Genomic DNA, 211787 nt, shown 5'->3' with positions numbered 1-211787 from the left:
AACCCCCCCCCCCCCCCCCCACCCCCCCCCCCCTCCCCCCCCACCCCCCCCCCCCCCCCCCCCCCCCCCCCCCCCCCCCCCCCCCCCCCCCCCCCCCCCCGCTTCCGTTCCGCCGCTTACACCCTGGGGGCGTTACGCGGGGCGGCCGCCGAAGGGCGCGCCGGTGCCGTAGTACGTGCCCAGTTCCTCGCGGTAGCCGGCGTCACCGAGGTGCTTGTCACGGTGGAACTCCGGCGCGTTCTTGATCTGCTCCTTCGTCCGCTCGACGAAGATCTTCCGCTCGTCCGGGTCGATCCGGGTCACGGTGCTCGCCGGCAGCAGGACCTCCTTGCCGAAGATCCAGACCCCGGTGTCCACGACCAGGTAGGCGTCACCGACTTCGTCGGAGTGCTTGTCGACCTTGCCGATGGCGCCGTCCGTGGCCTCGACCTTGTAGCCGGTCAGGTCGGTGCCGGCCAGGTGCCCGGCGGTCGGCTGGTAATTCCACACATGCTCAGTCACGCGAAAACAACTCCTCAGATCTCAGAGATGAAGCGGCCCATGCCGCCTGACTCTTCTCGTGCGCCGCACGCGGCGGCTGATGCGCCGCCGCCTTTCTGGAGGCGTATTTAGCAGCCCCGCTGCATCACGACGCCTCCGCGGCCTTTCAGAGCCACTGCCACCGCTACCAGCGGTACCAGCGGCCACTGCTGCCCTTGGGCCGGGCGACGAAGCCGACCAGCCACACCACCAACACGATGACGGCGATCCACCACAGTGCCTTTATGGCGAAACCCGCACCGAAGAGAAGAAGGGCCAGCAGAAGAACAAGAAGCAGGGGAACCATTGTCATCAACCTCCGACACGCCGCCTGCCCTGCATTCCCGGATTCACACACCCGACTTGCCTTTCTCTCTGTGAGCGAGGCGATCTGTTCAACACACACGGCTGGGGTAGGAGGGGCACATGTTCAACCATCGAAGGGTGCGTACAGCCGTCGTCCTCGTGATCAGCTGGGTGGTGATGACAGGTGTGGAACGAGTGGTCGAACACAACCCATGGGGTTCGGCCTTGCTCAGGGGGCTGGTGTGGGCAGGCGTGATCACCGGCGTGTGGTGGTTCTCCGAGTGGACCCAGGTACAACGTCCGCAGCCTCGCCCGGAGGAGTTCGTCACGAGCGATGAACGCTCGCCGCACTGACCTGGCCCCGCAGCCCGCCGGCCATGCCGCGGCGGGGGGCGGCGGGGGCGTCAAGGGTCGCGGGAGGACACCCGACCGCCTGATCTGTGGGGGCTGAGGGGTTTGAAATGCGACACCGGGGCATCCCACAACGAGACTCAGCCTTTGCCAGCCTATGGAGGCAGCAGTGACCACGTACGTCATCACCGTGCCGGGCACGTTCCTGAGGGACGTCGACGATGCCGCTCGCTCCGAGCTGGCGAGGAGCCTGGCTCCACACCACACCGACTTGAGCGAGACGGAAGACGTGGAGCTGCTGACGGTCCACGAGGACGGCACCTTCTCCGTCCGGCTCGAAATCGAGGCCGTGGACCGGGCGACGGCGGAGGACGAGGCCGTCCGCCTGGCAGGGGCTGCCCTCCAGAAACTGGGGTTCTCGGAAGAGGACGCACCGCTGGGGCCTCCGGCGGTCACCGGTATCGACGGTGAGTTCTGAGATCGGGCCCCGAGGGCACCGTGGCAGCGCGGGCGCCGGAACTGGGCCAGGGACCGTGAGCCATCCTCCTGGCCCTCCACACCCTCCGGGCTGTCCGCGCATGCCCGGTTCCGCGAGGCCACCGCGCTGGGGTCCTCGCGAGGTAATGGACCATGAAAAAATGCGGTGATGCGCACTCAAGTAGAAGCGGTCGAACACGAGGACCGGTGGGTTCTTGGCCTTCGCGCGCGCAGGGTCGACAGGATCAGCGTCGATTTCCGGCTGACGCTCACCCTCGACGGGGGCTGGGACATCGTGCTGGAAGCGCCGACACTGCTCTCGGCAGGCCCCTCTCGCACGAGCCCCGGTACGCTCCTGAATCCGGAGACCCAGGACGTGGCTGCGGCCCTGCCACTGTTCGGGGTCAACGCCCTGTCTGCCGTGGCGTTCAAGTCGGGAACGCTCCGGATCGTGTTCGACAACGGCACGCACCTGACCTGCTCGGCCGACACGTCGTTCGAGGCGTGGCAGATCACGGGTCCCCGAGGATGGCGCTTCGTCTCACTCCCCGGCGGAGACCTCGCGGTCTGGGCCGGCTCCGGCCGGCCTGACAACCCGTAAGGTCCCGCTGCTCGAAGCCGCCCGGTCTTGCCTCTCGCCTGCCACACTGCTGCGCCCTTCAAGCCGAGTGTGGTGTAACGGTCGGCCGTCTGGCCTGGTTTACGCAGGCGGCCTGTGACAGAGCATACGGAGCGAGCATGTGGGACGGCCCCTTTTACCGAGTCAAGCGTGACGGATATGAGATCTGCTTCGTCCCCGATGCGCGAGATGACCTCGATGAGGTCTGCGATGTCGACATGTGGGTCATCCGCGATGACGGCGATCGATGGTCCGGAACCGTGGTCACGCTCGATGAGGTGCACCGCATCATGGACCGCCGACGGCAGGCGGGCGAACCAGAAGGCGCCTACTGGTGGTGCTGGGACGGCCTCATCGTCCGCGATGCGGGTGTGCCGTCGATGGTCAAGGTGATCGACGGGCTCGTTGCCACGGGCGAGCACGAGACAGTACTTCGCCACCTTGGGCCCGCAGAAGACCTCTGAGCTGGTTGGTTCTGGCTAACTGAACCAACGTCCAGCACGATCGCTCGTACGGGCCCCTGGCGAGGCACGGCGCGATGTACGCGGTACGACACGCAGACCGGCCCGGACCGGCTGTTCCGCCACGTCCATGGTCGTAGCGCCCTGCCCTTGGACCAGTTCGTGCCCGACTGGCCGTGCTGCTTCGTGGCCGCCTGGGGTCGGCCGGGGCCTAGCGGTGTGAGGCCTGGCCGCGCCGCCGGGCCACGTACGCGCCTGACCGGGGGTCAGACCGCATCAGCTCGCGGCCGCGTCGAGCGGCCTGAGCTGTCCCGCGCGGTGCTCGTACTCGCTGCGGGCAGCTTCCAGCAGCCGCTTCCAGGAGGTGACCGTTGGCCTTCGCTTCAGGAGTGCTCGGCGCTCGCGCTCGGTCATGCCTCCCCATACCCCGTATTCGACGCGGTGGTCGAGCGCGTGGGCCAGGCATTCGGTGCGCACCACGCAACCAGAGCAGACAGCCTTCGCTCTCGTCTGCGCAGCACCCTCCACGAAGAGCTCCTCCGGGTCGCCGGTCCTGCACGCGGCCCGTTGCCCCCAGTCCTGATCCCCGCCCATTGTTCGCCGCCCTCTCCCCGATCCGGCTCCCCCACCCCGCCACTCCACGGAGGGCGGCTTGAGCGCGACCGTACGGAAGGGCCCGCCCTGCCCGGTACCCCCCGGTCACCACGGCCATCACATCGAGTGAACCGGGGCGAGGGCGAATCGCAGAACGGAGCAGCAGCACTCGGGTGGCCGGAAGTGTTCGTGAGCCATCCGGCGACGCCCGTCCGCCCCGATCGTCGGTGCGGCCACCCACGCTCGGCCTCGGCAGGCCGACCGCGGTGCACCAGGCGACGGGCGGAGGCCGGCTGCCGCCCAGGACGCCACCGTGGGACTTTCCTGCCGTCCTGCCTGACGAAGAGAAGAGCCCACCAGGTCGTGGCCGACCGTGAGGGCACATGCACGATCTGTTCGCCACGCTCGCCGCCTTCCCCGCGGCCGCCGTCACCACCTCCGCGTTTCCTGCGACCCCTCCCGCGCAAGCCACCGCGTACAAGGCCCGCTGGACCCCGTACTCCGACGGGCAGGCCACCGCCTCGCGCGGCAAGTCGTCCGTCGACAATGGCGAGATCACCTACGACGACTCGACGAGCCTGGACGGATGTCGGCTACCGGCCACATGACGACAGGGAACGGATCGCACACTCCGCTGAGTTGCCATGGGCGGAGACCACCGGCAGCAAGGAGCACGAGCGCCTGTTCTGCGTCGGCGGCGGCCTGGTGCGCGCCGAGTCCACGGCGCAGGTGCGGCGGACGTGCAAGGGCACGCCGCAGGCCAGTCGTGGTGAACACCCTCTACGGCGACGAGGACTCCTCGCGCGTGTCAACTGGCCGGTGCGTACGTGATCGGGATCAGCGACAGAGCGGACGCCCCCGGCAGGGCGAGCGCAACACGGACCTCGGCCGGCCCGCTCCGGCCACGCAGGCCGAACGGTGGACCCGGGCGGTCACGAACGCGGTCGACGACTGACGAAGCGTGGGGGGACGACGCCTACGCAACCACGTACCCACAAACGGATGCCTCAATTTTCGGCCGAGACCGAAACCATCACGCCGCCCCGTGCACCGCCCGGACATCGTCAGGACGGGAGGCCGACAGAGCCCCCGCCGAAGAGGAAGAAGACCACGCGCCGCGTCCGCACACGAATACGGCGACCGTCTCTACCGGGGCGAGAGCCTTCAGCCGGGCGAGATGATCCAGCGCAGCACCTGGGACCCCATTGCCAATGTGCAGGTGTGGTGGCGTCTGGTCATGCAGACGGACGGCAACCTCGTCGAGTACAAGATCAACCGCTACGGGCAGCGGGTGTGCTGGGCCACCAACACCTACCCGGGAGCAGGCAACCGCGCCGTCTACCAGCACGACGGCAACTTCGTCGTCTACAACAGCAGCGGCACCGCCGTCTGGGCCAGCAACACCATGAACGGCGCCGGAGAAACCGTCGACATCAACACACGCGGCGTCGTGTACGTCGGCCACACGCCCATCACCGCCAGCTGCTGAGCCGGCACCCGCAGAACGAACCCCCGGCGGGCGCTCCCGTCCGGCGGGGGCTTCTGTGCGATCCGGCGTTCGCCGCTGGCCCTCGCCCCCGTGGCCAGCTCACAGGTCTCCATGACCAGTGCCATACGCGTCCATCGCGGCAATGTTCGTTGGCGGAGGGGTGGGCGTGAGCTGTGTTGGGCTCCTGGTAGAACCGGCATATGGCATACAGGTTCACAGCCCGTGCGGTGGCTGCTGAGATCGACGTTGATGGCGAGATGCAGGCTGGCGCGGCGGAAGAGGATGAAGGCTTCTTCCTGCTGTTCACGAGCGCTATTGGTGAGCCGTCCGCACAGGACATCTCGCTCGGGCTCGACACCTATTGCGTGATGACCCCGGAGCAATGCACGGCCTATGGCTGTGTCCGCGAGGTGGCCCTGACAGGCAGCCTGCTCACGGTGTCGCTGGACCCCGAGTGTCTGGATGACTTGGAGTTGGAGGAGGCCAAGATCGAGGCGGTGCTCAACGTGCCGGCGGAGAGCATTGACGAGATGCGCGAGGTACTTGCGAAGGTGTTGACCTTCGGACGCGAGGAGGCCCGGCCTCGGCTCATTGGCTTCTCGGGTTGATCCGCCGGATCGGTGGGATGCCTCGCACGGGCGATCCGAGGCCGAGGCCGTCGTAATACAGGCGGGAGGTGCCCCCCGGGGCATGGGGCGCCTTTGCCCACCAGCCTGGCCATCCAGCTGCGGGTTCAAGTAGGGCCATCCTGGGTTCCGTGCAGACCCGGCCAGCCTTGTGAAACCACCTAAGGCGGTGTCCCTCTATCAGGTCGCGTCCCCGGGGGCCAGGCACCGCAGGCTGAACCGAAGAAATGCGCGGGCGAGGGGGGCGAGCCAGCCGTCGACAGTCGGGGTTCGTAGGCAAACCGTTGTCAGCGCGTGGTTGCCCGGCGAGTCCGTCGCCCGCAATCCTGACGGTTCAGCACGATCACGTTGAAGAGAATGAAGGTTTCCCGCACATGCAGCACACCCCCGACCTCGGAAGCAACTCGCTCAGCAAGCCGGATCCGTGGGCCAAGTTCCGGGGGCTCGCCTGGTGGCAGTTGGTCCTCTCGATCGCGCCTATCATCCTGCTGCCGATCGGCGGGGCGATAGGCGGGGCCATCGGGGCGGCGGGGCTCTTCGCGAACCTCTCCCTGGCGCGCAAGCCGTTTGGGACGCCGGTCAAGCTCCTTGTGATGCTGGGCGTGGTACTCGGCTCTTATCTCGGATACTTCCTCGTCGCGGGTATCGCCTACAACCTGCTCAAGGGATGACCTTCCAGTCGGGGAGTCCTGATCTCGGCGGTCGGGCCACGGGCGCGGGGTAGCTGGCCCTACCCCGCGTCTTTCGGATCAGGGCCCGGACGTCCGGCCCTGATCCCCCGGCCGCCGTGCGCCGCCGCACGTAGCGGGGACCGCCCGCGTCCGGCTCGTGGCGCAGTTCACGGCGTGGCCCAGACCCGGCCGGCCTGGTGAAATGACCTTTAGTGCCCTCGGCCGGTGGCGGAGGCGAAGCCCAGCCAGGTGTGGCGGTTGCCCCACCAGCACCAGCCGACCTTCGGGGCGTTGCGGTGCTCGCGGCCGTCCCGGCCCGAGCCGTTGCTGATCCAGATCGCCGGGGTGCGGGCGTCCAGCGTGCCGTTCGCCTTGCGCAGCCGGGAACCGATGGTCATGAAGCAGTGGTTGCGCTCAAGGACCGCCGGCTGCTGGAGCACCCAGTGGATGCCTTCGGTGAGCAGCAGCGGGGTCCGGTCCTGTTCGGTGAGGGCGGGCAGTGCCTCCTCCGGGCTCCAGTTGGCCATGTGGTCGCCGCGGTCAAGGCCGGTGACGAGGTAGAGGGGGCCGTCGGGCAGCTCTACGGTGGAGGGGGTGAACTGATCGACGTCGGCCATGTCGGTGACGACGAAGCCGGACTTGCCGTCGCGGTGGAGCAGCGGTGCGAGGACGGACGCGGGGGCGCGGTCCGGGTGGACGGCGAGCAGGGCGTCGCCGTCGGAGCCGTCGGCGGCTTCGGCGGCGAAGGTGCGCAGCTCGTCTTCGGGTATCCCCGCGAGCTCGTGCACCCCCAGCCGGATCAGATGATCGGCCTGGGCGACCAGCGGCGGGAGAGGGAGCAGGGTGGCCGGGGACGAGGTGTCGGGCAAGGTACTCCTCGGTTCGCGGTGTGAGCAGTAGACCTGGGGCCAACGAAACGGCCTGCGGGAATGTTCCCGGCGCGGCGACGCTCCGACAGACCAGGCCACCGCGGCACGGACCGGGCCGTCACCTCGACGTCCTGGGCGGGCCGTGGGTTCCGCCTCAGCGCGGGGTGAGGACGCAGAACTCGTTGCCCTCCGGGTCGGCCAGGACCGTCCACGGCACGTCGCCCTGGCCGAGGTCGACGTCGGTGGCGCCGAGGGCCCGCAGCCGGGCCACCTCTGCCGCGTGATCGTCTCCGGGGTACGGGCGGAGGTCGAGATGGATGCGGTTCTTCACGGTCTTCACGTCGGGTGTGCGGATGAACTCCAGATACGGGCCGACGCTCTTGGCGGAGCGCAGCACCGCCTGTTCGTCGGTCACCTCGTGCACGGTCCAGTCCATCGCCTCGCCCCAGAACCGGGCCATGGCCCGGGGGTCCGCGCAGTCGACGACCACCGCGGCCATCGGCCCCGTGTCCCGGTAGACGGCGCGGGGCTCCAGCACGCAGAACTCGTTGCCCTCGGGGTCGGCCAGGACCGTCCAGGGGACGTCGCCCTGGCCCACGTCGGCGGGCGTCGCGCCGAGGAGCTGGAGGCGCGCGACCAGCTCGGCCTGATGGGCCGCGGAGGTGGTGGCGAGGTCGATGTGCACCCGGTTCTTCACCGTCTTGGGTTCCGGGACGCTAATGATGTCGATGCAGATGGCGGCCGGGTCGGGATAGACGAGGCCCACGGGTTCGAGGTTGGTCACGCCGGGTGCTTCGCTGTCCATGCCCCAGCCGAGCACCTCAGCCCAGAACCGGCCGAGGGTGGAGTCGTCGCGAGCGTTCATCGCAATCTGAACAAGCCGTGTCGCCATGCCGCCGACCTTATGCAGACCGTCCAGCGACGACAAGCGCATTTGCCGATGACCGGACGGAGATCCACTCGCTCGCCGAATGCCTTGTGGAGCCCGCGGGCTGGAGCGTTCGGTGACGCTCAAGAGACCGGCCCACGGCGCCCCCTCATGTCCCGCAGCCGCTCGGCGGAGGCCTGAGTGTCCGTCAGGGACACGCGTCCGCCCCCGCCCGGGGAGGGGCGGGGGCGGAACCGAGGGAGCGGACGACCCGGGCGAGCGGTCAGAACGCGAAGACGGCGTTTTCGTTGAAGGTCGCGGACATGACACAGGAGTTGGAGAAGGTGTGCTTCCAGGAGATGCGGCTGCCCTGCCAGACGCCGTCCGCGGTGACGGTGACGGGGGCGTAGTGCATCGGGCAGGCTCGGTTCGTGTCCGGTGCGGCCAGGAGCGCGTCGAAGGTGCCGTGTGTGGCGGCGAGCGCCGCGCAGGCGGCCTTGGGGTCGGGGTGCGTTCCCTGGGCGGTCGGCGCGCAGCTGAGAGTCGACGCCCGGACGACGGTCGCCGCGTCCTCGCCCTGAGCGACGGTCAGGACCATGGCGGAGGGGGCGTACAGGCTGGCGGGCTGTGCCTCGGCGATACCGGTGGCGCCGGCCAGGGTGAGGAGGGCGGCGGTGGAGACAGCAGCGATGCGGTGACGCACGACGGAACTCTCTTTCAATTCGAAGGGTATTCGCAGGAGTTGCCTGCGATATGCCGACTGGACGTCACCGAGTCTGTCGGCCGCGAGGGATGCATGCACATCGAACGCCGATTATCAGACATCTCGTTCGATTATCGGCGAACGAATGGTCGTTCGGGCAGCTCGGACCGGGGATGCGCCTCTTCGTGATCACGCAACAACGGGGGGTGACGGCGGATGCGGAAGCCGTTCGTGACGCGTTGACCTGCTGTCGGCCGCGCGCGGTTCACCGAACATCCATCCAGGCTGACCGGATAGCGACGGCGCGGAGCAGTGATTCGGCGTGGGTTGCTCGCTCCCGCGGCCTCATTGAGCGCGTAGTCGACAGCATGCGACTACCGATCGGGCCCCCTCGGTCTCCGGCCGGCGGCGAACACCACCGCTGCATTCCTGCGGATCGGTTACGACGACGAACCCCCCGAGCACCGGCGCTATGCCCAATACCTGCAGGCCTCGGACAGCGTCACCGAGGCGGACGAGGCAAACCTGCTGGCTGCCGTCCTTCGCGACGACGACACATCCATGGCCGAGAGCGCCGTGAACCATCACCTTGAACGCCGGGCGGCAGAGCAGCTGACCAGCTCCCAGTTCCCTGCCTGGGCCCAGGGCACGGTCATTGGCGACCGTGCATTCCTCACCCGACGCCCTCCGCTTGCTCGCTGAGCACGGACACACCCGCCGTGTCCGCAACGCGGCGAGCCGCCGAACCCAACGACCACCACACGCCCCAACCCGGTGACTGAACTACTCACCGGCAGCCGCCCGTCCCTGCCGCCGATTGCCTAGCCGGTGCCTGCCGGCCCCTTTTGCCGGCGCGAGTTCGTAGAAGCACGCGGGCAGTCATAAACGTTTGTCGCAGTGGGCCGGGTACGTGATTCGGCGTCACGGGTACACGTGAGTGCGTACCATCGCCTCACACATGCTCTCCCCGCAGAAATCGAGGAACCCATGACGACAACCACCAACGTCACTCGTGTGCAAGACGACTACGCCCAGCAGATCGCCAGCGACCTCTCGACGAACCAGTCGACACAGGAGCAGACGCGAAAAGAACTGGAGCGGCTGCAGCGGGAACTGGAGGAACTTCAGGAAGGCGAGAAGGTTCTTCTGAAGATGCAGGACGCCTTGGGTATTTCGGCGAAGCCCGCATCCACGCCGGCCGCCAAGCGCAACGTGAAGCGTGCCGCGGTGCCTGCCGCGCGCAGTGCCAGTGCACGCACTGCGAAGAAGGCTCCGGAGCCCAAGGCCGCAGCCACCGCGGCGCCGCGCAAGCGCAAGGCGGCCGGTGAGACCGAAGTGAAGAAGGAGACGAGCGGCGGCCCCTCGTGGCTGGAGCTGGTCATGGCCACGCTCGCCGGCCAGACGGAACCCCGGTCCGCCGCCGAGGTGACCGAGACCCTCAGCGCCGCACACCCCGAGCGCAAGGTCCAGGCAGCGGTCATCCGCAACACCCTTGAGCAGGGTGTCGCCCGCGGCCGCCTCGAGCGCTCCAAGCAAGGTCGGTCCGTCTACTACACCCCCTCCGGCTCCACTCCGGCGGACGCGGGCACCGACCAGCCCCAGCCCAAGCCCCAGCCCCAGCCGTAACCCCTACCCCGGCAGCCCCAGCCCCAGCCCCAGCCCCACCGCACACACTCACGGGACCGGACTGCGTCCTGTAGCCGGGCACCGAGACGCCGCCGTCCGAGCCGATCAGCCGACGGCGGCGGCAGCGGTGGCGGCAGCCGCCGCGATGGCCCCCGTCCCGGCGCTCCTCGTACAGCCGGGAGCCGAGATCGATTGTCAGTGGCGGGTGAGACGGTAGGAGCATCCAATTCGGAACGAGGGGGAGCTGCCATGTCCGGTACTCAGAACTACATCAATCACGTTGCTCTTGTGCTGGACGCCAGTTCGTCCATGTCACACCTGAGCCGCAAGGTCGTCGACGTCGCCGATCAGCAGATTGCCTATCTCGCCCGCCGATCGAGGGAACTGGACCAGGAAACCCGTGTCACGGTGTACGTCTTCGCCGACAAGGTGGAGTGCGTCATCTACGACAAGGACGTGCTGCGCATGCCGTCGCTGAAGCAGCTGTACCGGGTCGGCGGAATGACGGCTCTGCTGGCGGCGGCCCTGAAGTCACAGCGTGAGCTGGCACAGACGGCGCAACTGTACGGCGACCACAGCTTCCTGACGTTCGTGCTGACCGACGGGCAGGAGAACGCGAGCCATCGTTGCCCGGACGCCCCGGCCAGGGGCCAGCGTGAACTGGTGAAGGCCGTGGCCGAGATGATCGAGAAGCAGCAGGACAACTGGACGCTGGCCGTCCTTGTGCCGGACCAGATGGGCAAGCGCGAGGCCATGCAGTGCGGTTTCCCCAAGGAGAACGTCGCCATCTGGGACGCCACCAGCACTCAGGGCCTGGAGGAGGCCGGGCAGGTCATCCAGCAGGCCACCGAGAAGTTCATGGTGGGCCGCTCGAAGGGCATCCGGGGATCGCGCGCGGTGTTCTCCACGGGGGCGGACGCCATCAACAAGGACACCGTCGCGGCGGCTGGTCTCACTCCGGTGGATCCGACGGCGTACCAGCTGATTCCGGTGGCTCGTGACGCGGCGATCCGGGAATGGGTCATCGAATCCGGGCACACCTACCGCACCGGTGGTGCGTTCTACCAACTGAGCAAGTCGGAGAAGATCCAGGCGCGGAAGCAGATCGCCGTGCTGGAGAAGAAGACGGACCGGGTGTACACGGGGCCCGAGGCCCGTGCCCTGCTCGGACTGCCGAGTGTGGAAGTGCGCGTCAAGCCGGACCACAATGACGACTTCACCATCTTCGTGCAGAGCACCAGCGTGAACCGGAAGCTCGTACCGAACACACGACTCTTGCTGATGGCCTGACACCTGCGGCGCCGTGCGTGGGGCGGTTGGTGGCCCACCGGGGGGGGCGACACGCGGATACGGGTGGTGATGTTCACCCGATCGGGCCACGCGGCGGCGTTCGGCGTCCTCGAACGGCTCAACATCGGGACCTCGGACAGGCCATACGTCCGATGAAATGCCTACCGTCGCACACCGAGAGACATCGATTCGCGAACGTGTGGAGACGGCATGTCCCATCGAGGCCGCTGGCTGGCCGGCGCCTGCATAACCACGGTCCTTGCGGGCCTGCTCGCCACCGGGGGCGCCCTGGCCACACCCCCGCAAGAGCCTTCCGATCGTGACGACGGGACCGACGTCGCAGTGGGTGCCTATCTCCACTACGGCTCACCCGGCGTCGAAAGGATGCAGGGGTTCTCGCACTGGCTCGGGGGTACCGAGCTGCGGGCCGGGCACACCTACCTGCCGGGCGACACCTGGAGGAACATCGAGGGGGAGCCCAATTCCCTGGACAGCTGGGCCCGGTGGCGGCGGGCCGAAGCCGATCGGCTGTTCGTCCTGAACGTGCCCATGTTCGAGGGCAACGAGGCCGGTGTCCCCGACCGCCGGGTCGCCGAGCTGATCCGCTCGGGCGCACAGGGCACGTACGACCACCACTTCCAACGGCTGGCCAGGCGTCTGGTCGGCCTCGGGATACCGGACACGGTGATCGTGCTCGGCTGGGAGATGAACGGCTTCGACTACACCCACCGGTGCCGGCCCGACCCGGAGAACTGGAAGAGGTACTGGCGGCGCATCGTGGCCGCCATGCGTTCCGTGGAGGGGCAGGACTTCCGTTTCGACTTCGCCCCCAACCGCGGCGGTGACGCGATCGCCTGGACCCGGTGTTACCCCGGCGACGACGTGGTCGACATCATCGGGATGGACAGCTACGACCAGCCGCCCGGCCATACCTTCGACGAGCAGGTCACCCAGCCCTACGGACTCCAGCAGCAGGTCGACTTCGCGAGGGCGCACGGCAAGCGGATCTCGTACCCCGAATGGGGGCTGTTCCGTAACGGCGACAACCCCGAGTACGTACGGGACATGCTGGCATGGATCGCCGAGCACGAGCCGCTCTACCACAGCATCACCGACTACTGCCCGCACGGTGTGTGGCAGTGCGGCAAGAACCCGCGCTCCTCGCAGGTGTTCCGGGAGTTCCTGTCCCCGGACCAGGGCTGACGGGCCTCTCCACGGGCGGGGCCCGGGGCTGGTGCCCGCTTGCGGCGCCGTCACCCGTCCGAGGGGTGCGGCGGGGGCGTCCGGGGCGCGCTCGGGGGTGCGTGCGGCACAGTGATCTTCATGCGCCGCTGGTCACTTCCCCTGCTCCTTGCCGCCCTTCTCGCGGCCTCCGGATGCGTCACCGTCGACCCCTTGCCCCCTCGCCCCGCCGGGGCCCCTTCGGCCCCGGTGCCGGCGGACCATGAGCATCCGGCCGTACCCCGGCCCGCGCGGCTCGGCCCCGGGGCGGCTCTGCCGCTTTCGCGCTTGCCCGATGCCCCGCCGACCCCCGCCGGCGGGGCATCGGAGCCGGAGCCCACACCCACACCTGGTCCTGGTCGCGGTACGGCCGCGGGCCGCGATGCGTCCGGCGAGGGCCGGAAGGCCGGCCCGGCTCCCCGGCGCGAGGACGGTCCCGGGCGGGTATCGCCACGCCGGGCCACCGCGCGGAAGGCGCCGCCGCGCCGGGCAGCGAAGCCCCAGCAGAAGGCGAGGCCGCAGGCCCGCACCCCCGCCCCGCGCCGCCCGGCCCGCCCGGCTCCCGGGACCGGCGGCGGGGCCCGGGACATGGCGCAGCTGTGCCGCGCGGCGCACGGCGTCACCAGCCCCGCCGTCGCCGCCCTGTGTCACCAGACCTACGGCCGGTGATCCACCACCCGAGCCTCGCCGCCGCAGAGCCGAAATGAAGCCGGTTCAGTACAGGCGGTTGACGACGTTCTTGACGGTGGTGTTCTTGAAGTAGTCGACGGGAGGGGCGCTCCAGTTGCTCTCCCACTCGATGAGAGTGACCGTGTCGCCGTCCCTGCCCACGCCGAAGAGGTGGTTGTGGTACATGTCGCCGAAGGTGTAGGTGATGCGCAGGCCCTGGACGGTGGCTCCTTCTTCCACGTCCACCGTCCCGTAGTCGAACCCCGTCTCGATGCTGAGGGGGCTCTCGTCGTACGTGGAGGGGCATTGAGCGTAGGTCTGCCGCGCCAGTGCGGCGAACGCGATCGCTTCCGCCTCCGTCTCGAAGACGATGGTGTTCTGGAGGCCTGCGGCGGTTTCGGACGTGTAGACCTCGCGGCTCCAGACGTTGACCTCGGGCACCGTCCACGAGCGGCCGCATGTGGGAGTGCGCCAGCCTCGCGCGGCCGGCGAGCCGTACCAGGTCGTTCCGTCCTTCGGCATGTCGGAGAGGTAGACCATGCCGGGCCGGGGCCGCCAGTCAACGGCGGCCGCCTCCGCCCCTGAGGCCACCACCATCAGTGTGGCGGCCACGGCCACCGTCGTCGCGCCGCGCAGCCGCTTCCGTCCCGTCATGCGATCCCCCCGGGTAGATGTGGAGCCGTCGGCGGTGCGCCCACGCTCGGGTCACCGCCCAGCCCGTGGGTCCAGCGTGCCGTCCGGCCCGCCCGCACGAGGTGTCGCGGAAGGCGGAATGGCGGGGACCTGCCTGCTATCTGTCCGGTACGGCCCGCTTCGTGCAGGGCCCGGGCGGCCCCACCGCCCGGGCCGGCACACGAGGGGACGCCTGTCAGGCGCCCAGCACGGTGTCGCGCCGGGCGTACCAGCGGAGGGAGTCGCGGATGCCGTCCTCGAGGGAGTGCTCGGCCTTCCAGCCGAGGAGCTCCTGGGCGACGCCGACGCGTGCATAGGCTCCCGCGGAGTCGCCGGGCCTGCGGTCCGTTTCGATGGTGGTCAGCGGGGTGCCGGTGACGGACTCGAAGGCCGTGACGAGTTCGCGCACGGTGGTGCCCCGGCCGGTGCCGAGGTTGAGTACCCGGTACGGCGCCGTGCGGGTGACCTCGTCGAACGTGGTGATGGCCTTGACGTGGGCGGCGGCCAGGTCCCACACGTGGATGTAGTCGCGGATCCCGGTGCCGTCGCCGGTGGCGTAGTCGGTGCCGGTGATGGTGAAGGGCTCCCCGGCGTGGTGGACGTCGATCAGCTTGCCGAGGGCGTGCGTGGGCGTGCGGATCTGGAGGCCGCTGCGCAGGTGGGGGTCGGCGCCGATCGGGTTGAAGTAGCGCAGGGAGATGACGTTGAGGACTCCGGAGGCGGCGATGTCGCGCAGGATCGTCTCGAAGAGCGCCTTGGTGCGGGCGTAGGGGCTCAGCGGCTCGATGGTGGAGTTCTCGTCGACGGAGAAGTCGCCGGGGTCGGCGCGGTAGATCGATGCCGAGCTGCTGAACAGGAGGTTGCGGCAGTCGTTGCGGACGAGGTGGTCCACGAATTGGATGCCCTTGGAGACGTTCTCGCGGTAGTAACCGAGGGGGTCGGCCACGGAGTCGGGGACGACGATGAGGGCTGCGCAGTCGACGGCCGCGTGGATGTCGGGGTGTTCGGCGAAGATGCGGTCGATGAGATCGCCGTCGCAGATGTCGCCCTCGTAGAAGGGCCGCCCTTCGGTGAACTCCCGCCGTCCGGTGACGAGGTTGTCCAGGATCACCGGCTGGATTCCACTGTCGAGACAGGCCGAGGCGATCGTGCTGCCGATGAAGCCTGCGCCGCCTGCGATGAGGATCTTCAAGATGCTCCTTCGTTGGGGATGTGCGGATGCCGGGCGGGTCGGGGCTGCCGGGCCGCCGGGGTTGCCGGGCGTCAGCCCTGGTCCACCCTGGACAGGGCGTTGGTAATCAGGCGTGTGGCGAACTCGCGGTCGTCCGTGAGCCGGTTGATGTGTTCCGCGAGCAGGAAGGCGGTGGCTTCCAGGGCGTTCATCTCGTTCTGGTTCCAGTCCCCGTACTGCTGGCGCCACAGGTTGGGGCTCAGACCGGTGCCTGCCGCGATGACCATCCCGGCCATGGTGGGGATGGCTTCGGGGCGGATGCTGCGGGGCATCGTGCGCAGCGTGCCCACGAGGTCCGGCACGACGTACTCGAAGACGTCCTTGTCGTGGGCCTCGTACGCCTGCCGCAGCCACGTCATGAACATGTAGATGAGCGTGCACGCTCCGTCGAGCAGGTCATGCGCTCCCCTGGGTCCCAGGGAGGCGAGGAACTGGTCGGTGAGCAGACGTTGTTGGGGGTCGGCCCCGGTCGTGCCGTCATAGATGGCTTTGAGCCGGGAATCGATCGCCATGAGCGCCGCGCCCACATCGCCGGCGGGAGCGTACTGGGGGTCGTAGGACGAAGACACTGGATCCCTCCCTTGGCGACTGCAGCGTGCAGCGCGCCGTGGGTCCTACCGTAGGGGGCCGATCAGGCGGGCTGCGGCGAATCGAGAGGGAATGCCTCGTGCTGGCTGAATCCCCCGCGTGAGGAAGGGCGCGAACGCACGGGCGTTGCAAGGGCACCCTCGGTGGTGCCAGATGGCTGCCAACGTTGCCGATATCCCTGTTGCGCGGCGCAACGGTTCCTTCGCGATCCATGCTGCGGGTCTCTCCTCCGGACTCTGCCGGAAGAGCCGTGGAGCGTCCGGCCTTCGGCCCGGCGCGGAGCGTTGAAAAGGAACGTGATGGACCGTTCACTGCTGTCGCTGCGGGCGACCCTGGTGCTCCTGCTGGCTTCTCTGGCAGGGGTCGTATCCGGTGTGCTGACCGCGTTCGCCGGCGAGGGAATCGCCCGCAGCATGCTCTGCGCTCTGGCGGCAACCGGCCTCGCAGTGCCCTTCTTCAACCGGCTGGTCGCAGTCGATCCCGAAGGACAGCCCGCTCAGCGGCAGTCGGGGACGGAGACCCGCAATGGGTGAACTGCGCCCGCTCGGGGACGCTCTGCCGCAGGAAGCGCGGGCGCTGGCACAGGCGTTACGCGAGCTGTTCGACGGACTGGACGTCTCGGTGCGGCGGTACGCGGCCCGCCGGACCCGTGATCCGGGCACCTTCTCGCGTTACCTGAGCGGCACCCGCGTACCTCCCTGGGAGGTGGTGATGGACCTGTTCACCGACCTCGCCGAACATCGTGGTCTCACCGCGACCCCCGAGGCCATCGAGCTCGTACGCGGCCTGCACCGGGCCGCGGTCGCGACGAGCGCCTCGCCCAAGCACGCCATGGAGGTGCTGGAGCAGCAGCTCGCGGACGCGGACAGGGTCTCGCGCCGCTCCACGGTCCGGGGAGACGTACTGGGTGACGCCCTGCTGGACCGCCAGCACCGGATCGCCGACCTGGAGGTGCGCCTGAACCACCTGGAAGCCGAATGGAGCAGCGAGAGGGAGCGGGCCGACCGGCTGGCGGCGGCCCATCCCGATGTGTCGGAACTCCTGCGGGAGCGCGACATCCTCCAGGGCGAAGTGGCCCGGTTGTGCACGGAGTTGCTGGCTGCGCAGAAGCAGCGCAGCGAGGCGGAGGAGCGGTGTGAGCTCCTGGAGCGGCAGTTGGAGGCCGTTGAGCAGGCACGGCGGACCGCGGTGCCTCTGCCCGGAACCGCGCCGGCGCCGGCGCCGGCCCCGGTCGTCGCCCCGCCCCGGCCGTCGTCGGCGACCTGGATCAGCAGCCGGTCGCCGGACTTCCACACGTCCACCGAGGCCAGCCGGGCCCCGGCGTGCTTGCTGACGTTCTGCAGCAGCTCCGAGACCGTGAAGTACGCGATCCCCTCGATCGCCTGCGCCGGCCGGGCCGGAAGATCCACCGTCACCCGCACCGGCACCGCGCACCGCGAGGCCACCGAGGACAGCGCCGCGTCCAGCCCGCGGTCGGTCAGTACGGCCGGATGGATGCCGCGGGCCAGGTCGCGCAGCTCCTGAAGGGCGATCTTCACCTCGCCGTGCGCCTCGTCCACCATCCGGGCCGCGGCCTGAGGGTCCTGCGTCGCCTTCTCCCTGGCCAGGCCCAGGTCCATGGCGAGCGCCACCAGCCGGGCCTGGGCCCCGTCGTGCAGGTCCCGCTCGATGCGCCGCAGGTCCGCCGCCGCGGTGTCCACGACCACCCCGCGGTCGGACTCCAGCTCGCTCACGCGGCTGGCCAGCCGGGACGGCCCGAGCAGTCCGCCGACCATGACCCGGTCGACCGTGGCCAGGGCCCGGATCACCCACGGGGTGGTGAGGGTGAAGGCCAGCCCGACGAGGGAGGTCAGGGCGATCTCGGCGGGCGAGTTGAGGAAGAAGGAGTAGTCGTCGTTCTGGAAGAGCTGCAAGCCGGGCTCGTCGGTGTAGGCAGGGAAGACCCAGTACCAGAGCGGGTACAGGAGGTAGGACCACCCCGCCGCCCAGAACGTCAGCGCCAGACAGAAGCTGAACACCGCCCACGGGAAGTGGATCAGGGAGTACAGCACGTGCCGCCAGGCGCTCCCGCTCTTGAGCAGCGCCCCCATGGCGGCGAGCCCGCCGGTCTTCGCGGCCCGGATCGGCGCGGGGTCGGCGACGTCCGCCCCGAGCAGCGCGCGCACCCGGGCCCGCTCCAGGTGCCCGAACCCGCGGCACATGGCGAGCACGCCGGCGAGGACCGGAATCCCGAGGAAGGTCACGAGCAGCCCGGCGCCGAGGCTCACGCCGGTGACGGTGAGCGAGAAGTACAGCGTGCTCAGCGGCATCCCGACCAGCAGGTGCGCGAACTCCCGCCAGGTCCGCCCTGCGACCGGCGCCCGCAGCACCGCGCGCAGCCCCCCGCCCGTGCTCGTGCCCTCGCCGTTGCCCATGTTCCCGCCCCGCCCTTCCCGTCGTCTCTCCACGCCCCCACCCTGCGGCCCACCCACCCCGCCGAACCATCCGGCGGGTAGGCCTCCCGAAAGGGGGGTTAACCCCACCCAGCCCCCCCTTCCTCGGGCCCAGCCCCCTTCCTCGACCCCGGCCCTCTTCCCCGGGCCCGGCCCTCTTCCCCGGTCCCGGCCCTCTTCCTCGGGCCCAGCCCCTCTTCCCCGGGCCCGGCCTTTTTCCTCGGGCCCGGCCCCTCTTCCCCGGGCCCAGCCTTTTTCCTCGGGCCCGGCCCCCTTTCCCCGGGCCCGGCCCCCTTTCCCCGGTCCCGGCCCCCTTTCCTCGGGCCCAGCCCTGTTCCTCGGGCCAGCCCCCTTCCCCGGCCCCAGCCCCCCTTCCCCTTCCCTTTCCCCGGGCCCTGGCCCTGGTCCTGGCCCGAGCCCGGGGTCCCGGCCCCTGGCCCGCCGCTCCGCGGGCCGGCCCTGTCGGTCCGCCCGCCCGTTTCCCGCCCGCCCAGCCCCGTTCGCCTGGGCCGGCCCGCGCTGTATCCAGCCCCTCCGGCGTTTGAGGAGCGGGGTGCGGGGCGGAGCCCCGCTGTTTCGGCCGCGCCGGCCGGGCTTCTGGGCCCGGGGACCCGGGAACCGGGCCGCGCCCGGACATGCCAGCGGGACCCCCGCCCACCCGGACGGGAGTCCCGCCCGGACATGCCAGCGGGACCCCCGCCCACCCGGACGGGAGTCCCGCAAGAACAGGGGCTCGGGGGACTACCCCCGGTCCCGCCACGGCAGCTCCGCCGTGACCACCGTCCCCTCCCCCTCGGGGGAGTGGACCACCAGCAGCCCGTCCACCGCGTCCAGCCGCTCCGCGAGCCCCGCCAACCCGCTCCCCCCGGAAGCCCTGGCTCCGCCCCGCCCGTCGTCCGACACCCGGATCATCAGCCGTGCCCCCGCCCGCCACACCTCCACGCTCGCGCCCCGCGTCCCCGGCCCGGCGTGCTTGCTGACGTTCTGCAGCAGCTCGGACACGACGAAGTACGCGATCCCCTCGATCGCCTCCGCCGGCCGCCCGGCCGCCACCCCCACACCCGCCGCACCCGCACCCGCACCCGCACCCGGATCCACCAGATCCACCGACACCTTCACCGGCACCACACACCGCGCCGCCACCGACGACAGCGCCGCGTCCAGCCCCCGGTCCGTCAGGACCGCCGGATGGATCCCGCGCGCGAGGTCCCGTAGCTCCTGGAGCGCCAGCTTCACCTCCCCGTGGGCCTCGTCGACCATCGCCGCCGCACCCTCCGGGTCCTCCAGCAGCTTCTCCTTCGCCAGGCCCAGCCCCATCGCCAGCGCCACCAGCCGCGCCTGCGCCCCGTCGTGCAGGTCCCGCTCGATGCGCCGCAGGTCCGCCGCCGCGGTGTCGACCACCACGCCCCGGTCGGATTCCAGCTCCGCGATCCGCCGCTCCAGGTCGTCGGAGGGCGACAGCAGGCCCCGTACCATCGCCCGGTCCGCGTTCGCCAGCAGGCGCACCACGTACGGCAGTACCGGCCACAGCACGAACAGCCCGGTCAGCGCTACCGTGAAGGTGAGCACCCCCCACGGCAGCCGGATCAGCTGGTACAGCACGGTCCGCCAGCCGACCGGGTCCTTGATGCTCGTCCACAACCAGGGGAAGAACCCCCCGGCCCGCTTCGGACCGGGGATCGGGGTCGGCTCGTCCACCCGTACGCCCAGCAGCAGGCGGGCGCGCGCCCGGTCCAGCCGCCCCCCTTGCCGAGACAGAAACAGACCACAAGCGAGCAGTGGAAGTCCGATCGCGGTCACGGACAGACCGCCCGTGGTCGAAACCATGACAACCGCGTAAACAAAACCGACGATCGCCACCGGCAGGTTGGTGACCAGATGGGCGATCTCCTTCCACGTCACGGCGCTGAACACGGCGCGTACGGGAGGAGGCCGGTCGTTGTCGGGAAGGGCATGGCTCGTCGTCATGCGGCACAGCCTGTCAAGCACGCACGGCTGATGCCATGGGGTGGCCGGGGTGCTGTGAACGGGGGATAACCCCACCCCGTGTGAGGCAGGCCCTAGACTCCCGTCCGTACGAGATCGTCGACAGTGACCGAGGAGCGAGGAACGGACGTGCCCGAACCAACGGTATCGACCGTAACCGTGCTCGCTGCGGACTACTTCCGGAGCTATTCGGTCGTCGGTCTGCTGGCCGCCCTGGGCGTGCTCTTCGTGGCCGTGGCCTTCGGCGCCGGCCGCCTGCTGCGCCCCGATGTCCCGACCCGCGAGAAGCTGCTGACGTACGAATGCGGCGTGGACCCGGTCGGCGAGGGCTGGGCGCACACCCAGGTCCGCTACTACGTCTACGCGTTCCTCTACGTCATCTTCGCCGTCGACTCGATCTTCCTGTTCCCGTGGGCGACGGTGTTCGCCGCCGCCGGTTACGGCGCCACGACGCTCGTGGAGATGTTCGTCTTCCTGGGCTTCCTGGCCGTCGGCCTGCTCTATGCGTACAAGAAGGGCGTCCTCGAATGGACGTGACACCGGCTGTGACGCCGACCGAGGGCGTACTGCTCCCCGAGCCCAAGCGCCTCGGGGTCCTCTCCCGCCTGGCCCCGGAACCGATGAAGGTGGTCCTGAACTGGGGCCGCCGGTACAGCCTGTGGGTCTTCAACTTCGGACTGGCCTGCTGCGCGATCGAGTTCATCGCGGCGTCCATGGCCCGCCACGACTTCATCCGCCTCGGCGTGATCCCGTTCGCGCCCGGGCCCCGCCAGGCCGACCTGATGATCGTCTCGGGCACCGTCACGGACAAGATGGCACCGGCCGTGAAGCGCCTCTACGAGCAGATGCCGGAGCCGAAGTACGTCATCTCCTTCGGCGCCTGCTCCAACTGCGGCGGCCCCTACTGGGACTCGTACTCGGTGACCAAGGGCGTCGACCAGATCATCCCCGTCGACGTCTACGTGCCCGGCTGCCCGCCGCGCCCGGAAGCGCTCCTCCAGGGCATCCTCAAGCTCCAGGAGAAGATCGCCCGCGAGTCGCTGGCCGAGCGGTACGCGCAGGGCCCGTCCGTCTCGCAGCTCACGAGCGGGCTCGTCACGCCCCCGCCGACGCCGGGAGCCGGGGCATGAACCTCTACGACTCCCTTCCCGACGCGGCGCCGACCATCTTCGGCGAGGAGGCCGTCGGCTCGTACGCGTACGAGGTCCTGACGGTCGACGTCCCGGTCGGCTCCTGGATCGCGGCGCTGGAGATCGCCCGCGACAAGCTGGGCTGCACGTACTTCGACTGGCTGAGCGCGGTCGACGAGCCGGGCACCGGCCTGCGGATCTGCGCGCACGTCGTCTCCCTGGAGAACCACCGCGTACGCCGCCTCCTGCTGCGTACGACGGTCCCGCACTCCGCTCCGTCCCTCCCCTCGGCGGTCGCCGTCTACGCGGGTGCGCAATGGCACGAGCGCGAGACCTTCGAGATGTTCGGGGTGACCTTCACGGACCACCCGAACCTGGTCCACCTCCTGCTCCCGGAGAACTTCGAGGGCCACCCGCTGCGCAAGGACTTCGTGCTGGCGGCGCGCGTCGCCAAGGCCTGGCCCGGTGCCAAGGAGCCGGGCGAGGCCCACGACCCGGATGCGCCCAAGCGCCGTCAGATGCTCCCGCCGGGCGTCCCGGACCCGAACGACTGGGGCCCGATGAAGGGCCAGCTCCCGCCGGCCCCCGCCCGCCCGGCCCGCACCCCGCGCGCCGGCGCCGCCGGCGCTGCCGGTGCTGCTCGCGAGGGCGCCCCGGCCCGCCGCCCCCGCCCGGCCGCGACGGAGGCCGGTGCCGCGCCGGACACCGAAGCCCCGGCCCGCCCACCCCGCCGCACCCGCTCGGTGAGCGAAGGCTCGGCAAGCCAGACCGCCGCGGCCGCGGCAACCTCCGGCCCGGCCGCCCCGAGCCCGGAGGCCACCCCGGCCCCGCCCCCGTCCGGCCCGACGACCTCCGGCCCGACCCCGTCCGGCCCGGCGGCCCCCGGCCCGGCGACCTCCGCCCCGGCGACCTCCGGCCCGGCGACCCCGGGCCCGGAGGCCGACGCCGCCACGCGCCCGCCCCGCCGGACCCGCTCCGCGAGCGAAGGCTCGGCGAGCCAGGCTCCCGAGCCCGAGGCCCCCGCCGCCCCGGCGACCCCCGGCCCGGACTCCCCTGGCCCCGAGGCCGACGCCACGCGCCCGCCCCGCCGGACCCGCTCCGCGAGCGAAGGCTCGGCGAGCCAGGCCACCCCACCGCCGGCAACGCGCCGCCCGGCCCCCCGCAGCGCCGACGCCCCCTGGCACAACCCGAAGCCCGCTTTTGCGGAGGGAGAGCCCCCGTCGACCGCGCCGGAGGCGCCCGGCACTGCCACCGACTCCACCCCCACCGACCCGAACCCCGACAACGGAGGCGACGCGTGAACGACGTCCTCGACGTCGCCCTGCGGCTGATCGTCGTCTTCGCCGTCTTCCTCGTGCTCCCGCTCGTCGTCGGGCAGACCGAGCACAAGGTGATGGCCCACATGCAGGGCCGCCTCGGCCCCATGTACGCCGGCGGGTTCCACGGCTGGGCCCAGCTCGTCGCCGACGGCGTGAAGTTCGCGCAGAAGGAAGACATCGTCCCGGCCAACGCCGACCGCCGGATCTTCCAACTGGCCCCCGCCGTCGCCCTGCTCCCGTACCTCCTCGTCCTCCTCGCCATCCCGATCGGCCCCGGCGAGGGCGCCGTCGGCCAGGTCATCGACGCGGGCCTCTTCTTCGTGCTCGCCGTCATGGGCGTCGGAGTCCTCGGCGCCCTCATGGCCGGCTGGGCCTCCGCGAACAAGTTCTCCCTGCTCGGCGGCCTGCGCACCGCCGCCCAGCTGCTCGCCTACGAGCTCCCCATGCTGCTCGCCGCCGCCTCGGTGGCCATGGCGGCGGGGACGGTCTCCCTCCCCGGCATCGTCGAGAGCTTCCAGTGGTGGTGGCTGCCCTGGCAGATCGTCGGCGCGCTCGTCTTCTTCACCGCCGGCCTCGCCGAACTCCAGCGGCCCCCCTTCGACATGCCCGTCGCCGACTCCGAGATCATCTTCGGCGCGTACACCGAGTACACGGGCCTGCGCTTCGCGCTGTTCCTGCTCGCCGAGTACGCCGGCATCGTCGTCCTCTGCGCCCTCACCACCGTCCTCTTCCTCGGCGGCTGGCAGGGCCCCTTCGGGGGCGACGGCCTCGGCTGGGTCTGGACCCTGCTCAAGACCGCGATCCTCGCCTTCGTCGTGATCTGGCTCCGCGTGAGCTACCCGCGCCTGCGCGAGGACCAGCTCCAGAAGCTCGCCTGGACCACACTCATCCCGCTCGCGCTCGCCCAGATCGCGCTCACCGGCATCGTGAAGGTGGCGATCAACTGATGCCCATCCCCGGATCCGGCCTCGCCAAGGGCCTGGCCGTCACGCTGCGCACGATGACGAAGCGCTCGTACACGGCCCAGTACCCCGAGGTCCAGCCCGCACTCCCGCCCCGCTCCCGCGGGGTCATCGGCCTGTTCGAGGAGAACTGCACGGTCTGCATGCTCTGCGCCCGTGAGTGCCCCGACTGGTGCATCTACATCGACTCCCACAAGGAGACGGTGCCCGCCTCCACCCCCGGTGGCCGCGAGCGCAGCCGCAACGTCCTCGACCGCTTCGCCATCGACTTCTCCCTCTGCATGTACTGCGGTATCTGCATCGAGGTGTGCCCCTTCGACGCCCTGTTCTGGTCGCCGGAGTTCGAGTACGCGGAGACCGACATCCACGAGCTCACCCACGAGCGCGACAAGCTCCGCGAGTGGATGTGGACCGTCCCGGCCCCGCCCGCCCTGGACCCGGCCGCCGAGGAGCCCAAGGAGATCGCCGCCGCCCGCAAGGCGGTGGAGAAGGCCGAAGCCGCTGCGGCTGCCGCCGCCGCGGCGGCAGCAGCCGAGGCCGCCGCCGAGACCGATCCGCCGACCACCGCGACCCCGGAGGGAGACGCGTGAGCACCGCCGCCACCCTCGCCGCAGCCGACGCCGCCGCCACCGGGCCCGGATTCCTCTCCCCGGGCGGCGTCGAGATCGCCTTCGTCCTCGTCGGCCTCGCCACCCTCGGCGCGGCCCTCGTCACGGTCACCACCAGGCAGCTCGTGCACGCCGCCCTGTGGCTGGTCGTCGCCCTCGGCGGCATCGCCGTCGAGTACCTGCTGCTGACCGCCGAGTTCATCGCCTGGGTCCAGGTCCTCATCTACCTCGGTTCCGTGGTCGTCCTCCTCCTCTTCGGGCTGATGCTCACCAAGGCGCCCATCGGCCGCTCCCCCGACGCCGACTCCGGCAACCGCTGGATCGCGCTCGGCGTCGCCGCCGTCGCCGCCGTGGCCCTGGTCTGGGTCGTGGTCGACGCCTTCCGTACGACCTGGATCGACCTCGACGGCCCCGTCCAGGGCTCCACGAAGGTCTCCGGCGAGATCCTCTTCCAGCACTGGGTGCTGCCCTTCGAGGCGCTCTCCGTCCTCCTGCTCGCGGCCCTGATCGGCGCCATCGTGCTGTCGCGCAGGAACAGCCCCGCCGAAGACACCGACGCCAGTGACAAGGGGCAGCGCTGATGCACCTCGCCTACCCCGCCGTCCTCGCGGCGCTCCTCTTCTGCACGGGCCTGTACGGAGTACTGGCCCGCCGCAACGCCATCCTGGTCTTGATGTCAGTCGAGCTGATGCTCAACGCCGTCAACCTCAACCTGGTGGCCTTCGACGTCTGGCTGCGCGACACCCTGCACGCCGGCCAGGCCCTGACCCTCTTCACCATCGCCATCGCCGCGGCCGAGATCGGCATCGGCCTCGCGATCGTGCTGATGGTGTACCGCAACCGCGGCACCTCCGACGTCGACCGGCTGCGCGACACCGCCGAGGGCCCCGAGCCCGCCCCGAACCACCAGAGCGAGGTCACCGCGTGAGCACCACGACCCTCGCCGTCCTCGTCCCGCTGCTCCCCTTCCTGGGCGCGGTGGCGGGTCTGCTGTTCGGCCGCACCGCCCCCGGATTCGTCCGGCCGCTCGCGATCCTGCCGTCGCTCGCTGCCGCCGTACTGGCGGTGCTCGTCGCCGTCCGCCACGGCGGCGGCAAGGCGATCGACACCGCGACCGAGCTGACCCCGACCGGCTCGGTGCCGATCGAGCTCTCGCTCCACCTGGACGGCTTCGCCGTCCTGGTCGCCGTCCTGGTCGGGGTCGTCGCCACCTGCGTACAGCTGTACTCGACGGCGTACCTCCGTGAGGACCCGCGCTACCCGTCGTATGCCGCTCTCGTCTCACTGTTCACCTCCGCCATGCTGCTCGTCGTCTACTCCGGCGACCTGATGGTGCTGTTGGTCGGCTGGGAGATCATGGGCATCTGCTCGTACTTCCTGGTCGGCCACTACTGGGAGACCGAAGCCGCCCGCTCCGCCTCCCTGAAGGCCTTCCTCGTCACCAAGCTCGGTGACGTCCCCTTCCTGATCGGCCTGTTCGCGCTCGCCGCCGACGCCGGCTCCTTCCGGATCACCAAGATCCTCGGGACCGTCGCCGCGGGCGGACTCGACCACCCCACGCTGATCGCACTGCTCCTGCTCGCCGGAGTCGCGGGCAAGTCCGCGCAGTTCCCGCTGCACACCTGGCTCCCGGACGCCATGGCGGGCCCCACCCCGGTCTCCGCGCTGATCCACGCCGCGACGATGGTCGCCGCCGGTGTCTACTTCATCGCCCGTCTCCTCCCCGTCTTCGCGGCCTCCCGCGCCGCGCTGGTGGTCATGGCCGTCATGGCGGCCGTCACGATGGTCGGCTCCGCCCTCGCCGCCCTCGCCCAGGACGACATCAAGCGGGTCCTCGCCTACTCCACGGTCGGCCAGCTCGGCTACATGACCGGCGCCCTGGCCGTCGGCGATCGCGGCGCCGCCGTCTTCCACCTCCTGTCCCACGGCGCCTTCAAGGCGCTCCTGTTCCTCGGCGCGGGCGTGATCATCCACGCCGCCGGTACGAACTCCCTGGCCGCCATGTCCCGTATGGACGGCCTGGCCAAGCGCATCCCCGACGCGTTCTGGACGATGTCGATCGCCCTGCTCGCGCTCGCCGCGATTCCGCCCTTCGCCGGCTTCTTCTCCAAGGAAGCCGTCCTCGTCGCCGCCGAGCACACCGCGACCGGCCACTCGGACCTCGCCCCCGGCGCCGCCGGCTGGGTGGTGCTGGTCGCCGGCGTGCTGACCGCCCTGCTCACCGCCGCCTACGCCACCCGGCTGTGGCTGATGGCCTTCCGCGGCCGGGGCGCCGCCGCCCCGGACCACGGCAAGGAACCCGTCGCCATGACCGGCGTGCTGTGGCTGCTGGCCATCCCCTCGATCGGCTTCGGCCTCGCGGCGGGCCCCCTCGCCGACTGGTTCGACGGCAAGGAGCTCACCCCGACCCTGACCACCTCGGTCCTCGGCACGGGCGCCGCCGCCCTCGGCGGGATGCTCACCTACGCCCTGTGGCAGCGCGCCACGGTCAAGGCCGCCGCCGGTACCGGAGCCGGAGTACCCGCCTCCGTCGCCGCCGCCGAATCCGCCTCGGAAACCCCCGAGGTCTCCGAGGTGACCCACGACCACCCGGCCGTCTCGACCGCCCCCGCGGCCGACCCCGGCAAGGCTCTCCTCGGTCCGCTGCACCGCCACGCGGCCAACGGCTTCCACCTCGACGCCGTCTACGACCGGCTCTTCGTCCGACCCGTCCGCGCGGCCGCGGGCCTGGTCCGCTTCCTCGACCGCGAGGTCGTGGACACGTACGTCCGCGGCGCGGGCACCGGCCCCCGGCTGCTCGGCAGCCTCGTCCGCCGTGCCCAGACCGGCAACGTGCAGAGCTACCTGAGCGCCCTGCTCGCCGGCGCCGTGGTCCTGGCGATCGCCACCGCCGTCCTCGCCAACGTCAACGCCGGATCGTGAGCCGTGAGTCAGCCGTGATTGATATCAGCCCGTCCGTGATGCAGTTCCTTCTGGCGTTCATCGTGGCCGCACCGCTCCTCGGCGCGGCCGCGGCCCTCCTGCCGGCCCCGCCCGGCCTCAAGGGCCGCAGCCCCGAACAGGCCGTGCTCCGCCACGGCGTGACCGTGACCGGCGTGATCCTCGCCGCGGCCATCGCCCTCACCCTGGGCTTCGACCACGACGCCCCGTCCCGCTTCCAGGCGACGACGGACATCAGCTGGATCCAGGCGCTGAACGTCCGGATCCACCTCGGCGTCGACGGCATCTCGCTCCCCCTCCTCCTGATGACCGCGCTGCTGTTCTTCCTCTGCGCGCTCTACAGCTACTTCAAGCTCCCGGCGGGCCCCTCCCCGAAGGCCTTCGTCGCCCTGCTGCTCGTCCTCGAGTCCGGCACCCTGGCGACCTTCGCCGTCCTCGACCTGCTGCTCTTCTTCCTCGCCTTCGAGATGGTCCTCATCCCGATGTACTTCCTCATCGCCCGCTGGGGCGGTGCTCAGCGGCAGGCCGCCGCCTGGAAGTTCATCCTCTACACCCTCCTCGGATCCGTGGTCATGCTGCTCGGTCTGCTGCTGATCGGACTGAAAAGCGGCACTTTCGACATGGTGGCACTCGCCACTGACAACGGCCGCGGACTGAGCCACACCACCCAGCTGCTGGCCGTTCTCGCCATCGGCATCGGCCTCGCCGTGAAGACCCCGATGTGGCCCCTGCACAGCTGGCTGCCCGACGCCCACACCGCCGCGCCCACCGTCGGCTCCGTCCTGCTGGCCGGCGTCCTGCTCAAGATGGGCACGTACGGGTTCGTCCGCATCCTGCTCCCCGTCACCCCCGACGGCATGCAGACCTTCGCCCCCTACCTGGGCGCCTTCGCGGCCGTCGGCATCGTGTACGGATCGCTCGCCTGCCTCGCGCTGGCCCGCAAGGGCAACAAGGGCGACCTCAAGCGCCTCATCGCGTACTCCTCCGTCGGCCACATGGGCTTCGTCCTCCTCGGCATCGCGAGCATGACCCCCACCGGCGTCAACGGGGCGCTCTTCGCCAACATCGCCCACGGCCTGATCACGGGGCTGCTCTTCTTCCTGGTCGGCGCCCTCAAGGACCGCTACGGCACCGCCGACCTCGACACCCTCGCCGGAGCCACCGGCGCCGCCCTCTACGGCCGCGCCCCCCGCCTCGGCGCGTACCTCGCCTTCGCCGCCGTCGCCTCGCTCGGCCTCCCCGGACTGGCGGGCTTCTGGGGCGAGATGCTGGCCCTCTTCGGCGCCTTCGACCCGGCCGAGGGCCTGTCCCGCCCGGCCTTCCTCACGTTCATGGCCGTCGGCGCGTTCGGCACCCTGCTCACCGCCGCCTACCTCCTGATCGTCGTACGGCGCGTCTGCATGGGGGACCCCAAGGCCGAGAGCGCCGCCCCGGCAGCCCTCGCGGACGTCCAGCGCTACGAGTTCGCCGCCTGGACCCCGCTCGTCGCCCTCACCGTCCTCGCCGGCCTGTGGCCCGCGGTCCTCCTCGGCCTCACCGACCCGGCCGTCCAGAAGCTCCTCGCAGGAGGCAAGTCATGACGGCCCTGACGGTCCTCGCAGCCGGTCTCGCCACCGACCGGTCCGCCGGCCTCGCCGCCGAGGCCCCCAGCCTCGTCCAGAGCGTCGACTGGCTCGCCCTCGCGCCGGTCGTCATCACCGCGGCCGTCGGCCTGGCCGTGCTCGTCGCCGACCTCTTCGTGGCCGAGCGCCGCAAGCCGGTCCTCGGCTGGATCTCGGTGGCCGGCCTGGCCGCCGCGACCGCGAGCCTGCTGCCGCTGCGCGCCGGCGACCGCACCACCTTCTGCCTCACCGGCGACCCGTCCGCCTGCAGCTACGCCGCCGACCACTTCGCGCTCGTGATCCAGTTCCTGGTGCTGGGCGGCGCCCTGGTCACGGCCCTGCTGTCGGTCACCGCCGTCCGCGACACGCGCATGCCGGCCGGCGAGTACTGGTTCCTGCTGCTCTCCTCCGCCGCCGGCGCGGCCCTGCTGCCCGCCTCCCGCGACCTCGCCACCCTGATCGTCGCCCTCGAAGTGGCCTCGCTGCCCGCCTTCGCCCTGGTCGGCATGCGACGCGGCGACCGGCTCTCCTCCGAGGCCGCCCTGAAGTTCTTCCTCTCCTCCGTCACGGCCACCGCCGTATCGCTGATGGGCGTCAGCTTCGTCTACGCCGCGACCGGCTCCCTGCACCTGACCCAGGTCGCCGCCCGGCTCGAAGACGTCCCCGGCCAGCTCGACACCGTCGCCATGGCCGGTGTCGCGCTCACCCTCGTCGGCTTCGCCTTCAAGACCGCGGCGGTGCCCTTCCACTTCTGGGTCCCCGACACCTACGTCGGCGCCCCCCTGCCCATCGCCGGCTACCTCTCGGTGATCGGCAAGGCCGTCGGCTTCACCGGCCTCATCCTCGTCACCGTGATTGCCTTCCCGGCGTACTCCGAGGTCTGGGGCCCGGCCCTCGCCGTCCTCGCCGCGCTCACCATGACCCTGGGCAACGCCGCCGCGCTGCGCCAGTCCGCCGACCGGGCGAACAGCGCCGTACGGCTGCTCGCGTGGTCCTCGGTGGGCCAGGCCGGCTACCTGCTGGTCCCCATCGCCGCCGCCGCGTACTCCGAGCGCGACCAGATCGGCTCCACCGTCGCCTACGCCCTCATGTACGCCGCCGTGAACCTCGGCGCCTTCGCCGTGGCCGCGCTCGTCGCCCGTACGAAGCCGCTCCACCGGATCAGCGACTACCGCGGCCTGTACGCCGAGCGCCCCCTGGCCGCCCTCTCGCTGGCCTTCTTCCTGCTCTGCCTGGCCGGTCTGCCGCCGGGCATCATCGGCCTCTTCGCCAAGGTCACGGTCTTCCGGTCCGCGGTCGACGCGGGCCTGGGCTGGCTCGCCGTGGTCATGGCGGTCAACGTCGTCATCGCCCTCTACTACTACCTGCGCTGGACGGCGCTGCTGTTCCGCGTCCCGGAGGGCGCCGAGGGCCCCGAGGGCCCGGAGGGCGCCGAGGCCCCCGAGGGCGCCGAGGCCCGTACGAGGGCCCCCTGGCCGGTGACGGCGGCCATCGTCCTGACCGCGATCACGGCGCTCGTCCTCTCGGGCGCCCCGCAGCTGGCCCTGCGCGTGGCCTCGGGCACCCTCTTCGCGCAATAGCGCGCACGCCGAGCCCTACGAGGCTCCGCGCGGCCCGCAGGCCCTACCCCCCACCCGTACGGAGCAACGCCCGTCGCGGCCCCGCCGCCCCTCCCGCAGGGGCGGCGGCGGGCGGCCGCTCCGGCGCGCCCTGGGAACCAGACGCCGCCACCTCGCGTTGACCAGGAAGGAAGGGTCCACTGGACCGTAGACCCTCAGATCTTCAGATCCTGGACGGGTTCCCCTGCCGCACCACTAGGAGGGCGTACCGTGCACCGCCGGCACAACGGGCTGAAGACCGCCGTACTCCTCGGCGGGCTGTCCGCACTCATCATCGTCATCGGAAGCTTCTTCGGACGGGGCGGCCTGATCGTCGCCGTCCTCATCGCCCTCGGGACGAACGCCTACGCGTACTGGAACAGCGACAAGCTGGCTCTACGCGCGATGCGCGCCCGCCCCGTCAGCGAGTTCGAGGCCCCGCAGCTCTACCGCATGGTGCGCGAGCTCTCCACGTCCGCGCGCCAGCCCATGCCGCGCCTCTACATCTCACCCACCGAGGCACCCAACGCCTTCGCCACCGGCCGCAATCCGCGCAACGCCGCGGTCTGCTGCACCGAGGGAATCCTTCGGATACTCGACGAACGCGAGCTGCGCGGGGTCATCGGTCACGAGCTCAGCCACGTCTACAACCGCGACATCCTGATCTCGTCGGTCGCCGGAGCCCTCGCCTCCGTGATCATGTTCCTGGTGAACTTCGCCTGGCTGATCCCGGTCGGCCGCTCGAACGACGACGAGGGACCGGGCCTCTTCGGCATGCTGCTGATCATGATCCTGGGCCCGCTCGCCGCCTCCGTGATCCAGCTGGCCATCAGCCGCTCGCGGGAGTACGAGGCCGACGCGTCGGGCGCGCAGCTCACCGGAGACCCACTCGCCCTGGCCAGCGCCCTGCGCAAGCTGGACGCGGGCACCAAGCAGCTTCCGCTGCCGCCGGAGCCGCGGCTGGAGACGGCGAGCCACATGATGATCGCCAATCCCTTCCGCCCGGGCGAAGGATTGTCCAAGATGTTCTCGACACACCCCCCTATGGCCGAGCGCATCGCCCGGCTCGAACAGATGGCAGGCCGCCGGCAGTGAAGACAATCCTGAACGTCATTTGGCTCATCCTCAGCGGCATCTGGCTGTTCCTCGGCTACGTCCTCGCAGGCGTGCTGCTCTGCGTCACCATCATCGGAATCCCCTTCGGCGTCGCCGCCTTCCGCATCGCCGTCTACGCCTTGTGGCCCTTCGGCTACACCACGGTCGAGCGCCGCGACGCGGGCGCGGGATCCGCCATCGGCAACGTCCTGTGGCTGGTCCTGGCGGGCTGGTGGCTCGCCCTGGGCCACATCTTCACCGGCATCGCGCTGTGCGTCACGATCATCGGCATCCCGTTCGGCATCGCCAACTTCAAGATGGTCCCGCTCTCCCTGCTCCCGCTGGGCCGCGAAATCGTCCCGACGGACGCCCCGTTCGCCTCTCGCTGACGGACTTATCCACAGGCCGGGCGGGCTGTCAGTGGGCTGCGTCACCATGAAGGCATGAACGAGAACGAGCAGTTGCTGGAGCAAGTCGCAGGCCGCGTGCGCAACTCCGCGCAGGGACCGGGAAAGCCCTCGCCCGCGCCGCTGGGCACCCGGGAGCTCGCCCGGGCCGAGCGCATACTCGGCTTCGCCCTGCCGCCGCTGCTCGCCGCGCTCTACACCCAGGTCGGCGACGGCGGATTCGGCCCGGAGTACGGGGTGCTGCCGCTGCGTCAGGCCGTGCGGACCTACGAGACGCAGCGGACCTCCGGCTGGCGCTGGCCCGAGGGGGTGCTGCCGGTAGCCGACCTCGGCTGCGCCATGTACGCCTGCGTCGACTGCCGCTCCGAGACGGCCCAGGTCCTGCTGTTCGACCCGAATCCCGGGGAGCCCGACCTCGCCTGGTCCATCGACAGCCCGAGCCTGGCGGGCTGGCTGCGCGGCTGGCTCGACGGCACGGCCTGGTTCTGCGAGGAGTCCGCCCTGGGGGAGGAGTGTGACCTGGAGCTGGCGCCCTGGCCCGAGTTCAGATCCCGGACCTGAACCGGCCCCGCACCCCGTAGACCACCGCGCCCAGGGCCAGTACGGCCGCCCCCGCGACCGTCGAGGCGAGGGGCAGGGTGACGGCCAGGACCACACAGCCGGACAGTCCGACCACTGCCACGGCCCGACCCTTGACAGCTGCATCGAGAGTCCACGCGGAGGCGTTCGCGATCGCGTAGTAGACGAGCACCCCGAAAGAGGAGAACCCGATCGCGCCCCGCAGATCGGCGGTCGCCGCGAGCACCGCCACGACCGCACCCACGGCCAGCTCCGCGTGATGCGGCACCCGATGCCGGGGATGTACGGCGGCCAGCGCGCGCGGGAGATGGCCGTCCCGGGCCATCGCCAGCGTGGTCCGCGAAACCCCGAGTACGAGGGCCAGGAGCGAGCCCAGCGCGGCCAGCGCCGCGCCCACCCGGACGACCGGGGCCAGTTCGGGCCGGCCGGCCGCCCGAACCGCGTCGGCCAGCGGCGCCGACGACTGCGCCAGCCCGTCGGCGCCGAGCACCGACAACGCCGCCACCGCCACCGCGGCGTACACCAGCAGGGCGATCCCGAGCGCGAGCGGCACCGCCCGCGGGATCGTCCGCTCCGGGTCCCGCACCTCCTCGCCCAGGGTCGTGATCCGCGCGTAGCCGGCGAAAGCGAAGAACAGCAGACCCGCGCCCTGCAACAGGCCGACGGCGTCCCAGTGGAAGCCGCCCAGCCGTCCCGCCTCGGCCGCGCCGGAGGACAGGCACACCACGACGACCCCGGCCAGCACCGCCAGTACCGCCGCCACGATCACCCGGCCGATCCGGGCGGACTTCTGCACCCCGCCGTAGCTCGCGGCGGTCAGCGCCACCACCGCCGCGACGGCCACGGCGTGCTGTTGGCCCGGCCAGACGTAGGCCCCCACGGTGAGGGCCATCGCCGCGCACGACGCGGTCTTGCCGATCACGAACCCCCAGCCGGCCAGATATCCCCAGAAGGGCCCGAGCCGTTCGCGCCCGTAGACGTAAGTGCCGCCGGAGGACGGGTACCGGGCGGCCAGCCGCGCCGAGGAGTGCGCGTTGCAGTAGGCCACGAGGGCCGCCAGGGCCAGAGCGGCGAGGAGCGCCCCGCCCGCCGCGCGCGCCGCCGGGGCGAGGGCCGCGAAGATACCGGCGCCGACCATCGCGCCGAGCCCGACGACGACGGCGTCGCGGACCCCCAGGGTGCGCTTCAACTGGTTTTCCACGGGCGGAGGATAGCCCGGCTAGATGACGCCTTCCCGGCCGGGAAGAGGCGTCCGCTTGCGCTCCCATCCCTCCAGGGCGGTGAGACAGGCGTGGCCGAGGTGGCGCAGCCCGCCCGGATCGAGCCGCACCGGATGCCCGTGCGGCAGTGCGTCCAGCGCGTCGAGCAGCTTGGGCAGCCGCAGGAAGCTGGGCGCTGCCCACGACCCGGACGCCAGCACCCCCGTCACCCGCACCTTCTCGACGGGCAGCCGCAGCAGGGCGGCCACGGCGGTGGCGCCGGCCACGCCGACGAGCGCCCCGGGCACCAGCCCGCCCACCACCCCGGTGACGATCCCCGGCTCGGCCGGCACCCCGGAGGCGGCCGCCCCCCCCTCGCACAGGGGCAACGCGACCAGTGCGACGACGACGGATGCCCCGAAGTCATCGCGGAAACGTGCCGGCCCCAGGCATGCGAGAACCCCTGCCACGCGGTGATGTGATGCCACCCAGCGTGGTGGGCGCACTCATCGCGGCCCAAGTGTTCACGGAAGCCCGCAGTGGCGCGTGCGCCGCACACGCCCCGCACCCCGGTAACCGCCGCGGCCCGGCGGTCGGTGAAGACCGCCGGGCCGGCGTGGTGGCAGGTCGGGGACCTGGGTCAGCGGTAGTTCACGAACTGGATCGCGAAGTCCAGGTCCTTGCCCTTGAGCAGCGCCTGGACCTCCTGGAGGTCGTCGCGGCTCTTGGAGCTGACGCGCAGCTCCTCGCCCTGGACCTGGGCCTTGACGCCCTTGGGACCCTCGTCCCGGATGATCTTCGCGACCTTCTTGGCGTTCTCCTGGGAGATGCCTTCCTCGATCGTGGCGAAGATCTTGTACTCCTTGCCGGACAGCTGCGGCTCGCCGGCGTCCAGCGCCTTGAGCGAGATCCCGCGCTTGACCAGCTTCGTCTCGAACACGTCGAGGACGGCCTTGACGCGCTCCTCGGAGTTCGCCTCCATCAGGATCTTCTCGCCGGACCAGGCGATCGTGGCGCCGGTGCCCTTGAAGTCGTAGCGCTGCGAGAGCTCCTTGGCGGCCTGGTTGAGGGCGTTGTCGACCTCCTGCCGCTCGACCTTCGAGACGATGTCGAAACTGGAGTCGGCCATGTGCTGTGGCTCCTTGATGTCGGTTGTGATCGCCCCGGAGGGCGCGGCCGGACAACCCCGGCCCGCTCCGCAAAGCCTAGCCACCGCACCCGCCCCCGGTGCTGATCAATCCGGTGGCGAACCACCCCCGGTCATCAGGTATCGTTTACGTCGTTGCCAGGGAGCGCCGCCGCAAGGCGGAAAAATGGCAGCGATCATGGCGGTGTGCCCGAGTGGCCAAAGGGAGCAGACTGTAAATCTGCCGGCTCAGCCTACCCAGGTTCGAACCCTGGCGCCGCCACGCGATGTGAGACCCCCGGACTGCGGAAACGCGGTGCGGGGGTCTTCTCGCATGCGTCAGCTCCAGGTACTCCGGCGAACCGGCCGGTGGGCAACCGGGCCGGTGACAAACCGGGCCCGTTACGGACCGCAACGTCGGGGGATCCCGGTCGTTCACCTGGGGTGAAGTGGACATCTGACGCACGGGGGAAGATCGGCGGCGGGGTGCTCGTCGCCCTGCTCGGGGTGGGGATTCCGGCTCTGATGGGAGCGACGCTCCATACGGACGTGGGGAAGCCGTACCAGGAGACCCGGCTGTACTTCGGCACCGAACGCCCCGACGGGCGGGGCCCGATCACGAAGCCGGATTTCATGCGGTTCCTGGACCGGGAGATCACCCCGTCCTTCCCCGAGGGGCTGACCGTCCACGACGGCTACGGCCAGTGGCGCGGCAAGGACGGCAAGGCCATCCGCGAGACCTCGTACGAGGTGGTCCTGCTGTACCCGGAGAAGGAAGCCGGCGAGCGCAGCGTGCGCATCGAGCGGATCCGGCAGGCCTACGAGAACCAGTACCAGCAGGATTCGGTCGGACGGTCCGACGACAAGGTGAACGCCGAGTTCTGAACCGCCGGACGTGGCGCGCGACGGTCCGTCAGTTGCCCGCCACGTCCTTGACGGCCACCTGCACCGGCGTCGAACCGGAGGTCAGCTCCAGGGTCAGGCCCGCCGTCGCCGGGGTCTCGATCAGCTCGGCCAGCACCGCCGCGACGTCGTCGCGCGGGACCACCCCGTGGCCCGTCCGCGCCTCCAGTCGGACCAGGCCCGTCCCGGCGTCGTCGATGAGCGAGGCGGGGCGCAGGATCGTCCACTCCAGGCCCAGCCGGGTGCGGACGTGGTCGTCGGCCTCGCCCTTCGCCCGCAGGTAGGCGTCGAAGACCTCGTCGCCTTCGTGGTGCGCGTCCGCGCCCATCGAAGAGACCATCAGGAAGCGGCGCACTCGGGCGCGTTCGGCGGCGTCGGCGAAGAGCACCGCCGCGTCCCGGTCCACGGTCTCCTTGCGCTCGATGCCGCTGCCGGGACCGGCGCCGGCCGCGAACACCGCCACGTCCGCGCCCTGCAGGATCCCCGCCACGTGTTCCACCGAGGCCGACTCCAGGTCGCACAGCACCGGCTCGGCGCCCGCCGCCCTGAGGTCGTTGCCCTGTGCCGGGTCGCGGATGATGCCCGCGACCTCGTACCCGCGCGCGGCGAGCAGGCGCTCCAGCCGCAGCGCGATCTGACCGTGTCCACCCGCGATGACGATGCGCATGATCCGACCGTACGACGAGCCGGGCGCCGCCGCCCGCGAACGCACGGCGAACGTTCAGGGGCCCGCCTCCGTACGGCCCTGCCGGGGCAGGTCCAGAGCCACCGCGACCGCGGAGTCGCAGTACTCCCGCACGGCACTCGTACGGGCTACCACCCGCCCGCGGTGGATCACGATCCGGCTGTACGCGAGCGACAGCACGCCCGCGATCCGGTCCCCGCGTACGGCGAGGAGCTCCGCCGGGAAACCGGCCTCCACCCGCACCTGCGGCAGGCCCATGGCCTCGCGGGCGCAGGCGCTGACCGACTCGTAGGCCTCGCCGGGTCGCATCCCGCCCTGGGAGGCCAGCAGGTACGCGGCCTCCAGCGGGTCGCCGCGGCCGACCGGGTTCCCGGCGTCCCTCAGCGCCCCGCTGCCGGCCGTGACCCGGACGCCGGCGGCCCGCAGCAGGCGCACGGGCGCGGTGCGCAGGCCCCGGCGCTCCAGGGCCGCGCAGTCGCCCTGGGGCAGGCAGGTCACCCGTACGCCGGCCGCGGCCAGCTGGTCGGCGGCGCGGGTGGCCACGTCGAGGGGCAGGCGGGACAGGCCGCCGCAGGGGCCGACGGTGACCCCTGGGCGCAGCCCGCCGGCCATCGCCGCGAGCCGGGAGAGGCGGCCGGGGTCGTCGCCGTCCGTGTGCAGGTCCACGGGGCAGCCGTGCTCGTCGGCGAGTTCCAGAACGGCTTCGAGGAAGCCCGTGGGGTCGGGGTCCAGGTCGGGGCAGCCGCCGATCACGGAGGCGCCCATCTTGACCGCGTCCCGCAGCATGGCGAGCCCGTCCGCGCCGGCCACCCCGGTCAGCAGCCGGGGCACGGCCACGGAGGTCAGGTCGGTCAGCCCGCGCAGGGAGCGGCGGGCCTGGAGCACGGCCTCCAGGGGGCCGAGGCCGTGCACGTCGCCGATCCGTACGTGCGAGCGCACGGCGGTGGCGCCGTGCCCGAGCTGGAGGAGGGCGGCCTCGGTGGCCCGGCGCTGGACCTCGTCGGGGGTGTACGAGACGGGGCCCTCGCCGTCCGCGGTCAGGGCGGTGTCCCCGTGGGCGTGCGGCTCGGCGGGGGCGGGCAGGAGCAGATAGCCGCTCAGGTCCACCCGGGACAGGGCCGGGGAGGGAAGGCTGCCCGTGGTGCCGACAGCCTGGATCCGGCCGCCGCCGAGTCGGACGTCGACGGTGCGGCCGTCGGTGAGGCGGGCCCCGGTGAGCAGCAGGGTGGTGGCCTCGGCTGCGACCGCGTTGCCGTTGACGCCATGGGGGGAGTGGAACGGCTGCTGCGGCTGGCTGTCGGACATCGCGCTCCTGCGGTGGCTCGGGCGGTTCCTGGGCCCGTGGCCGCGGCCCGCGGCCCAAGATCACGCAGCGTGCTCAGAGCCTAGGGCGCGGCGCACCCCGCTTCACGGAAGAGCGCAATAGTCGTACCGGTGTGGTGCGCACCCGGCGTGCGCCCGGGCGTGCGCCCCACGGCCCCCAAAAGGCACCGAGCGGCGCGCACGGGGGGCGTGAAGGGTGTGAGCCCGCACACAATCTGGCCGAGAAGTGGGTCGGGAGGGGCCGGTGGGCTGATCGAGAAGAGCGCCCGAACCCCCTCGGAGCCCTGTCCTCCCAAAGGATTTGGGCGATCGGCGGGCAACCGTGTAATGTCTTCATCGCTCGCCCCAATAGCTCAGTCGGTAGAGCGTCTCCATGGTAAGGAGAAGGTCTGCGGTTCGATTCCGCATTGGGGCTCTGGTGAGAGAGGTTCCCCACCCTCGGGTGGGGAGTCGATCACATCAAAGCGGCGTAGCTCAGTCGGTAGAGCAAGCGGCTCATAATCGCTGTGTCACCGGTTCAAGTCCGGTCGCCGCTACACACAGTAGCCGATTGCGGGGTCGGTCTCCCGGTCGGCTACTCTTGTATGCGTTCATCCGTCCCAATTTCCGTCAAGGAGCACTCACGTGGCTGCCACCGACGTCCGCCCGAAGATCACGCTGGCCTGCGTGGAGTGCAAGGAGCGGAACTACATCACCAAGAAGAACCGGCGTAACAACCCGGACCGTCTTGAGATGAAGAAGCACTGCCCGCGCTGCAACTCGCACACCGCGCACCGCGAGACCCGCTGATCCCAGCGAAGTCTCGAATAACAGGCACCGTCATGAGGTCGTCCCCTTCATTGGGGGGCGGCCTTGTGTCGTTTCCGTCTCCGGGTCCGCCCGTCTTTGTTCTTGTGTCTTTCGTGTCCCTTCATCAGGAGGTAGTGAGTCATGGCTCTCGACCAGTCCTTCGTGGGGCGGAGCTACCCGCCCACCGAGCCGTACGAGGTCGGCCGCGAGAAGATCCGCGAATTCGCGGTTGCGGTGGGTGACGCCAATCCCGTCTACACCGACGCAGAAGCCGCCAAGTCGTACGGCTACTCGGACGTGATCGCTCCGCCGACTTTTGTGTTTGCCATCACTTTCAAGGCGGCCGGCCAGGTCATCGAGGACCCGCAGCTGGGGCTGGACTACAGCCGTGTCGTGCACGGGGACCAGAAGTTCGCGTACTCGCGGCCGGTGCGGGCCGGTGACCGTCTGTCAGTGACCTCCACCATCGAGGCCGTGAAGTCGCTCGCGGGCAACGACATCATCGACATCCGCGGCGAGGTCCACGACGAGACCGGCGAGCACGTGGTGACGGCGTGGACGAAGCTCGTCTCCCGCGCCCCCGAGGAGGCCTGACATGGCATCGAAGATCCAGTACGCCGACGTCGAGGTCGGTACCGAGCTGCCGGCGGGATCCTTCCCCGTGACGCGCGCCACGCTCGTCCAGTACGCGGGTGCCTCGGGCGACTTCAACCCGATCCACTGGAACGAGAAGTTCGCCAAGGAGGTCGGACTGCCGGACGTCATCGCGCACGGCATGTTCACCATGGCCGAGGCGATCCGGGTGGTCACCGACTGGGTGGGCGACCCGGGTGCGGTGGTCGAGTACGGCGTGCGCTTCACCAAGCCCGTCGTGGTCCCGAACGACGACCAGGGCGGCCTGATCGAGGTCACCGCCAAGGTCGCGGCCAAGCTGGACGACAACCGCGTCCGCGTCGACCTGACGGCCATGAGCGCGGGCCAGAAGGTCCTGGGCATGTCCCGCGCGGTGGTCGCCCTCTCCTGAGGCAGGGCCGGTCAGCCGCGCGGGCTGGGCGGGCCGGGCGGGCCGGGCAGCTGGTAAGCCGGTTGAAAGCCAGGGCCGGTGGGCGGGATCGGTGGTGCGGGGACTGCGGGGGCGGGGCCGGTTGGGCGGGGTGATGCCGCACGACTGGCCGCGCGACCCGAAGCCACCCCGCACGGCTCCGGTCCGCCCTACGGGCCCCCTGGCCCGCAGCCCCCCAGCACGGCCCGGTCCGCCCTACGGGCCCAGCGATTCGAAGCCACTGCGGACGGTCCCGGTCCGCCAACGGGCCCCGGTGACTCGAAGACACCGCGCACGGCCCCGTCACTGCACGAGTGGCCGTGCCCCGAAGCCATCCCGCACGTCTCGGCCCCGCCCGACCGGTTGCGGCCCCGCACGGCCCCGTCCCGCCCGACCGGCCCCACCCCCGCAGCCGCTCCGCACGGTCTCGGCCCCGGCCGACCAGCTCGGGCCCCCGCCGCCACCCCGCACCGCCCGTCCACGGCCGACCGGTTCCTGGCCCGAAGCCTGCGTATGCTCTCGGCCCCGGCCGACCGGCTCCCGGCCCCGAAGCCGCTGCGCATGGTCCCGTCCCGGTTTCGACCGGCTCCCGCCCCTGTGGCGCCCCGCCCGGCCTGTTCACGGCCGACCGGTTCCTAGGTGGAAGCCGCTGCGCACGGTCTCGGCTCCGGCCGACCGGCTGCCGCCCCCCGCAGTCACCCCGCACGGCCCCGTCCGCTTCGACTGGCTACCGCCCCCGGAGTCACCCCGCACGGCCCGGCCCCGGCCGACCGGCTCCCGCCGCGAAGTCACGCCGCAAGGCACCGTTCCGCCCGGCCGGTCCCCGCGACTCGAACCACCCCGTCCGGCTCCGCCAACGCGCGAGTGGCCTCCGTACCCAAGCCACCTGCGCGGTCTCGGTCCCCCAGGGGCCCGCAGCTCGTAGCCCCGCCCCGCGTCCGTCCCGTCTGGAACCGCGCCGCCCGGCCCGCGCGCGGCCGCCCGTCAAGGATCCGCCCCGCCCTCCGCCCGCGGCTGCGCCTCCGCCCGCCCCGCCCGGCCCCTCCCTCCCACCCCGCGGCCCTGCCCTCCGCCCGCGGCCCGGCCGTCGAGGCTCCGCCTCCCGGCCGCCCCGCCTGGGCTCCCCGAGGCGAAGCCTCGCCCGCCTCCGCGCCCGCGAACGTCACCCCCTTGCGTAGTTAGTGATTGCGTACTAACTTACCCTCATGGCAAGGATGAGCGCAGATGAGCGGCGTGAGAGCGTCATTCGCGCGGCAGTGCACGAGTTCGCCCGGGGCGGGTACTACGGGACCTCCACCGAGGCGATCGCCAAGCGGGTGGGTGTCTCGCAGCCGTATCTCTTCCGGTTGTTCCCGAACAAGCTGGCCATCTTCCTCGCCGCCGCGGAGCGTTGTCTGCAGGAGACTCGCCAGGTCTTCGCCACCGCCTCCGAGGGGCTGTACGGCGAGGAGGCCACGCGGGCCATGGCGAACGCCTACACGCGGCTCATCGCCGAGGATCCCGACAAGCTCCAGATGCAGCTCCAGATGTACGTCACCGTGGCCGCCGCCGAGGCGGCCGGCGATCACGAGCTCGGGGAGCTCGTCCGCAAGGGGTGGCTGGAGCTGTGGGACACGGTGCACGTGCCGTTCGGCGACGACGTGAAGGAGACTACGACCTTCATGGCGTACGGGATGCTGATCAACACCCTCGCCGCCATGGGCTTCCCGCCCGAGCACCGGGTCTGGCAGGGGTTGTACCCAGAGGCCCAGGTCAACGGCCGCCTGGAGAAGTGACGGCGGCGCGCCGCCCGCCCGGCATGCGCCGCCTGCCCACCGCACCCATGAGCACGAAAGTTAGTCAGCAATAACTAACATAAGTCCGCAGGGGGAATCGTGAACACACAGCAAGGCAGGGACACCAAGCTCCGGGGGCCCGCCGTCTGGGCCCTCATCCTCACCGGCGCCGCCAGCTTCATGGCCGCCCTCGACAACCTCGTCGTCACCACCGCGCTGCCCGCCATCCGGTCGGACCTCGGCGGCAAGCTGGAGGACCTGGAGTGGACGGTGAACGCCTACACGCTCACCTTCGCCGTCCTCCTCATGTTCGGCGCGGCCCTCGGTGACCGGTTCGGGCGGCGCAAGCTCTTCATAGCCGGCCTCGCCGTGTTCACGGGCGCCTCCGCCGCGGCCGCCCTCTCGCCCGGCATCGACGCCCTCATTGCCGCCCGCGCCGTCCAGGGCGTCGGCGCCGCGATCATGATGCCGCTCACCCTCACCCTGCTCACCGCCGCCGTCCCCGCCGCCCGTCGCGGCATGGCCCTCGGCATCTACGGCGCCGTCACCGGCCTCGCCGTCGCCAGCGGCCCCCTCATCGGCGGCAGCCTCACCGAGCACATCTCCTGGCAGTGGATCTTCTGGCTGAACGTACCGATCGGCCTCGCCCTGATCCCGCTCGCCCGCCTGCGCCTCGCCGAGTCCACCGCCCCCGGCGCCCGCCTCGACCTGCCCGGCACCCTGCTCATCAGCGGCGGACTGTTCGGCATCGTCTACGGCCTGGTGAACGCCAACGCGGAGGGCTGGACCAGCGCCCCCGTCCTGACCTCGTTGATCACGGGCGCCGCCCTCGTCGGCGGGTTCATCTACCACGGCTCCACCAGCGCCAACCCCATGCTCCCCATGCGGCTCTTCCGCAACCGCGGCTTCCTCGGGATCAACCTGGCCAGCCTGCTGATGTTCCTGGGGATGTTCGGCTCGATCTTCCTGCTCAGCCAGTTCCTCCAGGGCGTCTCGGGCTACTCGCCCACAGAGGCCGGACTGCGGATGCTCCCCTGGACCGGCATGCCGATGATCGTCGCGCCGATCTCGGGCATCCTCTCCGACCGGATCGGCGGCCGCCCCGTCGTCGCCACCGGGCTCGCGCTCCAGGCCATCGGGCTCGGCTGGTTCGCGATGATCCTGAGCGCGGACCTCTCGTACGCCGCCCAGCTTCCGGCGCTGATCATCAGCGGCATCGGCATGGGCATGTACTTCGCCCCCGCCTCCAACGTCCTGATGTCCACCGTGGCCCCGGCCGACCAGGGCAAGGCCTCCGGCACCAACAACGCCCTGCGCGAGGTCGGCGGAGCCCTCGGTGTGGCCGTACTGGCCTCCGTCTTCTCCGCCCAGGGCGGCTACGAGTCCCCGCAGGCCTTCACGGACGGCACGGTCCCCGCCCTGTGGATCGGCGCCGGTGCGGTCGCCGTCTCGGCCGCCCTGGCCCTGCTGCTGCCGCGCAAGACCCGGTCCGGGACCGCCCCGGCCGTTGCCCCCGCCGAGGTGCGGGGCCGCGTCCCCGCCGCGACGCCGTAAGCCCGGAGCAGGCGCCGCCACCGACGAGACCCCCCTTGAGCGATCCGAGCTGAAGCGATCCGAGCTAAGGAGTGCCCGCCATGCCCGACGTTCCCTGGTCCACCCCCACCCAGCCCGCCCCGGACGCCGAGGTCTACGTCATGGCGTCCCGCTTCGAGACCGCCACCCTCACCGGCGCCGTCAGGTTCTTCCTCAAGGCCCCCGGCATCATCCGCCAGATCCGCAAGGCCCCCGGCGCCCACGGGGTCGCCCTGCGGGCGCGCGTCCCGCGCCGGACCTTCCTCACCCTCTCCGCGTGGGAGGACCGCGACGCGCTCCACCGGTTCGCCCGGAGCGAGCCCCACCGCTCCAGCTCCCGGGCGGCGGCCGCCTACATGAAGGAATCGGCCTTCACCTTCTGGACCGTACGGGCCCGTGACCTGCCCATCGGCTGGGAGGAGGCCGAGCGTCGCCTCGCCGAGCAGGAGCCGAACCAGTGAGCCGCGGTCCGTGGCCCCGCAGGGATGCGAGGGGTACGGACCGTACTCTTGTCCACGTGCAGGAACTCCACGACGCCCCCCTCGCCCCGCTGACCACCTTCCGCCTCGGTGGTCCCGCAGCCCGCCTGGTCACCGCGACCACCGACGCCGAGGTGGTCGCCGCCGTCCGCGCCGCGGACGAGAGCGGCACCCCGCTCCTGGTCATCGGCGGCGGCAGCAACCTGGTCATCGGGGACCAGGGCTTCGACGGCACCGCCCTGCGCATCGCGACCACCGGCTTCGCCCTCGACGGCACCACCCTCGAGCTCGCGGCCGGCGAGAACTGGAGCGACGCCGTCGCCCGCACCGTCGAAGCCGGCCTCGCCGGCATCGAGTGCCTCGCCGGAATCCCCGGCTCCGCCGGTGCGACGCCCATCCAGAACGTGGGGGCGTACGGCCAGGAGGTCTGCGACACCATCACCGAGGTCGTCGCCTACGACCGCACCAGCGGCGAAACGGTCACCCTGAGCGCCGCCGAGTGCGCGTTCACGTACCGGGGCAGCCTCTTCAAGCAGCAGCCCGAGCGGTACGTCGTCCTGCGCGTGCGCTTCGCCCTGGAGGACGCGGGCGGCCTGTCCGCCCCGATCAAGTACCCCGAGACCGCCCGCGCGCTCGGCGTCGAGGCCGGCGACCGCGTCCCGGCCGCCACCGCCCGCGAGACCGTGCTGCGCCTGCGCGCCGGCAAGGGCATGGTCCTCGACCCGGCCGACCACGACACCTGGTCGGCCGGCTCCTTCTTCCACAACCCGATCCTGACCGACGAGGCCTACGCCGCCTTCCTCGCCCGCGTCCAGGACCGCCTCGGCACCGGCACCGCGCCGCCCGCGTACCCCGCCGGCGACGGCCGTACGAAGACCAGCGCGGCCTGGCTGATCGACAAGGCCGGTTTCACCAAGGGCTACGGCACCGGTCCCGCGCGCATCTCCACCAAACACACCCTCGCCCTCACCAACCGCGGCGGGGCCACCACCGAGGACCTCCTCGCCCTCGCCCGCGAGGTCGTCGCGGGCGTCCACGCGGCCTTCGGCGTCACCCTGGTCAACGAACCGGTGACGGTCGGCGTCAGCATCTGAGGAGCCCCGGCCGCCCATGCTCTGTCCCCTGCACGGGGCCGGTACGGACCCCACCCGGCTCGTGGGTCGCACCCTCAGCCGTGTCGTCGCGTCCTGGCACGTCAGCGACGGCGAACGCTCCGAGGCGCCCCTCGACGTCTGGCTGATCGACAGCGTCGGCGACTCCATCCGCATCACCACCGGGTCCGACCAGTGCCTCATCGTCGAATCCGCCGCACCGCACGAGCCGTACGACATGGGGGAGTGGGGCCGCATCGAGGTCGGCGAGGACCTCGGCGATCACCCCTTCCTGCGCCACCTCGGCGAGACCGTCGCCTCGGTCGCCGAGTTCGCGCTGCCCGAGCAGGGCCGCACCCACCTGGAGATCGGCTTCCCGGACGGCGGCCGGGTGCGGGCCGACTGCTACGAGGGGGACCTGCGGCTCACCCGGTGAGCCAGTGGTCGATCCCGGCCAGCAGCTTGGCCTGTACGTCCTCGGGCGCGGCCGAACCGCGCACCGACTGGCGGGCCAGCTCGGCGAGCTCCGCGTCCGTGAACGCGTGGTGGCGGCGGGCGATCTCGTACTGGGCCGCGAGCCGGGACCCGAAGAGCAAGGGGTCGTCGGCGCCGAGGGCCATCGGGACGCCGGCTTCGAAGAGGGTGCGCAGCGGCACGTCCTCGGGCCGCTCGTAGACGCCGAGCGCCACGTTGGAGGCCGGGCAGACCTCGCAGGTGATCTGCCGGTCGGCCAGCCGCTTCAGCAGCCGGGGGTCCTCGGCGGCCCGTACGCCGTGCCCGATGCGGGAGGCGTGGAGATCGTCGAGACAGTCGCGTACGGAGGCGGGGCCGGTGAGTTCCCCGCCGTGCGGGGCGGCGAGGAGGCCGCCCTCGCGGGCGATGGCGAAGGCCCGGTCGAAGTCGCGGGCCATGCCCCGGCGCTCGTCGTTGGACAGGCCGAAGCCGACGATGCCGCGGTCGGCGTAACGGACGGCGAGGCGGGCGAGGGTACGGGCGTCGAGGGGGTGTTTCATGCGGTTGGCCGCGATGAGGACCCGCATCCCGAGGCCGGTCTCGCGGGACGCGCTGTCCACGGCGTCGAGGATGATCTCGACGGCCGGGATCATCCCGCCGAGCAGGGGCGCGTAGGAGGTGGGATCCACCTGGATCTCCAGCCAGCCGCTGCCGTCCCGTACGTCCTCCTCCGCCGCCTCGCGGACCAGGCGGCGGATGTCGTCCGGCTCACGCAGGCAGGAGCGGGCGGCGTCATAGAGCCGCTGGAAGCGGAACCAGCCGCGCTCGTCGGTGGCGCGGAGCTTGGGGGGCTCGCCGGCGGTGAGGGCGTCCGGGAGGCGTACGCCGTACTTGTCGGCGAGCTCCAGGAGGGTCGATGGTCGCATCGAGCCGGTGAAGTGCAGGTGGAGGTGGGCTTTCGGCAGAAGCGTGAGATCGCGTGCGTGCTCCATTCGCTGATCCTGCCGTACCGCTGCGCTGGGCGGGAGGGGGTTTTACCTTTTGGGGGCTTGCCCGAGCCTGTGTACGGGCCGGGGTGGCGGGGAGGGTCCGCTGCGCGGGGCCTTCCCGGGCGCTGCCCGGACCCGCGCCTCAAACGCCGGCGGGGCTGAAAGATCGGGGCTCCGCCCCGGACCCCGCGCCTCGAACGACGGCGGGGCTGAATGATCGGGGCTCCGCCCCGGACCCGCGCCTCGAACGCCGGCGGGGTTGGAGGGGTGCGGCCAGGCTGGATCGAGGGGATACGACTGAGCGGCGGCCCCCCAGGGGGAGCCGCCACTCAGGGCTGGGGGTCAGGCCTTGGCTTCGGCCAGGAGCTTCTGGACGCGGGAGACGCCCTCCACCAGGTCCTCGTCACCCAGGGCGTAGGACAGGCGCAGGTAGCCGGGGGTGCCGAAGGCCTCGCCCGGGACGACCGCGACCTCGACCTCGTCCAGGATCAGGGCGGCGAGCTCGACGGAGGTCTGGGGGCGCTTGCCGCGGATCTCCTTGCCGAGCAGGGCCTTGACCGAGGGGTACACGTAGAACGCGCCCTCGGGGGTCGGGCAGACGACGCCGTCGATCTCGTTCAGCATCCGCACGATCGTCTGGCGGCGGCGGTCGAAGGCGGTGCGCATCTCGTGGACGGCGTCCAGGTTGCCGGAGACGGCGGCCAGCGCCGCGACCTGGGCCACGTTGGAGACGTTGGAGGTGGCGTGCGACTGCAGGTTGGTCGCGGCCTTGACCACGTCGCGGGGGCCGATGATCCAACCCACGCGCCAGCCGGTCATCGCGTACGTCTTGGCGACGCCGTTGACGACGATGCACTTGTCGGCCAGCTCGGGGACGATCGCGGGGAGCGAGACGAACTTCGCGTCGCCGTAGACCAGGTGCTCGTAGATCTCGTCCGTCAGGACCCACAGGCCCTTCTCGGCGGCCCAGCGGCCAATCGCCTCGGCGTCGGCCTCGCTGTAGACCGCGCCCGTGGGGTTGGACGGGGAGACGAAGAGGACGACCTTCGTGCGCGCGGTGCGGGCCGCTTCGAGCTGCTCGACGGAGACGCGGTACCCCGTGGTCTCGTCGGCCACCACCTCGACGGGGACGCCGCCGGCGAGACGGATGGACTCCGGGTAGGTGGTCCAGTACGGGGCCGGGACGATGACCTCGTCACCCGGGTCGAGGATGGCCGCGAAGGCCTCGTAGATCGCCTGCTTGCCGCCGTTGGTGACGAGGACCTGCGAGGCGTCGACCTCGTAGCCGGAGTCGCGCAGCGTCTTGGCGGCGATCGCGGCCTTCAGCTCGGGCAGGCCGCCGGCCGGCGTGTAGCGGTGGTACTTGGGGTTGCGGCAGGCCTCGACCGCGGCCTCGACGATGTAGTCCGGGGTCGGGAAGTCGGGCTCGCCGGCGCCGAAGCCGATCACCGGGCGCCCGGCGGCCTTGAGGGCCTTGGCCTTGGCGTCGACGGCGAGGGTGGCGGACTCGGAAATGGCGCCGATACGGGCGGACACCCGGCGCTCGGAGGAAGGCGTTGCAGAGGTCATGCGGGCAATCGTCCCAGACGGCCAAGAAGCGCCGCACACCGTTTCAGTCAACGGACCGCAGCACGAGCGCAGCATCACCGCAGCATGTCCGGACGGGTTCTGTTCGACGTCAGGGCCCGGTTCACGTACACTCACCTGTCGTTGGACCTCGCCAGCCGCTGCGAAGCGTGAGCACTCCGTGCACTCGCCCGGATGCGGTAGGTTGGGGGACGCAAAGGGTCGTAGCTCAATTGGTAGAGCACTGGTCTCCAAAACCAGCGGTTGGGGGTTCGAGTCCCTCCGGCCCTGCTCCACACTCCCTCTCGGATGTGTGTGCGCAGGTACGTACTTAGATGCAACGCCGTGCGGCGCAACCGGGCGCGGTACGGCCACGACCCGGATTCAGGTGAGAGACGTGACGGACGCCCTGGGCTCCATCGACATGCCTGACGCCGAGGACGAGACGCGCGAGAAGAAGGCCCGCAAGGGCGGCAAGCGCGGCAAGAAGGGTCCTCTGGGCCGGCTCGCGCTTTTCTACCGCCAGATCGTCGCGGAACTCCGCAAGGTTGTCTGGCCCACTCGCAACCAGCTCACGACGTACACCACCGTGGTGATTGTCTTCGTCGTCATCATGATCGGTCTGGTGACCGTGATTGACTATGGGTTCCAGGAAGCCATCAAGTTCGTCTTCGGCTGATCCCCGCGGAGGGCGGCGCCTTGATGGGTGCCGCCCGTTTTCGCATGTTCCACCACCTTTTGTATTCCAGGAAGAAGCAGCCACCGTGTCTGACCCGAACCTGAACGCGAGCCACGACTCCGTCGAGTCCGTCGAGGACGCGCTCGACATCGTCGAGGCGGCGGACGCTGTGGACCCTGACGAGGCCGAGCGCGCCGACGCCAAGGCGGGTGTCCCCGCCGAAGAGGCCGCGCTGCACGTCGAGTCCGCCCCGGGCGAAGACGCGGACGAGGCCGACGCCGAGTTCGAGGACGACGCCGAGGTCGAAGAGGCTGCCGACGACGCAGACGTCGAAGCCGGTGTCGAGGCCGACGCCGAGGCCGAGGCCGACGAGGAGGCCGAAGAGGCCGCCCCGGTCGAGCCCGCCGAGCCCGTCGACCCCATCCAGGCCCTGCGCGAGGAGCTGCGCCTCCTCCCCGGCGAGTGGTACGTGATCCACACCTACGCCGGTTACGAGAAGCGCGTGAAGGCCAACCTGGAGCAGCGCGCCGTCTCGCTGAACGTCGAGGAGTTCATCTACCAGGCCGAGGTGCCCGAGGAAGAGATCGTCCAGATCAAGAACGGCGAGCGCAAGAACGTCCGGCAGAACAAGCTGCCCGGTTACGTTCTCGTCCGCATGGATCTGACGAACGAGTCCTGGGGCGTCGTCCGCAACACGCCTGGTGTCACCGGCTTCGTCGGCAACGCGTACGACCCGTACCCGCTGACCCTGGACGAGATCGTCAAGATGCTCGCCCCGGAGGCGCAGGAGAAGGCCGCCAAGGCCGCCGCGGAAGAGGCCGGCCTGCCCGCGCCGTCCGTCAAGCGGACCATCGAGGTCCTGGACTTCGAGGTCGGCGACTCGGTCACCGTCACCGACGGCCCGTTCGCGACGCTGCAGGCGACGATCAACGAGATCAACCCCGACTCGAAGAAGGTCAAGGGCCTCGTCGAGATCTTCGGCCGCGAGACCCCGGTCGAGCTCAGCTTCGACCAGATCCAGAAGAACTGATCTTCTGGTCCCACGCTTCCGGACAGGTCAGATCGCCCCGATAAGGGCGGTCTGACCTGCTCGGTTTTCAGCCCCGCACCGATACCCGTTATCGTGGTGCGGTATGCCTCCATCCGGATGACCGGTTGGCGGCGAAAAACTCTCACTAGGACCCGGAGAGAGCAATGCCTCCCAAGAAGAAGAAGATCACGGGGCTCATCAAGCTCCAGATCAAGGCCGGTGCGGCCAACCCGGCTCCGCCGGTCGGCCCCGCGCTCGGTCAGCACGGCGTCAACATCATGGAGTTCTGCAAGGCCTACAACGCCGCGACCGAGTCGCAGCGTGGCATGGTCGTGCCGGTGGAGATCACGGTCTACGACGACCGTTCCTTCACCTTCATCACCAAGACTCCGCCGGCCGCGCGCCTCATCCTGAAGCACGCGGGCGTGGAGAAGGGCTCCGGCGAGCCTCACAAGACCAAGGTCGCGAAGCTCACGGCCGCCCAGGTCAAGGAGATCGCCGAGCTGAAGATGCCCGACCTGAACGCCAACGACATCGACGCCGCCGTGAAGATCATCTCTGGCACCGCGCGCTCGATGGGCATCACCGTCGAAGGCTGATCCAGCCACCCTCCAGCACCACCAGTGGTAGGACCAAGCGCTGGTCCGCACCACGACTCCACGCCTGAAGAATCAACACAGGAGCAGAAGTGAAGCGCAGCAAGACTCTCCGCGCTGCGGACGCCAAGGTCGACCGGGAGAAGCAGTACGCCCCGCTCGAGGCCGTCCGTCTCGCCAAGGAGACCACCACGACCAAGTTCGACGCCACCGTCGAGGTCGCCTTCCGTCTGGGTGTCGACCCGCGCAAGGCCGACCAGATGGTCCGCGGCACCGTGAACCTCCCGCACGGCACCGGCAAGACCGCCCGGGTCCTGGTCTTCGCGACCGGTGACCGTGCTGCGGCCGCGGAAGCCGCCGGCGCCGACATCGTCGGCGACGACGAGCTCATCAACGAGATCGCCAAGGGCAACCGCCTCAACGAGTTCGACGCCGTTGTGGCCACCCCGGACCTCATGGGCAAGGTCGGCCGCCTCGGCCGCGTGCTCGGTCCCCGTGGCCTCATGCCGAACCCGAAGACCGGCACCGTCACCATGGACGTCGCGAAGGCTGTCACCGAGATCAAGGGTGGCAAGATCGAGTTCCGCGTCGACAAGCACTCGAACCTGCACTTCATCATCGGCAAGGTCTCCTTCTCCGATGAGCAGCTGGTCGAGAACTACGGCGCGGCCCTGGACGAGATCCTGCGTCTGAAGCCGTCCGCCGCGAAGGGCCGCTACATCAAGAAGGCCGCCCTGAGCACCACGATGGGCCCCGGCATCCAGCTGGACTCCAACCGCACCCGGAACCTCCTCGTCGAGGAAGACCCGGCTGCTGTCTGAGCCTGATGGCTCACTGAGTGGCTGAAACGGGCCCTCGCCACCCTTCACGGGGCGGCGGGGGCCCGTTTTCCGTGTTTCGGGCCACATGTCGCCCGATACGGGGCCGTGCGCCGAGGGTCCGCCGCCGGGGCGACGTAGGGTCCCCTTGACCGAAGTCATTCAAGGGGTGGGGACCTCGTATGTCCGTGTACCGGAAGAAGACCGTCGGCGCCGCACTGGCCGCCGTCCTGCTCGTGGGCGGCGCCACGGCGTGCGACAACGACAAGAAGGACGACTCCGGCAGGGCCGCGGTCGGTGCGTCCGCGCAGCCGGGCAAGCCGGTGGCCGACGGCAGTGCCACCAAGGCGCTCGCGGCGGCGTACAAGAAGACCTCGGCCGCCAAGTCGGCCAAGGTGCGCATAACGATGTCGATGCCCGCCTCCCTTGAGGGCGGCGGCACCGTGGAGATGACGGGCGTCCAGGGGTGGGACCCCACCGTCATGGACATCACCATGAAGGGCGGCCCCGGCGCCGCCCGCGGCGTCGACTCGGTGCGCATGATCATGAAGAACGACGTGATGTTCATGGAGATGCCGGCCGACTCGCCGATGTCCGGGGGCATGGACGGCAAGCGCTGGATGAAGCTCGACATGAACGCCGCCGCCGCGGCCTCGCCGGACGCCGAGGCGCTGAAGAAGCTCGGCGGCCTGGGCGGCGTGGAACAGAGCCAGGACCCGGCCAAGCAGCTCGCGCTGCTCCTCAGCTCGCCGAACGTGAAGCACCTCGGGGCCGAGAAGGTCGAGGGCGCGGACGCCGAGCACTACAAGGGCACCCTGAGCTTCGAGGAGATGCTCGCCGCCGACCAGTCCTCCAAGGCGCTGACCGAGGACGACCGCAAGAAGTTGGTCGACGCCACGAAGACGGCCGGCATCAAGGGCTACGACATGGACGTCTGGGTCAACAAGGACGGCTACCCGGTCCACATGAAGGTCGGCATGAACATGCCCCAGGGGACGATGAACGTCGACGCCTTCTACTCGGACTACGGCTCCGGGGCCACCGTGCAGACCCCGCCGGAGAACGAGACCCTCGACCTCTTCGGCATGCTCAAGGAACTGGGCGCGGCCGGAGCCGGCGCCGGGGCCTGACCCGCCCGCGGCGCGCCGTAGCGGTCGCCGCAGCAGTAGAGAGATCCATTTCATGGGGGAGAACCAGATGAACAAGGCTGTCCGCAGCCGGGCCGGTATCGCGATGGCGGGGGCCGCACTGCTCGCGGGCGGTCTCACCGCCTGCGGCGACGGCAAGGCCGCCTCGGCGGACGCCGCGGCCGGCGGGGGCAAGGGGGCCGGCAAGGCGCACTCGTCCGTCGAGGCGGTGAAGGCGTCCTACCTGAAGACGGTGGCGGCCAAGTTCGCCAAGGCGGAGCTGTCCACCGTCGGGAGCGACGGCAAGACGAGCGGCCAGGTGGGCACGAAGGGCTGGTACCCGTCCAGCCACGACGTGACGCTGAAGGGCGACAAGGGCGACACCCGCTCGATCATGATCGGCGACATCATCTACACGCACCTGGACGCGCCCCTCGAAGGCAAGTCCTGGATGCGGATGAACCTGGCGCGGGACGGCAAGCCGGGGGTCCGGCTGAACGAGGATCCGGCCGAGTACCTCGCGATGCTGCTGGGCCAGGAGAAGCTCACGCACGTCGGGGCCGAGAAGACCGACGGCGTCGACGCCCAGCACTACAAGGGCAGCTTCAGCAACGAGGACCTGCTCAAGGCGGACGAGTCGACCAAGGTCATGGAGGAGAAGAACCGCCAGTACCTCCACGAGTCCGTCAAGCACGTCAAGACCTTCGAGGTTGACCTGTGGATCGGCAAGGACGGCTACCCCGTGCGCGTCGACTCCGTCAGCACGGACGGGAAGGGCACGACGAAGACCACGGCGAAGTTCTCCGACTTCGGCGTGGCCGCCCCGGTCCAGGCCCCGCCGGCCGATCAGGTCGTCGACCTGAGCGCGAGCCTCGCGGAGACCGACCGCAAGCTGAAGGAGACCGACCAGAAGCTGGAGGAGGCCGGGGAAACGCTGAAGGAGGCCGACAAGACGCTGCGGGACGCCGGACTGGGGGGACTCGACGGCTCCTGAGGCGGCCCCCAAGGTGCCTCAGGCAGCCCGCGGGAAGGTCCGCTCCTGAGGCGATTTGCCTCGGCTGGACCCCTTCACGTAGTCTTCCCCAGAAGCCAAAGACCGCTGGTCGTTGCCGTGCCTGCAAGGGTGCGGTGGCCGAAGGATCCGCTGAGCGCGGACGTCCTGCGCAGGTGTTCGTGGAAAAGCTCCCGGAGTAGTTCGGTCGAGCTTACGCCCCGTGCGCATGCGCCGGGGCGTTTCGTATGTTCCAGCCCCTTCTGAGCGGTCCTCATCACCCGGAAGGAGGCCGACGCTCTATGGCAAGGCCCGACAAGGCTGCCGCGGTAGCCGAGCTCACGGACCAGTTCCAGAGCTCGAACGCCGCCGTGCTGACCGAGTACCGGGGTCTCACCGTCGCGCAGCTCAAGACGCTGCGTCGTTCGCTCGGTGAGAACGCCCAGTACGCCGTGGTGAAGAACACGCTGACCAAGATTGCGGCCAACCAGGCCGGGATCACCGCGCTGGACGAGCACTTCGCTGGTCCGACCGCGGTCGCCTTCATCACCGGTGACCCGGTGGAGTCGGCGAAGAGCCTGCGTGACTTCGCCAAGGAGAACCCGAACCTCATCATCAAGGCGGGTGTCCTTGATGGTAAGGCGCTCACCGCCGATGAGATCAAGAAGCTTGCGGACCTCGAGTCCCGCGAGGTTCTGCTCAGCAAGCTGGCCGGCGCGTTCAAGGGCAAGCAGTCTCAGGCTGCCTCGCTCTTCCAGGCGCTGCCGTCGAAGTTCGTCCGCACCGCGGAAGCGCTTCGCGTCAAGCTCGCCGAGCAGGGCGGTGCCGAGTAATTCGGCTCGCGCACTGATCCACGCCGCCTAGTGCGTGGGTCGTAGCGGGCCGTTACGCCCGCCTCTATATACATCCGGCACCTGCCGAATTAGTGGAAGGATCGCCCATCATGGCGAAGCTCTCTCAGGACGACCTCCTCGCCCAGTTCGAGGAGATGACCCTCATCGAGCTCTCTGAGTTCGTGAAGGCCTTCGAGGAGAAGTTCGACGTCACCGCCGCCGCGGCCGTCGCCGTTGCCGCTCCGGGTGCCCCGGGCGCCCCGGTCGAGGCCGCCGAGGAGCAGGACGAGTTCGACGTCGTCCTCACCGCCGCCGGTGACAAGAAGATCCAGGTCATCAAGGTCGTGCGCGAGCTGACCTCCCTGGGCCTCAAGGAGGCCAAGGACCTCGTCGACGGTGCGCCGAAGCCCGTCCTCGAGAAGGTCGCCAAGGAGGCCGCTGACAAGGCCGCCGAGGCCCTCAAGGGCGCCGGCGCCTCGGTCGAGGTCAAGTAACACCTCTGGGGCCTCTCTGAGGCTCCAACCAAGGGCGATCACCCGTAAGGGTGGTCGCCCTTTGGCGTACCCGCAGTGCCTGACTTGCCCTGGTCTCGTTGGGGAGTAGGGTGATCTTCGTTGTCCCGACGCCGGGTCCGAAGATGATCCGCTCGGAGCACGAGGCCTTGACGAACGGGACGCGGCGCGCAATTCTCAGTCCCGTCGACAGCTCGATCCACCTCGATCCGAGATCCGAGGCATGGAACGACTACGAAGAGGGCAGTACTGATACGCGCTCTGTGTGCGAGCGCCGCAGCGTTGGACGCAGTGTTGGTCGAACACCGTGTGGGTTGAACGAGTGGGGAAGGCCTGTTGCCGGTTTCCGGAAACCTGGTCTGGACATCAGTGAGCCGAGTGGCTACACTGACCCTTTGCGCTGCCTGTTAGCTGTCCCCTGCCCGTCGCCAGGGACATGCCCACGCTTGAGCACACTTGATTGAACCGCCCTGACCTGGCTTTTCACCAGATTTGGGGGGCCCGTCTTCTGTGTCTGCTGGGACCGGTACGCGCGTAGTGAGTCCGAGCCCTCGGAAGGACCCCCTCTTGGCCGCCTCGCGCAACGCCTCGACCAATACGAACAACGGTGCCAGCACCGCCCCGCTGCGCATCTCCTTTGCAAAGATCAAGGAGCCCCTCGAGGTTCCGAACCTCCTGGCGCTGCAGACCGAGAGCTTTGACTGGCTGCTCGGCAACGCAGCCTGGAAGGCTCGCGTCGAGTCGGCGCTTGAGAGTGGACAGGACGTCCCCACCAAGTCCGGTCTGGAAGAGATCTTCGAAGAGATCTCGCCGATCGAGGACTTCTCCGGGTCGATGTCGCTGACCTTCCGCGACCACCGTTTCGAGCCGGCGAAGAACTCCGTCGACGAGTGCAAGGAGCGCGACTTCACGTACGCGGCTCCGCTGTTCGTCACGGCCGAGTTCACGAACAACGAGACCGGAGAGATCAAGTCTCAGACGGTCTTCATGGGCGATTTCCCGCTCATGACCAACAAGGGCACCTTCGTCATCAACGGCACCGAGCGTGTCGTCGTGTCGCAGCTTGTCCGCTCCCCCGGTGTCTACTTCGACTCCTCCATCGACAAGACGTCCGACAAGGACATCTTCTCCGCCAAGATCATCCCGTCCCGGGGTGCCTGGCTGGAGATGGAGATCGACAAGCGCGACATGGTCGGTGTACGCATCGACCGCAAGCGCAAGCAGTCCGTCACCGTCCTCCTGAAGGCTCTCGGCTGGACCACCGAGCAGATCCTCGAGGAGTTCGGCGAGTACGAGTCCATGCGCGCCACCCTGGAGAAGGACCACACCCAGGGCCAGGACGACGCGCTGCTCGACATCTACCGCAAGCTGCGCCCGGGCGAGCCGCCGACCCGTGAGGCCGCTCAGACGCTGCTCGAGAACCTCTACTTCAACCCCAAGCGCTACGACCTCGCCAAGGTCGGCCGCTACAAGGTGAACAAGAAGCTCGGCGCCGACGAGCCGCTCGACGCCGGTGTGCTCACCACGGACGACGTCATCGCGACGATCAAGTACCTGGTCAAGCTGCACGCGGGCGAGACCGAGACGACCGGCGAGTCCGGCCGTTCGATCGTGGTCGAGACCGATGACATCGACCACTTCGGCAACCGTCGTCTGCGCAACGTCGGCGAGCTCATCCAGAACCAGGTCCGCACGGGTCTGGCTCGTATGGAGCGCGTCGTGCGTGAGCGCATGACCACCCAGGACGTCGAGGCGATCACGCCGCAGACCCTGATCAACATCCGGCCGGTCGTCGCCTCCATCAAGGAGTTCTTCGGCACCAGCCAGCTGTCGCAGTTCATGGACCAGAACAACCCGCTGTCGGGTCTGACGCACAAGCGTCGTCTCTCGGCGCTGGGTCCCGGTGGTCTGTCCCGTGAGCGGGCCGGCTTCGAGGTCCGTGACGTCCACCCGTCGCACTACGGCCGCATGTGCCCGATCGAGACCCCTGAAGGCCCGAACATCGGTCTGATCGGCTCGCTCGCCTCCTACGGCCGCGTCAACGCGTTCGGTTTCGTCGAGACCCCGTACCGCAAGGTCATCGACGGTGTCGTCACCGACGAGGTCGACTACCTGACGGCCGACGAGGAAGACCGCTTCGTCATCGCCCAGGCCAACGCCGGCCTGTCCGAGGACATGCGCTTCACCGAGAACCGCGTCCTGGTCCGCCGTCGTGGCGGCGAGATCGACTACATCGCCGGCGACGACGTCGACTACATGGACGTCTCCCCGCGCCAGATGGTGTCCGTCGCGACCGCGATGATCCCCTTCCTGGAGCACGACGACGCCAACCGTGCCCTCATGGGCGCGAACATGATGCGCCAGGCCGTTCCGCTCATCAAGGCGGAGGCGCCGCTCGTCGGCACCGGCATGGAGTACCGCTGTGCGGTCGACGCCGGTGACTCGATCCGCGCGGAGAAGGACGGTGTGGTCCAGGAGGTCTCGGCCGACTACATCACCGTCGCCAACGACGACGGCACGTACACCACGTACCGCGTCGCCAAGTTCTCCCGCTCGAACCAGGGCACCTCGGTCAACCAGAAGGTCATCGTCAACGAGGGTGACCGGATCATCGAGTCCCAGGTCCTCGCCGACGGTCCCGCGACCGAAGAGGGCGAAATGGCCCTCGGCAAGAACCTGCTCGTCGCGTTCATGCCGTGGGAAGGTCACAACTACGAGGACGCGATCATCCTGTCGCAGCGCCTCGTGCAGGACGACGTCCTCTCCTCGATCCACATCGAGGAGCACGAGGTCGACGCCCGTGACACCAAGCTCGGCCCCGAGGAGATCACCCGGGACATCCCGAACGTCTCCGAGGAGGTCCTCGCGGACCTCGACGAGCGCGGCATCATCCGCATCGGTGCGGACGTCGTCGCCGGCGACATCCTGGTCGGCAAGGTCACGCCCAAGGGTGAGACCGAGCTGACCCCGGAGGAGCGCCTGCTCCGCGCGATCTTCGGTGAGAAGGCCCGCGAGGTGCGTGACACCTCGCTCAAGGTCCCTCACGGTGAGATCGGCAAGGTCATCGGTGTCCGCGTCTTCGACCGCGAAGAGGGCGACGAGCTTCCCCCGGGCGTGAACCAGCTGGTCCGCGTCTACGTCGCCCAGAAGCGCAAGATCACCGACGGTGACAAGCTCGCCGGCCGCCACGGCAACAAGGGCGTCATTTCCAAGATCCTTCCGATCGAGGACATGCCCTTCCTTGAGGACGGCACGCCGGTCGACATCATCCTGAACCCGCTGGGTGTCCCGTCCCGAATGAACCCGGGACAGGTCCTGGAGATCCACCTCGGCTGGCTCGCCAGCCGTGGCTGGGACGTCTCCGGCCTCGGCGAGGAATGGGCCGAGCGGCTGAAGGTCATCGGCGCCGACAAGGTCGCGCCGGGTACCAACGTCGCCACCCCGGTGTTCGACGGTGCGCGTGAGGACGAGCTCGCGGGCCTGTTCGAGCACACCATCCCGAACCGCGACGGCGACCGCCTGGTCCTGCCGTCCGGCAAGGCGCGTCTGTTCGACGGCCGCTCCGGCGAGCCGTTCCCGGACCCGATCTCGATCGGGTACATGTACATCCTCAAGCTCCACCACCTGGTCGACGACAAGCTCCACGCTCGGTCGACCGGTCCGTACTCGATGATCACGCAGCAGCCGCTGGGTGGTAAGGCGCAGTTCGGTGGCCAGCGCTTCGGTGAGATGGAGGTGTGGGCGCTTGAGGCTTATGGCGCCGCTTACGCCCTCCAGGAGCTGCTGACCATCAAGTCCGACGACGTCACCGGCCGCGTGAAGGTCTACGAGGCCATCGTCAAGGGCGAGAACATCCCCGAGCCGGGCATTCCCGAGTCCTTCAAGGTGCTCATCAAGGAAATGCAGTCGCTCTGCCTCAACGTGGAGGTGCTGTCCTCGGACGGCATGTCCATCGAGATGCGCGACACCGACGAGGACGTCTTCCGCGCGGCGGAGGAGCTCGGTATCGACCTGTCCCGGCGTGAGCCGAGCAGCGTCGAAGAGGTCTGACGGGCCTGACGGGGGGCTCGCTCAAGAGCCCCCCGTCATCCCCGGGACCGTTCAGACCATGATTGAGACTCGACCCCGAAAGAGGGATTGACGCACAGTGCTCGACGTCAACTTCTTCGACGAGCTGCGGATCGGCCTTGCCACCGCGGACGACATCCGAACCTGGTCGCACGGCGAGGTCAAGAAGCCGGAGACCATCAACTACCGCACCCTCAAGCCCGAGAAGGACGGACTCTTCTGCGAGAAGATCTTCGGTCCTACCCGGGACTGGGAGTGCTACTGCGGCAAGTACAAGCGTGTCCGCTTCAAGGGCATCATCTGTGAGCGCTGTGGCGTCGAAGTCACGCGCGCCAAGGTGCGCCGTGAGCGGATGGGCCACATCGAGCTTGCCGCTCCCGTCACCCACATCTGGTACTTCAAGGGCGTCCCGTCGCGCCTCGGCTACCTGCTGGACCTCGCGCCGAAGGACCTCGAGAAGGTCATCTACTTCGCCGCGTACATGATCACGTTCGTGGACGACGAGCGCCGCACCCGCGACCTCCCGTCCCTGGAGGCGCACGTCTCCGTCGAGCGCCAGCAGATCGAGAACCGCCGCGACGCGGACCTCGAAGGCCGTGCCAAGAAGCTCGAGACCGACCTGGGCGAGCTCGAGGCCGAGGGCGCGAAGGCCGACGTGCGCCGCAAGGTGCGCGAAGGCGCCGAGCGCGAGATGAAGCAGCTCCGTGACCGCGCCCAGCGCGAGATCGACCGCCTCGACGAGGTGTGGGCCCGCTTCAAGAACCTCAAGGTCCAGGACCTGGAGGGCGACGAGCTGCTCTACCGCGAGCTGCGTGACCGCTTCGGCACGTACTTCGACGGCTGCATGGGCGCCGCCGCGCTGCAGAAGCGCCTGGAGTCCTTCGACCTCGAAGAGGAGGCCGAGCGCCTCCGCGAGATCATCCGCACCGGCAAGGGCCAGAAGAAGACCCGTGCGCTCAAGCGCCTCAAGGTCGTCTCCGCGTTCCTGCAGACCAGCAACAAGCCCAAGGGCATGGTGCTCGACTGCGTGCCGGTCATCCCGCCGGACCTGCGTCCGATGGTGCAGCTGGACGGTGGCCGCTTCGCGACCTCCGACCTGAACGACCTGTACCGCCGCGTGATCAACCGCAACAACCGTCTGAAGCGTCTCCTCGACCTCGGTGCCCCCGAGATCATCGTGAACAACGAGAAGCGCATGCTTCAGGAGGCCGTGGACGCCCTCTTCGACAACGGTCGTCGTGGTCGTCCGGTGACCGGTCCCGGTAACCGTCCCCTGAAGTCCCTCAGCGACATGCTGAAGGGCAAGCAGGGTCGATTCCGTCAGAACCTCCTCGGCAAGCGCGTGGACTACTCCGCGCGTTCCGTGATCGTCGTCGGTCCGCAGCTGAAGCTGCACCAGTGTGGTCTGCCCAAGGCCATGGCGCTGGAGCTCTTCAAGCCGTTCGTGATGAAGCGCCTGGTCGACCTGAACCACGCGCAGAACATCAAGTCGGCCAAGCGCATGGTCGAGCGCGGCCGCACGGTCGTCTACGACGTGCTCGAAGAGGTCATCGCCGAGCACCCGGTGCTGCTGAACCGTGCGCCCACGCTGCACCGCCTCGGCATCCAGGCCTTCGAGCCCCAGCTGGTCGAAGGCAAGGCCATCCAGATCCACCCGCTCGTCTGCACCGCGTTCAACGCGGACTTCGACGGTGACCAGATGGCCGTGCACCTGCCGCTCTCCGCGGAGGCGCAGGCCGAGGCCCGCATCCTGATGCTGTCCTCGAACAACATCCTCAAGCCGGCCGACGGCCGTCCGGTCACGATGCCGACCCAGGACATGGTCCTCGGTCTGTTCTTCCTGACCACCGACGGTGAGCTCCGTGACACCAAGGGCGAGGGCCGCGCGTTCGGCTCCACGGCCGAGGCGACCATGGCGTTCGACAACGGCGAGCTCGCGCTCCAGTCGTCCGTCGACATCCGCTTCCCGGTGGGCACCATCCCGCCGCGTGGCTGGGTGCCGCCGGTCGCCGAGGAGGGCGAGCAGGAGTTCCAGCCGGGCGACAGCTTCCGTCTGCGCACCACCCTGGGCCGCGCGCTCTTCAACGAGCTGCTGCCCGAGGACTACCCGTTCGTCGACTACTCGGTGGGCAAGAAGCAGCTCTCCGAGATCGTCAACGACCTGGCGGAGCGCTACCCCAAGGTCATCGTGGCGGCGACGCTCGACAACCTGAAGGCGGCCGGCTTCCACTGGGCGACCCGTTCGGGCGTCACCGTGGCCATCTCCGACGTCGTCGTGCCCGAGGCCAAGAAGGCCATCGTCGCGGGCTACGAGGCGATGGACGAGAAGGTCCAGAAGCAGTACGAGCGCGGTCTGATCACCAAGGACGAGCGCACGCAGGAGCTCATCGCGATCTGGACCAAGGCGACCAACGAGGTTGCCGAGGCGATGAACGCGAACTTCCCCAAGACGAACCCCATCTTCATGATGGTTGACTCGGGTGCCCGAGGAAACATGATGCAGATGCGACAGATCGCCGGTATGCGTGGTCTGGTGTCGAACGCGAAGAACGAGACCATCCCGCGTCCGATCAAGGCGTCCTTCCGTGAGGGCCTCACCGTTCTGGAGTACTTCATCTCCACGCACGGTGCCCGTAAGGGTCTGGCGGACACCGCCCTGCGTACCGCCGACTCGGGTTACCTGACCCGTCGTCTGGTGGACGTCTCGCAGGACGTGATCATCCGCGAGGAGGACTGCGGCACCGAGCGCGGCCTGAAGCTGAAGATCGCCGTTCGCGGCGAGGACGGCGTGCTGCGCAAGGCCGACGACGTCGAGACCTCGATCTACGCCCGCATGCTGGCCGAGGACGTCGTCATCGACGGCAAGGTCATCGCGCCGGCCAACGTCGACCTCGGTGACGTGCTCATCGACGCCCTGGTCGCCAACGGCGTCGAGGAGGTCAAGACCCGCTCGGTCCTGACCTGTGAGTCCGCGGTCGGCACCTGTGCCTTCTGCTACGGACGCTCGCTCGCCACCGGCAAGCTGGTCGACATCGGTGAGGCGGTCGGCATCATCGCCGCCCAGTCCATCGGTGAGCCCGGTACCCAGCTGACGATGCGTACCTTCCACACCGGTGGTGTGGCCGGTGACGACATCACGCAGGGTCTGCCGCGTGTCGTCGAGCTCTTCGAGGCCCGTACCCCGAAGGGTGTCGCCCCGATCTCCGAGGCCGCCGGCCGCGTGCGGATCGAGGAGACCGAGAAGACGAAGAAGATCGTCATCACGCCCGACGACGGCAGCGACGAGACGGCGTTCCCGATCTCGAAGCGCGCCAAGGTCATCGTGCACGAGGGCGACCACGTCGAGGTGGGCCAGAAGCTCACCATGGGTGCCACCAACCCGCACGACGTGCTGCGCATCCTCGGTCAGCGTGCCGTCCAGGTCCACCTGGTCGGCGAAGTCCAGAAGGTCTACAACTCGCAGGGCGTGTCGATCCACGACAAGCACATCGAGATCATCATCCGGCAGATGCTGCGCCGCGTGACGATCATCGAGTCCGGCGACGCGGAGCTCCTGCCGGGCGAGCTGGTCGAGCGGTCGAAGTTCGAGACCGAGAACCGTCGTGTGGTCACCGAGGGCGGTCACCCCGCCTCCGGCCGTCCGCAGCTGATGGGTATCACCAAGGCCTCGCTCGCGACCGAGTCGTGGCTGTCGGCGGCGTCCTTCCAGGAGACGACCAGGGTTCTGACGGACGCGGCGATCAACGCCAAGTCCGACTCCCTGATCGGCCTCAAGGAGAACGTCATCATCGGTAAGCTCATCCCGGCCGGTACGGGCCTCGCCCGCTACCGCAACATCCGGGTGGAGCCCACCGAGGAAGCCAAGGCCGCGATGTACTCGGCCGTCGGTTACGACGACATCGACTACTCGCCCTTCGGCACCGGCTCCGGCCAGGCTGTCCCGCTGGAGGACTACGACTACGGCCCGTACAACGGCTAAAGGTTCGTAAGGACAAGCCCCCCGTCGCTCCGAGAGGAGCGGCGGGGGGCTTGTTCGTTCCCGGAGGCGGGGGAGGCGCAGGGGAGGCTCAGGCGCGGCGGCGGCGGGCGGCCGTCACCGTGGCGCCGATGAGGACCATCAGGCCGAGGGCGCCGCCCGCCAGGCCCGGGGTGAGGCCCTTGGGGGTGAAGGTGCAGGAGAGCTTGTCCGTGCCCGCGGGGAGGTGCACGGAGAGCAGGCCGTGGAAGCTCTTCGCCGGGGCGGAGCACTGCCAGCCGGGGACGGCCGTCACGGCGAGGACGGCGGTGCGATCTGTGCCGGGAGGCAAGGTCGCCCCGATCGAGTGACCGCCGACGTCCACCCGGGTGGCCCCCGTGGCCGTCAGCCGCGACACGGTCGTGTCGAGCGCCGCGCGGTCCAGGCAGCCGAGCGGGTGCTGCCCGGCGTCGGCGCCCTGCGTGCGGGTCCGCACGGTGACGTCGACCCTCCCCGAGGCGGGGACGGTCCCCAGCCGGGTCACGCCGGTCATCTGGTCCTCCAGCGGCTTCTCCGCGCCGCCGGCGCTCACGGTGCCGTACAGGGCGGGGGAGAACCAGTAGGCCTCGGAGCCGGGGGCGCACGCGGCGGCGTAGGTCTGCTCGGAGGCGGTGCCCCCGCGGGTGACCTGCGGGACCTGGTAGACGGTCGCGCCCAGGACGTTCTCCTGGCGGGCGTAGACGCTGTCCGCCGGGTGGGGCGAGGTGAACGGGCCGGTGCGGACCGTGACCAGCGGCGGGGCCGGGAACTTCGAGGCCGTCCAGGTGCCCGGCGCGGCTCCCGGACGGACCCGCGCGCCGATCGAGAAGATCGCGTCGAGCACCGGGTTGTCGGCGCCGAAGAAGGTCCGGCCGTCGTTCTTGAAGCCGTATCCGAGGGGCTCCAGCGCCCGGTACGTGGCCTCCGGGAGGTAGCTGCTGTAGTACTGCGGGCCCTCGGAGCGCAGGGCCAGGGCGTCGTTGTAGGAGGTCTGCGGCGCGCCCGAGTCCGTCCGGTAGGCGGGCCAGCCGTCCACACCGCGGACGGCTTCGAAGTGGTCGCTGATCGACCGGTTCGAGGTGGCCACCGGCTTGGCCCAGCGTTCGCGGGCCCGGCGGGCGTCCGCGTTGGCCGCGGCGACGGCGGACTCGGCGAAGACGACGCCGATCATCAGGGCGGCGGCCACCGGGACGAGGCGGCGGTGCCCGTCGCCGAGGGAGAGCAGGACCAGCGCGAGCAGCGAGACCGCTCCGCCGCCGAGCACGGCCGGCCAGGTCCAGCCGCCGAAGTCGTCGGTGCGGCGCAGGACGAAAGTGGCGGCGACCAGCAGCGCGGCGACCAGGGCCAGGTGCAGCGGACGCGGCCGGTGGGCCAGTGACAGCCAGGCGACGACCACCACCATGCCGCTGAAGACGAAGGCCTCGCGGTACGGGTTGCCGTTCGGCACCGCCAGCCCGTGCCACACGTACTGCGTGGGCGGGAACTGGAAGGAGGCGACCACCAGCAGGGTCGCGGCGGCCCACACCAGCCGGGTCCTGCGCGCGATGGCGGTGTTGAGGACGAAGGCGCCGGCCAGGATCAGGCCCAGCGAGGCGACGTAGAGGCGGGGCCGGCCGCCCCACAGGTGGGTCGCCGGGAGCATGCCCGAGAGGAAGATCTCGATGCGTACGGGGTCGAAGGCCGCCGCCTCGGTCGGCTGCGCCGAGCCGCTGGACAGGAACGACGGCAGGAGGAGGGGGAGGGTGAGGACGATTCCGGTGCCGGCGCCCGTCGCGGCCCGCCACAGGGCGCGCAGCCGCTGCCCGCCCGTCATGTCGCGGGTGAGCATGCGGACGGCCAGCAGGACGCCGGCGGCCATCGTGGCCATCATCGCGGTGTAGAAGTTCCCGAACCAGGCGAGCGCGACCACCAGGGCCACGCCCGGCCAGCGGCGCTCCTCCAGGCACCACTCGACGGCGATGCCGAGCATCGGCAGGGCGACCAGGCCCCACAGCCACATCGGGATGTACGAGGCGTCGCTGAGCGCCCAGCCGCACAGGCCGTACGTGGCTCCGAGCACGCCGCGCTGCCACCACGGGCCGGGGTGCAGCTTGCCCAGGTAGAGCGTCATCAGGGCGGCCGCGGTGCCCATCGTGACCGGGGTGATCGCGAAGACGGCCAGGTCGACGTGGGCGCGCGGGACGAGGACGACCAGCCAGGAGAAGGGGTTGCCGAGGTAGGTGTGGTAGTCGGCCAGGAACTGCTGGCCGAAGCCGCCGCGCCACGTGAAGAGCAGGTCGCCGGCCGCCTGCCCGTGGACGAGGTCCCACAGCGCCCGGTGGAAGGGCACGTACTGGTTGGCCTGGTCGTTGAGGGCGCGGCCGGTGTCGCCGAAGGGGAAGGTGCCGCGGGCGGCCCAGGCCGAGCAGAAGGCGGCCGAGGTCACGAGGAAGGCCAGCAGGGGGCCGTAGAGCCGGCCGGCGGCCCGGACCGCGGTTCTGCGCGGGGTGGCGCGCGGGGCCGGGATGCGGGCGTCGACGTCGACGGTGGCCGGCTCGGGTGCCGCGGTCCCCAATGTCCTGCTCCCTGCTGATCGACTCGCGTGATCGACTGGCGCGCGTCCGCGCCCGGGCAAGCCGCCAGTTTAGGGCGCCGGAGGGGCAAACCCGGCCCGTCGGGTACCTCCCGCTTGCGTCCGGCGTGTTTTCGTGCTGGGCATTTGTTTTGACCTACCTCTGTGAGGTAGGTACGCTCTGACCTTGTGCCTGGGGTGTGCCCTGGCTCCCGCGTGTGCGTAAGACCCCGCGGAGCCGAGAGGAACACACCGCGATCCGCGCCCTCCTCCACCTCGGTGGAGGCGTGCAGGATCCGACACACCCGACCGCGTGGGTCGGCAAATGTTCCAGGTTAGCTTCACTACACGGCACACAGAAACCGGAGAAGTAGTGCCTACGATCCAGCAGCTGGTCCGTAAGGGCCGGCAGGACAAGGTCGAGAAGACAAAGACCCCCGCGCTTGAGGCTTCGCCCCAGCGTCGCGGCGTCTGCACGCGTGTGTTCACGACCACCCCGAAGAAGCCGAACTCGGCGCTCCGTAAGGTCGCGCGTGTGCGTCTGACCTCCGGCATCGAGGTCACCGCTTACATTCCGGGTGAGGGACACAACCTGCAGGAGCACTCGATCGTGCTCGTGCGTGGTGGCCGTGTGAAGGACCTGCCGGGTGTTCGTTACAAGATCATCCGCGGTGCGCTTGACACCCAGGCTGTCAAGAACCGCAAGCAGGCCCGCAGCCGCTACGGCGCCAAGAAGGAGAAGTAAGAATGCCTCGTAAGGGCCCCGCCCCGAAGCGCCCGGTCATCATCGACCCGGTCTACGCATCTCCTCTGGTGACGTCGCTCATCAACAAGATCCTCCTGAACGGCAAGCGCTCCACCGCCGAGCGCATCGTTTACGGCGCCATGGAAGGCCTCCGCGAGAAGACCGGCAACGACCCGGTCATCACGCTGAAGCGCGCGCTGGAGAACGTCAAGCCGTCCCTCGAGGTCAAGTCCCGCCGTGTCGGTGGCGCGACCTACCAGGTCCCCGTCGAGGTCAAGCCGGGTCGTCAGTCGACCCTGGCCCTCCGCTGGCTCGTGGGTTACTCCCGCGCCCGTCGTGAGAAGACCATGACCGAGCGCCTGATGAACGAGCTGCTCGACGCCTCCAACGGTCTTGGCGCTGCCGTCAAGAAGCGCGAGGACACGCACAAGATGGCCGAGTCCAACAAGGCCTTCGCGCACTACCGCTGGTAGTCCCAACCCACATCGAGACCGAGAGAAGACTGAGCCGATATGGCTACCACTTCGCTTGACCTGGCCAAGGTGCGCAACATCGGCATCATGGCTCACATCGACGCGGGCAAGACGACCACCACCGAGCGCATCCTGTTCTACACCGGTGTGTCGTACAAGATCGGTGAAGTCCACGACGGCGCTGCCACGATGGACTGGATGGAGCAGGAGCAGGAGCGCGGCATTACGATCACGTCCGCCGCGACGACCTGCCACTGGCCGCTCGAGGACGTCGACCACACCATCAACATCATCGACACCCCGGGCCACGTGGACTTCACCGTCGAGGTGGAGCGTTCGCTCCGCGTCCTCGACGGTGCCGTCACCGTGTTCGACGGTGTCGCCGGTGTGGAGCCGCAGTCCGAGACCGTTTGGCGTCAGGCGGACCGCTACGGCGTGCCGCGCATCTGCTTCGTCAACAAGCTGGACCGCACCGGCGCCGAGTTCCACCGCTGCGTCGAGATGATCAAGGACCGCCTCGGTGCGGTTCCGATCGTCATGCAGCTCCCCATCGGCGCCGAGATGGACTTCCAGGGCGTTGTCGACCTGGTCACCATGAAGGCGTTCGTCTGGTCCGCCGAGGCGACCAAGGGCGAGATGTACGACATCGTCGACATCCCCGACACGCACACCGAGGCCGCTGAAGAGTGGCGCGGGAAGCTCATCGAGACCGTCGCCGAGAACGACGACGAGATCATGGAGCTGTACCTCGGCGGCGAAGAGCCGTCCGTGGAGCAGCTGCACGCCGCCGTGCGTCGCATCATCCTGAACTCGGGCAAGGGCAAGGGCGAGCCCACGATCACCGCGGTGTTCTGTGGCACGGCGTTCAAGAACAAGGGTGTTCAGCCCCTGCTCGACGCCGTCGTCCGCTACCTGCCGTCGCCGCTGGACATCGAGGCCATCGAGGGCCACGACGTCCGCGACGCCGAGGTCGTCGTGAAGCGCAAGCCTTCCGACGAGGAGCCGCTCGCGGCTCTGGCGTTCAAGATCATGAGCGACCCGCACCTCGGCAAGCTCACCTTCGTCCGGGTTTACTCGGGCCGCCTGGAGGCCGGCACTGCGGTGCTGAACTCCGTCAAGGGCAAGAAGGAGCGCATCGGCAAGATCTACCGCATGCACGCGAACAAGCGTGAGGAGATCGCCGCGGTCGGCGCCGGTGACATCGTCGCCGTCATGGGCCTGAAGCAGACCACCACCGGTGAGACGCTGTGTGACGACAAGGCGCCCGTGATCCTGGAGTCCATGGACTTCCCGGCTCCGGTCATCCAGGTCGCCATCGAGCCCAAGTCCAAGGGTGACCAGGAGAAGCTGGGTGTCGCCATCCAGCGTCTCGCGGAGGAGGACCCCTCCTTCCACGTTCACTCGGACGAGGAGACGGGCCAGACCATCCTCGGCGGTATGGGCGAACTGCACCTCGAGGTGCTGGTCGACCGTATGAAGCGCGAGTTCAAGGTCGAGGCCAACGTCGGCAAGCCGCAGGTCGCGTACCGTGAGACGATCCGCAAGGCCGTCGAGCGTCACGACTACACCCACAAGAAGCAGACCGGTGGTACCGGTCAGTTCGCCAAGGTGCAGATCGCGATCGAGCCCATCACCGAGACCGACGGTCCGGCGTACGAGTTCGTGAACAAGGTCACCGGTGGCCGCGTCCCGAAGGAGTACATCCCTTCGGTCGACGCCGGTGCGCAGGAGGCCATGCAGTTCGGCATCCTGGCGGGCTACGAGATGACGGGCGTCCGCGTCACGCTTCTCGACGGTGGCTACCACGAGGTCGACTCCTCCGAGCTCGCGTTCAAGATCGCCGGTTCGCAGGCCTTCAAGGAGGCCGCGCGCAAGGCTTCTCCCGTGCTCCTCGAGCCGATGATGGCCGTAGAGGTCACCACGCCCGAGGACTACATGGGTGACGTCATCGGCGACATCAACTCCCGCCGTGGCCAGATCCAGGCCATGGAGGAGCGTCACGGCGCTCGCGTCGTGAAGGGCCTCGTGCCCCTTTCGGAGATGTTCGGCTACGTCGGAGACCTCCGCAGCAAGACCTCGGGTCGCGCCAGCTACTCGATGCAGTTCGACTCCTACGCCGAGGTTCCCCGGAACGTCGCTGAGGAGATCATCGCGAAGGCCAAGGGCGAGTAACTCTTCGGAGTCCACGCTTTAGGCTTGTCACCGGAACCCCTGGGGCAACAGCAGCAACAGCTCCGTTGCCCCGGGGAACCGGATCCCAGCAAAGATCACCTGGCGCCGATCTGTAAGGCGTACAGAACCACTCTCCAGGAGGACCCCCGTGGCGAAGGCGAAGTTCGAGCGGACTAAGCCGCACGTCAACATCGGCACCATCGGTCACATTGACCACGGTAAGACGACCCTCACGGCCGCCATTACCAAGGTGCTGCACGACGCGTACCCGGACCTGAACGAGGCCTCGGCCTTCGACCAGATCGACAAGGCTCCTGAGGAGCGCCAGCGCGGTATCACCATCTCCATCGCGCACGTCGAGTACCAGACCGAGGCGCGTCACTACGCCCACGTCGACTGCCCCGGTCACGCGGACTACATCAAGAACATGATCACGGGTGCCGCGCAGATGGACGGCGCGATCCTCGTGGTCGCCGCCACCGACGGCCCGATGCCGCAGACCAAGGAGCACGTGCTCCTGGCCCGCCAGGTCGGCGTCCCCTACATCGTCGTCGCCCTGAACAAGGCCGACATGGTGGACGACGAGGAGATCCTGGAGCTCGTCGAGCTCGAGGTCCGTGAGCTGCTCTCCGAGTACGAGTTCCCGGGCGACGACCTGCCGGTCGTCCGCGTCTCCGCGCTGAAGGCGCTCGAGGGCGACAAGGAGTGGGGCGAGAAGCTCCTCGGCCTCATGGCCGCCGTCGACGAGGCCATCCCGACCCCGCCGCGTGACACCGAGAAGCCGTTCCTCATGCCCGTCGAGGACGTCTTCACGATCACCGGTCGCGGTACGGTCGTCACCGGCCGTATCGAGCGTGGTGTCCTGAAGGTCAACGAGACCGTCGACATCATCGGTATCAAGGAAGAGAAGACCACCACCACGGTCACCGGTATCGAGATGTTCCGCAAGCTGCTCGACGAGGGCCAGGCCGGCGAGAACGTCGGTCTGCTCCTCCGTGGCATCAAGCGCGAGGACGTCGAGCGCGGCCAGGTCATCATCAAGCCCGGTTCGGTCACGCCGCACACCGAGTTCGAGGCCCAGGCCTACATCCTGTCGAAGGACGAGGGTGGCCGTCACACCCCCTTCTTCAACAACTACCGTCCGCAGTTCTACTTCCGTACCACGGACGTCACGGGTGTCGTCACCCTGCCGGCCGGCACGGAGATGGTCATGCCGGGCGACAACACCGAGATGTCGGTCGCGCTGATCCAGCCGGTCGCCATGGAGGAGGGCCTGAAGTTCGCCATCCGTGAGGGTGGTCGTACCGTGGGCGCCGGCCAGGTCACCAAGATCACGAAGTAATTCGTGCTCTGACCTGGTAGCTCGCTGCAGCGGGCACCAGTTCCACAGAAGGGCCCCGGCCCACCGCTTCGGCGGTGGGGCGGGGCCCTTCGGCGTTACGGGGCCACCCGCGCCCGCGCGGGAAGGGCCGGCGGCGCGCCCCGGGGCCCGGAACGGAAGAGGCCGCACCCCCCGGTCGGGGAGTGCGGCCTCTTCTCGTACGGCGGGGAAGCCGGGTCAGCTCACGCGGAGCGACTCGGTGAACTCCTTGCAGGCGGCGTAGTCGGGCAGCAGCCCGGTCGCGATCGCGTCGGCCAGCGAGGGGGCGGCCTCGTCGCGGGCCGAGAGCAGCGGGACGTCGGCCGGCCACTCGATGGCGAGGTCGGCGTCGAGCGGGTGAACCGAGTGCTCGCCGGTCGGGTTGTACGTCTCCGAGCACAGGTACGACAGCGTGGCGTCGTCGCTCAGCGCGCAGAAGCCGTGGCCGAGGCCCTCGGGGATGTAGACCGCGCGACGGTCCACGTCGTCCAGGCGGACGCCCTCCCACTTGCCGAACGTGGGGGAGCCGACCCGCAGGTCCACGATGACGTCGAGGACGGCGCCCCGTACGCAGGTCACGTACTTGGCCTGGCCGCGGGGCACGTCGGCGAAGTGGATGCCGCGGACGACGCCCGCGGAGGAGACCGAGAGGTTCGCCTGGGCCAGGTTCAGCGGGTGGCCGACGACCTCGGCGAGCCGGTCGAAGCGGTACCACTCGGTGAACAGGCCGCGCGGGTCGCCGTGCAGCTGCGGGGTGACCTCGAAGGCCCCCTCGATGGAGAGTTCGCGGAACTTCACCGGGCCTCGTCCTCCTCGGCGAGCAGCGCCAGCAGGTAGTCGCCGTAGCCGCTCTTCGTCAGCGGCTGGGCCAGCTCGCGCAGCTGGGCGGAGTCGATCAGGCCGGCGCGCCAGGCCGCCTCCTCGATGCAGCCGATCTTGAAGCCCTGGCGCTCCTCGATCACGCGCACGAACTCGGAGGCCTGCACCATCGACACGAAGGTGCCGGTGTCCAGCCATGCGGTGCCGCGGTCGAGGATGGTGACATTGAGCTCACCGGCCTGGAGGTACGCGTCGTTGACGGCGGTGATCTCCAGCTCGCCGCGGGCGCTGGGCTTCAGGCCCCTGGCTATCTCGACGACGCGGTTGTCGTAGAAGTACAGGCCCGGCACCGCGTAGCGGGACTTGGGCTTGACCGGCTTCTCCTCGATGGAGATGGCCTGGCCCGTCTCGTCGAACTCGACGACGCCGTACGCCGTCGGGTCCGCCACCGGGTACGCGAACACCCGGCCGCCCTTGGCGTCGGTGTGCTCGGCGAGGCGGGTGCCGAGGCCACTGCCGTGGAAGATGTTGTCGCCGAGGATCAGGGCGACGGACTCGTCGCCGATGAAGTCGGCGCCGAGGACGAACGCCTGGGCGATGCCCTCCGGACGCTCCTGGACGGCGTACTCCAGCCGCAGGCCGAACTGCGAGCCGTCGCCGAGCAGTCGCTCGAACTGGTCGCGGTCGTCCGGGGTGGTGATGATGAGGATCTCGCTGATCCCCGCCATGACCAGGGTGGACAGGGGGTAATAGATCATCGGCTTGTCGAAGACGGGCAGCAGCTGCTTAGAGACTGCCCGGGTCAGCGGCCAGAGTCGCGATCCGGTGCCACCGGCCAAGAGGATTCCACGCATGGGGAGAACCCTATGCGAGAGGGCATGAAGGAGCCGAGCTCGGGGCGTGTGACGTTCGGCGGGGCCGCTAGACTCTTCGTATTATGCGCATCCTCGTGACCGGCGGCGCCGGCTTCATCGGTTCAGAATTCGTCCGCCAGCAGCTCGGCGCAGATGCCACGGCCCGGATCACGGTCTTCGACAAGCTGACCTACTCCGGCGTCGAAGAGAATCTCGCGCCGGTCGCGGACCACCCCGGATACACGTTCGTCAAGGGCGACATCTGCGACGCCGAGGCCGTGGACCAGGTCATGCCCGGTCACGACGTCGTCGTGCACTTCGCCGCCGAGTCCCACGTGGACCGCTCGATCGCCGGTGCGGGTCCGTTCGTCATGACGAATGTCGTGGGCACCCAGGTCCTGCTGGACTCCGCCCGCAAGCACGGCGTCGGCCGCTTCGTCCACATCTCCACCGACGAGGTCTACGGCTCGATCAGCGAGGGCTCCTGGACGGAGGAGTGGCCGCTGGTGCCCAACTCCCCGTACTCCGCCTCGAAGGCGTCGTCCGACCTCCTGGCGCTGGCGTACCACCGCACCCACGGCATGGACGTGGTGGTCACCCGCTGCTCCAACAACTACGGGCACTACCAGTTCCCGGAGAAGGTCATCCCGCTGTTCGTCTCGAACTTGATGGACGGCAAGAAGGTCCCGCTGTACGGCAACGGCGGCAACGTCCGCGACTGGCTGCACGTCTCGGACCACTGCCGCGGCATCGACCTGGCCATGCGCAAGGGCCGCGCCGGCGAGGTCTACAACATCGGCGGCGGCACCGAGCTCACCAACAAGGAGCTGACCGGCGTCCTGCTGGAGGCCGCCGGCCTGGGCTGGGAGATGGTCGAGCAGGTCGAGGACCGCAAGGGCCACGACCTTCGCTACTCGATCGACATCAGCAAGATCGGCGCCGAGCTGGGCTACGCCCCGCAGGTCACCTTCGAGGACGGCATCAAGGCCACCATCGACTGGTACCGCGAGAACCGTGCCTGGTGGGAGCCGCTGAAGGCGAAGGCGGCCCTGCAGAAGTGAGCACCAACCCGCGAGAGGGGCGCTGGCTCGTCACCGGCGCCGCCGGGATGCTCGGCCAGGACGTCATGGCCGTGCTGAAGCGGGCCAGGATCGAGGCCGTGGGCCTGCGCCGGGCCGACCTCGACATCACGGACCCGGCTGCCGTCCGGGCCGCGGTCGAGGGCGTCGACGTGGTCGTCAACTGCGCCGCCTGGACCGATGTCGACGGCGCCGAGACCGCCGAGGACGCCGCCACCGCCGTCAACGGCACCGGCGTCCGCGTCCTCGCCGAGGCCTGCGCCGCCGCCCACGTGCGCCTGCTGCACGTCTCCACCGACTACGTGCTGCCGGGCGACGCCTCGCAGCCGTACGCGGAGGACGCCGAGACGGGCCCGGTCAACGCCTACGGGCGCAGCAAGCTGGCCGGCGAGCGGGCCGTGACCGAACTGCTGCCGCAGGACGGCTACGTGGTCCGCACCGCCTGGCTGTACGGCGAGCACGGACCGAACTTCGTCGCCACCATGCTGAAGCTGGCCGCCCAGCGGGACACCCTCGACGTCGTCGACGACCAGCACGGCCAGCCCACCTGGTCCTACGCGCTGGCCCGCCAGCTGGTCGAGCTCGGCCGGGCCGCCCTGAAGGGCTGGGCGATGGGCGGGATCTACCACGGCACCGCGAGCGGCCGGACCACCTGGATGGGACTCGCCCGCGAGGCCTACCGCCTGAGCGGGCTCGACCCCGAGCGGATCCGGCCCACCACCTCCGAGGCGTTCGTACGCCCCGCCGCCCGCCCGGCGTTCAGCGTGCTCGCGCACGACCGCTGGGACGAGGCGGGCCTGGCCCCGCTCGCCGACTGGCGCGAGCAGCTGGCCGAGGCGCTGGCCACCCCCGGTTACACGGCACTGGCCCGGCAGGCCCGGGACGGCCGAGCGGGATGAGGAGCCTGCTGAACAAGCTGAGCGCGGCGCTGCCGCCGGGCACCGTCGCGGTGGCCGGCGGCACCGTCGTGCTCGGCGCGGCCTCGTACGTCCACCTCGGCGTGGCCGGCCACAGCCTGTCCACGGAGGCCATGGCCAACGTGTCGGTGCTGTGGACGATCGTGATGTCCGTCGGCATCGGCGTCTTCTTCCCCATCGAGCAGGAACTCACCCGGATCGTCTCCGCCCGGGTGGTCCTGGGCCAGGGCAGCGCCCCGGTGTTGCGCCGCGCGACGCTGCTCACCGGGGGGATCCTCGCCGTCACCCTGCTGGTGCTCGGTCTGGGCGCGGGCCCCCTCGCGGGCCTCCTCTTCCACGGTGACCGCGCCCTGGTGGCGGCGCTCGGCGGCGCCTTCGCCGGCATGGCCGCCTGCTACCTGACCCGCGGTCTGCTGGCCGGCCTCGGGCGGTTCGGCGCGTACGGCACCCAGCTCGCCGTCGACGGCGGCCTGCGCATCGTGCTCGCCTTCGCCTGCGCGGTCTTCGGCCTGCACTCGGCGCTGGCCTTCAGCCTGATCCTTGCCGTCGCGCCGGTCGTGGCGACCCTCGTCACCCTGCCCGCGCTGCTGCGCGCCGTCGGACCCGGCGAGCCGATCGCCTGGCGTGAGCTGTCGGGCGGCCTCGGCCTGCTGGTCTGCGCGACCCTGCTGTCCCAGCTGGTCGTCAACGCGGCCGTCATGAGCACCAAACTGCTGGCCCCCACCGACAGCGCGCTGATCGCCGCGCTGATGAGCGCGCTGGTCCTGGCGCGGGTGCCGCTCTTCGTCTTCGGCTCGCTCCAGGCCTCGCTGCTGAGCGGGCTCAGCGCCGCCTTCACGGCCGGCGACCGGACGGCGTTCTGGGCGATGCTGCGCCGCATCGGCCTGGTCGTCGGAGCCCTCGGACTGCTGGGCGGGGTACCCGCCACGGTCCTGGGGCCGTGGCTCATCGAGGTGCTCTTCGGCGCCGAGGAGCCGGTGCTGGGCTGCCTCGACTTCTTCCTCCTGTCCGCCGGCACCGTGGCGTACATGTTCGCGATGGTGCTCGGACAGGCGCTCATGGTATTCAAGCGCCACAACCTGCAGCTGCTCTGCTGGGCCGTCGGTACCGCGGTCCTGGTGGGCATCACGCTGGCGCCGGGCGACGTGGCCCTGCGCGTGATCGTCGCCTACGCACTGGGGTCCACCGCCACCGTGCTCGCTATGCTGGCAGCCCTGAGGCTGAGCTTCCCCGGAGCCGCCGCGGCAGCCGGTGAAGGACCGCGGCAGTTGGCCGACGCAAGCGGCCCGGGCGTGGGCGCGGTCGGGAGATGACCATGCCGGCCCAAGACGTCACACCGATCCCCGAGCACTCGCATGTGCCACATTCCGCTGGAGCTACCGTGTCCCAATACGACGATGTCTGGCTGGTCATACCGGCCTATAACGAGGGCCAGGTGATCGCCGACGTGGTGGAGGGGGCCCGCAAGACGTTCCCCAACATCGTCGTCGTCGACGACGGCAGCACCGACGACTCGGCCGAGCACATAGCGACCACCGGCGCCCACCTGGTCCGTCACCCCGTCAACCTCGGCCAGGGCGCGGCCCTGCAGACCGGCCTCACGTACGCGCTCGCCCAGCCCGGCGCCCAGTACTTCGCCACCTTCGACGCCGACGGCCAGCACCAGACCAAGGACGTCGAGAAGATGGTCGCGGTGCTGCGGCGCGGCGAGGCCGACGTCGTGCTCGGCTCCCGCTTCATCGAGCAGAACGGCCAGGTGCCGTGGATCAAGCAGGTCGTGCTGCGCACGGCCGCCGCCGTCAGCCCGACCGCGCGCAAGCTCAAGCTCACCGACGCGCACAACGGCTTGCGCGTGCTGGGCCGTGAGGCCGCCGAGCAGCTGAACATCACCATGAACGGCATGGCCCACGCGTCCGAGCTGGTCGGTTTCCTCGCCGGCTCCACGCTGCGCGTCACCGAGGTACCGGTGGACATCCTGTACACCGACTACTCACGCGCCAAGGGTCAGTCCCTGATCAACGGCGTCAACATCCTTTTTGACATTTCGCTGCGGGAGCGTGGGCGTCGATGAAGTACTTCTGGATTCAGCTGCTGCTGATCGTCGGCTCGGTGTCCATGGCACTGATGTTCATCCGGACCTGGAGCCAGGCGAAGAACCGGGCCTGGAAGCGCATAGCGTTCTCCGCGTTCGTCGTCGTCAACGTGTACGCGGTGCTCCGCCCGACCGACGTCACCTGGCTCGCCCAGCAGCTCGGCGTCGGCCGTGGCACCGACCTGGTGCTGTACGTGATGGTGCTCGCGATGGGCTTCCTCACGCTCAACACCTTCCTGCGCTTCCGCTCGCTGGAGAAGAAGATCACCGACCTCGCCCGGACGGTGGCCATCAACGAGGGCGTGCGCCACAACGACGCGCGCCTCGGGCAGGACGTCGCCGCTCCCGCGAAGGCCGGTGCGCAGGCCGATGCGAAGGCCGACACCGACGCCGACGCCGACGCCGACTCCGTGAAGGCCTGAAGCTCCATGGTGACCTTCGACTTCATGCTCCCCTACTACGGGGACGTGCAGCTGATGCAGGACGCCGTCCGCAGCGTCCTGGCGCAGACGGACCGGGACTTCCGCCTCGTCGTCATCGACGACGGCAAGGAGCCGGAGGTGCCCGGCTGGTTCGAGCAGCTCGGTGACGAGCGCGTCCACTACACGCGCAACGAGCAGAACCTCGGCATCACCAAGAACTTCCAGAAGTGCGTGCGGCTCTCCGAGGCCGACTACGTGGTCATCATGGGCTGCGACGATCTGCTGCACCCGCACTACCTGGAGACCGTCCGCGGGATCATCGGCGCCCACCCGGGCATCGGCATGGTCCAGCCCGGCGTCGAGGTGATCGACGGCGCGGGCCAGGTGACCCAGGGCCTCGCCGACAACACCAAGAAGCGGCTCTACGCACCGCAGGTCAAGGGCCGCCGGCTGATGGCCGGCGAGGAGCTGGCCGCCAGCGTGCTGCGCGGCAACTGGCTCTACTTCCCGTCGATCGCCTGGCGCGGCGAGGTGCTGCGCGAGGTGAACTTCCGGGACGACTACTCGGTGATCCAGGACCTCGCGCTCGTGGTCGACCTGCTCGAAGGCGGTGAGCAGATGGTCGTCGACAACTCCACGACCGTCTTCCAGTACCGCCGCCACGCCGTCAGCGAGTCCTCGGTCCAGGCCTTCTCCGGGACCCGCTTCGCCGAGGCCGAGCGGTACTTCGCCGCGGTGGCCGAGCGCATGGACGCCCGCGGCTGGCCGAAGGCCGCCCGCGCGGCGCGCTTCCACAGCGCCTCCCGCCTGCACGCGCTCACGATGCTCCCGGGTGCGCTGCGGCGCGGGCACCGCGAGGGCGCCCGTACGCTGGCCCGCCACGCGTTCACCTCCGGCCAGAGCTGAGCCACCGCGCTCCGCGCGTACGCCCCCGTACGCGCCCCCGTACGACGAACGGCCTGCCGCCGGTCCCAGGACCGGCGGCAGGCCGTTCTCGTCGTCTGCCCGTCAGTTCTCCGCGGGCTTGGGCTTCTCGGGCCTCGTGGGACCGCGGAACGGCGGGACGTACGGCTCGCACTTGCCCCACTGCGCGAACTTGGGGCACTTGCCGTTCGGCAGCCGGACGTTGTGCGCGTACCAGGCGAGCTGACCCGCCGAGTTCTCCTGGGGGTCGCGCGGCATGAAGGCGTCCGCCGTGGCCGAGCCGGCCAGCCCGAAGAGCAGACCCAGCGCGCACAGCGCACCCAGCACGACGGACCGCGGACGGCTCGCGGACGCCTGGCGGACCCGCCCGGCCAGCGGCACCTCGACGTCGTGCGCGCGGATCCAGGCCTGGATCCGCCCGGCCGCGAGGTACACGGCGAGGCCGGTCAGCGCGATCAGGCAGTACAGGATCTGGTGGCTCGTGCGCGGGTAGAGCTGGACGACCTGGTCGCGCTCCATGTGCGAGGCGTACCAGTAGCGCAGCAGGAACGCGCTGCCCGTGCACGCCGTCAGGGTCAGCACCAGGGGCTGGCGCAGGCCGAGGCCCAGGGCCACGCCCAGCCCGGCCACCAGCACGATGGTGAAGAGGCCGACGCCGCCGAGCTCCCCGATCGGCGAGTAGGCGACGGTGCGCAGCGGGCCGGGCGTGGAGGCGGCCCAGGTGGCGAAGTAGCCCGGGTCGCTGGCGGTGTCGTAGTAGAAGTACGTGTCCTTGGTCGAGCCGCTCGCGCCGAGCAGGTCGACCAGATAGCCGCCGGCCAGTACGAGGAAGACCGCGAGGGCCGACACCAGGGGCACCAGGCCGCCCAGCAGCCCGCGTACCCCGCCCGAGCGGGCCAGCCCGACGAGCAGCACCGAGAAGAGCACCACCACGCCGACCGAGGACCAGACGAACCAGCCCGCGTACAGCAGGAACAGCACGGCGAGCAGCAGCCCGAGGCCGGCTCCTATGGCGATCGTCCGCTTGCGCCCCAGGAGCGCGGATCGCTGCACCACCTGCACCAGCTTGGCGAAGACGGGGATCACGATCATCAGGACGAGGGGGGAGTAGGGCTTGTACGGGTCGACCAGCGGCAGCGTCGCCGTGACCCCGATGCCCAGCGCCCACAGCGGGGGCAGCAGCATCCGCCAGGCCAGGTAGGCGGCGGGGCCGGTGAGCGCGAGGAAGCCGATCATGACCCACTTCGAGGCCTTCGGCACGTCGCCGTCGAAGAAGGTCTCCGCCGCCCAGGCGAGCAGGTGCGGGAAGCCGGGCGGGTACTCGGCCGGCAGGGGCACGCCGTCGATGACGTCGTACGCCCACTGCTGGAGGTTGCCGACGTCGCCCCAGTTGGCGTAGATCGGCCAGGGAGTGCCGCTGAGGCCGACGATGTTGCCGGACGCGGTCACGCCCGTCGCCAGACCGGCCACGGCGGCCGCGCCGATGCGTGCGGCGGCCCCCGGCATCACCCGGGCGACGAGCCAGTACAGCAGGAGCGTCGCCGTCAGCAGGACCACCAGCCGCAGCTGGATCCCGGCGAGCCCGCTGACCTGCCCGATCCGGGTCATCGGGTTGATCCGGATGCGCATGCACAGGACGATGAGCAGCAGGGCGGCGCCGAGGGAGGCGACCACCTCCGCGCCTATGAGGGCGAAGGCGCGGGCCAGCCCGCCGCCGCGTCGGCGTGAGGCCCGGCGGTCGCGTGCCGGGGCCGGTACCGATGCCGGCGCGGGAGCGGTGACAGTCATGGCGGCCAATTTACCTGTCGGCCCATACCCCGCGTGACTGCTCTGCGTCAACGGTGGGCCATGGCTTCGGTGCAGTTGGTACGGTTGCGGGCACGAAGGCCGTGCGCAGAACCGTTGGTGCGCCCTCGAAATCCGACCAGAACAGGAAGTGCCAGGGGTGCAGTCCGCAACCGAGACCAGGGACGCGGCTGCCGCGTCCGCCCCTGAACGGGCCGGGGAGTCGCCCAGGACACAGCGGCTGCTCGCACGGGCGCAGTCCCTCGTCGGGCGCACGTGGTTCTGGCCGGTGACGCTCGTCACCGGATACCTGACGCAGGTGCTGTTCCGCCTCGTCCTGGTGTGGGGCAACAGCTACCCCTCCGTCCACGCGGACGAGGCCTCGTACCTCGTGCTGGCCCGGGTGCTCGCCGGCCGGTCGACGACGGAGATGCCGGTCGGATCGGTCATCCCCGGCGGCTACCCGCTGCTGATCTCCCCGTCCATGTGGTTCACGGACGACCCGGTCACCGCGTACCAGCTGGTCATGGGCCTCAACACGCTGATCAACGCGCTGGTCTTCCCGCTGGTCTTCATCGCCCTGCGCAGGCTCGACCTGCCCAAGGGCCTCTCGGTCCTGATCGCCATGGCGGCCGCGCTGATGCCGCCGGTGGTCTTCTACTCCGAGTTCGTCATGTCCGACACCCTGCTCCCCGTGGTCCTCCTCGGGTGGCTGATCAACCTGCACGGCTGGCTGAGCGACGGCGAGCCGCGCCGCCGCCTCCAGTACGGCTTGGGGGCGGGCCTGTTGGCCGGCTTCTCCATGGCGGTGCACGACCGCGGTGGCGTGGTCGTCGCCCTCACCGCGCTGGTGCTGGTGGGAGCGCTCGTCTTCAAGTGGGCGCCGCTGCGCACCACGCTCGCCGCGTGGGCCGGGCTCGCCGTCTCTGTGGCCGGCGCCAAACTGCTCGCCATGTGGCTGGAGGCGCAGTTCAAGGACACGCCGCCGAGCTCGGTGGGCACCCAGGTCCTCGACAACCTCGTCGACCCCGACCTGCTGCGCCGCACGATCACCCGCTCGATCGGCCAGCTCTGGTACTTCTCCGTCTCGTCCTGGGGCTTCGGCGCGCTCGCCATCGCGCTGATGGTGTTCGCGGTGTTCAGCCCCCGCTTCACCCGCGCCTCGCGGGTCGTCTCCTTCGTGATGGTCGCCCTGCTGTACGGGATCGCGCTCGCCGCGGCGGCCGGACTGCCGACGGACGCGCGGATCGACAACTGGGTCTACGCCCGCTACCTGGCCCCGCTCGTCCCGGCGTTCTTCCTGGTGGGCGTCGCCGTGCTCTACCGCGCGCGGGCCGGGGCGCTGCTGCGCCTGGTGCTGGGCGCGGTGGTGTTCACCGTGCTGACCGCCGAGTTCGTGATCATCGTGGTCGGCAAGGGCCTCTACAAGCTGGCCATCATTCAGTGGGCCATGCCGGACGCCCTGTTCCTGGCCTCGGAGTGGTCCAAGCTGCACATGTGGCGGACGATGACCGGCGCCCTGCTGGTACTCGGCGCGTGCGTGCTCTTCAAGCTGGCCGGCGGCCGCCGCGTCATCTGGGCCGTGGCGGTGTCGCTGGCCCTGTTCGCGGCGTACGCGACCGCCACGGTCACCTCCAACGTCGCCGAGCCCTACGCGAAGCACCGCAAGCCGCAGGCCGTCGGCTTCACCAAGTCGGCCGGGCTCAAGCCCGGCGAGAGCCTGGTGATGGACTGGGACGTCGACTGGGGCCTGCGGATGGGCCAGTCGTACCAGGTGTTCGAGGGACGGGTCTGGACGAAGGACCTGGAGAACGGCGACAAGCCCCCGGCCAAGGCGGACGCGGCGGTGCTCCAGTTGACCGCCGAGGACGCCAAGCCGGAGGCCACCTGGCCGAACGCCCCCGCGGGCTGGTACGTCGCCAAGGTGAACAAGGCGCAGGGTTGGGTGCTCTGGCGCCACCACTGACCGCGCCCGGGGGGACCCCCGGTGGGCCGGTCGCACACCTGTGCCAGTAACATCCGGCCGATCCGTGGTGTCACCCGGTGAGCTCGCGAAGCAGGGGTTGGGGAAACAAACTTGAGACTAGGTCGTGCGCGCGGTACGGCATTGGCCGCCGCGCTCGGAGTCGTGGCGGTACTGGGATTCCAGGGAGCCGCCAACGGCTTCGGCTCGGATTCCCCGGATGACAAGGGCCTGCAGCGCTACAGCGCTCCCGGCAAGGCGAGAGGGCCCGTCGAGGGCAAGGTCCACAAGCTCGCGCTGAAGCCGAAGGGGACCGGCAAGACCGTCCTCTCCCAGCAGGACACCAAGCCCTTCGGCCTGCTGGGCGTCTCCTGGACCGACCCGGCCGCCCAGGTGAAGGAAGGGGCCATCGAGGCCCGCACCCGCAACGCCAAGACCGGCAAGTGGTCCGCGTGGGTCACCCTGGAGCAGGCCAAGGCGACCCTCGACGGCAAGCGCCCCGGGCTGCGCGGCGCCACCGAGCCCGTCTGGGTCGGCCTGTCCGACGGGGCCGAGGTCCGGCTGGGCGGCGACACGGCCGCCACCGCGCTCCCCGCCGGCCTGGAGCTGAACCTGGTGGACCCGGGCTCGGCGAGCGCCGCCACCAAGAAGGGCGCCCTGAACGCCGAGCCGGCGGCCTTCGCCGCCCCCGCGGTCGACCCCGCTCCGACGCCCGCCCAGCCCCCGACGGTCCCCGGACCGGCCTCCACGGCGCCCAAGCCCGAGATCGTTTCCCGGGTCGCCTGGGGCGCCGACGAGAGCCTGAACAACGAGGGCCCGGTCTACCTCCCCGGAGCGAAGATCAAGGCGGCCTTCGTCCACCATACGGCGGCCTCCGCGCCGTACGAGTGCAGCGAGTCCGCCGCCATCGTCCGCGGCCTGCACGTCTACCACGTGCAGACCAACGGGTGGCGCGACCTCGGCTACAACTTCCTCGTCGACAAGTGCGGCACGGTCTTCGAGGGCCGTCAGGGCGGCGTCGACCAGCCGGTGATGGGCGCGCACGCCTTCGGCTGGAACTCCGAGTCGACGAGCGTCTCCGTCCTCGGTGACTACACGAGCGCGGGCGCCTCGGCCGCCGCCCTCGACGCCATCTCCCGGGTCGCCGCGTACAAGCTGGGTCAGTACGACGCCGACATGAGCGGCACGACGACGCTGCGCGCGGGCGCCTCGCAGAAGAACTACTTCGGCAAGGACTTCGTCGAAGGACAGTCGTACGAGTTCAAGACGCTCTCGGGCCACCGCGACGGCTTCAACACCCAGTGCCCGGGCGACTCGCTCTACCCGCAGCTGGAAGCCCTGCGCCAGTCCGGCCCCGCGGCCAGGCTGAAGGTCTCCTCGGTGAACGGCGCCCCGGCCCAGCCGGGCTCCTCCTTCCAGACCCCCGGTCCGGTCTCCCTCGGCTGGGAGACCAGCACGGCGAGCACCCTGGTGAGCAAGTTCGAGCTGCTCGTGGACGACAAGGTGGTCGCCACCACCGCGGGCACCGCCCGTACGGCGTCGACGACGCTGGCCCTGGGCAGCCACCAGCTCCAGGTCCGGGCGACCACGACGAACGGCAAGGTGGCCACCAGCCTCCCGGTGACCGTCGTCGCGGAGGTCAAGGACGTCAAGTTCGTCCCGGTCACCCCGAAGCGCCTGATGGACACCCGTGAGGGCCTGGGCGTGCCGCAGGCCAAGGTCGGCGGCGGCAGCTCCGTGACCCTGCCCGTGGCGGGCGTCGGCGGCATCCCCGCCAGCGACGTCACCGCGGTCGTGCTGAACGTGACGGCGACGAACCCGACGGCGTCGAGCTACGTGTCGGTGTACCCGAGCGGGACCATCCGCTCCAGCGCGTCGAACCTGAACTTCTCCGCGGGCCAGACGATCCCGAACCTCGTGGTCGTCCCGGTCGTCGACGGGAAGGTCAGCTTCTACAACAACGCGGGCACCGTCGACCTGATCGCCGACATCACGGGCTACTTCACGTCGAGCGGTACGGGCGCCACGCACACCAACTTCGGCCCCAAGCGCCTGATGGACACCCGTGAGGGCCTGGGCGTGCCGCAGGCCAAGGTCGGCGGCGGCAGCGTCATCACCCTGCCGGTGGCCGGCACCGACGGTATCCCGGAGGCCGGGGTCAAGGCGGTCGTACTGAACGTGACGGCGACCAACCCGACGGCGACCAGCTACGTGTCGGTGTTCCCGAGCGGCACCGCCCGCACGAGCGCGTCGAACCTGAACTTCTCCGCGGGCCAGACGATCCCGAACCTGGTGGTCGTCCCGGTCGTCGACGGGAAGGTCAGCTTCTACAACAACGCGGGCACCGTCGACCTGATCGCCGACATCACCGGCTACTTCTCCGACAGCACCCTCGGCTCGACCCACACCAACATCGGCCCCAAGCGCCTGATGGACACCCGTGAGGGCCTGGGCGTCCCGCAGGCGAAGGTCGGTGGCGGCCAGGTCGTCACCCTGCCGGTGGCGGGCGTCGAGGGGATCCCGGAGGCCGGGGTCAAGGCGGTCGTGCTGAACGTGACGGCGACCAACCCGACGGCGTCGAGCTACGTGTCGGTGTTCCCGAGCGGCACCGCCCGCACGAGCGCGTCGAACCTGAACTTCTCCGCGGGCCAGACGATCCCGAACCTGGTGGTCGTCCCGGTCGTCGACGGGAAGGTCAGCTTCTACAACAACGCGGGCACCGTGGATCTGATCGCGGACATCACGGGCTACTTCAGCAAGTGATCTGACCTGGCATTTCCTTGATCCGAGAGGTCTTGGACCCGAGGGGCTCCGCACCGTAGGGTGCGGAGCCCCTCTGCGTCGCGGAGCGCAGCGCAGCGGGCACGGCACACAGCACACAGCACACACAGCACGTCTCAGGGTGGGGACATGGGCACCGACAGCAACGACGACCCCGGACCGGCCATATCCGACGAGGAGTGGGCCCGGTTTCAGGAACAGGCCGCCACCGCACCGGGCGCGGCGCCGCGGGAGCCCTCGGCCCGGGCGAGGATGGTGACCGAGCGGCTGCGCGCCACGCAGGGCCAGCAGCCGCCGGGCTGGCGCACCGGGCCCGCGTGGCAGGAGCGCAGGGGGCGCAAGCGGCTCAAGGCGGCCCTGGCCGTCGTCGTCATCGCCGGGCTCGCGCTGATCGCCGTACGGCCCGAGCTCGTGATCGACCGGCTCGCCGGGAAGAGCGGGGCCCGGCAGGAGGCCGGGAACGCCGCTCCGCTGCCGGCGGAGCCCGTACGCCCGACCGCGCCGCCGCCGGCGCTGGACCCGGACGAGCCGACCCTGGCGGAGCCCTTCCGCGGATCCCCGGCCCTCCAGTGGGCGGACGGAGCCGCCGGCATCGAGCTGCCGCAGGCCACGGCCGTGGGCGGGATGTCCCAGGAGCGGGTCGCGGACGCGCTGGCGAAGACCAGGGAGTTCCTGATCGCCTCCAACCTCGACCCGGCGACCCTGCGCGGCGAGCGGCCCGCTACGGCGCTGGCGATCCTGGACCCCCGCCAGCCGGAGGTCCCGCAGCGGCTGGAGCAGTCCCTGACCGGGCCCACCCGGGAGAACACCCCGGCGAATCTCTTCACCCGCTTCGACCCGGCCGAGGTCAAGCCGGTCGGGGACGTCGTCAAGGTGCGCGGCAGCATGCGTACCGAGGCCGGGGAGCCGGGGGAGCTGCTCGTGGTGGCGGACTACACCTTCGTCCATCCCATGACGAAGGGCGGTACGAGCGTGCAGCGCACCATCGTGCGCCGGCAGGTCACCCTGTCCCTGCTCGACCCGGCGCGCTGGCAGGCCACCCGGGGCAAGCTCCAGCTGCGCGAGTACGTCTCGGAGTGGTCGAACGTGGAGTGCGGGGCGGCCGACGGCTTCCTGCACCCCGTCTTCCCGCTGGACGCGCCGACCGGTCCGGCGCCCACCGGACCCGCCCTCGATCCGTACGACCGCAGCAGGAACCTCGGGGGAGAGGGGTGCGGGACGGTCACCCGGACCTGAGGAAGGAGGACCCCGCCGGGTGAAGGGCGCGGTGCGGTTTGACCACGCAGCGTGGCGGGGTATTCTCTTCGGCCCGATTAGCCAGGTACGTGCCTCGTATGGCAGACTACTCAAGTTGCTCGGCTGAGTGCCGATGCTGCGCGCCTCCCGCCGGGAGGACCGGAAGCGAGTCCCACAGTACTCGTCGTCCTTAATCTGCCTTTCGGGGCAGCAATGGGGGCGGACGTACGGGAATCTTCTGGGAAGTGTCAGCACGGTGCCCACCAGGCACTCGGTGGGTGTTTCTCCCCCGAAACGCGGTCTCAGGGACCGCACCCCCTTGGACGAGGGAATTTCCGTATGGGAATTTTCTGTAGAGGGTGTGCGACACGCCCGACCGCGTGGGTCGGAGGGAAGCGGCGGGATCCGTCCCGCAGCCGACCGAGGGCCAGAGCGTTTCCACATACAGACAGGACTACGGAGTAGCCATGGCGGGACAGAAGATCCGCATCCGGCTCAAGGCCTACGACCACGAGGTCATCGATTCCTCGGCGAAGAAGATCGTCGAGACGGTGACGCGCACTGGTGCGTCGGTCGCGGGCCCGGTGCCGCTGCCCACTGAGAAGAACGTGTACTGCGTCATCAAGTCGCCGCACAAGTACAAGGACTCGCGCGAGCACTTCGAGATGCGCACGCACAAGCGCCTGATCGACATCCTCGACCCGACCCCCAAGACCGTTGACTCGCTGATGCGCCTGGACCTTCCGGCCGGCGTTGACATCGAGATCAAGCTCTGAGAGGCGTCGAGAAGATGGCAAAGCAGATCAAGGGCGTCCTGGGCGAGAAGCTCGGCATGACCCAGGTCTGGGACGAGAACAACCGTGTCGTCCCGGTGACCGTGGTCAAGGCCGGACCCTGCGTCGTTACCCAGGTCCGTACGAACGACATCGACGGCTACGAGTCGGTCCAGATCGCCTTCGGCGAGATCGACCCGCGCAAGGTGAACAAGCCCCTCAAGGGCCACTTCGCCAAGGCCGACGTGACCCCCCGCCGCCACCTGGTGGAGCTCCGCACCTCCGACGCCAGCGAGTACACGCTCGGCCAGGAGATCACTGCTGAGGTGTTCGAGTCCGGCGTCAAGGTTGACGTCACGGGCAACAGCAAGGGCAAGGGCTTCGCCGGTGTCATGAAGCGGCACAACTTCCGGGGCCTCGGCGCCGGTCACGGTGTGCAGCGCAAGCACCGCTCCCCCGGTTCGATCGGTGGCTGCGCCACCCCTGGGCGTGTCTTCAAGGGCATGCGCATGGCTGGTCGTATGGGCAACGAGCGCGTCACCACCCAGAACCTGACCATCCACGCGGTTGACGCGGAGAAGGGTCTGCTCCTCATCAAGGGTGCGGTCCCCGGTCCGAACGGCGGCCTCGTCCTGGTCCGTACCGCGGCCAAGGGGGCTTGAGGTAATGAGCACCATTGACATCCTTTCGCCGGCAGGCGACAAGGCCGGTACCGTCGAGCTCCCCGCGGAGATCTTCGACGCGAAGACCAGCGTTCCGCTGATCCACCAGGTCGTTGTCGCTCAGCTGGCTGCTGCCCGTCAGGGCACGCACAAGACCAAGCGTCGCGGCGAAGTCCGTGGTGGTGGCCGCAAGCCGTACCGCCAGAAGGGCACCGGCCGCGCGCGCCAGGGTTCGACCCGTGCGCCGCAGTTCGTCGGCGGTGGCGTCGTCCACGGCCCGCAGCCGCGTGACTACTCCCAGCGGACCCCGAAGAAGATGAAGGCCGCCGCCCTCCGCGGTGCCCTCTCGGACCGTGCGCGTCACTCCCGCATCCACGTCGTCACCGGCGTGGTCGAGGGTTCCGCCTCCACGAAGGCCGCCAAGACGCTGTTCGGCAAGATCTCGGAGCGCAAGAACCTGCTCCTGGTCGTCGAGCGCGCCGACGAGGCCGCGTGGCTGTCCGCCCGCAACCTGCCCCAGGTCCACATCCTGGAGCCGGGCCAGCTGAACACGTACGACGTGATCGTCTCTGACGACGTGGTCTTCACCCAGGCCGCTTTCGAGTCCTTCGTGTCTGGCCCCAAGGCCGATGAGACCGAAGGGAGCGACGCCTGATGTCTGAGGCGACCGTTACCAGCAAGACCTTCACTGACCCGCGCGACCTGCTGATCAAGCCGGTTGTCTCGGAGAAGAGCTACGCGCTGCTGGACGAGAACAAGTACACGTTCATCGTCGCGCCCGGCGCCAACAAGACCCAGATCAAGCAGGCCGTGGAAGCGGTCTTCTCGGTCAAGGTCACCGGGGTCAACACGATCAACCGTCAGGGTAAGCGCAAGCGCACCAAGACCGGTTTCGGCAAGCGTGCCAACACCAAGCGCGCCATCGTGACCCTTGCCGAGGGCAACCGTATCGACATCTTCGGCGGCCAGGCCTCCTAACGGAGGTCTAGTCGTCCGGAATCGGACGAGGACTGAGAAATGGGTATCCGCAAGTACAAGCCGACGACCCCGGGCCGTCGTGGCTCCAGCGTCGCCGACTTTGTCGAGATCACGCGGTCCACGCCGGAGAAGTCGCTGGTTCGCCCTCTGCACAGCAAGGGCGGCCGTAACAACACCGGCCGGATCACCGTTCGCCACCAGGGTGGTGGACACAAGCGCGCCTACCGCGTGATCGACTTCCGTCGTCACGACAAGGACGGCGTGCCGGCCAAGGTCGCGCACATCGAGTACGACCCCAACCGCACCGCGCGCATCGCGCTGCTGCACTACGCCGACGGCGAGAAGCGCTACATCATCGCGCCGAAGGCACTCAAGCAGGGTGACCGGATTGAGAACGGCCCGACGGCCGACATCAAGCCCGGCAACAACCTCGCGCTCCGCAACATCCCGGTCGGTACCACGATCCACGCGATCGAGCTCCGTCCCGGTGGCGGCGCGAAGTTCGCCCGCTCCGCTGGTGCCTCCGTGCAGCTGCTGGCGAAGGAGGGCACCATGGCCCACCTCCGCATGCCGTCCGGTGAGATCCGTCTCGTCGACGCGCGCTGCCGCGCCACGGTCGGCGAGGTCGGCAACGCCGAGCAGTCGAACATCAACTGGGGCAAGGCCGGCCGCATGCGCTGGAAGGGCGTTCGCCCGTCCGTCCGCGGTGTCGCGATGAACCCGGTTGACCACCCGCACGGTGGTGGTGAGGGCAAGACCAGTGGTGGCCGCCACCCGGTCTCCCCGTGGGGTCAGAAGGAGGGTCGTACTCGCTCGCCGAAGAAGGCTTCGAGCAAGTACATCGTCCGCCGCCGCAAGACGAACAAGAAGCGCTAGGAGCGGGTTTAGATGCCGCGCAGTCTCAAGAAGGGGCCCTTCGTCGACGACCACCTCGTAAAGAAGGTGGACGTCCAGAACGAAGCCGGCACCAAGAACGTCATCAAGACCTGGTCCCGTCGCTCGATGATCATCCCCAGCATGCTGGGTCACACCATCGCGGTGCACAACGGCAAGACCCACGTCCCGGTGTTCGTCACCGAGTCGATGGTCGGCCACAAGCTCGGCGAGTTCTCGCCGACTCGCACCTTCCGCGGCCACGTCAAGGACGACCGGAAGTCGAAGCGCCGCTAAAGGCGGGGTGGTTACGACTATGACTTACACCGAAGGGACAACCATGGAAGCCAGGGCCCAGGCGCGGTACATCCGCGTCACGCCCATGAAGGCCCGCCGAGTGGTGGACCTTATCCGTGGCATGGATGCCACGGAGGCTCAGGCGGTCCTGCGTTTCGCCCCGCAGGCCGCGAGCGTGCCGGTTGGCAAGGTGCTTGACAGCGCCATTGCCAACGCCGCACACAACTACAACCACCCGGACGCTTCTTCGCTGTTCATCAGCGAGGCGTTCGTGGACGAGGGCCCGACCCTGAAGCGGTTCCGTCCGCGTGCGCAGGGCCGTGCCTACCGGATCCGCAAGCGGACCAGCCACATCACCGTGGTCGTCAGCAGCAAGGAAGGTTCCCGGTAATGGGCCAGAAGGTAAACCCGCACGGGTTCCGGCTCGGCATCACCACCGACTTCAAGTCGCGTTGGTACGCCGACAAGCTGTACAAGGACTACGTCAAGGAAGACGTCGCCATCCGTCGGATGATGACGTCCGGCATGGAGCGCGCCGGCATCTCGAAGGTTGAGATCGAGCGCACCCGTGACCGCGTGCGTGTGGACATCCACACCGCTCGTCCGGGCATCGTCATCGGCCGCCGTGGCGCCGAGGCCGACCGCATCCGCGGTGACCTCGAGAAGCTCACGGGCAAGCAGGTCCAGCTGAACATCCTCGAGGTCAAGAACCCCGAGCTTGACGCTCAGCTGGTCGCCCAGGCCGTTGCCGAGCAGCTCTCCTCCCGCGTCTCCTTCCGTCGCGCCATGCGTAAGAGCATGCAGGGCACGATGAAGGCCGGCGCCAAGGGCATCAAGATCCAGTGTGGCGGTCGTCTCGGCGGCGCCGAGATGTCCCGCTCCGAGTTCTACCGCGAGGGTCGTGTGCCGCTGCACACGCTGCGCGCGAACGTGGACTACGGCTTCTTCGAGGCCAAGACCACCTTCGGCCGTATCGGTGTGAAGGTCTGGATCTACAAGGGCGACGTCAAGAACATCGCCGAGGTTCGCGCTGAGAACGCTGCGGCCCGTGCGGGTAACCGCCCGGCCCGTGGCGCGCAGGGCGCAGGCGACCGTCCCGCCGGCCGTGGTGGCCGTGGTGGCGAGCGCGGCGGCCGTGGTGGCCGCAAGCCGCAGCAGGCTGCTGGTGCCGAGGCCCCCAAGGCCGACGCTCCCGCCGCCGCTCCGGCCGAGAGCACCGGAACGGAGGCCTGACCGACATGCTGATCCCTCGTAGGGTCAAGCACCGCAAGCAGCACCACCCCAAGCGCAGTGGTATGGCGAAGGGCGGTACTGAGGTCACGTTCGGCGAGTACGGCATCCAGGCGCTGACCCCGGCGTACGTGACGAACCGCCAGATCGAGGCGGCTCGTATTGCGATGACCCGCCACATCAAGCGTGGCGGCAAGGTCTGGATCAACATCTACCCGGACCGCCCGCTGACGAAGAAGCCTGCTGAGACCCGCATGGGTTCCGGTAAGGGTTCTCCCGAGTGGTGGATCGCCAACGTGCACCCGGGTCGGGTCATGTTCGAGCTGTCCTACCCGAACGAGAAGATTGCTCGTGAGGCGCTCACCCGCGCTGCTCACAAGCTTCCGATGAAGTGCCGGATTGTTCGGCGCGAGGCAGGTGAGTCGTGATGGCGACGGGAACCAAGGCGTCCGAGCTGCGTGAGCTCGGCAACGAGGAGCTCGTTGGCAAGCTGCGCGAGGCCAAGGAGGAGCTGTTCAAGCTCCGCTTCCAGGCGGCCACGGGTCAGCTGGAGAACAACGGCCGGCTCAAGTCCGTCCGTAAGGACATCGCTCGCATCTACACCCTGATGCACGAGCGTGAGCTCGGTATCGAGACGGTGGAGAGCGCCTGATGAGCGAGAACAACGTGACTGAGAAGACCGAGCGCGGCTTCCGCAAGACCCGTGAGGGTCTGGTCGTCAGCGACAAGATGGACAAGACCGTCGTCGTCGCCGTCGAGGACCGCGTCAAGCACGCCCTGTACGGCAAGGTCATCCGCCGTACGAACAAGCTCAAGGCGCACGACGAGCAGAACGCTGCCGGCGTCGGCGACCGCGTCCTCATCATGGAGACGCGTCCGCTGTCGGCGAGCAAGCGCTGGCGCATCGTCGAGATCCTCGAGAAGGCCAAGTAAGCACCTGAGGGGTTTCCCTTAGGTTCGTTCCGCCAGGCTCGGTGGGGGCCCAGCTCCTCGGAGTGAAGCCCCCGCCGGGAACCGGCAGACAAACAGGAGATACACGTGATCCAGCAGGAGTCGCGACTGCGTATCGCCGACAACACTGGTGCAAAGGAGATCCTTTGCATCCGTGTTCTCGGTGGTTCCGGTCGCCGCTACGCGGGCATCGGTGACGTCATCGTCGCCACCGTCAAGGATGCGATCCCCGGTGGCAACGTGAAGAAGGGTGACGTCGTCAAGGCGGTCATCGTTCGCACCGTCAAGGAGCGCCGCCGCCAGGACGGCTCGTACATCCGCTTTGACGAGAACGCCGCCGTCATTCTCAAGAACGACGGCGACCCTCGCGGCACCCGTATCTTCGGCCCGGTGGGCCGTGAGCTGCGCGAGAAGAAGTTCATGAAGATCATCTCGCTCGCGCCGGAGGTGCTGTAAGCATGAAGATCAAGAAGGGCGACCTGGTTCAGGTCATCACCGGTAAGGACAAGGGCAAGCAGGGCAAGGTCATCGTTGCCTTCCCCGCTGAGAACCGCGTCCTCGTCGAGGGTGTCAACCGGGTCAAGAAGCACACCAAGGCCGGCCAGACCGCTGGTGGCTCGCAGACCGGTGGCATTGTGATCACCGAGGCGCCGATCCACGTCAGCAACGTTCAGCTGGTTGTGGAGAAGGACGGCCAGAAGGTCGTTACCCGCGTCGGTTTCCGCTTCGACGACGAGGGCAACAAGATCCGCGTTGCCAAGCGGACGGGTGAGGACATCTGATGGCTACCACTCCGCGTCTCAAGACGAAGTACCGCGAGGACATCGCGGGCAAGCTGCGTGAGGAGTTCTCCTACGAGAACGTCATGCAGATCCCCGGTCTCGTGAAGATCGTGGTCAACATGGGTGTGGGCGACGCCGCCCGCGACTCCAAGCTGATCGACGGCGCCATCAAGGACCTGACGACGATCACCGGTCAGAAGCCGGCCGTCACGAAGGCCCGGAAGTCCATCGCGCAGTTCAAGCTGCGCGAGGGTCAGCCGATCGGCTGCCACGTCACCCTCCGTGGTGACCGCATGTGGGAGTTCCTGGACCGTACGCTGTCGCTCGCGCTGCCGCGTATCCGTGACTTCCGTGGTCTGTCGCCGAAGCAGTTCGACGGCCGTGGCAACTACACCTTCGGTCTCACGGAGCAGGTCATGTTCCACGAGATCGACCAGGACAAGATCGACCGTACCCGGGGTATGGACATCACCGTGGTCACCACGGCGACCAACGACGACGAGGGCCGTGCCCTCCTTCGTCACCTCGGCTTCCCCTTCAAGGAGGCGTAAGCGAGATGGCGAAGAAGGCTCTCATCGCGAAGGCTGCCCGTAAGCCCAAGTTCGGTGTGCGTGCGTACACCCGCTGCCAGCGCTGCGGTCGCCCCCACTCCGTGTACCGCAAGTTCGGCCTGTGCCGCGTCTGCCTTCGTGAGATGGCTCACCGTGGCGAGCTGCCGGGCGTGACCAAGAGCTCCTGGTAATTCCCTTCCGTCCGTAAGGACTTGGGAAGTTCCAGAGACTCTCGGTAAGCATCTGGCCGGTGGGTGCCCTGCTCCGCATGCCGTAGGCTTGTGGGGTTGGGCGTCCGCCGTCCATAACGACTTACTACGCCGTAGGTCCCCGCACCGCACCCGTCCCGCCACTGAGTGGGGAGAGGGATGGCGCATACAGGAAACCCCGGCGAGAGAGGCCGAAGGCCACTTCATGACCATGACTGACCCGATCGCAGACATGCTCACGCGTCTGCGTAACGCTAACTCGGCGTACCACGACACCGTCGTGATGCCGCACAGCAAGATCAAGTCGCACATCGCAGAGATCCTCAAGCAGGAGGGTTTCATCACCGGCTGGAAGGTCGAGGACGCCGAGGTCGGCAAGAACCTCGTCCTCGAGCTGAAGTTCGGGCCGAACCGCGAGCGCTCCATTGCGGGCATCAAGCGGATCTCGAAGCCCGGTCTGCGCGTGTACGCGAAGTCCACCAACCTGCCCAAGGTGCTCGGCGGCCTGGGCGTGGCGATCATCTCCACGTCCCACGGTCTCCTCACCGGCCAGCAGGCAGGCAAGAAGGGCGTAGGTGGGGAAGTCCTCGCCTACGTCTGGTAGTCGGGAACGGAGGAAAAGCAATGTCGCGAATCGGCAAGCTCCCCATCCAGGTTCCCGCCGGTGTGGACGTCACCATCGATGGCAGCACGGTCGCGGTGAAGGGCCCCAAGGGTTCCCTCTCCCACACCGTCAAGGCTCCCATCGCGGTCGTGAAGGGTGAGGACGGCGTTCTGAACGTCACCCGCCCGAACGACGAGCGTCAGAACAAGGCCCTGCACGGCCTGTCCCGCACGCTGGTGGCGAACATGATCACCGGTGTGACCACGGGATACGTCAAGGCTCTCGAGATCAGCGGTGTCGGTTACCGTGTCCTGGCGAAGGGCTCCGACCTGGAGTTCCAGCTGGGTTACAGCCACCCGATCCTGGTGGAGGCGCCCGAGGGCATCTCCTTCAAGGTCGAGTCGCCGACCAAGTTCACGGTCGAGGGCATCGACAAGCAGAAGGTCGGCGAGGTCGCCGCCAACATCCGCAAGCTGCGGAAGCCCGACCCGTACAAGGCCAAGGGTGTCAAGTACGCCGGCGAAGTCATCCGCCGCAAGGTCGGAAAGGCTGGTAAGTAGCCATGGCATACGGTGTGAAGATCGCCAAGGGCGACGCGTACAAGCGCGCTGCCAAGGCTCGCCGCCACATCCGCATCCGCAAGAACGTCTCGGGTACGGCGGAGCGTCCGCGCCTCGTCGTGACGCGTTCCAACCGCAACATCGTTGCTCAGGTCATCGACGACCTCCAGGGTCACACCCTGGCGTCCGCGTCGACCCTGGACGCTTCGATCCGTGGTGGCGAAGGCGACAAGAGCTCGCAGGCCCAGGCTGTCGGCGCGCTCGTCGCCGAGCGTGCCAAGGCTGCGGGTGTCGAGACCGTCGTGTTCGACCGCGGTGGCAACCGATACGCCGGGCGCATTGCCGCTCTGGCTGACGCCGCCCGCGAAGCCGGGCTGAAGTTCTAAGCCCCGGTTCCGGGACTCACGGACGTAACAGAGAGAGGTAATCCAATGGCTGGACCCCAGCGCCGCGGAAGCGGTGCCGGTGGCGGCGAGCGGCGGGACCGGAAGGGTCGCGACGGTGGCCCTGCCGCCGAGAAGACCGCTTACGTTGAGCGCGTTGTCGCGATCAACCGCGTCGCCAAGGTTGTCAAGGGTGGTCGCCGCTTCAGCTTCACCGCGCTGGTCGTGGTGGGCGACGGTGACGGCACGGTAGGTGTCGGTTACGGCAAGGCCAAGGAAGTTCCCGCGGCCATCGCCAAGGGTGTCGAGGAAGCCAAGAAGAACTTCTTCAAGGTTCCGCGCATCCAGGGCACCATCCCTCACCCGATCCAGGGCGAGAAGGCGGCGGGCGTCGTCATGCTGAAGCCGGCTTCCCCGGGTACCGGCGTTATCGCCGGTGGTCCGGTGCGTGCCGTGCTGGAGTGCGCCGGCGTTCACGACATCCTGTCGAAGTCGCTCGGCTCTTCCAACGCGATCAACATCGTGCACGCGACCGTGGCGGCCCTCCAGGGCCTGCAGCGTCCCGAGGAGATCGCGGCTCGCCGTGGTCTGCCCCTCGAGGACGTCGCCCCCGCGGCTCTGCTTCGTGCACGTGCTGGGGCGGGTGCGTAATGGCTCGCCTCAAGATCACGCAGACGAAGTCGTACATCGGCAGCAAGCAGAACCACCGCGACACGCTGCGTTCGCTCGGGCTCAAGCGCCTGAACGACGTGGTCGTCAAGGAGGACCGCCCCGAGTTCCGCGGAATGGTGCAGACCGTCCGCCACCTCGTGACGGTTGAGGAGGTTGACTAACATGGCTGAGAACAGCCCGCTGAAGGCCCACAACCTCCGTCCCGCCCCCGGCGCCAAGACCGCGAAGACCCGTGTCGGTCGTGGTGAGGCGTCGAAGGGTAAGACGGCCGGTCGTGGTACGAAGGGCCAGAAGGCCCGCTACCAGATCCCGCAGCGCTTCGAGGGCGGGCAGATGCCCCTCCACATGCGTCTGCCGAAGCTCAAGGGCTTCAAGAACCCGTTCCGCACCGAGTTCCAGGTCGTCAACCTGGACAAGCTCGGCGCTCTCTACCCCGAGGGTGGAGAAGTCACGGTGGCCGACCTGGTCGCCAAGGGCGCGGTTCGCAAGAACAGCCTCGTCAAGGTCCTGGGCCAGGGCGAGCTCTCCGTGGCGCTGCAGGTTTCGGTTGACGCCGTCTCCGCTTCCGCCAAGGAAAAGATCGCCGCTGCCGGCGGCACTGTCACCGAGCTCGTCTAAGACGGATCAAGTGACTAAATAGCTCGAAACCCGACCGGGGATGCCTCACATATGGGGCATCCCCGGTTGGTCGTTCCAAGGAAGGCACACTCGCCGGTAAGGTGGCGTGCACCTTTGCTTTGTCGTATACGTCGATCCCTCAGACCGTCACCTCTGACGCAGTAGCGCGGGGGTCGCAGGAGGCACCGTGCTCACCGCGTTCGCCCGGGCGTTCAAGACGCCCGACCTGCGCAAGAAGCTGCTTTTCACGCTCGGCATCATCGTGCTGTTCCGGCTCGGGTCCCACATCCCCGTTCCCGGCGTGAGCTACAAGAACGTTCAGATCTGTGTCGACCAGGCAGGCAGCAGCAACGGGCTGTTCGGTCTCGTCAACATGTTCAGCGGCGGTGCGCTGCTGCAGATCACGATCTTCGCGCTCGGCATCATGCCGTACATCACGGCGAGCATCATTCTGCAGCTGCTGACCGTGGTCATCCCGAAGCTGGAGACCCTCAAGAAAGAGGGCCAGTCCGGCACGGCGAAGATCACTCAGTACACGCGCTATCTGACGGTCGCGCTCGCGATCCTGCAGGGCACCGGCCTCGTCGCCACCGCCCGCACCGGCGCCCTGTTCCAGGGTTGCCAGGTCGCCAGCCAGATCGTCCCCGACCGGTCGATCTTCACCACGGTCGTCATGGTGATCACCATGACCGCTGGTACCTGCGTCGTCATGTGGCTCGGTGAGCTCGTCACCGACCGCGGCATCGGCAACGGCATGTCGATCCTCATGTTCATCTCGATCGCCGCCGGCTTCATCGGCGCCATGTGGCAGATCAAGCTCCAGGGCAAGATCGCCGACGGCTGGGTCGAGTTCGGCGTCGTCATCCTGGTCGGCCTCGCGATGGTGTGTCTGGTGGTCTTCGTCGAGCAGGCGCAGCGCCGGATCCCGGTCCAGTACGCGAAGCGCATGATCGGCCGCCGTGCCTACGGTGGTACCTCCACCTACATCCCGCTCAAGGTGAACCAGGCGGGCATCATCCCCGTCATCTTCGCCTCGTCGCTGCTCTACATCCCGGCACTGATCGTCCAGTTCAGCGGCTCGACCGCGGGCTGGGCCACCTGGATCCAGAAGCACTTCGTCAAGGGCGACCACCCGTACTACATCGCGACCTACTTCCTCCTGATCGTCTTCTTCGCGTTCTTCTACGTGGCGATCTCGTTCAACCCCGAGGAAGTTGCAGACAACATGAAGAAGTATGGTGGGTTCATCCCGGGCATCCGCGCCGGTCGGCCCACCGCCGAGTACCTCAGCTACGTACTCAACCGGATCACCTGGCCGGGGTCGCTGTACCTGGGTCTCATCGCTCTTGTGCCGACGATGGCGTTGGCGGGCTTCGGAGCGAACCAGAACTTCCCGTTCGGCGGGACGAGCATCCTGATCATCGTGGGTGTGGGTCTGGAAACCGTGAAGCAGATCGAGAGCCAGCTCCAGCAGCGTAATTACGAAGGGTTCCTCCGCTGATGCGTATCGTCCTCGTCGGACCGCCCGGTGCGGGCAAGGGAACGCAGGCGGCGTTCCTTGCCAAGAACCTGTCGATCCCGCACATCTCCACGGGCGACCTGTTCCGGGCCAACATCAGCCAGGGCACCGAGCTGGGCAAGCAGGCGAAGGCGTACATGGACGCCGGCGACCTGGTCCCCGACGAGGTGACCATCGGCATGGCCAAGGACCGGATGGAGCAGCCCGACGCCGTGGGCGGCTTCCTGCTCGACGGCTTCCCGCGCAACGTCTCGCAGGCCGAGGCGCTCGACGTGATGCTCCAGGCCGAGGGCATGAAGCTCGACGCCGTCCTCGACCTGGAGGTCGAGGAGGACGAGGTCGTCAAGCGGATCGCCGGCCGCCGGATCTGCCGCAACGACTCCGCGCACGTCTTCCACGTGACGTACGCCCCGCCGAAGGCCGAGGGCGTCTGCGACACCTGCGGCGGCGAGCTGTACCAGCGCGGGGACGACTCCGAGGCGACGGTCCGCAACCGGCTGGAGGTCTACCACACGCAGACCGAGCCGATCATCGACTACTACAAGGCCCAGGGTCTGCTGGTGACCATCCCCGCCCTCGGTGAGGTCGCGGACGTCACCAAGCGTGCGATGGACGCCCTGAAGAAGTAGTACCCCCTTGTCGTGCAGGTACGGCCGCGGTGTCCCCAGGGCACCGCGGCCGTACTGTTGAGAAGACTTGCAAGATCCCGGTTCCGAAGGTGGAAGGTTCGTCCATGGTCCAGATCAAGACCCCCGAGCAGATCGCGAAGATGCGCGAGGCGGGGCTGGTCGTCGCCGCGATCCACGCGGCGACCCGTGAGGCGGCCGTGCCGGGCGCCACGACCCGGGATCTGGACATGGTCGCCCGCAAGGTCATCGCGGACGCGGGGGCCAAGTCGAACTTCCTCGGCTACGGCGGCTTCCCCGCGACGATCTGCACCTCGGTGAACGAGGTCGTGGTCCACGGCATCCCGGACGACAAGACGGTCCTCAAGGACGGCGACATCATCTCGATCGACGCCGGCGCGATCGTGGACGGCTGGCACGGCGACGCCGCGTACACGGCCTTCGTGGGCACCGGGCACGCCCCTGAGCTCCTGGAGCTGTCCCGGGTGACCGAGGAGTCCATGTGGGCCGGTATCGCCGCCATGAAGCTCGGCAACCGCCTCGTGGACATCTCCAAGGCCATCGAGACGTACATCAAGCGCCAGCCGCGCCCGTCGACCGGTGAGCACAGCCTCGGGAAGTTCGGGATCATCGAGGACTACGGCGGCCACGGCATCGGGTCCGAGATGCACATGGACCCCCACCTGCTGAACTACGTCTCGCGCAAGCGGGGCAAGGGGATCAAGCTCGTCCCGGGCGTCTGCCTGGCGATCGAGCCGATGGTCTCCCTGGGCACCGCCCAGACGGAGGTCCTGGCGGACGACTGGACGGTCATCACCACGGACGGCACCTGGTCCTCGCACTGGGAGCACTCCATCGCCCTGACCGAGGACGGGCCCATCGTCCTGACCAGCCCTGACTGCGGCAAGGCGAAGCTGGCGGAGTACGGGGTCACCACGGCCCCGGACCCTCTGGCGTAATGATCTACACTCTGGGGCAAACTTTCCGGATTCGTTTTTCTGGGTGCCCTGACGTAGACTGACTCGTCGGCTCTCGTGCACTTCCATGCCTGCATGGCGCACGGGGCCGATCAAGGTAGCCGATTCGAAAGGCGAAGCGTGGCCAAGAAGCAAGGTGCCATCGAAATCGAGGGCACCGTGATCGAGTCCCTCCCGAACGCGATGTTCAAGGTGGAACTCCAGAACGGTCACAAAGTCCTCGCGCACATCAGCGGCAAGATGCGCATGCACTACATCCGCATCCTCCCTGATGACCGGGTCGTCGTGGAGCTGTCTCCGTACGACCTGACGCGTGGCCGGATCGTCTACCGATACAAGTAGATCTTGTCTTCACTCCCGCCTGGGCGTCTTGTCCCGGCGCGGGTGGTGGCACTGACCCGGAGAACCTCACCAACATGAAGGTCAAGCCGAGCGTCAAGAAGATCTGCGACAAGTGCAAGGTGATCCGCCGTCACGGTCGGGTCATGGTCATCTGCGACAACCTGCGCCACAAGCAGCGCCAGGGCTGACGCACGCCGACCGACCTGCCTTCCGCAGTTCTTCGCGCGACGTAAGAAAACGTACATACGCAGAACCCGCCCAGCCCTGAGAGGGGCCGGCGGTACCTCCGGCGGGGGCCGGGGACCCGGACGTACCACCACCCATCAAGGGTGGTCGGCGGTCGGGAGTGGTTCTGCGGAAGACCCCCGAACACACAGGAGCCATTTGTGGCACGCGTTTCCGGTGTTGACATCCCGCGCGAAAAGCGCGTGGAGATCGCACTCACCTACGTCTTCGGTATCGGGCGCACCCGGTCCAAGGAGATCCTCGCCTCCACCGGCGTGAACCCGAACACCCGCGTTCGTGACCTGGCCGAAGAGGACCTCGTCAAGATCCGCGAGTACGTGGACGCCAACCTCCGTACCGAGGGTGACCTCCGCCGCGAGATCCAGGGCGACATCCGTCGCAAGATCGAGATCCAGTGCTACCAGGGCATCCGCCACCGTCGTGGCCTGCCGGTGCACGGTCAGCGCACCAGCACGAACGCTCGTACCCGCAAGGGCCCGCGTCGCGCGATCGCCGGTAAGAAGAAGCCGGGCAAGAAGTAGTCCTGTTCAGCGGTCTTGCGCTGTAGGACCGACCACCTCCCGTAGGAGATTTAGATGCCCCCCAAGGGTCGTCAGGGCGCTGCCAAGAAGGTGCGCCGCAAGGAAAAGAAGAACGTCGCTCACGGGCACGCCCACATCAAGAGCACGTTCAACAACACCATCGTTTCGATCACCGACCCCTCGGGCAACGTGATCTCCTGGGCCTCCGCCGGCCACGTCGGCTTCAAGGGCTCGCGCAAGTCCACCCCCTTCGCCGCGCAGATGGCCGCTGAGTCGGCCGCCCGCCGCGCGCAGGAGCACGGCATGCGCAAGGTCGACGTCTTCGTCAAGGGTCCGGGCTCCGGCCGCGAGACCGCGATCCGCTCCCTCCAGGCCACCGGCCTCGAGGTCGGCTCGATCCAGGACGTCACCCCCACCCCGCACAACGGCTGCCGCCCGCCGAAGCGCCGCCGCGTCTGATCCGTGGCGGCGCCCCTCCCCGCCGTCGCGGGGGTGACCGCGCCGCCGCGCATGCGCAGCGGACGCACCTGTGCGTTCTTGAGTGTCCGGGCGGTACGACCCCTTCGGGGGGCGTGCCGCCCGTACCCTTGCAGTAGCCGTACTCCGGTACGGCATCCCGTCGGGCGTCAAATAGTGGGCGTCCACGAATGAAGGAACACAGACATGCTTATCGCTCAGCGTCCCTCGCTGACCGAAGAGGTCGTCGACGAGTACCGCTCGCGGTTCGTGATCGAGCCGCTGGAGCCGGGCTTCGGCTACACCCTCGGTAACTCCCTGCGCCGTACGCTCCTGTCCTCGATCCCGGGTGCCGCTGTCACCAGCATCCGCGTGGACGGCGTCCTGCACGAGTTCACCACCGTGCCGGGTGTCAAGGAAGACGTCACCGACATCATCCTGAACATCAAGCAGCTGGTCGTCTCCTCGGAGCACGACGAGCCGGTCGTGATGTACCTGCGCAAGCAGGGTCCCGGCCTGGTCACCGCTGCCGACATCGCGCCCCCGGCCGGTGTCGAGGTGCACAACCCGGACCTGGTCCTCGCCACGCTCAACGGCAAGGGCAAGCTGGAGATGGAGCTGACCGTCGAGCGCGGTCGCGGCTACGTCTCCGCCGTCCAGAACAAGCAGCTGGGCCAGGAGATCGGCCGCATCCCGGTCGACTCCATCTACAGCCCGGTCCTCAAGGTCACCTACAAGGTCGAGGCGACCCGAGTCGAGCAGCGCACCGACTTCGACAAGCTGATCGTCGACGTCGAGACCAAGCAGGCCATGCGCCCGCGCGACGCCATGGCGTCCGCCGGTAAGACCCTGGTCGAGCTGTTCGGTCTGGCGCGCGAGCTCAACATCGACGCCGAGGGCATCGACATGGGCCCCTCGCCGACGGACGCGGCCCTGGCCGCCGACCTGGCGCTGCCGATCGAGGAGCTGGAGCTCACCGTTCGGTCGTACAACTGCCTCAAGCGCGAGGGCATCCACTCCGTGGGTGAGCTCGTCGCCCGCTCCGAGGCCGACCTGCTCGACATCCGCAACTTCGGTGCGAAGTCGATCGACGAGGTCAAGGCGAAGCTGGCCGGCATGGGCCTGGCCCTCAAGGACAGCCCGCCCGGATTCGACCCGACCGCCGCCGCCGACGCCTTCGGCGCCGACGACGACGCGGACGCCGGTTTCGTCGAGACCGAGCAGTACTAGAAAGCTTGTGGGGGGCTCGCGCCCCCCACACCCCCTCTCGCGACCGCCTGAGGGAACTGACTCCGGTACCTGACACGGCCGGTGCAGATTTGAAGGAGTAACAATGCCGCGTCCCGCAAAGGGTGCCCGCCTGGGCGGCTCCGCCGCGCACGAGAAGCACCTCCTCGCGAACCTCGCGAAGGCGCTCTTCGAGCACGGCCGCATCACCACCACCGAGGCCAAGGCCCGCCGCCTGCGTCCCTACGCCGAGCGTCTGGTCACCAAGGCCAAGAAGGGCGACATCCACAACCGTCGCCTGGTGCTGCAGACGATCACGGACAAGAGCATCGTGCACACGCTGTTCACCGAGATCGCCCCGCGCTACGAGAACCGCCCCGGTGGTTACACGCGCATCACCAAGATCGGCAACCGTCGTGGCGACAACGCCCCGATGGCCGTGATCGAGCTGGTCGAGGCCCTTACGGTCGCCCAGCAGGCCACCGGTGAGGCCGAGGCCGCCACCAAGCGCGCGGTCAAGGAGGCGGAGGCTGTCGAGACCCCCGCCGAGGAGACCAAGGAGGCCTGATCCCGCTCCGGGATCGAGCTCGCTTGATCGGCTCTGAACGGGCCCGCCCCCTTCCGGGGCGGGCCCGTTCTGCATGTCCGCACGTCTGAGAGGATCTGTCACGTGAGTGACGAGGTGGAGCCCGGGCACGTCCGGGTGCGGCTGGACCTGAGTTACGACGGCAAGGACTTCTCCGGCTGGGCGAAGCAGCGCGTGCTGCGGACCGTGCAGGGCGAGCTGGAATCGGCCCTGCAGACCGTGATGCGGCTGCCCGAGCCCGTCGAGTTGACCGTGGCCGGGCGGACCGACGCCGGGGTGCACGCCCGCGGGCAGGTCGCGCAGTTCGACCTCGCCGAGGAGGTGTGGGCCGAGCACCACGACAAGCTGCTGCGCCGTCTCGCCGGACGGCTGCCGCACGACATCCGGGTCTGGAAGGCCGCCGAGGCCCCCCCGGGCTTCAACGCGCGCTTCTCGGCCGTCTGGCGCCGCTACGCCTACCGCGTCGGCGACCACCAGGGCGGCGTCGACCCGCTGCGCCGCGGGCACGTGCTGTGGCACCAGTGGCCGCTCGACGTGGACGCCATGAACGAGGCCGCCGCCCCGCTGCTGGGGGAGCACGACTTCGCCGCGTACTGCAAGAAGCGCGAGGGCGCCACGACCATCCGTACGCTCCAGCAGCTCAGCTGGGAGCGGGCCGAGGACGGGATCATCACCGCGACCGTCCGCGCCGACGCCTTCTGCCACAACATGGTCCGCTCGCTGGTGGGCGCCCTGCTGCACGTGGGGGACGGGCACCGGCCCACCGACTGGCCCGGCAAGGTGCTGGAGGCCGCCGTACGGGACTCCTCGGTGCACGTGGTCAAGCCGCACGGGCTGACCCTGGAAGAGGTCGGCTACCCGGCCGACGAGCTGCTGGCCGCGCGCAGCAAGGAGGCCCGCAACATGCGGACCCTCCCCGGAGCCGGCTGCTGCTGACGCACGCCTAATCCGTTTGGGCGGATCGGCCGCGGACCTGGACAATGCCCGGCATGGGACATCTCGAAGCCAGCCACCTGGAGTACTACCTTCCCGACGGGCGGGTCCTGCTCCCTGACGTCTCCTTCCGGGTGGGGGAGGGGTCGGTCGTCGCCCTGGTCGGGGCGAACGGGGCGGGCAAGACCACCCTGCTGAAGATGATCTCCGGCGAGCTCCAGCCGCACGGGGGCGCCGTCACCGTGAGCGGCGGGCTCGGCGTCATGTCGCAGTTCGTGGGCTCGGTGCGCGACGAGACGACCGTGCGCGACCTGCTCGTGTCGGTGGCGCAGCCGCGGATCCGGGAGGCGGCCAAGGCCGTGGACCGGGCCGAGCACCTGATCCTGACGGTCGACGACGAGGCCGCGCAGATGGCGTACGCGCAGGCGCTCAGCGACTGGGCCGACGTCCAGGGGTACGAGGCGGAGACCCTGTGGGACGTCTGCACCATGGCCGCGCTGGCCATCCCGTACGACTCGGCGCAGTTCCGCGAGGTGCGCACGCTGTCGGGCGGTGAGCAGAAGCGGCTGGTCCTGGAGGCGCTGCTGCGCGGGCCGGACGAGGTGCTGCTGCTCGACGAGCCGGACAACTACCTCGACGTCCCGGGCAAGCGGTGGCTGGAGGAGCAGTTGAAGGCCACCCGCAAGACCGTGCTGTTCGTGTCGCACGACCGGGAACTGCTGTCCCGGGCCGCCGAGAAGATCATCAGCCTGGAGCCGAGCCCGATGGGCACGGACGTGTGGGTGCACGGCGCGGGCTTCGACACCTACCACCAGGCCCGCAAGGAGCGCTTCGCCCGCTTCGAGGAGCTGAAGCGGCGCTGGGACGAGGAGCACGCCCGGCTCAAGGCCCTGGTGCTGCGGCTGCGCAACCAGGCCGCGAGCAGCCCCGACATGGCCTCGCGCTACAAGGCGATGCAGACCCGCTTCCAGAAGTTCGAGGAGGCCGGCCCGCCGCCGGAGCCGCCGCGCGAGCAGGACATCAGGATGCGGCTGAAGGGCGGGCGTACCGGAGTGCGCGCGCTCACCGTGGAGAACCTGGAGCTCACCGGCCTGATGAAGCCCTTCTCGCTGGAGGTCTTCTACGGCGAGCGGGTCGCGGTGCTCGGCTCGAACGGTTCGGGCAAGTCGCACTTCCTGCGGCTGCTGGCGGGCGAGGACGTCAAGCACACCGGCACCTGGAAGCTGGGCGCCCGCGTGGTCCCCGGCCACTTCGCGCAGACGCACGCCCATCCGGAGCTCTTCGGGCGCACCCTCGTCGACATCCTGTGGACGGAGGCCGCCAAGCCCCTGGGCGCGGCGATGGGCGTGCTGCGCCGGTACGAGCTGGAGCGCCAGGGCGAGCAGCCGTTCGAGAAGCTCTCGGGCGGCCAGCAGGCGCGGTTCCAGATCCTCCTGCTGGAGCTGGCCGGCACCACGGCGCTGCTGCTGGACGAGCCGACGGACAACCTGGACCTGGAATCGGCGGAGGCGCTCCAGGACGGCCTGGAGGCGTACGAGGGCACTGTGCTGTGCGTCACGCACGACCGCTGGTTCGCCCGCACATTTGACCGCTACCTGGTCTTCGGTTCGGACGGTGTTGTGCGGGAGACTCAGGAACCCGTCTGGGACGAACGTAGAGTCGAGCGCAAACGCTAGGACCGAAGGACCGAAGGAGAGGCGACGTGGGCCTGAGGCCTGGCATCTGGCTCATGAAGCAGGAGGACACCGGCTCCGGATCAGGGGACCGGCTGGTCCAGTGGCTGCTGCGGCCGGCCTCACGGCCCTGGCAGGTCGTCTCCCTCGCGGTGCTCCTCGGGGTCTGCGTCTCCACGAGCCTGCGGGCGAACTGGGGCTCGGACAACGCCTTCGTGGTCAAGGCCGCGCAGACGCTGCTGGCCGGCGGGTCGCCGTACGAGGACAAGCGCTTCCTGTACCTCCCCAGCGCCGTGATCATGGCGATTCCGGAGGCGCTGCTGCCGCGCGGGGTACTGCGGTGGCTGCTGCCGGTCGGGATGTCGGGGATGCTGGGCATCGGCTGGCTGGCCGCGCTGCGGATGTTCGCGGTGCCGCTGCGCTCCCGCTTCGCCTTCGGCGGTTTCGCGGTGTTCGCCCTCGCCTACAAGCCGTACGTGAACCTGGTGCTGATCGGCAACTGGACCGCGATCTCGGCGGCCGCGCTGCCGGTGGCGCTGCTGCTCGCGCAGCGGCGCTCGTGGGTCGCGGCCGGCGTGGTGGTCGGGGTGGCGATCGCGTGCAAGCCGATGCTGGTGCCGATCGGGCTGCTCTTCCTCATCGCCCGGCAGTGGCGGGGCCTGGCCGCGGCCGTGCTGGTGCCGCTGGGGCTGTCGCTGGCCGGTGCGCTGGTGATGCCGAGCCCGATGCTGTTCTTCACCAAGACCCTGCCCTTCCTGTTCCAGGGGCAGGACGCGTACGCGCTGCCCTGGGACGCCTCGCCGATCGCGGTGCTGCCGCGGCTGGGGGTGCCGGAGCCGCTGGCCGTGCTGGTCGCCTTCGCGGGGGCCGGGGCGGGGCTGTGGGCGGCCTGGACGCGGTGGCGGCGCGCGGACGACGCCGATGGGGGCGAGCTGCGGCTCGTGGAGACGGCCTGCATGGTGATGCTCGCCGCATTCCTGGTCTCCCGGCCGTCCTTCGACCACTACCTGCTGGTGGTGCTGCCGCTGCTGCTGGCCTCGGCGGTGCGAGCCGGTTCGATGCCGCGCTCGCCCTGGTTCTGGCTGGCCCTGACGCCCCAGGTGGCCCTGATCCCGTGGCCTGCGGAGCTGGCCCACAAGCGGCGCGCGTTCAAGGACTGCGCCACCCTGTGCGGGCTCGCGATTGTGCTGGCGCGTCGTGCGCGGCGTTCCGCTCGGGTTACCCTGGATCCAGTAACAACTGCGGGGTCCCCACCCAGGACCGAACCGGAGTGCGCCGCGACGCCAGCAGAATCGGCATCGCGGACCGCGTTTTGACCCGTACGGGTCCTCTTGGGTACTCTGCTGGTTTGTTATGCGTATTGGCTTTCTCATTCTCACGTGAAAGGGCCTTACGCCGGTCCACCGGGCCGATGACCAGCGGTTCACACGGGTTGCGTCCCCGTTGTGAAGTAAGGGCTGTCGTGATCGTCCGTGGTGACCCTGTCAGGACCCTTCCCCGGGGCTCGCGCCCCATGGGATGACCCACCACTGAAGAAGCGAAGGCATACGCGTGCGTACGTTCAGCCCCAAGCCCGGCGACATCTCGCGCCAGTGGCTCGTCATCGACGCCCAGGACGTTGTCCTCGGCCGTCTGGCGACCCAGGCCGCTGCCCTCCTGCGGGGTAAGCACAAGCCGACTTACGCCCCCCACATGGACATGGGCGACTTCGTCATCATCGTCAACGCCGACAAGGTTCACCTGTCCGGCAACAAGGCGACCCAGAAGATGGCTTACCGCCACTCCGGTTACCCGGGCGGTCTCCGTTCCGTGCGCTACGACGACCTCCTCGCGAACAACCCGGAGAAGGCCGTCGAGAAGGCCATCAAGGGCATGCTCCCCAAGAACACCCTGGGCCGTCAGATGCTCTCGAAGCTGAAGGTCTACTCGGGCGACCAGCACCCCCACGCTGCCCAGCAGCCGGTGCCGTTCGAGATCACCCAGGTCGCGCAGTAGTTCCGGCCACCCCCTAAGACGTAGAAAATTCTGAGGAGCATCGTGGCCGAGACCACCGCCGAGACGACCCCCGTCGACGAGTTCGAGGGCAACGTCGAGGAGTACACCAGCGAGTCTGAGGTCGTCGTCGAGGGCGACTACACCTCCGAGTCCCTTGCCGGTCGCTTCGGCGACCCCCAGCCGGCCGCCGGCCTGGGCCGTCGCAAGAACGCCATCGCCCGCGTCCGGATCGTTCCGGGCACCGGCAAGTGGAAGATCAACGGTCGCACCCTTGAGGACTACTTCCCCAACAAGGTGCACCAGCAGGAAGTCAACGAGCCCTTCAAGCTCCTGGAGCTTGACGGCCGCTACGACGTCATCGCCCGCATCTCGGGTGGCGGCGTGTCCGGCCAGGCCGGCGCCCTGCGCCTCGGTGTGGCCCGTGCGCTGAACGAGGCGGACGTGGACAACAACCGCCCGGCGCTGAAGAAGGCCGGCTTCCTCTCCCGCGACGACCGTGCGGTCGAGCGCAAGAAGGCCGGTCTCAAGAAGGCCCGTAAGGCTCCGCAGTACAGCAAGCGTTAATCTGCGCCTGCTGTTCTGCAACGAAACCGCCCCGGCAGCACTCTCTGTGCTGCCGGGGCGGTTCGTTTACCGCCACAAGCGGCACATACATGTCACAAGCGGTCACAAGCGAAGCGCAACACTCGGGAGGACAACAGTGGGACGACTCTTCGGGACGGACGGTGTACGCGGCGTCGCCAACGCGGATCTGACGGCGGAGCTCGCGCTCGGCCTCTCCGTGGCGGCTGCCCACGTACTGGCCGAGGCGGGCACCTTCGCGGGCCACCGGGCGACCGCCGTGGTCGGCCGGGATCCCCGCGCCTCCGGCGAATTCCTGGAAGCCGCGGTCGTGGCCGGCCTCGCGAGCGCGGGCGTGGACGTCCTGCGCGTCGGTGTGCTGCCCACCCCCGCGGTGGCGTATCTCACCGGTGCGCTGGGTGCCGACCTCGGCGTGATGCTCTCGGCCAGCCACAACGCCATGCCCGACAACGGCATCAAGTTCTTCGCGCGCGGCGGCCACAAGCTCGCCGACGAGCTGGAGGACCGCATCGAGTCCGTCTACCAGGAGCACCGCACCGGCGCTCCCTGGGACCGGCCCACCGGCGCGGGCGTCGGCCGGGTCTCCGACTACACCGAGGGCTCGGAGAAGTACGTCGCCCACCTGATCAGCGCGCTGCCCAACCGCATCGACGGCCTGAAGATCGTCCTGGACGAGGCGCACGGCGCGGCCGCGTACGTGTCGCCCGAGGCCTTCGCCCGGGCCGGTGCGGAGATCGTCACCATCGGCGCCGAGCCCGACGGCCTGAACATCAACGACGGCTGCGGTTCCACCCACCTGGACCTGCTCAAGGCCGCCGTCGTCGAGCACGGCGCCGACTTCGGCATCGCCCACGACGGTGACGCGGACCGCTGCCTGGCCGTGGACGGCACCGGCGCGGAGGTCGACGGCGACCAGATCCTCGCGGTGCTGGCGCTGGCCATGCGCGAGGCCGGGCAGCTGCGCGAGAACACCGTGGTCGGCACCGTGATGTCGAACCTGGGCTTCAAGCTGGCCATGGAGGGCGAGGGCATCCAGGTCGTGCAGACCGGGGTCGGCGACCGGTACGTGCTGGAGTCGATGAAGGAGCACGGCTACGCGCTGGGCGGCGAGCAGTCCGGTCACGTGATCATCCTCGACCACGCGACGACCGGGGACGGCACGCTCACCGGCCTGCTGCTGGCGGCGCGCGTCGCGGCCACCGGCCGGTCGCTCGCCGAGCTGGCGGGCGTCATGCAGCGGCTGCCCCAGGTGCTGATCAACGTTCCCGACGTGGACAAGTCCCGCGTCACCACCTCGGCCGAGCTGGCCGCGGCCGTGACCGACGCCGAACGCGAGCTGGGCGGCACCGGCCGGGTGCTGCTGCGTTCCTCCGGTACGGAGCCGCTCGTACGGGTGATGGTCGAGGCCGCCGACATCGAGCAGGCCCGCGCGATCGCCGGGCGGCTCGCGGACGTCGTGAAGTCGGCGCTCGGCTAGACCCCCTCCTCGCCACCGTTCAGCCCCGTGGCGCACCCGGCTTCCGGATCATCCGGTCGTGCTGGGTGCGCCACAGCAGTTTCCAGGCGATGAGGGTGAGCGTCCCGGAGAGGATGATGCCGCCCAGGTTGACCGCCAGCTGGACGGCCGAGCCCCACATCTGGGCGAAGTCCCCGTAGCCGAGCGCCACGGCGGCGTTGGCGCCCGCCGGGACGGTGGTGACGGAGATCGCCACGCCGACCAGCGCCCCGGCCTTCGCCGACGTCAGCGACAGCATGCCGGCCACCCCGGCGAGCAGCGCCACGACGAAGGAGAACGGGTCCGGCTGCCAGATGAAGCTGGTGTTCGGCCGGGGGTCGTCGAGCATGCCCTCGTGGAAGAGGTCGAGCGCGTCCATCCCGAGGCTGAAGACCGTCGTCGCCACGATCGCCGCCGTGAAGCCGACCACCAGCGCCACCAGGGAACGGCCGGCGAGCCTCGGCCGGCGCTGGACCAGACCCGTGCAGATGCCGGCGAGCGGGCCGAACTCCGGGCCGACCGCCATGGCGCCCACGATCAGGATCGCGTTGTCGAGGACCACGCCGCACGCCGCGATCATCGTCGCCAGGATCATGAAGGCGCTGTAGGTGATCGTGAGGGTGGACTCCTCGTGGGTCGCCTCGGCGAGCTGCTCCCAGACCACCGCGTCGGCGGCCTCGCCCGGTGCCTCTTCCTCCGCGGCGTCGGCGCGCCGGGAGATCGACAGGTCGATGTTCTCGACGGCGATCGAGCCGGTCTTGTCGATGCCGAGCGTGCGCATCTCCTGGAGGAGCTCGTCCGCCGCCTCGCGGGCGACGTCGCACAGCACGAGGTCGCCCTCGGGATCGCGCGCCGCGCCGGGCAGCACGACCAGGTGGGTGGTCCCGACCGTTTGGTCGATCAGCTCCACCACCCGGTCCGTGAGGTGGTGCGGGGTGATCATCCGCAGATGCAGCATGCCCGCACCATAGCCACTGGCGGGCCGCCGGGGCCCCGTCCCTACAGCTTGCGCAGGCTCAGTTTCTGCACCTTGTGGTCCGGACCCTTGCGCACGACGAGGGTGGCGCGGCCACGGGTGGGCGCCACGTTCTCCAGGAGGTTGGGCTTGTTGATGGTCCGCCACATCGTCTGCGCGTACTCCATGGCCTCCTCCTCGGAGACCTGGGTGTACTTGCGGAAGTAGGAGAAGGGATTCTGGAACGCGGTCGCGCGCAGTTTCCGGAAGCGGCCCAGGTACCAGCGCTCGATGTCCTCGGGGCGCGCGTCCACGTACACGCTGAAGTCGAAGTAGTCGGCGAGCGCGACGCGGGTGCGGCCGTCCGTCCCGGGGAGCGCCGGCTGGAGCACGTTGAGGCCCTCGACGATCAGGATGTCCGGGCGGCGTACGACGAGCTCCTCGCCCGGCACGATGTCGTAGATCAGGTGCGAGTAGACCGGGGCCCGGACCTCGTCCTTGCCGGCCTTGATGTCGGCGACGAAGCGGGTGAGCGCGCGGCGGTCGTAGGACTCGGGGAAGCCCTTGCGGGAGGTGAGCCCGCGGCGCTGGAGCTCCTTCATCGGGTAGAGGAACCCGTCGGTGGTGACCAGTTCCACACGCGGGTGCTCGGGCCAGCGGGCGAGCAGCGCCTGGAGCAGTCGCGCCACGGTGGACTTGCCGACGGCGACCGATCCGGCGACCCCTATGACGAAGGGGGTGCCCTGCTGGGCGCCGTGGCCGTTGCCCGCGTCGCCGAGGAAGGTGTTGAGGGTGCCGCGCAGGTTGCTCGTGGCGCCGACGTAGAGGTTCAGGAGGCGGGAGAGCGGCAGGTAGACGTCGCGGACCTCGTCGAGGTCGATGACGTCACCGAGCCCGCGCAGCCGCTCCACCTCCTCGGCGGTCAGCGGCAGCGGGGTGCGCTCGCGCAGAGCGCTCCACTCGGCGCGCGTGAGGTCGACGTACGGCGAGGCATCGGGACTGCGGCGGGGGGCGGGGCGCGCGGGGTGCCCGTCCCCGCCGGTGCGCTCCGTTGCGTCGTCCGGCGTGCTGCCTCGTGGCGGCGAAGTGATCACACCGCCATTGTCGGCGTTCGGGGGCGGTTGTGGGTGGTGTGGTCGGTCACGTGGGGAGCGCCCCGGCCCCCTGTCGGCCACGGCCTGGCCGGTACGGGAGCGGTTGTACGGTGGTCGGTTTCGATTGGAGGCTCTTGAGGTCTCACCCCGGTCACGATTCGCCCCGGGCGCGGGCGGAGGCGAGCTGATGATCCATCTGCCCGTACATTGTTTCGATCACCGCGGTTCAGACCTGCGCCCCGTTCCGGGGGTGCCGTCCGGGCTGCCCTGCTGCTTTTCGCTCCATGGGGGAGATCTTTCGTGCGTACCGCTCTTGTCCGTCGTGCCGTCCTGACCGCGTCCGCGGTGTCCCTGTCCCTGCTGGCCACCGCGTGCGGCTCCGACAAGGCCGACACGAAGGCGGACGCCAAGGCGTCCGCCCCGGCGACCTCCGCGGCCCCGGCCGCCAAGGGGAAGACCGCCGCCGAGCTGACCCCGCTGCTGGTCACCCAGGCGGAGCTGCCGGACTTCAAGGTGGAGCCGGACGAGGCGGCCGCCGCGGCCGCCAAGGGCCCGGCCGCCGAGAGCGACAAGCCCGAGTGCAAGCCGCTGGTCCAGCTCCAGTCGTACGTGGCGCAGGGCAAGCCCGTCGGCACCGCGCAGGTGGCCGCCACCTCCAAGCCGAAGCCGGCCGCCGAGGGCGCCACCACGGAGGAGAAGGTGGAGGCGGCCTTGAAGGGCTTCAGCGTGACGCGGACCTCGGTCGCCCTGAACTCCTACGACGGCAAGGGCGCCGAGGAGGCCTTCACCGCGCTGAAGACCGCGGCCACGGCCTGCGCCGGCGGCTACACGGTCAGCGCCGAGGGCGAGAAGACCAAGATCGAGAAGGTCTCGCCCGGCGCCCCGGCCGCGGGCGGCGACGAGTCCCTCACCTTCGCCCTGGTCCTGGACCTGAAGGAAGGCGACAAGGCCACCTGGCAGTACGCGGTGGTGCGCAAGGGCGGCACGCTGGCCACCTTCAGCAGCATGAACCTCACCGGTGACGCCGAGCAGCCGAAGCCGGTCATCGAGGCTCAGGTCAAGAAGCTCGGCTAAGGCTCCCGAGGACCTGTTCGAACGGTCCGTCAAACCCGCTCCGGCGCATTCACCGGGGCGGGTTTTTCGTCTTGTTCAGGTACGGGGCAGACGGCCGGCCACGGCGTACGCTGCCGCCTATGTGCGGAATTGTGGGTTACGTGGGAGCGCAGTCGGCGCTCGATGTGGTCATCGCCGGACTCAAGAGGCTGGAGTACCGCGGCTACGACTCGGCCGGGGTCGCCGTGCTCGCGGACGGGGGCCTGGCCGCCGCCAAGAAGGCCGGAAAGCTCGTCAATCTGGAGAAGGAGCTGGTCGGTCACCCGCTGCCGGCCGGCTGCGCGGGGCTCGGGCACACCCGGTGGGCGACCCACGGCGGGCCCACCGACGTCAACGCCCACCCGCACCTCGACAACGCGGGGCGCGTGGCCGTCGTACACAACGGCATCATCGAGAACTTCGCCGCCCTGCGGGCCGAACTGACCGAGCGCGGTCACCTGCTGGAGTCCGAGACGGACACCGAGGTCGTGGCGCACCTGCTGGCCGAGGGGTTCGAGCGGACCCGTGACCTCGCGGCGGCCATGCGGCAGGTGTGCCGGCGGCTGCAAGGTGCCTTCACGCTGGTCGCGGTGCACGCCGACGCGCCGGACGTGGTGGTCGGCGCGCGCCGGAACTCGCCCCTGGTGGTGGGCGTTGGAGAGGGTGAGAACTTCCTCGCCTCGGACGTGGCCGCGTTCATCGCCCACACCCGGTCCGCGATCGAGCTGGGGCAGGACCAGGTCGTCGAGCTCCGCCGCGACGGGGTCTCGGTGACCAATTTCGACGGTTCGCCCGCGTCCGTGCGGGCGTACCACGTGGACTGGGACGCCTCGGCGGCCGAGAAGGGGGGTTATGACTACTTCATGCTCAAGGAGATCGCCGAGCAGCCGAAGGCTGTCGCCGACACCCTCCTGGGCAGGATCGACGCGAGCGGCTCGCTGACCCTGGACGAGGTGCGCATCCCCGTCTCGGTGCTCAGGGAGGTCGACAAGGTCGTGATCGTGGCGTGCGGTACGGCGTACCACGCGGGCATGATCGCGAAGCTGGCCATCGAGCACTGGACCCGCATCCCGTGCGAGACGGAGCTGGCGAGCGAGTTCCGCTACCGCGACCCGATCCTGGACCAGCGGACGCTGGTGGTCGCGATCTCGCAGTCCGGCGAGACCATGGACACCCTGATGGCGCTCCGGCACGCGCGCGAGCAGGGGGCCAAGGTGCTGGCCGTCTGCAATACGAACGGGTCGACGATCCCGCGCGAATCGGATGCCGTGCTCTACACGCACGCCGGTCCGGAGGTCGCCGTCGCCTCGACGAAGGCGTTCCTGACGCAGCTGGTGGCCTGCTACCTGGTCGCGCTGTACCTCGGGCAGGTCCGGGGCACGAAGTGGGGCGACGAGATCGAGGCGGTGATCCGCGAGCTGTCGGACATCGCCGCGGCGGTGGACACCGTACTGGAGACCATGGAGCCGGTACGGGAGTTGGCGCGTTCCCTCGCCGACAAGAACACCGTGCTGTTCCTGGGGCGGCACGTCGGGTACCCGGTGGCGCTGGAGGGTGCGCTCAAGCTCAAGGAGCTGGCGTACATGCACGCCGAGGGGTTCGCGGCGGGCGAGCTCAAGCACGGGCCGATCGCGCTGATCGAGAAGGACCTGCCGGTGGTGGTGGTCGTGCCGTCGCCGCGCGGCCGCTCGGTGCTCCACGACAAGATCGTGTCGAACATCCAGGAGATCCGGGCGCGCGGGGCGCGGACCATCGTGATCGCGGAGGAGGGCGACGAGGCCGTCGTCCCCTACGCCGACCACCTGATCCGGATCCCGGCCACTCCGACGCTGCTCCAGCCGCTGGTGGCGACGGTGCCGCTCCAGGTGTTCGCGTGCGAGCTGGCGACCGCCCGGGGCAACGAGGTGGACCAGCCGCGTAACCTCGCAAAGTCGGTGACCGTGGAGTGAGCGAGTAAGCGGGGCTGTTGTTGTGATTATCGGCGTCGGGATCGACGTGGCGGAGATCGAGCGGTTCGCAGCGGCGCTGGAGCGGACGCCGAACATGGCGCAGCGCCTTTTCCTGGACGCCGAGTTGACGCTGCCGAGCGGTGAGCGGCGCGGAATCGCCTCGCTCGCCGCCCGGTTCGCGGCCAAGGAGGCGCTGGCCAAGGCGCTCGGCGCGCCCGGCGGGCTGCTGTGGACCGACGCCGAGGTGTACGTGGAGGACTCCGGGCAACCGCGGCTGCGGGTGTCGGGGACGGTCGAGGCGCGGGCGCTCGCACTCGGCGTGAAGTCCTGGCACATCTCGCTGAGCCACGACGCCGGTGTGGCCTCCGCCGTCGTGATCGCCGAGGGTTAGGGGCCGTCATGCGTACTGCTCACAGCGTGGAGACCGTACGGGCCGCCGAGCGGGAGCTGATGGCCCGGCTGCCGGACGGCGCCCTGATGCAGCGGGCGGCGGCCGGGCTGGCCGCCGTCTGCGCGGGGCTGCTGGCGCGGCGGCGACGGGTGTACGGGGCGCGGGTGGTGCTGCTGGTCGGGCCCGGGGACAACGGCGGCGACGCGCTGTACGCGGGCGCGCGGCTGGCGCGGCGCGGGGCCGCGGTGACGGCGGTGGCGATGGACCCGGCGCGGATGCACGCGGGCGGGCTGGCCGCGCTGCGCGCCGCCGGGGGCCGGGTGGCGGACGCCGTTCCCGCCCGGGCGGACCTCGTCCTGGACGGGCTGCTCGGGATCGGCGGGCGGGGCGGGCTGCGGCCCGCGGCCGCCGCGCTCGTGGACCGGATCCCGGAGGGCGCCCTCGTGGTCGCGGTGGACCTGCCGAGCGGGGTGGACGCGGACACCGGGGAGGTCGCCGGAGCGGCCGTGACGGCCGACGTGACGGTGACCTTCGGGGCGTACAAGCCCGGTCTGCTGATCGACCCCGGCGCCTCGCGGGCGGGTGCGGTGCACCTCGTGGACATCGGGCTGGAGCTGCCGGCGCCGCAGGCGCAGGCCTTGCAGCACGCCGATGTGGCGGCGCTGCTGCCGCAGCCGACGGCGACGAGCGACAAGTACCGGCGGGGCGTCGTCGGGATCGTGGCCGGGTCCGCGCAGTACCCGGGCGCGGCGGTGCTGGCCGTGGCGGGAGCCCTGCGGGGCGGTGCGGGCGCGGTGCGGTACGTGGGCCCGGCGGCGGACGCGGTGCTGGCCCGTTTCCCGGAGACCCTGATCGGTCGGGGCCGGGTGCAGGCGTGGGTGGTCGGCCCGGGGCTGGGGGAGGGGCGGGCCGGGGAGGTCGCGAAGGTCCTGGCGGACCCGGACCCGGTCCCGGTGCTGGTCGATGCGGACGGGCTGCGCGGGCTGGACCCGGCGGTGCTGCGGGCCAGGACGGCCCCGACCCTGCTGACCCCGCACGCGGGGGAGGCGGCGGCGCTGCTGGGGGTGCCGCGGGAGTCGGTGGAGGCCGGGCGGCTGGCCGCCGCACGCGAGCTCGCCGGGCGGTACGGGGCGACGGTGCTGCTGAAGGGCTCGACGACGCTGGTCGCCTCCGGCGGGTCCCCTGTACGGGTGAACCCGACGGGGACGCCTTGGCTGGCGACCGCCGGGAGCGGGGACGTGCTGTCCGGGCTGGCGGGGTCTTTGTTGGCGGGCGGGCTGTCGGGGGCCGATGCCGGCTCGGTGGCGGCCTACCTGCACGGGCTGGCGGCCCGGCTGTGCGGGGGGCCGCTTCTGGCGCAGGACGTCGCCGCCGCGTTGCCCCGGGCCTGGCGGGACGTCCGCCGGCCGTGAGGGGCCGGCGCGCCGCCGCTGCCGTTGCCGGGGGCGCTGCCCCCGGGCCCCCGCGCCTCAAACGCCGGCGGGGCTCAGTTTGGCCTCGTTGCAGCCGAGCCTGTGCGTTGTGGGGGGCGGGGAGCGGTGCCCCTCCGGGGTGTCTCCACTCCCCTCTGCCACGGTTTCGCTTCCAAGGCCTGGCCCCCAGCACGTCCGACGCCTTGGCCGAGCAGAATCCAGCCCCGCCGGCGATTGAGGCGCGGGGTCCGGGGCGGAGCCCCGTAGCAGCGGCGCCGCAGGCGGGACGACACCCCAGCGCCAAGCCCCGCAGGGGCCACGGCGGGGTCTGAGAGACTGGGGGCGATGAACGAGACACCGACGCGCGTGTACGCCGAGATCGACCTTGACGCCGTGCGGGAGAACGTGCGCGCGTTGCGCGAGCGGGCGCCGCGGGCCCAGTTGATGGCCGTGGTCAAGTCGAACGCCTACGGGCACGGGGCTTTGGCGTGCGCCAAGGCCGCCCAGGAGGCCGGTGCCACCTGGCTCGGGACCGCCACGCCCGAAGAGGCGCTCGCGCTGCGCGCCGCCGGGGTCGGGGGGCGGATCATGTGCTGGCTCTGGACCCCCGGCGGGCCCTGGCGGGAGGCCGTGGAAGCCGACGTCGACGTGTCCGTCAGCGGAATGTGGGCCCTGGACGAGGTACGGCAGGCCGCACGCGCCGCCGGGCGCACCGCCCGCATCCAGCTCAAGGCCGACACCGGCCTCGGCCGCAACGGCTGCCAGCCCGCCGACTGGGAGGCACTGGTCGGGGCGGCCGTCGCCGCGCAGGCCGAGGGGACCGTCCGGGTCACCGGCGTCTGGTCGCACTTCGCCTGCGCCGACGAGCCCGGCCACCCCTCCATCCAGCTCCAGCTGGCCGCCTTCCGCGACATGCTCGCCCACGCCGAGAAGGAGGGCGTCGAGCCCGAGGTCCGGCACATCGCGAACTCGCCCGCCACCCTCACGCTCCCCGAGTCCCACTTCGACCTGGTGCGCTGCGGCCTGGCGGTCTACGGGGTGTCGCCCGCGCCCGAGCTCGGCACCCCCGCCCAGCTCGGCCTGCGGCCCGCCATGACCCTCAAGGCCTCCCTGGCGCTGGTCAAGACCGTCCCGGCCGGGCACGGCGTCAGCTACGGGCACCACTACGTCACCGACGCCGAGACGACCCTCGCACTGGTCCCGGCCGGTTACGCCGACGGCATCCCGCGGCACGCGTCCGGCGCCGGCCCCGTGCTCGTCGGCGGCAAGCTCCGCCACGTCGCCGGGCGCGTCGCCATGGACCAGTTCGTGGTCGACTTGGGCACGGACCACGCCCGCGTCGGCGACGAAGCCGTCATCTTCGGGGACGCCGAGCGCGGCGAACCCACCGCCGAGGACTGGGCACGGGCGGCGGGCACGATCGCGTATGAGATCGTCACCCGTATCGGTGTACGCGTGCCCCGGGTGTACCTGGGCGGCTGAGCGGAGTGAGGGCGGCGGCGTGAGCGAGAACTGGCGCAGGGCCGGCTGGGCGGGCGCCGCCATCGGCGTGATCGCCGCGGGCGCGGCGGCCGGCGTCGCGGTCGAGCGGATCACCGTCGGGCGCGGCATGCGCATGAGGGCGCGCCTCGCACTCGACGCCGCCGGGGACTACGGGTCCCTGCGCGGGGCGGCGGGAACCTGCCGGGCCGAGGACGCCACCGAGCTCCACTACGAGGTCGACGAGCTCCCCGAGGAGCAGCAGCGGCCCCGTGCGCGGCTGCGGCGCAAGGCCGCCGAACCCCCGGTCACCGTCGTCTTCTGCCACGGCTACTGCCTGTCCCAGGACGCCTGGCACTTCCAGCGCGCCGCGCTGCGCGGACAGGTCCGGGCGGTCTACTGGGACCAGCGCAGCCACGGCCGCAGCGCCCGCGGCCTCGCCCAGGCGGACGGCGAGCCGGTGACCATCGAGCAGCTCGGCCGCGACCTCAAGGCCGTCATCGACGCCGCCGCGCCCGAGGGGCCCCTGGTGCTGGTGGGTCACTCGATGGGCGGAATGACCATCATGGGATTCGCCGAGCAGTTCCCGGAGCTGGTCCGGGAGCGCGTGCTCGGCGTGGCGCTGATCGGCACCTCCAGCGGCCGCCTCGGCGAGGTGACGTACGGGCTGCCCGCCATGAGCGTGGGCGCCGTGCGCAAGCTCCTGCCGGGTGTGCTCAAGGCGCTGGGGTCCCAGGTGGAGCTGGTGGAGAAGGGCCGCCGGGCCACCGCGGACCTGTTCGCCGGCATGATCAAGATGTACTCGTTCGGCTCCCGGGACGTCGATCCGGGCGTCACGCGCTTCGCGGAGCGGCTCATCGAGGCCACGCCGATCGACGTGGTCGCCGAGTTCTTCCCGGTCTTCCAGACGCACGACAAGACCGCTGCCCTGCGGCTGTTCGCGGACGTCCCGGTGACCGTCATCGCGGGGGACAAGGACATGATCACCCCGCCCGGGCACAGCGCGGCCATCAAGGAGGCGCTGCCGGGCGCCGAGCTGGTGATCCTGGAGTCCACCGGGCACCTGATGATGCTGGAGCGACCGGAGACGGTGACGCGCCTGCTCACCGGGCTGCTGGCACACACCGGCGCCGTCCCGCTCCCCGCACCGACTAACGTTGGCGGGCATGGAAGAAGTACCGCTGGAAGCACAGCGCAGCCAGGCAGCACCGGCACCTGAGGCAGGGGCGCGGCCCGAGGGCGCGCAGACCCGGATCACCGTCGATTCCCCGGACGCGATGCAGGAGTTGGGCCGCCGGATCGCCGGCCTGCTGCGGCCCGGCGACCTCGTCCTGCTGACCGGTGAGCTGGGCGCGGGCAAGACCACGCTCACCCGCGGCCTGGGCGAGGGCCTGGGCGTGCGCGGGGCCGTGACCTCGCCGACCTTCGTGATCGCCCGCGTACACCCGTCGCTGACCGGTGGGCCGGCGCTGGTGCACGTGGACGCGTACCGCCTGGGCGGCGGGCTGGAGGAGATGGAGGACCTGGACCTCGACGTCTCGCTGCCCGAGTCCGTGGTCGTCGTCGAGTGGGGCGACGGCAAGGTGGAGGAGCTCTCCGACGACCGCCTGCACGTGGTGATCGCCCGTGCGGTCGGCCACGAGGAGGTGCTGGACGACGTCCGGGAGGTCTCGGTGCACGGCATCGGGGCGCGCTGGGGCGCCGGCGCCGGGCTGGACGCGCTGGCCGGGGCCCTCTCGGAGTAAACGTACCGACAACTCGTCGGCAACATATTGCGCTGCTGGTAGCGCTCGTGATGACATGGTACCGAGAGTTTCTTAGGTATGCCTAAGTACGGTGTCCCCCGGTCCAGGAGGCAGCCATGTCGGCACCAGCAGGAGCCCCGCGCGATCCCCGCCCGTCCGCCGTCTCCATGCGGACGCTGCTCGCCGCCGGCATGGCCGCCACCGCCGTCTCCACGCCGCCGGCGCGTGCGGAGGCGGGGGACGCGGGCGGGGACGGGGCCGGAGCGGGGGACGGCGTACGCGAAGAGGCCGCTGCGGGTTCCGAAGCGGCCTGAGGCGCACACGTACGGGTGAAACCGCCGGGGCGTCCGATGTCCGGCGCCCCCGGGTGCCCGCCGGGTCCGTCAGGGGACGACGATGACCCGCGAACTGATCGTCGCGAAGGCCCACATCGCGTCGCCGTCGGCCCGCGTCATGCGGATGCCGCCGGTCTTCTTGCTCGGGTCGGGCTCCGGCGTCGTGCCGTCCGCCCGGGCGCTGAAGCCGATCGCCACGCCCTCCGCGCTGGCGAACCGTACGACGTGCTCGATCGGCACCCCGTCCGAGCCGGTGACCGAGCCCGAGCGCGAACCGACCGTGTAAGTGCCCGGCTTCGGGTGGACCGTGCTCGGCATCACCGTGAAGGACTTCGGCTCCTGCCCCTCCGCGCCCACCAGCCACACCCGCTTCTGGCCCACCGAGTACACGACGCGCACCCCGGTGCCGGAGCCCGCAGGCACGGGCACCGGCTTCGTCGGCTCCTGCTTGGCGGCGGACGGGCTCGGGGCGGGGGCCGCGCCCTGCGCGGGCACCTTCGGGGGATGGGCGGGGGCCGTCGCGGAGGCCTGGTAGCCGAGGAAGCCGACGGCGGCGATTGCCGCGGCGGTGAGCCCGGCCACGATTCCCGAGCTGCTGCGTGCCACCTTGCTCCACCTCTCCGACCGGACCGACACCTGGGTCGAAAGGTAGCAGCCGGGCCGCCGTTCGACCGGCCGCGAGGCCCCGGTCCCCAGGAGTCGTAGGCTGTTCGCGTGCTCTTGCTCGCTGTAGATACCGCCACGCCCGCCGTCACCGTCGCCCTGCACGACGGCGAGTCCGTCCTCGCCGAGTCCGGCCAGGTCGACGCCCGCCGCCACGGGGAGCTGCTGCTGCCCTCCGTGGACAAGGTGCTCGCCGCCGCCGGGCTGAAGCTCGACGCCGTCACCGGCATCGTCGTCGGGGTCGGCCCCGGCCCCTACACCGGTCTGCGCGTCGGCCTCGTCACGGCCTCCACCTTCGCCGCCGTCCTGGGCGTGCCCGTGCACGGCCTGTGCACGCTCGACGGCCTCGCCTACGCCGCGGGCGCCGCCGGCATCGAGGGCCCCTTCACCGTCGCCACCGACGCACGGCGCAAGGAGGTCTACTGGGCGCGCTACGAGGACCCGCGCACGCGCGTCGGCGAGCCCGCCGTGGACCGCCCGGCCGACATCGCCGAACAGGTCGCCGGGATGCCCGCGGTGGGCCAGGGCGCGGTCCTGTACCCGGACGTCTTCACGGACGCGCGGGGCCCCGAGCACCAGTCCGCCGCCGCCCTGGCCGCCCTGGCCGCTGAACGGCTGGCGGCCGGGGAGGAGTTCCTCGCGCCGGTCCCGCTCTACTTGCGCCGTCCCGACGCGCAGGTGCCCAAGAACTACAAGGTGGTCACCCCACAGTGACAGCCACCCCTGCCGTCGTCCTGCGCGAGATGCGCTGGTGGGACATCGGGCCCGTGCTGGAGCTGGAGCACGAGCTGTTCCCCGAGGACGCCTGGTCCGCCGGGATGTTCTGGTCCGAGCTGGCCCACGCCCGCGGCCCGCGGGCCACGCGCAGGTACGTCGTCGCGCAGGACGCGGCCGGCCGCCTGGTGGGCTACGCCGGGCTGGCGGCCGCCGGCGACCTGGCCGACGTACAGACCATCGCGGCCGCCCGCGACCAGTGGGGGACCGGGCTCGGCGCCCGGCTCCTGACCGACCTGCTGCGCGCCGCCACCGCCTTCGAATGCGCCGAGGTGCTGCTGGAGGTGCGGGTGGACAACACCCGCGCCCAGAAGCTCTACGAGCGCTTCGGCTTCGAGCCCATCGGCTTCCGGCGCGGCTACTACCAGCCCGGCAACGTCGACGCGCTCGTCATGCGACTGACCGACCCCGCACAAGCACGAACTGAGAGCAGTGAGAGCAATGGCTGACGAACCGCTCGTCCTCGGCATCGAGACGTCCTGCGACGAGACCGGCGTCGGCGTCGTCCGCGGCACCACCCTGCTCGCGGACGCGGTCGCGTCGAGCGTCGACGAGCACGCGCGCTTCGGCGGTGTCGTGCCCGAGGTGGCCTCGCGCGCCCACCTGGAGGCGATGGTCCCGACCATCGAGCGCGCCCTGAAGCAGGCCGGGGTCAGCGCCCGTGACCTCGACGGCATCGCGGTCACGGCCGGCCCGGGCCTCGCGGGGGCGCTGCTGGTGGGCGTCTCGGCGGCCAAGGCGTACGCCTACGCCCTGGGCAAGCCGCTGTACGGGGTGAACCACCTGGCCTCGCACATCTGTGTGGACCAGCTGGAGCACGGGCCGCTGCCGGAGCCGACCATGGCGCTGCTGGTGTCCGGCGGGCACTCCTCGCTGCTGCTGGCACCGGACATCACCTCCGACGTACGGCCGCTCGGCGCGACCATCGACGACGCGGCGGGCGAGGCCTTCGACAAGATCGCGCGCGTGCTGCAGCTGGGCTTCCCCGGCGGTCCGGTCATCGACCGGCTCGCGCGCGAGGGAGACCCGAAGGCGATCGCCTTCCCGCGCGGGCTGACCGGGCCGCGCGACCCGGCGTACGACTTCTCCTTCTCCGGGCTCAAGACGGCCGTCGCCCGCTGGATCGAGGCGAAGCGGAGCGCGGGCGAGGAGGTGCCGGTGCGCGACGTGGCGGCGTCCTTCCAGGAGGCCGTGGTGGACGTTCTGACGCGCAAGGCCATCCGCGCCTGCAAGGACGAGGGCGTGGACCACCTGATGATCGGCGGCGGCGTGGCGGCCAACTCCCGGCTGCGCTCGCTGGCGCAGGAGCGGTGCGACGACGCCGGGATCATCCTGCGGGTGCCGCGGCCGGGGCTGTGCACCGACAACGGCGCGATGGTGGCGGCGCTGGGTGCGGAGATGGTCAAGCGCAACCGCGCGGCCTCCGACTGGGACCTGTCGGCGGACTCCTCGCTGCCGGTCACGGACCCGCACGTGCCGGGCGCCCACGCGCACTCCCACGACCCCGGCCAGGAGCACGCCCACGGGCACGGGCACGGCCACTCCCACGACCACGATCACGTGCACGAGCTGAGCAAGGACAACCTGTACTCGTGAGCACCGTCGCGCTGATGTGGGAGGCCCGGGCGGTCTCCGGCCGGGGCAACGAGCTGCTGGAGTGGGCCCGGGCCCAGGTCCTCGCCCGCGAACCGGTGCGCCGCGAGGTGTTCCGGGCCCCGCAGGACCGGGTGCTGGTCGTCACCTGGTGGGAGGCGGCCGAAGGGGTGGCCGCGGACCTCCCCGAACTGCCCGAACCGGAGCCCGACCTGATCACGCGGGCGGTGCACCGCTGGCGGTTCGAGTCGGTGGAGGTCGACGGGGGCTGACCCGACGCCGCGGCTATGGTCATGTGCATGCCCCGCCGTGACCTGCCCCCTCCGCCGCCTCCCGCGCACCTGCTCGCCCGTCTGGACCGGGACACCGTACGGGCCGACCGCGCGCGCTTCCTGCGCGAGCTCGGCCGACGCAGCCTGGGCATCGGGGGGTTGCTGCTGCTCTGGGCCGTCTCGGCGGTCTTCGCCCTGGGCTGGAGCTTCGTCGGCATGGGCTGGCTGGCCTTCGAGACCCACGACGGGCTCTCCCTCGCCCTCGGGTACCTCTGCGCCACGCTCGGCGCCGGCGTACTGGTTCCGGCCGGGTTCTGGTTCGCCTGGCTGGCCCGCAGGGACCGCCAGGTGCGCGGGCTGCTGCGCGCCTGGGCCGGGGTGTACCGGGATGCGGCCGCCGACGCCCGGTTGCGCGCGCCGTGGCGGAGCCTGACCTGGCTGCTGGCCTCCCTGGCCCTGGCCGCGGCGGGACTGGGGCTGAGCTTCTGGATCGCCTCGTCGGCCCGCCCGGGCAGCGAGACGTACGGCGAGGTCGGGTACCTCGTGGGCCTGGGCATGATCTTGTGGATCACCGGCCTGCTGGGCGCCGCCAAGGCGGCGGCGCACTTCCGCTGGGCCGTACGGGCCTTCCCGCGCGCGGGGTAGCCCGGCGCGGGGCCCGTCAGGTCACTCCCCGGCTCACTCCCCGGCGTCGCCGCCGGCGGGTCGTCCGATCAGCATCGAGGGGGCGCCCGCCACCCGGGTCAGGAAGACGGTCGCGGAGTGCGGCCCCTGCGGTTTCACCTTCCTGCGCAGCTCCTCCGGCTCGATCGCGGAGCCGCGCTTCTTCACCGTCAGGACGCCCACCCCGCGCTCGCGCAGCAGCGCCTTCAGCTTCTTCAGGCCGAAGGGCAGCACGTCGGTGATCTCGTACGCGGTCGCGTACGGCGTCGCCCGCAGCTCGTCCGCGGTGATGTAGGCGATCGTCGGGTCGATCAGCCGGCCGTCCAGCTGCTCGGCGACCTCCGCGACCAGGTGCGCCCGGATCACGGCGCCGTCGGGCTCGTAGAGCCAGCGACCCACCGGACCGGCCTGCGGGTCGGGCAGCGGAGCGGTGGTGCGCAGGGCGCGCGGCCCGGGCAGGAGGGTGGCGCGCACGGTCCCGGGCGCGGTCCCGAACCAGAGCACGGCCTCCTTGACGTCCCCGTGGTCGGAGATCCACTCGGCCTCGGCCCCGTCCGGAACGGCCTCGTGCGGGATCCCGGGGGCGATCTTGATGGCGGCGTGCTTCGCCGTACGGGCGCTCTCCACGGCCCAGGACAGCGGCGGGGAGTACGACTCCGGATCGAAGATCCTCCCGCGCCCACCGCGCCGGGCCGGGTCGATGAAGACGGCGTCGTAGCCGGAGGTGTCCACCTGCGTCACATCCGCCTCCTTGACCTCGATCAGGTCCGCCAGGCCCAGGGCCTCGGCGTTGGCCCGTGCGACGGCGACGGTCAGCGGGTCGTGGTCCACCGCGAGCACCCGGATGCCCAGCCGTGCCAGCGCGAGGGCGTCTCCGCCGATGCCGCAGCACAGGTCCGCGACGCTGCGTACGCCGAGGTCCGCGAGCCGCCGGGCGCGGTACGAGGCCACGGAGGCGCGGGTGGCCATCTCGCCGCCGCCGGGCGTGAAGTACATCCGGAAGGCGTCCTGCGGGCCGAACTTCGCCACCGCGCGCTGCCGCAGCCGGGCCTGGCCGAGCGCGGCGGAGACCAGCCCGGCGGGGTGCTCGCGGCGCAGCCGGGTGGCCACGGCCAGCTCCTGCGCGGGGTCGTAGTCGCGCAGCGAGTCCAGGAGGGCGCGGCCCTCGGGGGTGAGGAGGGCGGCGAAGTCTTCGGGGGTCACGGGTCCATTGTCGGCGACGGGGCGACGGGGCGACGGGCGCTGTGGGCCACTCGAAGGAAGGTGGGGGCCCTCTCGCGGTGTCTTCCGGGGCGCCGGTGTGTCGGGTGCCAGGATGCGCAACTATGCAGCTAGTAGGACAAAAGCAAGATAATGCGCAACAAGGTCACCGGTACGCGGCGGGTCCGCGCGGCCGGTTCGGGGTGGCCCTGGCCGCCCTGTTGGTCGCGGCCCTCGGGACGGCGTGCGGCTCCGGAGGGTCCGCGACGCCCGACAAGGCGCAGAAGGCGAAGGCCGGCAAGGGCGCGGAGGCGGCCGGCGCGGCCGGCGCGCTCAGCGCCGCCGAGAAGGCCAAGGCGGCCCAGCAGGCGCGCATCGCCGCGGCGAAGAAGTGGGGCCTGGCCAAGGTCCCGCTCACCGCCCCGGCGGCGCCGAAGCACAAGCCCCAGATCACGACCCGCGACGGCTTCGAGGTGGAGGACCAGGAGGAGTACCCGCCGGTCTTCACCACCATCCCCACGGAGGACAAGGTCGTCTTCCTGACGATCGACGACGGGTCCGAGAAGGATCCCGAGTTCCTGAGGATGATGCGGGAACTGAAGATCCCGTACACGGCCTTCCTCAGCGACTACCTCGTCAAGGACAACTACCAGTACTTCAAGGACATGCAGGCCGCGGGCGTCACGCTGAACAACCACACGCTCAACCACCGCTACATGCCGGGCCTTTCGTACGAGAAGCAGCGCCAGGAGATCTGCGGCCAGCAGGACACCATCCAGAAGCAGTTCGGCAAGCGGCCGACCCTCTTCCGGCCGCCGTACGGCAACTACAACCAGGACACGCTGCGCGCGGCGAAGTCCTGCGGGATCAAGGCGGTTCCGCTGTGGAACGCCGAGGCGTTCACGAACCGGATGGACTACCGGGAGTGGGACCGCGATCTGCACCCCGGTGACATCATCCTCACGCACTTCCGCGGCAAGGAGGACTGGAAGGGCACGATGCCTGACATGATCCGTCATGTCATGAAGACCGTCACGGACAAGGGGTATGCCGTGGCTCGCCTGGAGGACTATCTGTGAAGTGCGCGCGCCGGTTGGTAGCCGGAACGCTGGCGGCCGGCGTGCTCGCGCTGTCCCTGACGGGGTGCGGGGACAGTGTGGAGCCCATCGAGCGACTGGGCCGCAAGGCGTCCCAGGAACCCTCGGGGGCCAAGGACCCGAAGGATTCCAAGGATCCGAAGGGCGCCGCCACGCCGTCGGCGCCCGCGACGTCGCCGGGGGCCGGCTCCGCCTCCGACGAGGCGTACAGGAAGTGGGGCCTGACGGCCCCCCTCGCGTACGCGCCCAAGCCCGCCCAGAAGCCGCAGATACCGAAGGCGGCCCCGGGCAAGGTGCCGGTGATAGACCGAATACCCGTCCCGCCGCAGGACAAGGTCGTCTTCCTGACCTTCGACGACGGCGCGGAGAAGGACCCCGAGTTCCTGAAGATGGCGGCCGACCTGAAGCTGCCGATCAGCATGTTCCTGACGGACAGTGTGGCCTCGTCGGACTACGGGCACTTCGAGAAGCTCCGCGACAACGGCTCGGCGAGCACCGTGAACAACCACACGCTGACGCACCCGAACCTGCGGACCCTGTCCTACGAGGGGCAGAAGAAGGAGATATGCGGCCAGCAGGACCGCCTGGAGAAGCGCTTCGGCCAGCGCCCGCCGCTCTTCCGCCCGCCGTTCGGCAACTACAACGACGACACCCTCCGGGCAGCCTCGGAGTGCGGGGTCTCGTCCCTGGTCCTGTGGCGGGTCTCGATGCAGATCAACAACTTCCAGTACGCCCAGGGCTCCGCCCTCGCACCGGGCGACATCATCCTGGCCCACTTCCGCGGCCCGTCCGAGCTCAAGGGCTCGACGGAAACCCAGATGACGACCCGCATGCTCCAGCGCATCCAGGAACAGGGGTACCGGATAGGCCGCTTGGAGGACTACTTGTAAGGCGAGGCTCCCGCGACCGGAAGCCCCCCGACCGGAAGCCCCCCGACCCGAAGCCCCCCGACCGCCTCGCGGGTCTCCGCCTCGCGTTGGCGCTCCGCGCTGTCGCTGATGCGCAGGAGCAGGGCGATCATCACCCAGTTCGCCAGGAGCGAGGAGCCGCCCTTCGCCAGGAAGGGCAGGGCCTTGCCCGTCAGGGGGATCAGGCCGGTGACGCCGCCCGCGACCACGAAGACCTGGAGGGCCAGCGCCGAGGCCAGGCCCACCGCCAGCAGTTTGCCGAAGGGGTCGCGCGCGCCGAGCGCCATGCGCAGGCCCCGCTGCACGAGGAGCGCGTAGAGGATCAGGACGGCCATGACCCCGGCCAGGCCGAGCTCCTCGCCCACCGTGGTCAGGATGAAGTCGCTGCGCCCGGCGAAAGCGATCAGCTCGGGGTGGCCCAGGCCCAGGCCGGTGCCCGAGACGCCGCCCGTGCCGAAGCTGAACAGCGCCTGCGCCGACTGGTCCGAGGTGACCCCCGGCGGCCGCACCTCCCAGTAGTACGAGAGCGGGTTGAGCCACGCCGCCACGCGCGCCTTGACGTGCGGCTCCGTCGAGCCGACCACGAAGGCGCCCCCCGCGGCCATGAGCACGCCGCACACGATCCAGCTGGTGCGCTCGGTGGCCACGTACAGCATCACCACGAAGACGCCGAAGAAGATCAGTGACGTGCCGAGGTCGCGTTCGAAGACCAGCACCAGCATCGAGACGATCCACACGGTGACGATCGGGCCGAGCTGGCGCATCGGGGGCAGGCGCACGCCCAGGAACCTGCGGCCCGTCAGGGCCAGCGAGTCCCGGTGGACGACCAGGTATCCGGCGAAGAAGACCGCGATCATGATCTTCACGAACTCGCCGGGCTGGAGTGAGAAGCCGAAGAGTTTGATCCAGCGCTTGGCGCCGTAGGTGTCCGCGCCGAAGAAGGCCGGTGCGATCAGCAGCACCAGCGCGACGGCCATCGTGATGTAGATGAACCGTTGCAGCAGCCGGTGGTCGCGCAGCAGCGCCAGCACCAGGAGGCAGGCCGCGACCCCGACCACCGTCCACACCAGCTGTCCGGGGGCGTTCGCCTCCGAGTTGTAGCGCTCGATGTAGCCCTGGTCGAGACGGTGCAGGAGCACCAGCCCGAGCCCGGACAGCAGCATGGCGAGCGGGAAGATCAGCGGATCCGCGTGGGCGGCGAAGCGGCGCACGCCCAAGTGCCCGACCAGCGACAGCAGGGTCATGCTGACGGCGAAGCCCGCGAGGTTCGGCGGGAGCTCGTCGTTCATGGCGAGGCCGGCGCTGGCGTGGCCGAGGACGGCGATGGCGATGACGAAGGCCAGGAGCAGTGCCTCCGTGCGGCGTCGTGCGCCCGCCGACGTCAGCGGTTTCAGGCCGCGCACGGGATACCGGGTCCGATCTGCTCGGCTATCAGCCGCTTTATCTTCATATCATCTACGACGCCGACGCCCTCCCCGTGGTTCCTCCGGGGGACTATTTCGAACGTATGTACGTCGTTTTCGTCGGTTCACCGGCGCGATCCACGCAACGCCGACGGCGAGAATTGGCACTCCGCTTGACCGAGTGCTAATCGCCGGAATAGTGTCGCATCTGGCACTCGCCACTGGTGAGTGCCAACACAGCGACAGGCAGGTCCGGCACCCGCGACGACGGATCGACCTGGTCGCCACCTCAGACAGTTAACCCCGGATCTCCGAAGGGGGAGGTCGGATCGTGACGACCACCAGCTCCAAGGTTGCCATCAAGCCGCTCGAGGACCGCATTGTGGTCCAGCCGCTCGACGCCGAGCAGACCACGGCCTCTGGCCTGGTCATCCCGGACACCGCGAAGGAGAAGCCCCAGGAGGGCGTCGTCCTTGCGGTGGGCCCGGGCCGCTTCGAGGACGGCCAGCGTCTCCCGCTGGACGTCAACGTCGGCGACATCGTGCTGTACAGCAAGTACGGCGGCACCGAAGTGAAGTACAGCGGCGAGGAGTACCTCGTCCTCTCGGCCCGCGACGTGCTCGCGATCGTCGAGAAGTAAGTCACTTCTCCAGTTTTGCTTTGAGCTACGCCCCTGGTCACCCCTGCTGATGCCGGGCGGCGAGGGGCGTAGTTCGTTCTAGGCGGTCGCGGTGAGCGGCCGGGGATCGCAACGAGAGGGCTAACCGCTCCCATGCCGAAGATTCTTAAGTTTGACGAGGACGCCCGTCGCGCCCTCGAGCGCGGCGTCAACAAGCTTGCCGACACGGTCAAGGTGACGATCGGCCCCAAGGGCCGCAACGTCGTCATCGACAAGAAGTTCGGCGCGCCCACCATCACCAACGACGGTGTCACCATCGCCCGCGAGGTCGAGCTGGACGACCCGTACGAGAACCTGGGCGCGCAGCTCGTGAAGGAGGTGGCGACCAAGACCAACGACATCGCGGGTGACGGCACCACCACCGCCACCGTGCTGGCCCAGGCGCTGGTCCGCGAGGGTCTGCGCAACGTCGCCGCGGGCGCCTCCCCGGCCGCCCTGAAGAAGGGCATCGACGCCGCGGTCAAGGCCGTGTCCGAGGAGCTCCTCGCGACCGCCCGCCCGATCGAGGACAAGTCCGACATCGCCGCCGTGGCCGCGCTCTCCGCGCAGGACGCCCAGGTCGGCGAGCTCATCGCCGAGGCGATGGACAAGGTCGGCAAGGACGGTGTCATCACCGTCGAGGAGTCCAACGCCTTCGGCCTGGAGCTGGAGTTCACCGAGGGCATGGCCTTCGACAAGGGCTACCTCTCCCCGTACATGGTCTCCGACCAGGAGCGTATGGAGGCCGTCCTCGACGACCCGTACATCCTGATCAACCAGGGCAAGATCTCCTCGATCCAGGACCTCCTGCCCCTGCTGGAGAAGGTCATCCAGGCCGGCGGCTCCCGCCCGCTGCTGATCATCGCCGAGGACGTCGAGGGCGAGGCGCTCTCCACCCTCGTCGTCAACAAGATCCGCGGCACCTTCAACGCGGTCGCCGTCAAGGCCCCCGGCTTCGGTGACCGCCGCAAGGCGATGCTCCAGGACATGGCCACCCTCACCGGTGCCACCGTCATCGCCGAGGAGGTCGGCCTCAAGCTCGACCAGGCCGGTCTGGACGTACTGGGCTCCGCCCGCCGCGTGACGATCTCCAAGGACGACACCACCATCGTCGACGGTGGCGGCAACTCCGAGGACGTCGTGGGCCGCGTCAACCAGATCAAGGCCGAGATCGAGTCCACCGACTCGGACTGGGACCGCGAGAAGCTGCAGGAGCGCCTGGCGAAGCTCGCCGGCGGCGTCTGCGTCATCAAGGTCGGCGCCGCCACCGAGGTGGAGCTCAAGGAGAAGAAGCACCGCCTTGAGGACGCCATCTCGGCGACCCGCGCCGCGGTCGAGGAGGGCATCGTCTCCGGCGGTGGCTCCGCCCTCGTCCACGCCGTCAAGGTCCTGGAGGGCAACCTCGGCCTGTCGGGCGACGAGGCCACCGGTGTCGCGGTCGTGCGCCGCGCCGCCGTCGAGCCGCTGCGCTGGATCGCCGAGAACGCCGGTCTCGAGGGTTACGTCATCACCTCGAAGGTCGCCGAGCTCGACAAGGGCCAGGGCTTCAACGCCGCCACCGGCGAGTACGGCGACCTGGTCAAGGCCGGCGTCATCGACCCGGTGAAGGTCACCCGCTCCGCGCTGGAGAACGCCGCTTCCATCGCCTCCCTGCTGCTCACGACCGAGACCCTGGTCGTCGAGAAGCCGGCGGACGAAGAGGGCGACGCCGGTCACGGCCACGGTGGCCACGGCCACAGCCACTGACACCCCGGCTGACGCTGTAGCCGTTACACGAGAGGCCCCCGACCCGCCGTTCCCACGGCGGGGCGGGGGCCTTCCCGTTGCTCCCGTTCAGGGCCGGGGGCTCATGAACCCATCGACTTCATCGGGTCCATCCCCAGCTGGCGCATCATGCCCATGATGTCGTAGTGCCACCAGCCCTCGGCGATCATGCCGTCCCGGCAGCGGAAGGTCGTCGAGCCGGTGGCGCTGACCTTCTTGCCGGTCGGCGCGAGGCCCATGAACTCACCCGTGTGCGTCGCGTTCCAGGTCCACAGGGTGGTGACGAAGTCGCCTTCGGCGATCTGCTGGTCCTTGGTGAAGGACATGTCCCCGAAGGAGGACCGCCACATGGTGAGGTCCGCCATGATGGCGTCGCGCCCCTGGGCGTTGGGGTCGGCCTGGAAGATGTCGTGGTCGATGTAGTCGGAGGCGAAGATCTCCTCCGCGAGGGCGCGGTCTCCGGTGATGGCCAACTCGTCGAACATGCGGTCCACGAGCATCTTGTTGAGGTTCTCGTCACGGACCACGTCGAGGTTGGTGAAGGTCGGCATCCCCTCGCAGAGCGCCATCATCTCCTGGAACATCCTGTCGGTCTCCGGCAGCTGAGAGTTCTTCATGGCGTCTTCGTACGAGGGGAATTCGACCACGTCCACGAAGTGGTTCTCGGCCTCGCGGTCCCTGCCCACGATGCTGTGGGTGACGGTCCGCCTGCCCTGGCTCTGCGAGACGTACCGGTCGAGCAGCTGGTTGAGGTCGTCCTGCCGACTGGTCTTGTAATCGATGATCTGTACGAATGTCATGGCGTCTCCCGGGCTGGATGGGACACGTCTATTTTAGTGAGATATCACCCATTTGGCGGGTCGGGTGCGCGGGAGGAGGGGCGCAGTACTACTGCGGCCCGTACTTGCGGCCGGTACGCGAGGTCATCCCGCCCAGCAGCGCGCGCGGCGTCAGCTTCACCACGCCCACCAGCGCCTTGTACCGCGGGTCCGGGACCGACACGGTCTTGCCGCGGGCCAGATCGGCCAGGGCTGCGGCCACCAGCTTGTCGGCGTCCAGCCACAGCCAGCCCGGGATGTTGTCCGTGCCCATGCCGGCGCGCTCGTGGAACTCCGTGCGCACGAAGCCGGGGCACAGTGCCATCAGCCGCACCCCGGATCCGGACAGGTCCCGCGCCGCACCCTGGGTGAACTGCACGACCCAGGCCTTGCTCGCCCCGTACGTACCGCGGGGCACGAAGGCGGCCACCGAGGCGACGTTGATGACGCCGCCCCGGCCGCGCGTGCGCATCGACCCGGTGGCCGCCGAGGTCAGCCGCAGCACCGCCTCGATGTGCACCTTCAGCATGGTCAGCTCGTCGGCCATGGGGACTTCGAGGTAGCGGCCCTTGTTGCCGAAGCCCGCGTTGTTGACCAGCAGGTCGACCGGGTGGGTGCGGTCGCCGAGGCGCTGCTCGACCGCCGCGATGCCCTCCTCCGTGGAGAGGTCGGCGGCGAGTACGTCGGCCTCGATGCCGTGCCGGTCGTGCAGCTCGGTGGCCTGTTCGCCGAGCCGCTTGGTGTCGCGCGCCACCAGCACCAGGTTGTGCCCCTGGGCGGCCAGCCGCCGGGCGAATGCGGCGCCGATGCCCGCCGTGGATCCCGTAATCAACGCAGTCGTCATAGGCGCAACCTAGACGAGTGAGATAACGGCGCTACGTCGCCCCGGCCTCGGCCCGGCACTTCTCCATGTACTGGCGCACGTGCTCGTGCGCCTCCGGCCGCATCGCCCCGCCCGCCGCCAGGGTGCGCGGCAGCAACGAGCGCTCGGTGGTGAAGGCGCGGAACCACAGCGCCACGGTCACCTCGTGGTCCGGCCGGTGGACGACCTCGATGGGGTCGCCGGCCGCGACCGAGCCCTCCCGGATCACCCGCAGGTACGCGCCCGGCCGGCCCTCCCGGGTGAACCGCTTGACCCAGCCGTCCTCGTTCAGGGCGCCCTGGAAGGTCCGGCAGGGGATGCGGGCCGACGCCACTTCGAGGACGACGTCCGCGCCGACCCGCCAGCGCTCGCCGAGCAGCGCGGTGTTCAGGTCGAGGCCGGAGGTGGTGAGGTTCTCGCCGAAGATCCCGGCGGGCAGCTCGCGGCCCAGCTCGCGCTCCCAGCGGTCCAGGTCCTCGCGCGCGTACGCGTAGACGGCCTGGTGGTCGCCGCCGTGGAACCGGCGGTCGCAGACGGCGTCGCCCTCCAGGCCGCTGCCGAGGCCGGTGGCCGTGGGGCCGGGGGAGACGACGCGGACCGGCCCGGGGACCGGGCGCTTGCCGATGCCCGTCGTCCCGCTCTCCGCGTCGGTGTAGTCGACGGCCGTGGCGCGGCCGAGGTTCACGGAAATCAGATGCATGGTGCCCATGGGCATCACGGTAGGGTCCTTGTGCCCCAAAGCGTTACAGAGGCATCCGTGCGACGGTCAAAGTAGGCCTTATGCTCGAAGGGTGATTGAGGCACGTCATCTCCGGGTACTGCGCGCTGTCGCCGGGACCGGATCCTTCTCAGCCGCCGCACGAGAACTCGGCTGCACCCAGCCCGCCGTCTCCCAGCAGATGAAGGCGCTCGAACAGTCGGCCGGAACCCCGCTGCTGATCCGCACCGGCCGCGAGATGCGGCTGACCCAGGCCGGCGAGGCCCTGGTCCGGCACGCCGCGGGGATCCTGGCCGGGCTGACGGCGGCCGAGGAGGAGGTCGCCGCCATCGCCGGGCTGCGCGCCGGCCGGGTCCGGCTCGTGTCCTTCCCCAGCGGCAGCTCCACGCTGGTGCCCACCGCGCTCGCGGCCATGCGCGCCGTGCATCCGGGGACCCGCATCTCGCTGGTCGAGGCGGAGCCGCCGCGCTCGGTGGAGATGCTGCGCGAGGGCGACTGCGACCTGGCGCTGGCGTTCCGCTACGGCGGGGCGGCCGGATCCGCCGCCGAATGGGACGACCTCGTGGTGCGGCCGCTGCTGACCGACCGTCTCATCGGGCTGGTCCCCGAGGGGCACCGGCTGGCCGGAGCCGCACGCGTGGGCATGGCGGAGCTCGCCGACGAGCCCTGGATCGCGGGCTGCCCGCGCTGCCGCCGCCATCTGGTGGAGGTGTGCGAGGGCGTCGGCTTCACCCCGCGCATCGACTTCGCCACGGACGACTACCCGGCGGTGGTCGGCCTGGTCGCCGCGGGCCTGGGCGTCGCGGTGCTGCCCGAGCTCGCGGTGGAGTCCGTACGGGCCAAGGGCGTGAGCACGGTCGCCGTGGAACCCGCCGTCGAGCGGGAGGTCGTGGCGCTGACCCTGCCGGACCTGGCCCGGGTGCCCGCGGTGGCCGCGACCCTGGCCGAGCTGGAGCGGGCCGCCGCGCGCTGACCGCGCGACGGGCCGCACGCGGCCCCGCCCAGGGGGGCACCCGCGGTCACGCGGGGCCGCACGCACGGGCTGCGTACGGCCGGACGAGTGAATTCCGGGGCCGGGCGGCGACACGCCCGGGCGTGCAGATGATTCCGGTCGATTCGAGGAAACGTTCCTTCGGACGTTTCGAACAGGCGCTCAGTGCGGCGCGATCGGTCCGATCGCATGAGACGCGGGGATCAGGCGATGCCGTGCGCGGCCCATCAGCTCCTCGCGCTCGTCCTCGGTGAGGCCGCCCCACACCCCGTAGGGCTCGCGGACGGCGAGTGCGTGCGCGGCGCATTCCGCACGCACCGGGCATCGCATGCAGACCTCTTTAGCCGAGGCCTCGCGCGCGCTCCTGGCCGCGCCCCGCTCGCCTTCCGGGTGGAAGAAGAGGGAGCTGTCGACCCCGCGGCAGGCAGCCAGCAGCTGCCAGTCCCACAGGTCGGCGTTCGGTCCGGGAAGGCGGGAGAAATCTGCCATGGGGAGTCCTCTTGGTGCCGGTACTGAGGCGGATACGGTCCATGTCTCCACACCTACTGTCCTAGTAGATGTAAATATGACTCATTCGGAATCTAGCCTCAGACATGCGCGGAAGGGAAGGAAAGCCGCCAAATAGGGCATAGCTCCAGATGGAGGACGGCTGGCTTGTGGCGCCGCCGTCGTGTTCGCTTCCTCACGTAGAGTGCCGAAGGTGTCCGTCCGACCCGTAACTCTTTCGAGTGACCATCGTTGAGAGTGCGAAGGCGGTTGAACCAATACGGTCTCGGACAGGTGTCCGGGGGCATCGACCGCACAGGTGACGATACGTACCAGCCTGGAGGCTCAAGGTGACGCGCATCAGCAGCTGCGGAGGGCGGTCATGACATCCGTCCTCGTCTGCGACGACTCCCCGCTTGCCCGAGAGGCGCTCCGTCGCGCGGTTGCCACCGTGCCCGGCGTCGAGCGTGTGACGACGGCTGCCAACGGCGAGGAAGTCCTCCGCCGCTGGGGTGCCGACCGCTCCGACCTGATTCTGATGGATGTACGGATGCCCGGGCTCGGCGGTGTGGAGACGGTCCGCCGTCTGCTCTCGGCCGACCCCGGTGCCCGCATCATCATGCTGACGGTCGCCGAGGACCTGGACGGCGTGGCCCTCGCGGTCGCCGCCGGCGCCCGGGGCTATCTGCACAAGGACGCCTCGCGCGCCGAACTGCGGGCCACGGTCACCCAGGCACTCGCCGACCCGACCTGGCGACTGGCCCCGCGCCGGCTCCGCTCGGCCGAGATGGGCGCCGCGCCCACGCTCACCGCGCGCGAGATCCAGGTCCTGGAGGGCATGAGCCACGGCCGGTCCAACGCGGAGATCGGGCGCGAGCTCTTCCTCTCCGAGGACACGGTCAAGACGCACGCCCGCCGGCTGTTCAAGAAGCTCGGCGCCTCCGACCGCGCACACGCCGTGGCGCTCGGTTTCCGCTGGGGCCTGGTCCGCTGACCTCCGGGTCGCGGCCGGGCCCGGCCCGGCCCGCCGCCCGCCGTGGACCGTCGAGAGCGGTCCCGTCCGCAGGCTGCGGACGGGGCGGCGCGCCGCCCTCGTTTTCGGTGTAGCCCTGTCCCGCCGTACCCGGTGCGCACCCGGGGGTTGGCGGGGCACAATCCGGGGGACGTCTCGCTTCGTGCGCGATGCCGCATCCTTGAGGGTGTGGAGTCTCTCGGGGACTATTCGGCCGAGCGGGAGGGGAGGGTGCAGATGATGGGTTCCGGCGCACCCGCTCATAACGCTTCGATGCACAACAAGGACCACGGTGCCGCGGATGCTTCCGCGCCAAGGCACCATGGATTGATGCGCGACGACGAGGCCCAGGGGTCCCCCGCGGCCACAGGCCCGACCGGCGCCGCCAAAGGCGGCAGTGCCGGGGGCGTCAGCGCGCTCGTACGCCGGGCGGTGGAGGGCGACGAGCAGGCCACGCACGACCTGCTCGCCTTCGTGCACCCCCTCGCCATCCGCTATTGCCGCACCCGGCTCTCCCGCCTTCCGGGTGACGCTCGCCACTTCGTGGAGGACCTGGCGCAGGAGGTCTGCGTCGCCGTCCTGATGGCGCTGCCGCGCTACCGGGACACCGGGCGCCCGTTCGAGGCGTTCGTCTTCGCCATCGCCGCGCACAAGGTCGCCGACCTGCAGCGGGCCGCCATGCGGCACCCGGGCAGTACGGCCGTGCCCTCCGACGAGATGCCGGAGCGGCCCGACGACTCGCTGGGCCCGGAGGAGCGCGCGCTGCTGAGCAGCGACGCCGCCTGGGCCAAGAAGCTGCTGGCGAACCTTCCGGAGAACCAGCGCGAGCTGCTCGTCCTGCGGGTCGCCGTCGGGCTGACCGCGGAGGAGACCGGGCAGATGCTCGGCATGTCCCCCGGGGCCGTGCGCGTGGCGCAGCACCGCGCGCTCAGCAGGCTGCGCGCCCTCGCCGAGCAGTAGGAAGCTACGAAACTTCTGGTTGACCTTGGTCGTGGAATGAGACGCGTCGGTATCCCGTTAGCATGGACATCCGCGCTGAGCAAGACCATTGGGAAGGTGTCATGACCGCCGACGGAGTGCCCGACAAATTCGCCACGCTCGGACTGACTTACGACGACGTGCTGCTGCTGCCGGGCGCGTCGGACATGTCGCCTGACGCCATCGACACCTCCTCCCTCATCTCGCGCAACGTGCGCGTCAACGTCCCGCTGCTGTCCGCCGCCATGGACAAGGTCACCGAGGCCCGGATGGCCATCGCGATGGCCCGCCAGGGCGGCGTCGGCGTCCTGCACCGCAACCTCTCCATCGCCGACCAGGCCAACCAGGTCGACCTGGTCAAGCGCTCCGAGTCCGGCATGGTCACCGACCCGATCACGGTGCACCCGGACGCGACGCTGCGCGAGGCCGACCAGCTCTGCGCGAAGTTCCGCATCTCCGGCGTCCCGGTGACGGACCAGGCGGGCAAGCTCCTGGGCATCGTCACCAACCGCGACATGGCCTTCGAGTCGGACCGCAGCCGCCAGGTGCGCGAGGTCATGACCCCGATGCCGCTGGTCACGGGCAAGGTCGGCATCTCCGGCGTGGACGCCATGGAGCTGCTGCGCCGCCACAAGATCGAGAAGCTTCCGCTGGTCGACGACGCGGGCATCCTCAAGGGCCTCATCACGGTCAAGGACTTCGTCAAGGCCGAGAAGTACCCGAACGCCGCCAAGGACAAGGACGGCCGGCTGCTCGTCGGCGCCGCCGTCGGCGTGGCCGGCGACGCGTACGACCGCGCGCAGGCCCTGATCGAGGCGGGCGCCGACTTCATCGTCGTCGACACCGCCCACGGCCACTCCCGCCTGGTCGGCGACATGGTCGCGAAGATCAAGTCGAACTCCGGTGTCGACGTCATCGGCGGCAACGTCGCCACCCGCGACGGCGCCCAGGCGCTGATCGACGCCGGCTGCGACGGCATCAAGGTCGGTGTCGGCCCCGGCTCGATCTGCACCACCCGCGTGGTCGCCGGCATCGGCGTCCCGCAGGTCACCGCGATCTACGAGGCTTCGCTCGCCGCCAAGGCGGCCGGCGTCCCGGTCATCGGCGACGGCGGCCTCCAGTACTCCGGTGACATCGCCAAGGCCCTGGTCGCGGGCGCCGACACGGTGATGCTCGGCTCGCTGCTCGCGGGCTGTGAGGAGTCCCCGGGCGAGCTGCTCTTCATCAACGGCAAGCAGTTCAAGTCGTACCGCGGCATGGGTTCGCTCGGCGCGATGCAGTCCCGTGGCGACCAGCGCTCCTTCTCCAAGGACCGCTACTTCCAGGAGGGCGTGGGCGGCGACGACAAGCTCATCCCCGAGGGCATCGAGGGCCAGGTGCCCTACCGCGGCCCGCTCTCCGCGGTCGTGCACCAGCTCGTCGGTGGCCTGCGCCAGTCGATGTTCTACGTCGGCGGCCGCACCGTGCCGGAGCTGCAGGACCGGGGCCGGTTCGTCCGGATCACCTCGGCGGGCCTCAAGGAGAGCCACCCGCACGACATCCAGATGACGGTCGAGGCGCCGAACTACTCCCGTAAGGGGTAGCAGGTGAGCTGAGGTGGGGGCGGGCCCGGGTGACCGGGCCCGCCCTTCGCCGTTGCCGGGGCTCCGCCCCCGGACCCCGCGCCTCAAACGCCGGCGGGGCTGAGCTCGCCGTCCCGTACAGCGGTCACCGGAACGCATGCACCCGGCGTTCGGGGATACTGGACGGGCAGACCCAGAGGAAAGGCCACCACACGTGACTGAGATCGAGATCGGGCGCGGCAAGCGCGGCCGCAGGGCGTACGCGTTCGACGACATCGCCATCGTCCCGAGCCGGCGTACCCGGGACCCGAAGGAGGTCTCGATCGCCTGGCAGATCGACGCGTACCGCTTCGAGCTCCCCTTCCTGGCCGCCCCCATGGACTCGGTCGTCTCCCCGCAGACCGCGATCCGCATCGGCGAGCTCGGCGGCCTCGGCGTGCTGAACCTCGAAGGTCTGTGGACCCGATACGAGGACCCGCAGCCGCTGCTCGACGAGATCGCGGAGCTGGACGAGGATTCCGCCACCCGCCGCCTCCAGGAGATCTACTCCGCGCCGATCCAGGCGGACCTGATCCGCCGGCGCATCAAGGAGGTGCGCGACTCGGGCGTCGTCACCGCCGCCGCGCTCTCCCCGCAGCGCACCGCCGAGTTCTCCAAGGCGGTCGTGGACGCGGGCGTGGACATCTTCGTGATCCGCGGCACCACCGTGTCGGCGGAGCACGTCTCCGGCGCCGCCGAGCCGCTGAACCTCAAGCAGTTCATCTACGAGCTCGACGTCCCGGTCATCGTGGGCGGCTGCGCCACCTACACCGCGGCCCTGCACCTGATGCGCACCGGCGCCGCGGGTGTCCTGGTCGGCTTCGGCGGCGGCGCCGCGCACACCACGCGCAACGTGCTCGGCATCCAGGTCCCGATGGCGACCGCCGTCGCGGACGTGGCCGCGGCCCGCCGCGACTACATGGACGAGTCCGGCGGCCGCTACGTGCACGTCATCGCCGACGGCGGCGTGGGCTGGTCGGGCGACATCCCGAAGGCCGTCGCCTGCGGCGCGGACGCCGTGATGATGGGCTCCCCGCTGGCCCGTGCCACCGACGCGCCCGGCAAGGGCAACCACTGGGGCATGGAGGCCGTCCACGAGGACGTGCCGCGCGGCAAGAAGGTCAACCTCGGCGTGGTCGGCACGACCGAGGAGATCCTCACCGGCCCGTCGCACACCATGGACGGTTCGATGAACATCTTCGGCGCCCTGCGCCGCTCGATGGCCACCACCGGCTACAGCGAGCTCAAGGAGTTCCAGCGGGTCGAGGTCACGATCGCGGACTCGCAGCACAGCCGCTGACGGTTCCCGTACGCACGCCGGAGGGCCGGCACCCCGCCTGGGGTGCCGGCCCTCCGGCGTACGCGTGCGAGGAGCCGACGTCAGTCGCTGACCTTCTTGGCCGCGCCGAAGGCGGCGAAGCCGCCGATCCCGAGGAAGACGTAGGACATGAAGTCCACGCTCTCCTTCCAGAGGTCGTTCAGGCCGCCGATGCCGACCTCGCTGAACACCTCGCCCACGCCGACCTTGCCGTAGTCGGCGATGGCGAGCGCGATGAAGAACACCTGGCCGAGGTAGACGGCGCCGACGGACAGCAGGACGGCGACCACGGGCAGGATCGGGTTGCGGCCGCCGACCTTGCCGGCGGCGAGACCGACGAGGAGGCCGACGCCGATCGCGGCGTAGCCGATCTCGCGGTCGATGGCGTTCATGATGCCGCCGTAGGCGCCGGCCGCGACCAGGGCCGCGACGACGGCCGCGACGATGCCGAGGCCGATGTTGCCGGTGCGGGCCGGGGCCGGGGCCGGGGCCGCGGTGAAGGAGTCGGGCGCCGGCGGCGTGAAGTTCTGGCTCATGGGAAATCCCCCCCAGGGATGCGTGGGGCACATCTGTCCAGGGGGACGTATGTGCGAGATAAGTGACGTCGCAGGCTAGCAGCCTCAGCCGACATCCACAGGGGGGAATTCCGGGGCTCAGAGCCGGTGGGCCGCGCCCGCCGGGCTGGCGCCGCGGGTGTCCAGCAGCAACTGGGCCTTCACGGCGAGACCTTGCAGGTCGTACGTGCGGTGGTGCTGGAGCAGGATCGTCAGGTCGGCGTTGGCGGCGGCCTCGTACAGGGAGTCGGCCCGCGGCACCGGCTGGTCCCTGACGCGCCAGCCCGTGATGTAGGGGTCGTGGTAACTGATCAGCGCCCCCAGGTCGAGGAGGCGGCTGGCGATCTCGCGGGCCGGTGAGCCCTCCTGGTCGGCGAGGTCGGGCTTGTAGGTGACGCCCAGCAGGAGGACGCGGGCGCCGCGGGCCGACTTGCCGTGTTCGTTGAGCAGGGTGGCGGAGCGCTGGATGACGTACTGCGGCATCCGGTTGTTGATCTCCTGCGCCAGGCCGACCATGCGCAGGGGGTGGCCGGGGGTGCGGGTGGTGTGGGGAAGGTAGTTGGGGTCGAGGGGGACGCCGTGGCCGCCGACCCCCGGTCCGGGGCGGAAGGCCTGGAAGCCGTACGGCTTGGTCTCGGCGCAGCGGACGACGTCCCACAGGTCCACGCCGAGGTCGTGGCAGAGCACCGCCATCTCGTTCATGAGGGCGATGTTGACGTGCCGGTAGTTCGTTTCGAGCAGCTGTACGGTCTCGGCCTCGCGCAGGCCGCGGGCGCGGACCACCTTCTCGGTGAGGCGGGCGTAGAAGGCGTGCGCGGACTCCGTGCAGGCGGGGGTGAGGCCGCCGATCACCTTGGGGGTGTTGGAGATGCCGTGCGTCCGGTTGCCGGGGTCGTGGCGGCTGGGGGAGTAGGCCAGATGGAAGTCCCGGCCGGCCCGCAGCCCGGAGCCCTCTTCGAGGATCGGGCGCAGGTAGTCCTCGGTGACGCCGGGGTGGACGGCGGATTCGAGGATCACGGTGGTGTGGGGGCGCAGCCGGGCGGCCAGCGCGTGGCCGGCCTCGCCGACTGCGGAGAGGTCGAGTGCGCGATCGGCGCCGAGCTGGGTGGGGGCGCAGATGACGGCGGTGCGGACCCGGCCGAGTTCGGCGGGGTTGGTGGTGACCCGGAAGCCGGCCGCCGACATGCGGCGGATCTCGGCGGCGGTGAGGGTGGAGTCCGTGACCGGACCGCTGTCGTAGCCGACCGTCTCGATTCCGGCGGCGACGGCCGCCTGGGCGAGTGGGAGGCCGAGATGGCCGAGTCCGATGACGGCGAGATCTGCGGGCATGGGGGTGCCGTCCCTTCCCTGAAATGAGGGGGCTGCCGCGCACGTCCTCCCGGGGCAGGGGAGCTGGCGCAATGTCAGACTAGGCGTATATATGAAAGATATGTCGCATTCTGGAGTGAACATCACCGTTGTGTTGTCCACAGGCGGTGGCTGATGTGGGTGCGGGCGGTCAGAATCGTGAGACGGGGCATGTGAGCGGGATCCCGCCGGGGATCTCACCCACACCAAACGGGAGGCAGCCGTGAGGACAGCGACACTGGGGCCGGAGCAGCGGGCCGAGGCCCTCACCCGGATGGCCGAGCGGGAGCTGGACGTGCTCGTGGTGGGTGCGGGCGTGGTGGGAGCCGGCACCGCGCTCGACGCCGCGACCCGGGGCCTGTCGACCGGCTTGGTGGAGGCGCGGGACTGGGCCTCGGGCACCTCCAGCCGGTCGAGCAAGCTGATCCACGGCGGCCTGCGGTATCTGGAGATGCTCGACTTCGCCCTCGTGCGGGAGGCGCTGAAGGAGCGCGGCCTGCTGCTGGAGCGGCTCGCCCCGCACCTGGTGAAGCCCGTGCCGTTCCTCTACCCCTTGCAGCACAAGGGGTGGGAGCGGCTGTACGCGGGCTCGGGCGTCGCGCTGTACGACGCGATGTCGGTCTCCAGCGGCCACGGGCGCGGCCTGCCCGTCCACCGCCACCTCTCGCGCAAGAAGGCGCTGCGGGTGGCGCCGGCGCTGCGCAAGGACGCGCTCGTGGGCGCCCTGCAGTACTACGACGCCCAGATGGACGACGCGCGGTACGTCGCCACCCTGGTGCGCACGGCCGCGGCGTACGGGGCGCAGTGCGCCAACCGGGCGAGGGTGATCGGCTTCCTGCGCGAGGGCGAACGGGTGGTCGGCGCGCGCGTGCGCGACGTGGAGGGCGGGAGCGAGTACGAGATCCGAGCCAAGCAGGTCGTCAATGCGACGGGGGTGTGGACGGACGACACCCAGGCGCTGATCGGGGAGCGCGGGCAGTTCCACGTACGGGCCTCGAAGGGCATCCACCTGGTCGTGCCGAAGGACCGGATCCATTCCAGCACCGGGCTGATCCTGCGGACGGAGAAGTCGGTGCTGTTCGTCATCCCGTGGGGGCGGCACTGGATCGTGGGGACCACGGACACCGACTGGGACCTGGACAAGGCCCACCCGGCGGCGTCGAGCGCGGACATCGACTACCTGCTGGAGCACGTGAACTCGGTGCTGGCCGTGCCGCTGACGCGCGACGACGTCCAGGGCGTCTACGCCGGCCTGCGGCCGCTGCTGGCCGGGGAGTCGGACGCGACGAGCAAGCTGTCGCGCGAGCACACCGTGGCCCATCCGGTGCCGGGGCTGGTGGTCGTGGCGGGCGGCAAGTACACGACGTACCGGGTCATGGCCAAGGACGCCGTCGACGAGGCGGTGCACGGGCTGGACCAGCGGGTGGCGCAGTGCGTGACGGAGGACGTGCCGCTGGTGGGGGCGGAGGGGTACCGGGCGCTGTGGAACGCGCGGGCGCGCATGGCGGACCGGACGGGGCTTCACGTCGTACGGGTGGAACACCTGTTGAACCGCTTCGGGTCGCTGACGGAGGAACTGCTGGACCTGATCGCCGCGGACCCGGGGCTGCGGCAGCCGGTGACGGGGGCGGAGGACTATCTGCGGGCGGAGATCGTCTACGCGGCCTCGCACGAGGGGGCGCGGCACCTGGACGACGTCCTGACGCGGCGGACGCGGATCTCGATCGAGACCTTCGACCGGGGGACGCGGTCGGCGCGGGAGTGCGCCGAGTTGATGGCGCCGGTGCTGGGGTGGGACGAGCAGCAGATCGCGAAGGAAGTGGAGCACTACGAGAAGAGGGTCCAGGCGGAGCGGGAATCACAGCGCCAGCCGGACGACCAGACGGCGGACGCGGCGCGGTTGGGGGCGCCCGACATCGTTCCGTTGTAACTCCGCGATGCGGAAAGGGGAACCGCGGACCCGGGGGGCCCGTCCGTTGCGGAGTGAGGAACAATGGGGGTTCTGCCGGGGTGGGTTACCGCGGGCCCCGGCCGCCGGGTCGCTCAGCCGCTGGGGCAGGCGGAGCAGCGGCAGGATTGCAGAGGGGACGCATGTCGAAGCCGGAGCACGGGACTGCCGGGACACCTGCCGGGACGCCTGCGGCGAAGCTTGACGGTGAGGGCTCGGCCGCAGCACCTGCCGGTGCGCCTGCGGCGAAGCCCGGGGGTGCGAGGTCTGCTGCCGCCGAGGGCGGGTCGGGCGAGCCCGAGGACGCGAAGCCTGAGGCGAAGCGGGGGAGTGGGAAGTCCGCTGCCGCGAAGGGCGGGTCGGGCGAGCCCGAAGATGCGAAGCCTGGTGTGAGCCAGGCTGCCGCGCCTGCGGTGGAGCCGGTTGTCGATGCCGCCGCGGCGGGGTCGGGCGAGCCCGAGGACGCGAAGCCTGCGGTGAAGCCGGGGAGTGCGAAGTCCGCTGCCGCGAAGGCCGGGTCGGGCAAGGCTGCCGCGCCTGCGGGGGAGCCCGTTGTCGATGCCGCCGGGGCGGGGCCGGGGGAGCCCGAGGACGCGAAGCCCGCCGCTGCGCCTGCGGCGAAGGTGGTCAATCCCGTCGTCGAGAAGGCCGATGCCATGGCGGCCGCCGTCAAGGCGGCTGCGGCTAAGGCGGCCGGGGACGGGCAGGACCAGGGGCGGCTGCTGGCCGGGCGGTACCGGCTCGGGGCCGTGCTCGGCAAGGGCGGGATGGGGACGGTCTGGCGGGCCCAGGACGAGACCCTGGGCCGGACCGTCGCCGTCAAGGAGCTCCGCTTCAGCACCGGCGTCGACGAGGACGAGAAGCGCCGCCTCATCACCCGTACCCTCCGCGAGGCCAAGGCCATCGCGCGGATCCGCAGCGGCGGCGCCGTCACCGTCTACGACGTCGTCGACGAAGACGGCCGGCCCTGGATCGTCATGGAGCTCATCGAGGGCCCCTCGCTCGCCGAGTTCGTACGCGAGAACGGCCCCCTCACCCCGCACCGCGCGGCCGAGGTCGGCCTCGCCGTGCTCGACGTCCTGCGCGCCGCGCACGGCCAGGGCATCCTGCACCGGGACGTCAAGCCGTCCAACGTACTCATAGCCGCCAGCGGCCGCGTGGTCCTCACCGACTTCGGCATCGCGCAGGTCGAGGGCGACCCCTCCGTCACCTCCACCGGCATGCTCGTCGGCGCCCCCTCCTACATCTCCCCCGAGCGCGCCCGCGGTTACAAGCCGGGCCCGCCCGCCGACATGTGGTCGCTCGGCGGCCTGCTGTACGCCGCCGTCGAGGGAGTGCCCCCGTACGACAAGGGGTCGGCGCTCGCCACCCTCACCGCGGTGATGACCGAGCCCGTGGACCCGCCGAAGAACGCCGGCCCGCTGACCGAGGTCATCTACGGCCTCCTCGTCAAGGACCCCGCACTGCGGCTCGACGACGAGCGGGCGCGGGCGATGCTCACCGCCGTCGTCAACGCGCCCGAGCCCGCGCCGGCCCCCGTGGCCGCCGCGGTGGCCGAGGAGACCCGGCAGATATCCCTGGCGGACGCCAAGGAGGCCGTGGACAAGGCCGCAGCGGAGAAGGCCGCCGAGAAGGCGGCGAAGAAGGAGCGCGAGCGGCGCGACCGCGAGCAGCGCGAACGCGCGCGCGCCGCACTGAAGTCGGCCCGCAAGGCGGCGGCTGCGGCGGCGACCCCCGCGGTGGCCACGGCGGCCGTCTCGGCCGCCGAAGCGCCGACGCCGAAGCCCCGTCCGAAGCCCAAGGCCAGGACGTCTCCGGTCGCGGCTCCGCTCACCGACGTCATGCCGCGCCGCACGATCGCGCTCGCGATAGCCGCCGTACTCGTCGTCCTGGCGGTGGTCGGCTCGCTGATCGCCTACGCCTTCAGCGACGGGGACAAGGGCGCCAAGAACGAGGGCAAGGGCGGCCAGAGCACTCCGAGCGCCTCGGCCCCGCAGGGCTCCGGCGGCGCCGGACAGAGCTCCCCGAAGCCCTCGGCGAACACCGGTGAGCCGGGCGGCGCCGGTGGCGCGGCAGGTACCGGCGGCCAGCCGGACCAGGGGCAGCAGGCGGCCTCCGGGGGCCAGGGGCAGGGCGCCACGACCGGGGGAGCGGTCGGTGGGATCCCGGCCGGATACGCCCTGGTGCAGGACTTCGGGTTCCACTTCTCGATGGTGATGCCCGAGGGCTTCCAGCACCTGGAGACGGCGGGCGAGAACTCCGGCGCCATCTACAGCCGGGCCAAGGACTTCCCCAAGATCCAGGTCGACTACAACGCCAAGCCGGGCGACGACGCGCGCACCGCCTGGCTCAAGCTGGCCCCCGCCGTGGGCGGCAGCAGCCGGGGATACAAGCAGATCCGTATCGACACGGTGGACTACAAGGGCTACCCGACCGTCGCGGACTGGGAGTTCGAGCGGGAGCAGAACGGGACCAGGGTCCGGGTGCTCAACCGCGGGTTCAAGGTGGACGCGACGCACGGCTACGCCATCATGATCAGCTGCGCCGCGGACCAGTGGGACGGTGCCCAGTGCACCCAGATGCGCAACGTCGCCTTCGAGACCTTCCAGCCGCTCGGCTGACCCTGGGACGCGGGCGGCCCCGGCGACGTATCGTGTCAGCGGGGCCACGGGGGACCCTCCCCCAGCTACCGCTGGGTGGCGCCCCCAGTACTCGGGGGAGGCGATGTGGAGGAGTACGCGGGCCGGATCCTGGCCCACCGCTACCGCCTGCCGCTGCCGCCGTCCGACGCGTACGAGCTGGTCGAGACCCGGGCCTTCGACACGCGCAGCGGGCAGGAAGTCCTCGTGCGGCAGCTGCCGTTGCCGGAGGTCGTGGACGCCGAGCTGATGGACGGGCCGCGGACCGTACCGACGGCGGCGCGCCGCTCGCCCGCGGACCTGCCGGCCGTGCGGCGTGCCATCGAGGCGGCGCAGGCCGCGGCCTCGATCCCCGACCATCCCCGGCTCGACCAGGTCTTCGACGTGTTCGCCGAGGGCGAGTCGCTGTGGATAGTGAGCGAACTGATCCCGGCCAGGCCGCTGGCCGCGCTGATCGCCGACGAACCGCTGAGCCCCTACCGGGCCGCAGAGGTGGCGTCGGACGTACTGACCGCGCTGCGGGTGCTGCACGCGCACGGCTGGACGCACCGGAACATCACCGTCCGGACGGTCCTGGTGTGCGACGACGGCCGGGTCGTGCTCACGGGCCTCGCGGCCGGCGCGGCGGAGGAGGCCCTGTGCGGGTACGACCCCGTCCCCGGCGCGGAGGCCTCCGGCGGTGACGCCGGGTGGGGCGGCGGCGGACCGGATCCGGCGGCGCCGCAGCCCGGGTGGGGTCATCCGCAGGAACCGGTGGGCCCCCGTCCGCCGGAACCACGGCCCGAGCCGGATCCCGAGCCCGGTTACGCGCCCTTGGTGGCTCCGGGATACGACACCGGGCCGCGGTACACCGACCACATCACCCCCGGGCGACCGCAGGACCGGGCCGAACTCCAGGCGGCCGCGCGGGCCGGGGCCATCGCCGCGTACCGGGCCGGGGCGCGGGCCGCAGCCGCCCGGGTCACCGAGCAGCGCAAGGCCGGGGCCGAGGCGGAGCCCGGGCCGGAGGGCAGGCCGGAGCCCGGGCCCGAGGGTGCGCCCGAGCGCAGGCCCGAGGGGTCGACCCTCCCGCAGGGGTACTCGTACCCGTACGGCGGACCGGAGGCCGGCGCCGCCGCCCCCTGGCACGGCGCGACACCCCGCCACCCGGCCCTTGCCCCGCAGGAGCGGGAGCCGCAGCGGGAGTTGGAGCCGCGGCCCGGCTCCGAGCGGCTGCCCGAGGCGGCGCCCGACCCGGAGCGCACGGTCCGCCCGGAGGCGGGGACCCGGTCTGCGCTGCCCGCCCAGCTCCCCCTGCCCGCCCAACTCCCCCCGGCCGCCCCCCAGCCCCTGCCCGCGCGGCTCGCCCTGCCCCAGGGCTTCCGTCAGGCCGACGCCGGGGACCGCGCGCCGGCCCGGCCGGACGACACCCGGGCAGCCTCCGCCGTCGGCGGGTGGGCCGGGCCCCAGACCGGGCCGCAGACCGGGCTGGACGCCGAGCGGGCCCGCCAGACGCGGATGGCCGTCGTCGGGGCCGTCACCGAGCGGTGGGCTCCCGAGCAGGCGGGCCCCGTGCGCGGGCACTGGCAGCTGGCGCCCCCCGTCGGGCCCGCCACCGACCTGTGGGCGCTCGGCGCGCTGCTCTACCGGGCCGTGCAGGGACACGCCCCGTATCCCGAGGAGAGCGTCGCCGAGCTCGTCGAGATGGTCTGCGCCGAGCCCCCCGCCTTCGCGGAGGAGTGCGGCGCGCTCCGCCCGGTCGTGGAGTCCCTGCTGCGTCAGGACCCCACGGAGCGGCCCGACTTCGAGGAGCTACGCGGCTGGCTGCGTTCGCTCGTACGGTCCGCACCCGAGCCGGAGGCCGGGTTCGGCGTGCTCCCGATGCCGGAGCCGGATCCCGCGCGCCTGCCCGTCGTACGCCGCCGCGGCGAGCTCCACGGGCGCCACCGCAATCCCGCGGCACCCCGCGCACCGCGCGCCCTCGGCCGGACGCTGCTCCTGGGCATCCTGGTCCTCCTCGCCGGGGCCGTGGCGTACGCGATGCTGTTCATGCCCCGCGCCGCCGACCCGGACGCACCGGGCGCAGGTGGCCAGGGCCAGGGCGGGGCCACGGGGACGCCATCGGTGAAGAGCCCCTCCCACGTGCCCAGTGGCACGCCGGAGTCCGGGCCCGCGCCCCAGACGACCGGACCGGCCGCCACCCCGGCCGCCCCCGCTCCCGCCCCGGCCGGCTACACCACCCAGCAGGATCCGGAGCACTTCGAGATCGCCGTCCCCGAGGGCTGGGAGCGCCGCGGGATCAACGAGGCCGGTCAGGTGCGCTACACGGACGGGCCGTTCGTCCTGACGGTCGTCCCCGGCCGGGACAAGGTCCAGGGCAATCCGGACCCGGCGGCGTACCAGAAGGACAAGGAGCCGGAGCTGACCCCGTACCGCACTTCCACCTGGTCGACGGTCGGTGACGTCAAGACCACCAAGGTGGGCTCCCAACTGCGGGCGACGGGACGGTACACGTGGATCGACGGCACCGGACGCAACGTCTACGCACGCAACTTCGTGGTCGCGCTCGGCGGCAGCTACCACGTCGTCATGGTCACCGGCCCGGAGGACGAGCAGGCCAAGGTCACCGAGGTCTTCGAAAAGGCCACGGCGAGTTACAAGTCCGGTGGCTGAACGGGTCCTGATGACCGGTCAGTACGGCGATTGCGTCACAGTGCGGCCTTTCGGAGCCCGGGCGGTTCCGGCAGCGCCCGTGAGCTCCGTAATCTGGCCTGAAGTGCAGAGAGCGGCGGGATTTCGTGGAACAGCAGACAGGTGGGGGCGCCGTGCTGGCGGGCCGGTACCGGCTCGTCGAGCCGATCGGCCGGGGCGGCATGGGCAAGGTGTGGCGCGCGCATGACGAGCTGCTCCACAGGACCGTCGCCGTCAAGGAACTGACGGCGGGTCTGTACGTCGCCCAGGCCGATCGGGACGTCATGCACGCCCGGACGCAGAAGGAGGCCCGGGCCGCGGCCCGGATCCAGCATCCGGCGGTCGTCACCGTCCACGACGTGCTGGAGCACGACGACCGGCCGTGGATCGTCATGGAGTACGTCGACGGTCCCTCCCTCGCGGAGGCGGCCAAGGAGGCCGGGCGGATCGAGCCCCGCGAGGCGGCCCGGATCGGGCTGCACGTGCTGGGCGCACTGCGCGCCGCGCACGCGGTGGGCGTACTGCACCGGGACGTGAAGCCGGGCAACGTGCTGCTCGCCAAGGACGGCCGGGTCCTGCTGACGGACTTCGGGATCGCCGCGATCGAGGGCGACTCGTCCATCACGCGCACCGGCGAGATCGTCGGCTCCATCGACTACCTGGCTCCCGAGCGGGTCACCGGCGCGACTCCCGGCACGGCCTCCGACCTGTGGTCCCTGGGTGCCACCCTCTACACGGCGGTGGAGGCCCGGTCGCCGTTCCGCCGCACGTCGGCCATCTCCAGCCTGCAGGCCGTGGTGAACGACGAGCCGCCGGCGCCGCGTCAGGCCGGGGCCCTGGGATCGGTGATCACGGCCCTGCTGCGCAAGGACCCGGCGCAGCGGCCCTCGGCGGCGGAGGCCGAGCGGATGCTGCTGGAGGCGATGGAGGGCCGGGAGCCGAAGGCGGCGCAGGCGTACGTACCGACGCGCGCGGTGACCGCGGAGGAACTCGCCCCGGTGCAGGAGCGGTCCGAGGAGCCGGCGGGCCGCCGGCTCCCGCCGGCGGACGCCGGGGCGACGGCCCCCCTGCCCGAACCCCAGGCGCCCGAGCCCGCGGCCCCGGCCCAGGGCCGGCTCAAACGCGCCGCGGCCGTCGCGCTGGTGGCGGCGCTGCTCGGCGGCGGCGGTGTCTTCGGTGTCCTCAAGTTCACCGGTGACGCCGACAAGGGCGCCGGCTCCGACAAGACCGCGAGCTCCCCGGATGCGAAGTCGGGCGAGGGGGGCGACAGCGACCAGGACGAGACCCTCGCCGTGCCCGCCGGGTGGACCGAGGTCACCGACCCCACCGGCTTCACCCTCTTCGTCCCGGACGGCTGGAAGCGCCAGATGGACGGCGACCAGATCGACTACACCCCGGACAACGGGAAGCACTTCATCCGGATCGCCGCCGACCCCACACCGGTTTACGAGAACCCGTACGTGCACGTGCTCGACCTGGAGAAGCAGGTGCAGAAGCGGACGGACTACAAGAGGCAGCTGCTGAAGCAGAACACCTTCCGCGACACCCCCAAGGGCGCGCTGTGGGAGTTCACGTGGACCGAGAAGCAGAACCACCCCGGGCCGCGCCGGGCCATCGAGCAGATGTACTTCGCCCCGGACAACACCGAGTACGCGATCTACATGTCGTCCCCCGTCGCCGACTGGAGCACGACCCGTCAGCAGTTCGACATCGTCCTCAGTAGCTGGCAGCCGCCCGCCGCGAAGCCCTGATCGCGCCATCACGCCAGCGATCACTGGCAGAAATGGCAAAATCGGGTTACCCACGGGTACCCAAAGGCCTCTTGGCGCAATACGCTCACCGCATGACGGACTCGCAGGCCCCCGCCGCCCCTCTCCGGACCGCACCGGAGCCCACCCACCCGGTCGCCCCGGCCACGGCCGGCGCCCGCCCCGCCACCAACCCGGTCGCACCCGCCCCGGCCGGCGCACGCACCGCCGCCGACGTGGTGACCCCGGGCCTCGTCGCCCGGCTGACCCGCGGAGTGATCGGCTCCGGGCGCACCGCCAACCACACCCCCTTCAGCGGGGACCGGCTGGCGGAGCTCCCCGAGGCCAGCGCCGAGGACGTGGCCGAGGCCTTCCGCCGGGCCCGCGCCGCCCAGCCCGCCTGGGCGGCCGTTCCCGTACGCCGGCGGGCCGCCGTCCTGCTGCGCTTCCACGACCTGATCCTGGCCCGCCAGTCCGAGATCCTCGACCTCATCCAGCTGGAGACCGGCAAGGCCCGCCTGCACGCCCACGAGGAGCTCCAGGCGGTCGTGATAGCCGCCCGTCACTACGGCCGCAAGGCCCCCTCGTACCTGCGCCCCAAGGGCCACACGGGTGCCATGCCGACCCTCACCAAGGTCACCGAGCTGCGCCAGCCGCGCGGGGTCGTCGGCCAGATCGCCCCCTGGAACTACCCCTTGGAACTGTCGGTCGGCGACGCCCTGCCCGCCTTCGTGGCGGGCAACGCGGTCGTCATGAAGCCCGACACCGAGACCGCCCTGACCGCCCTGTGGGCACGGGACCTGCTGATCGAGGCCGGGATGCCCGCCGAGGTCTTCCAGATCGTCCTCGGGGAGGGCCCCGTCGTCGGCCCCGAGGTGGTCCGGCACGCCGACTACGTCTCCTTCACCGGCTCCACCCGCACCGGCCGCGAGGTCGCCCGGGGCGCGGCCGACCGTCTGATCGGGGTCAGCCTCGAACTCGGCGGCAAGAACCCCATGCTCGTCCTGCACGACGCCGACGTCGAGAAGGCCGCCGCGGGCGCCGTCCGCGCCTGCTTCTCCTCCGCCGGCCAGCTGTGCATCTCCATCGAGCGGCTCTACGTCCACGCTTCGATCGCCGACGCCTTCATCGAGCGGTTCGCCGCCCGCACCAAGGCCATGCGCCTGGGCAGCTCCCTCGCGTTCGGCGCCGACATGGGCTCCCTGGCGGGCGAGCGCCAGCTGGAGAACGTGCGGCGGCACGTGGACGAGGCCGTCGCCAAGGGAGCCACCCTCGTCGCGGGCGGCGCCCCCCGCCCCGACATCGGCCCGCTCTTCTACGAGCCCACCATCCTCGACGGCGTCGAGGCGCCGATGGCGGTGTGCGCCGAGGAGACCTTCGGCCCGGTCGTGTCCGTCTACCGCTTCACCGACGAGGACGAGGCCATCGCCGAGGCCAACGCCACCGCCTACGGCCTGAACTCCAGCGTCTGGACCAAGGACTCCCGGCGCGGCCACGCCGTCGCCGCCCGCCTGCGCACCGGCACCGTCAACATCAACGAGGGCTACGCCCCCACCTACGGCAGCGCCCAGGCGCCCATGGGCGGCATGAAGGACTCCGGCCTCGGCCGCCGCCACGGCTCCGAGGGCATCCTCAAGTACACGGAGGCGCAGACCATCGCCCAGCAGCGGCTGCTGCCCATGGCGCCCTCGCTGGGCATGGACGACGAGAAGTACGCGGCGTTCATGACGCGCAGCCTCAAGGTCATGAAGGCTCTCCGACTCCGCTAAAGGGGCAGCTCAGTGTCGTACGACTACGACGTCATCGTCATCGGATCGGGCTTCGGGGGGTCGGTCTCGGCACTGCGCCTCACCGAGAAGGGCTACCGGGTCGGCGTCCTGGAGGCAGGGCGCCGCTTCACCCGCGAGGGCCTGCCGAAGAACAGCTGGGACCTGCGGAACTACCTGTGGGCCCCGGCCCTCGGGCTGTACGGGATCCAGCGCATCCACCTGCTCGGCAACGTGATGGTGCTCGCGGGCGCCGGGGTGGGCGGCGGCTCGCTCAACTACGCCAACACCCACTACGTGCCTCCCGCCGCCTTCTTCGAGGACCGGCAGTGGGCGTCCATCACCGACTGGCGCGAGGAACTCGCCCCGTACTACGACCAGGCCAAGCGGATGCTCGGCGTGCGGCTCAACCCGACCATGACCCCCTCCGACGTCCATCTCAAGGCCGCCGCCGAGAAGATGGGCTGCGCCGACTCCTTCCACCTGGCCCCGGTCGCCGTCTTCTTCGGCGACGGGGACGACGGCGAAGGGCAGCGCAAGGTCCGGCCCGGCGACGAGGTCGCCGACCCGTACTTCGGCGGCGCCGGCCCCGCCCGCAAGGCCTGCACCGAATGCGGCGAGTGCATGACCGGCTGCCGGCACGGCGCGAAGAACACCCTGAACGAGAACTACCTGCACCTCGCGGAGGGCGCCGGCGCCGTCATCCACCCCATGACGACCGTCACCGCGCTCGGCGAGCACCCCGAGGGCGGCTACCGCGTCCGCACCGTCCCCACCGACGGCCGCCGCCGCGGCAAGGCCAAGGTGCTGCGCGCCCGGTACGTGGTCGTCGCGGCGGGCACGTACGGCACGCAGACCCTGCTGCACGCGATGAAGGACCGAGGTGAGCTGCCGCGCCTGTCGCAGCGGCTCGGCGAGCTGACCCGTACCAACTCCGAGGGCCTGGTCGGCGCCCAGACCGACGACCGCCGCTACCGCAAGCGGCCCGGCGCGGGCCCCGGCCAGGAGCAGCGCGCCGACTTCACCCGCGGCGTGGCGATCACCTCCTCGGTGCACCCCAACGCCCAGACGCACATCGAGCCCGTGCGCTACGGCAAGGGCTCCAACGCCATGGGGTTCATGACCACCCTCCAGGTCCCCTACGGCCCGAACCGGGTGCGGGCCTGGCTGGCGAGGACCGCGAAGCACCCGGTGCAGCTGGTGCGTTCGCTGTCCAACCGGCGCTGGTCGGAGCGGACCATCATCGGCCTGATCATGCAGTCGGTCGACAACTCCCTGACCACCTACCGCAAGCCCGGCGGGCTCGGGAAGGGCCTGCTCACCGCGCGGCAGGGCCACGGCGCGCCCAACCCCGTCCAGATCGCGGAGGCCACGCAGACCGCGACCCTGCTGGCGCAGGAGATCAACGGCTTCCCGGGCAGCAACGTCGGGGAGCTGATGGGCACCCCGCTGACCGCGCACTTCCTAGGCGGCTGCCCGATCGGCGCCTCGCCCGAGGAGGGCGTGGTGGACCCGTACCACCGGCTCTACGGGTACCCGGGCATATCGGTGGTGGACGGCTCGGCCATCACCGCGAACCTCGGGGTCAACCCGTCGCTGACGATCACGGCGCAGGCGGAGCGGGCGATGTCGTACTGGCCGAACAAGGGCGAGCAGGACCCGCGGCCCGAGCAGGGGGCGGCCTACGTCCGCCTGGAGGCGGTGGAGCCGGCCCGTCCGGCCGTCCCGAAGGAGGCCTTCGGCGCGCTGCGGCTGCCGTTCCTCGCGGTCCCGGAGATCCCGCCGCGCAGCGGGCCGCAGGATCAGCCGCGGATCGCGCCCCGCGATCCGGAACCCGCCGGATGACAGCGGCGGGTACCGCGCTCCCCCTCCGAGCGCGGTACCCGCCGCGGTACATAGGTGACAGATGTTCAGCCTTGATGGTTGTACCGGAACCGGGCGAACCGGTCTGTGGCGTCGATCACACGGTGAAGCGCGCAACTGCCGCTGATCTTCGTCGGTCAACGGCTGTATGAGAAAGCGCATCTCCTTGCTGGCCGCCTGCGGCCTCGTGGCCCTGGGGCTGGCCACCACCCCCGCCCACGCCGCGGACCCGGTCTTCGCCCTGGCCGGACCCGCCGAGATCGGCCTGCGCCCGCACCCGGGGCAGAGCGGCGAGCCGCAGAAGGCCTCGGTCGAGTTCCGCGTCGTCAACGACACCGCCAAGCCCTTCGACCGCCAGAGCACCTTCACGATCGACCTGAGCCCCCTCAAGGGCGTCGCCGACGTCAAGCTGGCCCAGCGGCAGGGCTCGGACTGCACGCTCACCGCCACCGCGGTCACCTGCAAGCGCGGCGGGCTCTGGGCGGGCGAGACCACCGTCGTGGACCTGGACCTCACCGCCGCCAAGGACGGCAAGGCCGGCGCGAGCGCCGACCTGACGGTGACCGGCACGACCCAGGGCGCCACCTTCAAGACCGCCACCACCAAGGTGCGGGTCGGCGGCCCGGACCTGGTGCTGGAGCCGGCCCGGCTCAAGGCGGAACAGAAGCCCGGCGACCAGCAGAACCTGCCGGTCGTCTTCGCCAACGAGGGCACCGAGGCCGTGCAGGGCGTGGTCCTCGAACTGCGCACCACGCACGGCATCGGCCTGGTGGAGCGGTACGAGAACTGCTCGTACTCCGAGGACACCAGCGACGGGCAGCCCTGGAACACCGGCTGGAGCACGGTGCAGTGCCTGCTGGACGGCACCTACGAGCCGGGCACGGTCTACGAGGTCAGCGGCGCGCTGACCCTCAAGGCCGCCCCGCACGCCTTCATCGACGGCCTGACCTACGCCGTGTACGCGGCGGGCGACCAGCCGAAGGCCGCGCGGCAGCTCAAGAAGCCGGCGGCCGGCACGAAGCTGGCCGCCACGGCGCGCGCGGCCAAGGCCTCGGTGCGGTCGGTGGACCTCGACCCCTGGAACAACCTGCACGAGTTCGACTTCGCGACGCGGAACACCGCCGACCTGGTGGCCACGGCCGCGTCCCCCAAGGGCAAGGCCGGCGAGACGGTCAGGGCCGAGTTCGGCTTCCGCAACAACGGTCCGGCGTGGGTGGCGTACCTGCGGTCCGGTGAGGCCGTCGCCCGCACCGACATCGTGATCCCGGCGGGCACGAAGGTCACGAAGGTGCCGACGGGCTGCGAGGCGGTCAACGCCGACGGCTCCCGTCGCGAGCAGGCGCTGGGGGCGCCGCGCTACTTCTGCTCCACCGGGCACGTGGTGGGGGAGAAGGAGACGTTCTCCTACCCGTTCGAGCTGAAGATCGACAAGCTGGTGCCGGGCGCCATGGGCTTCGTCTCGGTCGGCGGCTGGACGCCGGAGGGCACCCAGGCCCCGCGCTGGGACTCCGACCACGCCAACGACAAGACCGCCTTCGTGATCATCGCGAAGGACGGCGGTGCCACGCCCACGCCGACCGCCTCGGCCACGGCCACCCCGAGCGCCTCGGCCACCCCGTCCGCGACCGCCTCGGCGACGGCGGGCGCCGCCGCCGGTACGACGGCGCACGGCGGTCTCGCCTCCACCGGCACCTCCGCCGGGACGCTCGCGCTCGGCGGCGCGGTCCTGGTGGCGGCCGGCGGCGCGCTGACCCTGGCCTTCCGCCGCAAGGCGTCGGGGCACGCGTGACCCCGTAGGCCTCACGGCGTACGCGCCGGCATCACAGCAGAACGCATCACAGCAGAACGCATCACGGCGCACAGCAGAACGGCCGGCCCGGGGCGTCCCCAGGGCCGGCCGTCCTCTAAGGGGTGACCGGGCTGCTGTCCCCTGCCGTCCGGTCACGCGAAGGAGCGAGGTCCCACGACGCGCGCTCCACGGGGCACACGTCTCATCGCTCCAGCGGAGCCACGCGTGGTGGTGCCGTCCCGCGGCTGGCTGCCGCGGACTACCTCACCAACGAAGGCCCCGCGGTGGCGGTCACGCTCCGGACGGGTGACGAACAGCCGTCACACGCGGCCGCGGCACAGCTCCAGCAGGGTCATGGCGAGGGCGGTGCCGGGCTTGCCGAGGGCGTCGCTCCAGTGCGAGAGCACCTCCATCTCGCGGGAGAGGTTCACCCGCCTCCCGCCCGCCGCGATCCGGGCGTCCTGGATGACGGTGGAGACGGCCATCCGCTCCTGGATGAGACCGATGATCCGGTCGTCGAGGGCGTCGATGCGCGTGCGGCAGTCGGCGATCAGCTGCTCGGGGGTGGTGGTGATCGTGGTCATGGTCTTCTCTCCTGTCGGGTGGGGCCCGCAGGTCCGGAGCAACGCCAGAGCGCCCCGGTCCTGTCGGACCGGGGCGCTCTGGGAAGTCAGCGGCTCAAGCGAGCATCACGATGACCCATGGCGACCGGACCGGCCGGTGCCATAGGTAAAGAGGAAGCTCAGCTGCTTGCGCATGGTTCGGATTATTACCTTCCGTCCCGCTCCAGGCCAAGCGGGTTCGGATGGTGAGACGAAGAGGGGTGTGGGTCCCCCGTTAGAATTGACAAAACAGCCACCTCTTCCGCCGGAAGGCCGCCCCGTGCCAGAAGCACCCTCCGCCGCCCACGACAGCGCCCCGGACACGGTTCTCGTCGTCGACTTCGGCGCCCAGTACGCCCAGCTCATCGCCCGCCGCGTCCGCGAGGCACGGGTCTACAGCGAGATCGTGCCGAGCTCGATGCCCGTTGACGAGATGCTGGCCAAGAGCCCCAAGGCGATCATCCTCTCCGGCGGACCGTCCTCCGTGTACGAAGAGGGCGCCCCCCAGCTCGACCGCGCCATCTTCGAGGCCGGGGTCCCGGTCTTCGGCATGTGCTACGGCTTCCAGCTGATGGCGACCACCCTCGGCGGGCAGGTCGACAACACCGGCGCCCGCGAGTACGGCCGCACGCCGCTGGCCGTCTCCAAGGCCGGCTCCACCCTCTTCGAGGGCACCCCCGAGAACCAGTCGGTGTGGATGTCCCACGGCGACGCCTGCTCCGCCGCCCCCGAGGGCTTCACCGTCACCGCGTCGACGAACGTCGTCCCGGTCGCGGCCTTCGAGAACGACGAGAAGAAGCTGTACGGCGTGCAGTACCACCCCGAGGTGATGCACTCCACGCACGGCCAGCAGATCCTGGAGCACTTCCTCTACCGCGGCGCGGGCCTCGCCCCCACCTGGACCACCGGCAACATCGTCGAGGAGCAGGTCGCGGCCATCCGCGAGCAGGTCGGCGACAAGCGCGCCATCTGCGGCCTCTCCGGCGGCGTGGACTCGGCGGTCGCCGCGGCCCTCGTGCAGAAGGCCATCGGCTCCCAGCTGACCTGCGTGTACGTCGACCACGGTCTGATGCGCAAGGGCGAGACCGAGCAGGTCGAGAAGGACTTCGTCGCCGCCACCGGCGTGCAGCTGAAGGTCGTCGACGCGCAGGAGCGCTTCCTGAACGCGCTGGCCGGCGTCTCCGACCCCGAGACCAAGCGCAAGATCATCGGCCGCGAGTTCATCCGCGTCTTCGAGCAGGCCCAGGCCGAGATCATCGCCGAGGGCGGCGCGGACGTGGCCTTCCTCGTGCAGGGCACCCTGTACCCGGACGTCGTCGAGTCCGGCGGCGGCACCGGCACCGCGAACATCAAGTCCCACCACAACGTGGGCGGGCTCCCCGACGACATCGAGTTCGAGCTCGTCGAGCCGCTGCGCCAGCTGTTCAAGGACGAGGTCCGGATGGTCGGCCAGGAGCTCGGCCTGCCCGATGAGATCGTCCACCGCCAGCCCTTCCCCGGTCCCGGCCTCGGCATCCGCATCGTCGGCGAGGTCACCAGGGAGCGCCTGGACCTGCTGCGCGAGGCCGACGCCATCGCCCGCCACGAGCTCACCGCGGCCGGCCTGGACCGCGAGATCTGGCAGTGCCCGGTCGTGCTGCTGGCCGACGTCCGCAGCGTGGGCGTGCAGGGCGACGGCCGCACCTACGGCCACCCGATCGTGCTGCGCCCCGTCTCGTCCGAGGACGCGATGACCGCGGACTGGACGCGCATGCCCTACGAGGTGCTCGCCCGGATCTCCACCCGCATCACCAACGAGGTGCCGGAGGTCAACCGCGTGGTCCTGGACTGCACGAGCAAGCCCCCGGGCACCATCGAGTGGGAGTAGTCCCCACCCGCACGTGAAGACGAGGCCGCCGCTCCCCGCGGGAGCGGCGGCCTCGCCGTTCCTCTGGCCACTTCGCGGGTGCGCCGGTACCTTGCGCCGCGAGCCGAGCCGTCGAAGGAGCCGCCGCATGCCGGATCAGCCCGTGCCGGATCAGCCCGTGCCGCCGGACCAGCCCGTGCCCGTGCCCGTGGAGCGGCTCGGCTTCGAGATGCCGCCGGTGCACGAAAGCGTCGAGGCGGCCCGCGCCCACCTCAAGGAACGGCTCGCCGGGGCGCTGCGCCTGCTGGGACGGCTGGGGTACGAGGACGGGGTGGCCGGGCAGATCACCGCGCGGGACCCCGAGTTCCGGGACTGCTCCTGGGTGAACCCCTTCGGGCGGGCCTTCGCCACCCTCACCGCCGAGGATCTGCTGCTGGTCGACGGGGACGGCCGGGTGGTGCGGGGCGGGCGCCGGGTCAACGAGCTGGCCTTCGCCGTGCACGCCGCGGTCCTGCGGGCGCGCCCCGACGCGGTGGCCGTGGTCCGCGCGCAGGCCCCGTACGGACGCGCCCTCGCGGCCCTCGGCGAGCTGCTGGCCCCGGTCACCGAGGAGGCCTGCGCCTTCTACGAGGACCACGCGCTGCTCGACGAGTTCACCGGGGACGGGGCCGCCGACGCCACCCGGATCGCGCACGCGCTGGGCCCGTACAAGGCGCTGATCCTGCGCAACCGCGGGCTGCTGACGGTCGGGGACTCGGTGGACGCGGCCACGTGGTGGTTCATCGCGGCGGAGCGGGCGGCTCAGGTGCAGCTGATCGCCCGGGCGGCCGGGAAGCCCGTGCCCGTCGACCACCGCGCCGCGGTGGCCACGCGGGAGCGGTTCGGGTCCGATCTGGCCGCCTGGGTGAGCTACCAGCCCCTGCGCCAGAGCGGTGACACGCCGGTGGCGTCAACATCATGAACCGTTAATCACCTGCTCTGACATCGTGCGCAATCCGGAGCACTGCCGCAGTGGTGCACAATTCGCTGGCATCGCACCGTAGTTCAGAGAGGCGGCACGTCGTGGCTGTCCAAGAGATGTCCCGAGGCACCCATACCGCGGCCTGCGCCTGCGACGAATGCTCACGCGAGGGGCACCGGCGCGCGGTCGCCGCGTTCCTGGAGAAGCGTGACGAGTTCGCCGCCGGGCAGGGGGTGCCGGCCGCCGTGGCCCACTCGCTCGGCGCCTCCCGCCAGTGGGTCTCCGACGAGCTGACCCTGTCGGCCCGCACCGTCGCCGACCGGGGCCGGGAGGCGGGGAACTCCTGGCTGTACCTGTTCTCGCGGCGGGCCGTCCTCGCCGTGTGGATCGCCGCGGGGATCCTGCTGCTGGTCCAGGTCGCCGCCGCCCTCGGCACCGGCTGGTCCGCGGCGCGCACCGCCGGGCTGCTGGCGGCCCTCGCGCTGGCGGGGCTGCTCACGGTCGCGGCCCGCGCCCAGTCGGTGCGCGGCGGGCTGCTGGCCCCGCTGGTCGGGGAGGACAACCGGCTGTCCACGTCCAAGGCGGTGCCCAGCGCCTGGGTGGTGCTGACGGCGTTCGCCACGCTGCTGCCCGCCCTGCGGCTGGCCGCGTCGTCGCCCGGCCCCGAGCGGCAGGCGCTGTACGCGGGCTTCGCCCTGGAGCGGGCGCTGCCGCTGCTCGCCGTGGTCGGGCTGACCTCGGCGGTGGCGGTGCTGGTGCGCCGGGTGGTCTCCGTACGGATCATGGGCCAGCGGCTGCAGAAGCTGCCGGCCGACCGGCCGCGCGGGGCGGACCTACTGACGGACGACGCGGGGCGCGGGAGCTTCCCGGACGCGCAGTACGTGCTCGTCTCGACGGTGGTGCTGGCCTACGCGGCGCTCTCGCTGGCCCGCTTCCCGCAGCGGCTGCCGCACCTGCCGTGGGCGCTGGCGCTGCTGGTGGCCCTGTCGGCCGCCGTGTACCTGGCGGCGAAGTACGCGGAGGGCAGTCGTCCGCTGGTGCTGTCGGTGGTGCGCAGACGGGAGCCCGGGGACCTGGACGCGGCCGTCCGACCCGGGGACGACATCGAGATCCGGGGCGTGGGCTTCGTGCCGCCCGGGGCGCAGACGCCGGAGATGCTGGCCCGTCTGGTGGTACGGATCGGGGCGGTCCACGTGCACGTGCCGCTGGTTCCGGTGGCGGGCGGGTTCACCAACCCCTCGGACGCCGTACTGACCGTGCCGGTCCCGGCGGAAGTGGAACCGGGGCGCATCGAGGTCCAGGTGGTCACCGCCGCAGGAGTGGAATCCAACCGCTGCAGCATCGACGTGGCCGAGTGATCGGGGTACACATGACGCGTGACCCGAACCGATGTTCCTGACACCGACGCCCCTCGCGACGTGGCGGGGCCGCGTGAGCTGGCCGCCCGGCACGCATTGCTGCCCCTGCGGATCTTCCTCGGCGTGACCTTCGTGTACGCGGGCCTGGACAAGCTCACCGACTCCGCGTTCCTCTCTGACACCGGCGAGGGCTCCATCGGCGAGCTGATGCGCGGGGTGCGCGACAGCTCCGCGGTCCCCGCTCTGGTGGACCTGGCGCTGAACTCCCCCGTCGGCTTCGCCGTCACCCTGGCCATCGCGGAGCTCCTGGTCGGGCTCGGGGTCCTGGCCGGACTGCTGACCCGCGTCGCGGCGGCCGGCGGCGCGCTGATCTCGCTCAGCCTGTGGCTCACGGTGTCGTGGGCGGTGACCCCGTACTACTACGGCAACGACCTGATCTACCTGATGGCCTGGATCCCGCTGATCCTCGCCGGCGCGCCCTACCTGTCGCTGGACGCGCTGATCCGATCGCGCCGGTCCCTGCGCACGGCGTAGGTCACCACCCCGACCAGGGTGGCGAGGCAGAGGCCGCCCACGGCCATCGGGACGACGAGGAACCACGGCACGTCGGCCTCGCCGGCCGCGTCGAGCAGGTACAGCACGCCCGCCGTCAGGAGCACGGTCCCCGCGAGGAACCGGCCGGGCTGGAACTCATGACGCGGCACGGGCCACCTCCACCTGTCCCACACCCGTGTCCAGGTGCAGCTCGATCGTGCCGCCGGCCTCGGTGCCGGCGGTGGGCGGCAGGGTCGCCTGCCGGTGGTGCTCCCGGACGTTCTCGATCCGGTCCGCCCGGTCCCCGGGCAGCTGGACGTCGCCCAGCCGGCGGATGGTGATGTCGGCCCGGGCCGTGACCTCCCGCGGCACGACCACCTTGAGCCGTCCCGCGTCGAGGGAGGCTCGGACCGTCACCGTGGTGCCCTTGGGCACGTCCAGGCGGCTCAGGTCCAGCGTGGCGAGACCGGTGCCCGCCTCGTACACGGGCTGTACGTCGGCCACCGCGGCCGGCCGCCAGCGGACCTCCTGCCAGTCGGTGCCGATCTCGCGGGGCAGCGCCGCCGCGCCCGCCAGCAGTCCGGCGGTGACCAGGGCCAGCAGGACCGTGCCGAAGCCGGTGCGGCCCTTGACCGAGCTGACCGCCAGGCCGAGGCCGAACACGGCCAGCGCGGAGGCGAGCCCGATCTGCAGGGCGTGGCTGAGGGCGCTGCCCTCCCACACGGAGGCGGTGGAGACGATCCCCGCCAGCACGGCCAGTACGAAGATCCGCCCGCCGATGCCGCCGCGGGCGCGGGCGACGGCGGGGACGGCGGCCGGCCCGGCGGCCGCTCGCGGGACGGCGCCGGGCAGCTCCGACACCGCGTCGTCGGGACCCCACAGGTAGCCCGTCGAACCGACCGGGCCGGTGGTGCCGTCCTTGACCAGCGGATCGCGCCACCAGGACGGGCCACCGGGCGTGGGCGGCGCCTGCGTCTCCGGCGGGGCGGGCGAGTGCGCGGCCTTGCCCGGGGCGGGCTTCTTCGCCTCGGGCCGATACGTGTGCCGGTGCCGCTGCGACCAGTAGGCCGCCCCGCCCAGCGCCAGGGCGGCCAGGACCGAGAAGACCGCCAGCCCGCCGTTGTCCAGCATCGACAGGAACAGCGCGCAGCCCACCAGGGCGGCGAACACCGCCGCCAGCGTGGCGCCCTCGATGCGCCCGGTCAGCATCTTCTTGGCCTCGCTGTCCTCCTCGCCGTCCTGGGGGAGCAGCAGCCACGCGAAGCCGTAGAAGATCAGACCGACGCCGCCGGTGACCGCGAGGACACCGAGGACGATCCGGAAGATCACCGGGTCCAGGTCGAAGTACCGGCCCAGGCCCCCGCACACGCCCGCGAGGACCTTGTCGCGCTTGCTGCGGCGCAGGGGCGGGCGCTCGGCCGGCGCGGCGGCCCGGGAGCCGGCCGGCGGGGCGTCGTGTACTTCGGTCATGGGTCCATGGTGACGGGCGCCGGCGGCCCGCGGCATCCGGCCCAACCCTGGCACAACCCTGATATCCCCCCGGCAGAACTGGGGGGCTGCCCTGATGACCGGCCGCCCGCACGCGTGTGACCCTTGGTGACATGCCCGTAGCCGCCGCCCCCCGTACCCCCCAGGCACCCGACGCCGACGAACTGCCGCAGCGCAAGCTCTACCGCAGCGCCGACGGCCGGATGCTCGGCGGGGTCGCGCGCGGGCTCGCCGGGCACCTCGGGCTGCCCGTGATCTGGGTCCGGCTCGCCTTCCTCGGCCTGTTCCTGTGGGGCGACGGGCTGGGCGTGCTTCTGTACGCCGCGTTCTGGGTGTTCGTACCGCTGGGGGTCGGCGGCCGTACCGCGAACCGCTCCTTCTTCGAGACCCTCCCCGACGGCAGCCGCCGGCTGCGCACACCCGACCGCGGGCAGATCACCGCGCTGATCGCCCTCTGCGCGGGCACCGGCATCTTCGTCTCCCAGGTCCAGCTCGGCGGCGCGTCCGGGCGGTACGTATGGCCGACGCTGCTGGTCGGGGCCGGGGTGGTCCTCGTATGGCGGCAGGCCGACAACGCCCGGCGCGCCCACTGGAGCTCGGCGGCCGCGCGGCACGGACGCCTCTTCCAGGCCGCCCGGGCCCTCGCCGGTGTGGCCCTGGTCGGCGTGGGCCTGACCGTGTTCATCGTCGTACGGGGCTCCGCCGCCCAGCTGGGCAACGTCCTCACCGCCACCCTCGCCGTCCTCGTCGGCGTGGCCCTGCTCGCCGGGCCCTGGCTGATCCGCATGACCCAGGACCTGTCCGAGGAACGCCTCATGCGCATCCGCGCCCAGGAGCGCGCCGAGGTCGCCGCCCACGTCCACGACTCGGTGCTGCACACCCTCACCCTGATCCAGCGCAACGCGGAGGACGCGGGAGAGGTGCGGCGCCTCGCGCGGGCCCAGGAACGCGAGCTGCGGAACTGGCTCTACAAGCCCGAGGGCACCGGCAAGGACGAGGCCGAGGAACCGGCCACCCTCGCGGAGGCGGTGAAGAAGACCGCCGCCGAGGTGGAGGACCACCACGGCGTCCCCATCGAGGTCGTGGTCGTCGGCGACTGCCCGCTCGACGAGCGGCTGGCGGCGCAGGTCCAGGCCGCGCGCGAGGCGATGGTCAACGCCGCCAAGTACGGTGGCGACGGCGGGCCCGTGCAGGTGTTCGCGGAGGTGGAGGGGCAGACGGTGTTCGTGTCCGTACGGGACCGCGGACCGGGCTTCGACATCGACGCGGTACCCGAGGACCGCATGGGCGTACGAGAATCGATCATCGGCCGGATGCAGCGCAACGGCGGGACCGCCCGGCTGCGGTCCGCGCCCGACGGCGGCACGGAAGTCGAGCTGGAGATGGAGAGGGCGGCGAACGCAGCATGACCGAGGAGAACGCAGTGGCGGAGAGCAGGCGCGTTCGGGTGGTGCTCGTCGACGACCACCGGATGTTCCGCACGGGAGTCCAGGCCGAGATCGGCGAGACCGAGCGGACCGGCGTCGAGGTCGTCGGAGAGGCGGCCGACGTCGACCAGGCCGTCACCGTCATCACCGCGACCCGGCCCGAGGTGGTCCTGCTCGACGTGCACCTGCCCGGCGGCGGCGGCGTCGAGGTGCTGCGGCGCTGCGCCCCCCTGATGACGGGCGAGCACCCGGTGCGGTTCCTGGCCCTGTCGGTGTCGGACGCGGCCGAGGACGTCATCGGGGTGATCCGGGGCGGCGCCCGCGGCTACGTCACCAAGACCATCACCGGTGCGGACCTCGTGGACTCGGTCTTCCGCGTGCAGGACGGGGACGCGGTGTTCTCGCCGCGGCTGGCGGGCTTCGTGCTCGACGCGTTCGCCTCGACGGACGCGCCGCCGGTGGACGAGGACCTGGACCGCCTCACGCAGCGCGAACGCGAGGTGCTGCGGCTGATCGCGCGCGGCTACGCGTACAAGGAGATCGCCAAGCAGCTGTTCATCTCCGTGAAGACGGTCGAATCGCACGTCTCGGCGGTCCTCAGGAAGCTCCAGCTGTCCAACCGCCACGAGCTGACCCGCTGGGCGACGGCCCGCCGACTGGTGTGAGCCCGGCTGGTGTGAACCCCGGGCGGGCGGGGGAGCCGCCTGCGGTGTGATCCACACCGCAGGGCGGCCGGGCAACCGGTCCGTGGCGCGCCGCCCTCTTGGGTGGCGTGATGAGCTTGACGGGGACACCCTTCTTCGTGACGGCGATCGCGCTCACCGCGCTCGCCGTCGTCCTGCCGCTGGCCGTGTGGAGCAAGGTGCGCGGCCCTGCCGTCGTACGCACTGCCGTGCGCGCGCTGATGGTGGTGTTCGCCCAGGTCACCGCCATCGCGGTCGTCTTCGTCGCCCTCAACAGGGCCGAGCACTTCTACGCCTCCTGGGGGGACCTGCTCGGCACCGGCACGTACGTGACCGCCGCACCCGACCTCGGCCCGGACGGGCTCGGCGGGAAGAAGGTCGCGGAGGCCCCGAAGGTGCTCCAGAAGTTCGAGCAGGTGGAGGGCCTCGGCGGCCGGGTCCGCAAGACCGAGCTCGACGGCAAGATCTCCGGGGTCAAGGGCGACGTCATGGTGTGGCTGCCGCCGCAGTACGACGACCCGGCGTTCAAGGACAAGAAGTTCCCGGTGGTCGAGCTCATCCCCGGCATCCCCGGGACGGGCAAGTCCTGGTTCCAGGGGCTCAAGGCGCACGAGGTGCTGGAGCCGCTGATGAAGAGCGGCAAGGTGCAGCCGTTCATCCTGGTCTCCCCGCGCGCCATGCTGCTCGGCAACGCCGACACCGGCTGCGCCAACATCCCCGGCAAGGTCAACGCGGACAGCTGGTTCAGCGTCGACGTCCGCAAGATGGTCGTCGACAACTTCCGGGCGTCGGAGGAGGCCCGCACGTGGGGTGTGGCCGGCTACTCGGCCGGCGCCTACTGCGCCGCCAAGCTGGCGATCGCCCACCCCGACCGCTACAGCGCCGCCGTCTCCCTGTCCGGCTACAACGACCCGGGCCAGGAGCCCTCGTCGCTGGTCGCCAAGGACCCGGAGCTGCGCCGTACGCACAACTTGAAGGCCGTGCTCCAGGCCGCGCCCAAGCCGCCGGCGGTCGCGCTGTGGATGTCGGGGGCCGAGCAGGACGGCTACCTGTCGGGCATGGACCTCAAGGGGCTGGCGAAGGCGCCGACGACGGTGCACGCGGAGAAGGTGGTCGGCGGCCACAACCTCGAATCGTGGTCGAAGCAGCTGCCGCAGACCTTCGGCTGGCTGAGCCAGCAGGTCAAGGCCCCGTAGGGCCGGCCCCGAGCGGTGGCTTCAGCGGGGCGCCGTGGCGGGGCCCCTGCCCGACTGGCCGGGGTGGGCCCGGTCGGGGAGGATGGAAGGGAGAGCGGTGCCCCTTGGGGACGTGAAGCATCGGGATCATGAGGCCTTCGGGCGCTGTCCCTGCCCCTCTCCCTTCCCCCAAGCCCCCTAGCTCCGCCCCGGCTCGTCCACGAGCGCCCGACGGTCCCACTTCCCGTTCATGCGGTGGCCGTGATCTCCGGCCGCCAGGACGGAGAGCCATGCTGGTCACCACGTTCGTCGTTCTGCTCCTGCTCCTCATCGTGTTCGTGTCGTGGCGCAAACGCGTGGCGGAGAGGCAGAACGGGAACCGCCCCGGGTTCGAACTGGAAGAGGCCCCTCCGACGTTCCAGGTCGTGGCGCTCGGACTGCAGGGCTCGGGCAAGACGCTGCTGCTGGCGAGCATGTACCACCGGCTCAAGTCCCCGGCGGGTCAGAGCTATTTCCTCAAGGCCGCACCGGATGACGTGCTGCACCTCAACCAGTGGTTCAGCCAGATGGCGGACACGACCGGGGAAGCCGGCTGGCCACCGGGAACGGCGAAGGGGGAGATGCGGCACTTCACGTTCACGGTGAAGGCCCAGATCGCCACGGGGGTCAAACCCCGGCCCATGTTCCATCTGAAATACCTGGAGTACGCGGGGGAACTGCTGACCGAGCCGCAGGCCCCCGGCTCGACCGTGCAGGAGGAGCTGTTCGCTGACATCCGGCGCGCCGACGCGCTGATCGGAATCATCGACGGCAACCACATCCGCCAGCACCTGGACGGCGCCCCCCAGGGGCAGGTCCGTCTCGAACAGACCCTCAACGCCCTGGTGCCGCTCCTGATCGAGGCGGAATGTCCCGTCAGCTTCGTCATCACCAAGTGGGACCTCCTCGCCGATCTGCACCCCGACGAGAGGGTCCGCCTGGAACTCGTCCAGGACCTGCTGACCTCGAACGACCACTTCCGGTCGCTGGTGAAGATCCACGGCGCGTCCCGCGTCGTCCGCCTCATCCCCGTCAGCGCGGTGGGTCCGGGATTCGCGACCGTCGACTCCACCGGGAGGGTCGTCAAAGTGCCCGAGCGGCAAGTACATCCCACCCGTGTGGACGTCCCGCTGTCGGCCGTCGTTCCCGACCTGTTCGACCAGGTGGAGAACCGGCTCGACGAGGACGCCCGCAGGGCCTTCCACGCCGAGGTGCACCGGCGCAACCAGATGACACCGCTGGAGGCGGTCAGCTCCCTGGTCACGTTCGCCGGCCGTACCGCCGGCCGGGCCATGGTCGCCGCGTTCGGTCCTTCGGCCGCCGTACTGACGGGGAACGCCGTGATGAGCATGCTCCTCGACTCCATGGGCGGGCGCGGCCAGCCGCAGGAGCGTCTCGACGAGGACCTGAGTCAGGCCGAGCGGGACCACCAGCAGTTCCGCGACGCGCGGCGCCGGGTCATCGAGGACATGCGCCGGAAAGTCGCGGTTCTGGAAGACCAGTTGCCGCACTCCAGGCTGTCCTGACATGGACGGCCCCGCACACGGCCGGTCCGCCTGGCCGTTCCTCGTCGCCCGTGGACGCTACCGCGGCTACCGGACGCTGCTCGCCCCCGACTTCCTCCTCGACGACGGCGATTACGGAGTGCTCGACGACTCTGTGAAGCCGGGCACGGTCCCGGAGCAGGTGCAGGTCGTGCCCGTGGTCACGAGGTCCGGACGCCGCCTGACGGTGGTGCACACGACGCAGCAGGTCACGGAGGCCGACGTCGACGAGGCACCCCGGGACGAGTTCGGCCGCCCGCTCCAGCTGATGTACGGATTCGTCTGCGAGGAGGGCCAGGTCGCCGCACCCGATCCGGCCGACCTGGACGCCTGCCGCGCGACCGCGCTCGCCGTCTACCGGCGGTTCCTCGGTGACGAGGAGGGCTTCACGGTCGAGCCCGGGCGGCGGTTCGCGCTGAGATCGGCCGTCACCTCACGCACGACGGGTACGACGGGTACGACGGGCGCGACGGGTACGACGGGTACGACGGGCGCGACGGGTACGACGGGCGCGACGGGCGCGACGGGCACGACTGAGAAGCGGCGGCTGGTCAGGGGGTCGTCGGTGGCCTCCGTAGCGAGCCGGACGGGCTGCCTGATCCGCGTCGCGATCCTGGTGCTCATCGGGCTCCTGGCCTACGTGGTGGCGACGCAGCGGCCTCCTCCTCCACCGGAGCCGGCCGTGTGCGCCCCGGTGAGCGTCTTCGAGCCCTGTCACCCCTATGTCGACGACCCGTCCAAGCCTTCCCTGCGCTAGGCGCGGTCGTACTCCGACGGGCCCGCGCGGGCTACGAGGGGCGGGAGGCGCCCGCCCACGGCATCGAGTCGATCGGCGCGAGCCGGACCGTCGAGCCGGGGCGCGGGGCGTGGATCATCTGGCCGTTCCCGACGTAGAGGCCCACGTGGGTCACCCCGGAGTAGAAGAACACCAGGTCACCGGGGGCCAGTTGGTCGCGGGACACGCGTCGCCCGGCGTTGATCTGGGTGTAGGTGGTGCGGGGCAGCGAGACCCCGGCCGAGCGCCAGGCCGCCTGCGTCAGGCCCGAGCAGTCGAAGGACCCCGGGCCCGTCGCGCCCCAGACGTACGGCTTGCCGATCGCGCCGTAAGCGAAGGCCACGGCGTTCGCTGCGCGGGAGCCGTCGGCGGGCGGTGGCGGGGGCGCGCTGCTCTTCGGCGCGGCGGGTGAGCCGCCGGGGCCCTGGGCCTCGTAGGCGGCCCGCTCCTCGGCGGTGAGCTTGGCCAGCAGGCTCTTGGCCCGGTCGAGCTTGTCCTCGATCACCGACTTGTGCCGGGCGAGTTCCTCCTGGCGGGAGCGGAGGGCGGCGAGGTGTCCGGCGGCCTGCTCGCGAAGCTTCCCGACCTCGTCGAGGCGGCGGCGCACGGTGGTGATCCCGGCGGCGTTGCGGTCCCCGGCGCGGGCGACGAAGGAGGCCTGGGAGAGGTACTCCTGCGGGTCGGGCGCCATCGCGAGCTGCACGGCCGTGCCCAGGGACCCGCTGCGGTACTGGGAGGCGGCAAGGGTCCCGAGCGCGCTGCGGGCGGTGTTGAGCTGCTCGGTCCTGCGGGCGGTCTCCTCACGCAGGCCGGTCAGCGCGCGCTCGGCCTCGTCGGCCTGCTCCTTCGCCCCGTTGTACCGCTCGGTCGCCGCTTCGGCCTCCTCGTAGAGCCGGTCGACCTCCGACGTGACCTGGGAGGGCGTCGGTTGGGGGTCGGCCTGGGAGGTGCCTTCGAAGGCGGTGGCGGTGGCAGCGCCCGCGAGGGCGAGGGTGGCGGCGGTCGTGCGTACCGAGCCGCCGGAGAGCGGGCGCTGCCTGGGCTTTCGATGACTGGCCACGAGGGCCTCACGTCCTTCCCTGTCGCTGACGCTGGGTCTTGGGGGAGGACGCTAAACCTGAGTTACGGGTCGGTGTCGAGAAGACCTGAACTGATCGGATGTGGCGGATAGGTGTCCGTCAGCGCCAGAGGACGGCGATAAAAATATTGATCATGGTCAGTCCGCCGACCGCGCCGAACAGCGCCTTCTCCACCTTCTCCTCGTCGCGCTTGACGTAGACGAGGGCGAGGATCACGAACAGCACGGCGAGCTTCACGCCGATCTTGACGTTGTTGACGCTGCCGCCGTCCATCTCCCGGAAGCCGACGAGCAGGACGCCCGTCACGAGCATGGTGAGCGCGCCGTGCAGCATCGCGGGCGTGAAGCGGGCGGTGCCGGCGCTCATCGCCTTCATCTGGGTCAGGAAGCCGCCGAGCAGCGAGGCGATCCCGATGATGTGCAGGCCGATGAAGACATTGATCAGTACGTCCATGCGGTCGAGCGTACGGGGCGGCCCGGGCGGCCCGATCGGCCGGGATCGCCTGGATCAGGCGCGGAAGGGAAGCGCTCACCGCTCACCGCTCACCGTACGAGATCTGCGTACAGTGGGTCCATGGCCGCCGCTGCTGAGCTCCCCCACCCCGCCGCCGACCGGATCGAGCTGGTCGAGGTCCTCGCGGCGCTCGGACACCCGGTCCGACTGGAGATCGTCCGCAAGCTCGCCTCCGGCGAGGAGGCCTGCTGCGCCGAGGTCGTACCCGACCTGCCCCGGTCGAGCGTCACGCACCACCTCAGGACGCTGCGCGAGAGCGGCGTGATCTGCCAGCGCCCCGAGGGCCGCAAGCTCTCCCTCGCCCTGCGCCGCGATGACCTGGAACGATCCTTCCCCGGCCTGCTGGAGATCGTGCTGGGGAAGCCCTCCGGGCAGGGGGATTTTCCGGGGGCGCAGCCGGCTGTCGGTCCCGCACCCTAGACTCGTAATGCGATGAGCAGCCTCTTTGACGACAGTTTCCTGGCGGACCTCACCCCCTCCGACGAGGTCCCGCCGCCGCCCGAGGATCACCCCGCCCCGGAAGCGGGCGCGGACGATCTCTTCGGGGGTCACTTCGACGTGCCCATGACCGGGGACGCGTACTACCGGAACGGCGCCCCGCGGCCCGTCATCGACCCCGCGGCGCTCCTGGACGGGCTCAACGAGCAGCAACGCGCGGCCGTGGTGCACGCGGGCTCCCCGCTGCTCATCGTCGCCGGCGCCGGCTCCGGCAAGACCCGGGTGCTGACCCACCGCATCGGCCACCTGCTGGCCGCGCGCAACGTCCACCCCGGCCAGATCCTGGCGATCACCTTCACCAACAAGGCCGCCGGTGAGATGAGGGAGCGCGTCGAGAACCTGGTCGGCCCGCGCGCCGCCGCCATGTGGGTCTCCACCTTCCACAGTGCGTGCGTGCGCATCCTGCGCCGCGAGTCCAAGCGGCTCGGCTTCACCTCCTCGTTCTCGATCTACGACGCCGCCGACTCCAAGCGCCTGATGGCGCTCGTCTGCCGCGACCTGGACCTCGACCCGAAGAAGTTCCCGCCGAAGTCCTTCAACGCCAAGATCTCCAACCTGAAGAACGAGCTGATCGACGAGGAAGCCTTCGCCGACCAGGCCGTGGACGGTTTCGAGAAGACGCTCGCCCAGGCGTACGCGATGTACCAGGGGCGGCTGCGCGAGGCCAACGCCCTCGACTTCGACGACATCATCATGACCACCGTCCACCTGCTCCAGGCCTTCCCGGAGGTCGCCGAGCACTACCGGCGCCGGTTCCGGCACGTCCTCGTCGACGAGTACCAGGACACCAACCACGCGCAGTACACGCTCGTGCGCGAGCTGGTGGGCACCGGCTACCCGGACCTGCCGCCGGCCGAGCTGTGCGTGGTGGGCGACGCCGACCAGTCCATCTACGCCTTCCGCGGCGCGACCATCCGCAACATCCTCCAGTTCGAAGAGGACTACAAGGACGCGACCACGATCCTCCTGGAGCAGAACTACCGCTCCACGCAGACGATCCTGTCCGCGGCCAACGCCGTCATCGAACGCAACGAGAACCGCCGCGCCAAGAACCTGTGGACCCAGGCCGGCACGGGCGCGGTCATCACCGGGTACGTCGCGGACACCGAGCACGACGAGGCGCAGTTCGTCGCCGACGAGATCGACCGGCTGACGGACGCCGGGGACGCCAAGGCGGGCGATGTCGCGATCTTCTACCGCACCAACGCCCAGTCGCGCGTGTTCGAGGAGATCTTCATCCGCGTCGGCCTGCCCTACAAGGTCGTCGGCGGCGTCCGCTTCTACGAGCGCAAGGAGGTCCGCGACGTCCTCGCGTACCTGCGCGTCCTGGCGAACCCCGAGGACAACGTCCCGCTGCGCCGCATCCTGAACGTGCCCAAGCGCGGTATCGGCGAGCGGGCCGAGGCGATGATCGACGCCCTCGCGATGCGCGAGAAGATCACTTTCCCGCAGGCGCTGCGGCGGGTGGACGAGGCCTTCGGCATGGCCGCGCGCTCCACGAACGCGGTGAAGCGCTTCAACGTGCTGATGGAGGAGCTGCGCACGATCGCCGAATCGGGCGCCGGCCCGGCGGTGGTGCTGGAGGCGGTGCTGGAGCGCACGGGCTACCTCGCCGAACTGCAGGCTTCGACCGACCCGCAGGACGAGACGCGCATCGAGAACCTGCAGGAGCTCGCGGCGGTGGCGCTGGAGTTCGAGCAGGCGCGGGAGGCCGCGGCCGCCGAGGCGGCCGAGAACGGCACCCCGGCCCCCGGGCCCGGCACCCTGGCCGAGTTCCTGGAGCAGGTCGCGCTCGTCGCCGACTCCGACCAGATCCCGGACGAGGACACCGAGGGCACCGGCGTCATCACGCTCATGACCCTGCACACCGCCAAGGGCCTGGAGTTCCCGGTGGTCTTCCTGACCGGCATGGAGGACGGGGTCTTCCCGCACATGCGGGCGCTGGGCCAGACCAAGGAGCTGGAGGAGGAGCGCCGTCTCGCGTACGTCGGCATCACGCGGGCGCGCGAGCGGCTGTACCTGACCCGTTCCGGCATGCGCAGTGCCTGGGGGACCCCCTCGTACAACCCGCCGTCGCGGTTCCTGGAGGAGATTCCGGCGGAGTACCTCCAGTGGAAGCGCACGGGGGCGACCCAGAAGCCCGCGGGGCCGATGCGCAGCGGCTCGGGCTCGGGTTCCGGGTACGGGTACGGGTCTTCGGGGTCGGGCAAGACCTCGTTCGGCACCTCGCCGGAGGCGTTCCTGTCCTCGTCGCGCACGAGGTCGGGCCCGTCCGGATTCGCGACGCGGCGAGCCACCGACAAGCCGGTGGTCTCCCTGGTGGTCGGGGACCGGGTCACGCACGACCAGTTCGGGCTGGGCACCGTCATGGAGGTCAACGGGGCGGGCGCGGAGGCGCAGGCCACCATCGACTTCGGGGACGACAAGCCCAAGCGACTGCTGTTGCGTTACGCGCCGGTGCAGAAGCTGTAGCGGGAGGCGGGGCGTAGGTGGCCGGGGTGGCGGGTGTGGCCGGGCGAGGTCCCGGCCGGCCGCTCCTCGGCTCGGTTACGTCGGGTCCAGGCCGTGGCTGCGGAGCCACGACAGCGGGTCGATCGCGGACCCGCCGCCGGGCCGGACCTCGAAGTGCAGGTGCGGGCCGGTGGAGTTGCCGGAGTTGCCCGAGTAGGCGATGACGTCGCCCGCCTTGACCTTGCCGCTACGGATCTTGGTGCTGCTGAGGTGGCAGTACCAGGTCTCGGTGCCGTCGGGGGCGGTCACTATCGCCATGTTGCCGTAGGCGCTGTTGTACTGCGTGCGCACGGTGCCGTCGGTGGCGGCCATGACCGGGGTGCCGTAGGTGACCGGGAAGTCGATGCCCGTGTGCACGGACATCCACATGCCGCCGGCCTGACCGAAGCTGGCGCTGAGACCCTGCTGCGCGACGGGAAGGGCGAACTTGGGGCGGGCGGCCTCCTTGGCCGCGGCCTCCTCCGCCTTCTTCTTCTTTTCCTCTTCCTGGCGCTGGTGCAGGTCGATTCGTTCCTGCGTGCGGCTGGCGCGGTCGGCGAAGTCCCCCGCGTCGGCGCTGAGCGCGACCAGTTGGGTGTCGAGCTTGGTGTTCGCCGCGACCGGCTTCACCGAGGCCGGGTCGGGGGCGGCCATCGTGGTGGTGTCCTCGGAGGACTTCTCCGCGCCGGTCAGTCCACCGACGGAGGCGGCCGCCACACCCGCGACACCCATCACGCAGGCGGAGGGCACGGCCACGGTCAGCAGGGCGGAACGCTTCGCCGGGGTGCGGCGACGGCTGCTGCCGCCCGCCTTGGCACCGGATTTGGCCGCGGTTTTGCTGGCGCCCTTGGCGGCGGTCCGGCGCGCGGAGCGCGGAGCGGACGTCACGGGCATGGCCTGGGTGGGAAGGTCGTGGACCCCGTGGCCGCCGTGGTCCTGGTGCGGCTCGGGTGCTTCGGGCGTGTCGTCGGAGAGCACCTCGAACACGGCGGTCTCGCTGTACGTGGCGGCCTCGGTGTACGCGTCGGCCTCGTTGTAAGCGTCGTTCGCGTCGATGACGACGGCCGGGGCCTCGTAGGCGTAGCCGACGGAGGTCGCCTCGTAGGCGTACTCCTGCTGCGCGGGCTGGTACTCGTAGGAGTATCCGGCCTCGGGCTGGGCCTGCGCCTGCGCCTGGTCCTGGGGCGGCGTCTGCGTGACGGTGTTCCAGGTGGTGGCGTCGTACGCGCCGGTCTCGGTGCCGGTGGTGCCGTAACCCGGCATCGCCCAGTGACCGGTCTGCTCGGCGGAGGTGTCGTAGCCGAAGGAAGCCGGCTGGTATTCGGTGTAACCGGAATGGTCCGCGCTCGGCGTGTTCCAGGAGCTCGTGTCCCACTGACCGGTGGTGTCCTCGGGGACGCCCTGGGCCGGGATCGTGGACAAGTAACCGTCCTGCGAGGTCCAGGCGGTGGCGTCGTACGCGCCGGTTTCGTAAGAACCGTAGGCGGCGTAGTTGACCCCTTGACCCTGCGTTTCATAGGAAACGTAGGGCGAGTCACCAGAGAAAGTGGTGGTGGAAAGGCCGTCGTACCCGGGCTCCGGGTACTGGCCCGACAAGGGGCGGTCGTTCACCAACTTCTCTTTCGCCTCGGCAGTGGGGCCTGGGTGGCCGGGAACTCTGGGTTCACCGGAGGAGAGCAGTGGCGTGACTGTACCCGGCGGTTACTCGCAACGACAATCTTCGACTTGCTCCGGCATCGCCGGAACCGGGCATTCGGCCGCCTTTCGGTCGCTGGAAGACGCAGCCTTGGCCTTGAGTTCGAAATTAGTTCGACTGGCGGTCGCGGGTCGGCTAGGCGACCGACGCGGTGTCGGAGGGCGCGACCAGGGCCGGACCGGCCCCGTCGAGGACGCGCCGTACCGCTGCGATCACCGTGGGGTGCGCGGGCAGCGCAAGGTGGCCGATGCCGGTGACCTGCACGTTCTCCACGCACAGATCCGGGTGTTCGATGCGCGCGGCAGCGACCGGGGTCATCAGCGCGTCGAACTCGCTCCAGAACGCGACGCATCGGGTGGCGCAGCCGGGGGCGGGCGCCGCCAACTCGGCCAGCACCTCGGAGTCCGGGCGCATCTGCCGTACGAGCGGGTGCGCGTCCATGAAAGGGGCGACGCGGGTGCCGGAGTGCGGGGTGCCGAGCGTGACGAGGGTGCGGACGCGGGCGTCGCCGCCGAGGCGCTGGACGTAGTACCGGCCGACGAGGCCGCCCAAGCTGTGTCCGACCAGGTCCACCCTCTCCTGTCCGGTGCGTTCGCACAGTTCCTCGACGCGCCGGGCGAGATGGCGGGCGGTGAGGCGCAGGTCGAGGGTGAAGGGGGAGTAGTTGTACGCCTCCACGTGCCGCCGGCCGTCCGCCCCGAGGGCGCGGCGCAACAGGACGAAGACGGACCGGTTGTCGGTGAAGCCGTGCAGGAGGAGGACGGGCGGCCCCGTCGCGGCGGCGGCGGTCGGGTCGGTGGTGGAGGGGCCGGCGGCGACCTTCTCCTGGCACACTCCGGTGGGATAGAGGAGGAGGTGCCCGCCGAGCACCACCACCTCGAGCGCGCCGGCCCGCAGCGCGGCGCCGGACCAGGGCGTGGAGATGGATATGGACAGCCCCATCGACGGCCTCCCCTGAGCCTCACGGGACCCGCGGCCGTCGCGCCACCGTGCCGTGCGGCTGTCGGCACGGTGGCGCAATGCCGTCCCACGTGTGATTTCCCCCTCGTGGTTGACCGCGAAACGGCGGCGTGCGCGATGCTGTACTTAACGTTCGTTCACTCGGGAGGCAGTGCGATGGGTGTGACCGGTCCGATCCGTGTGGTGGTGGCCAAGCCGGGTCTCGACGGCCACGACCGCGGGGCCAAGGTGATCGCGCGGGCGCTGCGGGACGCGGGTATGGAGGTCATCTACACCGGCCTCCACCAGACCCCCGAGCAGATCGTGGACACCGCGATCCAGGAGGACGCCGACGCGATCGGCCTCTCGATCCTCTCCGGCGCCCACAACACGCTGTTCGCGCGCGTCCTGGAACTCCTCAAGGAGCGCGACGCGGAGGACATCCAGGTCTTCGGCGGCGGCATCATCCCGGAGGACGACATCGCCCCTCTCAAGGAGAAGGGCGTGGCCGCGATCTTCACCCCGGGCGCGACGACGACGTCGATCGTGGACTGGGTCCGCGCGAACGTCCGCCAGTAGCCCCATCCCGCCCGCGGGCGACGATCGGCCCCGGGCCGGGGCCGGGCTGCGACCGGGCCCAAGGCCCCAGATCCCTGCGCCGCAGCCGCCCGCCCGGCCTGTCCCCCCTCGCGAGGGGATCAGGCGGACGGGCTCGGCCTGTGCCGCAGCCGCCCGCCCGGCCTGCCCCCCCGCGAGGGGATCAGGCGGACGGGCTCGGCCTGTGCCGCAGCCGCCCGCCCGGCCTGCCCCCCCGCGAGGGGATCAGGCGGACGGAGCCAGCTCTGCCAGCATGGCTTCGCGCAGCCGCAGCGTGGCGACCAGCCGCTGGAAGGCCTCGGCCCAGTACGCGGCAGCGCCCGGCACCGCGTCCGGCGGCTCCTCCGCGGTGGCCGTCAGCGCCTCCAGCCGCCCCGCCTCCGCAGGGTCGAGGCAGCGCTCCGCCAGACCCATCACCCCGCTGAAGCTCCACGGGTAGCTACCCGCTTCCCGGGCTATGTCGAGCGCGTCCACCACCGCCCGCCCCAGGGCCCCCGCCCACGGCACCACGCAGACTCCGAGCAGCTGGAACGCCTCCGACAGCCCATGGGCGCGGACGAACTGCGCCACCCACTGCGCCCGCTCCGCATCCGGCAGGGTCTCCAGCAGCTTGGCCCGCTCCGCCAGCGACGCCGTGCCCGGCGCGGCCGCGGGCGGCGCGGTCGCCGGGCCGAGCAGGGCCCGCGACCACTCCGGGTCGCGCTGGCGGACCGCGGCCCGGCACCAGGCCGCATGCAGCTCCTCCGTCCAGCCCTCGCCCACGGCCACCGGCAGCGCCACTATCTCCTCCGGCCCGAGCCCCCCGAACCGCTCCGGCCAGCACGACAGCGGCGCCGCCTCCACCAACTGGCCCAGCCACCAGGCCCGTTCGCCACGTCCGGCGGGCGGTTGCCTGACCACGCCGTCGCGCAGCATTCCCGCATCGCACTCCGCCGGCGGAGTCACCCCTTCGGGGCCCACGCAAGCCAGCGCGCGCTCCGCCATCCGTCCCGCCAGCGCCGACCGGGGCAGCGCCGACAGAAGTTCGGCGGCCGTCGCGCGGACATTGCGGCTGCGGTCGTCCAGCGCCGCCTCCAGGAAGGGCTCGTCCGCGTGGGACAGCCCCACCCTCAGCGAATCGAGGAACATCAGCCGGTCCTCGGCCCGTTCGGCGGTCCAGGTCGTCGCCATCAGCTCGAGCGCGGCCGTCGCGTCGTGGGCTCGTATGGCGCCCAGCAAGACCACCCGCTCCGCGAAGAGCCCCTCCTGCCACAGCCGTTCCACCGCCGCCCGGTCGGTGACGTCCGGCATCCCCCCGCCGCCGCCCGCCCCGCCGCGCAGGGCGAACCGCCAGTCCGGATTCAGTCGCGCCAGCCACAGCCCCCGCGTGCCGGCCAGGGCCAGAGCCTGGGGCCGCAGATCCGTCCGGGCCCGGGCCGCGTCCAGCAGGGCCGGTACCAGCGCGGCCGGCGCGCGGTACCCGTACCGTCCGGCCGCGGCCAGCCACTGGGGCAGCAGCTCCGTGAGATCAGGGGCGGCCCCCCGCCGCCCGCCCCTGCCCGCGGCGCCGGTCCGTCCGGCCAGCAGCTGGGCGAGCCGGCGGCGGGCCGCCTCCGGTGGCGCCGGGCGCGGGTCCCTGGGCGCGGGCTCCGGGCGGGGGCCCGCCGCGGCGGGTCTCAGGCCCGCCCGGCGCCGTACGGCATGCACGGCCGCAGCGTCCAGCAGCGCCTCCGGAGAGCCGGCGGGGCCCGCGCCCCGGCGCCGGTCGGTGCCCAGCAGCGCGGCGCCGACCAGTTCCTCCCACTCCCCGTACCCCTCGTCAACCTTGGTCATCGGGCCCCTCCCTCGTCCCTCGTGGCTCGTCGCTCGTCCCTCGTCGTCCCGCGGTGCTCCGGTCCCGCCCCCTCCACGGGACCGGAGCTGTCGGACCCGTCCGACTGCGCTAACTGGCGTGGTTGTCGTTCATGCAAGCCCCCCGGCTTCTCGTCACCTCTACGACGGCGCCCCCGCGCCGCCGCTTCCTCGTCGTTCCGCGCACGGCGCCCCCGCGCCCCACCCGTCCCCTCCCCGCCGCCCTCACAGGCGGCACAAGGCCCCCCAGGCCCCCTGCGTGTGTGGTCGTTCAGCCCTGGGTCAGGACAGGGCGACCGGCTCGGGCACCTCCGGCTGCCACGCCGTCAGCGGGGTGAAGCCGCGGTGGCCGCACTCGCCGAACACCGTGACCGGGCCCCCGCCCGACAACGCGGCCAGCTGCCACAGGCCCGTGCGGGAGCGGCTGCCGGTCCCCGTGAGGGGTACCGGCAGGGCACAGGTGCCCTCCGCGTCCGCCAGCTGCCAGCCGAGCTCTCCCGGTATCGGGATCACCGGGCCGAGCACCACCGGCCAGGACTCCAGCCACGGGTCGGCCCGCAGCGCCGCCCCGTACGCCTCCAGGGCGGCCCCCGTGCTCACCCCGGCTGGAACCCCCGTGCACGGCACGGCCGCCGCGCCCCTCTCCCCGAGGTCCGCCCGCAGCCCCGCCGACCCGGGCCGGAAGCGGATCTCCGCCTCCAGCTCCAGCCCCACCGGCAGCGCCAGACCCGGTGGCCGCCCGGGCGGCCCGAAGTCCAGCAACAAAGCCGGCCGTTCGCCCACCTGCCCGCGCAGCCATATCCGGCGGGTGGTGAGCCGGCCGTCCGGTGACACCGAGTCGTGCTGCGACAGCACCAGCCAGCGGTCCCGTACGGCCTCCCCCTCCCCGGAGGCCGGCAGTCCCACCCGGCTGCGCACCGTCGCCGCCAGCTGTTCGGGCAGCCCGGCCACCCCGAGCCAGGCCCGGTCCAGCAGGTGCAGCAGCGCCGCCTCCTCCAGCATCCGGGCGGGCCAGCCGGGGCCGCAACTGGGTATCGTCCCCAACTCCCTGACCCGTCCGGCCAGTCCGGGCGCCTGCGCGTCGACCATCCGGGCCGCGGTCTCCTCCCACGCCGCGTATCCCGTCTGCTCCTGGCCCGCGAGGCCGCCGCGCAGCAGATCGGCCAGCCGCTGCTCCAGCTCCGTGACGCCCGCGCCGATGCGCGCCGCCCGCCGCTCGGCCCGCTTGCGCGCCCCCTCCGCGTCCACCGCTCTGCCCGTGCCGGCGGCCGGGCGGGCGGCCTTCGCCGCACGCTCCGTCAGCCACTGTGCGGCCCAGTCCGGCGCCTCGACCGGCTCGCCGACCCCCTCGGTGGACCAGAGCAGCAGCAGTCCCAGCGCGTGCTTGCACGGGAACTTCCGGCTCGGGCAGGAGCACTTGTACGCCGGCCCCGCCAGGTCGACGACCGTCCGGTACGGCGTGCTGCCGCTGCCCTTGCACAACCCCCATACAGATCCGGAAGCGGAACCTCCGGTCTGTGACCATGTCCCCGCCCCGCCGAGTCTGCCTCCCGCCTTGCGTGAGGCATCGTCAGGAGCCAGAGACAGTACCTGTTCCGCCGTCCAGCGGACCCCCTGCTCAGTCATGTGTTCCACCGTAGAGACCCCCACTGACAATCGCTCTGACCTGCAACGACGCTATGAGCAGGGGCCGTTGTCAGTGCCGTGGTGCACCGTTGACCGAGCAGTCACCGAGTGGCTGCCGAGCACTGGAGGGGGACCATGACCATGCCCGAGAACAGCACCGGAGCCCAGGCGCTGCGCCCGCACGCCGAAGACGCCTTCGCACACGAACTGAAAGCCCTGGCGGCCGCCGACGACCGGCCCCGCCCGGCCCGCTGGAAGCTCTCGCCGTGGGCCGTCGCCACCTACCTGCTCGGCGGCACGCTCGACGACGGCACGGTGATCACCCCGAAGTACGTGGGCCCCCGCCGCATCGTCGAAGTGGCCGTCACGACTCTGGCCACCGACCGCGCCCTGCTCCTGCTCGGCGTCCCCGGCACGGCCAAGACCTGGGTGTCCGAACACCTCGCCGCCGCCGTCAGCGGCGACTCCACCCTCCTCGTCCAGGGCACCGCGGGCACTCCCGAAGAGGCCATCCGGTACGGATGGAACTACGCCCGGCTCCTGGCCCACGGCCCCAGCCGCGACGCCCTCGTCCCCAGCCCCGTGATGCGGGCCATGGCCGACGGCATGACCGCCCGCGTGGAAGAGCTCACCCGCATCCCCGCCGACGTCCAGGACACCCTCATCACCGTCCTGTCCGAAAAGACCCTCCCGATACCGGAGCTCGGCGAAGAGGTGCAGGCCGTGCGGGGCTTCAACCTCATCGCCACCGCCAACGACCGTGACCGCGGGGTCAACGAGCTCTCCAGCGCGCTGCGCCGCCGCTTCAACACCGTGGTGCTGCCCCTGCCCGCCACCGCCGACGCCGAGGTCGACATCGTCGCCCGCCGCGTCGACCAGATGGGCCGCGCCCTCGACCTGCCGGCCGTGCCCGAGGGCCTGGAGGAGATCCGCCGCGTCGTCACCGTCTTCCGCGAGCTGCGCGACGGCGTCACGGGCGACGGCCGTACGAAGGTGAAGTCGCCCAGCGGCACCCTGTCCACCGCCGAGGCCATCTCCGTCGTCACCAACGGCCTGGCCCTGGCCGCCCACTTCGGGGACGGCGTACTGCGCCCCTCCGACATGGCCGCCGGCATCCTCGGCGCCGTGGTCCGCGACCCGGCGGCCGACAAGGTCGTCTGGCAGGAGTACCTGGAGGCCGTGGTCCGCGAGCGCGACGGCTGGAAGGACTTCTACCGGGCCTGCCGGGAGGTGACGGTATGAGCCGCAGCCGGCAGGGCCCGCTGCTGCTGGGCGTACGGCACCACGGGCCCGGCTCGGCGCGCACGGTGCGCGCCGCCCTGGACGCGGCCCGCCCGGCGGCCGTGCTGATCGAGGGGCCGCCCGAGGGGGACGAGCTGCTCGCCCTGGCCGCCGACCCCGGGATGCGACCGCCCGTGGCGCTGCTCGCGCACGCCGCGGACGACCCCGGCCGGGCCGCCTTCTGGCCGCTGGCCGAGTTCTCCCCGGAGTGGGTCGCCATCCGCTGGGCCCAGGAGGCCGGCGTCCCCGTGCGGTTCATGGACCTCCCGGCCGCGCACACGCTGGCCGTCCAGGGGGACGCGGACCGGGCCGAGCCCGACGCCGTCAGGGTCGACCCGCTCGCGGTGCTGGCCGAGACCGCCGGGTACGACGACCCTGAGCGGTGGTGGGAGGACGCGGTCGAACACCGCGGCGCCAAGGAGGCCGACGCGCTCGGGGCGTTCGAGGCGCTCGGGGAGGCCATGGGCGCCCTGCGCGAGGCCTACGGCGACGGCGGGCACCACCGCGACCTCGTGCGCGAGGCGTACATGCGCCAGCGGATGCGGGCCGCCCGCCGGGAGTTCGCAGACACGTACGCCGTGGTGTGCGGCGCCTGGCACGTCCCGGCCCTGCGCGCCAAGACCACCGTGGCCGCCGACAAGGCGCTGCTCAGCGGACTGCCGAAGGTCAAGGTGGCGACCACCTGGGTGCCCTGGACCCACCGCCGGCTCGCCCGGGCCGGCGGGTACGGCGCGGGGATCACCTCGCCCGGCTGGTACGCCCACCTCTTCTCGGCGCGGGACCGGCCCGTGGAGCGATGGCTGACCAAGGTCGCCGGGCTGCTGCGCGAGGAGGACCGGCAGGTCTCCTCGGCGCACGTCATCGAGGCGGTGCGGCTGGCGCAGACCCTGGCCGCGATGCGGGGCCGGCCGCTGCCCGGTCTGACGGAGACCCTGGAGGCGGTCCGGGCAGTGATGTGCGACGGCTCCGACATACCGCTCGCGCTCATCGAGGACCGCCTGGTGGTCGGCGACGTGCTCGGCGAAGTCCCGGACGGCGCGCCCGTCGTGCCCCTCCAGCGCGACCTGACCCGCCAGCAGCGCTCGCTGCGGCTCAAGGCCGAGGCGCACGAGCGCGAGCTGGAGCTCGACCTGCGCAAGGACACCGACGCGGCGAAATCGCTGCTCCTGCACCGGCTGTGCCTGCTCGGCATCGAGTGGGGCAGAGCGACCGCCTCGCGGGGCAGCACCGGAACCTTCCGGGAGACCTGGCGGCTCCGGTGGGAGCCGGAGCTGTCCGTGCGGATCGCCGAGGCCGGGATATGGGGCACCACCGTCCTGGCGGCCGCCACCGCCAAGGCCGAGGCGGACGCGGCGGGCGCCGACGAGCTGGGCGAGGTGACGGCGCTGGCCGAGCGGTGCCTGCTGGCCGGGCTCTCGGAGGCGCTGCCCGCCGTACTGCGGGCACTCGCGGACCGCGCCGCGCTCGACACCGATGTGGCGCGGCTCGCCAAGGCCCTGCCGGCCCTGGCCCGCTCGCTGAGGTACGGGGACGTACGGGGCACCGACGCGACGGCCCTCGGCACGGTGGCGGCCGGGCTCGCCGAGCGCATATGCGTGGCGCTGCCATCGGCCTGTGCCGCCGGCCTGGACGCCGACGCGGCGGCGGAGCTGCGGGGCCACGTGGACGGCGTGCACGGGGCGGTCGGGCTGCTGGCCGACACGGCGCAGGGGCTGGCGGAGCGCTGGTCCGCGGTGCTGCGGACGCTGGCGGGCCGGGACACCGTGCCGGGCGTGATCCGCGGCCGGGCGGCCAGGCTGCTGCTCGACGAGGGCCGGCTGCCGGCCGAGGAGACGGCCCGTCTGATGGGACTCGCACTGTCCCCGGCGGCCGCCCCGGCCGACGCGGCGGGCTGGATCGAGGGCTTCGCGCGCGGGAGCTCGGGCGGGGGCACGCTGCTCGTCCACGACGAGCGGCTGCTGGGGCTGATCGACACGTGGCTGGTGGGGGTGCCGGAGGGGGCGTTCACCGACGTGCTGCCGTTGCTGCGGAGGACCTTCGGGGCGTATGAGCCGGGGGTGAAGCGGATGCTGGGCGAGCTGGTTCGGCGTGGCCCCGCCGGTCCGGGCGCTGCCGGTGCCGGTGTGGGGGTGGGTGGTGGGGCTGGTGAGGGCTTCGCCCCGGAGCTGGATCTGGTGCGGGCGGACGCGGTGGTGCCGTTGGTGCGGATGTTGTTGGCCGGGTGAGGCGCCGTTGCCGGGGGCGCTGCCCCCGGACCCCCGCGCCTCAAACGCCGGCGGGGCTGAAAGAGCGCCTCAAACGCCGGCGGGGCTGAAAGAGCGCCTCAAACGCCGGCGGGGCTGGGAGAGCGCCTCAAACGCCGGCGGCGCTGGATGGGGGCTGGAGGGGTGGGGTGTGGATGTGGTGTGGGGATACGACGAGTGCAAGGGGGATGGGCAGATGGCGGGTGCGGGCGGGAGTGAGGGAGTGCGGGACAGCGGTGGGCGGGACGGGGTTGAGCGGTTGCGGCGGTGGCGGATGGTGCTTGGTGGGGGAGAGGCCGAGGGGACCGGGTACGCGCTGAGCGGGCGGGACGCGCAGATGGATGCGGCGCTCGGCGCGCTGTACGGCGGGGGCGGGGGCGCGTCGCGCAAGGGGGCGGGGGCGCGGTCGGCCGGGCTCGGCGGGTCCGCGCCGAACGTGGCCCGCTGGCTGGGGGACATCCGGACGTACTTCCCCAGTTCGGTGGTCCAGGTCATGCAGCGCGACGCGATCGAGCGGCTCGGCTTGGCCGCCCTGCTGCTGGAACCGGAGATGCTGGAGGCCGTCGAGCCCGACGTCCACCTGGTCGGCACCCTGCTGTCCCTCAACAAGGCGATGCCCGAGACGACCAAGGAGACCGCGCGTGCGGTGGTCCGCAAGGTGGTGGAGCAGCTGGAGCAGAAGCTCGCGGCGCGCACCCGGGCCACGCTCACCGGCGCCCTCGACCGCTCCGCCCGCATCAGCCGCCCGCGCCACCACGACATCGACTGGAACCGCACGATCCGCGCCAATCTCAAGAACTACCTGCCCGAATACCGCACCGTCGTCCCCGAGCGGCTGATCGGCTACGGCCGGGCGGCGCAATCGGTGAAGAAGGAGGTGATCCTCTGCATCGACCAGTCGGGTTCGATGGCGGCCTCCGTCGTCTACGCCTCCGTCTTCGGGGCGGTGCTGGCCTCGATGCGCTCGATCGCGACCCGGCTCGTCGTCTTCGACACCGCCGTCGTGGACCTCACCGACCAGCTGGACGACCCGGTCGACGTCCTCTTCGGCACCCAGCTGGGCGGCGGCACCGACATCAACCGCGCCCTGGCCTACTGCCAGTCGAAGATCACCCGGCCGGCCGACACCGTCGTCGTCCTGATCAGCGATCTCTACGAGGGGGGCATACGCAACGAGATGCTCAAGCGGGTCGCCGCCATGAAGGCGGCCGGAGTGGAGTTCGTGACGCTCCTGGCGCTGTCCGACGAGGGGGCCCCGGCCTACGACCGCGAGCACGCCGCAGCCCTTGCGGCGCTTGGCGCCCCGGCCTTCGCCTGCACCCCCGACCTGTTCCCCGAGGTGATGGCCGCGGCACTGGAGAAGCGGCCCCTGCCCGTGCCCTGACGAGCCGGGACCGCCGCGCCGTGTGAAGCGGCAGATCACACGAACTTCCCCTTCACCTGTGAGGTGATCTGTGACAGGTATCACCGCTCAGGTGTGATCTGCGATTTAGGGACCCACGTCCTGCGGGGATAACCTGCGGGACGGACATGCCGCGTCCACGGTCACCGTGTGCGCCTTCCTTGTGACAGCGCCGTCACGTTGCCCTCCGCGGCACGCCCACGCAGATAGCAGACAACCGCGAATCACTGCGAATCTTTAAAAAAGACAAGGGACGGACGCGCGTGGACCTGTTCGAGTACCAGGCGAGGGACCTCTTCGCCAAGCACGGTGTACCGGTGCTGGCCGGTGAAGTCATCGACACGCCTGAGGCGGCTCGCGAGGCCACCGAGCGGCTGGGCGGCAAGTCGGTCGTCAAGGCGCAGGTGAAGGTCGGCGGCCGCGGCAAGGCCGGCGGCGTGAAGCTGGCCGCCACCCCGGACGAGGCTGTCGCCCGGGCGACGGACATTCTCGGCATGGACATCAAGGGCCACACGGTCCACAAGGTGATGATCGCCGAGACTGCTCCCGAGATCCTGGAGGAGTACTACGTCTCCTACCTGCTCGACCGCACCAACCGCACCTTCCTGGCCATGGCCTCGGTCGCGGGCGGCATGGACATCGAGCAGGTCGCCGAGGAGACCCCGGAGAAGCTCGCCAAGGTCCCGGTGAACGCCAACGAGGGCGTGACCATCGAGAAGGCCCGCGAGATCGTCGCGCTGGCGAAGTTCCCGGCCGAGGTCGCCGAGAAGGTCGCCGAGGTCCTCGTGACCCTGTGGGACACCTTCATCGCCGAGGACGCGCTCCTCGTCGAGGTCAACCCGCTCGCGAAGGTCGCCTCCGGTGACGTCATCGCGCTCGACGGCAAGGTCTCGCTCGACGAGAACGCCGAGTTCCGCCAGCCGGGCCACGAGGAGTTCGTGGACCACGCGGCCGCGAACCCGCTCGAGGCCGCCGCCAAGGCGAAGAACCTCAACTACGTCAAGCTCGACGGTGAGGTCGGCATCATCGGCAACGGCGCGGGTCTCGTCATGAGCACCCTCGACGTCGTCGCGTACGCCGGCGAGAACCACGGCGGCGTCAAGCCCGCCAACTTCCTGGACATCGGCGGTGGCGCCTCCGCCGCCGTCATGGCCAACGGTCTCGAGATCATCCTCGGTGACCCGGACGTCAAGTCCGTCTTCGTCAACGTCTTCGGTGGCATCACCGCGTGTGACGAGGTCGCCAACGGCATCGTCCAGGCGCTGCAGCTGCTCGAGGACAAGGGCGAGGCGGTCACCAAGCCGCTGGTCGTCCGTCTCGACGGCAACAACGCCGAGCTGGGTCGCAAGATCCTCTCGGACGCCAACCACCCGCTGGTCCAGCGCGTGGACACCATGGACGGCGCGGCCGACAAGGCCGCCGAGCTCGCGGCTGCGAAGTAAGGGCAGAGGTCACAGACTCACATGGCTATCTTCCTCAACAAGGACAGCAAGGTCATCGTCCAGGGCATGACCGGTGCCACGGGCATGAAGCACACCAAGCTGATGCTGGCTGACGGCACCAACATCGTCGGCGGCGTGAACCCGCGCAAGGCCGGCACCACCGTCGACTTCGACGGCACCGAGGTCCCGGTCTTCGGTTCCGTCGCCGAGGCGATGGAGAAGACGGGCGCCAACGTCTCCGTCCTCTTCGTCCCGCCGGCGTTCGCCAAGGCCGCCGTCGTCGAGGCGATCGACGCCGAGATCCCGCTGGCCGTCGTCATCACCGAGGGCATCGCGGTGCACGACTCCGCCGCCTTCTGGGCGTACGCGACCGCCAAGGGCAACAAGACCCGGATCATCGGCCCGAACTGCCCGGGTCTGATCACCCCCGGCCAGTCCAACGCCGGCATCATCCCGGGCGACATCACCAAGCCCGGCCGCATCGGTCTCGTGTCCAAGTCCGGCACGCTGACCTACCAGATGATGTACGAGCTCCGTGACATCGGCTTCTCCTCGGCCGTCGGCATCGGTGGCGACCCGGTCATCGGCACGACGCACATCGACGCCCTCGCGGCGTTCGAGGCCGACCCCGACACCGACCTGATCGTCATGATCGGCGAGATCGGCGGCGACGCCGAGGAGCGTGCGGCGGACTTCATCGCGAAGAACGTCAAGAAGCCGGTCGTCGGCTACGTCGCGGGCTTCACCGCCCCCGAGGGCAAGACCATGGGCCACGCGGGCGCCATCGTCTCCGGCTCTTCTGGCACCGCACAGGCCAAGAAGGAAGCCCTTGAGGCTGCCGGCGTGAAGGTCGGCAAGACGCCGACCGAGACCGCGAAGCTGGCGCGCGAGATCCTGAACGCCGCTCAGTAAGCACGTCTGCGCGCAAGGGCGTGGCCCGCACCCCTCGGGGGGTGCGGGCCACGCCCTTTTCCATGTGCCCCACGTGCCCCACATGCCTGCTGCGCCTCATTCGACCTTCGGGGCGATCCGGGCGGGCCCGGCGGCGGGGTCGGCGCGCAGCTTGTCGTGGAGCTGCCTGCTCTGCTCGGTGAGATGTTGCGGGCCGCTGAGCGGGGGTACGCCGGAGACGCTCTCGCCGGGTGAGCGCGGGGGCTCGTAGTGCGTGGGCGCGGTCACGGCCGTGTAGGCGGTCGCGGCGGCGATGACCGCCGTCAGGCCGAGGGTCGCGCGGCTCCACAGCCGGATGCGGCGCTCGCTGCCGCCGCGTACGGCCGCCGCCGGGCGGGGGTCGAGCGGCGCGGCCGGCCGCAGCGCGGCGAAAAGGCCGTGCAGCACCGCGGACTGTTCCTGCGGCGGTACGGCGGCGAGTTCGGGGATCCGCTCGGCGAGGTCGGCGTGCGCGTGCAGGAGGCGGCTGCCGGTGGCGGGGGTGGTGGCCTCGGTCTCGGCCGCGGTGTCGGGGAGGTCCAGGCCCACGCCGTCGTAGAGCAGGACGGTCCGGCGGTGGCTGGCGGGCAGGGCGAGCACGGCGTCGAGGAGGATCCGGTCGGCGGGCTCGGCGGGAGGGGGATCGGGGTGGCGGTGGGCGTGCCGGTACCGGTGCCAGGGGGAGAGGGCGTACTCGTACGCGACCGCACGCACCCAGCCCACCGGGTCCGGGTCGGTGACCACCTCGGGCCACTGGTTCCAGGCCCGGTGGAACGCTCGCTCCACGGCCTCCAGGGCGAGGGCCCGGCGGCCGGTGAGCAGGTAGGTCTGCCGTGCCAGGGCGGGTGCGGCGTGGGCGTAGAGGGCGTCGAAGCCGGCCGTTGCCCCTGCCGGTGCCGGTGCCGGTGCCGGTGCCAGTGCCGGTGGCGGTGCCGGTGGCGGTGCGGGTGCGGGGGCTTGTGCCGTTGCGGGGTGTTCGGCGGGCTCGGCCGCCGGTTCGGGCTCGGCGGGGGCGTCGGGCTGCGGGGCCGCGGTGGATCCGGGTTCGGCCGTTCCGGTGGTATCGGGCCCGGACTCGGCGGCCTCCGTGGCCTCCGTAGCCTCCGCGGGCTCGGCGGCCTCGGCGGATGGCGCGTCGGCCGCTGACGGGGCCTCGGATCCCGGCTCCGGCAAGGCCGGTGGGGTCGCGAGGCCCACGAGGAAAGCCGCGTAGACCTCGCGCACGCGCCCGCGGGGGCCGGTGCGCCCCGATTCCCAGGAGCGGACCGTGTTCACGGTGACGCCCACCGCCGACGCGACCTGCTCGGGCGTCAGATGCGCCGCCTCGCGCAGCCTGCGGCGCTCGTTGGGGGCGGGCAGGCTCTCGACGCCACGTGTCATGCCACTCTCCCCGCGACCTGGCAGCCCTGAGCGAAAAAGTACATAAACGTATATTGGGCGACACCACGGACATTCGCCTGTTACCCGCCCATAGCGCGTGTCGTTGGCACCATGGCGGGGTGACCCAAGTGACCGAACACGGGACCTCGTTGTCAGCGGCCCCGCGAGCCGGAACGCGGCGCCGCTCGCCGGCCGCCGCCGCATGCGTGGTGGGCGGGGCCGTGGCGGCCGGACTCGGGCTCGGCTTCCTCGCCGTGCTCGTCATCGTGCTGTGGATCAGCTCGCCCTACCCCGACAGCGGTCCCGGCGGGGCCCTGCACCTCGCCGCCGGGCTGTGGCTGCTCGCCCACGGGACGGAACTCGTGCGGTACGAGACCCTGTCCGGCATTCCCGCGCCCGTCGGGGTGACGCCCCTGCTGCTCGTCGCGCTGCCCGTGCTGCTCCTGCGGCGGGCGGCGCGGCTGGGGGGCGCGTCCGAGGAGGAGGGCGAGGAGGTGCTGCCCGCGGGCGCCGTCTTCTCGGCCGTGCTCTGCGGATACCTCGCGGTCGGGGCCCTCGCCATGGTGTACGCCGCCGGTGGGCCGATGCCGGCCGACCCGATCAGCGCGGCCTGGCACATCCCCCTGGTGGCCGTGCTCGCCGCCGCGGGCGGGGTGTGGGGGACCAAGGGCAGTCCGCTCGGGACGCTGCCGTCCTGGCTGCCGAGGGGCGTACGGAGGGCGGTCGCACGCCCCCGTTACGCGCTGGCGCTGCGGGCGGGCGCGGGCGGGGCCCTCGTCCTCCTCGGCGGCGGCGCGCTGCTCGTCGGCGTCTCGCTCGCGTGGCACGGGGCGGAGGTGCAGGGCTCGTTCCTCGCGCTGACCGGGGTGTGGTCCGGGCGGTTCGCGGTGCTGCTGCTCGCGGTCGCGCTGATCCCGAACGCCATGGTCTGGGGCGCGGCCTACGCCCTCGGGCCCGGTTTCGCCCTCGGCGCCGATGTGACCGCCACCCCGCTCGGCTTCGCGGGCGGGTCCGGGCTGCCCCGGTTCCCGCTGCTGTCGGCGCTCCCGCCGGAGGGGCCGGGCACCCCGCTGACCTGGGCGGTCGCCGGCGTGCCGGTGGTGGCCGGGCTGGCGGTGGGCTGGTTCGCGGTACGCCGGGCGCGTGAGGTCTCGTACGGGGAGACCGCGCTCACGGCGGCCCTGGGCGCGCTGGTGTGCGGCCTGGTGATGACCGGGCTCGCAGCGGCGGCGTCGGGGCCGCTGGGGTCGCGGCGGCTGGCTGAGTTCGGGCCGGTGTGGTGGGCCACCGGGGCGGCGGCCTTCGTGTGGACGCTGGGGCTGGCGGTGCCGGTGGCGGTGGGGGTGCAGGCGTGGCGGACGCGGCCGGCGAAGGGGATGGGGGCGGCGGTGATGGACGGGGACGGGCCGCTGGGGGATGCGTGGCATGACAGTGGGGTGCAGGAGGTTCGGTGGGCGGCGATGAGGAGGGCTGCGGGGGCGTTGGTGCCGGACATGGGGGAGCCGGTTCCGGTTGCTCCGGCCGCGTCTGGTCTGGCGGCCGGGCCGGACCTCGCGGCTGCGCCGGTCCTCGCGGCTGCGCCGGGCCCTGCGGCTGCGCCGGGCCCTGCGGCTGCGCCGGGCCCTGCGGCTGCGCCGGGCCCTGCGGCTGCGCCGGGCTTGGGGGTGGCTCGGACGCATCGGCCGGTTACCGTCGTGCCGGGGATCAGCCTGGACCTGAGTTCGGTCCCGGGCCCGGTGTCGAAGCCGGTCCCCGGGCCGGTGCTCGGCCCGGCTGAGCCGGTTGCCGGGCAGGTGGTCGAGCCGTTGGCTCCGCCGGTGGTGGGGGCGCGGGTGCTGACGCGCCGGAAGCCGTCGGTGTAGCGGGCGCGCCGCCGCTGCCGGGGCTCCGCCCCGGGCCCCGCGCCTCAAGCGCCGGCGGGGCTGGATGTGTGCGGCCGGGCTGGATGGGCGCGAGGCTGAAGGAGCGGGCGCGCCGCCGTTGCTGGGGCTCCGCCCCGGGCCCCGCGCCGCAAGCGTCGGCGGGGCTGGATGTGTGTGGCCCGGGCTGGGTGGGCGTGAGGCTGAAGGAGCGGGCGCGCCGCCGTTGCCGGGGCTCCGCCCCGGGCCCCGCGCCTCAAGCGCCGGCGGGGCTGGATGTGTGTGGCCCGGGCTGGATGGGCGAGGCTGAAAGAGCGGGCGCGCCGCCGTTGCTGGGGCTCCGCCCCAGACCCCGCGCCTCAAACGCCGGCGGGGCTCAATACGTGCGGCGAGGCTGAAAGAGCGGGGCTCCGCCCCGGGCCCCGCCCCTCAAGCGCCGGCGGGGCTGGATGTGTGCGGCCCGGGCTGGATGTGTGCGGCCCGGGCTGGATATGTGCGGCGGGGGCTGGATAGGTCGGGCGGGGTCTCGGACCTGGGGCTACTGGCGGACCTTCAGGATGTCGCCCAGGACGTTGTTCGGGAGCAAGGAGTTGCACTGCTGTTCCGCCGCGTTGGTGAGGGCGTCGTCGCGGCAGACGTAGAAGTCCTTGTAGGCGAGCTGCAGGGCGTACGAGCTCATCGCCAGCAGGATCGCCAGGGAGGCCGTGACCAGGCCGCTCACCGCCGCCGTGCGCTGGGGGCGGGCCGCCGGGCCCAGGGAGGCCGGGCCGGTCGGGGCGTCCGGCGCGGTGGGCTCGGCCGGCTTGCCGCGCAGGGCGCTGATGCCCCAGTACAGGGCGAGCGCGCCCAGTAGCAGGCCCACCGACGGGATGCCGAAGATCCCGAAGAAGAAGCCCCACATGCCGGCGAGCAGCGCGTAGCGGGCGCGGCGCTGGATCGGGTCCGTCGGGTCCCAGCGCGCCGGGCCCCGCTGGCCGTCCGCGTCCCCCGGGCCGTCGCCTGGCCCGCCCTCGCCACCGCCGCGCGGCTGCCACGGCTGGTCGGGCCGGCCCTCCGGCGGAGCCGCGAAGGGGTTGTCGTCGGTGGGGGACTCGGGCTGACGGCGGTCCGGCATCGGGTGTGTTTCTTCCCCTGTGTCATGGACGTCACGAGGACGTCGTGGCGAGGTGGGCCCAGTTCGCGGCTTGTAAGCCAGACGCTACCGCCCGGCCGTCCCCCCGTCCCTCCGGGGCCGTCCGGTGTGCCGGTATCGTTGCAGGCGGTCGGTCGCTTCGTAGGGTCCCCCGTATATCGGTACCCCGAAGTTTTGTATGACCGCACAAGACGAACACCGCAATTCCCGCGAGAAAGGGCCTCCCATGGCCGCCTCCCGCCTGGTCGTGCTGGTCTCCGGTTCCGGCACCAACCTCCAGGCCCTGCTCGACGCCATCGACGCCCACCCCGGCGGATCCGAGGGCTTCGGCGCCGAAGTCGTCGCCGTGGGGGCCGACCGCGAGAACATCGCCGGCCTGGAACGGGCCGAGAAGGCCGGGATCCCCACCTTCGTCTGCCCGGTCAAGGCCTACGGGAGCCGCGAGGAGTGGGACACCGCGCTCACGGAGGCGACCGACGCGTACGCCCCGGACCTCGTCGTGTCCGCCGGGTTCATGAAGATCGTGGGCAAGGCTTTCCTCGACCGCTTCGGCGGCAGGTTCATCAACACCCACCCCGCCCTCCTCCCCGCCTTCCCCGGTGCGCACGGCGTACGGGACGCGCTCGCCTACGGCGCGAAGGTCACCGGCTGCACCGTCCACTTCGTGGACGGCGGCGTGGACACCGGTCCGATCATCGCCCAGGGTGTCGTCGAGGTCCGGGACGAGGACGACGAAGCCGCTCTCCATGAGCGCATCAAGGAAGTCGAGCGAGCGCTGCTCGTCGACGTCGTGGGGCGTCTGGCCCGGCACGGCTACCGCATTGAGGGACGAAAGGTAACAATCCAGTGACCGCCGTAGAGACCGTAGACAGCAACGACCCGACCACTACCCAGCGGCCGATCCGGCGTGCGCTCGTCAGTGTCTACGACAAGACGGGACTGGAAGAGCTGGCCCGCGGGCTGCACGAGGCGGGCGTCGCGCTCGTCTCCACCGGCTCCACCGCCTCGAAGATCGCCGCGGCCGGGGTGCCCGTCACCAAGGTCGAGGAGCTGACCGGCTTCCCCGAGTGCCTGGACGGCCGGGTCAAGACCCTGCACCCGCGCGTGCACGCCGGCATCCTCGCCGACCTGCGCCTGGAGGACCACCGCAACCAGCTCGCCGAGCTGGGCGTCGAGCCCTTCGATCTGGTGATCGTCAACCTCTACCCCTTCCTGGCGACCGTCCAGTCGGGTGCCACTCCCGACGAGTGCGTCGAGCAGATCGACATCGGCGGTCCGTCGATGGTCCGCGCCGCCGCCAAGAACCACCCCTCGGTCGCGGTCGTCACCAGCCCGGCCCGCTACGCCGACGTGATCGCGGCCGCCCAGGGCGGCGGCTTCGACCTCACCGCCCGCAAGCGCCTGGCGGCCGAGGCCTTCCAGCACACCGCCGCCTACGACGTGGCCGTGGCCTCCTGGTTCACGAACGCGTACGCGCCGCAGGAGGACGCCGTCCTGCCCGAGTTCCTCGCGGGCGCGTGGGAGCGCAAGTCGACCCTGCGCTACGGCGAGAACCCGCACCAGGCCGCCGCCCTGTACACGGACGGCCAGCCGGGCGGGCTCGCCAACGCCGAGCAGCTGCACGGCAAGGAGATGTCCTTCAACAACTACGTGGACACCGAGGCCGCGCGCCGTGCCGCCTACGACCACGACGAGCCGTGCGTCGCGATCATCAAGCACGCCAACCCGTGCGGGATCGCCGTCGACGCCGATGTCGCCGCCGCGCACCGCAAGGCGCACGCCTGCGACCCGCTGTCGGCCTTCGGCGGCGTCATCGCCGTCAACCGCCCGGTGACCGTCGAGCTCGCCGAGCAGGTCGCGGAGATCTTCACCGAGGTCATCGCCGCTCCCGCCTACGAGGACGGCGCGGTCGAGATCCTGGCCAAGAAGAAGAACATCCGCGTCCTGAAGGTGGAGGGCACCCCGCACCAGCCGGGTGACCTCAAGCCGATCTCCGGTGGCGCGCTGCTCCAGCAGTCGGACCTCTTCCAGGCCGAGGGCGATGACCCGGCCCACTGGACGCTCGCCACCGGCGACGCCCTGTCCGAGGCCGAGCTCGCCGAGCTGGCCTTCGCTTGGAAGGCCTGCCGGGCCGTCAAGTCCAACGCGATCCTGCTCGCGAAGGACGGCGCCTCGGTCGGCGTGGGCATGGGCCAGGTCAACCGCGTCGACTCGGCCAAGCTCGCCGTCGAGCGGGCGGGCGCCGAGCGCGCGCAGGGCTCGTACGCCGCCTCCGACGCCTTCTTCCCCTTCCCGGACGGGCTGGAGATCCTGACGGCCGCGGGCATCAAGGCCGTGGTCCAGCCGGGCGGTTCGGTCCGCGACGAGCAGGTCGTCGAGGCTGCGAAGAAGGCCGGTGTGACCATGTACTTCACTGGCACCCGGCACTTCTTCCACTGAGGTCCCGCGCATACGGCGAAGGCCGCGTCCCGCACTGCGGGGCGCGGCCTTCGCCGTAGCCGGTGGTCGGCCGGTGCCAGTACCGGTGAGTACTGGTGTCAGTAGCGGGGGCGCTGGAAGTAGGCGCTCGCGGCGCTGTTGGCGAGACCCACGATGATCCAGAGGCCGAGGCCCAGCGGGACCAGGGCGAACGCCATGGAGAGCGCGATCGCAGCGGACGGCATCTCCGCGCTGGAGGACGACGCGGCGGACGCGGCGGAGAGGGCGACGATGTTGCTGATCACGCTGACGACACCCGCCAGGGTGAGCAGCGAGCCGTAGACGATGCCCGAGGCACGGACCCCGCCACGGCCCTTGCTCAGCTTGGCCGCCGTGAGGATGGCCCACAGCGCGAAGGCCAACGAGACGCCGATGCCGATCACGAGGACGATGCCGGCGACGGTGGCCACGTCGTCCGCGTTCGAGCGGTAGGAGCTGTGCGTGTCGGCGGTGAAGTACGAGGCGAGCAGCGCACCGCCGATGATCCACACCACGGCGCCCAGGGCCTGCAGGCCGCCCAGGATGAAGAGGATGACGCGGGCGGCCTTCACGCCGCCGGGCATCTCGACGACGGGGCTGCCCGGGTACCCGGCCGGAGCACCCGGGTACGCCTGCTGCGGGTAGGCGTAGCCGCCCTGCGGCGGGATGCCCTGGGGCGGGACGCCCTGCGGGGCCTGCTGCGGGTAGCCGTAGCCCGGCTGGCCCTGCGGCGGCTGCTGTCCGTACGGATTGTGGGGGTCGCCGAAACTCATCTTGGGGTGTTCCTCCGTAAAAGTGCGGGGACGCACGGCACACACGCGGAGGAATCCTGGATCGAGCGGTCCGCCCCCCGGCACTGCCCGCGGCACTCATTCGTTGCATCGTCGTCCGATTGGCGAGGGGTTGTCCAGCTCGTTGCGGCGCGGCCGGGCACTTGTTGTGCAAGTGCAATGAACCGTGCACTCCTGCGAGCGGCTTGACTGGAACCGGGGCCACTCCATCCGGGAGGATGGGGTCATGACCGCCCAGATTCTCGATGGCAAGGCCACCGCAGCCGCGATCAAGTCCGAACTGACCGCCCGTGTGGCGGCCCTGAAGGCCAGGGGCGTCGCCCCCGGTCTCGGCACCCTGCTGGTCGGTGACGATCCGGGCAGCCGCTGGTACGTCAACGGCAAGCACAAGGACTGCGCCGAGGTCGGCATCGCCTCCATCCAGCGCGAACTGCCCGCGACGGCCTCCCAGGAGGACATCGAGGCGGTCGTACGGGAGCTCAACGCCAATCCGGAGTGCACCGGCTACATCGTCCAACTCCCGCTCCCCAAGGGCATCGACACCAACCGGGTCCTGGAGCTGATGGACCCGCTGAAGGACGCCGACGGCCTGCACCCCACCTCCCTCGGCCGGCTGGTGCTGAACGAGCCGGGCCCGCTGCCCTGCACCCCTTACGGCATCGTCCAGCTGCTGCGCCGCCACGACGTCGAGATCAACGGCGCGCACGTCGTGGTCCTCGGCCGCGGGATCACCGTCGGGCGCTCCATCGGCCTGCTGCTGACCCGCAAGTCCGAGAACGCCACCGTGACGCTCTGCCACACCGGTACGCGCAACCTCTCCGGGCTGCTGCGCCAGGCCGACATCATCGTCGCGGCGGCGGGCGTCCCGCACCTGGTCAAGCCGGAGGACGTGAAGCCGGGCGCGGCCGTGCTCGACGTCGGCGTGAGCCGCGACGAGCAGGGGAAGATCCTCGGGGACGTGCACCCCGGCGTGGCCGAGGTGGCCGCCTGGATCTCCCCGAACCCGGGCGGCGTCGGCCCGATGACCCGGGCCCAGCTGCTCGTCAATGTCGTCGAGGCGGCGGAACGGATCTCCAGTGCAGGCTGAACCGGACGCCGCTCGGCCCGCGGCTGGAGGCGGCGCGCCCGCGACGAACGCGGCGAACAGCACGAACGGCGGCGCGAGCGGCGCCGAGGGGCCCAGGTCCCGCCGCTTCCCGTCCGTCACCCGGGACACCGCCCGCCCCGAGGGCAGCGGCCGCGCCGTCCCCGGGGCGGTGTCCACGCCCGCGCGGCAGTGGCCGATGCTCAGCGTGCTCACCGCGACCGCGGCCGGGCTGCTGGCCACGGCGCTGGGGTACCCGAGGATCGGCTGCCTGGTGATCGGCGTGGCCCTGATCGCGGCGTCGGTGCTGCGCCGCGTGCTGCCCTCGGTGGGGATGCTCGCGGTGCGCTCCCGCTACACCGACATGATCACGTGCGGGGTGCTGGGCGTGGCGATCACGCTGCTCGCTCTAGTCATGGAGCCCGATGGGCTGGACATCCCGTTCCTGGAGGACGCGGTCCACTTCACCGTTCGCTGACGGCTCTACGAAGACGAGGGGCCGGGGGCAGGGGCGTGAGCTCATGGCATCACCGGCCCGCTCCACCGCCTGTCCTGCAACCCGCCGCGACGGAGGGTTGCAGGACGGCGCCCGGGTGCATCAAGGCTCCACGGTCCGGCAGGTCCGTCGAGCGCCGACGAGGGAAATATTCCGCACATTGACCTACTCGCGGAATACTCCGCTCCTTGCGATCTCGTATCCCTGCCAGTACAGCCTCATCTGATGGTCGCCGACTGGGTTGACATTCCATCCAACTTTGGTGCAACCACCGCCATCGCCGTCATACTGACTGTCCGAGACATACCAGCTGCCGCCTATGGCTTTATACCAGAGCTTACCCACGACACCCGCGCCGTCGCCTCCGTTGGTGTCGCATATCGTGAACACATCGCCATCGTCGTGGAACTCCATCAGTCCATGCTGACCGTCCGCGATCGTGATGTCCCCCAGTGCGGCGGCAGAAGCCGGAGAAACGGATGCGAGTGAGGCGATCATGGCAGCCGCCGCCATTGTGCTGAATCGCCTGGGCCAGGTGTTGATTGATTTGTTCATGAGGCGATCCTGCGATCTGCGCAGTGGGTGCACAAGAGCGGGATATTGCCATTTACTCAATCTCCACTTAAGGAATTCATGATTCCATGTAATGGGTCGATTTCTCGCCAGTGTCTTATTGGGATAACGTCGGGTTCACAGGGTGGCGGTGTGTTCAATAAGACGCGCCCTGTGCGACACGGAGCCCACCGGGGGCGTCACGATCACGCTGCTGGCCCTGGTGATGGAGCCCAAGCCGCGCCGCAGATCCAATTCCTGGAGGACGCGGTGCGCTTCACCGTGCGCCGTACGGGCGAACGTCAAGTCGGGGGCGCCGGGCGAAGTGCCCGCTTCTTCTTCGTCGGCCAGCCCGGAACCCTCCGAAGGGCGCATATGCGGGGGCTGCGCGGCCCCCTGGCGGCCTTCGAACCACGGGTCCGTGTGCCACGCACCACAGGGACCGGGGGGTTCGGCCGCTCGCAGGTCGGATAGCCTGACGGCGGATGTCTCTTCACGTCAAGATTTACTCGGGAGCGGCGTCCTCCAGCACATGGGGCGGGGACGCCCCACCGCCAGCTGTCTAACGGAGAAGGCCATGACCCGCACTCCCGTGAATGTCACCGTCACCGGCGCCGCCGGCCAGATCGGCTACGCGCTGCTCTTCCGCATCGCATCCGGTCACCTGCTCGGCGCGGACGTGCCGGTCAAGCTCCGACTTCTGGAGATCCCCCAGGGCATGAAGGCCGCTGAGGGCACCGCCATGGAGCTCGACGACTGCGCGTTCCCGCTGCTCAAGGGCATCGACATCTTCGACGACCCGAACCAGGGCTTCGAGGGCGCCAACGTCGCGCTGCTCGTGGGCGCCCGCCCGCGCACCAAGGGCATGGAGCGCGGTGACCTGCTCTCCGCCAACGGCGGCATCTTCAAGCCGCAGGGCGCCGCGATCAACGCGCACGCCGCGGACGACATCAAGGTCCTGGTCGTGGGCAACCCGGCCAACACCAACGCGCTCATCGCGCAGGCCGCCGCCCCGGACGTACCGGCCGAGCGCTTCACCGCGATGACCCGTCTGGACCACAACCGGGCGATTTCGCAGCTGGCGAAGCGCACGGGCGCCGACGTCACCGACATCAAGCGCCTCACCATCTGGGGCAACCACTCGGCGACCCAGTACCCGGACGTCTTCCACGCGGAGATCGCCGGCAAGAACGCCGCCGAGGTCGTCAACGACGAGGCGTGGCTCGCCGACACCTTCATCCCGACCGTCGCCAAGCGCGGCGCGGCGATCATCGAGGCCCGTGGCGCGTCCTCGGCCGCCTCGGCCGCCAACGCCGCCATCGACCACGTGCACACGTGGGTCAACGGCACGGCCGCGGGCGACTGGACCTCCATGGGCATCCCGTCGGACGGCTCCTACGGCGTCCCGGAGGGCATCATCTCCTCCTTCCCCGTAACCACCAAGAACGGCACGTACGAGATCGTCCAGGGCCTGGACATCAACGAGTTCTCCCGCACCCGCATCGACGCCTCCGTCCAGGAGCTCGTCGAGGAGCGCGACGCTGTCCGCGCGCTCGGCCTGATCTGATCCGATCCGATCCGTCTCATTGATCTGATCTGATCCGGTCGGCCTGGCCGACCCGCTCTTCCCGAAGGCCCCGGCGCATGGCGCGCCGGGGCCTTTTGGCGTGATCGCGCCTGTCGGCTTCGAGGTCCCCGCCCTATCGTTTCCCTCCGCACACCGAAAGGGGGATTCGGTGACAGGCAACGGGGACGACAGAACTCCTGTGCACCCTTCGCTCAGCGAGGCGGGCCGGCTGCTGTGCGCCGGCACGTATCTGGACGCGGCGTACCGCGACCGGGTGATCGAGGAGCTCTACGTCCACGAGGAACGCTTCGTCGCGCCCTCCTACGGCTTCGACGCCGCCCGCGTCCTCGCCCACGCCCTCCAGGCCCGCCGCGCCGAAGCGGCCTGGGCCTCGGCCGTGGTGGCGGTGTGGGGCCTCGGGCTGCTCCTGGCGCAGGCGCTGCTGATCTTCCTGCTGATCCCGGCCGCCTTCCTCAGTGGCGCCGGGAGGATCAAACGGCGCCGCGAACAAGGGCGTCGTGGCAGCCGGTTCCTCGAATCCCTGCTGCGCGGGTGCGGCTACGTGCTGCTCGCCGGTGTCGTCCTGGGGGTGGTGGTCGGCGCACTCGACGGCAGTGCGAACGTCGGAGGGGGTGAGGACTCCGCCGTCCTCCTCGAAGGCATCACCCGACAGCTCGAACGCACGCCCTTCGGACTGCTCTTCGAGCTGCCCCGGATCGGCTACGTCCTCGGGACGGTGTACGGCTGGACCGCCCTGATCGTCTTCTTCCTGCTCAGCGTGGTCGTCGGCCTGCAACGGGGCCACTTCGCCCGCGTCATCACCACCTCCCTCAGCCGGACGCGCTACGCCGACCCGAGCGCCGACCCCGCCTCGGGCGGCCGCTACGCACGGGCCCGCAACCGGATCGTGCGCACCCAGCACGCCCGCCTGATCATCTACAACGTCGACGACCCGTTCTGCGGCGCCGGCGAGGCCCACCGGCCCTGGCACCTGTCGGTGGAACTGCGCCCCCAGGACGACGCCGCACCCGAACCGCTCGACAACGCACGGATCGTGGAGCGGATCCGGCCACGGCTGGAGGCCCTGCGCGTCCCTTCCCCGCACGGCTCGCCCGAGGCGCAGGCGGCCGTTCTGGACCGGCTGCGGGAGCTGGTCGTGGACGAGTGCGTGTTCCTGCCGCCCGCCGAGCTGCCCGGGGCGCACGAGCTGGACCTGTCGGAGCAGGCTTTCGCGGCGCACCGGGCCGCGGCCGTCGAGGAGGGCGGGGAGCGGCGCCGCCACTTCCTGCGGGTCCGGGTCGGCGGCTGGGACGAGAACCTCGTCATCACCGTCTTCGTGCGCGTCCACACCCAGGGCGGGATGCTGATGCTGGAGGTGGCGCCGCACGTACTGCTGCCCGTGCGGCCGGAGTTCCAGGAAGCCGACGACGTGGCCCGGCGGCACCTGCGCAACAGCGCCTTCGCCAAGGCGGTCTGGGCGCTCAAGAACGCCCCGCGCTCGCTCGCTGCTGCGCTCGCCACCCTGTCGGGCGGCAGCCGGGCCCCGTGGCAGATCGCCACGGCGGGCTACGGGGGCGCGCTCCCGGCCGGTCCGGCCGTGTCCGTGCGCGAGCTCGCGGCGCAGGGGAACGCCTCGCTGTTCCAGCTGATGGACCTGGACCGGTACTTGAAGACCATCCAGGACCGGATCGTCGCCGGGGTGACCCTGGCCCTGCACGAAGCGGGCTGGCACACCGAGGAGTTCGCCCAGCGCGCGGTCACGGTGGCGGACGGCGGGGTCTTCATCCAGTCGGTGAACCACAGCGCGTTCAGCGTGGGCGGCAGCGGCCACAGCAACCAAGCGAGCCACCACACCGGGGGAAGGAACAGCGATGACGGATGACGCGAGGGGCGCGGCTGCGGGCGCCGAAGGCGGCGCGGGCGCGGGCGCCGGAACCGGGGCGGTGCGGATCACCCGCATCGACGGCAGCAGCGTCAGCATCGGCGGCACCCACATCACCAACACCGTCCACCACGGCGGTACGGGGACGGGCGCCCCGGGCGCCGCGGAACTGCTGGAGGCCGTACGGGAACTGCGCGCGGCCCTCGTACGCCTGCCGCGCAGCGCCGACCGTGCGGCGCTCGACGCCGAACTGGACGAGGCCGCCGGCGAGCTGGAGGAGGCGGGGCGGATCCGGCCCGGGCTGCCCGCCCGGTTGCGCGGGGCGCTGGAGCGGTGGGCGCCCCTGGTGGAGACGGTGAGCGCGGCCACCGCCCTCGGCGGGCTGCTCACCGCGCTGGGGGGCTGACCGGTGGCCGCGTCCCCGGGCGGCGGCCCCCAGTGGAACCCGCAGTCGCAGCGCTGGGAATGGGCCGAGGAACCCCCGCCGCCCCCGCGGCAGCAGCGGTTCGGCAGACCCGGGTGGCTCTCGCCGGCCGCGGGCGCCGGCCGGGAGTGGAAGGTTCCGCTCCTGGTGGCCGTCGGGGCCGCCGTCCTGGGCGGCTCCGCCGTGGCGGGGTGGTTCGTCCTGTCCGGGCCGGACGCGAAGGCCCCCGAGGCACCCCCGTCAGCTTCGGGGACCCGCGATCCGGCGTCCGATGCGTACGCGAGCCCGTCCACGCGTCCGTCGTACGGCTCGTCGCCCGACGTGTCGCCCGGCCCCGGGACGTCCGAGAGCCCCTCGGCCCCTCAGGGCCATACGGTGGTCCACGACGACAACGGCTTCTCGGTCGCCGTACCGGCGGGCTGGGAGCGCAGCCGCAGGGAGAACGGCAACGGGTCCTTCTACCGCCGGCCCGGAGACCGCAGCGCACTGCTCCAGATCTTCCGTGTCACCGAGCCCGCCGACGTCGGCGCGTGCGCACTGCTGCGCATCTCCTCCGCGAGCCTGAGCACCAAGGACGGCTACCGGGAGGTCTCCCTCGGCCCGTCGGCCGGTGCGTCCTGCGAGCTGGTCTACGAGTACGACAGCGCGGAGTCGAACGGCCGCCGCCGCGCGATCGAGCGGATCACCGCCGCCGCGGACGGCAGCCGGTGGGCCCTGCTGTCGGCGGGCCCCGCCGCCGACGAGACGACGCTGCGCGCGCACCTGACGGCGGCCCTGGACTCCTTCAGTCCGGACTGACCGGACTGACCGGACTGACCGGACTGACCGGACTGACCGGTCAAGCCTGCTTGTACATGCCCGGGGTGTAGTGCCCCGGCACCAGGCGGGTGGTGACACCGATCCGGTTCCAGACGTTGATCGTCGCGATGACGGCGATCAGCTGGGCCAGCTCGCGCTCCTCGAAGTGCTTCGCGGCCTTCGCGTACACCTCGTCCGGCACGAAACCGTCCGTCAGGACCGTGACGGCCTCGGTGAACTCGATCGCCGCGAGCTCCTTCTCGGTGTAGAAGTGCCGCGACTCCTCCCAGGCCCCCAGCAGCACGATCCGGTCGACGCTCTCCCCGGCCGCGATCGCGTCCTTGGTGTGCATGTCGAGGCAGAAGGCACAGTGGTTGATCTGCGAGGCACGGATCTTGACGAGCTCGACCAGGGCCGGGTCCAGCCCCTTCCGGGAGGCCATCTCCAGGGCCAGTACGGCCTTGTAGACCTCGGGGGCGAGCTTCGCCATCTGCATGCGCGGGGTGTGTTCGTGGGCGGTTTCGGTCACTGCGGTGGTCGTCGTCATGTGATCCACCCTAGGAGCCGGGCGGCCCAGCGATATGGTCCATATCCATGACGGAATCCTGGGCCACTTTCGGGGCGGACCTGCATCTGGACCTGTCCGCCGGACGCGGCCTGCGGGCCGGGCTCACCGAGGCGCTGCGGGAGGCCGCGCGCAGCGGGCGGCTGCCCGCCGGGACCCGGCTGCCGTCCTCGCGCAGCCTCGCCGCCGACCTGGGGATCGCGCGGAACACGGTCGCGGAGGCGTACGCCGAGCTCGTGGCCGAGGGCTGGCTGACGGCCCGCCAGGGATCCGGTACCCGCGTCGCCGAACGGGCGCGGCCCCGCCGGCCCGCCGCGCCCGCCCGCGTACGGCGCCCCGCGCGCGGGGGACCCTCGTACAGCCTGATGCCCGGCTCCCCGGACCTGGCCGGTTTCCCGCGCGCGGCCTGGCTGTCGGCGGCCCGGCGGGCCCTGACCGGCGCGCCGAACGAGGCCTTCGGCTACGAGGGCGACGCGCGCGGCCGCGTGGAGCTGCGCCGCGCGCTCGCCGACTACCTGGCGCGGGCGCGCGGGGTGTACGCGGACCCGGAGCGGATAGTGCTCTGCGCGGGCTTCGTGCACGGGCTGAAGCTGCTGGCGCGGGTGCTGCGGGCGCGACGCGTGCGGGAGGTGGCGGTCGAGGGGTACGGCCTGGACTACCACCGGGACGTGCTGGTGCGGGCGGGGCTGCGGACGCGGCCGCTGGGGGTCGACGGGGACGGGGCCCGCACGGGGGAGCTGACCGGTCCGGCCGGTGTGACCGGCGCGCCCGGCGCGGTGCTCCTGACCCCGGCGCACCAGTTCCCGACGGGCGCCGCGCTGACCCCGGCCCGGCGGGCGGCCGCGGTCGACTGGGCCCGGACCACGGGCGGGCTGATCCTGGAGGACGACTACGACGGGGAGTTCCGCTACGACCGCCAGCCGGTGGGGGCGCTCCAGGGCCTGGACCCGGACCGGGTGGTGTACCTCGGCACGGCCAGCAAGTCGCTGGCGCCGGGGCTGCGGATGGGCTGGATGGTGGTCCCGCCGGGGCTGCTGGACGAGGTGCTGGCGGTCAAGGGACTGAGCGACCGGACCTCCAGCGCGCTGGAGCAGCTCACGCTCGCGGAGTTCATCACCTCCGGGGCGTACGACCGCCACGTGCGGGGCATGCGGCTGCGCTACCGGCGGCGGCGCGACGAACTCGTCGCGGCGGTGGGCGGGCGGGTGGCCGTGTCCGGGATCGCGGCGGGGCTGCACGCGGTGCTGGACCTTCCCGCGGGGACGGAGAGGTCGGTGCTGCAGTCGGCGGCCTGGCAGGACCTGGCCGTGTGCGGCCTGGCCCGGTTCCGGCACCCGCAGGCCGAACTCGCCGCGCGGGACGCACTGGTCGTCGGCTACGGGACCCCGCCGGACAGCGCGTGGGCGCCGACGCTGGCCGCCCTCGCCGCTGCCCTGCCGTGAGGCTCCCGCCGGGGCCGGGGCCTGAAATGTAGCCCCGCCGGCGTTTGAGGCGCGGGGTCTGGGGCGGAGCCCCCAGCGGACCCGCGGCCGGGCCGAATCACCTGGCGGGAGCCGCGCCCGCCGCGGCCGGGGGTTCGCCGAAGCGGCCGAGCGCAAGGGCTCCCGCGACCGCCACCACGAAGCCCGTCACCGCCAGCCACGTCAGGCCCTCGCGGGTGCGGTCGCCGAGCCAGGCGACGCCCACCACCGCGGGGCCGATCGTTTCGCCGAGGACCATGCCCGCGGTGGCCGCCGTCACCGAGCCGCGGGCCAGGGCCGAGGTGAGCAGGAGGAAGGCGGCGCCGCCGCCCAGCAGGAGGGCGTACAGGGCGGGGTTGCGCAGGTCCAGGACGGAGTCGAGGAGCCGGACCGCGACCTCCACCACCCCGAAGCCCGTGCCCGAGGCCAGACCGAGGACCAGCGCCCGCGAGCCGTCCGGGAGGCGGCCCGCCACCGCGCCGACCAGCAGGACCAGCCCCGCCACCCCCAGCAGCCCCAGCTTCAGCGCGAGCGGCCCGGTCTTCGCGCCCTCCTCCCCGGCGGCGAGCCCCGGCATCAGCAGCCCCGCGCACACCACCCCCACCGCGCCCCACTCCGTACGGGACAGCCGCACCCGCAGCAGCCGCGCGGCCACCACCGCCGTCACGGCGAGGCTCGCGGCCAGCGCCGCTCCCACCGCATAGATCGGGACATGGCGCAGGGCGACGATCTGGAGCACGAAACCGGCCGCGTCCAGGCCGAGCCCCGCGAGGTAGCGCCACTGGCGCACGGCCCGCAGGAACAGGGCGGCGTCCACTCCGGACCCCGTGCCCGGCTCCGCCGCCCGCGTCGCGACCGCTTGCAGAACCGACGCCGTGCCGAAGCAGACCGCCGCACCGAGCGCGCAAATCATCCCAAGGAGCACGAACTGACTTTAGGTCACGGATCTCACGGCGGCCGGATTCCATCGGCCGGGGGGCCCGCTCTAGTCTGTCGGCAGCACGCCTCTAGGGGGAACAGCAGACATGGACAGCAGCAGCACCAACCAGCGCCGTATGCGCTCCGGAGCCGTCGCACTCGGCGGCATGGGCCTGCTCGCGGCCACACTCGTGGCCTGCGGCAGCAGCGACGAACCGGACAAGCGCTGCGCGTCCCGCTCGACGCTGGAGAAGCTGAACGACAAGGAGTGCAAGAGCGGCGGGCGCGGCGCGTACTACTACGGCGGCAGCGTCTCCAACGGCAAGGTCTCCGGCGGCAGCTTCGACAAGGCCGCGGTCACCCGGGGCGGCATCGGCGGCCACAGCAGCTCCGGCTCCTCCGGCGGCTGACCCTCCATGCAGCGGCACACCATCGAGCCCCGCCCCGACTGGCAGAAGACCGTCGAGGCGCAGGGCCTGATCTACCCCCTCACCCGCTACCCGGACGACTCGCTGCGGCCCTACTGGGACGAGAGCGCCTACTACTCCTTCTCCCTGCCCGAGGTCGAGGCGCTGGAGAACGTCGTCGAGGAACTGCACGCGATGTGCCTGGCCGCGGCCGCGCACATCGTCGAGCACGACCGCTTCGCCGACCTCGGGATCACCGACGCCGGGCTCGCGGAGCGGATCGCCGAGTCCTGGCGCCGCCGCGCCGAACAGCCCTCCCTTTACGGCCGTTTCGACCTGCGCTACGACGGCACCGGCAGCCCGGCCAAGATGCTGGAGTACAACGCCGACACGCCCACCTCCCTGGTGGAGGCGGCCAGCCCCCAGTGGTTCTGGATGGAGGAACGCTTCCCCGGCGCCGACCAGTGGAACTCCCTCCACGAGCGCCTCGTCGACGCCTGGCGCCGACAGGCCGAACTGCTGCCCGCCGGCCCGCTGCACTTCGCGCACTCCGAGACGGACGAGCTCGGCGAGGACCTGATGACGGTCGCCTACCTCCAGGAGACCGCCGAACAGGCCGGCCTGGACACCCGGGCGCTGTCCGTCGAGCAGATCGGCTGGGACAGCCTCTCCGGCCGGTTCGTGGACGAGAAGCTCGGCTTCATCCGCAGCTGCTTCAAGCTGTACCCGTGGGAGTGGCTGGCCACCGACCCGTTCGGCCCGCAGGTCCTCGGTACGTACGACCACGGCGGCGGCTCCGGCACCACCTGCTGGATCGAGCCGCTGTGGAAGATGCTCCTGTCCAACAAGGCTCTGCTCGCCATCCTGTGGGAGCTCTTCCCGGAGCACCCCAACCTCCTGCCCGCCTACCTCGACGGCCCGCGCGAGCTGGCCGCGACCTGCGGATACGCGGCCAAGCCGCTGCTGGGACGCGAGGGTGCCGGGGTCACGCTGCACGAGGCGGGCGGGGGTGGCGACCCCTTCGTCCCGGCCGAGGGAGAGACGTACGTCTTCCAGGCCCTGGCCCCGCTGCCCGACTTCGACGGCAACCGGGTGGTGCTCGGCGCGTGGGTCGTCGAGGACGAGGCGGCCGGGCTCGGCATCCGCGAATCGGCGGGGCCGGTCACGGACGAGTACGCCCGCTTCCTGCCCCACGTCATCCTCTGAGCCGAAGGCCCGCCCCCGGCCGGAGCCCCGGCCGGGGCCGTCAGGCCGCGAGCACGGACCGCAGCTGGTCCAGGCCCCAGTCCAGGTCCTCCTTGCTGATCACCAGCGGCGGGGCGATCCGGATCGTGGAGCCGTGGGTGTCCTTCACCAGCACCCCGCGCTCCATCAGCTTCTCGGAGATCTCCCGGCCCGTGCCGCGCGCCGGGTCGATGTCCACGCCCGCCCAGAGCCCGCGCCCGCGCACGGCGGTCACCGCGCCGCCGCCGATCAGCAGGTTCAGCTCCCGGTGCAGGTGGTCGCCGAGTTCGGCGGCGTGCTGCTGGTGCTCGCCGGAGCGCAGCATCGCGATCACCTCCAGGGCGACCGCGCAGGCCAGCGGGTTGCCGCCGAAGGTGGAGCCGTGCTCGCCGGGCTTGAACACGCCGAGCACGTCCCGGTCGGCGACCACGGCCGAGACGGGCACGACCCCGCCGCCGAGCGCCTTGCCGAGGACGTACACGTCCGGCACGACCCCTTCGTGCTCGCAGGCGAAGGTCCTGCCGGTCCGCCCCAGCCCCGACTGGATCTCGTCCGCCATGAAGAGGACGTTCCGCTCGCGCGTCAGTTCCCGTACACCGGCCAGGTATCCGGCGGGCGGCACCAGGACCCCCGCCTCGCCCTGGATCGGCTCCAGCAGCACGGCGACGGTGTTGGCGGTGACGGCGGCGCCGAGCGCGGTCAGGTCGCCGTAGGGGACGATCTCGAAGCCGGGGGTGTACGGGCCGTAGTGGTCACGGGCCTCGTGGTCGGTCGAGAAGGACACGATGGTCGTCGTGCGGCCGTGGAAGTTGTTCGCCGCGACCACGATCTTGGCCTGGCCGTCCGGGACGCCCTTGACCTCGTAACCCCACTTGCGGGCGGTCTTCACCGCCGTCTCCACGGCCTCCGCACCCGTGTTCATGGGCAGCACCATCTCCTTGCCGCACAGCGCGGCCAGTTCGGTGCAGAAGTCGGCGAAGCGGTCGTGGTGGAAAGCGCGCGAGGTGAGGGTGACCCGCTCCAGCTGCGCCCGGGCGGCGTCGAGCAGGCGGCGGTTGCCGTGGCCGAAATTGAGCGCCGAGTACCCGGCGAGCATGTCGAGGTATCTGCGGCCCTCCACGTCGGTCATCCACGCGCCGTCCGCGGATGCGACGACCACGGGGAGCGGATGGTAGTTGTGCGCGCTGTGCGCCTCGGCGGAGCGGATGGCATCAGCAGTTGTCGACACGGGGTCTCCGATCGTCGGTCTCGCCGGGTGAACCGGTGACGAGGGTGGCGTCACCTTCCTATCGTCGCCTCCCCATCGTCGCGCGTACCTCGGTTGCGGAAACCTTCCTTTCGGCGCGGCCGCCGCGGCCGCCACGCCCGCTAAGGTGGGCGGTACGCACGGCGACTGGCGCACGGAGAACGAACTCCGGGGGAGCCGTGCGCGCTCGACCGCACACAGGGCCGCTCGCCTGGGCCTCGCGGGGTACCGATCACATCGACCCCGGAGGAGCCCGCCATGTCCGCGAGCCGCCATCCCGCCCTCTTCGCGACCGACCCCGAGCTGGCGTCGTTCGTCGCCGCCGAAGAAGTGCTCCAGGCCGAGACCCTGCGCCTGATCCCCAGTGAGAACTACGTGTCCGCGGCCGTCCTCGAAGCCTCCGGCACCGTGCTGCAGAACAAGTACAGCGAGGGCTACCCCGGCCGCCGCTACTACGAGGGCCAGCAGAACATCGACCGCGTCGAGGCCCTGGCCGTCGAGCGGGCCAAGGGCCTGTTCGGCGTGGACCACGCCAACGTGCAGCCGTACTCCGGCTCGCCGGCGAACCTGGCCGTGTACCTGGCCTTCGCCCAGCCGGGCGACACCGTGATGGGCATGGCCCTGCCGATGGGCGGGCACCTGACGCACGGCTGGGGCGTCTCGGCGACCGGCTCGTGGTTCCGGGGCGTGCAGTACGGGGTCCGCTCCGACACCGGGCTGATCGACTACGACGCGGTGCGCGAGCTGGCGCTGGCGGAGCGGCCGAAGATCATGTTCTGTGGCGGTACGGCGCTCCCGCGCACGATCGACTTCGCGGCCTTCGCCTCGATCGCCGAGGAGGCGGGCTCGATCCTGGTCGCGGACGTGGCGCACATCGCGGGCCTGATCGCGGGCGGCGCGCACCCGTCCCCGGCGGCGCACGTGGACGTCATCTCCACCACGACGCACAAGACCCTGCGGGGTCCGCGCGGCGCGATGCTGATGTGCCGGGAGGAGCACGCGAAGGCCATCGACAAGGCGGTCTTCCCGGGCCTCCAGGGCGGCCCGCACAACCAGACCACGGCCGGCATCGCGGTGGCGCTGCACGAGGCGGCGCAGCCGTCGTTCGTGTCGTACGCGCACGCGGTCGTCGCCAACGCCAAGGCGCTGGCCGCGGCGCTGCTGGAGCGGGGCTTCGACCTGGTCTCGGGCGGTACGGACAACCACCTGATCCTGATCGACCTGACCGGGAAGGCGGTGCCGGGCAAGGTCGCGGCCAAGGCCCTGGACCGGGCGGGGATCGTCGTGAACTACAACACGGTCCCCTTCGACCCGCGCAAGCCGTTCGACCCGTCGGGGATCCGGATCGGGACGCCGTCGCTGACCTCGCGGGGACTGACCGCCGCGCACATGCCGACGGTGGCGGACTGGATCTCGCGCGCGGTGGACGCCGCCGCCAAGGGGGACGAGCAGGCCCTCGCCGCGGTCCGCGCGGAGGTCACGTCCCTGATGTCGGCCTTCCCCGCCCCGGGTCTGCCGCTGTCCTGACCCTGCGGCCCGGCTGCCGGGGGCTCCGCCCCCGGACCCCCGCGCCTCAAACGCCGACGAGGCTGGAGGAGCGCGGGGTCCGGGGCGCAGCCCCGGCACCGGTGCGGCATCGGCGGGCCGGAGCCCGCCCCCGCACCTGAGAGAATGGGGCCATGGCTTCTGATCGTCCTCGCGCGCTCTCCGGCATCCAGCCCACCTCCGGTTCGTTCCACCTCGGGAACTACCTCGGAGCCATCCGCCAGTACGTCGCCCTGCAGGAGACGCACGACGCGTTCTACATGGTCGTCGACCTGCACGCGATCACCGTGCCGCAGGATCCGAAGGAACTGCGCGCGAACACCCGCCTCTCCGCGGCGCAGCTGCTCGCCGCCGGCCTGGACCCCGAGCGCTGCACGCTCTTCGTCCAGAGCCACGTGCCCGAGCACGCGCAGCTCGGCTGGGTCATGAACTGCCTCACCGGTTTCGGTGAGGCGAGCCGGATGACGCAGTTCAAGGACAAGTCCGCCAAGGGCGGGGTCAACAACGCCACCGTCGGCCTCTTCACCTACCCGATCCTCCAGGTCGCCGACATCCTGCTCTACCAGGCGAACGCCGTCCCGGTCGGCGAGGACCAGCGCCAGCACATCGAGCTGACCCGCGACCTGGCCGAGCGCTTCAACCAGCGCTACGGCCAGACCTTCACCCTGCCCGCCGCGCACATCGTCAAGGAGGTCGCGAAGATCTACGACCTCCAGGACCCGGCGATCAAGATGTCGAAGTCCGCGTCCTCGCCCAAGGGCCTGATCAACCTCCTCGACGAGGCCAAGGCCACCGAGAAGAAGATCAAGAGCGCGGTCACCGACACCGAGGCCGAGGTCCGTTTCGACAGCGAGAAGAAGCCCGGCGTCAGCAACCTGCTCACGATCTACTCCACCCTCACGGGCGAGACGGTCGCCGAGCTGGAGACGAAGTACGAGGGCAAGGGCTACGGCGCGCTGAAGACCGACCTGGCCGCCGTGATGGTCGATTTCGTCACACCGTTCAAGCAGCGCACCCAGGAATACCTGGACGACCCCGAGACGCTGGACTCGATCCTGGCCAAGGGCGCGGAGAAGGCCCGCGCGGTCGCCGCCGAGACCCTCGCGCAGGCCTACGACCGCCTCGGTCTGCTGCCCGCCAAGCACTGACGAACGCACCTGCGGGCCGGGAGCCCTGGCAAGAACGGGGGTGCTGCCGCCACACTGGGGCGGCAGCAGTCCACGGAGACAAGCGGAGGAGAGACATGGGGACCGTAACGCTCGGCGTTTCGATCGCGGTCCCGGAGCCGTACGGCAGCCAGCTCCAGCAGCTGCGCGCCGGCTTCGGGGACGCCGCCGCGCACGGCATCCCCACGCATGTCACCCTCGTGCCGCCGACCGAGGTGGACGCGGACCGGCTGCCGGTCGTCCGGGCCCACCTGGCCGAGGTCGCGGCCCGCTTCCGCGGCTTCCGGATGCGGCTGGGCGGCACGGGAACCTTCCGTCCCGTCTCGCCGGTGGTCTTCGTCAAGGTCGTCGAGGGCGCCGCGGGCTGCACCCGCCTCCAGGGCGAGGTCCGCGACCCGCAGGGGCCGCTCAGCCGCGAGCTGGCCTTCCCGTACCACCCGCACGTCACGGTCGCCCACGGGATCTGCGAGGAGGCGATGGACGTGGCGTTCACGACCCTCGCCGACTACGCCGCCGAGTGGCTCTGCGAGGGCTTCGCGCTCTACGAGCAAGGCTCGGACGGGGTCTGGCGCAAGCTGCGCGAGTACCCCTTCGGGACGGGGCCCGCCGGGGTCCCGGCGCAGCCGGGCTGCCACCCCGACGAGGCGGCGGAAGCGGCCGGTGCGGCCGGACGACCCTGCTGACGCAGGGGCCGCAGGGTCAGCCGGGCCGTGCGCCGGGCGCGGAACCTCAGCCTTCGCAGGACCAGGGCGTGGAACGGGTGCTCCGTCGGGGGCATAGGGCGAAAAGTCACAAACGAGGACCGTAGTCCCCAAAAGCGACAATCCCGGCCATTTCCGGCCGCTCCTTTACGGTGATCCCATGGACTGGCTGACGAAACTTCCGGTGATCGGGCCGCTGGTCGCGCGTCTGATGCGTACGCACGCGTGGCATTCGTACGAACGGCTCGACCGGGTGCACTGGACCCGGCTCGCCGCCGCGATCACCTTCATCAGCTTCCTCGCCCTGTTTCCGCTGATCACCGTCGCCGCCGCGGTGGGCGCGGCGCTGCTCAGCCAGGAGCAGCTGGACCGGCTGCAGAAGAACCTCTCCGAGCAGGTCCCCGGGATCTCGGACCAGCTCGACATCGACGGGCTCGTCGCGAACGCCGGCACGGTCGGGCTCGTCGCGGGGGCCTTCCTGCTGTTCACCGGCATCGGCTGGGTCGGCTCGATGCGGGACTGCCTGCGCGCCGTCTGGGAGAAGGACGACGAGGACGAGGGCAACCCCTTCGCCCGCAAGGGCAAGGACGGGCTGGTGCTCCTCGGCCTCGGCGGGGCGGCCCTGGCCTCGGCCGCCGCCTCGATCATCGGCTCCAGCGCGGTCGGGAAGTTCGGCGAACTGTTGGGCATCCCGCGCGAGGGCATCGGGGGCGGGCTGCTGCGCACCGCCGCCTTCCTCGTGGGCGTACTGGCCGCCTTCCTGCTCCTGCTGTACGTCCTGACGCTGCTGCCGGGCGTCGAACCGCCGCGCCGCCGCCTGATCGAGGCGGCCCTGATCGGCGCGGCGGGCTTCGAGCTGTTGAAGCTGCTGCTCAGCGGCTATATGCGGGAGGTCGCCGCGAAGAGCATGTACGGGGCCTTCGGCGTGCCGATCGCCCTGCTGCTCTGGATCAACTTCACGGCGAAGCTGCTCCTCTTCGTCGCGGCCTGGACGGCGACCCGCGACGACGAGGCCGAAGGCGGGGCCGAGGAGGCGACCGGCGACCAGGCCGGAGCCGAGACCGGCGGAGAGCCGGCGCCCCGCACCGCCTAAGCGGCACTCCTTCGGGTGAATCCGGCCGGCGGCGCGGACCCCGCAGGAGGGGTCTTGCGCCGCCCGGCTCACACCAGGTCCTCGCCCCGGTCGCGGCGGCCGCGGGGCCAGCGGCGGTTGACCGCGAAGGCCCCGCCCGCGAGGAGGGCCAGCACGCCGCCCGCGACGCCGAGCGCGGTGCCCGCGGCGCCGCCCGAGCCCGCGTCCGCCGCCGACGGGTTGTTCTCGTGCACCTGGGCCGGGGAGCCGACCGAGGAGGTGTCCGCGCTCTTGGGCGGCACCAGCTCACCCACCGGCTTGACCTTCCCGGCCGCCGCGAACCCCCAGTCGAAGAGCGCGGCGGTCTCCTCGTAGACCGAGTTCACCCCGCCCGTGCTCGGATTCATCACCGTGACCAGCAGTTTCCTGGAGCCCCGCTGGGCGGCCCCGGTGAAGGTGGCGCCGGCCATGGTGGTGTTGCCGTTCTTCACGCCGGCGATGCCCTTGTACGGGGAGATGCCACCCGCACCCGTCATCAGCCGGTTGGTGTTCTGGATCTCGAAGAAGTCCCGCGGCTTCCCGGCCTCCTGCCTGCCGGGGAACTTCGCGCTCGCCGTGCCGCAGTACTCGCGGAAGTCCTGCTTCTGCAAGCCCGAGCGGGCGATGAGCGTCAGGTCGTACGCGCTCGACACCTGGTCCGGGGCGTCGTAACCGTCGGGGGACACGACGTGGGTGTCCAGCGCCTGGAGCTCCTCGGCGTGCGCCTGCATGTCCTTGACGGTCTTCTCGACGCCGCCGTTCATGGCCGAGAGCACGTGCACGGCGTCGTTCCCCGACCGCAGGAACACCCCGAGCCACAGATCGTGGACGGAGTACTCGTGGTCCTCCTTGACCCCGACCAGGCTGCTGCCCGGGCCCACGCCGTCCAGGTCCTGCTCGGTGACCTTGCGGACCTGCTCCTTGGGCAGGCCCGGCAGCAGGGTGTCCGCGAAGAGCATCTTCAGCGTGGAGGCCGGAGGGAGCCGCCAGTGCGCGTTGTTCGCCGCCAGGACCTCGCCGGACTCGGCGTCCGCCACGATCCACGACCGGCCGGACAGGTTCGCCGGCAGGGCGGGTGCGCCCGGCAGCAGGTTCACCTGGGTCCCCGGCTGGCCGAGCAGGCTTCCGCCGACCGTGGACATCGACGCGGGCGGTGCGGGCGCCGCCGGGGCCTTGGGCGGCTGGCCCTTTCCGTCGGCCGGCGGGGACGGCGCGGCGTGTGCGGGGGCCACCAGCAGGGCGGGGGCCAGCAGCGCGGCGGAAAGGACCGTCAGGGCGGTCGTCTTGGCAGACACGCAGGTGAAAGTACATCCCGATGAGCTGGGCGGCGTCACTGACCGGCCTTTTCGCCGCAACCACCCCCGGGACAGCCCACCCCGGCGCGTCCGTCCTGGGGACCGATCCGATACTGGCCTCATGAAACTCAGCCGTACCGCCTCCTGGTTCCTGCTCGCCTTCGGCGTGTGGAGCTGGTTCATCTGGGTGTCTTTCGTCCGGAACCTGTGGAAGGACGGCAGTGGGCTGGCCTTCGACGCGGAAGGCGATCCCACGTCCTACTTCTGGGTGCACCTGACGCTCGCGGTGACGTCCTTTCTCCTGGGGACGGCCGTCGGCGTGATCGGGTTGCGCGGACTCCGGGCGCTGCGCCGTGCGTCACGCGGGGCCGACGGCACGGGCGCGGACACCTCCGCATGAAGATCGCGATCTTCGTGCTGGTCGCGCTCGCGGTCTGCGCCCTCCTGGTGCTCGTGCACCGCTGGCTCTGGATCAGACTGGTGCGCGACACCACCGCGCCCGGTGGCCTGCCCCGCCGGATCGGTACGGTCCT

206 protein-coding genes, 4 tRNA genes, 3 pseudogenes and 1 riboswitch (1 of these 214 cut by a window edge) are annotated in these 211787 nt (G+C 70.9%); of the genes and pseudogenes, 163 read left to right on the top strand and 50 right to left on the bottom strand.

Features of this window, described 5'->3' with window-relative positions; genetic code table 11:
• Positions 1-132: 132 nt before the first annotated feature.
• The gene (locus AC07DU_RS05865) at positions 133-501 is read right to left on the bottom strand and encodes a PRC-barrel domain-containing protein (protein ID WP_360899795.1); all 369 of its coding nucleotides are present in this window, start codon (positions 499-501) and stop codon (positions 133-135) included.
• A gap of 163 nt (positions 502-664) precedes the next feature.
• Complete coding sequence (locus AC07DU_RS05860) at positions 665-826, bottom strand: DUF5670 family protein (protein WP_360899798.1); 162 nt, start codon at positions 824-826, stop codon at positions 665-667.
• 119 nt (positions 827-945) lie between these two features.
• Between AC07DU_RS05860 and AC07DU_RS05855 the strand changes: the two genes are divergently transcribed.
• From AC07DU_RS05855 to AC07DU_RS05840, 4 genes are all read left to right on the top strand, one after another.
• On the top strand, positions 946-1179 hold the full coding sequence (locus AC07DU_RS05855; RefSeq protein WP_479036586.1) for a hypothetical protein: 234 nt from the start codon (positions 946-948) through the stop codon (positions 1177-1179).
• 166 nt (positions 1180-1345) lie between these two features.
• On the top strand, positions 1346-1654 hold the full coding sequence (locus AC07DU_RS05850; protein WP_453370520.1) for a hypothetical protein: 309 nt from the start codon (positions 1346-1348) through the stop codon (positions 1652-1654).
• Between the two features lie 168 nt (positions 1655-1822).
• Entirely contained in the window at positions 1823-2254 is a 432-nt protein-coding gene (locus tag AC07DU_RS05845) for a DUF6188 family protein (RefSeq protein WP_360899962.1), read from the top strand.
• A 137-nt stretch (positions 2255-2391) separates the two neighbouring features.
• Complete coding sequence (locus AC07DU_RS05840) at positions 2392-2736, top strand: hypothetical protein (protein ID WP_360899806.1); 345 nt, start codon at positions 2392-2394, stop codon at positions 2734-2736.
• Positions 2737-3009: 273 nt separating this feature from the next.
• On the opposite strand, the pseudogene AC07DU_RS05835 reads toward AC07DU_RS05840, so the two are convergent.
• Positions 3010-3362: pseudogene (locus AC07DU_RS05835) on the bottom strand (WhiB family transcriptional regulator).
• Between the two features lie 348 nt (positions 3363-3710).
• Between AC07DU_RS05835 and AC07DU_RS05830 the strand changes: the two are divergent.
• From AC07DU_RS05830 to AC07DU_RS05810, 5 genes are all read left to right on the top strand, one after another.
• The gene (locus AC07DU_RS05830; protein ID WP_479109764.1) at positions 3711-3935 is read left to right on the top strand and encodes a hypothetical protein; all 225 of its coding nucleotides are present in this window, start codon (positions 3711-3713) and stop codon (positions 3933-3935) included.
• Positions 3936-3966: 31 nt separating this feature from the next.
• Positions 3967-4158 (top strand): hypothetical protein, encoded by a 192-nt coding sequence (locus tag AC07DU_RS05825; protein WP_479109762.1) that lies wholly within the window; start codon positions 3967-3969, stop codon positions 4156-4158.
• A 346-nt stretch (positions 4159-4504) separates the two neighbouring features.
• On the top strand, positions 4505-4816 hold the full coding sequence (locus tag AC07DU_RS05820; RefSeq protein ID WP_479109760.1) for a hypothetical protein: 312 nt from the start codon (positions 4505-4507) through the stop codon (positions 4814-4816).
• A 227-nt stretch (positions 4817-5043) separates the two neighbouring features.
• Positions 5044-5424: an Imm10 family immunity protein gene (locus tag AC07DU_RS05815; protein ID WP_479109758.1), complete on the top strand. Its 381-nt coding sequence runs from the start codon at positions 5044-5046 to the stop codon at positions 5422-5424.
• A 392-nt stretch (positions 5425-5816) separates the two neighbouring features.
• On the top strand, positions 5817-6113 hold the full coding sequence (locus tag AC07DU_RS05810; protein WP_479036600.1) for a hypothetical protein: 297 nt from the start codon (positions 5817-5819) through the stop codon (positions 6111-6113).
• Between the two features lie 209 nt (positions 6114-6322).
• Here the strand turns inward: AC07DU_RS05810 and AC07DU_RS05805 are convergent, their stop codons facing one another.
• The 3 genes from AC07DU_RS05805 to AC07DU_RS05795 form a co-directional block, all read right to left on the bottom strand.
• A complete protein-coding gene (locus AC07DU_RS05805) occupies positions 6323-6982 on the bottom strand; it encodes a DUF5701 family protein (RefSeq protein WP_479036603.1) in 660 nt (219 codons plus the stop codon).
• A gap of 154 nt (positions 6983-7136) precedes the next feature.
• Complete coding sequence (locus AC07DU_RS05800) at positions 7137-7874, bottom strand: VOC family protein (RefSeq protein WP_479109756.1); 738 nt, start codon at positions 7872-7874, stop codon at positions 7137-7139.
• A gap of 259 nt (positions 7875-8133) precedes the next feature.
• Entirely contained in the window at positions 8134-8553 is a 420-nt protein-coding gene (locus AC07DU_RS05795) for a subtilase-type protease inhibitor (protein WP_479109754.1), read from the bottom strand.
• Between the two features lie 987 nt (positions 8554-9540).
• On the opposite strand from AC07DU_RS05795, the gene AC07DU_RS05790 reads away from it, so the two are divergent.
• From AC07DU_RS05790 to AC07DU_RS05780, 3 genes are all read left to right on the top strand, one after another.
• Entirely contained in the window at positions 9541-10179 is a 639-nt protein-coding gene (locus AC07DU_RS05790; RefSeq protein WP_479109752.1) for a hypothetical protein, read from the top strand.
• 249 nt (positions 10180-10428) lie between these two features.
• Positions 10429-11469, top strand: coding sequence for a vWA domain-containing protein (locus tag AC07DU_RS05785; RefSeq protein WP_479109750.1), 1041 nt, complete (start codon positions 10429-10431; stop codon positions 11467-11469).
• A gap of 210 nt (positions 11470-11679) precedes the next feature.
• Positions 11680-12672 (top strand): glycoside hydrolase family 26 protein, encoded by a 993-nt coding sequence (locus AC07DU_RS05780; protein WP_479036612.1) that lies wholly within the window; start codon positions 11680-11682, stop codon positions 12670-12672.
• Between the two features lie 732 nt (positions 12673-13404).
• On the opposite strand, the gene AC07DU_RS05775 is transcribed toward AC07DU_RS05780, so the two are convergent.
• The 3 genes from AC07DU_RS05775 to AC07DU_RS05765 form a co-directional block, all read right to left on the bottom strand.
• Entirely contained in the window at positions 13405-14013 is a 609-nt protein-coding gene (locus AC07DU_RS05775; protein ID WP_479109748.1) for a hypothetical protein, read from the bottom strand.
• A gap of 214 nt (positions 14014-14227) precedes the next feature.
• The gene (gene galE, locus AC07DU_RS05770) at positions 14228-15223 is read right to left on the bottom strand and encodes a UDP-glucose 4-epimerase GalE (protein WP_479109746.1); all 996 of its coding nucleotides are present in this window, start codon (positions 15221-15223) and stop codon (positions 14228-14230) included.
• 71 nt (positions 15224-15294) lie between these two features.
• Complete coding sequence (locus tag AC07DU_RS05765; protein ID WP_479109744.1) at positions 15295-15831, bottom strand: hypothetical protein; 537 nt, start codon at positions 15829-15831, stop codon at positions 15295-15297.
• A 318-nt stretch (positions 15832-16149) separates the two neighbouring features.
• Here AC07DU_RS05765 and AC07DU_RS05760 point away from each other — a divergent pair, with 318 nt between their 5' ends.
• Together AC07DU_RS05760 and AC07DU_RS05755 are read left to right on the top strand one after the other, a co-directional pair.
• Positions 16150-16383 carry a hypothetical protein gene (locus AC07DU_RS05760; RefSeq protein ID WP_479109742.1) on the top strand — a complete coding sequence of 78 codons (234 nt, stop codon included), beginning with the start codon at positions 16150-16152 and terminating at the stop codon, positions 16381-16383.
• A pseudogene (locus AC07DU_RS05755) lies at positions 16376-17107 on the top strand (HAD family hydrolase); the annotation flags it as partial. The gene AC07DU_RS05760 and the pseudogene AC07DU_RS05755, both read left to right, overlap by 8 nt.
• On the opposite strand, the pseudogene AC07DU_RS05750 reads toward AC07DU_RS05755, so the two are convergent.
• Positions 17032-18264: pseudogene (locus AC07DU_RS05750) on the bottom strand (sensor histidine kinase); the annotation flags it as partial. The pseudogenes AC07DU_RS05755 and AC07DU_RS05750 sit on opposite strands and share 76 nt — an antisense overlap.
• Positions 18265-19023: 759 nt before the next feature.
• Entirely contained in the window at positions 19024-20250 is a 1227-nt protein-coding gene (locus tag AC07DU_RS05745) for a sensor histidine kinase (protein WP_479109740.1), read from the bottom strand.
• 147 nt (positions 20251-20397) lie between these two features.
• Between AC07DU_RS05745 and AC07DU_RS05740 the strand changes: the two genes are divergently transcribed.
• The 13 genes from AC07DU_RS05740 (at position 20398) to AC07DU_RS05680 (ending at position 32489) form a co-directional block, all read left to right on the top strand.
• Entirely contained in the window at positions 20398-20805 is a 408-nt protein-coding gene (locus AC07DU_RS05740) for an NADH-quinone oxidoreductase subunit A (RefSeq protein ID WP_479109738.1), read from the top strand.
• Positions 20796-21398: an NADH-quinone oxidoreductase subunit B gene (locus tag AC07DU_RS05735; protein WP_479109736.1), complete on the top strand. Its 603-nt coding sequence runs from the start codon at positions 20796-20798 to the stop codon at positions 21396-21398. Before AC07DU_RS05740 ends, AC07DU_RS05735 begins: the two co-directional genes overlap by 10 nt.
• Positions 21395-22699: an NADH-quinone oxidoreductase subunit C gene (locus AC07DU_RS05730; RefSeq protein ID WP_479109734.1), complete on the top strand. Its 1305-nt coding sequence runs from the start codon at positions 21395-21397 to the stop codon at positions 22697-22699. The genes AC07DU_RS05735 and AC07DU_RS05730 overlap by 4 nt, the downstream gene beginning before the upstream one ends.
• Positions 22696-23664, top strand: coding sequence for a complex I subunit 1/NuoH family protein (locus tag AC07DU_RS05725; RefSeq protein WP_360890853.1), 969 nt, complete (start codon positions 22696-22698; stop codon positions 23662-23664). Before AC07DU_RS05730 ends, AC07DU_RS05725 begins: the two co-directional genes overlap by 4 nt.
• Positions 23661-24269, top strand: a complete 609-nt coding sequence (locus AC07DU_RS05720) for a NuoI/complex I 23 kDa subunit family protein (protein WP_479109910.1) — start codon at positions 23661-23663, stop codon at positions 24267-24269. Before AC07DU_RS05725 ends, AC07DU_RS05720 begins: the two co-directional genes overlap by 4 nt.
• Positions 24266-24868, top strand: a complete 603-nt coding sequence (locus tag AC07DU_RS05715) for an NADH-quinone oxidoreductase subunit J family protein (RefSeq protein ID WP_479026241.1) — start codon at positions 24266-24268, stop codon at positions 24866-24868. The genes AC07DU_RS05720 and AC07DU_RS05715 overlap by 4 nt, the downstream gene beginning before the upstream one ends.
• Positions 24868-25215, top strand: coding sequence for an NADH-quinone oxidoreductase subunit NuoK (gene nuoK / locus AC07DU_RS05710; protein WP_360890858.1), 348 nt, complete (start codon positions 24868-24870; stop codon positions 25213-25215). Before AC07DU_RS05715 ends, nuoK begins: the two co-directional genes overlap by 1 nt.
• Entirely contained in the window at positions 25212-27209 is a 1998-nt protein-coding gene (locus AC07DU_RS05705) for an NADH-quinone oxidoreductase subunit 5 family protein (RefSeq protein WP_479109732.1), read from the top strand. Before nuoK ends, AC07DU_RS05705 begins: the two co-directional genes overlap by 4 nt.
• A 38-nt stretch (positions 27210-27247) precedes the next feature.
• Positions 27248-28807, top strand: a complete 1560-nt coding sequence (locus AC07DU_RS05700) for a complex I subunit 4 family protein (RefSeq protein ID WP_479027118.1) — start codon at positions 27248-27250, stop codon at positions 28805-28807.
• Positions 28804-30408 (top strand): NADH-quinone oxidoreductase subunit N, encoded by a 1605-nt coding sequence (locus AC07DU_RS05695; protein WP_479109729.1) that lies wholly within the window; start codon positions 28804-28806, stop codon positions 30406-30408. The genes AC07DU_RS05700 and AC07DU_RS05695 overlap by 4 nt, the downstream gene beginning before the upstream one ends.
• A 249-nt stretch (positions 30409-30657) precedes the next feature.
• Positions 30658-31521, top strand: a complete 864-nt coding sequence (gene htpX / locus AC07DU_RS05690) for a zinc metalloprotease HtpX (RefSeq protein ID WP_360890870.1) — start codon at positions 30658-30660, stop codon at positions 31519-31521.
• Positions 31518-31910 carry a YccF domain-containing protein gene (locus tag AC07DU_RS05685; RefSeq protein WP_360890873.1) on the top strand — a complete coding sequence of 131 codons (393 nt, stop codon included), beginning with the start codon at positions 31518-31520 and terminating at the stop codon, positions 31908-31910. The genes htpX and AC07DU_RS05685 overlap by 4 nt, the downstream gene beginning before the upstream one ends.
• Before the next feature lie 54 nt (positions 31911-31964).
• Positions 31965-32489: an SMI1/KNR4 family protein gene (locus AC07DU_RS05680; RefSeq protein WP_479109727.1), complete on the top strand. Its 525-nt coding sequence runs from the start codon at positions 31965-31967 to the stop codon at positions 32487-32489.
• On the opposite strand, the gene AC07DU_RS05675 is transcribed toward AC07DU_RS05680, so the two are convergent.
• The 3 genes from AC07DU_RS05675 to AC07DU_RS05665 all read right to left on the bottom strand — a co-directional run bounded on the left by AC07DU_RS05675 (position 32473) and on the right by AC07DU_RS05665 (position 34835).
• Positions 32473-33708: an APC family permease gene (locus tag AC07DU_RS05675; protein WP_479109725.1), complete on the bottom strand. Its 1236-nt coding sequence runs from the start codon at positions 33706-33708 to the stop codon at positions 32473-32475. The genes AC07DU_RS05680 and AC07DU_RS05675 overlap by 17 nt on opposite strands.
• A gap of 18 nt (positions 33709-33726) precedes the next feature.
• Positions 33727-34176 carry a hypothetical protein gene (locus AC07DU_RS05670; protein WP_479109723.1) on the bottom strand — a complete coding sequence of 150 codons (450 nt, stop codon included), beginning with the start codon at positions 34174-34176 and terminating at the stop codon, positions 33727-33729.
• Positions 34177-34346: 170 nt separating this feature from the next.
• A complete protein-coding gene (locus AC07DU_RS05665; protein WP_030009008.1) occupies positions 34347-34835 on the bottom strand; it encodes a YajQ family cyclic di-GMP-binding protein in 489 nt (162 codons plus the stop codon).
• A 198-nt stretch (positions 34836-35033) separates the two neighbouring features.
• Here AC07DU_RS05665 and AC07DU_RS05660 point away from each other — a divergent pair.
• Positions 35034-35115: transfer RNA gene (locus tag AC07DU_RS05660), tRNA-Tyr, on the top strand.
• Positions 35116-35276: 161 nt separating this feature from the next.
• Complete coding sequence (locus AC07DU_RS05655; protein WP_479026263.1) at positions 35277-35717, top strand: DUF3574 domain-containing protein; 441 nt, start codon at positions 35277-35279, stop codon at positions 35715-35717.
• Between the two features lie 28 nt (positions 35718-35745).
• Here the strand turns inward: AC07DU_RS05655 and AC07DU_RS05650 are convergent, their stop codons facing one another.
• Complete coding sequence (locus AC07DU_RS05650; protein WP_479026266.1) at positions 35746-36402, bottom strand: SDR family oxidoreductase; 657 nt, start codon at positions 36400-36402, stop codon at positions 35746-35748.
• Positions 36403-36456: 54 nt separating this feature from the next.
• Positions 36457-37725 carry an amidohydrolase family protein gene (locus AC07DU_RS05645; protein ID WP_360890888.1) on the bottom strand — a complete coding sequence of 423 codons (1269 nt, stop codon included), beginning with the start codon at positions 37723-37725 and terminating at the stop codon, positions 36457-36459.
• Between the two features lie 360 nt (positions 37726-38085).
• Between AC07DU_RS05645 and AC07DU_RS05640 the strand changes: the two genes are divergently transcribed.
• The 10 genes from AC07DU_RS05640 (at position 38086) to AC07DU_RS05595 (ending at position 44927) form a co-directional block, all read left to right on the top strand.
• A tRNA-Thr gene (locus AC07DU_RS05640) sits at positions 38086-38158 on the top strand.
• A 48-nt stretch (positions 38159-38206) separates the two neighbouring features.
• Positions 38207-38279, top strand: a tRNA-Met gene (locus tag AC07DU_RS05635).
• Between the two features lie 88 nt (positions 38280-38367).
• Complete coding sequence (rpmG, locus tag AC07DU_RS05630; RefSeq protein ID WP_003956487.1) at positions 38368-38532, top strand: 50S ribosomal protein L33; 165 nt, start codon at positions 38368-38370, stop codon at positions 38530-38532.
• Between the two features lie 141 nt (positions 38533-38673).
• Positions 38674-39126: a MaoC family dehydratase N-terminal domain-containing protein gene (locus tag AC07DU_RS05625; RefSeq protein WP_361941219.1), complete on the top strand. Its 453-nt coding sequence runs from the start codon at positions 38674-38676 to the stop codon at positions 39124-39126.
• Between the two features lies 1 nt (position 39127).
• Positions 39128-39556, top strand: a complete 429-nt coding sequence (locus AC07DU_RS05620) for a MaoC family dehydratase (RefSeq protein WP_360890893.1) — start codon at positions 39128-39130, stop codon at positions 39554-39556.
• 1223 nt (positions 39557-40779) lie between these two features.
• A complete protein-coding gene (locus tag AC07DU_RS05615; protein ID WP_453372649.1) occupies positions 40780-41349 on the top strand; it encodes a TetR/AcrR family transcriptional regulator in 570 nt (189 codons plus the stop codon).
• Between the two features lie 99 nt (positions 41350-41448).
• The gene (locus tag AC07DU_RS05610) at positions 41449-42903 is read left to right on the top strand and encodes a DHA2 family efflux MFS transporter permease subunit (protein WP_479109721.1); all 1455 of its coding nucleotides are present in this window, start codon (positions 41449-41451) and stop codon (positions 42901-42903) included.
• An 80-nt stretch (positions 42904-42983) separates the two neighbouring features.
• Positions 42984-43382: a DUF3291 domain-containing protein gene (locus AC07DU_RS05605; protein ID WP_479109719.1), complete on the top strand. Its 399-nt coding sequence runs from the start codon at positions 42984-42986 to the stop codon at positions 43380-43382.
• Positions 43379-44494 carry a UDP-N-acetylmuramate dehydrogenase gene (locus AC07DU_RS05600; protein ID WP_479109717.1) on the top strand — a complete coding sequence of 372 codons (1116 nt, stop codon included), beginning with the start codon at positions 43379-43381 and terminating at the stop codon, positions 44492-44494. The genes AC07DU_RS05605 and AC07DU_RS05600 overlap by 4 nt, the downstream gene beginning before the upstream one ends.
• 16 nt (positions 44495-44510) lie before the next feature.
• Positions 44511-44927: a hypothetical protein gene (locus AC07DU_RS05595; protein ID WP_360890908.1), complete on the top strand. Its 417-nt coding sequence runs from the start codon at positions 44511-44513 to the stop codon at positions 44925-44927.
• Here AC07DU_RS05595 and AC07DU_RS05590 read toward each other — a convergent pair.
• A complete protein-coding gene (locus AC07DU_RS05590; RefSeq protein ID WP_360890911.1) occupies positions 44917-45936 on the bottom strand; it encodes an adenosine deaminase in 1020 nt (339 codons plus the stop codon). The two genes, AC07DU_RS05595 and AC07DU_RS05590, sit on opposite strands and share 11 nt — an antisense overlap.
• Positions 45937-46275: 339 nt before the next feature.
• Positions 46276-47502 carry a pyridoxal phosphate-dependent aminotransferase gene (locus AC07DU_RS05585; RefSeq protein ID WP_360890914.1) on the bottom strand — a complete coding sequence of 409 codons (1227 nt, stop codon included), beginning with the start codon at positions 47500-47502 and terminating at the stop codon, positions 46276-46278.
• A 215-nt stretch (positions 47503-47717) separates the two neighbouring features.
• On the opposite strand from AC07DU_RS05585, the gene AC07DU_RS05580 reads away from it, so the two are divergent.
• The 11 genes from AC07DU_RS05580 (at position 47718) to AC07DU_RS05530 (ending at position 62132) form a co-directional block, all read left to right on the top strand.
• A tRNA-Trp gene (locus AC07DU_RS05580) sits at positions 47718-47790 on the top strand.
• Between the two features lie 106 nt (positions 47791-47896).
• Positions 47897-48178, top strand: coding sequence for a preprotein translocase subunit SecE (gene secE, locus AC07DU_RS05575; RefSeq protein ID WP_030825982.1), 282 nt, complete (start codon positions 47897-47899; stop codon positions 48176-48178).
• An 85-nt stretch (positions 48179-48263) separates the two neighbouring features.
• The gene (nusG, locus tag AC07DU_RS05570) at positions 48264-49208 is read left to right on the top strand and encodes a transcription termination/antitermination protein NusG (RefSeq protein ID WP_479026283.1); all 945 of its coding nucleotides are present in this window, start codon (positions 48264-48266) and stop codon (positions 49206-49208) included.
• A 164-nt stretch (positions 49209-49372) separates the two neighbouring features.
• Complete coding sequence (rplK, locus tag AC07DU_RS05565; RefSeq protein WP_030710298.1) at positions 49373-49807, top strand: 50S ribosomal protein L11; 435 nt, start codon at positions 49373-49375, stop codon at positions 49805-49807.
• Between the two features lie 89 nt (positions 49808-49896).
• Positions 49897-50625, top strand: a complete 729-nt coding sequence (gene rplA / locus AC07DU_RS05560; protein WP_360890921.1) for a 50S ribosomal protein L1 — start codon at positions 49897-49899, stop codon at positions 50623-50625.
• Positions 50626-50804: 179 nt separating this feature from the next.
• Positions 50805-51752, top strand: coding sequence for an SCO4651 family lipoprotein (locus AC07DU_RS05555; protein WP_479109714.1), 948 nt, complete (start codon positions 50805-50807; stop codon positions 51750-51752).
• A gap of 67 nt (positions 51753-51819) precedes the next feature.
• On the top strand, positions 51820-52743 hold the full coding sequence (locus AC07DU_RS05550; RefSeq protein WP_479109712.1) for an SCO4651 family lipoprotein: 924 nt from the start codon (positions 51820-51822) through the stop codon (positions 52741-52743).
• A gap of 299 nt (positions 52744-53042) precedes the next feature.
• Complete coding sequence (gene rplJ / locus AC07DU_RS05545; protein WP_215144029.1) at positions 53043-53573, top strand: 50S ribosomal protein L10; 531 nt, start codon at positions 53043-53045, stop codon at positions 53571-53573.
• A gap of 110 nt (positions 53574-53683) precedes the next feature.
• A complete protein-coding gene (gene rplL, locus AC07DU_RS05540) occupies positions 53684-54067 on the top strand; it encodes a 50S ribosomal protein L7/L12 (RefSeq protein ID WP_479026293.1) in 384 nt (127 codons plus the stop codon).
• Between the two features lie 585 nt (positions 54068-54652).
• Positions 54653-58135 (top strand): DNA-directed RNA polymerase subunit beta, encoded by a 3483-nt coding sequence (rpoB, locus tag AC07DU_RS05535; protein ID WP_360890933.1) that lies wholly within the window; start codon positions 54653-54655, stop codon positions 58133-58135.
• A gap of 97 nt (positions 58136-58232) precedes the next feature.
• Positions 58233-62132, top strand: coding sequence for a DNA-directed RNA polymerase subunit beta' (locus AC07DU_RS05530; protein WP_360890936.1), 3900 nt, complete (start codon positions 58233-58235; stop codon positions 62130-62132).
• Positions 62133-62220: 88 nt separating this feature from the next.
• On the opposite strand, the gene AC07DU_RS05525 is transcribed toward AC07DU_RS05530, so the two are convergent.
• On the bottom strand, positions 62221-64701 hold the full coding sequence (locus AC07DU_RS05525; protein WP_479109710.1) for a YfhO family protein: 2481 nt from the start codon (positions 64699-64701) through the stop codon (positions 62221-62223).
• A 370-nt stretch (positions 64702-65071) separates the two neighbouring features.
• Here AC07DU_RS05525 and rpsL point away from each other — a divergent pair, with 370 nt between their 5' ends.
• The 4 genes from rpsL (at position 65072) to tuf (ending at position 69430) form a co-directional block, all read left to right on the top strand.
• A complete protein-coding gene (rpsL, locus tag AC07DU_RS05520; protein ID WP_007265893.1) occupies positions 65072-65443 on the top strand; it encodes a 30S ribosomal protein S12 in 372 nt (123 codons plus the stop codon).
• A gap of 2 nt (positions 65444-65445) precedes the next feature.
• Positions 65446-65916: a 30S ribosomal protein S7 gene (gene rpsG / locus AC07DU_RS05515; protein ID WP_007265894.1), complete on the top strand. Its 471-nt coding sequence runs from the start codon at positions 65446-65448 to the stop codon at positions 65914-65916.
• A gap of 39 nt (positions 65917-65955) precedes the next feature.
• A complete protein-coding gene (gene fusA, locus AC07DU_RS05510) occupies positions 65956-68088 on the top strand; it encodes an elongation factor G (RefSeq protein ID WP_360890944.1) in 2133 nt (710 codons plus the stop codon).
• Positions 68089-68236: 148 nt separating this feature from the next.
• Positions 68237-69430: an elongation factor Tu gene (gene tuf, locus AC07DU_RS05505; protein ID WP_030710320.1), complete on the top strand. Its 1194-nt coding sequence runs from the start codon at positions 68237-68239 to the stop codon at positions 69428-69430.
• Positions 69431-69646: 216 nt separating this feature from the next.
• Here tuf and rfbC read toward each other — a convergent pair whose 3' ends face one another.
• Positions 69647-70246 (bottom strand): dTDP-4-dehydrorhamnose 3,5-epimerase, encoded by a 600-nt coding sequence (rfbC, locus tag AC07DU_RS05500; protein WP_328927152.1) that lies wholly within the window; start codon positions 70244-70246, stop codon positions 69647-69649.
• A complete protein-coding gene (gene rfbA, locus AC07DU_RS05495; RefSeq protein ID WP_360890948.1) occupies positions 70243-71121 on the bottom strand; it encodes a glucose-1-phosphate thymidylyltransferase RfbA in 879 nt (292 codons plus the stop codon). The genes rfbC and rfbA overlap by 4 nt, the downstream gene beginning before the upstream one ends.
• Before the next feature lie 83 nt (positions 71122-71204).
• Between rfbA and rfbB the strand changes: the two genes are divergently transcribed.
• From rfbB to AC07DU_RS05465, 6 genes are all read left to right on the top strand, one after another.
• Positions 71205-72182 carry a dTDP-glucose 4,6-dehydratase gene (gene rfbB / locus AC07DU_RS05490; RefSeq protein WP_360890951.1) on the top strand — a complete coding sequence of 326 codons (978 nt, stop codon included), beginning with the start codon at positions 71205-71207 and terminating at the stop codon, positions 72180-72182.
• Positions 72179-73099, top strand: a complete 921-nt coding sequence (gene rfbD, locus AC07DU_RS05485) for a dTDP-4-dehydrorhamnose reductase (protein WP_479109708.1) — start codon at positions 72179-72181, stop codon at positions 73097-73099. Before rfbB ends, rfbD begins: the two co-directional genes overlap by 4 nt.
• The gene (locus tag AC07DU_RS05480; RefSeq protein WP_479109706.1) at positions 73096-74430 is read left to right on the top strand and encodes a lipopolysaccharide biosynthesis protein; all 1335 of its coding nucleotides are present in this window, start codon (positions 73096-73098) and stop codon (positions 74428-74430) included. The genes rfbD and AC07DU_RS05480 overlap by 4 nt, the downstream gene beginning before the upstream one ends.
• A gap of 68 nt (positions 74431-74498) precedes the next feature.
• On the top strand, positions 74499-75188 hold the full coding sequence (locus AC07DU_RS05475; RefSeq protein WP_360890960.1) for a glycosyltransferase family 2 protein: 690 nt from the start codon (positions 74499-74501) through the stop codon (positions 75186-75188).
• Positions 75185-75631: a DUF2304 family protein gene (locus tag AC07DU_RS05470; protein WP_479109704.1), complete on the top strand. Its 447-nt coding sequence runs from the start codon at positions 75185-75187 to the stop codon at positions 75629-75631. Before AC07DU_RS05475 ends, AC07DU_RS05470 begins: the two co-directional genes overlap by 4 nt.
• Positions 75632-75637: 6 nt before the next feature.
• Positions 75638-76537 (top strand): glycosyltransferase family 2 protein, encoded by a 900-nt coding sequence (locus AC07DU_RS05465; protein WP_479109702.1) that lies wholly within the window; start codon positions 75638-75640, stop codon positions 76535-76537.
• A gap of 102 nt (positions 76538-76639) precedes the next feature.
• On the opposite strand, the gene AC07DU_RS05460 is transcribed toward AC07DU_RS05465, so the two are convergent.
• Entirely contained in the window at positions 76640-78343 is a 1704-nt protein-coding gene (locus tag AC07DU_RS05460) for a hypothetical protein (protein ID WP_360890968.1), read from the bottom strand.
• Positions 78344-78500: 157 nt separating this feature from the next.
• Here AC07DU_RS05460 and AC07DU_RS05455 point away from each other — a divergent pair, with 157 nt between their 5' ends.
• From AC07DU_RS05455 to glmM, 39 genes are all read left to right on the top strand, one after another.
• Positions 78501-80306 (top strand): hypothetical protein, encoded by a 1806-nt coding sequence (locus AC07DU_RS05455; RefSeq protein ID WP_479109699.1) that lies wholly within the window; start codon positions 78501-78503, stop codon positions 80304-80306.
• A gap of 111 nt (positions 80307-80417) precedes the next feature.
• On the top strand, positions 80418-83066 hold the full coding sequence (locus tag AC07DU_RS05450) for an N-acetylmuramoyl-L-alanine amidase (protein ID WP_479109697.1): 2649 nt from the start codon (positions 80418-80420) through the stop codon (positions 83064-83066).
• A gap of 147 nt (positions 83067-83213) precedes the next feature.
• Complete coding sequence (locus AC07DU_RS05445) at positions 83214-84320, top strand: hypothetical protein (protein WP_479109695.1); 1107 nt, start codon at positions 83214-83216, stop codon at positions 84318-84320.
• Positions 84321-84787: 467 nt separating this feature from the next.
• Entirely contained in the window at positions 84788-85096 is a 309-nt protein-coding gene (gene rpsJ, locus AC07DU_RS05440; protein ID WP_003948644.1) for a 30S ribosomal protein S10, read from the top strand.
• A gap of 14 nt (positions 85097-85110) precedes the next feature.
• A complete protein-coding gene (gene rplC / locus AC07DU_RS05435) occupies positions 85111-85755 on the top strand; it encodes a 50S ribosomal protein L3 (protein ID WP_007265899.1) in 645 nt (214 codons plus the stop codon).
• 4 nt (positions 85756-85759) lie between these two features.
• The gene (rplD, locus tag AC07DU_RS05430; protein WP_030710344.1) at positions 85760-86410 is read left to right on the top strand and encodes a 50S ribosomal protein L4; all 651 of its coding nucleotides are present in this window, start codon (positions 85760-85762) and stop codon (positions 86408-86410) included.
• Positions 86410-86733: a 50S ribosomal protein L23 gene (rplW, locus tag AC07DU_RS05425; protein WP_007265901.1), complete on the top strand. Its 324-nt coding sequence runs from the start codon at positions 86410-86412 to the stop codon at positions 86731-86733. The genes rplD and rplW overlap by 1 nt, the downstream gene beginning before the upstream one ends.
• 39 nt (positions 86734-86772) lie before the next feature.
• Positions 86773-87609 carry a 50S ribosomal protein L2 gene (rplB, locus tag AC07DU_RS05420; protein ID WP_008739715.1) on the top strand — a complete coding sequence of 279 codons (837 nt, stop codon included), beginning with the start codon at positions 86773-86775 and terminating at the stop codon, positions 87607-87609.
• A 12-nt stretch (positions 87610-87621) separates the two neighbouring features.
• Positions 87622-87903: a 30S ribosomal protein S19 gene (gene rpsS / locus AC07DU_RS05415; protein ID WP_008739713.1), complete on the top strand. Its 282-nt coding sequence runs from the start codon at positions 87622-87624 to the stop codon at positions 87901-87903.
• A gap of 43 nt (positions 87904-87946) precedes the next feature.
• A complete protein-coding gene (gene rplV / locus AC07DU_RS05410) occupies positions 87947-88294 on the top strand; it encodes a 50S ribosomal protein L22 (RefSeq protein ID WP_136213228.1) in 348 nt (115 codons plus the stop codon).
• Positions 88294-89136, top strand: coding sequence for a 30S ribosomal protein S3 (gene rpsC, locus AC07DU_RS05405; RefSeq protein WP_008739710.1), 843 nt, complete (start codon positions 88294-88296; stop codon positions 89134-89136). The genes rplV and rpsC overlap by 1 nt, the downstream gene beginning before the upstream one ends.
• Before the next feature lie 5 nt (positions 89137-89141).
• Positions 89142-89561 (top strand): 50S ribosomal protein L16, encoded by a 420-nt coding sequence (rplP, locus tag AC07DU_RS05400; protein WP_008739704.1) that lies wholly within the window; start codon positions 89142-89144, stop codon positions 89559-89561.
• Positions 89561-89785, top strand: coding sequence for a 50S ribosomal protein L29 (gene rpmC, locus AC07DU_RS05395; RefSeq protein WP_008739703.1), 225 nt, complete (start codon positions 89561-89563; stop codon positions 89783-89785). Before rplP ends, rpmC begins: the two co-directional genes overlap by 1 nt.
• Complete coding sequence (rpsQ, locus tag AC07DU_RS05390) at positions 89785-90066, top strand: 30S ribosomal protein S17 (RefSeq protein ID WP_030008467.1); 282 nt, start codon at positions 89785-89787, stop codon at positions 90064-90066. The genes rpmC and rpsQ overlap by 1 nt, the downstream gene beginning before the upstream one ends.
• A 105-nt stretch (positions 90067-90171) precedes the next feature.
• A complete protein-coding gene (rplN, locus tag AC07DU_RS05385) occupies positions 90172-90540 on the top strand; it encodes a 50S ribosomal protein L14 (protein WP_008739701.1) in 369 nt (122 codons plus the stop codon).
• A 2-nt stretch (positions 90541-90542) separates the two neighbouring features.
• Entirely contained in the window at positions 90543-90866 is a 324-nt protein-coding gene (gene rplX, locus AC07DU_RS05380; protein ID WP_073912889.1) for a 50S ribosomal protein L24, read from the top strand.
• The gene (gene rplE / locus AC07DU_RS05375; RefSeq protein WP_030388859.1) at positions 90866-91417 is read left to right on the top strand and encodes a 50S ribosomal protein L5; all 552 of its coding nucleotides are present in this window, start codon (positions 90866-90868) and stop codon (positions 91415-91417) included. Before rplX ends, rplE begins: the two co-directional genes overlap by 1 nt.
• Positions 91418-91422: 5 nt before the next feature.
• On the top strand, positions 91423-91608 hold the full coding sequence (locus AC07DU_RS05370) for a type Z 30S ribosomal protein S14 (protein ID WP_003956452.1): 186 nt from the start codon (positions 91423-91425) through the stop codon (positions 91606-91608).
• A gap of 223 nt (positions 91609-91831) precedes the next feature.
• The gene (gene rpsH / locus AC07DU_RS05365; protein ID WP_007265911.1) at positions 91832-92230 is read left to right on the top strand and encodes a 30S ribosomal protein S8; all 399 of its coding nucleotides are present in this window, start codon (positions 91832-91834) and stop codon (positions 92228-92230) included.
• A gap of 20 nt (positions 92231-92250) precedes the next feature.
• The gene (gene rplF, locus AC07DU_RS05360; RefSeq protein WP_189733357.1) at positions 92251-92790 is read left to right on the top strand and encodes a 50S ribosomal protein L6; all 540 of its coding nucleotides are present in this window, start codon (positions 92251-92253) and stop codon (positions 92788-92790) included.
• A gap of 2 nt (positions 92791-92792) precedes the next feature.
• The gene (gene rplR, locus AC07DU_RS05355) at positions 92793-93176 is read left to right on the top strand and encodes a 50S ribosomal protein L18 (RefSeq protein WP_030008471.1); all 384 of its coding nucleotides are present in this window, start codon (positions 92793-92795) and stop codon (positions 93174-93176) included.
• A gap of 45 nt (positions 93177-93221) precedes the next feature.
• Complete coding sequence (gene rpsE / locus AC07DU_RS05350) at positions 93222-93824, top strand: 30S ribosomal protein S5 (RefSeq protein ID WP_319725421.1); 603 nt, start codon at positions 93222-93224, stop codon at positions 93822-93824.
• A complete protein-coding gene (gene rpmD / locus AC07DU_RS05345; protein WP_053682614.1) occupies positions 93824-94006 on the top strand; it encodes a 50S ribosomal protein L30 in 183 nt (60 codons plus the stop codon). The genes rpsE and rpmD overlap by 1 nt, the downstream gene beginning before the upstream one ends.
• Before the next feature lies 1 nt (position 94007).
• Complete coding sequence (rplO, locus tag AC07DU_RS05340) at positions 94008-94463, top strand: 50S ribosomal protein L15 (RefSeq protein ID WP_008739693.1); 456 nt, start codon at positions 94008-94010, stop codon at positions 94461-94463.
• 187 nt (positions 94464-94650) lie between these two features.
• Positions 94651-95964: a preprotein translocase subunit SecY gene (gene secY, locus AC07DU_RS05335; RefSeq protein ID WP_360890991.1), complete on the top strand. Its 1314-nt coding sequence runs from the start codon at positions 94651-94653 to the stop codon at positions 95962-95964.
• Positions 95964-96611 (top strand): adenylate kinase, encoded by a 648-nt coding sequence (locus tag AC07DU_RS05330; RefSeq protein ID WP_361941125.1) that lies wholly within the window; start codon positions 95964-95966, stop codon positions 96609-96611. The genes secY and AC07DU_RS05330 overlap by 1 nt, the downstream gene beginning before the upstream one ends.
• Before the next feature lie 104 nt (positions 96612-96715).
• Positions 96716-97567, top strand: coding sequence for a type I methionyl aminopeptidase (map, locus tag AC07DU_RS05325; protein WP_360890998.1), 852 nt, complete (start codon positions 96716-96718; stop codon positions 97565-97567).
• Positions 97568-97705: 138 nt separating this feature from the next.
• Entirely contained in the window at positions 97706-97927 is a 222-nt protein-coding gene (infA, locus tag AC07DU_RS05320; RefSeq protein WP_003956442.1) for a translation initiation factor IF-1, read from the top strand.
• A 74-nt stretch (positions 97928-98001) separates the two neighbouring features.
• Positions 98002-98115, top strand: coding sequence for a 50S ribosomal protein L36 (gene rpmJ / locus AC07DU_RS05315; protein WP_003956441.1), 114 nt, complete (start codon positions 98002-98004; stop codon positions 98113-98115).
• Positions 98116-98313: 198 nt separating this feature from the next.
• Complete coding sequence (rpsM, locus tag AC07DU_RS05310; protein ID WP_007265919.1) at positions 98314-98694, top strand: 30S ribosomal protein S13; 381 nt, start codon at positions 98314-98316, stop codon at positions 98692-98694.
• A 54-nt stretch (positions 98695-98748) separates the two neighbouring features.
• A complete protein-coding gene (gene rpsK, locus AC07DU_RS05305; RefSeq protein ID WP_003956432.1) occupies positions 98749-99153 on the top strand; it encodes a 30S ribosomal protein S11 in 405 nt (134 codons plus the stop codon).
• A gap of 204 nt (positions 99154-99357) precedes the next feature.
• Positions 99358-100380 carry a DNA-directed RNA polymerase subunit alpha gene (locus AC07DU_RS05300; RefSeq protein ID WP_007265920.1) on the top strand — a complete coding sequence of 341 codons (1023 nt, stop codon included), beginning with the start codon at positions 99358-99360 and terminating at the stop codon, positions 100378-100380.
• 103 nt (positions 100381-100483) lie between these two features.
• Positions 100484-100945, top strand: coding sequence for a 50S ribosomal protein L17 (rplQ, locus tag AC07DU_RS05295; protein WP_030154710.1), 462 nt, complete (start codon positions 100484-100486; stop codon positions 100943-100945).
• A gap of 102 nt (positions 100946-101047) precedes the next feature.
• A complete protein-coding gene (gene truA / locus AC07DU_RS05290) occupies positions 101048-101899 on the top strand; it encodes a tRNA pseudouridine(38-40) synthase TruA (protein WP_360891002.1) in 852 nt (283 codons plus the stop codon).
• A gap of 44 nt (positions 101900-101943) precedes the next feature.
• The gene (locus AC07DU_RS05285) at positions 101944-103572 is read left to right on the top strand and encodes an ABC-F family ATP-binding cassette domain-containing protein (protein WP_453372627.1); all 1629 of its coding nucleotides are present in this window, start codon (positions 101944-101946) and stop codon (positions 103570-103572) included.
• A gap of 26 nt (positions 103573-103598) precedes the next feature.
• Positions 103599-104885 (top strand): glycosyltransferase family 87 protein, encoded by a 1287-nt coding sequence (locus tag AC07DU_RS05280; RefSeq protein WP_479026336.1) that lies wholly within the window; start codon positions 103599-103601, stop codon positions 104883-104885.
• A 235-nt stretch (positions 104886-105120) separates the two neighbouring features.
• On the top strand, positions 105121-105564 hold the full coding sequence (gene rplM / locus AC07DU_RS05275) for a 50S ribosomal protein L13 (protein WP_073912858.1): 444 nt from the start codon (positions 105121-105123) through the stop codon (positions 105562-105564).
• 42 nt (positions 105565-105606) lie between these two features.
• Positions 105607-106128, top strand: a complete 522-nt coding sequence (gene rpsI / locus AC07DU_RS05270) for a 30S ribosomal protein S9 (RefSeq protein ID WP_150258789.1) — start codon at positions 105607-105609, stop codon at positions 106126-106128.
• 136 nt (positions 106129-106264) lie between these two features.
• Complete coding sequence (glmM, locus tag AC07DU_RS05265) at positions 106265-107623, top strand: phosphoglucosamine mutase (protein WP_360891013.1); 1359 nt, start codon at positions 106265-106267, stop codon at positions 107621-107623.
• 19 nt (positions 107624-107642) lie between these two features.
• On the opposite strand, the gene AC07DU_RS05260 is transcribed toward glmM, so the two are convergent.
• On the bottom strand, positions 107643-108599 hold the full coding sequence (locus AC07DU_RS05260) for a DUF389 domain-containing protein (RefSeq protein WP_453372624.1): 957 nt from the start codon (positions 108597-108599) through the stop codon (positions 107643-107645).
• Positions 108600-108640: 41 nt separating this feature from the next.
• The gene (coaA, locus tag AC07DU_RS05255; RefSeq protein WP_360891019.1) at positions 108641-109690 is read right to left on the bottom strand and encodes a type I pantothenate kinase; all 1050 of its coding nucleotides are present in this window, start codon (positions 109688-109690) and stop codon (positions 108641-108643) included.
• Between the two features lie 300 nt (positions 109691-109990).
• Between coaA and AC07DU_RS05250 the strand changes: the two genes are divergently transcribed.
• The 8 genes from AC07DU_RS05250 (at position 109991) to AC07DU_RS05215 (ending at position 118072) form a co-directional block, all read left to right on the top strand.
• Positions 109991-110764, top strand: a complete 774-nt coding sequence (locus AC07DU_RS05250) for a hypothetical protein (RefSeq protein ID WP_479109692.1) — start codon at positions 109991-109993, stop codon at positions 110762-110764.
• A gap of 119 nt (positions 110765-110883) precedes the next feature.
• Entirely contained in the window at positions 110884-112731 is a 1848-nt protein-coding gene (glmS, locus tag AC07DU_RS05245) for a glutamine--fructose-6-phosphate transaminase (isomerizing) (RefSeq protein ID WP_479109690.1), read from the top strand.
• A 22-nt stretch (positions 112732-112753) separates the two neighbouring features.
• The gene (locus AC07DU_RS05240; protein WP_360891028.1) at positions 112754-113122 is read left to right on the top strand and encodes a holo-ACP synthase; all 369 of its coding nucleotides are present in this window, start codon (positions 112754-112756) and stop codon (positions 113120-113122) included.
• 8 nt (positions 113123-113130) lie between these two features.
• Positions 113131-114534, top strand: coding sequence for an NAD(P)H-hydrate dehydratase (locus AC07DU_RS05235; RefSeq protein ID WP_479109688.1), 1404 nt, complete (start codon positions 113131-113133; stop codon positions 114532-114534).
• Positions 114535-114879: 345 nt separating this feature from the next.
• Positions 114880-116016, top strand: a complete 1137-nt coding sequence (alr, locus tag AC07DU_RS05230; RefSeq protein WP_360891034.1) for an alanine racemase — start codon at positions 114880-114882, stop codon at positions 116014-116016.
• On the top strand, positions 115961-117232 hold the full coding sequence (locus AC07DU_RS05225; RefSeq protein WP_479109686.1) for an alpha/beta fold hydrolase: 1272 nt from the start codon (positions 115961-115963) through the stop codon (positions 117230-117232). The genes alr and AC07DU_RS05225 overlap by 56 nt, the downstream gene beginning before the upstream one ends.
• On the top strand, positions 117180-117758 hold the full coding sequence (gene tsaE / locus AC07DU_RS05220; RefSeq protein WP_479109684.1) for a tRNA (adenosine(37)-N6)-threonylcarbamoyltransferase complex ATPase subunit type 1 TsaE: 579 nt from the start codon (positions 117180-117182) through the stop codon (positions 117756-117758). Before AC07DU_RS05225 ends, tsaE begins: the two co-directional genes overlap by 53 nt.
• A gap of 116 nt (positions 117759-117874) precedes the next feature.
• A complete protein-coding gene (locus tag AC07DU_RS05215; RefSeq protein WP_453372619.1) occupies positions 117875-118072 on the top strand; it encodes a hypothetical protein in 198 nt (65 codons plus the stop codon).
• A gap of 69 nt (positions 118073-118141) precedes the next feature.
• On the opposite strand, the gene AC07DU_RS05210 is transcribed toward AC07DU_RS05215, so the two are convergent.
• Complete coding sequence (locus AC07DU_RS05210) at positions 118142-118699, bottom strand: hypothetical protein (RefSeq protein WP_360891045.1); 558 nt, start codon at positions 118697-118699, stop codon at positions 118142-118144.
• Positions 118700-118807: 108 nt separating this feature from the next.
• Between AC07DU_RS05210 and tsaB the strand changes: the two genes are divergently transcribed.
• Genes tsaB through AC07DU_RS05185 form a run of 5 tightly spaced genes read left to right on the top strand, consistent with a single transcriptional unit; the run spans position 118808 to position 122040 of the window.
• Positions 118808-119470, top strand: coding sequence for a tRNA (adenosine(37)-N6)-threonylcarbamoyltransferase complex dimerization subunit type 1 TsaB (gene tsaB, locus AC07DU_RS05205; RefSeq protein WP_360891048.1), 663 nt, complete (start codon positions 118808-118810; stop codon positions 119468-119470).
• 29 nt (positions 119471-119499) lie between these two features.
• Positions 119500-119979 (top strand): ribosomal protein S18-alanine N-acetyltransferase, encoded by a 480-nt coding sequence (gene rimI / locus AC07DU_RS05200; RefSeq protein ID WP_360891187.1) that lies wholly within the window; start codon positions 119500-119502, stop codon positions 119977-119979.
• A complete protein-coding gene (tsaD, locus tag AC07DU_RS05195) occupies positions 119972-121126 on the top strand; it encodes a tRNA (adenosine(37)-N6)-threonylcarbamoyltransferase complex transferase subunit TsaD (RefSeq protein WP_360891051.1) in 1155 nt (384 codons plus the stop codon). The genes rimI and tsaD overlap by 8 nt, the downstream gene beginning before the upstream one ends.
• A complete protein-coding gene (locus tag AC07DU_RS05190; protein WP_453372616.1) occupies positions 121123-121395 on the top strand; it encodes a hypothetical protein in 273 nt (90 codons plus the stop codon). Before tsaD ends, AC07DU_RS05190 begins: the two co-directional genes overlap by 4 nt.
• Positions 121396-121422: 27 nt before the next feature.
• The gene (locus AC07DU_RS05185; protein ID WP_479026359.1) at positions 121423-122040 is read left to right on the top strand and encodes a hypothetical protein; all 618 of its coding nucleotides are present in this window, start codon (positions 121423-121425) and stop codon (positions 122038-122040) included.
• Positions 122041-122073: 33 nt separating this feature from the next.
• Here AC07DU_RS05185 and AC07DU_RS05180 read toward each other — a convergent pair whose 3' ends face one another.
• The gene (locus AC07DU_RS05180; RefSeq protein WP_360891057.1) at positions 122074-123261 is read right to left on the bottom strand and encodes a THUMP-like domain-containing protein; all 1188 of its coding nucleotides are present in this window, start codon (positions 123259-123261) and stop codon (positions 122074-122076) included.
• Between the two features lie 122 nt (positions 123262-123383).
• Here AC07DU_RS05180 and AC07DU_RS05175 point away from each other — a divergent pair, with 122 nt between their 5' ends.
• On the top strand, positions 123384-124337 hold the full coding sequence (locus AC07DU_RS05175; RefSeq protein WP_479109682.1) for a polysaccharide deacetylase family protein: 954 nt from the start codon (positions 123384-123386) through the stop codon (positions 124335-124337).
• On the top strand, positions 124334-125245 hold the full coding sequence (locus tag AC07DU_RS05170) for a polysaccharide deacetylase family protein (protein ID WP_360891060.1): 912 nt from the start codon (positions 124334-124336) through the stop codon (positions 125243-125245). The genes AC07DU_RS05175 and AC07DU_RS05170 overlap by 4 nt, the downstream gene beginning before the upstream one ends.
• On the opposite strand, the gene AC07DU_RS05165 is transcribed toward AC07DU_RS05170, so the two are convergent.
• Positions 125236-126666, bottom strand: coding sequence for an FtsW/RodA/SpoVE family cell cycle protein (locus AC07DU_RS05165; protein WP_479109680.1), 1431 nt, complete (start codon positions 126664-126666; stop codon positions 125236-125238). The genes AC07DU_RS05170 and AC07DU_RS05165 overlap by 10 nt on opposite strands.
• Before the next feature lie 331 nt (positions 126667-126997).
• On the opposite strand from AC07DU_RS05165, the gene groES reads away from it, so the two are divergent.
• Together groES and groL are read left to right on the top strand one after the other, a co-directional pair.
• Positions 126998-127306 (top strand): co-chaperone GroES, encoded by a 309-nt coding sequence (gene groES, locus AC07DU_RS05160; RefSeq protein WP_360891066.1) that lies wholly within the window; start codon positions 126998-127000, stop codon positions 127304-127306.
• A gap of 132 nt (positions 127307-127438) precedes the next feature.
• On the top strand, positions 127439-129070 hold the full coding sequence (gene groL, locus AC07DU_RS05155) for a chaperonin GroEL (RefSeq protein WP_479109678.1): 1632 nt from the start codon (positions 127439-127441) through the stop codon (positions 129068-129070).
• Between the two features lie 101 nt (positions 129071-129171).
• Here groL and AC07DU_RS05150 read toward each other — a convergent pair whose 3' ends face one another.
• The 3 genes from AC07DU_RS05150 to AC07DU_RS05140 form a co-directional block, all read right to left on the bottom strand.
• Positions 129172-129888, bottom strand: a complete 717-nt coding sequence (locus AC07DU_RS05150) for an ester cyclase (RefSeq protein ID WP_453372610.1) — start codon at positions 129886-129888, stop codon at positions 129172-129174.
• An 88-nt stretch (positions 129889-129976) separates the two neighbouring features.
• Entirely contained in the window at positions 129977-130750 is a 774-nt protein-coding gene (locus tag AC07DU_RS05145) for an SDR family NAD(P)-dependent oxidoreductase (RefSeq protein ID WP_479026371.1), read from the bottom strand.
• A gap of 31 nt (positions 130751-130781) precedes the next feature.
• Positions 130782-131468, bottom strand: coding sequence for an MOSC domain-containing protein (locus AC07DU_RS05140; protein WP_479109907.1), 687 nt, complete (start codon positions 131466-131468; stop codon positions 130782-130784).
• Positions 131469-131559: 91 nt separating this feature from the next.
• On the opposite strand from AC07DU_RS05140, the gene AC07DU_RS05135 reads away from it, so the two are divergent.
• Positions 131560-132459, top strand: coding sequence for a LysR family transcriptional regulator (locus AC07DU_RS05135; RefSeq protein ID WP_479026374.1), 900 nt, complete (start codon positions 131560-131562; stop codon positions 132457-132459).
• 180 nt (positions 132460-132639) lie between these two features.
• On the opposite strand, the gene AC07DU_RS05130 is transcribed toward AC07DU_RS05135, so the two are convergent.
• Positions 132640-132966, bottom strand: a complete 327-nt coding sequence (locus tag AC07DU_RS05130; protein ID WP_360891083.1) for a WhiB family transcriptional regulator — start codon at positions 132964-132966, stop codon at positions 132640-132642.
• 379 nt (positions 132967-133345) lie between these two features.
• Between AC07DU_RS05130 and AC07DU_RS05125 the strand changes: the two genes are divergently transcribed.
• The 4 genes from AC07DU_RS05125 (at position 133346) to AC07DU_RS05110 (ending at position 137854) form a co-directional block, all read left to right on the top strand.
• The gene (locus tag AC07DU_RS05125) at positions 133346-133957 is read left to right on the top strand and encodes a response regulator transcription factor (protein WP_003948568.1); all 612 of its coding nucleotides are present in this window, start codon (positions 133346-133348) and stop codon (positions 133955-133957) included.
• A 348-nt stretch (positions 133958-134305) separates the two neighbouring features.
• Positions 134306-134935, top strand: a complete 630-nt coding sequence (locus AC07DU_RS05120) for a sigma-70 family RNA polymerase sigma factor (RefSeq protein WP_360891086.1) — start codon at positions 134306-134308, stop codon at positions 134933-134935.
• Between the two features lie 101 nt (positions 134936-135036).
• Positions 135037-136536, top strand: a complete 1500-nt coding sequence (gene guaB, locus AC07DU_RS05115; RefSeq protein ID WP_360891089.1) for an IMP dehydrogenase — start codon at positions 135037-135039, stop codon at positions 136534-136536.
• A gap of 193 nt (positions 136537-136729) precedes the next feature.
• The gene (locus AC07DU_RS05110) at positions 136730-137854 is read left to right on the top strand and encodes a GuaB3 family IMP dehydrogenase-related protein (protein ID WP_360891092.1); all 1125 of its coding nucleotides are present in this window, start codon (positions 136730-136732) and stop codon (positions 137852-137854) included.
• An 80-nt stretch (positions 137855-137934) separates the two neighbouring features.
• On the opposite strand, the gene AC07DU_RS05105 is transcribed toward AC07DU_RS05110, so the two are convergent.
• Together AC07DU_RS05105 and AC07DU_RS05100 are read right to left on the bottom strand one after the other, a co-directional pair.
• Entirely contained in the window at positions 137935-138408 is a 474-nt protein-coding gene (locus AC07DU_RS05105; RefSeq protein ID WP_360891095.1) for a hypothetical protein, read from the bottom strand.
• A gap of 117 nt (positions 138409-138525) precedes the next feature.
• The gene (locus AC07DU_RS05100; protein WP_479109675.1) at positions 138526-139755 is read right to left on the bottom strand and encodes a nucleotide sugar dehydrogenase; all 1230 of its coding nucleotides are present in this window, start codon (positions 139753-139755) and stop codon (positions 138526-138528) included.
• Positions 139756-139996: 241 nt separating this feature from the next.
• Between AC07DU_RS05100 and AC07DU_RS05095 the strand changes: the two genes are divergently transcribed.
• From AC07DU_RS05095 to AC07DU_RS05065, 7 genes are all read left to right on the top strand, one after another.
• Complete coding sequence (locus AC07DU_RS05095; RefSeq protein WP_360891101.1) at positions 139997-141703, top strand: glycerol-3-phosphate dehydrogenase/oxidase; 1707 nt, start codon at positions 139997-139999, stop codon at positions 141701-141703.
• A gap of 161 nt (positions 141704-141864) precedes the next feature.
• Positions 141865-144342: a protein kinase domain-containing protein gene (locus AC07DU_RS05090; RefSeq protein WP_479109672.1), complete on the top strand. Its 2478-nt coding sequence runs from the start codon at positions 141865-141867 to the stop codon at positions 144340-144342.
• 105 nt (positions 144343-144447) lie between these two features.
• Positions 144448-147012, top strand: coding sequence for a protein kinase (locus AC07DU_RS05085; RefSeq protein ID WP_479109670.1), 2565 nt, complete (start codon positions 144448-144450; stop codon positions 147010-147012).
• Positions 147013-147137: 125 nt separating this feature from the next.
• A complete protein-coding gene (locus AC07DU_RS05080; RefSeq protein WP_479109668.1) occupies positions 147138-148781 on the top strand; it encodes a serine/threonine-protein kinase in 1644 nt (547 codons plus the stop codon).
• 92 nt (positions 148782-148873) lie between these two features.
• The gene (locus tag AC07DU_RS05075; protein ID WP_479109666.1) at positions 148874-150547 is read left to right on the top strand and encodes a succinic semialdehyde dehydrogenase; all 1674 of its coding nucleotides are present in this window, start codon (positions 148874-148876) and stop codon (positions 150545-150547) included.
• Between the two features lie 12 nt (positions 150548-150559).
• Positions 150560-152389 carry a GMC oxidoreductase gene (locus tag AC07DU_RS05070; protein ID WP_479109664.1) on the top strand — a complete coding sequence of 610 codons (1830 nt, stop codon included), beginning with the start codon at positions 150560-150562 and terminating at the stop codon, positions 152387-152389.
• Positions 152390-152555: 166 nt separating this feature from the next.
• Positions 152556-154196, top strand: coding sequence for a peptidase (locus tag AC07DU_RS05065; protein WP_479109662.1), 1641 nt, complete (start codon positions 152556-152558; stop codon positions 154194-154196).
• A gap of 320 nt (positions 154197-154516) precedes the next feature.
• Here the strand turns inward: AC07DU_RS05065 and AC07DU_RS05060 are convergent, their stop codons facing one another.
• Entirely contained in the window at positions 154517-154780 is a 264-nt protein-coding gene (locus AC07DU_RS05060; protein WP_360891121.1) for a chorismate mutase, read from the bottom strand.
• Between the two features lie 298 nt (positions 154781-155078).
• Between AC07DU_RS05060 and guaA the strand changes: the two genes are divergently transcribed.
• From guaA to AC07DU_RS05040, 4 genes are all read left to right on the top strand, one after another.
• Positions 155079-156665 (top strand): glutamine-hydrolyzing GMP synthase, encoded by a 1587-nt coding sequence (gene guaA, locus AC07DU_RS05055; RefSeq protein WP_360891124.1) that lies wholly within the window; start codon positions 155079-155081, stop codon positions 156663-156665.
• A 127-nt stretch (positions 156666-156792) separates the two neighbouring features.
• A complete protein-coding gene (locus AC07DU_RS05050) occupies positions 156793-157605 on the top strand; it encodes a class II aldolase/adducin family protein (protein WP_479109660.1) in 813 nt (270 codons plus the stop codon).
• Positions 157606-157706: 101 nt separating this feature from the next.
• Positions 157707-158963 carry a hypothetical protein gene (locus tag AC07DU_RS05045; RefSeq protein WP_479026404.1) on the top strand — a complete coding sequence of 419 codons (1257 nt, stop codon included), beginning with the start codon at positions 157707-157709 and terminating at the stop codon, positions 158961-158963.
• An 18-nt stretch (positions 158964-158981) separates the two neighbouring features.
• Positions 158982-159497, top strand: a complete 516-nt coding sequence (locus AC07DU_RS05040; RefSeq protein WP_360891133.1) for a DoxX family protein — start codon at positions 158982-158984, stop codon at positions 159495-159497.
• Here the strand turns inward: AC07DU_RS05040 and AC07DU_RS05035 are convergent.
• Positions 159443-159667: a hypothetical protein gene (locus tag AC07DU_RS05035; RefSeq protein ID WP_361944909.1), complete on the bottom strand. Its 225-nt coding sequence runs from the start codon at positions 159665-159667 to the stop codon at positions 159443-159445. The two genes, AC07DU_RS05040 and AC07DU_RS05035, sit on opposite strands and share 55 nt — an antisense overlap.
• Positions 159654-160967, bottom strand: a complete 1314-nt coding sequence (locus AC07DU_RS05030) for a PspC domain-containing protein (protein WP_479109658.1) — start codon at positions 160965-160967, stop codon at positions 159654-159656. Before AC07DU_RS05030 ends, AC07DU_RS05035 begins: the two co-directional genes overlap by 14 nt.
• Before the next feature lie 131 nt (positions 160968-161098).
• Between AC07DU_RS05030 and AC07DU_RS05025 the strand changes: the two genes are divergently transcribed.
• The 5 genes from AC07DU_RS05025 (at position 161099) to AC07DU_RS05005 (ending at position 166610) form a co-directional block, all read left to right on the top strand.
• Entirely contained in the window at positions 161099-162394 is a 1296-nt protein-coding gene (locus AC07DU_RS05025; protein ID WP_453374512.1) for an ATP-binding protein, read from the top strand.
• Between the two features lie 14 nt (positions 162395-162408).
• Complete coding sequence (locus AC07DU_RS05020) at positions 162409-163077, top strand: LuxR C-terminal-related transcriptional regulator (protein ID WP_453374513.1); 669 nt, start codon at positions 162409-162411, stop codon at positions 163075-163077.
• Between the two features lie 110 nt (positions 163078-163187).
• Positions 163188-164291, top strand: coding sequence for an alpha/beta hydrolase (locus AC07DU_RS05015; RefSeq protein ID WP_479026413.1), 1104 nt, complete (start codon positions 163188-163190; stop codon positions 164289-164291).
• A gap of 269 nt (positions 164292-164560) precedes the next feature.
• Complete coding sequence (locus AC07DU_RS05010) at positions 164561-165835, top strand: hypothetical protein (RefSeq protein ID WP_479109655.1); 1275 nt, start codon at positions 164561-164563, stop codon at positions 165833-165835.
• A 1-nt stretch (position 165836) separates the two neighbouring features.
• Positions 165837-166610, top strand: a complete 774-nt coding sequence (locus AC07DU_RS05005; RefSeq protein ID WP_479109653.1) for a hypothetical protein — start codon at positions 165837-165839, stop codon at positions 166608-166610.
• Positions 166611-166641: 31 nt separating this feature from the next.
• On the opposite strand, the gene AC07DU_RS05000 is transcribed toward AC07DU_RS05005, so the two are convergent.
• Positions 166642-167688: a C40 family peptidase gene (locus AC07DU_RS05000; RefSeq protein ID WP_479109651.1), complete on the bottom strand. Its 1047-nt coding sequence runs from the start codon at positions 167686-167688 to the stop codon at positions 166642-166644.
• A 118-nt stretch (positions 167689-167806) separates the two neighbouring features.
• Positions 167807-168160: a hypothetical protein gene (locus tag AC07DU_RS04995; protein ID WP_360891160.1), complete on the bottom strand. Its 354-nt coding sequence runs from the start codon at positions 168158-168160 to the stop codon at positions 167807-167809.
• Positions 168161-168280: 120 nt separating this feature from the next.
• On the opposite strand from AC07DU_RS04995, the gene AC07DU_RS04990 reads away from it, so the two are divergent.
• Both AC07DU_RS04990 and pcrA read left to right on the top strand, forming a co-directional pair.
• Positions 168281-168640: an ArsR/SmtB family transcription factor gene (locus AC07DU_RS04990; protein WP_479109649.1), complete on the top strand. Its 360-nt coding sequence runs from the start codon at positions 168281-168283 to the stop codon at positions 168638-168640.
• Positions 168641-168652: 12 nt separating this feature from the next.
• On the top strand, positions 168653-171190 hold the full coding sequence (gene pcrA, locus AC07DU_RS04985; protein ID WP_360891165.1) for a DNA helicase PcrA: 2538 nt from the start codon (positions 168653-168655) through the stop codon (positions 171188-171190).
• 75 nt (positions 171191-171265) lie between these two features.
• On the opposite strand, the gene AC07DU_RS04980 is transcribed toward pcrA, so the two are convergent.
• Both AC07DU_RS04980 and AC07DU_RS04975 read right to left on the bottom strand, forming a co-directional pair.
• Positions 171266-172819 (bottom strand): M23 family metallopeptidase, encoded by a 1554-nt coding sequence (locus tag AC07DU_RS04980; RefSeq protein ID WP_479109647.1) that lies wholly within the window; start codon positions 172817-172819, stop codon positions 171266-171268.
• 220 nt (positions 172820-173039) lie between these two features.
• Positions 173040-173846, bottom strand: a complete 807-nt coding sequence (locus AC07DU_RS04975; RefSeq protein WP_479109645.1) for an esterase/lipase family protein — start codon at positions 173844-173846, stop codon at positions 173040-173042.
• A gap of 174 nt (positions 173847-174020) precedes the next feature.
• Here AC07DU_RS04975 and AC07DU_RS04970 point away from each other — a divergent pair, with 174 nt between their 5' ends.
• Entirely contained in the window at positions 174021-174422 is a 402-nt protein-coding gene (locus AC07DU_RS04970; protein ID WP_366865821.1) for a coenzyme B12-dependent isobutyryl CoA mutase small subunit, read from the top strand.
• A 243-nt stretch (positions 174423-174665) separates the two neighbouring features.
• Here AC07DU_RS04970 and AC07DU_RS04965 read toward each other — a convergent pair whose 3' ends face one another.
• Together AC07DU_RS04965 and AC07DU_RS04960 are read right to left on the bottom strand one after the other, a co-directional pair.
• Positions 174666-176252 (bottom strand): DUF5691 domain-containing protein, encoded by a 1587-nt coding sequence (locus AC07DU_RS04965; protein WP_479109643.1) that lies wholly within the window; start codon positions 176250-176252, stop codon positions 174666-174668.
• Positions 176253-176552: 300 nt separating this feature from the next.
• Entirely contained in the window at positions 176553-177896 is a 1344-nt protein-coding gene (locus tag AC07DU_RS04960) for an SWIM zinc finger family protein (RefSeq protein ID WP_479109641.1), read from the bottom strand.
• A 135-nt stretch (positions 177897-178031) separates the two neighbouring features.
• On the opposite strand from AC07DU_RS04960, the gene AC07DU_RS04955 reads away from it, so the two are divergent.
• From AC07DU_RS04955 to sucD, 5 genes are all read left to right on the top strand, one after another.
• Positions 178032-179138, top strand: coding sequence for an ATP-binding protein (locus AC07DU_RS04955; RefSeq protein ID WP_360897285.1), 1107 nt, complete (start codon positions 178032-178034; stop codon positions 179136-179138).
• The gene (locus AC07DU_RS04950) at positions 179135-181402 is read left to right on the top strand and encodes a DUF5682 family protein (RefSeq protein WP_479109639.1); all 2268 of its coding nucleotides are present in this window, start codon (positions 179135-179137) and stop codon (positions 181400-181402) included. The genes AC07DU_RS04955 and AC07DU_RS04950 overlap by 4 nt, the downstream gene beginning before the upstream one ends.
• 214 nt (positions 181403-181616) lie before the next feature.
• Positions 181617-182804 (top strand): VWA domain-containing protein, encoded by a 1188-nt coding sequence (locus AC07DU_RS04945; RefSeq protein ID WP_479109905.1) that lies wholly within the window; start codon positions 181617-181619, stop codon positions 182802-182804.
• 281 nt (positions 182805-183085) lie between these two features.
• Entirely contained in the window at positions 183086-184264 is a 1179-nt protein-coding gene (gene sucC / locus AC07DU_RS04940; protein WP_272259988.1) for an ADP-forming succinate--CoA ligase subunit beta, read from the top strand.
• Positions 184265-184285: 21 nt separating this feature from the next.
• Positions 184286-185176: a succinate--CoA ligase subunit alpha gene (gene sucD, locus AC07DU_RS04935; protein WP_360897289.1), complete on the top strand. Its 891-nt coding sequence runs from the start codon at positions 184286-184288 to the stop codon at positions 185174-185176.
• A 96-nt stretch (positions 185177-185272) separates the two neighbouring features.
• On the opposite strand, the gene AC07DU_RS04930 is transcribed toward sucD, so the two are convergent.
• On the bottom strand, positions 185273-186574 hold the full coding sequence (locus AC07DU_RS04930; protein ID WP_479109637.1) for a helix-turn-helix domain-containing protein: 1302 nt from the start codon (positions 186572-186574) through the stop codon (positions 185273-185275).
• Positions 186575-186693: 119 nt separating this feature from the next.
• Here AC07DU_RS04930 and AC07DU_RS04925 point away from each other — a divergent pair, with 119 nt between their 5' ends.
• Positions 186694-188436, top strand: a complete 1743-nt coding sequence (locus tag AC07DU_RS04925) for a cell division protein PerM (RefSeq protein ID WP_479109635.1) — start codon at positions 186694-186696, stop codon at positions 188434-188436.
• A 535-nt stretch (positions 188437-188971) separates the two neighbouring features.
• On the opposite strand, the gene AC07DU_RS04920 is transcribed toward AC07DU_RS04925, so the two are convergent.
• Positions 188972-189628, bottom strand: a complete 657-nt coding sequence (locus AC07DU_RS04920) for a hypothetical protein (protein ID WP_479109903.1) — start codon at positions 189626-189628, stop codon at positions 188972-188974.
• 163 nt (positions 189629-189791) lie between these two features.
• Between AC07DU_RS04920 and purN the strand changes: the two genes are divergently transcribed.
• Together purN and purH are read left to right on the top strand one after the other, a co-directional pair.
• Positions 189792-190415 carry a phosphoribosylglycinamide formyltransferase gene (purN, locus tag AC07DU_RS04915; RefSeq protein WP_479026453.1) on the top strand — a complete coding sequence of 208 codons (624 nt, stop codon included), beginning with the start codon at positions 189792-189794 and terminating at the stop codon, positions 190413-190415.
• A complete protein-coding gene (gene purH / locus AC07DU_RS04910; RefSeq protein ID WP_360897299.1) occupies positions 190412-192004 on the top strand; it encodes a bifunctional phosphoribosylaminoimidazolecarboxamide formyltransferase/IMP cyclohydrolase in 1593 nt (530 codons plus the stop codon). The genes purN and purH overlap by 4 nt, the downstream gene beginning before the upstream one ends.
• Positions 192005-192102: 98 nt before the next feature.
• Here purH and AC07DU_RS04905 read toward each other — a convergent pair whose 3' ends face one another.
• Positions 192103-192795, bottom strand: coding sequence for a hypothetical protein (locus AC07DU_RS04905; protein WP_479109633.1), 693 nt, complete (start codon positions 192793-192795; stop codon positions 192103-192105).
• A 244-nt stretch (positions 192796-193039) separates the two neighbouring features.
• On the opposite strand from AC07DU_RS04905, the gene AC07DU_RS04900 reads away from it, so the two are divergent.
• Both AC07DU_RS04900 and AC07DU_RS04895 read left to right on the top strand, forming a co-directional pair.
• Positions 193040-193900, top strand: a complete 861-nt coding sequence (locus AC07DU_RS04900) for a bifunctional methylenetetrahydrofolate dehydrogenase/methenyltetrahydrofolate cyclohydrolase (protein ID WP_479026459.1) — start codon at positions 193040-193042, stop codon at positions 193898-193900.
• Positions 193890-194375, top strand: coding sequence for a DUF3017 domain-containing protein (locus AC07DU_RS04895; RefSeq protein ID WP_479109631.1), 486 nt, complete (start codon positions 193890-193892; stop codon positions 194373-194375). Before AC07DU_RS04900 ends, AC07DU_RS04895 begins: the two co-directional genes overlap by 11 nt.
• Before the next feature lie 183 nt (positions 194376-194558).
• On the opposite strand, the gene AC07DU_RS04890 is transcribed toward AC07DU_RS04895, so the two are convergent.
• Positions 194559-194948, bottom strand: coding sequence for a hypothetical protein (locus AC07DU_RS04890; RefSeq protein ID WP_479109629.1), 390 nt, complete (start codon positions 194946-194948; stop codon positions 194559-194561).
• Positions 194949-195522: 574 nt separating this feature from the next.
• On the opposite strand from AC07DU_RS04890, the gene AC07DU_RS04885 reads away from it, so the two are divergent.
• From AC07DU_RS04885 to AC07DU_RS04870, 4 genes are all read left to right on the top strand, one after another.
• Complete coding sequence (locus tag AC07DU_RS04885; protein WP_360897307.1) at positions 195523-196512, top strand: malate dehydrogenase; 990 nt, start codon at positions 195523-195525, stop codon at positions 196510-196512.
• Positions 196513-196711: 199 nt separating this feature from the next.
• Positions 196712-198394 carry a hypothetical protein gene (locus AC07DU_RS04880; RefSeq protein ID WP_479109627.1) on the top strand — a complete coding sequence of 561 codons (1683 nt, stop codon included), beginning with the start codon at positions 196712-196714 and terminating at the stop codon, positions 198392-198394.
• Positions 198384-198800, top strand: coding sequence for a hypothetical protein (locus AC07DU_RS04875; RefSeq protein ID WP_479109625.1), 417 nt, complete (start codon positions 198384-198386; stop codon positions 198798-198800). The genes AC07DU_RS04880 and AC07DU_RS04875 overlap by 11 nt, the downstream gene beginning before the upstream one ends.
• Positions 198801-198803: 3 nt before the next feature.
• The gene (locus AC07DU_RS04870) at positions 198804-199616 is read left to right on the top strand and encodes a hypothetical protein (protein ID WP_479109623.1); all 813 of its coding nucleotides are present in this window, start codon (positions 198804-198806) and stop codon (positions 199614-199616) included.
• Between the two features lie 40 nt (positions 199617-199656).
• Here the strand turns inward: AC07DU_RS04870 and AC07DU_RS04865 are convergent, their stop codons facing one another.
• Complete coding sequence (locus AC07DU_RS04865; protein ID WP_360897315.1) at positions 199657-200163, bottom strand: carboxymuconolactone decarboxylase family protein; 507 nt, start codon at positions 200161-200163, stop codon at positions 199657-199659.
• Between the two features lie 47 nt (positions 200164-200210).
• Between AC07DU_RS04865 and pdxR the strand changes: the two genes are divergently transcribed.
• On the top strand, positions 200211-201623 hold the full coding sequence (pdxR, locus tag AC07DU_RS04860; protein WP_453375061.1) for a MocR-like pyridoxine biosynthesis transcription factor PdxR: 1413 nt from the start codon (positions 200211-200213) through the stop codon (positions 201621-201623).
• Positions 201624-201720: 97 nt separating this feature from the next.
• Here the strand turns inward: pdxR and AC07DU_RS04855 are convergent, their stop codons facing one another.
• A complete protein-coding gene (locus AC07DU_RS04855) occupies positions 201721-202554 on the bottom strand; it encodes a DMT family protein (protein ID WP_479109901.1) in 834 nt (277 codons plus the stop codon).
• A 112-nt stretch (positions 202555-202666) separates the two neighbouring features.
• Here AC07DU_RS04855 and AC07DU_RS04850 point away from each other — a divergent pair, with 112 nt between their 5' ends.
• Positions 202667-202969: a hypothetical protein gene (locus tag AC07DU_RS04850; protein ID WP_361943355.1), complete on the top strand. Its 303-nt coding sequence runs from the start codon at positions 202667-202669 to the stop codon at positions 202967-202969.
• Positions 202970-202975: 6 nt separating this feature from the next.
• Positions 202976-204172, top strand: coding sequence for a glutathionylspermidine synthase family protein (locus AC07DU_RS04845; protein ID WP_479026476.1), 1197 nt, complete (start codon positions 202976-202978; stop codon positions 204170-204172).
• Positions 204173-204212: 40 nt separating this feature from the next.
• Here AC07DU_RS04845 and rocD read toward each other — a convergent pair whose 3' ends face one another.
• The gene (gene rocD / locus AC07DU_RS04840; RefSeq protein WP_360897325.1) at positions 204213-205418 is read right to left on the bottom strand and encodes an ornithine--oxo-acid transaminase; all 1206 of its coding nucleotides are present in this window, start codon (positions 205416-205418) and stop codon (positions 204213-204215) included.
• 151 nt (positions 205419-205569) lie between these two features.
• Positions 205570-205660: riboswitch (ZMP/ZTP riboswitch) on the top strand.
• A gap of 34 nt (positions 205661-205694) precedes the next feature.
• Here rocD and AC07DU_RS04835 point away from each other — a divergent pair.
• The 4 genes from AC07DU_RS04835 (at position 205695) to AC07DU_RS04820 (ending at position 209941) form a co-directional block, all read left to right on the top strand.
• Entirely contained in the window at positions 205695-206963 is a 1269-nt protein-coding gene (locus tag AC07DU_RS04835) for a serine hydroxymethyltransferase (RefSeq protein ID WP_479109621.1), read from the top strand.
• 152 nt (positions 206964-207115) lie between these two features.
• Positions 207116-208129 carry a tryptophan--tRNA ligase gene (gene trpS / locus AC07DU_RS04830; protein ID WP_360897329.1) on the top strand — a complete coding sequence of 338 codons (1014 nt, stop codon included), beginning with the start codon at positions 207116-207118 and terminating at the stop codon, positions 208127-208129.
• Between the two features lie 95 nt (positions 208130-208224).
• Positions 208225-208830 (top strand): 2'-5' RNA ligase family protein, encoded by a 606-nt coding sequence (locus tag AC07DU_RS04825; protein ID WP_360897331.1) that lies wholly within the window; start codon positions 208225-208227, stop codon positions 208828-208830.
• 178 nt (positions 208831-209008) lie between these two features.
• Positions 209009-209941 (top strand): YihY/virulence factor BrkB family protein, encoded by a 933-nt coding sequence (locus AC07DU_RS04820; protein WP_360897333.1) that lies wholly within the window; start codon positions 209009-209011, stop codon positions 209939-209941.
• Positions 209942-210009: 68 nt separating this feature from the next.
• Here AC07DU_RS04820 and AC07DU_RS04815 read toward each other — a convergent pair whose 3' ends face one another.
• Positions 210010-211254 carry a D-alanyl-D-alanine carboxypeptidase family protein gene (locus AC07DU_RS04815; protein WP_479109619.1) on the bottom strand — a complete coding sequence of 415 codons (1245 nt, stop codon included), beginning with the start codon at positions 211252-211254 and terminating at the stop codon, positions 210010-210012.
• Positions 211255-211375: 121 nt separating this feature from the next.
• Between AC07DU_RS04815 and AC07DU_RS04810 the strand changes: the two genes are divergently transcribed.
• Positions 211376-211654 carry an SCO4848 family membrane protein gene (locus AC07DU_RS04810; protein WP_360897337.1) on the top strand — a complete coding sequence of 93 codons (279 nt, stop codon included), beginning with the start codon at positions 211376-211378 and terminating at the stop codon, positions 211652-211654.
• Positions 211651-211787, top strand: the 5' portion of a protein-coding gene (locus AC07DU_RS04805) for a metallophosphoesterase (RefSeq protein WP_479109617.1). Its footprint extends 1177 nt past the window's final position; only the first 137 of its 1314 coding nucleotides appear in the window; its start codon is at positions 211651-211653; its stop codon lies off the right edge, out of view. The genes AC07DU_RS04810 and AC07DU_RS04805 overlap by 4 nt, the downstream gene beginning before the upstream one ends.

It is taken from the genome of Streptomyces sp. NPDC045695, from assembly GCF_056432025.1.
The sequence above is the reverse complement of the archived record's forward strand: the minus strand, read 5'-3'. Positions and strand labels throughout refer to the sequence as shown.

What these genes read in the sequence shown, in the direction of transcription:
- rpmC (WP_008739703.1), top strand. Translation starts at nt 89,561, where the DNA reads ATGGCGACGGGAACCAAGGCGTCCGAGCTGCGTGAGCTCGGCAACGAG.
- rpsE (WP_319725421.1), top strand. Translation starts at nt 93,222, where the DNA reads ATGGCTGGACCCCAGCGCCGCGGAAGCGGTGCCGGTGGCGGCGAGCGG.
- rplW (WP_007265901.1), top strand. Translation starts at nt 86,410, where the DNA reads ATGTCTGAGGCGACCGTTACCAGCAAGACCTTCACTGACCCGCGCGAC.
- AC07DU_RS05845 (WP_360899962.1), top strand. Translation starts at nt 1,823, where the DNA reads ATGCGCACTCAAGTAGAAGCGGTCGAACACGAGGACCGGTGGGTTCTT.
- AC07DU_RS05130 (WP_360891083.1), bottom strand. Translation starts at nt 132,966, where the DNA reads ATGGCAGATTTCTCCCGCCTTCCCGGACCGAACGCCGACCTGTGGGAC.
- AC07DU_RS04855 (WP_479109901.1), bottom strand. Translation starts at nt 202,554, where the DNA reads ATGATTTGCGCGCTCGGTGCGGCGGTCTGCTTCGGCACGGCGTCGGTT.
- pcrA (WP_360891165.1), top strand. Translation starts at nt 168,653, where the DNA reads ATGAGCAGCCTCTTTGACGACAGTTTCCTGGCGGACCTCACCCCCTCC.
- map (WP_360890998.1), top strand. Translation starts at nt 96,716, where the DNA reads ATGGTCCAGATCAAGACCCCCGAGCAGATCGCGAAGATGCGCGAGGCG.
- AC07DU_RS04810 (WP_360897337.1), top strand. Translation starts at nt 211,376, where the DNA reads ATGAAACTCAGCCGTACCGCCTCCTGGTTCCTGCTCGCCTTCGGCGTG.
- rplE (WP_030388859.1), top strand. Translation starts at nt 90,866, where the DNA reads ATGGCTACCACTCCGCGTCTCAAGACGAAGTACCGCGAGGACATCGCG.
- AC07DU_RS04890 (WP_479109629.1), bottom strand. Translation starts at nt 194,948, where the DNA reads ATGAACAAATCAATCAACACCTGGCCCAGGCGATTCAGCACAATGGCG.
- AC07DU_RS05470 (WP_479109704.1), top strand. Translation starts at nt 75,185, where the DNA reads ATGAAGTACTTCTGGATTCAGCTGCTGCTGATCGTCGGCTCGGTGTCC.
- AC07DU_RS05665 (WP_030009008.1), bottom strand. Translation starts at nt 34,835, where the DNA reads ATGGCCGACTCCAGTTTCGACATCGTCTCGAAGGTCGAGCGGCAGGAG.
- rfbA (WP_360890948.1), bottom strand. Translation starts at nt 71,121, where the DNA reads ATGCGTGGAATCCTCTTGGCCGGTGGCACCGGATCGCGACTCTGGCCG.
- AC07DU_RS04970 (WP_366865821.1), top strand. Translation starts at nt 174,021, where the DNA reads ATGGGTGTGACCGGTCCGATCCGTGTGGTGGTGGCCAAGCCGGGTCTC.
- AC07DU_RS05820 (WP_479109760.1), top strand. Translation starts at nt 4,505, where the DNA reads ATGATCCAGCGCAGCACCTGGGACCCCATTGCCAATGTGCAGGTGTGG.
- rpsG (WP_007265894.1), top strand. Translation starts at nt 65,446, where the DNA reads ATGCCTCGTAAGGGCCCCGCCCCGAAGCGCCCGGTCATCATCGACCCG.
- AC07DU_RS05175 (WP_479109682.1), top strand. Translation starts at nt 123,384, where the DNA reads ATGCAGCTAGTAGGACAAAAGCAAGATAATGCGCAACAAGGTCACCGG.
- AC07DU_RS05555 (WP_479109714.1), top strand. Translation starts at nt 50,805, where the DNA reads ATGTCCGTGTACCGGAAGAAGACCGTCGGCGCCGCACTGGCCGCCGTC.
- AC07DU_RS04825 (WP_360897331.1), top strand. Translation starts at nt 208,225, where the DNA reads ATGGGGACCGTAACGCTCGGCGTTTCGATCGCGGTCCCGGAGCCGTAC.
- AC07DU_RS05620 (WP_360890893.1), top strand. Translation starts at nt 39,128, where the DNA reads ATGGCATCGAAGATCCAGTACGCCGACGTCGAGGTCGGTACCGAGCTG.
- rpsK (WP_003956432.1), top strand. Translation starts at nt 98,749, where the DNA reads ATGCCCCCCAAGGGTCGTCAGGGCGCTGCCAAGAAGGTGCGCCGCAAG.
- AC07DU_RS04995 (WP_360891160.1), bottom strand. Translation starts at nt 168,160, where the DNA reads ATGGACGTACTGATCAATGTCTTCATCGGCCTGCACATCATCGGGATC.
- AC07DU_RS05680 (WP_479109727.1), top strand. Translation starts at nt 31,965, where the DNA reads ATGAACGAGAACGAGCAGTTGCTGGAGCAAGTCGCAGGCCGCGTGCGC.
- trpS (WP_360897329.1), top strand. Translation starts at nt 207,116, where the DNA reads ATGGCTTCTGATCGTCCTCGCGCGCTCTCCGGCATCCAGCCCACCTCC.
- AC07DU_RS05100 (WP_479109675.1), bottom strand. Translation starts at nt 139,755, where the DNA reads ATGCCCGCAGATCTCGCCGTCATCGGACTCGGCCATCTCGGCCTCCCA.
- tsaD (WP_360891051.1), top strand. Translation starts at nt 119,972, where the DNA reads ATGGCTGACGAACCGCTCGTCCTCGGCATCGAGACGTCCTGCGACGAG.
- AC07DU_RS05125 (WP_003948568.1), top strand. Translation starts at nt 133,346, where the DNA reads ATGACATCCGTCCTCGTCTGCGACGACTCCCCGCTTGCCCGAGAGGCG.
- rplF (WP_189733357.1), top strand. Translation starts at nt 92,251, where the DNA reads ATGTCGCGAATCGGCAAGCTCCCCATCCAGGTTCCCGCCGGTGTGGAC.
- AC07DU_RS05790 (WP_479109752.1), top strand. Translation starts at nt 9,541, where the DNA reads ATGACGACAACCACCAACGTCACTCGTGTGCAAGACGACTACGCCCAG.
- AC07DU_RS05695 (WP_479109729.1), top strand. Translation starts at nt 28,804, where the DNA reads ATGACGGCCCTGACGGTCCTCGCAGCCGGTCTCGCCACCGACCGGTCC.
- AC07DU_RS04930 (WP_479109637.1), bottom strand. Translation starts at nt 186,574, where the DNA reads ATGACACGTGGCGTCGAGAGCCTGCCCGCCCCCAACGAGCGCCGCAGG.
- AC07DU_RS05830 (WP_479109764.1), top strand. Translation starts at nt 3,711, where the DNA reads ATGCACGATCTGTTCGCCACGCTCGCCGCCTTCCCCGCGGCCGCCGTC.
- AC07DU_RS05090 (WP_479109672.1), top strand. Translation starts at nt 141,865, where the DNA reads ATGTCGAAGCCGGAGCACGGGACTGCCGGGACACCTGCCGGGACGCCT.
- rplC (WP_007265899.1), top strand. Translation starts at nt 85,111, where the DNA reads ATGGCAAAGCAGATCAAGGGCGTCCTGGGCGAGAAGCTCGGCATGACC.
- groL (WP_479109678.1), top strand. Translation starts at nt 127,439, where the DNA reads ATGCCGAAGATTCTTAAGTTTGACGAGGACGCCCGTCGCGCCCTCGAG.
- sucD (WP_360897289.1), top strand. Translation starts at nt 184,286, where the DNA reads ATGGCTATCTTCCTCAACAAGGACAGCAAGGTCATCGTCCAGGGCATG.
- AC07DU_RS05605 (WP_479109719.1), top strand. Translation starts at nt 42,984, where the DNA reads ATGCCCGACGTTCCCTGGTCCACCCCCACCCAGCCCGCCCCGGACGCC.
- AC07DU_RS05065 (WP_479109662.1), top strand. Translation starts at nt 152,556, where the DNA reads ATGAGAAAGCGCATCTCCTTGCTGGCCGCCTGCGGCCTCGTGGCCCTG.
- AC07DU_RS04960 (WP_479109641.1), bottom strand. Translation starts at nt 177,896, where the DNA reads ATGACTGAGCAGGGGGTCCGCTGGACGGCGGAACAGGTACTGTCTCTG.
- rplV (WP_136213228.1), top strand. Translation starts at nt 87,947, where the DNA reads ATGGAAGCCAGGGCCCAGGCGCGGTACATCCGCGTCACGCCCATGAAG.
- pdxR (WP_453375061.1), top strand. Translation starts at nt 200,211, where the DNA reads ATGACGGAATCCTGGGCCACTTTCGGGGCGGACCTGCATCTGGACCTG.
- rpsJ (WP_003948644.1), top strand. Translation starts at nt 84,788, where the DNA reads ATGGCGGGACAGAAGATCCGCATCCGGCTCAAGGCCTACGACCACGAG.
- AC07DU_RS05010 (WP_479109655.1), top strand. Translation starts at nt 164,561, where the DNA reads ATGCTGGTCACCACGTTCGTCGTTCTGCTCCTGCTCCTCATCGTGTTC.
- AC07DU_RS05025 (WP_453374512.1), top strand. Translation starts at nt 161,099, where the DNA reads ATGCCCGTAGCCGCCGCCCCCCGTACCCCCCAGGCACCCGACGCCGAC.
- AC07DU_RS04965 (WP_479109643.1), bottom strand. Translation starts at nt 176,252, where the DNA reads ATGACCAAGGTTGACGAGGGGTACGGGGAGTGGGAGGAACTGGTCGGC.
- rplB (WP_008739715.1), top strand. Translation starts at nt 86,773, where the DNA reads ATGGGTATCCGCAAGTACAAGCCGACGACCCCGGGCCGTCGTGGCTCC.
- AC07DU_RS05700 (WP_479027118.1), top strand. Translation starts at nt 27,248, where the DNA reads ATGCAGTTCCTTCTGGCGTTCATCGTGGCCGCACCGCTCCTCGGCGCG.
- AC07DU_RS05145 (WP_479026371.1), bottom strand. Translation starts at nt 130,750, where the DNA reads ATGACGACTGCGTTGATTACGGGATCCACGGCGGGCATCGGCGCCGCA.
- AC07DU_RS05585 (WP_360890914.1), bottom strand. Translation starts at nt 47,502, where the DNA reads ATGACCTCTGCAACGCCTTCCTCCGAGCGCCGGGTGTCCGCCCGTATC.
- rpsC (WP_008739710.1), top strand. Translation starts at nt 88,294, where the DNA reads ATGGGCCAGAAGGTAAACCCGCACGGGTTCCGGCTCGGCATCACCACC.
- AC07DU_RS05780 (WP_479036612.1), top strand. Translation starts at nt 11,680, where the DNA reads ATGTCCCATCGAGGCCGCTGGCTGGCCGGCGCCTGCATAACCACGGTC.
- AC07DU_RS05150 (WP_453372610.1), bottom strand. Translation starts at nt 129,888, where the DNA reads ATGACATTCGTACAGATCATCGATTACAAGACCAGTCGGCAGGACGAC.
- AC07DU_RS05225 (WP_479109686.1), top strand. Translation starts at nt 115,961, where the DNA reads ATGAGATCGTCACCCGTATCGGTGTACGCGTGCCCCGGGTGTACCTGG.
- rplD (WP_030710344.1), top strand. Translation starts at nt 85,760, where the DNA reads ATGAGCACCATTGACATCCTTTCGCCGGCAGGCGACAAGGCCGGTACC.
- AC07DU_RS05050 (WP_479109660.1), top strand. Translation starts at nt 156,793, where the DNA reads ATGCCGGATCAGCCCGTGCCGGATCAGCCCGTGCCGCCGGACCAGCCC.
- AC07DU_RS05480 (WP_479109706.1), top strand. Translation starts at nt 73,096, where the DNA reads ATGAGGAGCCTGCTGAACAAGCTGAGCGCGGCGCTGCCGCCGGGCACC.
- AC07DU_RS04900 (WP_479026459.1), top strand. Translation starts at nt 193,040, where the DNA reads ATGACCGCCCAGATTCTCGATGGCAAGGCCACCGCAGCCGCGATCAAG.
- rplL (WP_479026293.1), top strand. Translation starts at nt 53,684, where the DNA reads ATGGCGAAGCTCTCTCAGGACGACCTCCTCGCCCAGTTCGAGGAGATG.
- rplO (WP_008739693.1), top strand. Translation starts at nt 94,008, where the DNA reads ATGGCTGAGAACAGCCCGCTGAAGGCCCACAACCTCCGTCCCGCCCCC.
- rpmD (WP_053682614.1), top strand. Translation starts at nt 93,824, where the DNA reads ATGGCTCGCCTCAAGATCACGCAGACGAAGTCGTACATCGGCAGCAAG.
- AC07DU_RS05015 (WP_479026413.1), top strand. Translation starts at nt 163,188, where the DNA reads ATGAGCTTGACGGGGACACCCTTCTTCGTGACGGCGATCGCGCTCACC.
- AC07DU_RS05840 (WP_360899806.1), top strand. Translation starts at nt 2,392, where the DNA reads ATGTGGGACGGCCCCTTTTACCGAGTCAAGCGTGACGGATATGAGATC.
- rpsQ (WP_030008467.1), top strand. Translation starts at nt 89,785, where the DNA reads ATGAGCGAGAACAACGTGACTGAGAAGACCGAGCGCGGCTTCCGCAAG.
- rplQ (WP_030154710.1), top strand. Translation starts at nt 100,484, where the DNA reads ATGCCGCGTCCCGCAAAGGGTGCCCGCCTGGGCGGCTCCGCCGCGCAC.
- rplP (WP_008739704.1), top strand. Translation starts at nt 89,142, where the DNA reads ATGCTGATCCCTCGTAGGGTCAAGCACCGCAAGCAGCACCACCCCAAG.
- AC07DU_RS05550 (WP_479109712.1), top strand. Translation starts at nt 51,820, where the DNA reads ATGAACAAGGCTGTCCGCAGCCGGGCCGGTATCGCGATGGCGGGGGCC.
- AC07DU_RS05030 (WP_479109658.1), bottom strand. Translation starts at nt 160,967, where the DNA reads ATGACCGAAGTACACGACGCCCCGCCGGCCGGCTCCCGGGCCGCCGCG.
- AC07DU_RS05005 (WP_479109653.1), top strand. Translation starts at nt 165,837, where the DNA reads ATGGACGGCCCCGCACACGGCCGGTCCGCCTGGCCGTTCCTCGTCGCC.
- alr (WP_360891034.1), top strand. Translation starts at nt 114,880, where the DNA reads ATGAACGAGACACCGACGCGCGTGTACGCCGAGATCGACCTTGACGCC.
- AC07DU_RS05215 (WP_453372619.1), top strand. Translation starts at nt 117,875, where the DNA reads ATGTCGGCACCAGCAGGAGCCCCGCGCGATCCCCGCCCGTCCGCCGTC.
- AC07DU_RS04820 (WP_360897333.1), top strand. Translation starts at nt 209,009, where the DNA reads ATGGACTGGCTGACGAAACTTCCGGTGATCGGGCCGCTGGTCGCGCGT.
- rplJ (WP_215144029.1), top strand. Translation starts at nt 53,043, where the DNA reads ATGGCAAGGCCCGACAAGGCTGCCGCGGTAGCCGAGCTCACGGACCAG.
- AC07DU_RS05235 (WP_479109688.1), top strand. Translation starts at nt 113,131, where the DNA reads ATGCGTACTGCTCACAGCGTGGAGACCGTACGGGCCGCCGAGCGGGAG.
- AC07DU_RS05300 (WP_007265920.1), top strand. Translation starts at nt 99,358, where the DNA reads ATGCTTATCGCTCAGCGTCCCTCGCTGACCGAAGAGGTCGTCGACGAG.
- AC07DU_RS05650 (WP_479026266.1), bottom strand. Translation starts at nt 36,402, where the DNA reads ATGCGCATCGTCATCGCGGGTGGACACGGTCAGATCGCGCTGCGGCTG.
- AC07DU_RS04975 (WP_479109645.1), bottom strand. Translation starts at nt 173,846, where the DNA reads ATGGGGCTGTCCATATCCATCTCCACGCCCTGGTCCGGCGCCGCGCTG.
- purN (WP_479026453.1), top strand. Translation starts at nt 189,792, where the DNA reads ATGGCCGCCTCCCGCCTGGTCGTGCTGGTCTCCGGTTCCGGCACCAAC.
- AC07DU_RS05800 (WP_479109756.1), bottom strand. Translation starts at nt 7,874, where the DNA reads ATGGCGACACGGCTTGTTCAGATTGCGATGAACGCTCGCGACGACTCC.
- AC07DU_RS04945 (WP_479109905.1), top strand. Translation starts at nt 181,617, where the DNA reads ATGGCGGGTGCGGGCGGGAGTGAGGGAGTGCGGGACAGCGGTGGGCGG.
- AC07DU_RS05645 (WP_360890888.1), bottom strand. Translation starts at nt 37,725, where the DNA reads ATGTCCGACAGCCAGCCGCAGCAGCCGTTCCACTCCCCCCATGGCGTC.
- AC07DU_RS04950 (WP_479109639.1), top strand. Translation starts at nt 179,135, where the DNA reads ATGAGCCGCAGCCGGCAGGGCCCGCTGCTGCTGGGCGTACGGCACCAC.
- AC07DU_RS04885 (WP_360897307.1), top strand. Translation starts at nt 195,523, where the DNA reads ATGACCCGCACTCCCGTGAATGTCACCGTCACCGGCGCCGCCGGCCAG.
- AC07DU_RS05590 (WP_360890911.1), bottom strand. Translation starts at nt 45,936, where the DNA reads ATGGAGCACGCACGCGATCTCACGCTTCTGCCGAAAGCCCACCTCCAC.
- AC07DU_RS05785 (WP_479109750.1), top strand. Translation starts at nt 10,429, where the DNA reads ATGTCCGGTACTCAGAACTACATCAATCACGTTGCTCTTGTGCTGGAC.
- AC07DU_RS04835 (WP_479109621.1), top strand. Translation starts at nt 205,695, where the DNA reads ATGTCCGCGAGCCGCCATCCCGCCCTCTTCGCGACCGACCCCGAGCTG.
- AC07DU_RS04990 (WP_479109649.1), top strand. Translation starts at nt 168,281, where the DNA reads ATGGCCGCCGCTGCTGAGCTCCCCCACCCCGCCGCCGACCGGATCGAG.
- AC07DU_RS05120 (WP_360891086.1), top strand. Translation starts at nt 134,306, where the DNA reads ATGCGCGACGACGAGGCCCAGGGGTCCCCCGCGGCCACAGGCCCGACC.
- AC07DU_RS04845 (WP_479026476.1), top strand. Translation starts at nt 202,976, where the DNA reads ATGCAGCGGCACACCATCGAGCCCCGCCCCGACTGGCAGAAGACCGTC.
- AC07DU_RS05745 (WP_479109740.1), bottom strand. Translation starts at nt 20,250, where the DNA reads ATGACGACGAGCCATGCCCTTCCCGACAACGACCGGCCTCCTCCCGTA.
- nuoK (WP_360890858.1), top strand. Translation starts at nt 24,868, where the DNA reads ATGCACCTCGCCTACCCCGCCGTCCTCGCGGCGCTCCTCTTCTGCACG.
- AC07DU_RS05370 (WP_003956452.1), top strand. Translation starts at nt 91,423, where the DNA reads ATGGCGAAGAAGGCTCTCATCGCGAAGGCTGCCCGTAAGCCCAAGTTC.
- rpsS (WP_008739713.1), top strand. Translation starts at nt 87,622, where the DNA reads ATGCCGCGCAGTCTCAAGAAGGGGCCCTTCGTCGACGACCACCTCGTA.
- AC07DU_RS05140 (WP_479109907.1), bottom strand. Translation starts at nt 131,468, where the DNA reads ATGCATCTGATTTCCGTGAACCTCGGCCGCGCCACGGCCGTCGACTAC.
- AC07DU_RS05855 (WP_479036586.1), top strand. Translation starts at nt 946, where the DNA reads ATGTTCAACCATCGAAGGGTGCGTACAGCCGTCGTCCTCGTGATCAGC.
- AC07DU_RS05615 (WP_453372649.1), top strand. Translation starts at nt 40,780, where the DNA reads ATGGCAAGGATGAGCGCAGATGAGCGGCGTGAGAGCGTCATTCGCGCG.
- AC07DU_RS05445 (WP_479109695.1), top strand. Translation starts at nt 83,214, where the DNA reads ATGGGCACCGACAGCAACGACGACCCCGGACCGGCCATATCCGACGAG.
- AC07DU_RS05595 (WP_360890908.1), top strand. Translation starts at nt 44,511, where the DNA reads ATGCTCTGTCCCCTGCACGGGGCCGGTACGGACCCCACCCGGCTCGTG.
- AC07DU_RS04850 (WP_361943355.1), top strand. Translation starts at nt 202,667, where the DNA reads ATGGACAGCAGCAGCACCAACCAGCGCCGTATGCGCTCCGGAGCCGTC.
- AC07DU_RS05260 (WP_453372624.1), bottom strand. Translation starts at nt 108,599, where the DNA reads ATGCTGCATCTGCGGATGATCACCCCGCACCACCTCACGGACCGGGTG.
- AC07DU_RS04955 (WP_360897285.1), top strand. Translation starts at nt 178,032, where the DNA reads ATGACCATGCCCGAGAACAGCACCGGAGCCCAGGCGCTGCGCCCGCAC.
- AC07DU_RS05330 (WP_361941125.1), top strand. Translation starts at nt 95,964, where the DNA reads ATGCGTATCGTCCTCGTCGGACCGCCCGGTGCGGGCAAGGGAACGCAG.
- AC07DU_RS05625 (WP_361941219.1), top strand. Translation starts at nt 38,674, where the DNA reads ATGGCTCTCGACCAGTCCTTCGTGGGGCGGAGCTACCCGCCCACCGAG.
- AC07DU_RS05860 (WP_360899798.1), bottom strand. Translation starts at nt 826, where the DNA reads ATGGTTCCCCTGCTTCTTGTTCTTCTGCTGGCCCTTCTTCTCTTCGGT.
- rfbB (WP_360890951.1), top strand. Translation starts at nt 71,205, where the DNA reads ATGCGCATCCTCGTGACCGGCGGCGCCGGCTTCATCGGTTCAGAATTC.
- AC07DU_RS05730 (WP_479109734.1), top strand. Translation starts at nt 21,395, where the DNA reads ATGAACCTCTACGACTCCCTTCCCGACGCGGCGCCGACCATCTTCGGC.
- tsaE (WP_479109684.1), top strand. Translation starts at nt 117,180, where the DNA reads ATGGAAGAAGTACCGCTGGAAGCACAGCGCAGCCAGGCAGCACCGGCA.
- AC07DU_RS05460 (WP_360890968.1), bottom strand. Translation starts at nt 78,343, where the DNA reads ATGACTGTCACCGCTCCCGCGCCGGCATCGGTACCGGCCCCGGCACGC.
- AC07DU_RS04905 (WP_479109633.1), bottom strand. Translation starts at nt 192,795, where the DNA reads ATGAGTTTCGGCGACCCCCACAATCCGTACGGACAGCAGCCGCCGCAG.
- AC07DU_RS04875 (WP_479109625.1), top strand. Translation starts at nt 198,384, where the DNA reads ATGACGGATGACGCGAGGGGCGCGGCTGCGGGCGCCGAAGGCGGCGCG.
- AC07DU_RS05735 (WP_479109736.1), top strand. Translation starts at nt 20,796, where the DNA reads ATGGACGTGACACCGGCTGTGACGCCGACCGAGGGCGTACTGCTCCCC.
- AC07DU_RS05810 (WP_479036600.1), top strand. Translation starts at nt 5,817, where the DNA reads ATGCAGCACACCCCCGACCTCGGAAGCAACTCGCTCAGCAAGCCGGAT.
- rplR (WP_030008471.1), top strand. Translation starts at nt 92,793, where the DNA reads ATGGCATACGGTGTGAAGATCGCCAAGGGCGACGCGTACAAGCGCGCT.
- AC07DU_RS04865 (WP_360897315.1), bottom strand. Translation starts at nt 200,163, where the DNA reads ATGACGACGACCACCGCAGTGACCGAAACCGCCCACGAACACACCCCG.
- AC07DU_RS05185 (WP_479026359.1), top strand. Translation starts at nt 121,423, where the DNA reads ATGCCCCGCCGTGACCTGCCCCCTCCGCCGCCTCCCGCGCACCTGCTC.
- rpmJ (WP_003956441.1), top strand. Translation starts at nt 98,002, where the DNA reads ATGAAGGTCAAGCCGAGCGTCAAGAAGATCTGCGACAAGTGCAAGGTG.
- fusA (WP_360890944.1), top strand. Translation starts at nt 65,956, where the DNA reads ATGGCTACCACTTCGCTTGACCTGGCCAAGGTGCGCAACATCGGCATC.
- AC07DU_RS05105 (WP_360891095.1), bottom strand. Translation starts at nt 138,408, where the DNA reads ATGAGCCAGAACTTCACGCCGCCGGCGCCCGACTCCTTCACCGCGGCC.
- rpsH (WP_007265911.1), top strand. Translation starts at nt 91,832, where the DNA reads ATGACCATGACTGACCCGATCGCAGACATGCTCACGCGTCTGCGTAAC.
- glmS (WP_479109690.1), top strand. Translation starts at nt 110,884, where the DNA reads ATGTGCGGAATTGTGGGTTACGTGGGAGCGCAGTCGGCGCTCGATGTG.
- guaB (WP_360891089.1), top strand. Translation starts at nt 135,037, where the DNA reads ATGACCGCCGACGGAGTGCCCGACAAATTCGCCACGCTCGGACTGACT.
- AC07DU_RS05285 (WP_453372627.1), top strand. Translation starts at nt 101,944, where the DNA reads ATGCCCGGCATGGGACATCTCGAAGCCAGCCACCTGGAGTACTACCTT.
- AC07DU_RS05075 (WP_479109666.1), top strand. Translation starts at nt 148,874, where the DNA reads ATGACGGACTCGCAGGCCCCCGCCGCCCCTCTCCGGACCGCACCGGAG.
- AC07DU_RS05465 (WP_479109702.1), top strand. Translation starts at nt 75,638, where the DNA reads ATGGTGACCTTCGACTTCATGCTCCCCTACTACGGGGACGTGCAGCTG.
- AC07DU_RS05060 (WP_360891121.1), bottom strand. Translation starts at nt 154,780, where the DNA reads ATGACCACGATCACCACCACCCCCGAGCAGCTGATCGCCGACTGCCGC.
- AC07DU_RS05775 (WP_479109748.1), bottom strand. Translation starts at nt 14,013, where the DNA reads ATGACGGGACGGAAGCGGCTGCGCGGCGCGACGACGGTGGCCGTGGCC.
- rplK (WP_030710298.1), top strand. Translation starts at nt 49,373, where the DNA reads ATGCCTCCCAAGAAGAAGAAGATCACGGGGCTCATCAAGCTCCAGATC.
- rplX (WP_073912889.1), top strand. Translation starts at nt 90,543, where the DNA reads ATGAAGATCAAGAAGGGCGACCTGGTTCAGGTCATCACCGGTAAGGAC.
- rimI (WP_360891187.1), top strand. Translation starts at nt 119,500, where the DNA reads ATGCGCTGGTGGGACATCGGGCCCGTGCTGGAGCTGGAGCACGAGCTG.
- AC07DU_RS05760 (WP_479109742.1), top strand. Translation starts at nt 16,150, where the DNA reads ATGGACCGTTCACTGCTGTCGCTGCGGGCGACCCTGGTGCTCCTGCTG.